Raw genomic sequence first — 230,686 nt, 5'->3', positions numbered from 1 at the left:
GAAGTCGGGCAGTTGTATTTCAGCCGGGACCGCCGCGAGGGCTTGCGTTTGAACCTGATGCCCGGGGGCGTGGTGCTGTTGCAGAGTGCGGAACTGGAGGAATTGGTGCGGAACAAGGTGGGGGTCACCGTGACCGGGGTGGTTGAGAAGGCTGCGGACGGGGTGTTGGAAATACGGGTCGAGTCGCTGGGCCAATTGCGACGGGACAAATGATTGGGAGGGCGAGGACCTTGAAATCCGATGCCCGTGCTGAGATTGCCCTGCGCCACCGGGGGACATCGGTCAGGCTGCCCGTCCTTTATGAGGACCGGGAAGTCCTGGTGATCGACAAACCACCGGGCTGGATGCTGGCTCCGGCGGATTGGAAGAGCACCCGGCGCAACCTTCTGGCCGCCCTTCTGGAAGGGGTGGAGGCGGGGGCCTGGTGGGCCCGGTCGAGGGGGTTGCGATTTTTACGCCCGGTACACCGGCTCGACACCGACACCAGCGGGGTTCTGCTTTTGGCCAAATCACCCCGATCGCTGGAGATTTTTTCCAAGTTTTTTGCGCAACACCGGATGGGCAAGACCTATTGGGCGCTCAGTCGAAACCGTCCTGCCCGGGAGGAATGGGTGGCGCGGGAAGCCCTGGCCGAGGGGTTGGACCGCGAGGGCCGCATCCGGGTTGATCCTCGCCGGGGACGATCCGCCGAAACCGCGTTCCGGGTTCTGGCCCGCGAGCAGGGACTGAGTTGGATCCTCTGCCAACCGTTGACGGGGAGGACGCACCAGATCCGGGTGCATTTGGCCCATGCCGGCTGCCCGATCCTGGGGGATGTACTTTACGGAGGGGAAGCCTCACCCGCACGGGGCTGGCCCTTGGCCCTGCGGGCGGTCGAGTTGGTGTGGGAGGAACGACCGGGGCGGTCGCGCCGGGTGGAAGCTCCCGGTGGCGGTTTTTTGTCCGCATTTTACGGGGGCCATCCCCCTGTGCCTGAGGAAGCCGGAACGGGGTGATTCAGGCGCGGGCATCCATCGGGACGTAGGGGCGGATGCCCGGCCCGGTGTAAATCTGGCGCGGCCGGTGGATGGGGGTCTTGGCCAGGGCGATTTCCCGCCAATGGGCGATCCATCCGGGCATGCGTCCAATGGCGAACATGACGGTGAACATGTCGAGGGGGATGCCGATGGCGCGCATGATGATGCCGCTGTAAAAATCCACGTTAGGGTAGAGTTTGCGCTCGAGAAAGTATTCCTCGCGCAGGGCCGCCGATTCCAGCTTGAGGGCGATTTCCAGCAGGGGGTCGTTGACTCCGAGGGCTTCCAGGACGTTTTCGCACTGCTGCTTGAGGATCTTGGCCCGGGGGTCGTAGTTCTTGTAAACGCGGTGGCCGAAGCCCATGAGGCGCTTGGATTTGTCCCCCGACTTGGCCGCCTCGATGAAGCGCGTGCCGTCATCGCCGGAGTCGTGGATCTGCTGGAGCATTTCCAACACCGACTGGTTGGCGCCCCCGTGGGCCGGCCCCCAGAGGGCGCAGATCCCGGCGGCGGTGGAGGCAAAGAGGTTGGCCCCGCCGGAGGCGACCATCCGGACCGTCGAGGTGGAGCAATTCTGCTCGTGGTCGGCGTGGAGCAGAAATATGAGGTTGAGGGCTTTGTCGACTTCCGAGCGGGCGATGTGGTCGTTGTAGGGCTCGGAGAACATCATGTGAAGAAAGTTCGAGCAATAGGATAGGTTGTCCTTGGGATAGATGAAGGGCTTGTCCATCTTCATCCGGTAGGACATGGCGGCCAGGGTGCGGACCTTGGAGATGAGGATGGTGGCGGCCTGGTCGAAGTGGCCCAGCTCGCGGTCGCGGTCGTTGCTGGCCATGCGGGGGTAGAAGCAGCCGAGGGAATTGACCATGGCCGAAAGCATGGCCATGGGGTGGGAAGAGGAGGGGAAGCCGCTGAAATGGCCGAGCATGCTCTGGTGGATGGAGGCGTTTCCGAGGATGAGCTTGCGGAAGTTGCGCAGGGCGGCGGCATCGGGCAGGTCCCCGTAGATCACCAGGTAGGCGGTCTCGATGAAATTGGAATGGGCGGCCAGTTCCTCGATGGGGTAGCCGCTGTAGCGGAGGATGCCGGTTTCGCCGTCGATGAAGGTGATGTTGCTGGTGCAGGAACCGGTGTTGCCGTAGCCGTCATCGTAACAGATGTATCCGGTTTCCGCGCGCAGCTTGCGGATGTCGATGGCTTTTTCGTTTTCCGTCCCGGTGATGACGGGGAAGGAATGGGGTTTTCCGTCCAGGATGATTTGGGCCTCTTTGTCCATGCTCAACGAGTAGCATAAGGCGGGCCTGATGGGAGGGAAAGGTGGGAAACTCTGAAATCGGGGCGGTGCTCCCGCATCCGGGGGATTTTCAGCGCTTGGCGCGTGGGGTCGGACGTTTGCGCGGCGCTGTCTTCTTTTTTGCCGGGAGGCGGGCTGTCTTTTTTCCCGCTGCAGGCCGGGGGGCTTTGGCCGCAGGGCCGGGCCGCTTGCGGGCTTTTGTGGTTGGAATGGCGGTAGTGGGAGTGGGGGTGGGGGTGGGTGCGGAGCTGGCCGCGGGTTTGGTTTGAACGGCCTGGCGTTTGCGGTCCAAAGCGGCCTGCCACTCCTGCTCCTGTTCCGGGGTGGGCAGATAGATGTAGGTTCCGCAGTTGTCACACACGCAGAGATCGTCCCGGTGGCTCAAAGAAGTGCGCTGGCCGATGGGTACGGAGATGAAGCAACTGCGGCAAACCCACTCCCGAACCGGAGCCGTGCTGCAGCGACCGCGCGCGCGCAAGCGGTCGTGGTGGGCCAGGATGAAGGGGGCGACCTTGGGACGTTCCGCAGTCAGTAGTTCCTGTAGTCGGGCACGCCGAACCGTCCGGGGGCCGAGCAATTTGAGTTCGTCTTCCCACTCATTCAGATGAATGAGTGCCTGCATGACTTCGCGGGCATCAAAAACCGACACAACACACCATGTTAGGAAGCCTCCCATTTATTGTCAATTCATATCATCAAAATCGCAATCGTGCGTCGGCGACGAACTCCGCTGGACAGGGCCGGGTGGGCCGCCTAATTTTGCCAGCCTATGATCGATATCCGCCTCATCCGCGAAAAAGCCGACTGGGTCAAAGAACGGTTGGCCAGCCGAGCGCCTGGCACCGAGGCCCCGGTGGATGAGATTGCCGCGCTCGATGCCCGCCGCCGCACGGTCATCGCCGAGGTAGAGGCCCAGAAAAGCGAACGCAACCGGATCAGCAAAGAAGTGGGGGGCCGGAAGGCCCGGGGGGAATCCGCCGAGGATCTGCTGGCCGGGATGAAGGAGAAGTCCGACCGGATCGCGGCTCTCGACGCCGAGCTTGCCGGGCTGGAAGCCGCCCAGAACGAGATCCTCCTGCGGTTGCCCAATCTGCCCCATCCCGCCTGCCCGGTTGGGGCGGACGCCTCGGCCAATCCGGTGGTCCACAGCCATGGGCAGAAACCCGAGTGGTCGTTCAAGCCGAAGGAATTGGTCGAAATCGCCGAGGCCCGGGGTTTGGCCGATTTCGAACGTGCGGCGAAAATTTCCGGCAGCGGTTATTATGTCTTGCGTGGGGCCGGGGCGCGGCTCCAACGGTCCCTGATCCAGTTCATGCTTGATCTGCACACCCGCGAGCATGGTTACACGGAAATCGCCCCCCCGGTTCTGGTGCGGGAGGCCTGCATGGTCGGCACGAACCAATTGCCCAAATTCCGCGAGGACATGTACCACCTCGAGGGTGAGGACCTCTTCCTGGCTCCCACTGCCGAAGTGCCCGTGACCAACCTGCACCGGGAGGAATTGTTGAAAGCGGAGGAACTTCCCATCAGCTACGCCGCCCATACCCCGTGCTTCCGGCGCGAGGCGGGCAAGGAGAGCCGGGGCATGCTCCGGGTGCACCAGTTCGACAAGATCGAACTGGTCAAGATTGTCCGTCCCGAAGATTCTTACGCCGAACTGGAGAAACTCAGGGGCCATGCCCAGCGCGTTCTGGAATTGCTCGGGTTGCACTACCGCGCGATCGAACTCTGCACCGGGGACATCGGATTCGGCGCGGCCAAGTGCTACGATCTGGAAGTTTGGGCGCCCGGTGCCGGGGCCTATCTGGAGGTGTCCTCCTGCAGCAACTTCGAGGACTTCCAGGCCCGCCGCATGGGTCTGCGTTTCAAGGATGGGGATGGAAAGAACAGACTGTGCCACACCCTCAACGGTTCCGGCGTGGCGCTGCCCCGGTTGTTCATCGCGCTGGTGGAAACCCACCAACAGGCCGATGGTTCGGTCCGCATACCCGAGGCGCTCCGCCCTTACTACGGCGCTGAATTTGTTTGATTGCCCGGGTTAACGGGCACCCCGGCGGCGGGCGCGTCGGTTTCTGCCTGGGCCGGTTCGACGGGTAGCGCCCGCGGTGCCGGAGCGGGTTCCGGAGCGGTGTTTTGGGGCATAGCATCCGGAGGTGTTGCCGGCGGCGCGCCCTCGGGTTTTTTTTCTTGGGCCGGATCACGGACGGCCGGAGCGGCGGGGGGGATCTTATCCCATCCGGGAATGGAGGCGTAGCCGAGGAAACGTCCTTCACTGTCGGCGCGGGGCAGTTGGAAATCGAACACGCTCACCCCGTCGCGAGATTTGCCGGCGTAGCGGCGTCCGCTGCTGGCCCCGAACATCACCCTGCGGCCATCCGCCTTCAATCTTCCCAGGTACAGCATCACATGGGTCACCGGAGGATCGCGGTCGACGACATAGGTGCCGCTCCAGAAAAGCAGGTCGCCGGGTTTGAGGTTTTGGAATTCGAAACTGTCCGGATTGAGGCTGGCCACGGCGTGGAAGCGGCTTTCGATCCAAGCCCAGCGATAAAGGGTGTTGGCCTGGCGGGGGACGTTCTTGATTCCCGCGCTGAGCAGGAGGTGGTGGATGGTGCCCGAGCAATCCATCCCGCCTTTGGCCGGGTCGGCGGACCCGTAGGTGTAACGCAGCCCCATCCGGGTCAGGACCAGGGAACGCTCAACCAGGCTTTTGACCGGTGCGGGGTAGCTTTCGTAGTCCTTGAGTTCTTCGGGGGAAATCGTGGCCACCCGTTCATCCTGGGCCGAGAGTAAAGGGGCGGCGGCCCAGAGCAGAAGGAAGGCGGGCCAGAATTTCATCCCTGCAAGATGGACGCAAATGTCCGCCGGGGCAATGGCATCGGGCTTCGATATTGACGCCCGGGCGGGGCGGGCGTTTCAATGTTTCCATGCACCCGTTTCTTTCCCTCCTCGAGCCCGCGGTCCAAGAAGGCAAATTGCTGGCCTCCAGCCGCCAGAACCTCCTGTCCTACCTGGAAAAGTCCACCGGGGAGGATTGGGAAATCGCCAGCCTGCGCGAACTGGTCGAGGGCGGGCAATGGACCGAACTCAACGACCGCTTCTACCAGGTTCTGAAGTTCGGCACCGGTGGGTTGCGCGGACGCACCATGGGCCGTGTGGTCACCACGGCGGAACGCGGTTCCTCCACCGGCGGTGCACCCGACCATCCCGCGGTTGGCACCAACACCATGAACGGCTTCAGCATCAGCCGCGCCACCCAGGGCATGGTCCGCTACCTGGCCCGCCAGTTCCCCGGTGAGTGTCCCAAAGTGGTTGTCTCGCACGACACCCGCTACTTCTCCCGCTCTTTCGCCGAACAAGTGGCCGGGATCGTCGCCCGCATGGGTGGCACGGCGTTCCTTTTTGAGGCCGAACGGTCGACCCCCGAGCTGTCCTTCGCCGTCCGTCATCTGGGGGCGCACGCCGGCATCATGCTAACGGCCAGCCACAATCCGCCGCACGACAATGGATTCAAGGCCTATTACCGTGACGGGGGCCAGTTGGTAGAGCCCCAAGCCTCCGCGATCATTGCCGAAGTCCTGGCGGTGCCCTCGGCCAAGGTCGAACCCGCCGCCGTCCCCGGACAGGTGGTCTCCATCGGGGCCGAAGTCGACCAGGCCTATCTGGCCGCGCTGGCCACACTCGTCCTCGACCCCGCGGTGGTGCGTGGCCAGTCCGGCAAGCTGAAGATCGTCTTCACCCCGATCCACGGGACCGGAATCCAGAGCGTGCCCAAAATCCTCACGGCTTTTTCCATCACCCACTCCGTGGTCGCCGCCCAGGCCGCGCCGGACGGCGGATTTCCGACGGTGAAATCACCCAATCCCGAAAATGCCGAGGCCCTGGCCTTGGCCATCGAGCAGGGACGGCGCGAACAGGCCGACTTCATCGCCGGAACCGACCCGGATGCCGACCGCATGGGCGTGGCTGTCCGTGACGCGGCCGGGGAATTCCAGATCCTCACCGGCAACATGATCGGCTCGATCCTGGCCGCCTACCGCATCGACCGCCTCTTCGAACAGGGTGTCCTGACCCCGGCCAATGCCGCCCGCGCCACCCTGATCAAGACCTTTGTCACGACCGATCTCCAGGCCGCCATCGCCCGCAAACACGGGCTCAAATGCGTCGACACCCTAACCGGATTCAAATACATCGGGGAAAAGCTCAAGGACTACGAGGAACAGGCGGGGGGACGGGGGCCGGCCGGCTTCGAGGCCTGGCGCCAGACCCTCCTGGAGAAGAGCACGTTCTTCGTTTTTGGTGGAGAGGAAAGTTATGGCTATTCCGGGGGCGACGCCGTGCGCGACAAGGACGCCAACGCCGCCGTGCTCATGTTCGCCGAAGCCGCCGCCTGGGCCAAGTCCAAGGGCATGACCCTGATCGACTACCTGGACGGCCTCTACCTCCAATACGGGCTTTACCTGGAAAAATTGGGCACCCTCACTTTCGAGGGGGCCGAGGGCGCGGCCCGGATCGGGAAGCTCCTCCAGGGCTACCGTGAGGACGCCCCCCGGACCTGGGGCGGACGGGCGGTGGAAAAGGTACAGAATTTCAGCGCCGAGGACATCTTCGATGTCGACGGCAAGAAGATCCCGAAGGAACTGATGTTCATGTTCCACTTGGCGGGCGGGTTCCGGGTGGCGGTGCGCGGGTCCGGCACCGAACCCAAGATCAAATACTACTTCTTCGGCCGTTCCGATGTGTCCGACCGCGGGGCACTGCCCGCGGCCCGGGCCGCACTCCGCCAAACCCTCGACGACCTCTGGGAGGAAACCCAGCGGGACGTGAAAGTACGGGTGGAGTAAGCGCAGACCGTTCTTGCGGTGGGAGCCCCGCAGGCTAAGGCTGGGGCATGGAAACGTTGACCCTTGCCGAGTTGTTGGAGGAATTGAAGGAAAACCCCGCCGGGGCGGAGGACGCCATCGCCGTCCAACTGGCCGCCATCCGGCCGGGCCGCACCGCGGCGGGCAAGCCCTTCTTTGATTTGGAAGTCGCCGACGCCACCCACAAGGCCAAGCTCAAGATCTGGTCGGACAGCCCGGCCTACGAATTTCTCCAACGGGCCAAAGAAGGGGAGCTGTGTGAGTTGGAGGGCAAATTCTACACCAACGATTACGGTCTCAACGTCAACCAGCCCGGGTTGATCCGTCTTTCGGAGAGCGAGGCCGAGGTCTTCCTGGCCGGACCGGCGGAACGGCGCGGCAAGCTGGAGGAGGACTGGGCCTTGTTCCAGGACACCTTCCAAAATTTGGCTGATGCGCGTCTGAAGGCGGTGGCCTGTCTGGCCCTGGAACAATACGAAAAAAAATGGAAACGCGCCGCCGCCGCCCGGAGCTACCACCACGCCCGCCGCGGCGGATTGTTGGAGCACACCGCGCAGATGTTGCGTTGTGCCCGCGCCCTGGCCCCGCTTTACACCGAGGTCACCCCCGATCTGCTTTACTGCGGCGTGCTTTTCCACGACGTCGGCAAGCTCTGGGAGAACGATTATCCCGAGCGGGGGTTCACCACCCAGCCCACCCGCAAGGGCGAACTGATCGGACACATCACCATCGGCGTCGAGGTGGTGAACAAGCTCTGGCATGAAGCGGCCCAGAAAGATCCGGAGACCTTCGCCGCCACGGTTTCGCCCGCCCCCGACCTGGTCCGCGACCATTTGCTCCACCTGATTGTTTCACACCACGGCGAATTGGAATTCGGCTCGCCCGTCGTGCCCAAGACGCCCGAGGGTTGGCTGCTGCACCACATCGACAACATCGATGCCAAGATCGAGATGCTGCGCGGGGCCTATGCGGACCAGGGTGAAGTCGTGCCCGGACTGGTGGAAGCGAAGCGCCCGCTTGGCGGATTGCTGGCCCTGCCTTTGCGCGGTCCGCGTTGAAATCTGGACCCGGGGTCAGACGAGATCGAGGATGGTAACTTCCGGTCGGCAATTGAAACGCAGACCATGGAGGTTGCCCACGCCGCGTGTGGTGTAGATCATCCGGTCCCGCCAGGGGTTCAGACCCGAGGTGTAGGTTTTGTCCGCGATGGGGGCGAAGGGAGCACCCAAGAGCGGCAGACGGCATTGCCCGCCATGGCTGTGGCCGCAGGTCATCAGGTTCCAGCGGTGTTTCTCGAGGAGTGACTTGCTGTCCGGGTTGTGGGCCAGCACGAGCCGGGGCAGTCCGCGGTCGCTCGTCGGGAAGGCCTTCTCAGGCAGGCATTGGCCCGACCAGAGATCGCCCAGGCCGATGATCTCAAAGGCCTGTTCCTCATGTTTCCATTCGAGGTGGTCGTTGTGCAGCAGCGGGAGCAAGCAGTCGCTGAGGAATCGCCGCAGCCTGCCGGTGCGCGGTTTTTGGGTCGTTTGGTGCACGTTCCCGTCATGGTTGCCCAGGCAGCAGAGGCAGGCAACTTCGTCGGAAAGGCGTTGCAGCACGGCCCGGTAGTGATCCGGTTGGTAGAGGTGGCCGGTGATGAAATCCCCGGCCAACAGGGCCAGATCCGGTTTTTCCGCCAGTCCGAGGTCGATGGCGCGGGCAATCAAGTCCAGGGGGACCACGCTGGAAAAGTGGAAGTCGGACATCAACAAGAGGCGGAAGGGCCGATTGGGCGGGGTGGGGAAAAAGGCCACTTGTTGCCGGGTCAGCTCCAGCCAATCGGATTCCAGCCACCGGCTGTAGGCCAGGGTGCCCGCGCCCACCGACCCGAGTGCGAGCGAACGGAGGAAGGTTCTACGGGAAAGAGCGGGTGCGACGCGCAGGGCCATGGGCGGTGCCCCCATGGTGGGAGTTCCATCGGCGATGGCGATAAAAAAACCGCCGTCGGCGGACCGACGGCGGTTTGAGTTGATGGAACGTAGTGTGGATTAATCGTTCATTTCGGTCAGGCCTTTGCGGCGGGCGTTGATCGCCAGCTTTTTGGCCTTGTCATCGCCGTAGCGGGTGACCGAGAACGCTTTTTTGCGCACGGCGCCGGGTTCCGGGCTCCAAGTGGCCTGCCAGAACTTGTATTTGCGGCCGCGGACTTCTTTGACCAGCTTGGTCACGCCCACGATGCCGGTCTTGTTCGAGCGGCGTTCGATCTGGGCGAACTCTTTGCGGGACATGTGGGGGTGGGCCTTGACCAGCTTCTGGTAAGAGGCCTTGGCCCGGACCAGCGCGGTGGCTTTGCCGCCGTTTTTCTTGTCGGAGAAGAATGCCGAGTAGCGTTTGCCATGCCGGGTCAGGCGCACAAACCAGCCGTGGTTGTGTTTCTCAGGCTGGTCGATGCGGGAGATACCCGCCATGCTCGGATTCCGTTTCTTGCGTGTTTTTTTGGTTGCCATAAAGTTTATAGTCAGTCTAGCCCGTGATTGCCGTTTGACAAATCAATTGTTGTGCGGGGTTTGTCAATGACTGGTTGTTTGCTCCTGCGTTGGTTGTTAGCTTTCTCCATCGGCCTGTTGAGCTAAAGAAGAATCCGCATCGCCATGGCCAGTACAGGCTTTTCGCATTGCATAATGCAAGAGTCCGGGCCACTGGAGGCCTTTCCCGGCGGACCGGGGGCCATATTCCGGGCTTGCGCGGGGCCGGGGCACGTCTAGACCGGGGGAATGATCCAAGAATACCTTCCGGTCCTGATCCAGTTGGCCTTCGCCCTCGCCATCGCCGTGGGGGGCATTGTGACCTCGATCCTGCTGGGCAAGCGGGCCCGCGATTCCAAGGCCAAGGCGACCGCCTATGAGTGCGGCAAGGACCCGATCGGCCCCAGCGCCAGCCGTTTTTCGGTCAAATTCTACCTCGTGGCCATGATTTTCATCCTCTTCGACATCGAGGTGATCTTCATGTACCCGTGGGCGGTCGCGTTCCGCGAACTGTTGGGTGGCATTGGCATGACCGCTTTCTGGTCCATGGCCGCTTTCATCCTGGTTCTCGAAGTGGGCCATCTCTACGCTTACAAGAAGGGCGTGTTTGACTGGAACAAGAGCGCCTGAGGCACCTTCCGGGCGGATGTCGCATCCCCTGTCCACCCTACCCCGCCTGCTCGCTGACCGTATCGCTTCCGACGGTCCATTGCCTTTCTCCGCTTTCATGGAGATGGCGCTGTACGACCCCGAATGCGGGTATTACAGCGACCCCGGCCGGCTGATCGGGCGGCGCGGGGACTTTTACACCAGCGTTTCGGTGGGTCCCCTGTTTGGCCGTCTTCTGGCGGATTTTGCCGCCGGGGTCTGGGAGGCCCTCGGACGACCGGGAAGCTGGACGGTGGCCGAACAGGGGGCGCACGATGGTTCCCTCTCCCGTGATGTTCTGGCTGCTTTGCACGAACATCATCCCGCGGCGGCGGCGGCTGCCTCTTGGTGCCTGGTCGAGCCCCGGTCCGCTTGGCGCGGGCGTCAACAAGCCGTCCTGCAAGCGCTTCTGCCTTCCGACCGGATCCAATGGGTGGCCCGCCCGGGGGAACTTCCCCCCGATACCGCCCTTTTTTACTCCAACGAATTGGTCGACGCCCTGCCGGTCGACCGGGTGTGTTTCCGTGGGGGGGAATGGCGGGAATTACGGGTTGCTGCTCCCGGGGGAGGGGAACGCTTCGACTGGGTGTCGGTGGCGGCCCCGCCCAGTCTGCAAGCGGCCATCGCCCGCGCCGGCCTGCCTGCGGTGGAGGGATGGGTGGGCGAAGTGCGTACCGTGGCCGAAGCCTGGGCCATGGAGCTTTATGCCACCCTGGGGGACGGGGTGATCCTGACCCTGGACTATGGGGATCTCGCCGAGGGTTTGTATGGAGGGGCGAAGCCCGAGGGCACCTTGCGGGCTTTTGCCGGGCATCATCAAGTGGCGGAAGTCCTGGCCGATCCCGGACGGCAGGACCTGACCGCGGATGTGGATTTTTCCCTCTTGATGGAATGGGGTAACGCGCAGGGCTGGCGCACCCGGGGATTTCTCGACCAGAACCGGTTCCTCACCGGGTTGGCCGCTCGGCCGGGGGGGTGGTTGGCGGTCCAAGAAGCGAATCCCGACCCGGCGGCCCTGCGCCAGTTCCACACCCTGACCCACCCGGGGCTCATGGGTGCGGTGTTCAAAGCCCTGGTCCAGACAAAGGGCCGTGTGCGGTCTGCCGCGGTGGATCTGCCCGGGATGGCCTTCGCCCGGCCGCTTGACGGAGTCCGGTCATGATCGTTGTCACCGACCACGCCTGCCTGGGCTATGAAACCCCCGGCCACCCTGAACGACCGCAGCGCGTCGGGGCCACCGTCCGCCATCTCCAGATGCAGGTCGAAGTCGACATTGTCTGGGATCATCCCGCACCGGTCGATGATGCCATTCTTTTGCGGGCCCACACCGCGGCCCACCTGCGGCGGCTTTGGGAGCCGGTCGATTTCGACCCCGACACCGCGGCCCACCCGGACATTGCTGGCCATGCCCGTCGTTCCGTAGGGGGGGCATTGCGTGCCTTGGATCGTGTGCTGGAGGGTGGCCGGGCCTTCAGCCTGATGCGTCCGCCCGGACACCATGCCACCGCCAACCAGGCCATGGGCTTTTGCTACCTCAACCAAGCTGCGGTCACCGCCCTGGAGGCCCGGGAGCGGGGCGTTGGGACCGTGGCGGTCTTCGACTTCGATGTCCACCACGGCAATGGCACCGAGGACATCCTGCGCGGCCGTGAAGGAATCTGGTTTGCCTCGGTCCATGAACATCCCTGCTACCCGGGAACCGGAGCGGAGAGTGGCGGGAACATCTTCAATTATCCTCTCCCGCCCCGGACACCGGCGGGCGAGTATGTCGCGGTCTTGCGCCGGGCCCTCGAACGGTTGCTGGAGCAGAAACCCGGGTTGCTGGTGGTCTCGGCGGGTTTTGATGCCGCCAAGACGGATCCCCTGGCCCAACAGGAATTGGGGGAGAAGGATTTCGAGGAAATCGGCCGCATGCTGCGGGGCAGCGGCGTGCCCTGCGTCAGTGTGCTGGAGGGTGGCTACAGCACCCGTCTGCCGGATTACATCCTGGCCTATCTGTTGGGAATCGATGGAGGTTAGGTTTTGCGCGGACAGGCTAAAACGCATCTGCCGCTCGTTCTTCATCCCTACATTTCAGACGGAACGAGCACGAGAACGATTGGCAGATGAAACAGAAACCGCTTTTAGAAGTGCCCCAAATCAGACAAGTATAAGGCGTCGACCCCATGCGCCCGTACAGGTTCCCTTTTCGATGAATTGGAATGGATGGAGCGCAGGCATCCTGCCTGCATCGGCGGGCATCTTGCCCGGCGTGGTTCGATTTTTTTTGAAAATGACCGGGCGGGACGCCCGCTTGAGCAGGCAGGATGCCTGCGCTCCGTAAATCCAAAGGCAGGGGGATCAGCGGGACAGGAAGGCCTTGGCGGCTTCGAGGGCGGCGGGGAGGGCTTCGGGGTTGGTGCCGCCGCCTTGGGCCAGGTCGGGTTTGCCGCCGCCTTTGCCGCCCACCACGGGGGCGATTTCTTTGATGATCGCTCCGGCGTTGAACCGATGACTTAGCTGCTTATCCACGGAGGCAAGAAGAGACACTTTTCCATTAAAGGTGCTACCCAAAACAATGACGCTAACTTGTAAAGGTTGTTTGCGTAAGGCGTTTGCAACAGTAGCGAGATGCTCGCTTTCTAGTTCACCTAGATTGAGAATCAATCTGGTGAAGTTTTCTTCGCCTTTGATTGCTTCGCGTTGGGCCAGCCAGCCTTTCATCTCCAACTGAATCCACTGATTGACGCCTTCGAGGCGGGCTTTTTGCGCTTCCTTGATGTGTGCCAAGTGAAGCTGCTTCAGCTCCGCCATGTATTGCTGATTCTGAACCAACTTGTTCCAAGCCTCAGCAGGGGTATCCGTATTCTTAATGCTCTTGAGCACTCTGTACGAATTTACCGGGAGGCTATTGATGATTGTCTTCCATTCAGAATGAAGGGGTTTGTCTTTATCCTGAAGTATCGGAATGAGGCTGGTGCCGCATGCTGCCTCGATGCGTCTAACGCCGGCAGCGATGGCGCCCTCGCTGACAATGCGAAAGACGCCGATCTTTCCGGTCTGCTTCACGTGGGTGCCGGCGCAGAGTTCCTTCGAGAAGCCGCCGATGTCGACGACTCGGACGGTTTCGCCGTATTTATCGCCGAAGAACTGCATGATCGAGCTGTCGCCTTTGACCTCGGCGTAGGGGCGTTCCTGCCACTTCACGGTAACGTTGGCGGCGATCTTCTCGTTGACCATCGCTTCCACTTTCTGGAGTTCCTCGGGCTTCACTGCTTCGAGGTGCGAGAAGTCGAAGCGAAGGCGGTCGGGGCCGACGTAGGAACCCTTCTGGCCCACGGTGGTGCCGAGGACTTCACGCAGGGCCCAGTGGAGGAGGTGGGTGGCGCTGTGGTGGGCTTCGATGAGGGCGCGGCGTTCGAGGTTGAGGACAGCTTTGGCCGGGAGGGAAAGCTCGTCGAGCAGGGCCACGTCTTCCGTGATGTGGGCCACGCCGCGACCGGCTTTTTTGGTGTCGAGGATCTCGAGGCGGTGACCGCCGAATTCCAACCAGCCGGTGTCGCCGACTTGGCCGCCCATCTCGGCGTAGAACGGGGTGGGGGAGAAGTAGAGGCGGGCCTTGACCGTGTCGTCTGCGGTTTTGCCGAATTCGATCTTGTAAGTGGCCAGTTCGACCTGGGCTTCGGTGGTATCGTAGCCGACGAATTGGACAGCAGGGATGGAATCGTCGGTGTCGGCGACATCGATGATTTCTTTTTTCTGGGCGGCTTGGGAGCGTTCCTTCTGCTCCTGCATGAGTTTTTCAAAACCGGAAGTGTCGACGGTGAGGCCACGCTCGCGAGCCATGAGTTCGGTCATGTCGAGCGGGAAGCCGTAGGTGTCGTAGAGCTTGAAGGCGATGTCACCGGGGATGGTGGATTGCGGGAGCGCAGGCGTCCCGCCTGCTCCGGCGGGCGTCTCGCCCGGCGGGGTTTTCCCAGGTTCCGAAACAGGGCTTCGGCTGGAAGCCGAAGCCGACAGGCGGGACGCCTGCGCTCCGGTCGGAAGGTACAGCCAAGGGTAATCCGGGACCGTTTTGGTCAATCCGGCCTTTTCTGGGTTGTCGGCAATGTAGTTGACGACTTCGGCAAGTTCTTCGTCCGATTTCATCAGGCGGTCAAAGGATTCCTTCTGCCAGACGATACCGCTGGTTCCGGCCAGCTTGTTGATTTCCTTGGCGGTGAAAGACTTGATGGAATGAAGGAGGTCGCCGAGCGTTGGGAAAACGAGGTTGTTCGTTTCGTCGTGTCCGCTGGGCTGGGGTTGGAAGAGGATGTGGACGTGGTCCGGCATGACGCAGGCCGCAAGAAGCAAGTAGCGGGTGCCATCGAAGTGGCGAACGGCGTTGAGGACGATGTCCCGGGCTTGATCTGGAAGGGGAGAGCGGTCGACGGTGGCAAAGGTGACGTGGTAGATGCCGTAAGGCTGTTCGTAATGGGGGAGGCGGCGTTTGGAATAGCGGGTGGCTGAAAGGGAGGGGGAAGGCTCGGGCTGGATGCCCGAGGCAGCAGGCGGGACGCCTGCGCTCCTTCGATCCGAAACTGAGAGGAACTCGTTGAATAGGGCGATGCCGTTGTCGAGGGTGCGGTTGAAACTTTCCTCCTCCGCCTTGAGGACTTTTTCAATGGTGGCCTGGTTCTTCTTCAACTCGGGGAAGACGGGGCTGAGTTGGTCGACGACGGTCGGGACGAGTCTGTAGAAGAAGGGTTCGCGGATATCCAACGCACGGGACCAGAGGATGGCGCGGCGGAGGATGCGGCGGAGGACGTAGTTGCGGCCGTTGTTGCCGGGGAGGATGCCGTCGGCGGCGGAGAGGCTGAGGGTGCGGATGTGGTCGGCGATGACGCGGAAGGCCACATCCTGGCGCTCTTGGTCACTGAGACCGACCACGCCCTGTTTAGGGAGGGTGGAGGTGTATTTCTTTCCGCTGAGGTCTTCCAGTTTGCGGAAAATGGGCGAGAACACATCGGTCTCGTAATTCGAGATGGTGCCGGTGAAGTCGGTGAAGTTTTTCGTGCACTGGAGGATCGAGCAAACGCGTTCGAAACCCATGCCGGTATCGACGTGTTTGGCCGGGAGGGGGCGGAAGGTGCCGTCGGCGTTGGCGTTGAATTGGATGAAAACCAGGTTCCAGATTTCCATGCAGCGGGCATCGCTGCTGTTGACCAGGGTCGCGCCGCGCTTTTCCAGTTCAAGGGTGCGGGGCTCGGGGGTGAGGTCGACGTGGATTTCCGAGCAGGGGCCGCAGGGGCCGGTTTCGCCCATCATCCAGAAGTTGTCTTTTTTGTTTCCGTTGACGATGTGGACCTTGGGGTCGAGGCCGGCCTTGGTGAAGAGGGCGGCCCAGAGGTCGTAGGCTTCCTGGTCGAAGTCGGCGGGGTCGCCTTTGCTTTTGTCCGGGCTGTAAACGGTGGCGTAGAGGCGCTGGGGCGGGAATTTCCAGCGGTCGACCACGAGCTCCCAGGCCCAGGTGATGGCTTCTTTTTTGAAGTAGTCGCCGAACGACCAGTTGCCGAGCATTTCGAAGAGGGTGTGGTGGTAGGTGTCGAGGCCGACGTCTTCGAGGTCGTTGTGTTTGCCGCCGGCGCGGATGCACTTCTGGGTGTCGGCGGCGCGGGGAGGGGAATAGGGGCAGGGGGTTTCGTTCAGGAAGATGGGGACGAACTGGTTCATCCCGGCATTGGTGAAGAGGAGACCGGGGGATTCGGGCAGGAGGGAGGAGGAAGGGACGATGGTGTGTCCCTTTTCGCGGAAGAAATCGAGGTAGCTTTGACGGATCTGGGCCGAGGTCATAAAGCGGCAGAGATTACCCACAGAGGACACAGAGGGCACGGAGATTTTTTCGATCGGCAAGGCGGACCCAACCCATGGGCGAAGCTCAAAGAAGTGTGCCGCGCAAGATCCAGAAAGCGGTGTAGAAGTAGATGATCAAGCCGGTGACGTCGACCAGGGTGGCGACGAAAGGGGCGGAGGAGGTGGCGGGGTCGACGCCGAAACGGCGGAGGACGAGCGGGAGCATGGAGCCCGCGAGGGTGCCCCAAAGAACCACACCGATGAGGGAAAGGGAAACGGTGATGGCAACCAAGAGCCAGTGTTCGCCGTAAATGGGGGAAAATTGGCTCCACAGCGTGATGCGAAGGAATCCGATGCCTCCCAGGATGGTTCCCAGTGCCAGGCCAGCTGCGATCTCACGGCGCATGATGCGCCACCAATCGCGAAGCGTGACCTCGCCGAGGGCGAGAGCCCGGATGATCAGGGTGGAGGCTTGTGATCCGGAGTTGCCCCCACTGGAGATGATCAGTGGAACGAAGAGCGCCAACACAACGGCCTTTGCTATTTCTTCATCGAAGTAACCCATGGCGGTGGCGGTGAGCATTTCTCCCAGGAAGAGAACCACGAGCCAGCCGGCACGTTTGCGGATCATGGGGATAAACCCGATGTCCATATAGGGGGCTTCAAGAGCTTCGCTGCCCCCCATCTTTTGGATGTCACGGGTGGCGCGTTTTTCGGCCATCTCGAGCACGTCATCGATGGTGACGATCCCGATCATTTTGCCCCCGGAGTCCGTGACGGGAAGCGCATAAAGGCCGTGGGTCTGGAAAAGAGAGATGGCGGTTTCGCGGTCATCCCCGGCAAACAGACTGAGGCGGTGGGGTTCGATCAGGTCGCGCACCCGGGTGTCCAAGGGGGCGAGCAGGAGTTTACGGGTCTGCACGTCGTCGATCAGACGGCCGCTTTCGTCGAGCACATAGATAACACTGAGCGTTTCCTTGTCTTGTCCGCGGATGCGGATGTGGTTGAGGGTTTCTTGGACGGTCCAATCGGGGTGGGCCGAGACATAGTCCGGGGTGGTCAGGCGGCCGACACTGCCTTCGGGGTAGCCGAGAAGGGAAAGGGTGACTTTCCGCTCCTCGGGAGAAAGAAGTGCGATCAGTTTTTTGGAGGCCTCGGCGGGGAGTTCTTCCAAGAGCAGCGTGCGGTCGTCCGGGGACATGCCGTTGAGGATATCCGCGACCTGGTCCTGGCGGAGGGAGTCCAGCAGGTATCGTTGGTCGTCGAATTCCAGGAAATCAAACGTGTGGGCCGCCAGTTCCCTCGGCAGAATGCGGAAGACGACCGCCTGGTCATCCGGGGGCAGGTCCGTGATGAGGGCGGCAAGATCGGCGGGCGGCCATTCCTGAAAGACATGGCGCAGGGCGGTGAAGTTTTTTTGCCCGATCAGTTCGTGGATTTCATCACGAACGAGAGCACCGATTTTAAGCGGGATATCCATGGGCCGGTTGAAGGTGAAGGAATCGTTTCAGCAGGACAAGGATGATGAAAAAAAAGCCGGAACCCTTGTGGGGTTCCGGCTTGGTGGCAAGATGACTCAGTCTTCTTTGACCGGTTCGGGGTCGCCGGTGGGGATGGCGGCGTCGGGGGACTCTTCTTTGAGTTTGGCCCAGACGTCCTTCTCCACTTTGGCGTAGAGGTCGGCGTTCTTCTTGAGTTCTTCTTTCGCGGCATCGCGGCCCTGGCCGATCATCGCTCCGGCGTAGGAAAGCCAGGCGCCCTTTTTCTCGACCACGTTCTTCTCGATGGCGAGATCGAGGAGGGCTCCGGTTTTGGAGATGCCTTCGTCGAACATGATGTCGAACTCGGTTTCGGTGAAGGGCGGGGCGACCTTGTTCTTGACCATCTTGACGCGGGTGCGGTTGCCGAGGACCGTGCCGTCCGGGGCCTTGATGGCGCCGATGCGGCGGATGTCGACGCGGACCGAGGCGTAGAACTTGAGGGCTTTGCCGCCGGGGGTGGTTTCCGGACTGCCGAACATGACGCCGATCTTTTCCCGGATCTGGTTGGTGAAGACGCAGACCGTCTTGGCCTTCGAGATCATGGAGGTGAGTTTGCGCATGGCCTGGCTCATCAGGCGGGCCTGCGAACCGACCACGGCGTCGCCCATCTGTCCGTCCAGTTCGTTCTTGGTGACGAGCGCGGCGACGGAGTCGAGGACGACGACATCGAGGGCGTTGGAGCGGATGAGGGTTTCGGCGATGGTGAGGGCTTCTTCACCGGAGCCGGGCTGGGAGACGAGGAGTTCGTCCATCTTGACCCCGAGCTTGCGCGCATAGCGGGGGTCAAGGGCGTGTTCGACGTCGATGAAGGCCGCGGTGCCGCCCATCTTCTGGGCCTGGGCGATGAGGGTCAGGGTGAGGGTGGTTTTCCCGGAGGATTCCGGGCCGAAGATTTCCACGATACGGCCGCGGGGGAAGCCGCCGACGCCGAGGGCGCGGTCGATGACGATGGCGCCGGTGGGGATGACCTCGATGTCGAGTTTCGAGGAGGAGTCGCCGAGGCGCATGATGGAATTTTCACCGTATTGTTTGGTGATGGCCGAGAGGGCCAGTTCCAGATTCTTGCGGTCCTTGTCACTGGAGACGAGGGAACCGCCGGCGCGGGATTCTTGTTTTTCTTTTTCTGCTTTTTCAGTCTTGGGGGGCATGGGATGTCCTGTGTTGTGTTTGGTGTTGTTTGTTCAGAGGTTCAACAAGGCGCGGCGGACGAGGTCCAAGGCGGCCTGTGAAGCCATCGTTTTAAAGGTTTCCCGTTCGGGAACAAGCCGCTTTTGCTGGCATTGGACAGAAATCCCTTGCCTGCTTTTTACAGCCAAACCAATGAAAACCAACCCAGCCGGTTTTTCCTTCGTGCCCGGGTCCGGGCCGGCGATTCCGGTGAGGGAGACGGCGAGGGTGGCGCGGCTGCGTTCGAGGGCGCCGCGGGCCATGGCTTCGGCCACGGGGGCGCTGACCGCGCCATGGGTGGCGAGGAGACCCGCCGGCACGCCGAGGAGGTCGGTCTTGGATTCGTTGGAATAGGTGACCCAGCCACGATCGAGCACGGCCGAGGCACCGGGGACATTGGTGAGGCGGTGGGCGGTGAAGCCGCCGGTGCAGGATTCGGCGGTGGCCAAAAACACGTTTTTTTCACGTGCCAGGGAGATCACGCGGGATTCCAGCGTTTCATCATCGGTGGCGTAAATTGATTCCGCCAACAATGCGCTGGCGCATGCGACGGCCGCCTGCAGAAGGGGTTCGTCTGGTGCGATCAGACGGAGGTCCACCTCACCGGGGCGGGCGCAGTAGCCGATCTCGATTTGGCCGAGCGCAAGGATCGGGGCTTCGACCAGTTCCTGCACGCGCGACTCGCCCATCCCATGGACGCGGAGGGTCTGCATGCAGAGGGGCCGGGCGTCGGGCAGTAGTGAGTGGAGTCGCGGGAGGACTTCGTTCTCAAACATGGGGTAAAGCTCGCGCGGTGGGCCGGGGAGACAAAAGACATGGCGTCCGGCGTGATGCAGGTGGAAACCCGGAGCGGTGCCGTGGTGGTTGGCCAGGATCGCGGCCCCGCGGGGGACTTGCGCTTGGACGCGGACGGAGTCCGGGGCTTGGATTCCCCTTTTCTGGAAGTAAGCCAGGATGGTGGATTCGATGTCCGGATGGTGGTCGAGGGCGAGGCCGAAATGGGCGGCGACGAGGTCGCGGGTGAGGTCGTCGGAGGTGGGACCGAGGCCACCGGTGACGAGGACGATGTCGGCGCGGGTGAGGCACTCGGCGAGGGCGGTGCGGATGGGTTCGCCATCCGGAACAGAAGTCTGGCGGGCCAAGCGCAAACCGAGGGAGGCGAGCTGTCGCCCGAAGTAGCCGGTGTGGGTATTGGTGACCTGGCCGAGGAGGAGTTCCGAGCCGGTATTGAGGACCTCGAGGTTCACGGGGCCATCATGGTGGCGTCGATCTGGTTGGGGTCAAACGGGAAGTCCACTGGGGTCGGTCAAGCCATGCGGGGGAAGCCATGCCCTTGCGGAAGGCTTCCAGGCTGTCCCGGCTGGAATCCGCCCGGAGATTGCTGTAGGAGCCATCGCTGTTTTGCCAGCGTTCGTGCCAGAAAACCGCGGCGCGGATGCGAGGGTAGGAGGGGATGCGGCGCAGGGCCTCTTCAATGAAGGCCGCCTTGCTGCCCGAACGTGGGAATTCGCCGACACCCCACTCGGCGAGCATGACAGGCTTGGAGGGGTCGAGGGCGCAGAGATCGGCGTAGGACCAGCGCAGGAGGGGTTCAAAATCGCACCATTTGTCGTCTTTGAATTGTTTGCCATAAACACTCAGCCCCAGCCAATCGACGTATTCGCGGCCGGGGTAGTAACTGGCCATATTGTTCCAATCCTCGTTGGGGTAGCTGTAGTCGTTGGCGTGGAAAACCCAGAGGATGTTGCCAGCGCCCCGGCTGCGGACCCGGTCGACGACGTGGCGGTAGGCCTTGATGAAAGTTTGGGGGCCCTCATAGACCTTTCCACCGGGGGTGATTTTTCCTCCGCCATAATGGCAGCCGGACCACGGGAACCAGGTGCCGTTCATCTCGAGGCCGAAGCAGACAAACAGGGGGGTGTTGAATCGGGCGGCCTCATCGGCCCACCGGTCGATGTAGGCATCGTGCTCACCCGAGATGATCCGGGTCAAACTGAAGCGATCCGGTGGATGATTCTGGTCGTAAGGTCGGTCCCATGGCGACCAATAGACCAGCGGGACCGCCCCGGTGTTGCGGATGATGCGCAGATTGCGGGCGGGAAAGGTCTGTTCGCCCCAGTAACTGGAAGAGGCGACGATGGCCAACTTCTTGCCCACCATTTTTTCGAAGTATTCAATTCCTTCCAGTGTGACGGCGTCCTCTTTTTCGCCCCAATCGAGGTAGGCACCGGAATAGACACCGGAAGTGGGACTGAGGAGAGACGCGCCCTTGGGCGGGTGTTGCGGTGGATCGGCGGGAGTCAACGGGGAGGAGACGGGTTGGAGACACCAACAAAGGAGAGCCGTTCCCAGGGCGAAAACAGACAGGCCGAGCGCCAGGTTTTTTTTCATCGTGCACACTCCTTGAGGGAGACTGAGTCCGAGCGTTCCAATTTTCCCCAACCCACCCAGACACCACGACAGGCGGTGACGACTGCGCGCCACACCACCATGGCGAGGAAGGGGCGGTAAAGCATTCGCATGGGCAGGATGAGCAGGGCCGTGGTCCAAGGGCGGCGGTCGATCCAACACCCCAGCCAGGCCATGATGAAATCGCTGAGGGAAAAAATCGCCAAGTAAGAAAGGCTGCCCAAGGGGGCCCCGAACAGCAGACCGAGGAGGAGGGCGATATCGGCCACGGGAGAGGCCATGGCCATGAAGACCTGGAACCACCAGATTCCGGGCAGAGCGATAAAGCCCAGGCCGGGGCGGGAGGGATCAAACATCAGGTGGCGGTGTTTCCAAGCCGATTGCATGGTGCCGTAAGCCCAGCGGAAGCGTTGACGGTAGAGGGCGCGGAGTGTTTCCGGCACCTCGGTCCAGGCGGTGGCCTTGGGGGCGAAACGGACTACCCAGCCGGCACTGTGCAAGGCCAGGGTCAGATCGGTGTCTTCCGCCAGTGTGTCGTGATGGATGCCGCCGGCTTCCCCGACCGCCTGCCGGCGGAATGCCCCCACCGCGCCGGGGACCACGGTGATGGCATTCCAGAGGTCGTAGGCACGCCGGTCGAGGTTGAAGCCGCAGGTGTATTCGAGATCCTGAAAGCGGGCCAGCCAGGTGCGGGTGTTGCCGGCGCGGGCGTGACCGGAAACCGCTCCCACCCTGGGGTCCGAAAATGGTGCGACCAGATGACGGAGGGTGGAAGTTTCGAAGAGGGTGTCGGCGTCGATGAAGACCAGGATATCGCGCGAAGCATGGGCCATGGCGGCCTCAATGGCATTCGATTTGCCGCGATTGGACAGTCGGCAAACCCGGATGCGGGGGTCTGAAGCGGCCGTCTCTTCGGCCAGCTGGGCGGTGGCGTCCGTCGAACCATCGTCGGCGACGACGATTTCCCAATCGCCGGGGTAATCGGTGGCCCGGAGCGAATCGAGGGTTTTACGAATCACCTTGGCCTCGTTGAATGCGGGCAGAATGATGCTGACCGGCGGAAAGGGTCCTGGGGGAGCCTCGGGCAGGCGGGATTGCCTGATGGCGGCTATGGCGACGGCAAGGCTGCGCAGGATGAGCAGCACGGCGGCCGCGGCGACGAGTGTTCCGAGGACGTCTTTCCCGTGCGTGAGCATGAAGAAACCGGTTTCGGAGATTCGTTGTCCCAACCGGTCTTGTGAGGGAATGGCCCAGGGCATGAGGGTATCCCGGCTTTGTCCGAGGAGGACCGAGAGAGGAACAATCCGGTCCTCGCGCTTCTGCAACCAGTCCAGAATCGCGGGCAGGGCCTGGACCGTCTGGCTGCGGTCACCTCCGGCATCGTGGAGCAGGATGATGTTGCCCTTGGCCCGGATGGCCTTGATGCGTTCAAGGATGGCCGCCGCTCCCGGTTCCTGCCAGTCCTCGGGGTCGATACTCTCCAATACGGTGATGTAACCCAGGTCCTGGGCGATGGCCAGGGGGCGGATTTCCGTGGTGTTGCGCGGGCGGGTGTCGGCGTTGAATGGAGGGCGGAAGAGAATGGATGAACGTCCGCTGACCCATTCCAAGAGGCGCTGGGTGGCATTGAGTTCCAATTCTATGCGGGCGTCAGGCTGGAGGCCGAGGTTGGGGTGGCTGTAGGTGTGGAGGCCCACCTCGTGACCCTCGGCGATCATCCGTCGCACGAGATCGGGATGATCCTCCATGTTCTTGCCCACCACGAAAAATGCGGCATGGACGCCGCGGGCCTTGAGTATGTCGAGAATGCGCGGGGTCCATCGGGGATCCGGACCGTCGTCGAAGGTTAGGGCCACTTCGTCCGTGGCGGCTTCGCCCTCGTGGAAGAGGGTGGGATAGGCGGGAAAGTTGAAGTAGTGGAAGGCCAGCCGCCCATGGTTGTCAAAACGGGCCGTGCGACGGCCATCGAGGCGTTCTTCCAAGACGGTGACAAAATCACCCTCGCCGATGTGGGCGATTTCCTCCTCGCCGGGGAGGGGTTCGAGCGCGCGGATGTCGACTTCGCCGGGAGGAAGGCTGGCGGCGGCGAGAGCGGCCCAGGTCCTGCGGTCGGCCGAGCCCAGTTCGTAGGCCCCGACTCCGGAAACGCCCGCGGCCAGGGCAGGGCGGGCGAGATTGTGAAGCGTGGCGGCGTCAGGAAACCAGACCTCATGGGTCTGCCCGTCCTCGAGGTAGGCGAAGTGCGGGATACCGCGGTCGTATTCCGGTGCGACCACCTTGGCGTTGCGGGCGCGGGCCATGGCATCGACGAAGGACAGGCTTTCGGCATCCTCCTGGCCTGCGGTCCAATCATAGCTTTGGGCATCGAAGCAGGCCAACCACTGGGCGGCGGGTCGCAGAGAGCTCATCCAATCCAGCCAGTGGGGCAATGTCTCGGGCCGCAATGCCGGGCCGGGAGAGGCATCGGGTGACGGAAGCAGGTCGAAGCGGGCCATCCAGGTGACGGACGACGGCAGGAGGTTGGCATCACAAGGCGGATGGCCTGGGCTGGTGGACAGCCAGCAGGTTTTTCCCGATGCCGCCAGGAATTGGCTCAAGTGGGCGATCAAGTGGCTGACATCGACCGCAGACTCCGGACCGAGTTCGCGAAAATCCAGGAGCACTCCAGATGCGTGCAAACGGTTCAATTCTGCGAGCAGGTTTTCGGCCAGCCGGTCCCAGGCCGCGCGGGGCGCGCGCGAGAGATCTTCCACGGCTTCGGGACGCCAGGAGCCGTCGTGGTTGTTGCTCAAAACCAGAATGAGGGACTTGCCCGACCATGAAGAAGGCAGGGGACGGAAGGCTTCGGGACGGCTATGGAGATCGCCGTTGGGCCAGCTCAATTCAATGGCATCGAAGATGAGGTGGGTGATGGGGGAATTTGTGCTTTCTAATGATTGGTTAGATGCGGGATCATCGGGATCGGCGAAGGCGAAGATGATGGGACGACCGGATGCGGCGGACTGCGGGGAGGATAATGGGGCTGTCGCCGAAACCGGGTTGGGAGCGGGGGGGTGGAGTGGTGCAGGAACAACGGAAAGGATCTGGCGGGACCGGAGCAGGTCCGCAGGCAGATTGAGGCGGGGAGGGGCGGCCAGGGACCAGACAAAGGCCGACAAACCCAAGAGGGCCACGGCACCCAGTGCGACCGACACCCATTTGAGGAAGGACCAGCGCTTTTGGCCGGGATCGTGGAAGACGAACCGGGGCAGGTTCGGAGACAGGGACATGGAGAGATACCTTACCCAACCGAGTGAGGTGCGCCACTGGATTTGAATCCGTCTGGTTCGGTCAGACGCAGGGCTTTATCACCACCCAAACTTTGCGTGGCCAATCCGTTCAGGATGCTGCCGCGTTCCAGTGCCCACCAGGCTTTTTTCCCTGCAGCATCCAAGTGGCGTGTCAGCAGGTCGAAATGGTGGATGTCGCCGTCGGACGAGCAGCCGTGGAAATGCATGCGCCCCTGGGTCTTGGAAACCGGGGAAACCATGCGGGTGGTGCCGGGGCCTTGATCGCGTGCCGGAGGCGGGGTGCGGGAGAGGGCCAGAAAACTGAATTTGAGCGTTTCAATCTCGCGGTGAAGGGAGGAGTTGAGCAAAACGAGTGAAGCGGGCGGCGACCATTTGCGGGCTTCATGGCACCAGAATTGTCCGCCGCTTCGTGCCGGGCAGGATTGACGGTGCAGGCAGGGGGCCCAGATGTGGTTTTTGTCATGGGCCAGTAGCAGATCGCGCACGGTCTCCAGGCTTTCGGCGGTTTCCTTGAGGGCCGGTTCGACGACCACCAGCAATCCGCCCGATTCCAATCGACCCAGGACCTGGTGGAGCCACTCGGCGGCGGCTTCGGGTGGCGCATCGGCGAAAGCCTCGTTGAAGGAAAAGCTGAGCAAAATCAGGTTCCATCGATAGTTGGGCCGTGGTGCCCAGTTGTCGATCTCGCGAAAATCTCCCGGAAGAAAGTTCCAACGCAGCGGGTTTCCGTAAGCACCCAGGTCCCGGATGAGTTTCTGGTGGGATTCGGTGCAGGTTTTGTGTTGTTCGACGGCGGTGATTTCCAGTCCTTCCGGATGGGGGCGCAGGTGATCGGCCACGGCCAGCGAGCCGGCGCCCAGGCCTGATCCCAAATCGAGCACGCGGCATTTGCCGCCGGTCGGAGGCTTCCAACCGTGGACCCGGCTCAGCTCCTCGAGCACGAGGAGGACGCGGCTGTAGGTTTGGGGAAAAAAGAAGGTTCCGTAGGCAAGGAGATTTTCCCGTTCCTGGTAGCTTTTGCGGAATTGGTCCGCGCGGTCGCGGGTGAAAGAATCACTGACCAGGCGGATGTGGGGAAGGGTGCGGGCGTAGAGGCGGGCCGGGAGGGTGTCGCCGTAGCGGTGTTGCAACCGCTCCAACCACCAGGCCTCCAGGTGGGAGGGATAAAGGGCGGGTGCTTTCACGAGGCTGTCAGGTATTGGTGCAGGAGGCTGGCCAGTTGTTGGAAGGTCACGGGTTTGGAAACCACGGCGCGGATTCCGAATTCGGCGACTTTATCCTGGGTCCAATCGCCGCCGTATCCGGTGACGAGGAGGATGGGCAGGGCGGGTTTGATCTGGTGGATGGCCTTGGCCAGATCGATGCCGGTCATGCCGGGCATGTTCAGGTCGACCATGACCAGATCGAAGCTGTCGGCGGACGAACGGAAGCGGGTCAGGGCCTCGATGGGATCGTTGTAGATGGTGGCCTGGTAGCCGAGACGCGTGAGGATTTTGCCCATCACCTTGGTGAGGTCTATCTCGTCGTCGACGAGGAGGATCCTTTGGCCGCCGCCACCCGGCAAAGAGGGAGTGGAGGGTTGTTCTGTTTTGCCCGTGCCCTGGGCGACGGGGAGGAGGACGCGGAAGGTGGTGCCGACCCCGGGCTCACTCTCGACCTCGATGCCGCCGTGGTGCTCGTTGACGATGCCGTGCACGACGGCGAGTCCGAGGCCGGTGCCTTCGCCGGGTTTTTTGGTGGTGAAGAAGGGCTCAAAGATACGCTTGAGGGTGGCGGTATCCATGCCGTGGCCGTTGTCCGAGACGGAGATCTCCGCATAGGGGCCGGCGGCCAGACCGGGCAGAACGCCGGGCGGGCGGTGGGACTCGACTTCGCGCGCGTGCAGGGCGAGGGAAATATGGCCGATGTTGTTGTCCAGGGCGTGGGAGGCGTTGGTGGCCAGATTGATGAGGATCTGTTGGATCTGGGAATAGTCACCCATGATGGTCGGCCGGGTCTCGATTTCCACCGAGAGGCGGATGCTGGCGGGAAAGGTGGCGCGGAGCAGGCGGGTGGATTCCTCGATGCAGTCGGCGAGGGCGATGGGGCTGGGTTCGTGTAATTGGCGTCTGCTAAATGTGAGGATTTGGCGGACCAGATCGCGGGCGCGCTGGGAGGCTTTGAGGGATTCGTCGAGGTGGGAGCGGGCGGGGTGGGAGTCGGGAAGTTCCATGCAGGCCAGGTCGGTGTAGCCGATGATGGCGCCGAGGATGTTGTTGAAGTCGTGGGCGACCCCGCCGGCGAGGGTGCCGACGGCCTCCATTTTCTGCGAGTGGCGCAGCTGGTTCTCCAGGGCGCGCGTGGCCTCTTCGTGGCGTTTCTGGTCGGTGACGTCCTTCATGGTCCCGAGCATGATGGTGGGGCGTCCGTTTTCATCGCGCAGAACGACCCCGTGGTCCTCGATGTAGATCCAGGAGCCGTCCTGGCGGCGGAATCGGTAGGCCACATCGTAACGATTGCCGTGGCGGATGACGTGTTCGAGGGTCTTGACCGAGTGGTCCCGATCGTCGGGATGGATGGACTCGGCCCAGCGCTCGATGTTCATTTTTTGGAAATCTTCCGGGGAATAGCCGGTCACGCGGTAGATGGCGCCGGACCAGACGATGTCCTCGGCGGTGATGTCGTATTCGTAGACGAGCTGGCCGGTTTGTTCGGCCATGATGCGGAAGCGTTCCTGGGAGCGGCGGCGTTCGGTGATGTCGGTGATGCTTCCGCGGAGGAGGACACGGTCGGGGGAGGGGAGGCGGATGAGGCGGAACTCGCACAGGAGATTTTCCCCGGTTTTGCGGCGGAGGAGCCATTCGAAGATGATGTTTTTGCCCCGGACGGCGGATTGGATGACGGCCATGGCCTTCTCGGCTGAGGGCATGCCATCGGGTTGTAATTCGGGGCTGACCTCGATCGGTCCGCAGTTGCGCAGTTCCTGGCTGGACATGAGCAGCAGGCTCTGGGCCTGGGGGTTGTGGTCGACGAATTTGAGGGTGTGGGCGTCGATGACGACGATGGCGTCCGGGGAATGTTGTACGAGGGTGCGGAACCGTTCCTCGCTCAGTCGGAGGGCATATTCCGAAGCCCGGCGCTCGGTGATATCGTAGAAGGATACGGTGACGAGATCGGTGTCGTCGGGATGATTGTGGGAGACGGGTGTGGCGTTGATCTGGAGCCAACGGAGTCCCCGGCGGTTGGTGTGAAGTCCTATGATAGAATCGTGCACAGGCTGGCCGGTGCGGAAGCTGGTCGCGATGGGGAATTCGGCCGAAGACAGGGGGCTCCCGTCGGCATCGCAGAGTTTCCAGGAGGGGTCGTTGTAGGGGATGGATTTGAGGATTTCCTCGCTGAGGCCGAGAATGGTGCAGGCGCTGGGGTTGCAGCTCAGGAGTGTGCCGCTGCGGTGGTAGATGAGGATGCCTTCACCGAGGCTGTTGAGGATGGACCGGTATCGTGCTTCGTTGCGGCCGATATCGGCTTCGGCGCGGAGCCGCGACAATTCGGCACCGGCCCGGGAGGCGAAGAGCGTGAGGGTCGGGCCGATGTCGGGGCGGTTTTCCAGGGGTTGATCGTGGAGGATGGCGACGAGACCGATGGGGTTGTGGCGGGTGTCGAAGAGCGGAATGCCGACATAACTTTCCACGCCCATCTGGGTCAGCAGGATGTCATCGGGGAAGCGTTGACGGATGCCGGAAGGATAATGGCAAAGGACCCGGCCGAGGACATTTTCGCAGGGGGTGCCCCGGAGGGGGTAAACAAAATTGGGTTGGATTTCGGAGCGGGTGGAGACGGCCACGGTTTCGAGCATCGGGCCCGGTCCTTCCTGGGTTTGCGCGACCAGGGCGTGTTTGACGTCGAGGCATCGGCAGAGTTCCGTGACCAGGGAAGCAAAGAAATCGCGTCCGACAAGGGGGGAGAGGGCGAGAAAGGCGCGGAGGGAGGATTCCGGTGGCAGATCCTCGGTGAGGGACGCGGATGGGTGGGGGGGTTCGGTCCGGTTCACATCGACTCCAGATACCCGACTAGCAGGACCTTGGAGGATGGGAAGACGATTTGAGCAGGTTGGGGGCAGGCGGAGGGGTCACTTATTGACCAGAACCCAGCCCTGGGCCAGAAGGGGCTCGGCTTTCTTGAATTTGACCGTTTGGGTTTCCGAGCCCTTCCGGATGGTGACCAGATCGTTGCGTCCGATTTTGGGGATTTCCCGGTGGATGGGGAGGGTGATGTCGGGTTTGGCGGCGGGTTCGGTGCCGGGCTCGCGCGTTTCGGGCGGGCGGGTTTCGAGTTCGGGATCGGGGCCGCGGCCGAGGAATTGGGGCAGGTTGCGGAGGAAGTCCTCAAAGGCGGCGAGATTGGTGGTGGACCGGAAGAGGTTGTGGACGGTCTCGCGTTTGATCGTGCGCATCAACTCCTCGAACATGGCGTAGGCTTCCTGCTTGTATTCGATGAGCGGGTCCTTTTGGGCGTAGGCACGCAGGCCGATGGAAGTGCGCAGGCCGTCCATGGCGTAGAGGTGTTCCTGCCAGGGGCGGTCGATGGCGTTGAGCAGGATCATGCGTTCCATGGCCTGCAGGGCCTCGGGATTCTCAAAGCGGGTTTTGAGTTCGTAGGCCTTGCGCACACGTTCCTTGATGGCTGCGGCGAGACTTGAAACAGGCTGGGTCCAGTCGAGGTCTTCCTGGCGGAGGCCGAGGGGCATGGTGGTGTTGAGCCAACGGATGAGGCCCTCGACATCACGGTGGTCTTCCTCCAATCGCTGGGCGGTTTCCTCGTCGAGGACATCGTTGACCACCTGGAACAATTCGGTGCGGCAGTCCTGTGACTCGATGATGTCCATGCGGTTGGTGTAAATGACCATCCGCTGCTGGTTCATGACATCGTCGTATTGCAGGGTGTGTTTGCGGATCTGGTAATTGCGCTGCTCGACCCGTTTCTGGGCGGTTTCGACGGTGGTGTTGAGCCAGGGGTGTTGGAGGCCCTCGTTGTCCTCCATGCCGAGGCGGGTCATCATGCCGGAGATCCGGCGGGAATCGCCGAAGTTGCGCATGAGGTCGTCCTCGAAGGAAATGTAGAATTGGGACGAACCCGGGTCGCCCTGGCGGGCGCAGCGTCCGCGGAGCTGGCGGTCGATGCGGCGGGCCTCGTGGCGCTCGGTGCCGACCACGTGGAGGCCGCCGATTTCCGAGACACCGGGGCCCAGTTTGATGTCGGTGCCGCGGCCGGCCATGTTGGTGGCGATGGTGACCGCGCCCTTCTGCCCGGCGCGGGCGACGATTTCGGCCTCGGACTGGTGGTATTTGGCGTTGAGTACGTTGTGGGGGATGTTTTCGCGCTTGAGGAATCTTGAGATGACTTCGGAGGATTCGACCGTGGTGGTGCCGACGAGGATGGGCTGGCCCTTGGCGTGGCGTTCTTTGATGTCGGTGATGAGGGCGCTGAGTTTTTCCCGGCGGGTCTTGAAGATGACATCGTCCGCGTCCTTGCGCACGCACGGGCGGTGGGTCGGCATGGTGACGACCTGGAGTTTGTAGATGTCGTTGAATTCGTGGGCCTCGGTCTCGGCGGTGCCGGTCATGCCGGCGAGTTTTTCGTAGAGGCGGAAGTAATTCTGGATGGTGATGGTAGCGAGGGTCTGGGTTTCCCGGTCGATCTTGACGCCTTCCTTGGCCTCGACCGCCTGGTGGAGGCCGTCGCTCCAACGGCGACCGGGCATGAGTCGGCCGGTGTATTCGTCAACGATGATGACCTTGTTGTCCTGGACGACGTATTGGACGTCTTTTTCGTAAATGCAATAGGCGCGGAGAAGTTGTGAGATATTGTGGATGCGCTGGTTGGAGTCGTCGTAGGCGGCCTGGACTTCCTGTTTTTTGCGCAGCTTGTCCTCCTCGGATAGGGAGGGATCGGAGTCGATGTCGTGGTTGAGGGTGATGAGGTCGGGGAGGACGAAGTTGTCCGGGTCGCTGGGATCGAGGAATTGGCGGCCTTTTTCCGAGAGGTCGGCCTCGCTGCTTTTTTCCTCGATGGTGAAGAGGAGCTCCTCCTTGATTTTGTAGAGTTCGGTCCGGCGGGTGTCCTGATACAGCTCGAGTTCGGCGTCGTCGATGGCGCGGCGGATCTCGGGTTCCTCCTGGCACTTGAGGAGGATCTTGTTGCGGGGCATGCCGAATTTGACTTTGAGGAGGAGGCGGCCGGCCTCCGGCATTCGGCCTTCGTCGATGAGTTTTTTGGCCTCGTTGGCGAGTTGGGAGCATTCCTCGCTTTGGCGGCGGACGAGGTTGGCGACGGTGGATTTGTATTTGTCGTACTGGTGGGTGCTGACGGTGGCCGGACCGGAGATGATGAGGGGGGTGCGGGCTTCGTCGATGAGGATGCTGTCGACTTCGTCGACGATGGCGAAGAAGTGGCCGCGTTGGACGAGTTCGGCCTGGCTGGTGGCCATGCCGTTATCACGGAGGTAGTCGAAGCCGAATTCGGAATTGGTGCCGTAAGTGATGTCGGCGGCGTATTGCTGGCGGCGTTCGGCGGGGGACTGGCCGTGGAGGAGGCAGCCGACGGTGAGTCCAAGCCAGCGGTAAATTTCCCCCATCCATTCGCTGTCGCGCTGGGCGAGGTAGTCGTTGACAGTGACGACATGGACGCCGCGTCCGCTGAGGGCGTTGAGGTAGGTGGGGAGGGTGGCGACGAGGGTTTTGCCTTCGCCGGTGGCCATCTCGGCGATGCGGCCCTGGTGGAGGGTGATGCCACCCATGAGCTGGACGTCGAAGGGGATCATGACCCAGGGGATATCCTGGCCTCGGACATTGACGACGCGGCCGGACTGGGTGAAGCGTCGGCAGCAACTTTTGACAGTGGCAAAGGCCTCGGGAAGGAGGTCGTCCAGGGTTTCGCCCTGTTTGAGGCGGTTGCGGAATTCGGCGGTCTTGGCCTGGATTTGTTCGTCCGAGAGGGTGCGGAATTCCTCGTCAAAGTAGTTGATCCGGGCCACGAGGGGGCGGAGGCGTTTGACTTCGCGCTGGTTCCGGGTGCCGACAATTTTGTGCAAAATCCACTGAATCATGGGAGCCCATAAACGTAGCGGGGATTGGGCCGATGCCCAGATGAAAAAGGAGGGACCCGGGGGTGGGTCATTGGGCGGTCAATTCGACCATGCCGGAGCGGGTGGCGAGCATCTGGCCGTTGCGGATGAGGAGGGAGATGGAAATTTTGATTTTGTCGCCGGTTTTGAGTCGCTGGATATTGCGGGGGATGTCGGCCTCGGTGCGGACGCGGTAGGCCCCGATGGCGGTCACGAGCATGCCGCGTTCGACGCCGGCTTTGCCTGCGGGGCCGTCCTTGTCGACTTTGACCACGATGAGGCCGGAGCCGGGGCGGAAGCCGAAAGAGGAGGCGAGGTCGGGATCGAGTTCCTGCAGGCTGAGGCCGAGTTTGTCCTGGATGATTTTGGTCAGGGAGACGGGCGGGGGCTCGGCTTTTTTACCCTCGGCGATGGCGATGGAATCGTTGACGAAAGCCCGGACGCGCTCGCCGGGGATGGCAAAGCCGATGTTGTCCACGCCGGCCTGGCCGAGTTTGGCTGAATTGATGCCGACAAATTTCCCGGAGATATCGACGAGCGGTCCGCCGGAGTTGCCGGGATTGATGGCGGCATCGGTTTGGAGGAGGGCATCGTAGGTGTTGTCTTCGATGGTCAGGCTGCGGTCCTTGGCGCTGAGGATGCCCTGGCTGACGCTGCTTTCGTAACCGACGGGGTTGCCGATGGCGATGACGGTCTGGCCGAGAAGGTTGGGGGAGATCTGGTTGACATCGACGATGGGGAAGGGGTCCTTGCGCTGGATGCGGATAAGGGCGAGGTCGAGGTCGGGGTCGTCGCGGAGGAATTTGGCCTCGTAGTCGGTGCCGTCGGAGAGGGTGACCTTGATTTTGGCGTCCTTGGCGCGGGCGACGACGTGTTCATTGGTGACGATGTATCCTTTGGGGTCGACGAGGACGCCGGAGCCGAGGCTACGGACGGGGACCTGGAGGATGCGTCCGCCGCGGCTGAAGCCGTAGAATTGTTCGAAGAAGGAATCCATGGGGTCGACCACGCGGCGTTGTTGGAGGACCTCGGTGTAGATGTTGACGACGGCGGGGCGGGTGAGTTTGACCACTTGGACGACGGGTTCTTCCTCGGGTGTGAGGGCCCGGGCCGCGGGGGCGGAGAAGGCCAGAAGGATGGCGGTGAGGGCGGCGAGACCGGCAGCGGCCCGGATTGTCTTTAGGGATTGGCAAGGAAAATACATGGCGGTTAGATCGTCGGTGTGGCGTTCGGGATTCACATTAATGAAAAAGGACCCGGTTCGCAATACCGGGGCTGGGTGCTGCGCGAGGAGCCGGGAGGGGAGCCCTTGGACGAGATGGAGGTCCAACGCCTGTGGTTCGAGCAGGCGTATCGTTCGCCCTTGAGAACGACGGAGGGGGAAGAAGTGGAGGTATTGCAACCCGGTTTTTGGAACAAGGGGGGAGGTCCGGATTTTTCCCATGCCGCCATCCGCACGGGAGCGGGGGTGGTGGAGTGCGGGGCGGTGGAAGTGCATTTGGAGCCCCGGGACTGGACGCGGCACCACCATGACCGGGACCGGCAGTATGATCCGGTGATTCTGCATGTGGTCTGGCAGGCGGGGCCGGAGTCTTTTTTCCCGTTGAACAGCGCGGGTGGGCGGGTGCGCCAGGTGGTTTTGGCCCCGCAATTGAAGGGAAGCCTGATGGAAGCGCGGCGGGCCTTCCGGAGCACGGCGGCGGAGCGGGAAGCGGGGGCCCGGCTGGGCCGTTGCCATGAGGAACTGGCCCGATTGTCCGAAGAAGAGCGACGGGGCTTGATGCGCGAAGCGGGGTGGTTCCGTTTTTTCCGCAGGGTGGAACGGTTCCGGGCGCGGGAAAACCTGGTCGGGAGGGATCAGGCGCTATGGCAGGGTTTGGCGGATGCGCTGGGGTATGCGGCCAACCGGGATGCTTTCGGTTGGCTGGCGCGCCGCTTGCCGATCTCCCGGGTGGTGGGTTGGCGGACTGGTTTGGAACGCGAGGCATGGCTTTATGGGGTGGCCGGGTTGTTGCCCGACCGATTGGGAGCCGGGCCGGGCAAGGAATGGCCGAGGCGGGTTTGGGATCTTTGGTGGCGGAAGCGCGGAGGGGAGGGGGATCCGGAATTGCCTGCAGGCCGTTGGGTGCGAAGGGGGCAGCGACCGGTCAACCGTCCGGAGCGCAGGATGGCGGTTCTTTCGGCCGTGGGTGGGGCGGGGATGTGGGGGCGCTTGATGCGCGGGGTGGCAGCCGCGGATACCGAGGGGATCGGGACATTGCTGGAGACATTGGAACACCCGTTTTGGAGCAGGCGGCTGGCCTGGAGTGGTCGGGTGTTGTCGAAGCCGTTGGCCTTGGTGGGCCCCGGCCGGGTGCGATCTTTTTTGTTCAACACAGCCTGGCCCGCGGCCTGGGCTGATGCACCGGAGCGGGTGCGGGCGGTATTGGAAGCGGCGCCGGCGGCTACGGAAAATTTCGCGGAGCACCGGGCTTCGGTGCGGCTTTTCGGGCGCCGCCGCCCCGCGGGACTGAAATTCCTGGAGCAGGAGGGACTGATCCAGATTTACCAGGATTTCTGCCTGAGCGACCATCGCCAGTGCCTGGGTTGTGATTTTCCCTCATGGGTGCGGGCATGGCGGTCGCGCGGGTGAATGCGGGCATTGCGTACGGCCAGAGCGGGGCTAAGGGTGGGGCATGGCCGAATTTTCCGATGCAGCCCTGATTCTGGCCGGGCACGGTTCGACGGTGAATGGGGATTCCAGCCGTCCGGCCTGGGAGCAGGCGGAGCGAATCAAAGCGATGGGGCATTTCGCCGAAGTTCACGTCGGCTTGTGGAAGGAACAGCCCTCGTTCCGGGAAGCCCTGGCGGCGGTGCGCGCACGCAAGGTCTACATCGTCCCTTTGTTCACAGCGGAGGGTTATTTCACGAATGAAATCCTGCCGCGCGAGTTTGGTTTGGAGGGTCGCGTGACCAGCCGGCAGGGGCGGGAGATCGTGTATTGCGACCCCATCGGGGGGCACCCTTACATGCTGGAGGCGCTGTTGAAAAGCGCCCAAGCGGTGCTGGCGGGAACGCCGGTGGATCCGGCGACGACGTGTCTGTTGGTGGCGGGCCATGGCACCCCGCGCAATCCGAATTCGAAGGCGGTGGTGATGGACGTGGTGGGAAGGCTGCGGGCGTTGGGACTTTACGGGGATTGCCAGGGGGCCTTCATGGAAGAGGCGCCGTTTTTGAAGGATTGGCCGGTGCTGACCGATTGCCGGCAGGTGGTGGTGGTGCCGTATTTCATTTCCGACGGGTTGCACAGCTTCGAGGACATTCCAGTGATGCTGGGGATCAGCGCGAATGTGCGGGAGGAAGGTTTCCGCAATCCCACCCACTTGCACGGGAGAAGGATTTGGTATGCCCGGGCGCTGGGTGGGGAACCACGATTGGCCGAGGTCGTGCTGGCCTTGGTGCGGGATGCCGCGCGCTGCACCTGATCCAGAATGATGGATCGGGGGTGGAGATCAGGGGGGAATGACCCAAAGGACAGAGGCAGGATCAGAACAAGCGGGCTTCGGAGGGGTCGGGGATGGGGCTGCGCAGATCCTGGACTTTGGGGCGGTTGCTGGTGCTCTGTTGCTGGCGGCGGATCAATTCCTGTTCGCGGAGGATGGTGTAGGGTTGCTCCACCGCGACTTTGGGGGCGGCGGGTCCGGCCGGGGCGATGGCGATGGCGCCCGGGGTGGTGGGCGTGGCCATGGTGCCGGCGGTGCCCGTTGAAGGGGAAGCGCCGGCGGTGACGGAGGGTTGGAAGGCGTTGGTTTTTTCCTGCGCCATCATCGGGTTGATGTTGGGGGCGGCAGGTGCCTGGAAGGGGTCGTTGCGGGCGCTGGAGGCGGAGAGGGAGTTGGGGTTTTGGGGAAGGGCGTCTTCGGGAATGGGAAGGTTGGAGAAGGGATTGTTGAGGGCATCGAGGGCTGCCAAACCGTTCTTTTTGCCTGTGCGTTTGGCGGTGTTTTCGCGGAATCCGGCCTGTTTGGCCGCAGCGCGCTCATCCTGGAGGATGGAGGACATCAAGTTGTCGGGGAGCTTGATGGCTCCGGTATCGCCCGGACTCGAGGATTCGTAGGCGTTGGAGGAAAGGGCGGGCTTGAAGGTGTTGGTCGTGCCCGCTTTTTTTTCAGGGGAGTTGTTGGTTTCCTGGGTGGGGGGCGTGTTGCGCGTGGCGGGAGTCTTCTGCAAATCCGTTTTTTTCTTTTTATTCAGGACCATGTCGATGATGGAGTCGGACATGTCGGTGTTCTGGCGGTTGGCGGCGGCTTCGCTGTTGCGCGCGGCCTGTTGTTCTTTCATGCCCTCGACCATCCAATTGCGGTCCTTGCGCACTTTTTCCAACTCTTCCTGAGTGGGCATACGTCGGGAAGTTTGGGGGGTGTTGAAATTGCTTTCGGAGGAGGGAAGAGTGGTCGAGATCCGGGGATTCTCGGGGGAGTAGGTGGGTTGGACAGAGGGAAGGGCGGGCAGACTGTCCGCGGATGCAGGCTGGGCGGTCTGGGCGGACAAGCCGAAAATCGGCATCAACCCCAGGGCCATGATGAACTGGCAGCGCATGGATACACTGTAGGGATACAGACTGCCCCGGTCAATCCCTGTGCGGTCGCCGGTCCGGGGCCTTTTGTTGCCAACGGTTCTGCGGGAGTCCTACTTGAGCAGACCTTCGTCGAAGATTCTGGCCCCTTCGAGCAGGATCTGCTGCCAGGGGTTATGGACAGTGGTGGTTTCCGGGCGCAGGTCTTCGGTGAATTCAAAGTTGCAGCGCCCCCAATTCAGCATTTGGTGGCAGGCGTGTTCGCCTTGGTGCTGGTTGTGACGGCTGTCGCGGATGTGGCCGTCTTCCATGAAGACATAGCCCCGTTCGCCACTGGCGAGATTTTCGATGTCGATTTTCCCGGTCCAGTTGCTCAGGCAGAGCATCTGGATCAGGTCGGCCAAGCGGAGGGTCGAGAGGTAGCCGAGGGATTTGCCCTTGCTGATGGGGGCTTCGCGTTGGGGGGATACCGTGCCGCCGGGAGGTGGGGGAGGCACGGCCACCTGGGATTCACGCAGGACGATTTCACCCAGACGGTTTTGGACGGTTTTGAGGGCGTCCTCGATGAGGTAGGGCTTGGCGATGAAGAAGGTGCGTGCGGGTTCCCACTCCAAGTTCATCAAAGACGGGCAACCCGGCTGACCGAGCACGACCAGATCACAGATGCCGAAGCTTTTCAGATAGGCGTGGTAATTGCCCAGAAAACCGGGACCCGGCTGGTCGCCGTCCATGACCAGAAGATCGAGTTTCGTCGCCGATTCGAGCGCCTCACTGGATAAGTGGCAAACCCGGATATCCGGCGAGGTTTTCAAGCCGAGTTCAAACCATTGGGCGGACTTGCGCGGCCACAGGGCAAGTCCGACATGAAGGGTTCTGGGCATGGGCGAGATCACGATCTTCTCCTAAGAAGCACGGTTTGTGCCGTTCGGGTATGGTTTATGCTGAATTATGCACCAAAAGCGCGTTTTTACCAGCAATCGTGGATGGGAACTGTGCTTTTTAGGGTTCAATACAGTTAGTTTCAAAAAACATCATTTATGCTTAAGGGTTCTCTCGATCAGGTCAGTATTGTGGAAGTGTTCCGTTTGTTGTCCTCCTCCAACCAGACGGGGCAATTGCACCTCATGAACATGACCGATTCGGTCGCGACCGGGGGATGTTACTTCCAGATGGGCAAGTGGGTTCATGCGACCCTGGGGCGATTCAGCGGACTGGATGCGCTGAAGGAAATCTGCCGCATGAATGAGGGCTCATTCGCTTTCGAAGCCGGGGTCAGCAGTCCGGAACAAACACTGGCCCAATATCCGACTCCGGCGTTGATCGACATGGTCAAGGAACAAGTCGAGGAATTGCAGGCCCTGCGCAAGGCGGCGCCCGCGGGACATGAGGTGCCGCGCTACCTGCCCGGCAAGGTATTGGACGGCCTGGAGGCCACCCCGGAAGAGCTTTCGGTGCTACTCCAGTGTGACGGGGTGGTCACGGTCCTGGAAATCGCCCAGCGGGCGGGACTGAACCCGGTGGACCTGCGGGCCACGCTGGCAAAATTTCGCCTGCTCGGCCTGATCGAAATCCTTCCCGGTGCGGGTGCCCCGGCAGCGACGGTGGAACCGCCATCTCCGGTTGATTCCGCCGCCCCCGAAGCCAGTGCGGCGCCGAAGCAGGTGCGCTACTGGCGGGGCAAGCCGGTGCATGAATGAACGCGCTGGCACGCAACGTGCTTTTATTCCATTTATGAAATCATTGTCCGCAGTCGTGTGTCTGGTCCTGGTGGCTTGGGCCGGTTTTTCCAGTTCCCTCCAAGCCCAACAATCTGCCGGAGATAAAGCCTCCGAGCTGCAGTCGGAAATCCGCCAGATGCAGAGGGACACCATCGATCTGCAGAAGCTGATCATGCAGAGCGGCATTTCCGCTTCCACCGGGGAGCAGTTGCGGGGCATGCAGGATCGCATCGCGGCTTTGGAAAAAGCGGTTGCTGAAAAAACCCCCGAGGGCACCGAGGGCGTCCGCCAACAATTGGTCCAATTGCAGGAACAAGTGGCCAAGCTCGGCGTCACAACCCCGGCTCCGGCCTCCTCCGGGCCGGTGGTGGAGACGGGCAAGATCGACCTTGCCGCGTTGGCCGCCAGTTCCACCGCCCAAACCCTCGCCATCAACCTGATGTGGACCCTCCTATGCGGCTTCTTGGTCATGTTCATGCAGGCGGGATTCGCCGCGGTGGAAACCGGTTTCACCCGGGCCAAAAATGCCGCCCACACCATGTCGATGAATTTCATGGTCTACGGACTGGCCATGCTGGGTTACTGGGTGTGTGGATTTGCCATACAAATGGGAGGCACGGCAGCGGAAACCTCCGCCGGAGCGGTCGCGACGCTCGGTCCCGACATTGCCCAGAATCTCAATAAAGCTTTGGCCTTCGACCTGTTCGGAAAAACCTTCCAGATCGCCGGGCTATCCGGGTTTTGCCTCCCGCCCGAGATGTTTTCCGGGGCAATCTTCAGCCTTTTTCTTTTCCAGATGGTGTTCATGGACACCACGGCCACGGTTCCGACCGGAGCGATGGCTGAGCGGTGGAAATTTATGCCCTTTGTCGTTTATGCCTTCGTCGTGGGCGCCCTTATCTACCCGCTCTATGCCGGTTGGGTCTGGGGTGGGGGGTGGTTGGCAGCTTTGGGCAAGAACTTCGGCTTGGGCCATGGCCATGTCGACTTTGCCGGTTCGTCGGTGGTCCACCTGTGCGGGGGCACGCTGGCTCTGGTCGGCGCCTATATCCTCGGTCCGCGGGTAGGGAAGTACAACGCCGATGGCACGGCCAACCCTATCCCCGGTCACAACATCCCCATGGGTGTGATCGGCACGTTCATCCTCGCCTTCGGTTGGTTCGGCTTCAACGCCGGCTCCACCCTCGCCGGGATGGATGTTCAAATCGGGGTCATCGCGGTGAACACCATGCTGGCTTCGGCCGCCGGAGCTCTGACCGGCATGATCACCACCTGGATCCGTTTTTCCAAACCCGACCCCAGCTTCATGTGCAACGGGATGTTGGCCGGCCTCGTCGCCATCACCGCACCCTGCGCCTTCGTCGATTCCTGGGCCGCTGTGTTTATCGGACTGGTTGCCGGGGTTTTGGTGGTCTTTGCCGCCTACATCGTTGAGGAAAAATGGCGCATCGACGACCCGGTGGGCGCGGTCTCGGTCCACGGGTTCAATGGGGCTTGGGGCGTTCTGGCCCTAGGTCTCTTTGCCAACGGCAAATACGGCGCCGGATTCAACGGAGTGGACGGCAACGTGGCCGGACTTTTCTACGGCGATGGCGGCCAGTTCGTGGCCCAAGTCATCGGCACTGTGACCTGCGTGGTCGCGGTCGGGATCATGGGCTACACCACCTTCATGATTTTGGAGAAGACCCTCGGCAACCGCGCCACCGACATCCAGCAGGTGGAAGGTATGGACCTGAGCGAAATGTCCTCCGAGGCCTATCCGCCCGATCTGGTGACCTCATTGCCTGTCCAACGGACCATGGTGGCCGCCCCTGCCATCGTGCCTCCCCCCGGACGGGGGTGATGGGGGTGGGCGAGTTTTAAGTTTTAAGAATTAAGTTTTAAGTGGGGGCTGAAAGCCGGAGGCTGTGCTGACATAAGTGTTGTAGCCAGGAACATCCGTTCTTTTGGTCCCTTCCCTTTCCGCAATACACGAACTGATGTTCGTGGCTATACATCATCCGGCAGTAACCCATCTCTGCCTTGCTTTCTTATCTTTGTTTCCTTCTGTTCCATCCGCCCTGCCTTTTTTGTTTCGCCCCCGCCCGGTTTCCGCTTAACTCCTTCGCCTTATGTTGCGCGCAGGCATTGTCGGACTTCCCAACGTCGGGAAAAGCACCCTCTTCAACGCGGTCACCCGGACGCGCAAGGCCGAGGCGGCCAACTACCCCTTCTGCACCATCGAGCCCAATGTGGGTGTGGTCACCGTTCCCGATGCCCGCCTGGCCGTCCTTTCAAAAATATCCGGTTCGCAAAAACTCATCCCCGCCGCCATCGAGATGGTCGACATCGCCGGCCTGGTCAAGGGAGCCAGCCAGGGCGAGGGCTTGGGCAACAAATTTTTGGCCCACATCCGCGAGGTGGATGCCATCATCCAAGTGGTCCGCTGCTTCGAGGATGCCGACATCCACCACGTCTCCGGCACCGTCGATCCCCTGCGTGACATCGAAGTCATCCTGACCGAACTCGTGCTCTGTGATCTGGATGCCGTGCAGAAGCGCAAGGACAAGACGGCCAAGAATGCCCGTTCCGGTGACAAGGTGGCCAAGGCGGAAATCGCTGTGTTGGAAAAACTCGAGCCGCACCTCAACAGAGGCAAGCCCGCCTTGACCTGTGATTTGAGTGAAGACGAGCGGGCGGTGGCCAAGCACTTCTACCTCCTCACCTCCAAGCCCACATTGTTCGCCTGCAATGTCAAGGAAAGCGACCTGCCGGAGGTGACCGCCGGGCGCCGCGACACCGAGACCGGCAAACGCGTGGCGGCGGTCGAGCAGTATTGCAAGGACCACCTCGGGGCCGAGTCGGTCATCATCAGTGCGCAGATTGAGGCCGAACTCATGGACCTGACCCCGGAAGAGGCCGCGGCCTACCTGCATGATCTCGGGGTGGTCGAGTCGGGCGTGGGTGCGCTCATCCGTTCCGTTTACCATCTGCTCGGACTGAGGACTTATTTCACCACCGGCGAGAAAGAAACCCGGGCCTGGACCATCCATGTCGGCGACAAGGCCCCGGCGGCGGCCGGTGTGATCCACACCGATTTCGAACGCGGATTCATCGCCGCGGAGACTGTGGCCTACGACGACCTGGCTTCGCTTGGTTCCTACGCCAAAGCCCGTGAGGCCGGCAAGCTGCGCATCGAGGGCAAGGAATACACTGTCAAAGATGGCGACGTGATGGAATTCCGCTTCAACGTCTGACCGGGTGCGATAACTTTCACCGCGAAGATCGCGAAGGGCGCGAAGTTATTCAGGGTTTGAATCAGCCAGGGATGCGATTTTGCTGAACGCAAGGACGATGTCTTTGAGGTGCTTTACCAGACTGTTATCGCCTGGTGTTTTCACTTCGCGCACTCCGCGGTGCAACTGTCTTTTCCGCTCTAACGCCGACGGGAGGGGGGCGGGACGTAGCCGTCGGGAAGCTGCTCGCGCACCCGGAAGGTGATGCGGGCCTTGGTCAGGTCGTAGGGACTCATGTCCATCTTGACGCGGTCACCCACGCCGAGTCGGATGAAATGCTTGCGCATTTTCCCGGAAATATGGGCCAGGACCTCGTGCTTGTTGTCGAGCTCCACTTTGAACATGGTGCCCTTCATGACCGCACGGACCGTTCCTTCCACTTCGATGACTTCGCCTGCCATAATTTTGAATCCCGAAATTAGCCGAAGCATCCAAAGGCGTCCATGGATATTTTGGGGTCGCAGCACCGTGTGTTCTGCCTCTGGCTTTGATTCTGTTCACTCCAAGCATTGAGTCGGGAATTGGATTAACACCAATCCTCATGACTGAACGAAAGGACCAGCGGGAGGGCGATCCGCCTGAGGCGGACTGCCGAGCTGGATTGTGGTCATTCTTCCAAGGGCGGCTCAGCGGGAGCTTCGCCCTCCAGTAAGGCACTTTATCGCCGATTCAAAAGAATTCGGTAGAAGAGGAGGAACCACGCCGGGATCAACCCCTCAGCCGGCGGGCGATTTTCCCGATGACGGCGGTTTCCTGGAGCCCGAGCGTGAAGGCGGTGAGGAAGTAGCCGGTGCAACCCACACCGACCAGGGCGGCGGTGGTGAGGAGTCGCAGGAACCAACCCCCGTCCATCCAGGGGTGAAGGAGATGGGCCGATCCGGCCACGGCCCCGCACATGACCAGGGTGGCGGCGGTGATCTTGGCGAAAGCGAAGAGAAAGGACCGGTCGATCCAGGGGCCGAGGGGTTTGCCGATGGCGGCCAGCAACTGGGCCAAGTTGATCAGGGCCACCAGGGCGGTGGAGAGGGCCAGTCCGGCCACGCCCCAGTGAAGGACAAAGACAAAGAGGGAATTGAGGATGAGATTGAGGACGATGCCGACCAAGCTCACACGCAGGGGCACGCGGGGGAGGCCGAGGGCGTAGAAGGCTGGGCTGACGATCTTGATCGCGGCATACGGAGCCAGGCCGATGGCGTAGGCCTGCAGGGCCAGGGCGGTTTGCAGGGTGTCCGAGGCGGTGAACGCCCCCCGCTGGTAAATCAACCCGATGATCGGGACCGCCAGCAGGATCAATCCGACCGAGGCCGGCAGGGTCAGGAAGGAAGCCAGTCGCAGTCCCTCTGATAGTTTCGTCCGGAAAGCCGAGAGGTCTTCGAGGGCGGCCGAGCGTGAGACGCTGGGCAGGGTCACGGTGGCGATGGCCACGCCAAAGAGGCCGATGGGCAGTTGCATCAGGCGGAAGGCGTTGTTGAGCCAGGTGACCGAGCCGTCCTGGAGAAGGAGGGCGAACGAGGTGTTGACGAGCACGTTCACCTGGACGGCCGCTCCTCCGACGATGGCGGGTGCCATGAGGGTGAGCACCTGGCGCAGGCCGGGGTCGCGCCAGTCCCAGGTCCACTGAAAGTGGTAGCCCAGGCTGCGGGCCTTGGGAACTTGGATGACCCATTGCGCCACTCCACCCAGGACCGTTCCGAGGGCAAATCCATAGATCGCTTTCGGGCCGAAGTGCGGGTCGATCCACCAGCCCAGACCCAGGCCACAAAGGATGGAGACGAGGTTGAAGGCGGTGGAAGCCGAGGCCGGCAAGCCGAAGCTGCCCAGGCTGTTGAGCAACCCCATCCAGACCGCGGCCAGGGAGACAAAGAAGATGAAGGGGAAAAGGATGCGGGTGAGGTCGACCGTCAGGCCGAATTTGTAGGGATCGTCGTGCAGTCCCCAACCGATGAGGGAAACAATCCCCTCCGAACCGAGGATGCCGAGGACGACGATTCCTGCCATGAAGGCGATGGCCAGGGTGTTGACCAGATTGGCCAGACGGAAGGCGGCCAATTGACCCTCGGTGGCGAGTTTTTTGGAGAACGTGGTGACGAAGGCGGTGGACAACGCGCCTTCGGCAAAGAGGTCGCGCAGGAGATTGGGGATGCGGAAGGCGGCCAGGAAGGCATCCAGTTCCTTTCCCGCGCCGAAGATCGAATTCAGGATGACCTCGCGCACCAACCCGAGCACACGGGAGCCGAGCACGGCAAGCATGATGCGGGAGGCCGGTCGGGCGGTGGAGGACATGGGGAGTTTTTACCGCGAGGACGCGAGCGAAGCAACGTCCCAAGTAGGGCGCGGAGGGCGCGAAGCAATGCTCAAGGCGATCGTCAGATTTTCTGGAGCTTGCGGTATTTCATGAAAACTTCGGCGGCCTGGAGGCGGGCCAGGCGGAGGCCGAGGAGACCGCCCTTGATGCCGCCTTTGAGGAGATAGGAACGGAGGAAACGCCAGAGGGCGTGGGTGATCGGGGTCAGGGGTCCGGCTTTCTTGCCCTCCGCCTTGGCGCTTTGGGCCCAGAGGGTGGAATAGTGTTCCATCCGCCCGCGGTAATCGGCCTCGTCCTTGAAGGAATGATGGATGAGTTCTCCGACCAGGGGTTGGATTTCGCCGTTCAATTCCAACCGTTCATGCACTGCTCCACCTGCAAATTTCCCGCTCCCCTTGCGGAAGAGACGGACCAGCACATCGGGATACCAGTCGCCGAAACGGATCCAGGTGTTTTCAAAGAAGACCACCCGGGGCATGGAAAATCCGGCCATGGAAGAGGGAACCACCGTGGGCTTGATCTTGATCAGTTCCGCCCGCAGCCCCGGGGAAAGTTCCTCGTCGGCGTCGATGCTCAGGACCCATTCATGGGTGGCTTTGGAGAGGGCGAAGTTCTTCTGCCCCACGTAGCCCTCCCACTCATGGCGGATGAAGCGGGCGTTGTGGTCGGTGGCGATGAACGGGGTGCGGTCGGTGCTGCCGCTGTCCACGATGATGATTTCATCAGCGATGTCTTTGAGGCTGTCGAGGCAACGGGCGAGGTTGGCTTCTTCGTTCAGGGTGATGATGCAGGCGGAGATTTGCATGGAGGGATTAGGTGATTGAGTGATTAAGGGATGGAGTATGCAGGAGATGATCGACGGTAACAGCGTTCATGCAGCGGAAGTCGATCGGGCATTCACGCAGGAAGCAGGGGGAGCAGGGGACATGTTCGCGGACGACCTGGATGGTGTCGGTGATGGGCCCGGTCAATCGGGGTTCGGTGGAGCCGAAAATGGCGGCACCGGGGCGGCCGAACATCGCGGCCACATGCATGGCCCCGCTGTCGTTGCAAAGGACGCAGCTGGCATGGGCCAGCCAGCCCAGAAATTCACGCAGCGAGGTTTCGCCCGCCAGGTTGTGATGGGGAACGGTGAGGAGGTGGGCGACTTCCCGGCAGGTGGGGCGGTCGATCTCGGCCCCGAGGAGGATGACTTCAAGATTGTTTTCTGCGGCGATGCGGTTGGCGGCTTCGGCGAAACGTTTGGCGGGCCAGCGTTTGGCGGGGCCGTATTCGGCACCCGGGCAGAGGGCGAGGTAGGGAACCGAGGACAGACCCTCCTTCGCCAAGGCTACGGAGGACAGGGGGGTGAAATTGCTGATTGCTGATTGCTGATTGGATTTGAGGCCTTGAGAAGCGTTGAGACCAGATCCAGGTAGTCGAGGCTTTGGTGGCGCAGGCCTTGGGCGCGGTTGTATTTCGGAACAACGTCGGTGAGGAGCCAGCGGCGTTGGTGGCCCTTGAAGCCGATACGGCGGGGGATGCGGGCCAGCCAGGGCTCGGCGGCGGTGCGAAGGGAATTGGGGAAGATGAGGGCGGTATCGAAGTGGAAGGGACGGAGGGAATCGGCGGTGATCCAGAGGTTGGGGTCGACGGTGAGGACGTGGTCGATGCCGGGAACGATCTTCCAGAAGTCGGCCAACTTGCCCGGGGTGAGCACGCTGAAGCGCGACCCGGGGGGGAGTTTGTGTTGGAGGGCCTGCACGGCGGGGAGGCCGATGACGGCATCGCCGAGCCAGTTGGGGCTGCGCAGGAGCAGGTTCATGAAGGCGGGAGATTAACCGCGAAGCACGCGAAGTGCGCGAAGATTTTTTGTGGGGATTGGGGCAAAAAAAAGCCGGAGCTTGGGGCTCCGGCTTTGGGTGGGGGCTGGTATCAGCGCAGGACGCCGCAGGCGGCACGGCGGTTGGCGGCGTAGGCCGACTCGTTTTCGCCCTGCTGGGCGGGGCGTTCCTCGCCGTAGGAAATGGTGTGCAGGCGGTTGCCATCGACGCCCAGTCCCATCAGGTAGGTGCGGATGGCCAGGGAACGACGTTCGCCGAGGCCGACGTTGTACTGGATGGTACCGCGGGAATCGGTGTGCCCGGCCACCAGGATGCGGGCGCTGCTGTTCTCGTTCATCCAGTTGGCGATTTTCTCCAACTTGGGACGCTCACTGCCGTCGATGGCGTAGCTGTCGAAGGCGAAGTAGACCGTGTAGGCGGCGAGGGTGGAGTAATCGGCGTTCTCGGGATTGAAATCGCCGCGACCGGGAAGGGCTCCAGTGTCGTAAATGTCCTCACCGGCGATACCGCCGCCGGCACCGCCGGTGCCTTTGACCGATTTGGCACAACCGGCAAACACGAGGAGCGCGGCCAGGGCGGGGAGTGCCAGGTGCAGGTGGGAGAGGCGGATGAAGGGAGTGGATGTTTTCATAGGGGTCAGCGGCTGCAATTGGGTTCGGAGGCTTTCCCGATCCCGTTTTTCAGTTGTACGGATTCGCGGGTGATGGAGTCAAGGAGATAGAGGGCCCCGGCCCGGGCGTAGACCAAGTGGCGGGAATTGCGGGTCCAGGAGGGGGATTCGTTGTTGCCGGAGGTGGTGAGGACTTTGGGCTCGCCGCCGGGCAGGACGGTCATGGCGATCTGGTTGCCTCCGGCGACGCGCACGCTGAAGGCGAGTTTTTTGCCGTCGGGGGACCAATCGGTTTCGGTGGTGTAAGTGGAGGAGGTGTTGATGCGCTGGAGTTGGCCTCCGGCGGAAGGAATCAGGTAAACCTGCGGGCTGCCGCGGTCGTCGGAGATGAAGGCCAGGGTGGAGCCATCGGGGGACCAGGTGGGGGTGGACTCCGTGCCGCGGGTGCGGGTCAGGCGGTTGGCCGTTCCGCCGTCGGCCGGCATGGTATATAGATCGGTGTTGCCGTCTTTGGACAGGATGAGGGCGAGGGTGCTGCCGTCGGGGGAGAAGGAGGGGCTCTGGTTGGTGCCGGGGAAATCCTTGGTCAGGTTGAAGCGTTTCTTGGCGGTGAGGTCGATCAGCCAGACATCGGGGTAGCCGCCCTTGTACGAAGTGTAGGCGATGCGGTTGCCGTCGGGAGAGAGTTTCGGCCCGATGCTGGTGCTGGCGTCTTTGGTCAAGGGGCGGACGTTGGCACCGTCGATGTCCATCAGGTAAACCTCTTTGTGGCCTGATTCTGCGGAGATGAAGACCAACTTGGAGGAGGCGATGCCTTTCTGGGTGGTGAGTTTTTCCACGATGGCATCGGCGAAGGCGTGGGTGGCGGCGCGGACATCGCCGTTGTAGTTCCCGCTGAGGGCGGTGCGGCCGTCGGCCCCTGTGACGGTGCCACTGATCCCGGAGGCCGAAGTGATGGCGCTGGCGGTGAAGGCGGCCTCGCTGGCGGGGGTGATGGCGAAGGCGCTGGAGAGGGTGAGGTCGTTGGCCAGGATGGATCGGACCTGGTCGGCGTTGGGGCCGGAGAATCCGCCGAGGGCGATGTTGACCCGGCCCTTGTTGATGACGATGGCGCCTTCTTGGGCGGAGCTGTGAGTGAGGCCAAGGCCGAGAAGGAGTAGGCAGGATAGGAGGGTGCGGGGCATGGCGTGGATGGGACTTTTGAACAAGCTAGCGCAAGGGGCCGGAAAGTACACAGGAAAATGGAGCGGGGAAGGGACGGTCAGTTCAACTCGAAGATGACGGGGACGACGAGGTCGGGGTTGCCGAGCCCGGGGGGGAGGGCCTGGGGCAATTTGCCCACGCGGTGGACGGTGCCAATGACGGAGGCGTCCATCTCGGCGTTGCCGGAGGATTTTTCCAGGCCTTCAAAAACGAGCGTGCCGTCGGGTTTGACCCGGATGCGCAGGGTGGCCTTGAGGTCCTCCGGGATGGAGGGTTTTTCCCAGGCCTTGGTCAGGACGACTTTGATCAGGGCTTTGTAGGGTTCGGCGTTGGGGTCGCCGTCGGGATCGCCCGGTCGTCCACTGCCGGTGCCGCCGGGGATGCCGGCATTGCCGACTTTGCCGGCGAGGCGGGCCTTGATTTCGGAGGCGGAGAGGCCCTGTCCGGAACCGGTGCCCCCGGGCTGGGTGTGCTGGGGCGTGGAGGTGCCCGCCCCACTGGGCGCGGTGGCTCCGTCGCCGCGCTTCACCGGGGTGAGGTTGACTTTGACCGGGACGGGGGCTGGTTTGGACTTGGCGGGAGTCGGGGTGGGGGTTGGAGAGGGAGGTGGAACCGTGTTTTTAGGGGGAGTGACCGGCTGGGCTTGGGATGTCGGTTGAGGGGTAGGAATGGGCGGTGCGGGTGCCGGAGTGGGCGGGGTGATTGCTGCGGCAGGGGAGGGTGGTTTGGGTGGTTGCAGGGGGGCCGGGGCATGGCTGGGCGTGAGCGGAGAGATAGGACCCTGGCCGGAAGATGTCTGTTCCAGCGAATTGCCCTCGCCGGGATCCAGCTCCCCGAGTGCGACCATCTCGATAAACGGGTCGCTTTTTCCCGGGGCGTGAAGCTGGGGGAGCAGAGTGAGGAGCGCGAGTGCGAGGAGGTGGAAGAAGACGACCCAGGCAAAGGTGGCGGGCTTGATGTGATGTTCCGTCGCACCGGTGCCGGGCGCGGCATGGCGGGGGGTGTCTTTGATCGGGGAGAAAGTGGGCGCGGAGCGGGGCATGGGCATCCCTGGGTCAGCGTTTTTCCGGGGTGGTGGCGATGCCGAGTTTGATCCCGGTTTTTTTGATCAAGTCCAGGACATCGACCAGTTTTTGGTATTCAAGCTTTTTATCGGCACGCAGGTAGACGGCGGCGTTCGGTTTGCGGCGGAGCAGGTCGCGCATCGCCTGTTCGAGTTCGCGCAGGCTTACGCGGTTGCGTTCGATGTAAATCGAGCCGTCGGCGCGGAGGGCGACCTGGAGGACGGCCTCGGATTCGATCTTGGAGGGGGCCTTTTGTTCGGTGGAGTCGGGCAGGGACAGGTCGATGCTTTGTTCGAGGGTGGGAGCGGTGATCATGAAGATGATCAGGAGGACGAAGCAGAGGTCGAGCAGGGGGGTGATGTTGAGCTCGGTGAGCGTTCCGCGATCCAGGCGTTGGGAGGGGCGGCGCATAAGCTTGCGGGTAGAAGGACGACAGCGGTTACGAACGACGGGAGAGATGCTTGTGTTCGAAATCAGAGGCGCACTCGGCGGCGAAGTTTTCCATTTCGACCATCATGCCCTTGAGGGTGGTGATGAGGAAGTTGTAGCCGAACATGGCCGGGATGGCGACGAGGAGGCCGGCCACGGTGGTGATGAGGGCGGCCGAAACGCCGGGGGCGAGGGCGGCCAGGTTGGCCTTGCCCGCGAGGGCGACATCGCCGAAGGCGTCCATGACGCCCCAGACCGTGCCGAGGAGACCGAGGAAGGGCGCGCCGCTGACCGCGGTGGCCAGGAGGATGAGGTTGGATTCGAGCTTGAGGGATTCCTCGCCCACGGCGCGCTCGAGGGCGGAGCGGACGGAGGTCATGGAGGTGGCGTCGATCTTGGGGGCGCCGATGAGGCGGGCGGAGTAGGTTTCATCGACGACACTGGAGCCGAGGAGGTGGAAACTGAGTTCGCGGCAACCATTCTGGTAGACGGCAGCGAGGGGTGAGGCGCCGAAGGGGGCCTGTTTTTCGAAAAGCTCCAAAGGGTGGCGGGAATCGCGGTAGCGGCGCAGGAAGAGGCGGTTGTCGCGGCGGGCCTGGCGGACGAAGACGAACTTGGTGGCCATGACCGACCAACTGAAGGCCGAGCCGATGACGAGGAGGAAGATGATGACCTTGCCCTCGATGGTGCTGGCGTTCCAAGCGTAGACGAGGCCGGCTGCCATGGGCAGGGTGAGGGGCAGGGATATCATGGAGAGGAGTGTAGCGCAGGCCTGAGCGCGGGAAAGTGAGAAAGGCTCATATTCCTCCGACAGGCATGCCGATTGGGGCTTCGACTTCGAACTCCACTTCGATGACCTTCTTTTCCCTGGCTTTGAGTTTGAGTTCCCAGGTGATTTCGCCGTTTTCCTTGTTTTCCTTGGCCGGCTTGGGATTGAGGGCGGTGGGGCGGACTTTGATCTGGTCCTGTTGGGCCACGGGGATCTGGTCCTTGACCGTGAGGGTCTCTTCGGTTTTTTTCAAGTTCTCGACCTCGATGGTGTAGCCGATTTTGAGCAGGCGGGATTTATTGACCAGTCCGGTGGTTTCTTCCTTGCGCACCTTGTCCTTGCGCTGGACCTTGATGCCGTCGTCCTTGCCGAGGAAGAGGTCGAAGACCCCTTCGGGACCGACGAGGGAGAGGGCGGAGCTGCCGATGAAATCATTTTCCATGAAGACGTTGAGGGCACCGGGAAGGAGCGGTGCGGGATTGGCGTTCTTGACCTTTGCTTTGACGAAGGCACCGGGCATGAGTTTGGGTGTGGCGGTGTAGGTGCGTTCGGCTGACATTTCCTGACGGGAAATGGTGCAGCGGTGGGGTTCACCGTCGCTGGGGACGGTGGTGGTGCCGGGGACCTTGAAGACGGCGGAGAAGCCCCGGGTTTCGATGTTGGATTCCATCAATTGAACGGATGCCCCTTCTTCATCCTTGGTGTCTACACGATTGGAGCGCATCTCCTGGGCCACCTGGCCCATCAGAACCTGTTTCCGGGCCGACAGTTCACGGGTGGAGGAGTAAGAATCCATGGGTGCGGCGGCTGGCATGGGTTGGAGTATTTGCAAGATCCAGGGATCCAGGTCGGGCAGGGCGGTGCCGAGCTGGGGCCGGGCGGTGGAGAGCACGATGCGGGCGTCAGTCCAGTTTTCGCCGGTGCGCTGGCGGACAATCCCGTAGGAGGTGAGGGTGATCTTGTCGGAGTCGCCCCGGGCGTGGACGTCATACTGCGGGGTCCAGCCGGCGTTGGCGAGCATGTAGGATATCTCCACCGCGGCCGTGGTGGCGGTATCGGCCTGTACGGTGACGGCCACGCGGCGGTTCTGGGGGTTGCCGGGATTCTCCAGCTTGGCCAAGTCGGCTCGGAATTTTTCCAAGTCTTTGTCGAGGTTGCGCTGGGTGCGCTCGACCGCACGGAGGCGTAGGGAGATCTTGTTCTGTTCGCCGCCGTAGTAATCGACCAGCTTCTGGATATCGGCCACGTTGATGACTGGCTTGTCCCCTTCCTTGGCCGCGCCGGAACTGGCCTCGCGGCTGAGTTTGTTGAGCAGTTCTCGCTTCTGGTTGAGGTCGTTTTGTTCGTCCGAAAGGTCCTGTTTCTTTTCCTCGGTGGTTTGGATGAGGTCTCGGAGCTTGAGGACTTCGGGGGACTGGGAGGGTTCGCGGTAGTCGCGCTTGAGTTCGACGCCGAGGATCTTCCATCCATTGCCGGTACCGCCGGCGCGAACGGAGTTCTCGTCTAGTCCGATGGGGAGGTTTTCGAAGACGATCTGGTGTTCGCCCGGAGTGAGGGGGGTGGAGGCGCGGCGGGTGACGACGGCGCGGTCGGGGTAGACGGTGACCTCGCTGATGCGGTGGTCGGTTTTGACTTCGGCGGCTGTGACTCCAATGACGGAGGAGAGCAAGGCCAGGAGGATGGGAGCGGGGTGGGTTTTCATGGGCGATGGGGATTGGGGGGTATGGGTGTTACCAAATGATCAGACGTCGCGGGAGATGGAAATCTTAGGGAAAAAATGGGCGGAGTGGACCATTACAACGTGCCCCGGGCAAAAACACGCCCAAAATGAAGAGGCCGTGCTGCGGAGTCCAGGCATGGAGAAGACGGGGGGCTTGGGGGAGGTGCCATGCACCATGACATTTCGCTTCGCGAAGGAATGGGCGGAGATGGATGATGCATTCACGAGGACGTGAAACCCTCTGCGGGATGGCCTGCGGCTTGGGCCGCTTCGCTTGACGATCACTGCGTGAATGGCAGGCGAACTTCCCCCTTCGTATAAAACTACGGCGGGACAAGCCGTTCGAATCTAGGGGAGACGCTTCGCTTCGCGAAGGAATGGGCGGAGATGGATTCGAACCATCGAAGGCAAAGCCAGCAGATTTACAGTCTGCCCCGTTTGGCCACTCCGGAATCCGCCCGAAGAGCTGGAAATACTAAAAACCCCGCCTCCCCCCGTCAACTCCACAGCGCAAGTATTTACGCGGTGCGGAACTGTTCGAGGAACCGGACATCGTTTTCGTAAAGGAGACGCAGATCGGGAATGCCGTGGATCATCATGACCATCCGTTCCAGTCCCATGCCGAAGGCGAAACCAGTGTAGCGGGTGGCATCGATGCCCACCGCGGCAAAGACCGCCGGGTCGACCATCCCGCAACCGCCGATTTCGATCCATTCCTTGCCCTTGATGCGCAGTCCGGGCACAGACATGTCCACCTCGAAGCTCGGTTCGGTGAAGGGGAAGAAGTGGGGACGGAAACGGATGCGGGTCTCCGGGCCGAAGAGTTCGCGGAAGAAACATTCCATGGTCCCCTTGAGGTGGGCGAGGGTGATGCCTTCGTCGACGACCAGGGCTTCGAGTTGGGTGAAGAACATGCCGTGGGTGGCATCGACCTCGTCGCGGCGGAAGCAACGGCCGGGGGCGATGATTTTGATCGGGGGTTTCTCCTTCTGCATGGTGCGGATCTGCACGGTGGAGGTGTGGGATCGGAGCAGTCGCCGTCCGAGGTTTCCAGCGGGGGGCAAATCGAGGTAGAAAGTGTCCTGTTCGTTGCGGGCCGGGTGGTCGGCGGGGGTGTTGAGGGCGTCGAAGTTGTGGAACTCAGTGTCGATCTCAGGACCGGTGGCGAGGGCGAAGCCCATGCGGCGGAAGATGTCGATGCTCCGGTCGACAAGGCGTGAGACCGGGTGGCGCGCGCCGGTGGGAAAGGGACGGCCGGGCAGGGTGGGATCGTCGGGCATGCCCGAATCCGAGAGGGTGAAGGAATCTTTTTTGGCGTCGAAGGCGGATTGGATGGCGGTTTTGGCCAGATTGGCCGCCTTGCCGGCTTCGGGTCGTTGTTCCTTGGGCAGGTCCTTCATCTTTTCCAACAAGGCGGGAAGACGGCCCTGTCGGCTGAGGTAGGTGATGCGCCATTCCTCCAAGGCCGCGGGGTTCGCGACCTGTTCGAGTGCGGCGAGGGCCTCGGCTTGCAGTGATTGCAGATCGGCGATCATGGGCGGTGGGGTTTGGGGGAAGCAAAACGCCGCCGACCGGGGGTCCGGGCAGCGGCGTGAGCCTGAAGGAGGCGTAAGCGGAAGAGGTTCCTCAGCCGCGGGCCGCTTTGACGACCTGTTCGAAGACGGCCGGTTCGGAAACGGCCAGATCGGCCAGGACTTTGCGGTCGATTTCGATTTTGGCCTTCTTCAGGGCCGCGATGAACTTGCTGTAGTTCAGGTCGAAGGCCTTGACGGCGGCACTGATACGGACCGTCCAAAGGGAACGGACGTTGCGCTTGCGGGTCTTGCGGTCGCGGTAAGACCAGTACTTGGCCTTGTAGGTCGCGTCCTTGGCGTAACGGAAGAGTTTGCTGCGGCGGCCGCGGTAACCGGCGGCGCTGGTGACCACCCGTTTGCGGCGTTCACGGGAGGCGGGGGCATTGGTGGCTCTGGGCATGGTGTTTCCTTAAGTTGAGCGGGAGAGCGTAGAGGGTATCAGCCGAAGAGCAAGTTCTCTTTGATTTTGCCCAGATCGCTGTCGGTGAGGGTTTTGGGGGAGGCGAGTCGGCGCTTGCGCTTGCGATTCTTGCTGCCCGCGAGGTGGCGGCGTCCGGCGCGGGAGGTTTTCACCTTGCCCCCGGCGGAAATTTTGAACCGCTTGGCGACGGCTTTGCGCGTCTTCGAACGGGATACTCCTTTGGCCATACTTTTCTCTTTCTCTTTGCGATTGCTGGTGTGTTGGGTTCTTGGGTGCGTCGCGCTAAGTGCTGGTGCTCTTGGCGTTGCTTTCGGTGGATTCGGAATCACCATCGTCTTCCGCATCCTCCGGACCCTCGGGAACGTCGTCGTAGACTTCGTTTTCGACCGTGTATTTCCGGACCCGCTTTTTTTCGGGGAGGGGAGTTAACATCAAATTGATGTTTCTGCCAACCAATTTCGGTTCGCTGTCGGCCGAGGCGACGTGGTTGAGATCGGCGATGATTTTGTGCGCCATGGTGCGGGCGTCGTCCTTGCGGATCATTTCGCGTCCGCGGAGGACGAGCATGAGCTTGACCTTCATGCCCTTGATCATGAAGTCCTCGGCATGGCGCATCTTGACCATGTAATCGTGGGTGTCGGTATTGAGGTGGAACTTCAGTTCCTTGACCCGGGCCGAAAGGTTGTGCTTCTTGGCCTCGCGGTCGCGTTTGGCCATCTCGTAGCGGAATTTTCCGTAGTCGAGGATCTTGCAGACGGGTGGGCGGGCGTTGGGGGCGACCTCGACCAAATCCAGGCCGGCCAGGCGGGCTTGGTTGAGGGCTTCGGGCAGGGGGAGGACGCCCAAGGGCTGGCCCTCCGGGCCGATGGTCAGGACTTCGCGGGCGCGGATGCGTTGGTTGACGCGTTGCTGGGGGGTGTGAATGACGGGCTCCTTGTTGGCTTCTGTCGATGGTTCAGTTGTGGAAAAAGGGATGGAAAATCAGGCGCGGGCAAAGGCGGGGTTCAGCCGGGGATGGAGCCTTCCAACGCAGGGCATGGGAGCCGGACCGACAATGGGGGTCATAGTCCGGAAAATGCGGTCACTGCGGTGGCCGCGCTGATGCCCAAACAAAGAAACATGGCCGCAAACTAGGAAAGACCCACCTCCGAGGCAAGTGCAAAAGCGGGCGGCCATATTCCCGGTTGCAAGTGAACGGTCCACGGTTATACCGGATTGAGTGAAAGTTTGCCTTGCGGGTTATGGCCTCATCGGCCGGGAATGGGTCAGGCACTATCGCGCGGATGCATTCGAGGTTGCCGTCTGGAACCGTTCCCCCCGTCCCGAAGCACCCGGTTTCAATCCCGACCTCGGCCATGCCCTGGCCGGGGCGGATGTGCTCCATTTGGTCGTGGCGGACCCGGCGGCCGTCGAATCTGTCCTGACACTGGCGGGGGATCGCATAGGGCCCGGACTCTTGGTCATTCAATCCAGTACCATTTCCCCATCCGCCGCCGGAACATTCGAGGCGTTCTGCCTCCAACGGGGGGCCGCCTATGCCGAGGCCCCGTTCACCGGCAGCAAGCCCGCCGCCGAGGCCCGTCAGAATGTCTTTTACCTCGGAGGAGCGAAGGAGGCCAAGGATCAGGCAGCGCGTGTGCTTCATGGATTGTCGCGGAAAATAGTGGATATTGGAACGGTCGCCCAAGCCTCCGCGCTCAAGCTGGCCATGAACCTCCAGATCGCCTCCATTTCCCAGGCCCTGGCGGAAGGCCTGAGCCTGGCCAGACGTTCGGGCATCAGCGATGCGTGTTTCTTCGATGTCCTGGAATGCAACATCGCCCGATCGGGTCTGAGCGATCTGAAAAAAGACAAGCTCATCCGCCGCGATTACGATCCCCAGTTTTCCGTCAAACACATGGCCAAGGACTTGCGGCTGGCCTTGGAAACCGGGTCGCCGTCCGAGTTTCCTTTGACCAGCACCCTGGCCGGGATTTACCGGCAGGGGCTTGACGCCGGTTGGGGCGAGGACGATTTTTCCGCACTCATCCGCTTGTTGGAGGCGGAGGCGGTCGGTGGGAAAAAAAGAGAACAAGGCCCATAATTTTCATTTAAGGTCATCCGAAATCATGACAAAATCTTCCATGCTCATACGGGTTCTTCGCATCTTTCTTGTTTGCACACTCCCTTTCCTTTCGGTCCCACTTTCCGCCCAGACCGCGATCGAGCTCCGGGAAAAAGCCTCCAAGGCCTTTGAAGCCGGCAATTACAAAGAGGCGGTTGCCGCCGCCCAGGACTTCATGCAGAAGTTCTCCACCGACATCGAAGCCCCGAAAGTCCGCTTCCTGCTCGGGGTTTCACAATATTCTGTCGGGGATTATGCCGGTTGTGCCGCCACCTTCGCCAACCCGAAGGACCTGCCCGAGGAATTTGATGCCACGATCAAGTTCCACCTCGGCGCCGCCAACTATTTCCTCGGCCAGTATGACAAGGCCATCGCCGCCCTCGGCCAAGTGCTCACCTCCAAGGATGCCGAGGCCAAGAAGAACCTCTCCCCTTACGCGGTCTATTACATTGGACGTTCCCACATGGGCAAGGGATCCAAGGCCGATGAGGCCAAGGACAAGGTCGGTGCGGCCAAGGAATGGGCCGAGGGCCTGAAATCTTTCACCGAATTCACCACCTCGTTTCCCAACCACGAACTTTTCATCGACGTCGCCACCGCCAAGGCCACCGCCAACATCTTCCTCAACAAACTGGACGCCGCCCTCGCCGACCTCGAAACCCTGCGCAACAAACCGGAGAGCGCGGGCATGGGTGATGACATCGACTTCCTCACCGGCTACGTCCTCACCCAGAGTGCGCAGAAGCTGCTCGACGATTTCAAAAAAGAAGAAGCGGAGGCCGTCATCACCCGGGCCAAGGAAACCTACGCCCGTCTGGCCAAAAGCCCCAACCTCGTCATGGCCAACCAGGCCGCCTTCCAGCTCGCCAGTCTGGAATTCGCCCAGGCACAGACCGTGCGCGGGGACGCCGCCGCCTACCGCGAGGCCATGGAAGCCGCCATCGAGGCCTATCGTTCGCTTCGCAGCAAGGACGAGATCGCCGCCTCCCAGCAGAAACGGGTCGACGAGGCCCGCAAGGCGGTGACCGATGCCGGGGGGAACCGCGACCGGGTGCGTGCCGCCCAGCAGGCCCTCTCCCGGGAACAACAGAAGCTGACCAGTGTTGAATCCGCCCCCGACACCGCGGTGGACGGCCTTTCCCGCATCGGCGACTGCCTCCTCCAGCTCCAACGTTACGACGAGGCCCGCATCGTCTACCGCTTTGCCGGACAGTTCGGCAACGATGAACAAAAGAAGCAACTGTCCATCCAGAAGGTCATTTCCTTCGCCATGCAGGGACTGCCCGACCAGGCGGAAAAAAACTTTGCCGAATTCCGGTCCAAATATCCCAACGATCCTCTGGCAGAAAATGTGCGGTTCCTCATCGGCAACGCCCTCATGCAGCAGGCCAAGTACGACGATGCCATCAAGGCCTTTGATGAAAGCCTGAAGAACTTCCCCGCCAGCCGCGTTTCCGGACAGATCCCCAAGCTCAAGGCCCAGTGTTACCTCGCTCTGGGCAAGGCGGATGAAGCCCTCAAGACCTTTGACGACTTCATCCGCGACGCCGCCGCCGGCAAGCTCAAGGTTCCGCCGGAGGCGGTCGAGGACGCCCAACGTCTGCGCGCCCTGGCCCTCCTGCAAATGAAACAGGTCGAGCCGGCCATCAAAGCCATGCAGGAACTGGCCGCTGCCTCCAAAACCCCGGCCATCCAGGAGGAGGCTTCCTATCAGGTTGCCAGCATGCTTTCGCAGGCGGGACGATTTGAAGAGGCGGCCAAGGCATTCGCCGACTTCGCAACCAAGTTCGCCAATTCACCCCGGGTCATGGAAGCGAGTTATTTTTCCGCTGTTTCCCTCGACAAGGCCAAAAAGCCCGACGAAGCCATCCAGCGCTTCCAGTCGGTGGCGGACAAATACAAGGATTCCAACTTCGCCATCGGGGCCCTCGACAAAATATGGAACATCCACCTGCAGCAGGGCCGCATCGAGGAAATGATCAAGGCCCAGGATGCGCTCATTGCCGCCTACCCGCAGTCCACCCAGGCCATCGTCACCCTCTTCGAGCGCGCAAAATACCTGGATGAAAAAGCCAAGAAAAAAGACGAGGCCGCCAAGGCCTTCCAGGCCGTCTACGACTTTTACAAAAAACTCCCGCCCGAAGTCCTGGCGACGCCGAACGGCCAGAAGATGGCCGAATACGCCGCCTTCGGTCTGGTTCGGGGGGCCGACCTCCAGCGCAAGGACGCGATTGCGCTGGGACCATTTGACAAACTGGATGAGGCCAAGAAGGCCCAGTGGAAAGAGTTGATGACTTCGTCCCAGTCGTCGTTGGAAAAGGCGGTATCCGAGTTTCCACAGTCCAAGACCATCACGAACGCGCTCCAGCGTCTGGTTGACGTCCTGTTGTTGGAGATCAAATCGGGAACCATGACCCTGAATGAGGCGGCCACTTATTTGAGCAAACTGGCCGGCAGCCTGTCCGACGAGGTGGCCCAGGTCCAGGTGTTGATCGGACGCGCCAGCCTGATGTTCCAGGGCGGGCAGCCCGAACAGGCCCTGGTTTTCTACGACGAAGCGTTCGGCAAGATCACCGACCCCAAGCGCATGGCCTGGGCGGACTACGACCGCTACGGTTCCATCCTCCTGGAAAACAAGAAATGGGACAAGGCGCTGGAGGTTTATGGACGCCTGGCCGACAACTTCCCCGAGCCCCGCGCCCAGGCTGCCGCCACCTATGGCATCGGCGCCGCCGCCCAGGGCAAGGGCGACCTGACCAAAGCCCAATCGTCCTTTGCCACTCTCAAGGAGAAATTCCCATGGTCGGATAAAATCTTTGATGCCGACTTCGGTCGGGCCACCGCCCTTTTGGCCGAAGGCAAGTATGATGAAGGGTTCAAAGTGTTGCGCGAAGTCCAGGGCAGCGCCCGCAGCAGCAACGAGACCAAGGCCAAGTGCATGCTCGCCCTCGCCCGTTCTCTTGTCGAGATGGGGGACAAGGGGATCAAGACCAGCGAGACCAAGCAGGCCGCGGGCAAGCCGGACCTGAACATCTACGAACTGGCCCACAACAACGCGGTCAAGATCGACCTCTTCTACCGTGCCTCGCTGCCCCAGATGGTGCCCGAGGCCCTTTACATAGCTGCTGGCGCCAAATTCAAGCAGGCCAAGAGCGAAACCGATCCCGCGCGGAAGAAAGCCGCGGAAGACGCGGCCAAGAAACTGGTCGACCTGCTCCAGCGGGATTATCCGACCAGCCCTTGGTCGGACAAGGCGCGCAATCTCAGTTGATGGGATAAGAGCCTATCCGGACAGGTTCCAAGCTGGAACCCTGCAGTGGAACTCGCGCTGAGGTGTGGTGGGCAATGAGGAAAGGGGGATCCTTTTCTGTAGACGGGGATTCCGATCCCCGTGGCCGGCAGAGGGTGTCGTTGATTCCCAAACAACTTTTCCCTTCGCGTTGTTTGTGCCCTTCGCGGTAGATTTGCCGCCATGATTCTACTTTCTTGGAACGTCAATGGCATCCGGGCCACGCTCGGGAAGGGATTTCTGGACTTCGTGGCCAAGGCCCGCCCCGATATCCTGGGGCTCCAGGAAACCAAGGCGGAGGCCCACCAAGTGGACCTGGCCCTGCCCGACCATGACCACGCGCATTGGAACAGTGCGGTGAAGAAAGGTTATTCCGGCACGGCGGTTTTCAGCCGCTTCGCCCCCCGGTCCGTCACGCTTGGCATGGGCATCCCCGAGCACGACCAAGAGGGCCGCATCATCAATGCCGAGTTCAACGACTTCATCCTGGTCAACGTCTACACCCCGAATTCCCAGGACGGCCTGCGACGGCTCGACTACCGAGTCAACGGGTGGGATGTGGCCTTTTTGAGGCACATCCAAAAGCTGGAGAAAAACAAGCCGGTGGTGGTGTGCGGGGACCTGAACGTGGCCCACCAGGAAATCGACATCGCCCGTCCAAAGGAGAATGTCCAGAGCCCCGGCTTCACCCCGGAAGAGCGGAAAAGCTTCCAGCGATACCTGGATGCCGGGTGGATCGACACCTTCCGCGAATTTGAGAAGGGGCCGGGGCATTACAGTTGGTGGAGCTTCCGCGCCGGGGCCCGGGCGCGGAACGTCGGTTGGAGGATCGATTACTTTTTGCTTTCGCCGAAACTCAGACCGGCCCTAAAGAGGGCGTGGATCATGCCGGAAGTCACCGGCTCCGATCACTGCCCGGTAGGCATAGAACTGAGTCTTTGATAAATAACAAATCTCTAACACCAATTCACATTGACCGGGTGACGGGTATATCGGGAGGGCGAGGTTCCCGCCGAGCCGTGATCGTGTCATCATGCCGGACGCGGCTCAGCAGGAGCTTCGCCCTCCCGTAAGGCGCTCGATCGCCTATTCAATGGGGTATTGTGCAGCTGCGCAGCCCTAGCAAGCGAAGGCGGATGCCCGGTAGGTGTAGAACTGAGTCTTTGATAAACAACAAATCTCTAACACCAATTCACATTGACCGGGTGACGGGTCTATCGGGAGGGCGAGGCTCCCGCCGAGCCGGGTTCGGGTCATCATGCCAGACGCGGCTCAGCCCCGAAAGCTTGCGGGGGAGCCAGGAGCTTCGCCCTCCCGTAAGGCGCTCGATCGCCTATTCAATCGGGTATGGTAGTGCTACCCGGCCTTTGCAAGCGAAGGCGGATGCCCGGCATGAAGAAAGCGGGGGATATTGGATTATGTAAAATGCCTCATCTCCGGAACACGTCGAAGGCGTGATCGGCGCCCTCGCGTTTGGCTTCAAGGACGATGCGCAGCAACTTCCCCAATTCGCCCTCGGGCCAGCCCTTCTGCTCGAACCAACAGAGATACTCCGCCGGGATTTCGTAAAGCGGGCGCCCGCTGAATTTTCCGAAAGGCATGCGCCAAGTGCGCAGCTTCTCCCAATCGGCCAACGCTTCGGGGGTTAAAGGCATGTTTTGAGTTTCTTATTACTGTTTCCTCTGGCTGAGGACTGATAGCTGATAGCCGACGGCCGACAGCAGATCACCTCACTCATCCCCCCATCACATTCACCCAGACAGTGCGGGTGTGGGGTGCGCGACGGTGTTCGAAGAGGTAAATCCCCTGCCAAGTGCCGAGGCAGAGGCGTCCTTCGGCGATGGGGACGACCTCGGAGGTCCGGGTCAGGGCCATGCGCAGGTGGCTGGTCATGTCGTCTGGGCCTTCTAGGGTATGGACATAACCGGGGTGGTCTTCCGGCACAAGGTCTTCAAAAAAACGGTGCAGATCTTGGCGGGCGGTCGGGTCTGCATTTTCAAAGATGACCAGACTGGCACTGGTGTGGGCCACGAAAACCGTGGCCGTGCCGACACGAACACGGGAGGCAGTCACGCAGGCGGCCACCCGATCGGTGATCTCGGTCGTGCCTTTGCCCCGGGTGGCGACAGTGAAGGAGGTGGACTGGGATAGCATGGGGAGGGCAATTTACCGTGAAGAACGCCGGAAACGCGAAGGGAAAAAGATGGGTTCACCCCAAGGGAAAGGGATAAACCACGCCGCCGTCCACGGGGATGGGAATGCCCGTCTAGAAATAGAAGAATACAGAGTCCGAGCCGTGATGCCCCGCCTTATCAAACCGTCCTTGCGGAGGGAGATGGGCAGGCTATTTTGGCTCCCATGAACATGCCCCTCATTGCCATTGTTTTCGGCATCCTCCTCGATCTGGCTGGAACGGTTTCGTTTTTTGCCACCGGTGCCACCCACAAAACCGCCCTCATCCCCTGTGTCTTCGGGATGATCATTCTGGTCTGCGGTATCATCGCCCGCAAAGAAGCCCTGCTCAAACACGCCATGCATGTGGCGGCGGTGTTCGGTGTGCTGGGATTCCTGGCTTCGGCCGGACGGTTTGTTCCGTCATTGATCAAACAGCTGAACGGTGGCGAGCCGAGTCCGGCGGCGCTGGCCTCGACGGGTTCGATGGCGCTGCTTTGTGGCGTTTTCACCGCGTTGTGCGTCAAGTCCTTCATCGATGTCCGCCGGGCGCGCCAGGCCGCACAGGCGGGCCAAGCGTCGCAGGGTTGAAGGGTAGTTCCTGGTGAGATGGTCCCCGGTCATTTTGGACCGCGCCCTGACGGTGGCGCTTTTCCTCCTGACCGTTCTATTGTTCGGCCCGTTGACCTATTGGCTGGCCCGCCAGACCCACCATCACGGGCAACTGAACCATGCCCTGCTCATCTTGGGGCTGGCCGTGGTGTTTTTGCTGACCGAGCGGCGCAACCGGCTTTCCTACCACGGTGCCTTCAGCCCCCTTTCGACCACCCTGTTGATGGGGTCCTTCGTCCTCCTGGGAGCGGCCACGGGGACGCGCCTTTATTGGTTGTTTGTCGCCAGTTATGTCCTGGCCGGGGCGGCCTGGGGGCTGTTCTTTTTCGGCCCGCGGGCCCAACGGGCGGTGTTTTCCCTGGCCGGGGCGGCGGGAGCCTACGGGGTGTTGGCTGCCCTGGTGCAATACGCCGATTGGCCGCTGCGCGCGGTGGCCGGCCGGTATTCCCAATGGGTGTTGGAGAAGCTGGGCTTTGCCGCCCGGTTGTATCTTGACCGCGGTGACGAAGCCCGGCTGGTGCTGACGGTCGGACCCCAGGCCTTCGAGGTGGCCCCGGAATGCAACGGATTCGGCCTCATCGGGGCCTCGCTGCTCCTGGCCCTGCTCCTGGTCATCTACCGGAGGGTGGCGGTGTTCGACAAAGTCTTGTGTGTGATCATGTCGGTTTTCCTGGCGGTTCTTTTCAATGTCCTGCGGATCATCACCATCTGCCTGCTGGCCCCGCACTTCCCGGGGCATTACCCGGTGCTGCACGAGATCGTGGGCAACGTCTTTTTCTGGGCCGGCCTGGCCTCGGTTTGGGGGGTGGTCTGCTGGGTCGATGGCGACCGTGATGTTGCCGCGGCACGGGCAGGCAGCATCACTTCTTGAGGGTGTAGGTCTTGTCCACCAACCATAGGGTCGCGTCGTACTCGGCCTGGGTCAGCCAGCGGGCGCTTCCGTCGGCAAAGAAGTAGTGCAGGGTTTTGCCGTAGGTGTCCCAGTCCAGGACCTCGATCTGGTTGCCTTGGGCCCCCTCGTCGACATCCATGTAGAAGTCGCCGCGGATGTGCCGCTTTTTCCCCAGGAGGATGAGGGTGGAGGGCGAAGTCAGGTTGACGGTATGGACCTGGTAGGAAGGGTCGGTGTAGGCGCCGAGGTCGTTGAAACCGTTGTAGACGTAGCTGCTGTTGTTGCGCCGGTTGGTGAAGAAGACCGCCGGGTCGCGGTTGGCCGGGAGGGGGTCGGAGGGGTCGATGAAGGCCCGGACATCGGGCATGTAGGTGTACAGGGCCTTGGGCCATTTGTCCACGGCGGCACCGGTGACGGGATCGGTGCCGTTGGTGCGGGGCGGGAGTTTGTATTGGTTGTCGGCGGCGTAGGAAAGCAACGACATCCCGAGCTGTCGGATGTTGGAGAGCGAGGCGGCCTGGCGACCACGGGTCAGGACCTTCGAGACAGCGGGGATGGCGAAGGACGCCAGAACCGCCACGACGACGACGACGGCAAGCAATTCGACCAGCGTGAAGCCCCGGCGCATGAAGGACAGGCTACCGCACCCCACCCTCCGAGGCAATGCGGTGCGTGTCCGTCTCCCGTCACTGCGAACGGGGATGGGAATCCCCGTCTACAACGTAAAGGCTAGTGTCAAATTGAATGGACAACGCCGTAATCGATGGATATAGTTTTATTGAATTGATCCGGGCATCGGCGGTAGCAAATGACATTGGATGCGATCTTGGGCTGTTGGACCCAGGCTTTGGTTTGTTGAGATAATTCGGACATGTCGGCGATGCGCCGATTCAAGCACTGCGTGGCGAGCACATGGAGTTCAATCTCCGCCATGTTGAGCCAACTGCCATGCTTGGGATGTAGTGGATCTCAAAACGTTCCCGGATGCGCCGGGCCTCCACGGGTAGGAAGGCTTCATAAAGCGAAGAGAACGAATGGGTGTTGAGATTGTCCTGAACCAGGACGAGGCAGGCAGCACGGGGGAAGTAATCATCACTCAAGGCCTTGAGCACATGGGCATAATCGATGCGGGTTTTGCGTTCGGTGACGACGACTTGATGCCATCCCTCCAGAGGAGCGCTGAGCATGAAGAGGGTTCCCACCCCATGGCTTTGGTATTCGAAGTCGAACTTTTCAGGGTGGCCGGGAACTGGCGGCCAAGGCGCACGGCTATCGCAGACGAGCTGCTTGGTGGTTTCATCCAAACAGATCAGGGGCCGCTGCGGGTCCTGCGGGCGCTGGTAGACTTCGAGGACTTCTTCCATGGCACAGACGAAGGCCGCGTCCTGCCCCGGGGCGATGCACCACTGTTTTTTGCGCCAAGGCTGAAGTTCATTTTTTTTAGACAGTGGTGCAAGGCCGATGGATCAATCGAATCGACCAGCTCGAGTTCGACCAGTTTGTTGGCCAAAAGCTTCAGGGTCCAGCGGCTGCGGCCCTCGGGAGCCGGGCCGCAGCAAAGAGCAATCAAACGGGCCTCGACCGTGCCGTCGATTTTGCGCACATGGGGCCGCTGGTGGTAGTCCCCCTCAATGGTGGGCCGCAGTCCCTTGGCCGCGACACGCGCGCGCATGCGCTGCACGCTGCTCAAGGAAACCTCCAATGCTTCGGCAATTTGCCGGTCGTTCAAACCTCCAGCTCCACGGTTCTCGTCGGCTTTAAGCATGATACGGGCCCGTTCACGTTTGCTGGGAGCCGCGTTGCTGCGCACCACCTGCTCAAGCCACTGACGCTCGGAAGAATTTAAGGCGATGGGATAGAGTTTTGGGCGCATCTCCTATGGGTACAGAATGCATCGAAGATGTACAGCCGTTTTACAGCGTTGTCCACTCAATGAGACACTAGGGGGCGGGGACGAGCGAGGAACCGGCATAGGCCTGATAGCTTTTGATGCGTCCGGTAGCTTCGGCGGTGATTCCCTGGCGGGGCACGTAAACGAAGCCGCCGAGTTCCTCCTCGCGTCCCAGATCGATGACGATCCAATGGGGGTGCTTGGGCTGGGCGGACTTCCATGCGCTGTGCCAGTAGTTCGAGATCTGCCCGTCGATGGCATTACCCGCGCCGGCGGCTTCGCCCACCGTTTCCTCGCTGCTGACGCTGGTGATGGTCCAGAGCTGTGAGTTGAGGGCGTTGCCGTCGGGCCCGAAGAGTGAGAGGTCGGCGATGGCGGCGGACGTGCCCCCGTCGTGTGCGTCGAGGGCTTCCAGGGCAAAGAAGCGTCCGCGCTGCGGTTGGGAGAACGTGATCCTTTGGGACTCGGCCCCGGGGGCGAAGACCCCGCGGAGACCGGACGCACCTTGAACGCGGAGGCGCTTGAGTTCTGGTTTGCGGCCAAAGAAGTCAAGCTCGGGACGGAGCTGATCGAGGATCGGTTTGTCGAGCCCGGCCAGCCCGGCATCGGTATCACCCAAATAGTCGAGCACGATGAATGTGTTGCGCCCGGCCTTGAGCCAAGGGCCGGGGACGAACATTGTCTGCTGCGGGCCGATGTTCCAGTAATGGCCCAGGTGGTGGCCATTGACCCAGATCATGCCTTTGCCCCAGGGCCGCATGTCGAGGAATGTGTCGCCGGCCTTTTTCAAGTCGACCTCGAAACGGTGGAAACCCGGACGCAGGCGGGTGAAGGGGGCTTGGCTGGCGGGAGTTTGTGTAGCGAGTTGGTAGGCAAGGCGACCGAGATGGGTGGCGTCGAGCGGGAGGGAGAACATTTCCCAATTGAGGAGTTCGGTATCGCCCAAACGCACGGGACCGCGCAGGCCCTTGCGGTCGTGGACCTCCAGGCCGAAGTTCACCCGGCCCATGGCTTCGACGAGCAATTCGAGCACGGCGGTTTTTTTGCGGGCGGGCAGCTTGGCCAGGAAGACACGGTTGCGGCGGTCGAAGTTGGCCAGCCGCACCCCGTCCAGATAAAGCTGCCCGATGTCGTTCACGGCGTCGGCCCGGAAGACGGCCTCTGGTCCGGCGGGCACAGTGGTGCGGTAGAGCACGGCGCCGTGGGCCTGGTCGAGCTTTTCCAGGTTGAGCGGGCGTTGGGCCCGGACCGGGCTGGGCAAATCGGCCAGCAAAGGGGCGAAGCCGGTGGACGGGACAGCGGGGAAGCTGATCAGCGGAGGGGCAGGGGGCGGCTGGGGGAGGGTCTCGCCCGGCTGGAGGTAACGGGCGAAGAGGTCGCGGGTTTGGAAGAACTTCTTCGTGGTCCAACCGGCCTCACTGATGGGGGCGTCGTAATCGTAGGAGGAGGTATCGGGCTTGAACGGGCGGTCCGCACCCGGGCCGAAGCCGAAGGAGGTGCCACCATGGGCCATTTAGATGCTGAAGGAGGCTTTCATCTTCAGCATGGTTTCAAGGTCGCCAAGATAGCGCGCCGTTTTTCCCCGGTGGTGGGGCTGGCCCCAGGTGTCGAACCAGCCGGGGTAGAATTCGCCGCACATCAATGGTCCCTTGGGCAGGATCTCGCGCAGCTTCTTGAAGGCACCCTCGGGGTCGGTGCCGAAGTTGACCACGGGAAAGAGGTCGGAGCGGTGCCCGTTGCGGAGCTGCCATACTGGATTGCAGGCAAAGAGGGGCACCTCAAAGCCGGCATCGAGCAGGGCTTGGCGGATTTCACCCATATACTGGGCGTCCTTCCCGAAAAAGCCGTATTCGTTCTCCGCTTGGACCATCAGGATGGGACCGCCGTGGGTCACTTGGAGAGGGGCGAGTTGGCGTCCCACCTCCAGCAAATAGCGGCGGGCAGCGCCCATGAATCGCGCGTCGCGGGAGCGCAATTGGATGTCTTCGTGTTTGAGCAACCACCAGGGCAGACCGCCCATTTCCCATTCGGCGCAGGCGTAGGGTCCCGGACGCAGGATGATCCAGAGGCCCTCGGCTTGGGCCAGTCGGCAGAACTCGGCGATGTCGGCCATGCCGGTCCAACGGAATTGGCCCTCCCGGGGCTCGTGTTGATTCCAGAAGAGGTAGGCGCAGACAGTATTCAGACCCATGGCCTTGGCCATTTTGAGGCGGTGACTCCAGTATTCGCGGGGAACCCGGGCGGCATGGATCTCGCCGCAGCGTATCACATAGGGCTGGCCCTTAAGCATAAAAGCCTCATCCCCAATGGCGAAGAGGCCTGGCGCGGCCAGACTGGGAGTGGGGCCCAGGGCGATGAGGATTGCGATCAGCAGCACGGGAACGCAGAAGGAGGGGGGGCGGATCATGCGAATAACCCTACTATTCAACGCAGACGACGATATTGCCAGACAAAGATCAAACGAATATCTTGACAGCCGATGCTACTTATGGGAACTTTCTATCAAGGCCGCTTTTGTCTTTGCTCCCCCAAAAGCTGAATCGGTCGTCGGTAGCGCCAAATAAAAAACTGACAAAAAGTAGATAAAGAAAAGGCAATCGTATGAAAAACTCATCCAACGCCCTGATGCGTCAGGTTAACGCTGCAGTCATCGTTTCGGCAGTTTTCGCGTTTTCATCCACCCTCCAAGCCCAAACTTGGGATGGTGGCGGCTTGACTGATGCCTCATGGGGTAATGCCACCAACTGGACTGGCGATACCCTTCCGACGTTCAACGCGGCAACTGATGTCACCTTCAGCACCAATGCAGGTCTTAGTGGCAACACCACTTGGCTTGGTGTGGGTCGTACGATTCGTTCTATCACCTTTGGGGCTGATGTGGACGGCACATTCGCCTTGAGCCTCTCCGCGAACGCAACGTCCACTGCGGACGCCCGTCTGACTTTTGGCAATGCGACCAACCAAGCGTTCATTGACGTCTTGGCTGGATCGACTGCGAACATCACTATTGGTAACCCGTTGAGCCTGGGTTTTTCGGGGAGTCCGGCTAATTCATTCCAACTCGGCAGTAATTTGATCATAAACCACAATGGATCGGGGGTTTTGACATTTAACCGCCCGATATCGACGACAAGTAGTTTTAGCTTCACCAAGAATGGCACCGGCACGTTTCAGATTTTCAACAACAGCGGCATCACGGGCTCCCTCAATGTCAACCAGGGAACATTCATTGCGGGTTTCAGTGGAAGCGCCAATGAAATTGTCAATTACTCTGCTGTGAACTTGAACGGAGGCACGCTTCAGTTCGCCACAACCGGAACTAATAAAGTCTACGGCAACTCGACGACGGGAAGCGCGAACTGGACGGTTACCGGAAACAGTACACTGGCTTACAACAACAATTCAACCACAAGCAATGCCGCTGGCGCGCTCGCCGGGAATGGCACCCTGAACTTGAATGGAAATCTGACGGTCCAAAACATATCCAGCAACCAATCACTGACGAATCGCTTCGACATATCTCGTAATATCACAGGCACGGGGAACTTGGTTGTGAATGGCTACAATTATATCACCAGCAACTCGACCGATTTTTCGTTGGGACGACTTGAGATCGGCGGCAACAACACCTTGTGGTCTGGGGACGCGATCATTCGTCAAGGGTCACTCAGTGTCTATGGCAACTCTACCCTGGGGCAGGTCAACCTTGGAACCGGTAAAATTGTTTTTGGGGAAACCGGAAATTCAGCAGGTGCCGCGCTCCTGCTCTCGCCTGCCGCAGGGTCAGGGAACAAGCAATTCGTCAACGACATCATTGTGCGTGCAGGTGGCTTCCGCACGATCCGGGGAGGTAGCGATCACACCTACACCTTCACGGGCAATGTTTCGCTTGAAGGGGATTTGAATATCCACAACGGACTTTTCTTTACGGACAAGAATATGATATTCAGTGGAAACATCACGGGCGTTGGCGGAGTCAACATCACCGAGTCGGGAAATCCAGGCTTCGTTCGTTTCTCAGGGACCAACAACACCTACTCGGGGGCCACCACCATTGGCACCAATGCCACTCTCAACATCAACAGTGCCACAGGACAAGCCATCGGAGACAGTTCCGCGGTCAGCTTTACCGGTGCTAATTCACTCCTTCAATTCAACAGTGCAAACGAAACCATTGGTTCGCTCGCATCTTCTGGCACGGATGGAGCTGTTAATCTGGGTAGCAGAACCCTCACCACCGGTGGAAATAACCAGTCCACGAGCTATGGCGGTTCCATCAGCGGCACGGGCGGCCTGACCAAGCTCGGCAATGGCACCTTCACCCTGGCTGGCAACAACACATACACCGGCACCACCACGGTCAGCGCAGGCACGCTCCTCATCGCCTCCACGGCCACCTTCAGCAGCACGAACGTGACGATTGCCACCGGAGCGACCTTTGATGCCTCCGCTTTATCGGGTGGATTGACCCTCGCCTCTGGCAGCCGTATCGGCGGCGACGGTTCCTTCACCGGAAATTTGACCCTGGCCTCGGGGGCCAACCTGATCTTCACGCCCGGCTCGGTCTTTGATGTGAATGGTGTGGTGAACTTGGCGAACGACTTCAGCATCTCCAGCTTGGTGAATGCCGACGGGAGTGCGATCGATTGGTCGCTCGTCACACCCGGCACCTACACCCTGCTTGGAACGACCACGAGTGATTTCAGCAACATCACGAACTTCGGCCTGGCTAATGCGGTTACCCTGCCGGGAGGCGGAGGCAACACCGCCTATTTCAAAAATGGAAGTCTCGACCTGGTCGTGGTTCCCGAGCCTTCCACCTATGCCCTATTGGCCGGGGGTCTGGGTATGCTCGCCTTCCTTCGCAGTCGCGCGCGCTCTGGAAAAAACAAATCCTGATCACAGATTGCGAAAAGTGGTTTCTTCTCAAGACGGGGGATCGAAAGATCCCTCGTTTTTTGTTTGCGCCATCGATCAACCAAAGAGTTGCCGCCTCTTTTATACCAAATCCGATTGGTTAGGCGCAAAAGCGCTCCGGAGGGCCGCACGCTGTGCGGCTTGATCGCAGGGCCTGCGGTCCTCCGATTGGAACAGGCTCATTCAACATGATTGGGTATTATGCCAAATTGAATGGAGTAGGCGTAAAAGTGCCTTATGGGAGAGCGAAGCTCCTGCTGAGCCGCCCTAGGAATAGAGACATCAAACCGGCTCGGCAGGAGCCTCGCCCTCCCGCATATTCTGTCGCTCAGTCATTTTTATTTGGTATTACTCCAGATCGCCCCATGAGCGCGTTTTCTGTCTGATCAGCTGACTGAATGGGCGGGAACCCGGCGTGCCCGGCACTGTGAGCCGCATTGCGGCAACGCACCGCTCAAGCGGAGGTTCGCGTGACCGCGTTGGATGCGAAACGCACCTGACGCGGCCCGCTCCACCAAAGGCATCAAAGGTGGACACAATCTTCCGCCGATGCCCGGCCTTTTCGCGGGACAAGCCGAGCGCTTTTGCCCCATATCACGCTTCTCCTCGTGAGCCGGCACCGTCCACAACAAATTCAAAGCTCCTATATGAAAACTGACCGCATAGGCAGACAAATAACAAACAATATAACTTGCGTTTGCAATATTTACTATGTAGTTTCTTCGTATGGCCAAATCCCAAAAGAAAAGCAGTGAGAGAGTGCTCCTATTTTTAGGGTTCCAGCGAAATTCTCGGGGTTTTTCACTCGTCGAAGTCACGATGGCCCTGGCCCTGGTCAGCTTTGCCGGGGTGGTGGCGCTTGGCCTCCTGCCGACGGGATTGACCACCTTGCGGGACTCGATGAATCAAACGGTCGAAGCGCAGATTCTACAGTCCATCGCCAGCCAGGCGGTGATCTCTAAATTCGACCAGCTCGCCGCGAATAACCTGTACTTCGACGACGAAGGTCTGCCGGTGACCAGTGCCAGCGGGGCCTTTTTCACCGTGAACATGACGACAGATCAGGCCACGTTCCCCGGGAGCGCAAATGCCGTCGATCTTGCGCAATCACTGGTAAATCTGAAAATCACCATTCAATCGCGCAAGAGTCCATCCGCTCCCAGCTCTACTGCCAAAACAAAAATTTACAGCCTGCAAGTCGCCAACTCGGGCAAGTAGCTTATCCAAACGTGCAGAACGCAGTAAAACGCAGAATCGGCCAGTGCCGTTCCGAGGCCTCCGCCTTCACGCTCGTGGAAATGATGGTGGCGGTGACGGTGCTGGTCCTACTCTTGACCATGCTCTTGGGGGTGATATCCCAAACCAGCAAGGTCACCCGATGGGCCTCTGAAAAAGTATCCGCCTTTCAAGGGGCCCGGGCCGCCTTCGACCTCATGGTCCGAAATGTCAGCCAGGCTACCCTGAACGCCTACTGGGACTACGACCAACTGCCCTCTCCCACCCGCTATTTGCGCAAATCCGAATTGCACTTTCTTGTTGGCCAGGCAGGCGTTGCCCCTTTTCCCGGCACTGTGAACAGCGGCCATGTCTTGTTTTTCCAGGCTCCTTCGGGTGTGACGCACGATCTCACCAACTACGGTGGTCTGGAAACACTGCTCAATGCCATAGGCTACTATGTCGAATACCGGGCCCGGGAAACCCTGCCCCCCCCGTTTCCTGCACAAACGCCGGTTTACCGCTACTTCCTCATGCAGGCCGTCCAACCCTCCGAAGAACTCAAGGTCTATGACCATGCCACCGGCGACACCTGGATACAGGATGTGGCCGACACCGCCGCTCCCATTGCCGAGAACGTCATCTGTCTCATTGTTTGGCCCCGCCGTTCGCCCGAGGACGACCCTGCGGGACTCGCTCTGACGACCAATTACGCTTACGACTCGCGACTCAACGTCAGCTCGAACCCGCAGCCCCAAACCGCCAATCAACTCCCGCCCACGGTGCAGTTGACCATCGTGGCCCTGGATGAAACTTCTGCCGCCCGCTTGTGTCTGAACGCCACCCCGCCGGGAGAAATCTCCAATACCCTCACGAACCTTTTTCTCGACCCGGCGAAATACGCTGCCGACCTGACCACCTTGGAGAGTAGCCTATCCGCCAATAATATCAAATTCCGGACCTTCAATATGACGGTTCCCATTCGGGAATCCAAAATGGAATGAAACCGAACCCTCAGGCTCGTGCAGCCGCCTTCTCCCTGATCGAATTACTCGTCGTGCTGGCCATCATCGCCATCATCGTCCCACTCTCCGTTCCCGCCGTGAGCAGCATCCAGCGCGGCCTCGGGATCACCAGTGGGGGGCAGATGCTCAGTGACGCCTTTGTCACGGCGCGCCAGGAAGCCTCCGTCAAAAACCGGAGCGTTGAGGTGCGGATCATCCAGACCGGAACACCGCCTTCATTCCGGGCATTGCAAAATTGGATCGCCGATGATCGCGGCACCATGAGTCCTCTGGGCAAAGTCGTGATCCTTCCCAAAGGGACGGTCATCTCCTCCAACACCAGTCTCTCCCCCCTCTTGGCGGCCTATCCGGGTAATGCCACGGCCACCTTCGGTGCCCTGGGCAACTGCTCCTACTCCGTCTTGCGTATCCGAGCCGGCGGACAGCCCGATCCCAGCATCACCTCGAACAATAACTTCGTCACCGTGCACGCCACCACCGATACCGCCATTCCTCCGGTCAATTATTTTACCGTCCGACTCAACCCGGTCACCGGGCGCGTGACGCTCTTCCGGCCATGAAACCTGTCGCACGATACTCACGTTCCGGCGCGGCCCTGGTCATTGTCCTCGGCCTGCTGACCATCCTCTTTGCCTTGATCGTGACCTTTCTCAGCCGGATGACGGTCGAGCGATCCTCCTCCGCCAGCTTTGCCGCTTCCGCCTCCACCCGTCAATTCGCCGATACTGCGGTGCAGTTGGTTCAGGCCAGCATCCGCGATGCCGCCACCCAGGGGACCCAGGTCGCTTGGACCTCACAGCCCGGCATGATTCGCACCTTTGACAACTCGGGCAATCTCGTCAAAGCCTACAAGCTCTACTCCTCCTCGGAACTCATCACGACTGCCGCCGCCTTCACCAACAGCATCGACGCCGACATCCCTCCGGCCTCATGGGCCACCGACGCGGCTTCATGGACCGACCTCAACGCACCCGTCGTGGTGGGCACGACGACCAACTACCCGATTCTCGACCCCATGGCCGAGAACAGTGTGCAAGGCTTCACCCTCGATCCCCCTGCAGGAGCGACCTCGGTGGCTGGCCAGATGCCCGTGCGCTGGCTCTACATTTTGCAAAACGGCCAGTTGGTGGCCCCGACAGCCGCGGGAAATGGCTCCACTGCCACTGTCGTGGGCGCCAGCGCCACCAACCCCATCGTCGGGCGCGTGGCTTTCTGGACCGATGACGAATCGACCAAGGTCAACATCAACACCTCCAGCGAAGGCACCTATTGGGACACCCCCCGTGCCGACACGACCCAGGACCGGGCACTGGCCAACAACCAACCGGTCAAAAACGAGTTCCAGCGCTATCCCGGCCATCCCGCGATGACCTCCTTGGCTCCTGTCTTTTTTGCCACCAACAGCACATCCACACCGGACCTGACCGAGCCCGAGCGCGAGGCGATCTATCAAATCACCCCCCGAATCGTCGGCGGTGGATCGAAGGCGGGAACGGTTCCCACTTCGTCCACCCTCGCCAGCGGTGAATTGAATCCGGATGAGGACCGTCTCTACAGCTCGGTGGACGAATTGATCTTTGCCGCCAACCGCAGCAGTCAACCCACCGACGTCAATATCAGCCGCGCCGACATCGAAACGCGCCGTTTCTTCCTCACCGCGAATTCCCGTGCCCCCGAAACCACCCTCTTCAACACTCCTCGCATCGCCGTCTGGCCGCTTGACACCCTTCCTGCGAACCGCACCCCGGTGGACAACCTCATGGCCTTCTGTTCCACCATCAACGGGCAACTGTATTCCTTCCAGCGAAGCGACCCCCAGAGCGCCACGGCGGATTACACCGGAATCGCCCGAAACCAGGAACTTTACACCTACCTGCAAAACCTCACCAACCGCAACATCCCGGGATTCGGTGGCGGTTCTTTTCTGGCCAAATACCCGGTATCCGGCGCCGCATCGGAACGGGACCAGATTTTGACCGAGATTTTCGATTACATCCGCACGACCAACACCGACGACAACTTCCAGACAGACGCCGCCAAACGATTTTCAACCCGGGGAGTCATGGCCGCAAGGGCCACCAGAACCCAGGCGGGGCTGGGCCAAGTCAGCCCCATTCGCATCGGCAACACCCAGGGGTTTGGTCGCTTCCCGCTTCTTTCCGAAATCGGCATCCAGTTCATCGCTACCGCCAGCTCCACCAATGCCACCAGCAACAACGCCACGTTGAACAAATCACTGGCTGGCACGGCCCTGACCGCCAACCAGACGCGGGTCGAAGCCCGGCTCCTCTATGAAGCATTCGTCCCCGGACAGGGATTCCCCCGTTACCGGCAGGCCTTCACGGTCCGGCTGCTCAACGTGAGCGGTTTCAGTGTCAACGGCACACCACTCAATTTTCCCTCGGATGACTTCGACTGGTGGGATTATTACGTTGGCGGCAACCTTTGGGGGGGCAAGCCCTGGGGAGGGGTGCTCTCCGTGCGTTCGGCTCTGGCCCGGGCCATATTCCCCGCCCGGGGACCGTACGCCGCCGATACCTCCCCGGTCCCCACGGATGATCCTTATTTGCGCTATCCCTTCCTGAGTGTTCCCATCACCGTCAACTCCTCGACGGGCACCATGACCTTCGATGGCGGTTCGCTCACGGTAGAGCTTTACTCCGGCTTCCTTTCCGGTTTTTCCGGGGCCGTTCCCGTGCAAACACAGACAGTGACTTTCCCCGCCGCCACCCTGCCGGTTCCAACTCTGGCCGGTGCGGTTGCTGGAAACTATCCAACGGGCACCGCAGAGACTTGGTGGACCTTCCAGCGGAGCGGATGGAAAGGAACGAGCAGTCCCGCCGGTCGCCCCAACCGACAGGACGGCACCCAGGCCCAGTGCGATCCGGGCAGCAGTTGGACGGCCCTCGGACCGGCCGCCCCCTTCCTCGCCGTCATCGATGGCACCACCGGGGCCACCAGCCAAGGTGACGTCGTCCGATCGATGGTTCCCGCGCATTCCGACTTCCGCCTGCTCCTTCGACCCGGCGGCGTGAATTTCCAAAAACACCCCGCTTATGACTCGACGAGCGCCATGGCCCACAGTTTTGTCGAGGCTTCCAAATCCCTCTTTGCCGGCGGGGTCACCTTGCGCAACGGCACCGCCTTTGCCCCGGACCGTCTGGCCACCGGAGTGGATCACAACCTGGATTCACCCGATGTGACGATCTACAATAATCGTGCCGCCGAGGGCGACTGGGACAGCGGTGTGGGTCGCGCTCCCGACGGTCCCTACATCAATAAGGCGGATGAGGGCAACTTGGGAAACACCAGCGGGACGGACAAGGATGCCTACTTCTCAGACGTATCCAGCTCGACCATTGATCTGGCCGCAGCCTTTTTCTCGGCCAACCGCCAGATCCCCTCGGCCGCCATGTTCGGCTCCCTTCCCACGGGCCTCCTGCAGGGTAACCCCTATCGCACCCTGCTTTTCCGACCCCAGTCCGGGCACTTCGGCTGGACCAGCACCCCGCGCGATCACCTCCTCCTTGACCTCTTCTGGATGCCGGTGGCGGAACCTTATGCCATCAGCGAACCCTTTTCCACCGCCGGCAAGATCAACATGAACTACGAAATCATGCCCTTCCGCTCCATGATCCAACGCTCCACTGCGATGGTGGCCGCCCTGCGCAGCGAACGACTCTCCGTCATCCCAACCACCCTCAGTCTGACTTACAAGGCGGGCCCCACGCAAAACACCAACACCCGCTTGCCCCTGAACATCCCCAACACCCTCCTGCAATTCGAGGACAAATTCGCCCGCAATGATGTCTTCCGCTCCCCCTCTCAAATCTGCGAAATCCATATGGTCCCGCAGGGGGAATCGGTCTCGGCCATCCCGGGTTCTGGCGGATTCCAGACCACCTATGATTCCTGGGCTTCCAACTATTGGAATACCAACCGCCTCACCGGCGACAACGTACGCGAGCGGGTTTACGCCAACCTCCTCGGCCGCATGACCACCAAGTCCAACACCTTCACCGTCCATGTCAGGGCGCAAACGCTGAAAAAATCAATTGCCACCACGGCCAACGTCTGGGATGAAACCCGTGACAAAGTCACTGGCGAATACCGCGGCTCCACGCTCATCGAGCGCTACATCAACCCGAACGACACCACCATTCCCGATTTTGCCACCACTTGGCCCACCAGCACCACCGACCTCGGCCCCTCCTACAAGTGGCGAACGGTCAATAGTCGCCAATTTGCCCCTTGAGCCATGAAAAAATCCCTCACCATCCCATGTATGCTGGGGATGATCACCCTATTGGTGTGGGTCATCCCCCAAAAAGATCACCCTCCCAAGCCCCGGCCGAACATCGTTTTCATTCTTTGTGACGATCTGGGCATCCATGATCTGCATTGCTACGGACGAGCCGAGCACCATACGCCTCATCTGGACCGTTTGGCCGCAGAGGGTATGCGCTTCACATCCGCCTATGCCTCCCAGGCCATCTGTTCGCCCTCGCGCGCCGGGCTGCTCACCGGTCTCAATCCGGCCCGGCTGCACATGACCACTTATCTCCCCGGCCGCCCGGATGCGATTTCCCAGCGGGTCCTCCAACCGGAGATCATGTTGAACGTGCCGCTCTCGGTGAAGATGCTCCCGCGCTACTTCCAGGCCAATGGCTACACCACCGGTCTGATCGGAAAGTGGCATGTCGGCGATAATCCAGGGCCCGCCGAACATGGTTTCGATTTTGTTTACCACCCCGGCGATGGGAAAAATACCACCCCTTCCAAGATTGAGGGGGGCAAGGCGGAATACGAACTGACCCGAGAAACGATCAAGTTCATCGAGTCGAACAAGAATCGTCCCTTCGTGGCGTATCTGAGCCACTACACCCCTCACATTTCCTATACCGCCAAGCAGGAACTGGTGGAAAAAAATGCGCAGGCCTTCGAGCCGGTCTATGCGGCACTGATCGAGACCTTGGATGACACGGTGGGGATCTTGCTCAAGCGTCTGGAAGAACTGGGATTGGCGGAGAACACCATCGTGGTCTTCACTTCCGATAACGGAGGCCTCCACGTGCCCGAAGGCGGCCACACCCGCGTGACCCACAACACCCCCTTTCGGGCCGGCAAAGGTCATACATACGAGGGGGGGCAGCGGATTCCCTTGATCGTGCGTTGGCCGGGGCATGTGCCCCCGGGACAGGTGGTCGATGCCCCGGTCAACAATGTGGACTGGATTCCCACTTTGCTGGAATTGGCCGGTGCCCTCCAGCCCCCCGGTCTGGATGGCAGCAGCTTTGCCCAAGGACTCACCGGGGGAGCGTTTCCACAGCGAAAGCTCTTCTGGCATTTTCCCCATTACACCAACCAGGGGGGGCGCCCAAGCGGAGTCGTGCGCGATGGCCGATGGCTGCTGGTTGAATACTACGACGAAGAAAAAACGGAACTCTACGACCTGTCGTCCGATGTCGGACAAAAACAGGATCTCGCGGCCCGGGAACCCGCCCGGGTGGCAGCACTCAAAACTTCACTGGCGGAGTGGCGCGCGGTAAACAAGGTGCAGATCAATACGCCCAATCCAAATTTCAATGAAGAGGCCTACCGCAGGCTCTATGTCACCGTCGACTCCAGCACCTTCGATCCAAAGACCGCGAGTGCGGACGATTGGAACCGTATGCTGGAGTGGCGTCGTGAAATGAACCGCATGGCCCCGATGAAGCCGAAAAAAGAAACGGGAAAAATCGGGCCCCCCAGCCCCTAAGGCGCAAAGAAAACCATCATGATCACGCGCCGCACATTCATCGGTCTCTCGACCGCCGCCGCAGCGCTGACGACCACCACCGGATTTTCCCAAGAGACCGTCCCGGTTTATCTCCAGTCGGGCTCGAAGAAAAAAGGCTTCTGCACCACGGCGGGCGACAGTCCCGGTTGGGCCGAGAAACTCACCAGCCTTCATGCCAAATGGTTCTACACTTGGGCCGGGTTTGTCCCTGACGACGCCCCCAAGGGCATGGCCTTCGTGCCCATGATCCGCAGTCGGCACTCGAAACCAGAAATGGTGGCCAAAATCAGGGAAAGTTTTGCCGGGCACGACATCAAAGAAGTGCTCGGATTCAACGAGCCCGACACCAAACACCAAGATGGTCTCACCGTGGAACAGGCCCTCGACCTCTGGCCGATGTACATGGAAACCGGATTGCGCATCGGCAGTCCCGCCTGCGTTCACCCGGACAAGCAATGGATGATCGATTTCATGGCCGGGGTGGAGGAACGGAAACTCCGGGTGGACTTTGTCTGCATCCATTCGTATGGTGGTCCTAATCCAGAGGCCTTCCTCAACCGGCTGGAGAAAGTCCACGAGATGTTCAACCGCCCGCTCTGGATCACCGAGTTTGCCGTGGGTGACTGGAACGCCAAGACCGTCGAGGAGAACAAACACGACCCCAAGACGGTGCTGCGTTTCATGGACAAAGTCCTGCCCAAACTGGATCGCTTGGACTTCCTCGAACGTTACTCATGGTTTTCCGCCAGTGCGGACAGTCCTCCAGTCGGCACCAGCGCGCTTTTCGACCTGGAGGGAAAGCTGACAGAACTGGGCCAATGTTACCGCGACGCCTGAAGTCCTGACTCTTCCATTCTATTTTCATCCCAAATTAATGCACTAGTCTAACAAATGCGGAAACTTATGATCAGCCGTCGAAAATTCATCAGCCTATCCACCGCCTCTGCCGCCGCCATTTCGTTTGCTGCCTGTCAGCGCCAGTTGGTCACTCCAGAAGCCATCCTGCCCCAGGGGGCAAAGAAGAAAGGGCTTGGCCAGACGGTGAAGTTTCCCGGCTGGGAGAAAAAACTGACCGACCTCCGTTGCAAATGGTTCTATTCCTGGAATCACCGGATTCCGGAAACCAAGCCGGACGGCACCGAATTCATCCCCATGATTTATCGTTACGGCGGCGATCCCGGCGTGATTTCCGAAACGGCTGTCGCGGCCAAAACGGCGGGCATCAAGGAGCTACTTGGATTCAACGAGCCCGACAAAGAGAAGCAGGGCAACATGACGCTTGAGCAGACCCTCGCGGCCTGGCCGTTGCTGATGGAGACCGGCCTGCGCCTTGGCAGTCCTGGCTGCACACACCCGGATACCGAGTGGATGGTCCAGTTCATGGCTGCCGCGAAGCAACGCAGTCTGCGGGTGGATTTTGTCTGTGTGCATTCCTACGGCGGCCCGAATCCGGAGGCCTTCGTCAAACGGCTGGAAAAGGTATATCAAATGTTCGGGCTTCCGCTCTGGATCACCGAATTCGCGGTCGGGGATTGGAACGCCAAAAGCGTCGAGGAGAACAAGCACAAGCCCGAGACCGTGCTGCGTTTCATGGAGCAGGTCCTGCCCATGCTGGACAAGCTCGACTTCGTCGAACGTTACGCCTGGTTTCCCGCCAAAACCACGAGCATCCCGCTTTACAGCAGCGCCCTCTTTGATGCCGATGGCAACCTCACTCCCCTCGGCCAATGTTACCGAGACGCATAATGCATACAAGATTGTTAGTTTGCAGTAAGTTTTAAAGACGAAAAATCAATCGAATCGCTGTCCTTAGAAATCCTGCCCAGATGAATATCAAGAAGCCATTGGCCAAGACCTCACCATTCTCGATTGTGATCCTTTGTGTGTCTTTGAACCTGGCGGCCACAAACCTTCCTGCGGCACCTGTCGCCGCAGGATCCCCCATCCCGGAGTGTCAACCACGGTCGGGCTTGCCCAACTTTTTCGCCAAACTCGAAGCAGGTGGTCCCGTGCGGATCGCCTACCTGGGTGGCAGCATCACCGAAGCTTGGGGATGGCGCGATCTCTCCCGCGATTGGGTCGCCCAGCAATACCCGCAGGCCAAAGTCAGTCAAATCCGCGCAACCATCTCCGGAACCGGCGCGGAGTTTGGCGCCTGCCGATTGAAAGAGCATGTGCTGCACCATGGGCCCGATCTTGTCTTTGTCGAGTTCGCGGTCAACGGTGCGGGGGCGACCGACCAGCGTGCCGTTGAGTCCGTCGAAGGAATAGTACGGCAGATCCGCCGTCACGACCCGAAAGCGGAGGTCTGTCTGGTGTTCACCGTATCAAGTGGGATGTTAAAAATACTGAAAGAAGGCCGCTCCCCGCAGGTGGTCGAGAATATGAAAAAAGTTGCCGACCACTACGGCGTTCCGACGATTGATTTTGGCCCCGGGATCGTCAGCCTTGTCGACGAGGGGAAGCTCATCTTCTCCGGCCCCGCCCCGGCCAAAGATGCCCCTGTCGGCGGCCCGATGGTCTTCAGCACGGACGGCACCCATCCGCTTTTCGAAACCGGCCACAAACTCTACCTCGAAGCGATCGTGCGCTCCATGCCCGCCATCCGAGCGGCTGGTCTTCCCGGGCCCCATCCACTGCCCGAACCGTTGGAGAAGGACAATTGGGAAAACGGCAGCATGGTCGCTATTGACGCGTCGGGCGTGCAGCGCAGCGCCGGTTGGCAAAAAATCGAGCCGCCCGATGGCACCGAACAACGACAGCGTATCAGCGAGTATTTCCCCGGCGTGTGGGAAACCTCCCAGGCGGGAGATACCATAGAGTTCAGCTTTGAAGGCACGGGCTTCGGCTTGTCCGGATTTCGCGGCATGGCCGCCGGCCTGTTCCGTGTCACGGTGGATGATCGTCCGCCGCTCAACGCGACCTTTTTCGATTCTTATTCCTATGCAGGCCGGGTCAGCCACAAGGCGTGGTTTTACCCGGAGTCGCTTTCCCGCGGCCCACATCGTGTGAAGATCGAATTTCTCTCCGAACTTCCCGACCACGCGGCCATCCTCAAAAAGGAGGGGAAGAATTACAAACAACCTGACCTAGCACCAAAACCTGTGCTGCAACTCGCCGCCATTCTTCTTGCTGGCTCACTCGTTCATTGAATGCTCCCCGCCGGACAAGCCGTTCCAAACGACAGGAGCGAGACCCCAACTCATGCGTTACCGCGACTGGCTCAATCTGAACATCCACTTGCTGTGGTGCTACAACCTGCCCGTGGCACGCGGGAAGGAAGATGCGGACGGAGTGCTGCACTCCACGGAATACACGAATAGCGGAGCCTGGTTGGTGCGCGAGGGCTGGGCCCAGGTGGAACACGGGAACCAATGCCATCTCGCCAAGCCGGGCCAGTGGCTCATCGTCAAACCCGGCAAGCGGGCACAGAGCTTCTCCCCGGATGCCCGGCTGATTTCCATCGCCTTCGAAGCGCGCTGGCCGGATGGCTCCCATCTGTTCGACAAGGGGCTGAGCCTGGTTGTGGAGGGAAAAGATGCCCCCGAGTTGGAAAAAGGGGTGCGCCCCATCCTGCAAACAATGAATCGCATCAACCCCGACACCTGGGATGTACGAGACCACGAGGTGGATCTGGCCCAGTACTTTCAAATCGAACGACTCTTGTTCCGCTGGCTGGTGACCTTGTCCAAAGTTCTCGCCGAACGGGGTGTTTCCCCATCCGGCCATACCGGCATCGACGCACGTGTTCGCAAGGTGCTCGATCTCATGCAGACAGGCGATCTGGCCGAACCCCTCGAATGGGAACAACTCGCTGCCAGAGTCAAACTGAGCCCGAATCACCTCGTTCGTCTATTCCGCCGCGAACTACGCAGCACACCCGCTCAATACTGGAACCGGCTGCGACTCGAACACGCACGGCACCGCCTGCTCCAACCCGGTGCCCGGGTAAAGGAGGTTTCCATCGAGCTCGGTTTCACCTACTTGTCCCACTTTTCCAAGTGGTTCAAAAGCCAAACCGGCAAACCGCCTCGCAACATGCAAAATGACCGAATTGTATAAGCGAATCTATAAATTATATACGCAGCACGACTGGACAGATTGTCTGAAATGCGTTTGATTCAATGGTGATGAATCTCCCGGCATTAGCCCGTCATCGATTCCTACTGACGATCTTGCTCTCCGGGGGAATGACTCCCTTGGTGGTGGCACAGGATCCTGCCTTGGGTCCGCAACCGGTGGCCGTCAATCAGGTCGGCTACGAAAACGCCCGCGCCAAACGCTTCACCGCTCCCAGGGCCACCGAGGGAACAGCTTTTCAGGTGCGCCCGGCAGAAGGCGGTGATGCCCTCGCACGTGGGGTCATCCGTGCGGGTATCGGCGATTTTTCCACCTTCCAGCCCAAGGATTCTCGCGCGCGTTGGGTGATCGAGATCGAGGATGCCGCGAAAACCGTCAGTGATCCCTTTCTCGTTCGCCCCCATCTTTACCGGGAGCAATTCTGGCAACCGGCGGTAGATTTCTTGATCGATGCCCGTTCGGCGGTCGGCACGCACCCCAGCGCCTTCGGCGGCTGTCCCTGGCGCGACGGCACTTACTATGACGCCATTCTTCCCGCTTTGGTGATGTTTTATCTGGCCGACCCCAAAGGGGTGGAGGCCATGCCCAGACAAATCGATTGGCGTGCGGACAAGAAGCGGGTGACGGCTTCTGATTTTGCCTTCAACGACAAGGATCCCGGCGGCAAGGGCTTCATGAATTCGGTGCGGGCCTACTACGACCTCGAACCTCCCGCAGTCAATGCTCCGGATGTGGTGAAGCTGATCCATTGGGGCGCGGGTTTCTATCTCGTCAATCCCCTCACCCATGATCCTTCAAAAGATCCGGACAAATGGAAAGTCCACCCCCAGACCGTGGAACAGGTCGCCTACGTTCTCTGGGCCTGGCCGGTCCTCAAGAAGTGGCTGCCGGAATCTTTCTATCAACGCTGCCGCGACTTTTGTTTCGGCAATTGGAAGCCCTCGCTCGCCATCAGTTCCTGGTGGGACCCGAAAACCTACCTCACGCCCGAAGACCTCACCGAAGGCAACCCCATGGGCGGATTACTCCATCCCTACAAGGGACGGCACGCTCCCGGTCACTCCATTGTCCCCAATCTCCTCATGCATGAAGTGGCCAAGCGTGAAGGCCGGGACGATGCCGGGCTTTACCTCTGGGCTGCCACGCAACAGGCGGAATGGTGCGTCAAGAACCTTGACTGGAACGATCCCCGCACCACCAAAGGCCACCGGATGAGCGAGCACCGCACGATCCCCAACCTGGTCTGGCTCCTCCAAAAATACCCGGAAAGCGCCCCTGCGGGACTGAAGGAAAAAATCAACGCCTGGGTGGATGTCGCCCTCAGCCGCTCCGAAAATCTCTGGGACTACCGGAGGTTCGATTTAAAAGACCATTGGTCGATTCCCAAAATCAATGATGTGGGCAATCTCGTATCGTTTCCTGCCATTGCCACAGCGGCAAGCTGGGTGGTGGACGACCCGAAGAAGAAGGCCCGCCTGGAGCAGATTTCCACTGCGGCCATCGATCACGTCTTCGGTCGTAATCCGCGTCTGGCCGCAGCGCCCGCCAAGCCCGCCATGGGCTTCCCCGAGGTGGAACGTGGTTGGCCGAAACACTACAAGGAAGATGTATGCGCCCGGCTGGAACTCTGCCGCGGGTCCATCTCTTCTGCCCCCGGCACAGAGATGTTTCCCTTCAATCCCGAAGGTGCCTACCGCCATCCCGAGGGCTGGGTCAACTACGGCGCAAGCTGGTGCATCAGCCTGGCCTACCTGCGCTTCGATCAACAAACAAAAACCACCCCAAGCCCCTAAGTCATGAAAATCAAAGGTATGCGCTGGTGGATTGTCGTGCTGGTTTTTCTGGCCGCCGTCCTCAACTACGTCGACCGTCAGGTGCTTTCGGTCCTCGCTCCAACCATCCAGGCGGATCTCGGGATCGACGACCGCGACTACGCCAATATTCTCAATATCTTCCTGGTCGCCTACACCCTGGCCTACCTCGTTTCCGGTAAGTTGGTCGACCGCATGGGCGCGCGCAACAGCACCCTTCTCTTTGTCGTTTGGTGGTCGATGTCCAACATCGTCACCGCCTGGGTCCAGGGCATGCGCTCGATGAGCATGGCCCGTTTCTCCCTCGGACTGGGCGAGGCGGGAATCTGGCCGGCGGCTTCCAAGATCGTCTCCGAGTGGTTTCCCTCGCGGGAGCGGGCGCTGGCCATCGGCTTTTACACCATGGGAGCGACCGTCGGGGCCACCTTGGCGCCCTACGTGGTCATCCCCATCGCCATGTATGACTATGCGGGAGGCATGCCATGGGTGAACTCGCTTTTCGGCCACGGAACGGGGTGGCGCATGGCCTTTCTCATCACCGGCATCGCAGGCCTTCTCTGGGTCATTCCCTGGCTTTTGCTTTACCGGAAACCACGCGAAAGCCGCTTCGTGTCCGAAACAGAGCTGGAACTCATCGAAGAGGGAGTGGTGGAAAACCCGGCGACGGACGAAAAGGCCTGGTCATGGGGGAAAGTGCTGATGTTCAAACCGCTCTGGCTCTTACTGATCGGCAGGCTGCTCACGGACCCGGTCTGGTATTTCTATCAATTCTGGTTCGCCAAGTTTCTCAGCACAGACCTCGCCGTGGCCCAGGAAGACCTGACCATCACGTGGATTGTTTACGCCGCGGCCGGTGTGGGATCGCTGGCGGGTGGGTGGTTCTCCGGTGTCCTCATCAAGCGGGGCGTTGCCCCGGTCAAAGCCCGTCTCTGGGTCATGCTGGGTTGCGCCTGTCTGATGCCGGTTTCGCCGCTTGTCGCCATGGTCAGCGGACTGCCGATGACCATGGCGCTGACAGCTGTCGCTGTCTTCGCCTCCCTCTCCTGGCTCATCAACATCAGCGCCTTGATTGTCGACGTTTCGCCCAAACATTCGCTCGGGACCATCTTCAGTGTGGTGGCGGCGGGAAGCACGCTGGGCGGCATCATCATGAACATGATCGTGGCCGCCATGGTCTCCGGCCCCTCCAACAAAGCGGCTGGCTTCCTCGATACGGCTTTCAAACAAGTGCTGGGTCCCGTGCTGGAAACGATATCCGGACAGGGCTATGCCCCCTGGTTCTGGGCCATGGCCTTCCTCCATCCCCTCGCCTTGATCCTCCTCTGGCTCGGAGGAATCGCGCGTCCTTCCAAACCGGTTTGACCCCTTCAACCTAACACGATTGAAATCCGACTACCCAACCTGCTCGTCCCGGATGATCCCTTTTTCCAAACTGTCCCTACCTATCGCCGCCCTCACCCTGATGATGGTGGGATCGCTCTCCGCCGCCGAAGGCAGGGCCCCGAACCTCATCGTCATCATGACAGACGACCAGGGTTATGCCGATGCCGGCTTCAACGGCTGCAAGGACATTCCCACGCCTCACATGGATCGCCTCGCCGCCGGGGGCGCGGTCTGCACCAGCGCCTACGTCACCGGCACGGTCTGCGCCCCAAGCCGGGCCGGCTTTATCACAGGACGCTACCCGCAACGCTTCGGCTTCGAGCGCAACGTGGCCTGGCAACCCGGCAACCCTGCCACCGGCATCGCCATCGAGGAGACGACCATCGCGGCGGCCCTGCGACCCTACGGCTACAAATCCGGCCTAGTCGGCAAGTGGCACCTCGGTTCGCATGACAACTTCCACCCCCTCAACCGCGGTTTTGACGAGTTTTACGGCCACCTCGGTGGCGGCCATCGCAACATGCCCGGGGAGTTGACCATCCAGAAAACCTCCGAGGCCCGCAACGAACCCGAAAGCTACCTCACCTGGTTGTTGCGCGGGTTCGAGCCGGTGCGCACCGAGCGTTACCTTACGGAGGAGTTAACACGCGAGGCCCTGGAGTTTGTGCGGCGTCACAAGGACAAACCCTTCTTCCTCTTCCTCGCCTACAACGCACCCCACGCCCCCTTGCAAGCCACCGACGAAGATCTCGCAAAATTCAAGCACCTCACAAATGAAAAACGCCGCACCTACGCCGCCATGCTCACGGCGGTTGACCGCGGCGTCGGCCAAATACTCGATCTGCTCGACGAGTTGAAAGTCGCTGAAGATACGCTCATCGTATTCCTCGCTGACAACGGCGGCCCCCTCCACTCCAACGGTTCCAACAACGGTGTGCTGCGCGGCAACAAAGGTCAAACCTTCGAAGGAGGCTTCCGTGTGCCTTTCGCAATCAGGTGGCCGGGGAAGATCCCCGCCGGCCTGCGATACGACCAGCCCGTTTCCTCGCTCGACATCTTCGCCACCATCGCTGCCGCCAACAAAATCCCCGTCAACGCGGAGCGCCCGCTCGACGGTGTTGATCTCGTTCCCTACCTGCGCGGCGATAAAACCGGCGCGCCCCATGAGCGCATTTATATCCGCCAATTTGATTCCGGAACCTACGCAATGCGCGAAGGCGACTACAAAATCGTGAAATCCAAGAAAGATGCCACACCTGCCCTCTACCATCTGACCAACGATCCTTCTGAGCGCACCGACCTCGCGGCTCAGGAGAGCGAACGTCTCAACCACATGCAGGCCAGCTACGATGCCTGGAACGCAAAGCTCATCGAGCCCGCCTTTCCCGGCCTCGACATGCGCGAGTGGCAGCGGGCTGAAAACCGCGCCAAACCCTAATCTTCATTCTACCTGCTGATCCACCCCTATTCACTGTCTCCGAAACCATAACGATCCCAACCCAACATCAGAAAACTAACCCATGATCTCCCACTCAATTGATTGCGATCTTCTCGTTGCCGGAGGCGGTCTCGCCGGCGTCTGCGCCGCCCTAAGCGCCGCACGCAATGGCGCCCGCGTCGTCCTCGTCCAGGACCGCTCCGTCCTCGGCGGCAATGCTTCCAGCGAAATCAAGATGCACGTCGTGGGTGCCGACTGCCATGGCGCCAAACCCGGCTGCCGCGAGTCCGGCCTCATGGAGGAACTCCGTCTCGAAGACGCCGCCCGTAACCCCGCCGGCGTTTACTCGCAATGGGATTTGTTGCTTTACGAAAAAGTCATTCTGGAACCCAACATCCGCTTGTTGCTCGACACCGATGTCATAGGCGTCGAGGTCGCGGACCAGGTGATCCAATCCGCCCGCGCCGTGCGACTGTCCACCGAGGACGAGTTCATCATCCGCGCCCGCTTCTTCGCCGATTGTACCGGTGACGGTCGCCTCGGTGCCGAGGCCGGTGCCGACTACCATGTCGGCCGTGAAGGCAAGGCCGATTACGGCGAGTCCCTGGCCCAGGAAAAAGCCGACCGACAGACTCTTGGGAGCTCCATTCTCCTGACCGGACGCAAGCACGATACCCCCCAACCATTTGTTCGCCCCTCATGGGTGCGCACTTTCAAAAAGGAGGATTTCAAACTCCGTCCAATCAAGAGCTTCGAATACGGCTACTGGTGGTTTGAGTGGGGCGGCCAGCTCGATACCCTCAAGGACAATGCCGAAATCCGCCACGAGCTTATGCGCATCACCCTCGGCGTATGGGACTACATCAAAAACTCCGGTGAGTTCCCCGAGGCTGCGAACTGGGGTCTCGAATGGGTCGGATCCATCCCCGGCAAGCGCGAATCCCGCCGCTTCTACGGCACCTATCGCCTGACTGAAATGGACGTGCTCAAGCCCGGCCACTTCGACGACACGGTGGCCTACGGGGGATGGTTTGTGGACACGCATCCACCCATGGGCGTGGACGCGCCGGAGGAACCGCCGTGCATCCAACACCACTTCGACCACCTGTTCCCATTGCCGCTGCGCTGCTACCACTCGCGCAACATCGCCAACCTCTTCTTCGCCGGCAGAAATATCAGCGCCACCCACATCGCCTTCGCCAGCACCCGCGTGATGGCCACCTGTGCCGTTGGCGGCCAGGCTGTCGGCACCGCCGCTGCTCTCTGGCTTCACGAAAAGACCAACGACATCCGCTCCCTCTCCACCCCGGAAAACATCCGTGCCCTCCAGCAAAGGCTTCTGCGCGACGACGCGTTCCTCCTCGATCTCCGCAACGAAGACCCCGCCGACCTCGCCCGTACCGCCTCGGCGCGCGCGAGCAGCGGCAGCAACACCGCCGCCCTTGCGCTCGACGGCGTAACCCGGGACCTGCGCGCTGCGTTCGGCTCCTGGTCTTCGGACAGTGTCCACGCTTGGACTTCTGCGGAACTACCCGCCTCCCTGGCCCTCGAACTGGCAAAACCCGCCCCCATCCGCGAGATCCACGTGACGTTTGACAGCGGCTTCGAGAAGGAACTCCTTCTCACCCCCAGTCACCACCACCAAAAGATCAGCGCCCCGCGCGGCCCCCAGACCAAGCTCGTTCGACACTACCGCCTGAAGATTGACGGCGTGGTCGTGCACGAGGAAACCCACAACATCCTCCGCAAACGCGTCCATCGCCTGCCCGCCGCGGTCAGCGGGCAGACCGTCGAAGTCGAGTGCCTCGCCACTCACGGAGCTCCGGTCGCACGCATCTTTGAGGTGCGCAGCTACGCCAATTGAAATACACCCACCCGCTCAAAGCTCGTCACTCCATAAAACCTAACGCCCGCACCGCTGTCTTCAGCCTTCCCATCATCTCCTAAAATCATGCGCGATTCCAAGCCACCCGCCGAGAACGACTCCTGCTGCGACACGCCCGGGTGCTGTTCAGGCGGTGACATGAGCCGACGTCGTTTTGTCGAAGCGGCGACCCTGGCGACAGCGGGTTCCCTTTTATTGCCCCGAATGGTGATGGCCGGTCCCTTTGATGATCTGGATTGGGATCAGATCATTCCTGCCGACAAAAAACTGCGGCCCAACTGGGTGAAATCCCTTTACGCGCGCGGCACGCCACAGATGTATTCCAAGGCGAATCAAGAGCTGCGTTTCATCGGCATGCCCGTGGGCGGCATCTGCTGCGGCACAATCTATCTAAGCGGCGATGGACAACTTTGGAACTGGGACATCTTCAACCAAAACCTTGAAGGCGTCCTGCCCGTCTCCGTTCCTTGGTCGGAAGCAGGAGAACCGTATCGTGACAAGAAAGGTGATGTCAGCAGTCGCAACGGCATGCGCTACGTCCGGCCTGCGAAGCAATCGGATTCGCAGAAGATTGACCAAGGCTTCGCCCTGAAAATTTCCCAGAAGGGAAAAACCGAAGTGCGCCCGCTCGACAGCACCGGCTGGGCCGAAGTGAATTTCACCGGACAATATCCCATCGGAACCGTGGAATACAGCGATGCCACCGCGCAGGTGCAAGTGAAACTGGAGGCATATTCGCCCTTCATCCCTCTCAACACCGATGACTCCAGCCTGCCCGCCACGGTGTTTCATATCACGGTGACAAATCGCAGCGCGGATACGGCCACGGTGAATCTCGCCGGCTGGTTGCAAAATGCGGCCAGCTTTTACTCCGCCAAGTCGGGCAGCGGTCAACGGGTGAACTCCGTGACGCTGGGAAAGAAGGCGACGCTCGTGGCGATGCGGTTTGAGCCCAACGCGACCCTAAAGTCTAAAGTCCGCCCGGACATTATCGTCGACGATTTTGAGAAGGGCTATGGCGCATGGAAGATCGAGGGCGAGGCGTTCGGCAAACAACCGCTCAATCGTGCGGTCATTCCACCCTATCAGGGCGCCCTAGGGGGCGAAGGCGGCAGCGTGGTCAATTCACACGGCAGCGCGCCGGGGGATTCCACGGCGGAAAAAGATGCACGCACTGGCAAGCTCACCAGTGCGCAGTTCAAGATTGAACGCAGGTTTCTTTCCTTTTACATCGGCGGCGGCAGCCGCAATGACGTCGGCCTGCGTTTGTGGGTCGACGGAAAAGTCGTCCGCACCTTCAGCGGCAAAGACAAAAATGCCATGCACCGCGAGGCGCTGGAGGTGGCGGAGTATGAGTCCCAACTTGCGGTCATTGAAATTTTCGACGAGGCCGGAAAAGGCGGATGGGCCAACATCGGCGTAGATCACATCGTCCAGACCGACATGCCCGATACCGAATCCGTTTTAGAGAGGCAGGGCGACTTCGGCACGATGGCGCTCGCGGTCATCGGCAAAGGCACGGCGAATCCAGAGGTGAATGCGGCGGAACTTCCCGTGGCTGCTTTCGTGAAATCCAACAACCTGACGGCCCAAGGATCCATGCCCGTTGGAGCCGTTGCTCAGGAGCAAGTCATCGCGGCGGGACAATCGGCGGAATTTCGTTTTGTGCTCGCATGGCATTTCCCAAATTCCAAGATTCCCTGCCCGGATGCAGGGAAGGGGAACTATTTTTCCAAACGCTTCCGTGACGCGACTGCGGTGACGGATTACATCGCCAACGAGTGGCCCCGACTGGAATCACAGACGCGGTTGTGGCGCGATACGTGGGTAGATTCCACGCTGCCACACTGGTTTTTAGATCGCACCTTCTTGAACACCTCCATTCTCGCGACGACGACCTCACACCGTTTTGCCAGCGGTCGTTTCTGGGGCTGGGAAGGTATCGGCTGTTGCGCGGGGACTTGTACGCACGTCTGGCATTACGCACAGGCGGTGGGGCGCCTCTTTCCGGACATCGAGCGCGACTTGCGCGAGCGCGTGGACTTCGGCGTAGGTTTCATCCCAGATTCGGGTATCGTGCGCCATCGAGCGGAAGGCTCTACCCCGGCGATTGATGGCCACTGCGGGCGCATCCTCGGCGTCTGGCGCGAACATCAGATGAGCGCCGATGACGCGTTTCTCAAGCGGCTCTGGCCCAAGGTAAAAAGGGCTCTGGAACACGTCATCGAGCATGACAAGGATGGCGATGGCATTCTCGACGGCCCCCAGGAAAACACGCTCGACGCCGCTTGGTTTGGACAGATCGCGTGGATCACTTCGCTGGCCATTGCCGCGTTGCGGGCCGGCGAAGTGATGGCGATGGAACAGGGCGATACTGATTTTGCCGGGCGTTGCCGCGCCCATTACCAAAAAGCGCGAAAGTCTGTGGAAACCAAATTGTTCAACGGCGAATATTTTTATCAAATCGCCGACCCCAAGCGGGCCAAAAGCCTCGGCACATATGAGGCCTGTCACATTGACCAGGTCCACGGCCAGAGCTGGGCCTGGCAGGTGAATCTCGGACGCGTTCTGGATCGCGAGAAGACCTTGAGTGCGTTGAAGGCATTGTGGAAATACAACTTTGCACCTGATGTGGGGCCATTCCGGAAAAAATTCACCGCGGGTCGTCCCTACGCATTAGCCGGCGATGCGGGATTAGTCATGACCACGAACCCGAAACTCATCAAGGATGTCTATGGTCTTTCGAGCTGGCAGATCGGTTACTTCAACGAGTGCATGAGCGGCTTCGAGCATCAGGTCGCTTCCCACATGATCGCCGAGGGCATGGTGCTGGAAGGCCTGGCCGTCACGCGCGCCATTCACGACCGGTATCACGCAGCGCGACGTAATCCTTGGAACGAAATCGAGTGCAGCGATCACTATTCCCGCGCGATGGCGAGCTACGGCACATTCATCACCGCCTGCGGTTTTGAATGCCATGGGCCCAAGGGTCACCTCGGCTTCGCTCCCAAGCTTACGCCGGAAAACTTCAAGGCCGCCTTCACCTCCGCCGAGGGTTGGGGCAGCTTCAGTCAAAAAATGGAAAACGGAAAGATGTTGGCGGAAATCGCCCTGAAATGGGGGACTCTCCGGCTGCGCTCGATCCGTCTCGCCACCGAGGCAAAACCAGCCTCTGCGACCGTTGAAGCGAACGGGAAGCCCCTTGATGCAAAGCTCACCTTCAACGATGGCAGCACCACGATCACTTTGTCACGAGACGTCAAAATAACCGCCGATCGAAACATCCAAGTCCATCTCACACTATGAAACACCTCCTCCTCATTCTTGCCTTCATCCTCCACCCCTCGCTTCAGCTTCAGGCGGCAGAATGGAAGGATACACTCAAAGAGTCCCTGCCTCTGCTCGGCCACCGCAACTGGATCGTCATTGCCGATTCCGCCTACCCCTGGCAAGTGAGTCCGGGCGTGAAGACGATCAACACCGGCGCCACCCAGGAAGAAGTGACCCGCGCCGTGTTGCAAGCTCTGGCTGGAACCCAGCATGTCAAACCGACAATCTACATTGATCGCGAGCTGGAGTTTGTGTCCGAAAAAGACGCCCCGGGTGTCACGGCCTACCGCAATCAGCTCGCCAAAATCCTTGCCGGATTGGCCATGACCAAGCTCCCCCACGAGGAAATCATCACCAAGCTCGACGAGGCCGGGAAAACCTTCCACGTCCTCCTACTGAAAACGAACATGACCATCCCCTATACCTCCGTCTTCCTCAAACTCGAGTGCGGTTATTGGAATAAGGACTCTGAGAAACGGCTGCGCGATACTTTGCCCAAAAATAACAAGAAATAAACCATGATCTATCCATCCAGAACTTTCGCATCCCTGATGACCAACTGCTTCTGCGTGTTGCTTCTGCTGTCCCTGATCGTGACTGCCTCTGGCGCCGCGGATTCCCTGAAGCCCAACGACGGCCAACGCCAGTTGATCGAACGCGGTTACGGCATGTTCATTCACTTCGGCGTGAATACCTTCAATCAGGTCGAGTGGTCTGACGGCAAGCTGCCCGCATCCAGCTTCAACCCGACGGCACTTGATTGCGACCAGTGGATCCAAACCGCCAAGGAAGCTGGATTCCGCCACGTCATTCTAATCACCAAACACCACGATGGCTTCTGCCTTTGGGACTCGAAATACACCGACTACGACGTGGCGTCCTCCCCCGTCAAAACCGACGTCGTGGCCGAGGTGGCCAAGGCTTGTCGTAAATACGGAGTCAAGCTGGGGCTCTACTATTCGCTTTGGGACCGCAGGGAACCTTCGCACAACGACAAGGACCCGACGAAGTATGTGGCTTTCATGAAAAGCCAGCTCACCGAGCTCCTGACCAACTATGGCGATGTTTGTGAGCTGTGGTTTGATGGCGGCTGGGCCAAACCTGACGCGGACTGGAACATTCCCGATGTCTATGCCCATATCAAAAAACTCCAACCCGACTGTCAGGTCACGGTGAACCACACCATTCATATCCCGGGTCAGCCACGAAAGTTTCGTCAGCCCGAGGATTTTGTCAAAGGCGACCCAATCCGCTACTGGCCAGTGGATTTTCGCACCAAGGATCCCAATCTGGTGCGGGCGGATGACCCCAAAGAATTCACCAGTCCCGATGGGCGGCTTCACTATCTGCCCTTCGAGCATACCATTTGCATCTCCGACCGCTGGAACTGGTTTCAGAAAAAAGAGATCATTCCTGCGCGCACTCCGGACGAGCTCGAGGAACTCTTCTATTGGTGCACCGCCAACGACAATGTGCTACTGGTCAACCTGCCGCCGGACCAGACCGGGCGCATTCGCGAAAACGAGCGCCAGGCCATCTTCAAAGTCGCCGATCAACTCGGGATTCGTGGCGGCCAAAAACCACTGCCATCGGCTCCCCTCAACCAAGCCGCCGGGGTCTCTGCGGAAGCCGACAGCATTTATTCGGACGTCCATGATGCTTCCAAAGCGGTGGATGGAAGGCTCGAAGGAACCCGCTGGGCCGCCCAAGCAACACCCGCTTCGCTCACTCTCACACCCGCCAAGCCGTTCGTTTTCGACCGCATCTCAATCCACGAATACGCGGACATGAAAGATCTCGGTGACAATTTCTCCCAGCAGAGGACCTTCCGCGTGCAGGCCTTCACCCTTGAAGCGCTGCGAAACGGCGTCTGGAATTCCATCCACACCGGGCAAGAAATTGGGGCCGCTAAAATCCTGCACTTCGACCGAAAGATCACGGCGGAAAAACTCCGCCTGCGCATCACACAAGCCAGTGCGCCCGCCAGCATCTATCTTTTTACCGTAGCAGACTCGAATACGCGAGGCGTGCGCGGCGTCATCGGGCAAAAACGCTAGGAATACGTACCCATTTGTGCCTGTATGAAAATCCGTTCCGCTACTCAACTTGGGGTCGCACTGGGGCTCTGCCTGTGGATGTGGATGACTGGATTCGCCTCGGCTGAATCAACCCCCGCTTCCCCGGCGCCAGGAGGGAAGCGACCGAAGTTCACCAGCAAAATCCATATCCCGGTGCGACTCGCCACCGAGGTGACACCCCTGCCTCCGGCAGGCTACGAACTGGTTTTCACAGACGAGTTCAACGGGAACGATATCGACACCAAAAAGTGGGGTTTCCGACTCGAAAGTAAGCTTCTCAGCACCCAGCAGCGGGAAAATGTCTCGGTCAAGGACGGCAACTTGGTCATCGCCCTGCGCAAAGAGTCCGTGAACGGCAAGGACTTCACCGCCGGCGGCGTCATCAGCCGACAGACCTTTGTTTACGGCTTCTACGAGGCCCGCTTCAAAACACCACCCGCCGAGGGCTGGCACACGGCTTTTTGGGCCATGAAGAAATCCTTTCCTGACCAACCGGCCGGGCCGCCGGCGTTACTGGAATTGGACTTCTGCGAACAGGATGGCGGTGACCCCCATTTCTTCAGTTTTGGTATCATCAACCAGTCGCGCTACCACCAGAAGAAAAATCGCCAATCCTGGAATGCGGGGCGCTGGGTCATCGAAGATGCACCTGATACCTCGGCGGGTTTTCATGTATGGGCCTGTGAGTTCACTCCCCAAACCACCCGGTTTTATTTTGACGGCAAACTCAGCAAAGAATTGAGTTCCGCGGGATTTCCGCACGATGCGATGAGTGTTTGGTTCAGTGCAATCGCCAGTACGTTAAAGGGAGACCGGTGGGTGGACGAATCCAAGTTGCCAAACGAAGTGCTATGCGACTACATCCGTGTCTACCAACACCCCAAACATCGCGAAGCAGAAGACGCCGTGCGCGCTGAGATCCTTCGGCCACTGCCCCTGCTCAAGAATCAGACAACGAAAGACACCGATCCACTCAAGCCGAAGCTCGAGGACTTGAACTGAAATGTCCGCCCCTTCACACACCCAATGAAAGCTCCTTCCATGCTTTCGATCCACCTCCAGATTCCGTCTCTTCTCATCGTGTTGACCGCATCCACGCTGTCAGCCCCCGCCGAGCAATCCAAAACTGTCCATCAGACTCACAGGGCATTTCGACCCGGACAACCCTGGCTGGATACAAGGGGCGTCCCCATCAACGCGCACGGGTTTTGTGTCCTGGATGTCGCGGGTCGTTTTTACTGGTACGGCTCGCATAAGATCGAGGGCAAAACCGAGGACGAAAAGAACGAGGCCGGCGTCCGCTGCTACGTGAGTGACGACTTGATGAACTGGGAGGATCAAGGACTCGTGCTCTCAGTTTTTGCTCCCGATGCCCATCCCGAGCTGGCGGAGGCCTTCATCCTCGATCGCCCCAAGTTGATTTACAAGGAAGCGGCCAAGACCTTCTTCCTTTACTTCAAACTCTACCCCCCCAAGTCGAAAGGCGGGAAGAGCGGCAAAGACTACGCATGGGTCGGCGTCGCCACCTCCGCCACACCCACCGGCCCCTTTGCCTACAAGGGATACTTTTTGGGCAACCACAGCGAATTCGGCACCGGAGATTTCGCCATTTTCGCCGATACCGACGGTGCGGTTTACCACATCGCCGTTCGCAAGCCGGATAAGGCCCTAATCTATGGCCGCTTGTCCGAAGATGGGCTGAAACCGGCCGGTGAATACCATGTGCTGGAGGGCGTGACACAGGCAACGGAGGCCCCGGCTTTTTTCCGTCGTGGCAATAAAATCTACCTCCTCGGCTCGGCATCGACCGGTTGGAAGCCCAATCCCGCCCGTCTTTTTGTGGCAGATCAATTCACCGGTCCGTATAGGGAACTGCCCAATCCCTGCCGCGGCGTGAATCCGATGAACCATCTCGGGCCTGATAAAACCTTCGGCGGGCAAAGCACTTTTGTTTACCCCGTATTGGGTCGGAAGGATGCTTGGATCGCGATGTTCGACATCAATAAGCCGGAAGACCCCATCAACGCCGGCTATATTTGGCTGCCCGTCGAATTCGAAGCGGACCAGCCTGTCATCCGTTGGCGGGACAAGTGGGATCTCTCGGTGTTTTCAAAAAAAGTAAACCTCAACTCGAGGTTCTAAGACCATGCTTAAAATGAATATCAACCAATACGTGCAAAACAAACATGTCGGCAGGAACCTGACCTATCCATTACGCCTAGTTATTATTTCGATGATCGCAGCGGTTCCTGCTTGCCAAGCTGCACCGACCGATAGCAAGGCTGCCCGGGCTGCCGCCGGTCGTTCGCCTGCACAGACCGAGTCATCGGTTCTCGGCACGATGATCAACGCAGATTTTGAAACGGGGAACATGACGGGTTGGAAACACTGGAGAACCCGGGCTTCCCAGATTTCTGCCCATGCTCGATCGGGCAAGCATTCGATGGCATTAGGCCCGGGGCGGGCCTTCTGTGTCCAGGAAATCAAGATTCGTCCCAATAGCCGTTACCGCTTGTCAGCGTGGGTCAAAACCGAATTGGGTGCCGACACGATCGAACTCATCGCCAGCGATTTTGGTGGTCCCAAGATTTCCGTGGCGAGTGCCCTTACGGAATACAACCAGCTGTCGCTCGAATTTACATCCGCGCGCATCATCGACACGCTTTCGGTCACCCTGTGCAATCCGGCGGGGGCCGGGGCAGGATATGTCGATGACCTTGCTCTGGAGTATTTGGGCGAAGCCCCAGAACCGGTCATCCAAGAATTTGTGAAGTGCGAGATCCCACCCCAAGTATCAGAGGGCGGGGTGGAGACACTTCCCCACAGTGCGATGGAGTGGTTTCTCGACGCCAAGTTCGGAATGTTCATCCATTGGGGAATCTATTCATCGGTGGACAAAGGTTCGGAGTGGGTCATGCATAGCAAGCGCTACTCCCCTGAAGATTACCGAGCTCGCGGCGAAAATCCGGAGACCGGCTTCACCGCCGCCAAGTTCGATCCGGTGGCATGGGCGGAACTGGCCAAGAAGTCGGGCATGAAATATTCGGTGCTCACCACCCGGCACCATGACGGCTATGCTTTGTTTGAAAGCAAGCATCCCAACAGCTGGACCAGCGTCAAACACCTGGGCCGGGACTTGGTCAAGGAATACACCGATGCGGTCAGAAAATCAGGCTTACATGTGGGTCTCTACTATTCGCCGATGAGCTGGCGTTATCCAGGTTACTACAATGTGACCGGTGACAACATGAAGCCCAACGTGTGGGGGTACACCGCGGAGCCGTGGCACAAGGAAAACGCCCGTTTGATGAAAGAAGAAGTCTATGAACAGCTCGGCCAGTTGCTGGCCCATTACGGGCCGATCGAATACATGTTCTGGGATGGTGGCTGGCTCGGTCAAAGCGTGGACAACGAATTGGAAGCCCGATTCTGGGACGCAGGGAAATATCAGGACCCCAAAGGAGACTGGCTGGTGGGCAAAGCCTTTCAGGAAAAAGAGGGTCTTTTTTTTGGCAAAGCACTCGGAGTCATGGGAATGGTTCGCAAACACCAGCCTAGGATGATCGTCAACGAGCGCTTTGGCTGGGTGGGTGATGTGCATGGTGAGGAAGGCGGGGCGGCCACCTCCGGCGACATCCGGACCAAGCGCTATATGGAAAAGTGCATGTCGGTGCAGAGGGGAGGCTGGGGATATGTGCCTCATGCGCCTGTTGTGAGCTTCGAAGAGGTGGCTGTTTTCCTTTCCGATTGCGTGGTTCGGAACATGAATCTTCTGCTCAACGTCGCCCCGGACCGAGAGGGGGTCATCCCGATGAACCAGCAGGAAGTCCTTCTCCAGACCGGAGATTGGCTGCAGAAAGTCGGCTCGGCCATTTACAACACCCGCGGTGGGCCATGGCAACCGCTGCACGGCGAGTATGGATTCACTTACTCGGGCAAGAACATCTACTGCCACATCTACGCCGGTTACCGCCACAAAGACCAGGGAACCTTCACCACCCAATCCATCGGTTCCAGGAAGGTCGGCAACGTCATCGACCTCTATTCCGGCCAAGCACTGCCCTGGACGGAAAATAACGACCACACAATCACCATCGAGAAAGTGAATTATAACCAAACTCCGTATGTGACCATCCTTCAGATCACCCTCAACGAAGATGTCTATAAAAACTAACCTGTACTTTTTTCTGATTGCTGCTTTTCTCCCGGCCTTCCTTCAAGCGGAAGCGCCGGTGACTAAGATCGAGGATTTGCTCAAACCTCATGTCGTCCTCAAGGACTTCGCTGTCACCGCCCCGCCGTCCATCAAGCACACCATCTCAGGTGAAGGTAAGCTGGAACTTTCCGGCGAGCTTAAGGACAAGTCCTGCACCATCGTCCTCCGACCGACCGGGGGCCGTTGGGACATCTCTGCATACTCCTACTTTCGTGTGGATATCACCAACAAGGGGAATGGATTGGTTTGGATACGGGGCCGGTTGGATAATGAAGGTGCACTGGATTGGAAGGACAGCTCCAGCACCATGGCCTATATCCTCCCAGGGGAGCGGGCAACCGTGGGGTTTCCTTTCCAAAGAGTCGCCAGTGCCGACGATTCCCCGGAGATTTTTCACCTCCAGGGTGCCCGGCCCAACGGCTTCCGGGGCCATTGGCTGCCGTTCAAACCGGAAGATGTGCGGGAGTGTCGGTTGGTCATTCGTTCGACCTCTGCCCAGCTCAACCTCAAGGACATGGAGATCAGTCTCGCCCAGCCCTTTGGTGCGAAGGCCAATGCGCGTCTGCTCGAACTTCCCTATCTGGATAAGTTTGGCCAGGTGCGCCAACTGGACTGGCCGAACAAACTTCACTCGCAGGAGGAATTGCTCGCGCGAGCGCTCAAGGAAGACCGTGAATCAGCAGGACAAACCGGTCCGAAAAGCTTCAATCGCTACGGAGGTTGGAAGGACGGGCCGCAGTTGAAGGCCACCGGATTTTTCCGCGTGGAGAAATACAAGGGGCGCTGGTGGTTCGTGGATCCCGAGGGACGTCTGTTCTTCTCCCACGGGGCCAACTCCATAGGTTTTGACCAATCAACCGTCCTCAAAGACCGCAGCACCCTCTTTGCTTGGATTCCTTCACAGACTGACATCGGTGAAGCCCTCTCCAACAAGGGCAATCTTCACTTCACCATTGCCAACCTGCACCGGACTTTCGGACCGGACTGGAAGTCCAAAGCCTACGACCGCGTCCATCGCCGCATGCGTGCATGGGGCATGAACACCGTGGGAGCCTGGTCGGACCCGGAATTGTATCAGAAGCCCAGGACGCCCTACACGCTCATCCTCCATGTCTGGCCTGGTAAAAACAGGCTTGGTGATAAAGTGCCGGATCCCTTCTCCGTCGAATTTGAAAGACGCGTGGAGGATGGACTCAAGCAATTGGCCGTGCATTCGGCTTCAGACCCGTGGTGCCTCGGTGTCTTCATCGATAATGAGTTGGGTTGGTATCAGGATTTTGTCAGCAATGCTCTCGCCGGCAAAGCGGATATGCCCGCCCGCCTGGCGGTGGTCGCCTTATTGAAGGATAAATACACCACGATCCAGGCACTCAATACAGCCTGGTCCACCCAGTTCAAATCTTGGGAGGCCGTGAATGCCGCTCCCAAAGAATTGGAAGGCACCGCGGAAGACCGCAAGTCGATTGAAAGGCTCATCGGCCACCGTTACTACAAAGTCTGCCACGACATGATGCGCAAGATCTTTCCGAACCACCTCTACCTCAGCTCACGCATCCACAAGGCGGGCCCCGAAGTTTATGAGGAAGCCACACGTTTTGCCGACGTGCTCAGCGTGAACCGTTACATGTCACTGGCCGCCGCAGGAGTACCCAAAGGATTTGACAAGCCCGCCCTCATCGCGGAGTTTCACTTCGGTGCGCCGGATCGCGGTGTGCCTGGTGTGGGACTCACGTTTGTCGGCGACCAACTCCAGCGAAGCCGCGCTTACGCCGCTTATGTTTTGGATGCCGTGCTCCAACCCAACATTGTTGGCACCCATTGGTTTGCCTACGCCGACCAGTCCGCTGCGGCACGACCCACGGTGGGAAAACCCGGCGAAAACTACCAGATAGGCTTTGTCGATGTGACGGACACCCCTTATCCCGAAATCACCGCAGCGAGTCGCGGGCTGGCTGATGTCATGTATTCCCTGGCCGATCGTGAGTCGGTGGACCTCATGTCACTTTTGCAGGACACCTGGAGTTCCCGCACTCAACCCCCTCAGGTTGCTCGATAAGAACGGTCAGACTCTCTTTATAAAAAATATGAAAATCGTTGTCCTCGCCATCCTCCTGTTCTGCCTGAAATCCAACGGAATGGGCCAATCCTTCATGATGAATCCCTACGGCTGTCCGGATGCGGTTTCGCTGAACGGCAAGTGGAATGCGATTGTCGACCCCTACAGCCGCGGTGAGCAGATGAAGTTCTACCAGAACCGGAAGCCGCAGAAGAAAACCGAGTTTCTGGAATACAGCTTTGAGGGTGGTTTGCGGCTCAATGTTCCCGGAGACTTTAACTCCCAGTTGGACGAGTTGACATACTACGAGGGCAACGTTTGGTATCAGCGCACTTTCAAGGCGCAGAAGAAGGAAGGCCACAAGCAATTCCTCTATTTTGCAGGCGTCAGCTACGAGACAAAGGTGTGGCTTAACGGCACTGAAATCGGACGGCACGAGGGAGGATTCACGCCCTTCGAGTTCGACATCACCGGACCTCTGAAAGATGGGGTGAACGACTTGGTCGTCTTGGTGAACAACGACCGCCGTCCGGATGGCATTCCGGCAATGAGCTTCGACTGGTGGAACTATGGCGGCATCTTGCGCGATGTCTTTTTTGTCAATCGGCCTGCCGTCCACATCCGCGATTACAAAGTACAGCTCAAGACGGGCGCCGGAATTGCCGGATACGTTCAACTTGATGGGGCAACTTCGCCTCAGAAAGTCACGCTCAAGATCGAGGAACTGGGCGTGCGGCAAATTTTGACCACGGATGCCAAGGGTTATGCACCTTTCGAAATCAAAGCAACGCCGGAACTCTGGTCACCCGGCAAGCCGAAGCTCTACCCGGTGACGATTTCAACCGGCCAAGACCGCATCAATGACGAGATCGGCTTTCGGACCATCACGACCAATGGCACTAAGATCCTGCTCAACGGCAAACCTGTCTTTCTCAAGGGCGTCAATTTCCATGAGGAAATCCCCCAGCGCCTCGGCCGGGCCTACTCAGCGGCAGATGCCAACATGATTCTCCACGAAGTGAAAGCGCTTGGCTGCAACTTCATCCGAACTTCCCACTACCCGCAGAATGAACACATCGTGCGTGCTGCCGAGCGGATGGGTTTGGTGATCTGGGAAGAGATCCCCATTTGGCAGGGAATCGACTTCGCCAATCCGGAAATTTTCAAGAAGGCGGAAAAAATGCTGCGCGATATGATCTACCGCGACAAGAACCGCGCCGCGGTGATCATCTGGAGCATCGCCAACGAAACCAAGCCCTCGGATTACCGTGACCAAGTGCTGACCGGATTGGTCTCTCTCTGCCACGAACTAGACGGAACCCGCCTGGTTGGTGCCGCTTTCAACAATCCCCGGTATGACAAGGCGACCTCGACGTTCCGCCTTGAGGACAAGCTTGCCAACGCGGTCGATGTGGTCGGCGTGAACAAATACATGGGCTGGTATGATCCCTTTCCGCTGAAACCGGAGCAAATCAAGTGGGAGGTGGCAACGGGAAAACCTCTGATCTTTTCCGAGTTTGGAGCCGAGGCACTGCATGGGAAACGCGGACCGGTTGATGTCGCTCATGAGTGGAGCGAAGATTATCAAGCCGAGGTCTATCGCCAGAATTTAATCATGTTCCGCAATATTCCGAACTTGCAGGGCGTGGTGCCGTGGTTGCTTTTCGACTTCCGCTCGCCCTACCGATGCCAACAGACCTATCAAAACGGATGGAACCGAAAAGGTCTCTTGGGAGACAAAGGCCAGCGCAAGATGGCTTGGCAAGTGATGAAGGAGTATTATGACGCAAAATAGGTCGGTGATTCAAACCGCAGACCATCATCAGCATACGGCGTATTGTATGACGGATGTTCCACAATCAAGTTAAACACCAAGAGCATTCCATCCATCGGTTCAAATCTCATGTCTAGCCCCACCACTTCTTCGAATTACCGATGGATCATTTGTGCACTGCTCTTTTTCGCCACAACGATCAATTACATAGACCGCCAGATCCTGTCGCTGATCAAGCCTATCCTCGACCAGGATTTGGGATGGACCAATACGCAATTCGGTTGGGTGAATTCACTCTTTCAAGGGGCTTATGCCATCAGCTATCTCGGGTTTGGTTGGTTCATCGACAAGTATGGCACCAAAATTGGCTACAGTCTTTCCATTCTTACGTGGAGCCTGGCAGCTGCGGCCCACGCACTGGTAAACTCCATTTCCGGCTTCGGGATCGCCCGGGTGGCACTGGGCTTGGGGGAAGGGGGCAATTTTCCTGCAGCGATCAAAAGCGTGGCCCAGTGGTTTCCGGTTAAAGAGCGCGCGTTTGCCACCACCTTGTTCAATTCGGGGGCCAACATCGGCGCGCTTCTTGTCCCGGCGCTCATTCCTCCGCTAGCTCTCACCTTCAGTTGGCACGCGCCCTTTCTCTTGGCTGGGGCTGCCGGATTGGTCTGGGTGGTGTTCTGGTGGGTGCTTTACAAGCCGACCGGTTCGTGCGGTCCAATGGATGCAGATGAACGCTCTTCAGATGCGTCCGAATCGGGTCAAGTCCTCCACCTGCCTTGGCTCAGTTTGCTCCGCTATCGGCAGACATGGGCTTATGTCGGGGCCCAAATCCTCATCTCCCCGGTCTGGTGGTTCTTTCTCATCTGGCTGCCGGATTATTTCAAGCAGACCCGCGGGATGGATCTCAAGACCATGGGTCTCCCCCTCGTGCTGATCTATGCCATCGTCACGGTCTTGAGCATAGCAGGCGGATGGGCAGCCAGGGCCATGGCCGGCCACGGTTGGAGCGTCACCCGAACGCGGCGAATGAGCATGCTCCTCTTTTCCTTCGCCGTATTGCCGGTTGCTTTTGCCACCCAGGTGTCCCTTTGGCCCGCAGTGATTCTCATCGGGATTGCCGGGGGCGCCCACCAAGCATGGTCGGCGACGCTTTACACGACGGTCTCCGACGTCTTCCCCAAGAGCGCAGTTGGATCTGTTGTGGGTCTGGGCGGCTTTGCCGGATCCATCTCAGGCATGGTCTTCCCGATTGTCTGCGGCTGCGTTCTTGATGCGATGGGTGGAGCAGGCTATGTTGCTTTGTTCGCATGGTGTGGGCTCGCCTATTTTGTCGCGTACGGGATCAATCGCCTGCTCTGTCCGCAGTTCACACCGATTGCCTTGGAGACAAAGTCATGAAGCTTGGTTTGTCGTCTCCAAGAACCAGAAATGATTCCATCCACCAGAAGCAGCACTCAATATAAATACTGTGAAAACACTTCCATGAACATACCAACTCTTCTTGCCATCGCGTCCATCACCCTGATTCCCGAACTTTTTGCGGAAACATGGCCTCTGTGGCCTGAGGGACCTCCCGGTGCCCTCGGCTCGGAAGAAAAAGATATTCCAACCCTCACCGCCTATCTACCAGCAGAGGGAAAGTCCAACGGCAGCAGTTTCCTTGTCCTCCCCGGAGGAGGCTACGGCGCACTGGCCAACCACGAGGGCGAAGGCTACGCCAAATGGCTGGCCATGCAGGGCATCACCGCTTACGTGCTCAAGTATCGCCTCGGAACCTCCGGCTACCGGCACCCTGTCATGCTGGGGGACGCGGCGCGTGGGCTGCGCACGGTCCGCGCTTGGGCCCGCCGGGATGGACTCGACCCCGCCCGCATCGGAATCATCGGTTCCTCAGCCGGAGGCCACCTCGCCTCGACGCTGCTCGTCTACCACGATGGCGGCAAGCCGGACGCGACCGATCCCATTGAGCAGGAAAGTTCACGACCCGACCTGGGCGTTCTTTGCTACCCGGTCATCAGCAGCGGCGAGTACGCACATCGGGGATCGTTCAATAAGCTTCTGGGCGAAAATCCCCCAGCCGAGCTTTTGCAACAGCTTTCCACCGAACTCCAAGTGACTAAGGAAACGCCCCCCACCTTTCTCTGGCACACCTTTGGGGATAAAGCCGTCCCGGTCCAAAACTCACTCCTCTTTGCTTCGTCTTTAGCCAAAGCCGGAGTGCCTTTCGAGCTGCATGTTTACGAGAAGGGCGGACACGGCATGGGCCTCCCAGGGCCCGGTAAACCCGCTCCGCCTTGGGATGGCGAACTGCTGCGCTGGCTCAAGGTAAGGGGCTTCATGCCCTAAATGCAGCGATACGAACCCCAGCTCAACCCATCCACCCAATCCATGAATCATCGTTTTCTCATCCTCGCGGCACTAACGACCCTGCTTGCTGCTGTGGCCTCCTTCTCCCTCACCGCAATGGATCAGGCCAGCCCATCCAAGCCAAACATCATCGTCATCCTCGCCGATGATGTCGGCTGGGGTGATGCGGGCTGTTACGGCGCCACCCAGATCAAAACACCCAACATCGATCGACTGGCCAGTGAGGGAGTTCGATTTGTCAATGGCAGCGCCTCCGCCGCCGTTTGCACACCCACACGCTATTCTATGCTCACCGGCCAGTATGCCTGGCGCAGCCGTATCCCTGGGGTGATGAATGGTGTGACCAATGGCCTCACGCCACTGGTCATCCCAACAGACATGGCCACCGCGCCCAAGCTTTTGCAGAAAGCTGGTTATCGTACCGCCGTGATCGGCAAATGGCATTTGGGATTGGGAGTGACCAGGCCCGATTACAACGGCGAACTCAAGCCCGGACCCCTGGAAATTGGTTTTGATGAATTTTTCGGCATCCCCGCCACGAACGACCGAATCCCCACGGTCTTTGTCCGCGACCATCGGGTCGTCGGCCTGGACCCGGCCGATCCGATCCGGGTTTCCTACGATAAAGAAGAGGCCATAAAACTTGGCCTTTCTTCCTGGTCCGCGGGACGTGATCGCATCGGCTGGGGCAGGGGAGGCCAGTCCGCTTGGTGGAAGGATGCGGACATCGCGGAAAACCACACCGCGGAAGTCCTCAAATTCCTCGAACGAAACAAGGAAAACCCCTTCTTTCTTTATTTCGCCCCGCATGACGTCCATTCCCCGAAGATTGCCCAAACCCGCTTCGCCGGGGCCAGCGGCCTGGGAGAACGCGCCGACATGCTCCTGGGTCTGGACGATGCTATCGGACAAGTCCTGCAAAAGTTGGACCAACTCGGCTTGGCCAAGGACACCCTGATCATCTACAGCAGTGACAACGGAGCCTACGTCAACAACGAGCAGGGTCACCGACCCACCGGCCCCTTCCGAGGTGTCAAATCCACTTCCTGGGAGGGCGGCACCCGCGTGCCGTTCATCGTCCGCTGGCCGTCACGCATCCAGCCCGGCGTTTCCAAGGATCTGGTCTCCACCCTGGATGTGCCCGCGACCCTCTGCGCGGCCGCCGGGATCCCCCTTCCTGCAGGCTCGTTGCCCGACAGCTACAACATGCTCCCGGCTTTGCTCGGCGATCAAGGCGTCGCCAGCCGCGAACACCTGATCCTCCAGTGCGGCAGTGGCCACCTCTCCGTCCGGAGTAGCACTTGGAAATTCATTCCAGATCTCGCTCTGGCCGATGGCTGGAAATCGGCCAAAAAGGATCCGAAGGTCCCCGCCCGACCGGGCCTCTACGATCTCTCAGCGGACCCCGGTGAAACGGTCAACGTCTTCGACCAACATCCTGCCGTAGCCCGGCGTCTGGCCGACGTGATCACCCAGGCCCGGGCCACCCCGGTCACGCGTCCGCAGTGACTCTGGCGGCCCACCATAGGGATGGGGAAGGTTCTTCCCTAGAAGTCATCTCAAAAATAGGGCAAGTCCGCGTGATGAGTGCCACCTGCCCGAGCCCGAGGAGGAGCGAGCGCGCATATTGGAACGAGATACGCAAAGGAGAGACGACGAAGGGGGCGGGCAGGTGCCGCCATCACCCTCCGGGCTGGGGCCCAAAAGCCGCCCCGCTTCGTTGCTCGTCGGTCACGGGTATATTTCATACCTGCTCCCTTCTCGTGCCTCGCCGGACGGCTTTTGGACCCCCAGCGCGGGCTTGTCCTATTTTTGAGATGACTTCTAGACACTCATTCAAGTTATTATACTTTATGCTCTATCTTTCTCGTGCTCTCTAATACCCAGCCACCTACATCAGGCGATAATGCGCCTTGCGGGAGGGCGAAGCTCCTGCTGAGCCGGTTTGGGCATGATGACCTGAACCCCGCTCGGCGGGAGCCTCGCCCTCCCGAAAAACCCGTCGCCCACTCAATGTGATTTGGTCTTTTGATCTTACTGGGACGATCCGTCAATAAAGACCATTTTTTCTGCGATAGGCGGGGTCAGGTATTCCACCCTGCCATCCAAAAAGCCTGCGATTGTCCTTCGTGATGGCAGATAGAAGATGTTGTTGGTTGGCCGAGCGTTATTTTTGGGCAGATCAACATAAGTCTCGGCATCGGCTTCATCGAACATGGCATAACCATAGGTCAGATAAATGGTTGAAGGAGCACTGTAGATCTGCTGTATCCTAATCCAACCATCATTCTCCGCAGGCTTGGTAAATTCGTAAAGATATGAATTTGTTGCAAACGGAACAGGCAGGCCGGACTTGTCGCCATACAACTTAGGTCCGTAAAACGGAGTGCCCTTCATAGATGAGACATCCGTGCCAAAAAGGGTGTTCAGCTTTGACTTTATCTGCGTTGAAAGTTGGGCCTGATTCGTTGTCGTGATTTCGGGAAATAGATACGGCTGTAGACGTCCCCAGAAGCTGGCGCTCACATAGGGATTGGTCAGAGAATCAGTGTCCCATCGAATAGTAACAATTTGACCATTGTTTTCACCTGCGTAGAGCGAGTTTGCTGCAAGTACAGCCCTCATCACTGCGACTGACTTGGTCTCTGCGGCCTTTTTTTGTGCCTTGTTCAAAGCTGGAACGACAAGCGCGGCCAGCAATCCGATGATGACCACAACAACAAGCAGTTCAATCAAGGTGAATGCGGATGTGTTGTTTTTGGCCGGGTGGGATCTGGATCTGGTTTTCATAGATTGGGGGCGGGTTGGGCTGTTCGCTGCTTGGGTTTTATACCTGTCAAATCGAAGCCACCAATCAGGGTCTCGTTGGGGCGCAGGGTCGTCCGGCCGGTGATTTGCCGGTCGTCCGATAGACGCAGGAAGGTCTCATTGCCCAGATTGATTTCGACATCGTGCCGGCTGTAATTGAAGAGAAACTCAACCGGCCCCTCGGAACCAGGACGGGTTTTGCGCACAACGCCCAAGGGCAGGGGCTGTCGGGGAAGTTCGAGCCTGCCGCCCAGCAACCGGTACACCGCCAACAAGCTTTCTTCGTCCAGACGGGCTCCGATGTAGGTGGTGGATCCTTTTTTCCGTTGGTTGCCCAGGATGATGGGTGCGCCCGCGTAAAAATCCGAAGCCAGGGTGGCCATCACTTTGGCCCCTTCTGCATGCAAATGCTCGATCACATCCCTGGCCCGCATCGCTTTGCCCAAGCCCTCGGTGGTACCCCGCACAGAAATCTGCTCGTCATCGTAAAGGTAATCCACTTCCTCATTCCAAAGACCGAACAATTCCCGGAGATTCGGCCCGGGGAAGCCTCCGCCCCAGCAGCGGTTGTGGCCGTCCACATAGCCGGTCAGGTAGGTCGCCAGCCAGTGGCCCCCTTCTTCGACATAGGCGGCCAGCTTTTGGGCTGTTTCCTGCCGCAAGAGAAAAAGGGCCGGCGTGACCACCAGCGAATAGTCGGAAAATGGCCCATCCACGGAGATAACATCCACTTCGATACCGGCACAACGGAGGGCGCGGAAATGCTCCTCGCAAGTATGGGTGTAGAGATCGCCCGGGGTCTCCACCTTCGGTCCGGCCGAGGCCGACAGCGCCCAGCGGCTTTCCCAGTCGTAAACCAAGGCCACCGGCGCCCGGTCCGGTCTTGCGCCAACCAAGTGGTTCAATCTCCCCAGAGTTTTACCGACTTCCGTACACTCCTTGAAAACCCGCGAATGCGAGCTTCCCTCATGATCGACGACCGCCCCGTGGAACTTCTCGCTGCCTCCGCGGCCCTTGCGCCATTGGAAGTAATGGATGACGTCGGCTCCGTTGGCCACAGCCTGCAGGACTTCCTGCAGGTGCACGCGCGGACGCTTGAGCTTGTTGACCTTGCCCCAATTGACGGAGCTGGGGGAACACTCCATCAGGATCCAAGGCCCCCCGTGTGCCATCCCGCGCATAAGGCTGTGCACGAAATCGGTATTCAGGCATTTTTTCCATCCATCCTCCCGGTCGTCGTAAAGCGGATAATGGTCGTTGGAAATACAGTCCAGCTTACCGGACCACTGCCAATAATTGGTCGCGTGATGGGTGCCCATGAAGTTGGTTGTGCAGGGAATATCCGGCGTGATCTCCCGCAGGGGGGCCATCTCGTTATCGAGGAAGGAACAGTGCTGGTCGTTGACGAAGCGCTTCCAATCCAGCGCCAGGCCGTCGATGCTCCGGTCGTAGGTGGGGATCTGGCTCCAATCCGTGAAGGTGTGGTTCCAGAAAGACGTCCACCATGCGCTGTTGAGTTTGTCCAGGCTCACGTAACGCTGGCGCAACCAAGCGTGGAACGCCGACCGACAAAGGTCGCAGTGGCATTCCCCGCTGAGTTCATTGCCGATGTGCCAGAGCGCGAGGGCCGGATGCTTCCCATAGCGTAGCGCCAGGGTGCGGTTGATCCGGTATACGGCTTCTCGATAGACCGGTGAGGTCAGGCAATGGTTGTGCCTGCCGCCGGAAGGTTCCCGGCGCCCGTCCAAGCCGACGCGGCGGATCTCAATATGCTTCTCCGAAAGCCACATCGGCTTGCTGCCGCTCGGGGTAGCCAGAAAAACCTTCATCCCGGCCTTGGCAAAGCGCTCCATGACGGCATCGAGCCAGTCGAACGTGTAGACCCCTGGTTTGGGCTCCATGGCCGTCCAAGAAAAAATCCCAATGGAAGCTGAAGTCACCCATGCCTTCTTCATGAGTTCGATGTCTTCCGACAAGACACGCTCCTGCCCCAGCCATTGGTCAGGATTGTAATCCGCACCATACATGATGAAACCGGCAGCCGGCATTCTAGGCGTGGGTTTCATAGTTAAATTTGTCGCGGAATTCTCATGAAATCCGAACAACCATGTAGGTCATACTCGGCACCATGCCGCCTAAATCACAATAGTTAAAACAGCGAGATAATCCGAACAGCACTAATCTGTCTGAATACTGTCTGCAGTCAACGAAAATCCGCAGTCACAAGACCAACGGCTCTGATGAAAAATGACTGCGATTTGCCGCACCGTGCATTCGCCTTGCCAGTGATAGTCTGCGCCCGCTCAAGAAGCTGTAGTCATGAGGAATGTAAGACTACACTTGTCAAAAGCGTCATGAGAACGGCATGATTCAAAAACCCTTTTATGCACCATGTCGGCCATTCTTAATATCAAACGACCTCCAAAAATCAGACCGGACATGAATCGCCGTTTGACGGCAGTCAAACAGATTCAGCAGTTCATCCAGTCCAACCGTCTCCAACCCGGTGAACGGATCCCGACGGTGCGCAAGTTATCCGAACACTTTGCCATCACCCGCGACTCGGTTTGGCGCGCCCTCCGTCAGATGCACGACGAGGGCTGGTTGGATGTGCTGCCGAACAAGCGCTACACGGTTTCCCAGCATCTGTACGCCAAAATTCTGCGTTCGATCCGGGTGAGGGCGTTGTTTTCGGGTGAAGGATATATCTATTTCTCGGGATTCCGCAGGCTGGCGGATTCCCTCACGCATCTCTGCCACAACCAAACCATTGATTTGGGGTTTGAACTTTTGCCCCTCGGGGCCAAACCGCAAAGCAAAATATGGGAGGACTGCGATGTCCTCTTGGTGGACAGCGACAGCAGCAGTGCGCTCTTGGAAACGTTTTCGACCTTTCCGGTCCCGGTGATCGGACTGGATGCCAACTACAGCGACCGCTATCTCGCCAATATCGTCACGGACCACCATTTTGGAGGCAGAATCGTGGCGGAAGCTTTCTTGCACCAGCAGAAGCCCAACGCATCCGTCATATACCATTCCGGTTCGGAAAACAAGGCCCGCATCACCGCACGGCTGGATGGATTCCGTCAGGCTTGGCTGGAAGCGGGCAGGTCCGAGGATTCCGTGGCCTTTGTGCCGATCGAGTGGAGCAGCAGTTCCTTCCAAATTGCCCTCCACGTGAAGGCCTTTCTCGAACAAAACCCCGCACATGGCACTTATTTTGTGACTGATGGCCTCCTGGCCACCAGCTTCCTGGACGTGCTGGACTACCAGGGGGTTCGCGTGCCGAGGGAAGTCGGGCTGATCGGATACGATGGAGCACAGCGAGGTGAACTCACCAATCCGCCCATGACCACGATCCAGCAGGATATGGAAAGCATCGCCGAATCGGCCCTCGAATGGATCCATAAAATCGCCCGCGGCGACCAGACAAATGCCACGAGCCTGGTGCGCATCCCCCCCGTTTTGGTGAAACGCAGTTCGTTTTAAGCCGGATCAATACAGTTCTCTGCAAAGGAAGCGAAGAGCTTAAAGCAGAAACTCTTGGCATTGAGGGCATTACTGAGCATCGTATAGCCGGTTAATCATTTAAGGCCAAGCAAGGCCCGTTTGTTTCCAGAAGGATTTAAGCAAGTTGGGGCGTCTTTGGGTGCTGCGTAGCTGGCTGCGGGTTTGGCCCAACAAGGCTTCATTATCCAAGACAGCACGGTTGGCCAGACGGCCTTTGGTATGGCCCCAGAGATACTCGGTGGCATTGAGTTCGGGAGCATATCCCGGCAGCCATTCCAGCTTGAGCCTTCCCCGGCTTTCTTCCTCTGCCTGGCCCACCAAGGACGTCCGGTGGGCGGGCAGTCCATCAAGCACCACCACCATCTTTCCCCGCACTTGTCGCAGCACGGCCCACAGGAAGGCGGCTACATCGGGCCATTTGACTCCGTGGGGCAGGATGCGGAAGACTGCCCGCTTTCTGCCCACTACGGCGATCACGCTCCATCGTTTCCAATTGAAGCGGTGGCGGATGACCAAGGGCCGTCCGCGTGGGGCCCATGCTCCGCGCAGGTGGGGTTTGTGGCTGAAGCCGGTTTCATCCATGAACAGGATCACCCGCCGCTGGGCACGGGCTTTTTTTTAATCAAGGGCCAGCTCCGCTTTTTCCAATGTTCAATGGCCGCCTCATTGCGTTCCACCGCCCTACGAACCGGCTTTTGGCAACTCCATCCCATCGACCGCATGACCCGCCACACATGGCCCGGGTGGTAGGATACCCCGAAGTGCTTTTCAATCAGAGCGGCCACCCGGCCCAAGGTCCACAGCCTATCGGCATGGCCCGTCTTCTGGGCCCCCCGGCACAGCAAGACTTGGAGCCGCTCAAGCTGCCTGCTATGGAGCCGGTGCTCGGTGCAGGCATGCCGCTGGGAGAGAACTTGGCCGGCTTGCCGCCGTTTTTCCCACTTGCTGACCGCCGCTCCGCTTGCCTTCAGCTTTCAGGCCACCTCGGCCTGACGATAGCCCTGCTCCAACATCCGGCAGCCTTCCAGCCGCCGCTTTTCCATCTTTTCCTGTCGCTTGGTCCGTTGTATCTTCATGCCCAGCTTTTGTAGCAGGGTTTGTACCAACATTAAATTCCTGCACGAAGCTCAGTAATCCCTTCATCACTTGCCCCCGGGACGGATGACGGAGTGTATGATACCTGAAACCTGAGACCTGAGACCTGAGACCTGAAACTCGAAAGCGGAAGGCAGAGGACGGATGGCTGATCGTCGAAAGCTGACGGTGTGTTTTGATTCAGGAGGTCCTTGGATCGAGTGGATAAGTGAGGAAGGTGGTGGGCGTTAGGATGGAGATATCCAAGAAAGGGTGCAGGCGCAGAAGGTCTTCATCTCCGGTGATCAGGGCGTCGGCCCGCCTGTTCACGGCCAGGGTCAGAAACTTGTCTTCTTTGGCATCCCGACAGGCCTGGATGGGACGGAGGGTGGGTACATGGATCACCACCCGGCCAGGAGTTCGAAAAATCGTTTTCGTTCCGCCAGATGGACGTATCGGGCGAACTAGGGACGGTCCAGGATGTCGTCCAACTCGTGGAGGGTCTCGCCCGAAACCAGAAGCTGCCCGGATTGAAGGGCCCGTCCGACCGCACGGGCGGGAAAGGAGTCGGGCAAAAGCCGATGACTGATACCAAATTAAAATGACTGAGCGACAGAATAAACGGGAGGGCGATCTGACTGAGCCGTAACTATGCAGGTGAAATCGCGCAGAGACGCCGAGGAGGAACGAAACGGATTTGGGAAGAAAAGGGATTCACCGAACGGTGATCAGCCTCTTCTGTTGTAACCACGCATTTTCCCTCTGAGTTCTCTGTGTCCTCTGTGGTTAAACTGCATCGTTCCGGCTGAGGCGGACCGCCGAGCCGGTTTGATGTCTCTATTCCAAGGGCGGCTCAGCCCCGAAGGCTTACGGGGGAGCCAGAAGCATCGCCCTTCCATAAGGCACTTTTGCGCCCACTCAATTCAGTTTGGTGTTATACCAAATCCGATTGATTGGGCGCGAAAGCGCCCCGGAGGACCGCACGCTGTGCGGCTTGGTCGTCCCGAGATGCTTTGCAAACGGGACCTGTCGGAGACCCCGTTTCACGTGGCGACCCTCCGATTGAAACAGGCTCATTCAACATGATTTGGTCTTACATCAGTCGTCCCAGCGATTGCCTGGCTTCGTTGGCGGTGATGAGTTTCATTTCAACCCGATTGGATGATTCAGATGAAATTTCAAACAAGGGGGGGCAGGATGGGAATTGCGCACGATGGAGGGCAGTTTTCCGTGTCTGAAATTTGTTTGCTTAAGTAACTTTGCTTGCAATAATTGAGCCAGATGCAGCGATGCTTGATCAAAGGCAGTTGGACGCCCCGTCGCTTGCCCCGGATGCTGGCGGTCTTCGTTCTGGGTGTGGCCGCGCCTGTCCCACTTTCCGCGGCGATTATCCAGGCCGGGAATGTCACCTCCACCCTCGGTCCCACGTTTTTCATTGATAATGCCCTCAACGGGGGAACGGATACGGACATCAACCAGCCGGCGGTGGGGGTTTTTGATCGCTACTTCAAAGGCCTCCTGACCCCCAACCAAGGTCCCACCCGGGTCAGTATCACCGGCTTCGGTTTCGCCGCCCACACCAGCGCCACGGCGAACGATGCCACTTCGGTTGCCGTCACCTTCACCTATCTCGGGGCGAACGAGGCCAGTGGCGGGGGCGACGATGTCGTCCTGGGCACGGTCACGGGCAACTACAGTTTCACCGGCGGTGGCGAGTATGTCTTTGCCTTTGATTCTGCACTTACGGCGAACCTGACGATCACCGGGACCCGCTTCCGCATAGCCGTGGCGCCCTCGAATTCAGGTGGCAATGGCTCGTTGAAGATCAAGAATTCGGCCATTTCCTACGAAACCGGCACCGGGGCGAGCCTCAGCGTGGCCGGGGTGGCGGCGTCGCAAATCATCCCCCAACGGGTGAACCTGGCCAAATACCAGCCCGTTACGGTTTCGTCGGTCAGCGGCAACCGGCTCGGTTCCTACGTCACCGATGGGGATGCGGGTAACGACAGCCGTTGGATCAGCCAAAACTGGGCCTACAACACTGCGCGGATCGATTTTCCCTTCCCGGTGGAGGTTGGCAGTGCGCAGCTTTTCATGGGTGTCGATGACACCCTTCCGCTGGCCAAATTTGGCCTCCAATACTTGAACGGAAGCACGTGGACGACGATCAACGGGACGGACATCGATGGGAACTCCAATGTCGAGCGGAACTTGGTCTTCGGCGCGCCCGTCACCGCGTCCTCTTTCCGGATCATTGTGACTGATCCCACGATTCGTTTGCGTGAGTTTGCGCTCTATCCGCCCAACGGGCCGTCCGGCTATCCGATCGGCACGGATATCAAAATGAATCTGGCCCTGCAGCGTCCGGCGGTGGCCAGTTCCCACACCACGGGCCAGTTCCCCATTTATGCGGTGGATGGCAGGACCCACACGGGTTCTTCGTGGCAGACTACGACCAACGGCACGAACACGTTGGACATCGAAATGGTGGCCTCGACCAAGATCGGAAGTGTGCATTTGTATTCCGGGTCGGCGACCACTTCCGCCCTGGCGGATTTCACACTCAAATACTGGAATGGCACCGCTTGGACCAACATTCCCGGCGGCGGTGTAACCGGCAATACCCAGCTCAACCGCATCATCCCGTTCACCACCCCGGTCACCACGACCAAACTGCGTCTGGAATTCACCAAGAGCAGCGTCACTCCCACCATCATCCGGGAGTTGCAAATCTTCCCTGCCAACACGGGCAATGTGGGCTACGTTCTGGGCACCGACATCAACCCTTCAGGTGCCTACGCGGATTATGAGGATTTCAACGACGCTTACCATCAAATCACCAATATCGCGGCCAATCTTGATATGGCCGTAGCCACCACCGGACAACCCGCCCTGGAGTCCGTCGGAATATCCGCCGCCCAAGCCCAGTACCAGGTCCTGCTCAATCTGGCCGATGGCACATACCGGTTGAGAAACCGGGACACCGGCGAGTGCCTCTCCGGGGCGCAACTCTCGCAAACGGCGGGCTTGGCCCTCACCGATGAACCCTACTTGGCCCTGCCTCACCAGGACTGGATCCTCGAGCCCCTGGGTGGCGGGCGCTACCGCCTCATCAATGCCTGGAGCGGACTGGCGATTGATACCCAAGGCGGGGCGACTGCGCCGGGCACCGCCCTGGTACAGAACACGGCGGGGAACGCGACCAGCCAGCAGTGGCGGATCAACTACGATACCTGGGCGTCCAAAAAAGGGATCGGTGGGGCCTTTGTCGGGATGAAATCGGACTGGCTGTACAACTGGGGCCCTTCCAACTCGGTCGCACTTCCCGCCGACACCGTCTACCATCCCATGCAATGGGGCAGTTTCAACTGGACCTACAACACGGGATCCGGCCCGATCTGGCAGAGAACCTCCGAGTGGCGCAGACGCGGTGACGGCATGCTGCTGTTGGGCTTCAACGAACCGGATCGCACCGACCAGTCGAATATTCCCCTGACGGATTGTGTCACCCTGTGGCCGCAACTGATGGCGCTCAACCAGCCCCTGGTCAGCCCATCTCCCGGAACGCTCAATCCTCCTGTCGGGGTGCCCAGCTGGCACGAGACATTCTACGCAGAGGCAGAAAGGCTCGGCTATCGGGTCGAATACAATGCCATCCACACCTATCCCGGTCCGAGCAGCGGTTCATCGGATTACCTGATCAACCTGATTGAAGCCGAATACAACGACTTCGGCCGACCGATCTGGCTGACGGAATTCGGCTTCGTGGATTGGGGTGGCAATCAATCTTGGAGTGAAGAAGACAACTACCAGTGTCTGGCGGAGTTCCTGTGGCGGGCGGAGGGTCTGGGTGCGCTGCGCAAGTATGCCCTGTTTGTATTCACCGCCGACGAGAACAATCCTGAACCTGCCAATCCGTGGGGAAGCTTCACCCCCGCACCCCGGTCGAATAGCTATGACACTTCCGGGAACCTCACCCCCTTCGGCAAGCTCTACGCCGCGTGGGACTGCGACACCACCGTGCGGACAGACAAGACCTACATCATCCATCACCGCGGCCTGCGCAAGAGGTTGGCCAACGCCGCCACGGGGAACACCAACCCCGGCGGGCGCACCATCCGGACTGATGGCGCGATCGTCAACTGGACCCTGGTCTCCGCCGGTGTCTCCAACAGGTATTATGTCGTCTCATCGATCGACGGCCGACGGCTGAGTCACACCACCGGAACAGGAGTGGCCCCCACCCTGGCGGCGGCCGGCACCACGGGAGTCAATGTGGAGTGGTCCCTCACCCACAAAGAAAACGGCTGGTTTTATCTCGGCCATCCCAACTCGAACACCCGCCTGAAGCTGGTCAGTTTCAATACCAGCAACAATGTGACCGCTTACCAAATGGTGACCACCACCACCACCGACGACAGCGTGCAGTGGCGCTTCATTGTCCCCATCCCGGATAACACCCCGCCGTCTCTTTCCGCCATACCTGACCAGGTGACAAACGAACTGACGAACCTCACCTTCAGCGTCAACGCCACCGACTCCACCCTTCCAGCTGGAAACCTCACCTACAGCATTGTGGATCCCCTCTCCAACACCACCATCAACAGCACGACAGGGGTTTTCAGTTGGACGCCCAGTGAAGGGCAGGGGAATGGAACGGCCTACACATTCACCATCCGGGCAAGCGACGGGCAACTGGCCGCGGATCGGACGGTCAACATCACGGTCAACGAGGTCAATGTGGCCCCCGCGCTGTCTCCGATTCCATCTCAGACGATGGATGAAGGCACCCTAGTCTCTTTCACCGCCAACGGGACCGATGCCGACCTGCCCGCCAATACCCTGACTTACAGCCTGATCAATGCGCCCAGCGGAGCCTCCATAAACTCCAGCAGTGGAAACTTTTCCTGGATGCCCTCCGAAGCCCTGGGCCCCGGCACCTTCAATTTCACCGTCATGGTCAGCGATGGCAATTTGACGGCCAACCGTTCGGTTTCCCTCACGGTCAACGAAGTCAACACCGCTCCTGTTCTGGCCGCCATTCCATCCCTCTCGGTCAACATGGGCTCCCTGCTCTCCTTCACCGCCAACGGGACCGATGCCGACCTGCCCGCCAACACCCTGACTTACAGCCTGAGTGGTGCGCCCGGCGGTGCGGCCATCAACCCGGGCTCCGGCGTCTTCACCTGGACACCCTCCGGAGCCCAAGGCCCGGGCACCTTCAATTTTTCCGTGCTGGTGAATGACGGCTTCCTCACCGCCAACCAGCCCGTATCCGTGAACGTGGCCAGCGCTTATCCCAGCCCCGGTGTCGATTCGGATGGCGACGGATTATCCGATCTGATGGAACTCGCATTCATGACCAACCCCGCGATTCCCAATGGAAGCCCCTTCCGGGTTGTCAGTGCGAACAGCGGAAATACGGTCACCCTGACATACCCCTGGAACTGGCAGGCCTCCGGACTGAGTTGGCAGATCCGCCACGGACGCGACCTCTCGAATATCCCGTCATGGCCCGTGGTTGCGCCTGCTTCCACCAACGTCGTGCGTGAAGGCAATGTGGACCGTGTCACCGTCACGGTCCCCATGGCCTACACCGACCGCGGATTCTACGTGATCGAGGTCATCGTAAACTAGAGCGCATCGCGTTTAATTGGCAGTGGTTTCCACTCCTTACTCTTACTTGCTCTCGTGCTCGTTCTCTCTCATTCAAAGAGCACGAGAATGAGAAAGAGTATGATACCAAATTGAATTGAGTGGGCCTAAAAGTCCCTTACGGGAGGGCGAGGCTCCTGCCGAGCCGGTTTGATGTCTCTATTCCAAGGGCGGCTCAGCCCCGAAGGCTTACGGAGGAGCCAGGAGCCTCGCCCTCCCGTTTATTCTGTCGCTCAGTCATTTTAATTTGGTATGAGAACGATCAGCTGGTCAAATGCAAAACGCCCTAAACCGGAACGGCTCTAGTTCCCGTAGATCCTGACGGTCTGGAGGTGGAGGGCGTCGGGTTTTTCCAGACGACGCTCGATTTTCACGTAGCGGGCGTCTTTCCCGGGGATGTGAGCACCGGCAACGAAACGGGTCACGGGGATCTCCCAGATGTCCGAAGTATCTGAGGCGGTCCAAACCGGCTCCCATGTCTGCCCGTCGAGAGACATAGAAACCATCACGCCTGTATTCCGCGTGGGATATCCCTCACGGTTGTGGATGAGGATGCCACGGATGGAATGCTCTTTCCCGAGGTCGATGATGGCACGGGGATTGGTTTCTTCCTGCGTGTGAAAGGCGAACTGATCCCCGGACAAGCTGCCGGTGAACAATAGCGGATGATTGGCTTCTTTATCCCACTGGGAGGCGGAACTGATCTGGAGGGTGGCTTTGTCGGAAATCACATCTCCGTATTCGGTGGCTTCGAAAAGGGATTTTCGTTTTTCAGGGTAAAGGATGCCAGGATTGGGTTTGTCCAAGGTCAGTTCAATCACCGTGCAGAGTGGATCGATGCTTCCATCCGGCAGGGCGATTTCCAGTTGGTCCCCACTCTGTTTGAAAACCACATCGGCACCGCCGTGAATCCCGGCTTTGAGGACTTTGGACGCAAGGCCCGCCAGTTTCAGAACGTTCCCCGGCGGCAAGCTTTTGACGTGGAGAAAAACGGACTTATCCCGGTAGACGCTGCCGCCCCATTTATCTGGGGTCCAAGGCCCGCCACGGGTGCCGTAGATGGCGAGGGCGTTCTTTTTCACCCAATCGCCCACAGCGGTGAGCGAGGCGATCTGATCCGGGGCGAAGGCCCCGCTCCATTGCGGGCCCCAACTGAGCAGCATATTGCCATCGCCACAGAGGCTGGAGACCAGCATGTCGACCAGTTGTTTGGGGGACTTGGTCGGCGTTTTGCTGTAAGACCACGTGCCACATAGGCACATGCAACTTTCCCATGGGCGATGGTTCTGGAAACTGCCGATCTTTTGCTCCGGCGTATCAAAATCGCCCGGCAAGCTGGCGCGGTTGTTGATGAGGATGCCCGGCTGTAGTTTCCGGATCATGCGGGTGAGGTTTTCGGCGTCCCACATCTCCGGGATGAACATGTCGCCCCAGGTCAGGGCATCGAACCAGAAAACGTCGACTTTGCCATAATTCGTGCACAATTCACGCACGGCCTCGTTCTGGTACCTGATGTAGCGCTGGTGCTTTTCGCCCCTCCAATTGGTGGGTTCGTAGTCGGGGTGGAGCCAGTCGCGCTGGGAGTAGTAGATGCCGAACTTCATCCCGGCCTGGTGACAGGCATCGGCCACTTCCTTCAAAAAATCTTTTCCGTAAGGCGTGTTTGTCACCTTGAAGCCAGACTGCTTCGTATCCCACATGTGGAAGCCGTCGTGGTGTTTGGCGATGACCACGATGTATTTCATGCCCGCATCCTGGGCGTGCTGGACCAGTTGTTTGGCGTCGAACTCTGGTATGCGGAATTCATCCTTCCAAGTGGTCCATTCGGAGGCCGGGTAAGGGCCCGCCCCCTTGTCCGGGGCCTTGCGGACTTGGCAGACGCCCCAGCTCAATTCGGCGTTCTTGTAGGTGGAGAGCCCGAAGTGGACGAACATCCCGTATTTGGCATCGCGGAACCACTGCATTTCCTGCGGGGTGGCGAAGTTGCTCCGGTTCCACGCATCCTTCGAGAAGACTTCGAAAGCATGCTTCGGATTTCTTGGGCGGGGATCATCTTCCAAAACGGACCACATGGCTTGGAGATTGGAGTGGAGTGTCAGTAAGACAACAATGATCCCAAGGACCGGGGTTGAACTTTTCGCAAGTTTCATGGCCTGCCCATGAAGTTCCATTTCACTTCGCCGTAACTCCACTTTTTTCCGCTGGTGTCGGGGGTGACAGAACCGACCCACTTCCCGGCGGCATCCTTGGCGAAGGCCAGACCGGTCCAGCAGAAATCACCCTTCTCGTAGTCGAAGATTTCGCCGTCGTCGTCGTAGAGATTCAGTCGTCCGGGAGCCTCGCCGTAATGGCGGACTTCAAGGGCGACGGTCTCACCCGCGGCGGGCGACTTGAGGCGGGTCTCGATCATGGGAATGAGGGACCCGTCTTTGACGAAGACCGGCTTGGTGGCGAGCGGAGGTGTCACCTCGATAGTCTCGTTAGCGCCTGCCAACTTGCCAATGTAGAAATCATACCATTTTCCGGCGGGAAGGAGGAGCTTACGGGTCTTCACACCCGGCGGGATCGGGGCGACGAGGAGCGAGTCGCCAAGCATATACTGATCTTTTACCTCGCGGGCAGGGGGCAGGACTTCGTAGGGGTTGGCCGTGGCGTCGAGCTTGCCGACCTGGGTCGTGGGTGCTTCGGCGGTGATGCCAGCGACGAGCTGCATGGGGCGGATGGGCGGCGTGCCCTCGTAGTGATACTGGGCGAAGGTGTTGTATAAATAGGGCAGCAGGCGTACGCGTAGCACGATGGCGTTGCGGATAGGATCCTTGACCTCAGCGTGAGACCAGAGTTTCTCGTCCGAAGCCCAGCCGTTGTAGAGGGCGAGCGGGGAGAAGCAGACGGCCTGGGTGCGACGGAGCGTATCCTCGCCGTTTTTGCTGCCACGGACTTCCGGCGACCAGAGCACGCCGGCGAAAGCACTGTTGACGACGGCGTTGATATAACCGTTGAACTCATAATTGTCGTTGTAAATGACAAAGGGATAAGGCGCGGCTCCCGCATTGCTGCCACGCACCTGTCCCATGGTGCGGCGGTTGGCCTGATGAAAAACAGCGAAAACGGTCTTTTGCAGGAGAAGGCCGTACGTTTGGCGGAGTTGCCCGCCGTCACGGCCCGAGGGGAAGAGGTTGGTGTCGGGCCAGAGGTATTGGTCGAAGCCGTCCACCTCGTCGATTTTGAATCCCCCGATGGCGGCGGGGTTCAAGTCGAGTACCTCGCGCTTGAGGTGACCGGCAAAAATCTGTTGCGCCACGGGCAGGGAGTAATCGGGCACGAGGCCATTCCAGACCAGATGCGTGCCGGCGTAGGGCAGCATCTTTTGGTAGAGTGGAGTCGAAGGGGGACCGATGCAGGGATTGAACCAGAGGTTGGCGCGGACTCCGGCCGCGGCGAGCTTGTCCAGGAATGCCTTGGGATCGGTGAAGCGGGTCTTGTCCCACTCGAATGAGCATGGATAGGTATGATTCATCCAGCCCGGTTCGAGACCGATCATGTCGAGTGGGATGCCGTGTTTTTGGAACTCCGCAATATCAGCCAGCACTTGGTCGGCGGTGTAGTTGGTGCGGACACGATTCATGAACCCAAGACCCCACTTGGGTGGAAGGGCGCCGCCGCCGGAGAAGAGATTGTAGCGGCGGACGGCATCCAGCGGGCTGGGACCGGCGAAGACATAGACGTCCATGCCGGGGGAGTCCGCCAGCACCTGAATCGAGTCGGAACGGGGTTGGGCTTACCAAGTGGCCTTGACAGGGGCCTCACCTGGCCGGGTGGGCATGATTTGGTTCGTTGTGCGGTCAATGAAGGGAGGTTTTTCCTTGGCGGCCAAGCGGACACCGTGGCCAATGGTCACTTTGAGGTAGCGGGCAGTGTCGAAGAGAACGGCGAAGCCCTTGGTCGAGACATAGAGAGGGACGGGGGCGTGCGTGCGGCCGGTGATGGCGCGCTGGCTGTCCCAATGGTCCACTTGCAGTTCAAACACCCCGCCGTTGCGGCGCATGGAGGAAAAATCCACGCCGAGTCCGTAAATATCCTCGTTGCTGCCGAGCGGGAACCGGACGGCCGTTCTGGCGTTGAAGTTGCGTCCTTCGATTTCGGCCGGGTCGATTGGGAAGGCCGCCTTGGGCATCCGTCCGAGCCATAAACGGGCTGGTGTGCCGCCTGCAGCACCGAGCAGAGTGAGCGGATCCGCCCGGCCCACGGTGGTTTTCCACACCCCCGGGGCGACCCCGGTCCAAGCCGGTGTGACGGGTTTCGGAATGGCGGCGTGGACCGGCAAAACGGATACCACTGACAAGAACAGCGTGGTGAGGGATATTCGTTGCATAGGATTCATACCAAATTCAATTGACTGAGTGACACGATGGGCGGGAGGGCGAGGCTCCTGCCAAGCCGGTTTGAGATCTGTCCCGCAAGGGCGGCTCAGCAGGAGCTTCGCCCTCCCATGAGACCCTTTGTCGCCCACACAATTCACTTGGGCTTATGCAAAAGCATGGCATGAAAAAGGGAGCGGACATTGTAAATGTCCGCTCCCCTTGTAGAAAACACGGAACGACCGGTTTGCCAAAGCTCACTGCTGGCCAACTATGCGGCCAAAGAGCTTGCTGGCGACCGCTTCCGAAGAAGGGATGGTAGCGACCACATGGAGGAGACCACCTGGCCCGGGAGTCACTTCATAATCCACGACCCCGGCAGTGAAGGTTCCGACCGTGCCGGGCACTTCAGTTTGATTTCCGCTGGCGAGCGTGCTGATATTGCCGCCGTATTGTACGGAGAAGACGGAACTTCCACGCTCCGCCCCACTCAGGCAGTCAAAGGCCACCACCAACGCGCCGGCATTTACGTTGTTCAATTGGAAGTAAGCATTGGCAGTCTCATTGACGTTGGCCGCACCCAGGAACCAGGCGACCCCGTTGCTCACGCCGTCGTTGTTGGCGTCCGCCGTGAAAGTTGCGTTACCCGCCCAGGATGCGTAGGGATCGGGCGCAACGGGCACAGTTGAAGAAACCACCAGTTGCAAGCCGGTGGTGCCCTGAAAATAAGCGTATCGCACAGGCGAGACCGCGATGGTCGCGTAGTTGGCATAACCGAAGTTTTGAATATAGTTGAGGTTGCTTGGCGTGGAGGTGATCAGGGTGTAGGTGCCATCGGGTGTGTTGGCCCAATCCACCACTTCGCCCCGGCTGCCGCCGACGATGTTGGCCACGGAAAAGTTTCCACCCAGGGTCACCGCGCCGTTCACGGTCATCGGAACATAGGTGGTGGCGTTCAGGCCCACTGCGTAGAAGAAGAAAGTGGCGTTGCTGGTGGAATTACTCGTCAGAGTCAGGTTGCCAGCGATCGTTCCCGGGCCGCCAATGCGTCCACCCGGCTGGACGTCGACACTGGAGGCGAGGGAACAGGTGCTGGCCAGTGCCAGTGAGGCCGTGTTCGTCACGGTGGTGTTGCCCAGATAGGTATTCACACCCGCCATGCGCAGCGTGGTTTCGAGGCTGCCACCCGCCCGGGTGACGATCAGTCCTCCGCTACCTGAGATGTTGCCGCTGAGAGTGGTCCGTCGGTCGGCTGTCGTCCAAGAATGGTCCACGGTCAGATTCCCGTTCAGGGTGACATTGCCTGTGAACGTCACGTTGTGATTGGTGCTACCGCCCTTGATCGCGCGGAAGCCGCCGGGGGTGACAACGATATTGTTTGGATAAGTAACCGTTGAACCACCGGTCCCGGTGGGAAAGAAGGTCAAACCGGCGCCAAAAGCATCCGCCACCGTTCCGATGGTGATGACACCGGTGCCGGCAGCGTTCACCGTGTTTCCGCCGAGGCTGACAGTTCCCCGGTCAATCGTGAGATTGCCATTCCAAGCGGAATTGTCGCCGCTGATTAAGATACGCCCGAGCCCGAAGTTGTCAGATATCGAAGTGATGTTGTTGTAGGTTGTGATCGTTAAATTGCCCGAACCCGAGACAGAGCGGGAGATGTTGAATGCATTGATCGTCGTTGTATTGCTGGATACGTTCTGCAGTCTAAGATTGGTGTTGGTGGCGATATCAAGAGTGCTGGGGATGGTGCCATTGTTTGTCAGGCTAAATGTATTGTTGCCTGAAAGGCAGGCATAGGAGAATGTGCTGTCAGCGGTCACATTGACTTGGTTGAAATAGTATTTATTGCCGCCGCCACTGACGGTGTTGGCTTGGAACGTGCCTCCATTCAGGTTGATGTTGCTAAAATTACGCGCATCGAGACCGTCACCGAAGGTATTGGCAATGAACGTGCCTCCAGAGACCGTTAAATTGCCGGTGAGAAGGTTGTTGTTGTTTGACTGCATCGTGCCGGTTCCTGTCTTAGTAATGCTCAAAGCCGCCGCCTGAAAGGGGCGATTGAAGAGTAGAACGCCGGAGCCGTTATGATCGACAAGCAGATTGTCGTTCAGGATGGGAGAGCCGGCTGTCGCAGTTGTGACGGTGCCAATCGTGATATTGGCAGTAGAACCGCTCGCGACCGTAATCGAGGCATTCCCACCCGGAGCGTCAGTGTCGAAGGTGAGACTTTGTGCTGTCGTGTTAGTGGTCTGGTAAAGGCCGACACTGAAAGCGCTGTCCACATCCGCACCAAAAGTCATAGACCGTATGATGCGGTTGGCCCCCAGGATGGTATTGAAATTCGTAACGTTGCTCGTGGTAAAATCAAGGTCAGATGTATTGTTAAAAGTAGGTGCAGGGTTGAAGTTGCCTGCGGCGCCCCAGGTCGGAGAGGTTCCGTTCGCACCGAGCCAAGTGAAAGTGGCCGCTTGGATGCAGGGTGCAAAAGCAAGAACCAAGGTCGTAATGGACGCAACGCTGAATGAACGTGAGCGTGAACGTGATGGGGATGGAAAAGTCTTCATTTTGGAGGTGTTCTTAAATATCGTAGATAGTAATAACGTTCTTTTTGTCAGATTATTGTCTGCTCTCGTTGACGTCAAGGGCGTAGAGTGTCTGGATGCACCTTTCTGAGCTCAGAAAGCGGGGCTGGTGATACCCAAAGGACCGGCATATAGCTCTCCTTAATGTGCCAGCTTATAATACCAAATTGAATTGAGTGGGCGTAAAAGTGCCCTACGGGAGGGCGAAGCTCCTGGCTCCCCGGTAAGCCTTCGGGGCTGAGTCGCCCTTGGAATAGTGACATCAAACCGCCTCAGGCGGATCGCCCTCCCGAAGAACCCGTCGCCCAGTCAAAGTGATTTGGTATAAACCAATTTTCGATCCACCCACCGGTGAATCTAAATCAAACGACAACGAAATTGTATTGATTCATAAAGCCCTCAATACCAAAAGCTTCTGCTTATTACTCTTCACGTCCTTTGCGGTAAACTGCGTTGATCCGCTCATACCCAATCACCTAAATTAGGTGATCTAGAACCTCAAAACCGGAGGGCCGATCGCCCGGGTGAAGATCCCTAGTCCCCTTGTCATTAGGCTTCGGGGGGTGGTGTGGCAGCCTTTGTCGCGGTGGTATTGGCCGAGGAGCTGGCTGCTGCAGCCGGGTCTGGAACCATAAAGGGCAGCACAGTGGCCGAGGTCCCCCCCTTCTTATCCATGGCATAGACCATGACCAGGTATTCGCCCGGAGCGGTCGGGGCTTGGATGACAGCGTGAGATGCCGAGGCTTGGGCCAAGGGGCCGGCAAGTGGCGTCGTCTTTTTGGTTTTGGCTTTCAAAATCCAGCTGACGAATGTCACCGTGTCGGCATTCGAGTCTTCCGCGGCAAATCTTATCGTCATGGACTCGCCGGGTTGCGCCACCTTGGACCCGGCACCTCCATCAAACTCCAGTTTGGTGATGACGGGGGCGCGGTTGCCGGCGATGGCTTTCCCGGTAAAACGTTCCGTCATCACATCGGCCTGGGGGGTCATCAGCAATCGATCGAATGTCTCACCATCCTGCAGGCCCTTCGGATTGTCATGCAACAGGAGGCTGAAATAAGTCGGACGATCGTCCACGGCATAGTGTCCCCAAACAAAAATCGTCGATCCCAGACAGAGGGGGGACTCATCTATGGCGTTGTAGCAATCCTTCAGGTCGTTGACCTTGCGGCTGACCGGTTCATCCAAAGGAGAGCCCCAGGGGGTATTCTTGAAATTCCAAGGCCCGTTGGTGTTGAACTCGGACATGTAGAAGGGCTTGCCCCAATGTGTTTCCGCATTCTTGATCCCACCACGCACGGCCCCCCGACTGTAGCATTGGATGCCGAGCACATCGATGTCTGGCGCGAATTTCTTGATCTTTTCAATATCCTCCGGTTTTGCATTGATCATGGTCAGACTGGTGAGGTGATTCGGGAATCGTTTGTGGATTTCCAAGGACATGCGGTTGGCCACGCGCAGATAAGGCTCGTTCAAGTGAACTTCATTGCCTAGACCCCACATGAGGATGGCAGGATGGTCGCCGAAGCCGACAATCCTATGCATCAGACTTGCGACCATTTTATCGCCGTTGGCAGTATAGTCGAAGTCCCACTTATGACCTTCCTTGTTTTTGTTTTCTCCGTGGTGGGGCATCCACTCGCTGACAATCACCTTGAGGCCCAGGGCATGGGCGCGATCCAGTCTCTCCTTCATCTCCTTGGGTTCACCGATGGTGTATCCGCGGACGGTGTTGACACCGAGTCGGGCCAGTCGAGGGAGGTCGTCTTCGTTGCAAACCCCCTTGATCTGGAAACTCTTGAAACGCCCGAAGCGCTGGCGTTCCACTTCGGTCATGCCCTCAGGAAGGACGAATGAGTAGGAAAAGGCCGAAGTGGCCAGGAGGAGCAGGGTCAAAAAAGTGAGTGGGGTGGTGGCTTTCATAAGTAGCGGGGATGCATGGGATGCTGGGTTGGGATGATCGGATCGGATGGAAAGATCAGGGCAAGACTCAGGGTTTGACCGTGGGGACCACGGGCATGGGAGTTGGAACGGTTGGAGCGGGTACCGGGGTTTCGACCACCGGGGTGGGCACTTTGAAGGCGATGGTGCTGGCAGAGGCGCCTCCCTTTTGGTCAATGGCATAGACCATGAGCAGGTATTCACCGTTCACAGAGGGAGCCGGGATGACGGCATGACCGGGCGATGCTTGCGGAAACGGACCGGCCACACGGGTGGTTCTGCGCTCGGTGGAATCGAGAATCCAAGTGACAAACGTGATGGTGTCTCCGTCGGGATCTTGGGCGGAAAAAGTGACATTCATCGGCTCCCCGGGGTTGGCGAACCGGTAATTGGTGCCGCCCTCGAACTCAAGCTTGGAAAGCACCGGCGCGCGGTTGCCCTTGGGCGGTCGGCCGGTGAAGTGCTCGGTCATGACATCGGCCTGCGGGGTCATCATCAAGTGATCGAATGATTCCTTGTCTCCCTGTCCATTGGGATCTGGATCGAGCAGGAGACTGAAATAAGTGGGCCGGTAGGGCAGGGCATGACCCCAAACAAAAATGGTCGAACCCAGGCAGAGCGGGGACGCATCGATCGAAGCGTAACAGGCTTTCAAATCGCTGACCTTCTTAGTCACCGGCTCGTCGTTCTCAACGCCCCAGGGCGTCTTGCCGAAATTCCATGGCCCGTTGGTGTTGAACTCGGACATGTAGAAGGGTTTTCCCCAGAGTTCCTCCGTCTTCTTGATCGAGCCATAAACCGCCCCGCGGCTGTAGCTCTGGATGCCCAGGACATCGATGTCCGGGGCGAACTTCTTGACCGCTTCGATCCCTTCCGGCTTGGCGTTGACCATGGTCAGGCTGGTGAGGTGGTGTGGGAATCGTTTGTGGATTTCCAACGACATCCGGTTGGCCACGCGCAGATAGGGCTCGTCGAGGTGGACTTCGTTGCCCAGCCCCCACATGAGGAGGGCCGGATGGTCGCCGATTGCCTCCACTTTTTTGACCAGATTGGACACCATCTGGTCCCCCTTGGCGTGGTAGTCAAAACTCCACACCCCGCCTTTCTTGTCTTTGTTTTCGCCTTGGTGGGGCATCCATTCGCTCACCACCATTTTCATCCCCAAGCGATGGGCGTGATCGAGTTTTTTCCGTACATCCTCGGGATCTTTGATGGAGTAACCCCTCACCGTGTTCACGCCAAGCCCGGCCAGGCGGTCGAGGTCGGCATCCCCGCACACGCCTTTGATTTGAAAGGTCTCAAACCGTTGAAAACGCCTGCGGTCGGTCTCGGACAGGCCTTCGGATATTTTGAAAGATTGGGCAAAGAGGAGGCCGTTCAGGAAGAAGAGGCCTATCAGGGTTGAACAAGGTGGTATTTTCATGGTATTGAGTTGGTATGATTGGGGGTTGGTGGCCTGCTCATCTCAAAGGGTCCGGCCGGAAGGCGTTGTTTGTTGCTGAGGTTGGCGCCGCGGGGATTGTGCGCCCATGCATAGCGGACGGTGACTGGTGAAGGCACATCGGGGCTGCTGACCTCGACGGTGTTCTGGCCTTTGATTTCAGCCTTGGCCTCATGGAAGACCCCGTCCGAGCCAGCCACAGTGAATCCCGTCAGTTCCCCGCCATTAAAAACCCAGAGACCGCCGCCCACAGACTCAAAACGAATGATCACTGACTTTTCAAATGTGGCCTCGACCGGCTCCGGCCCCCCCCGGAGCTTGATCTTCCGGTAAACATCCGCCAACGCCCAGCGGGCCAGCCTTTGCCCAACAGTCTGTTTGTCAAACGGGTGGATGTTGTTGGCCTCACCTACATCAATGGCTACAGCCAATCCCGCGTGCGGATCAGCAAGAACGAATTGACGCTGACTTTCGCGCAAACGAGGCCAGTCTCCATCACTGTTTTCACCCGGCTGTTTCCATGCGGCCAACTGCACCACCCCAAAGGCAAGTTCTGGATTGTTCCACCAAACCCGCCAATCGTTGACCATCAGGGCAAGACGCTCGTGGTATTTTTCCGGGACCCAATTGGTGTCGTTTTCACCCTGATACCAAATGACCCCGCGCATGGCAAAAGGAGCGACGGTCGAGAGCATTCCGTTGGCGAGGTTTCCTGCTCGATTCGATCCATTGGGATCGTAAGGAGGCGGCTTGGGAGCTCCCGGTGTGCTCCAGTGGTTCACTGGGGCATCCTCGGGCAGACCCTTGGACTTGTTCCATTCGGCACATTTCACCAGATAGGCCGCATAGCGCTCAGGAAATGCTTTCATGCCCTTTTCCCATTCGGCCAAATTCTCCAGAAAGAGCGGATGCTTATCGAGCACCGAGGGCCGGGTCCATGCTATCGCAGGAGTGGCCCCCCAGGAAGCCCCAATCAGGCCGACGGGCACACCCAGAGTCGGCTGCACAACCGAGGCAAAGTGTATGCCGGCGGCACTAAAGCTCGATACGGTCTTATATTCGGTGGGGGTCCACGTCGTGTTCGCGGAAAAACGGGGTGTCGTTGAGGCAACCCGATCGACTTGATACAAACGTATCAACGGATTTTGTGCTACGATCGGAGTGATATCGGCGTTGAGGGCTTCTCCGACCGTATGTTGCATATTTGATTGTCCAGAGCACAGCCAGACCTCCCCAACCAAAATATCCTTGAGGATGACCTCCTTGTCGCCGCATCGAACTTGCAGGGTTGCTGGTATCGCACTGGCTGTCTCGGGTGCCAGTGTGACCAGCCATTTCCCCTGACCATCCGCTACTGTCTCCAGTGATTGTTTTCCAAAGACGACAGAAATCCTGGCTCCGGCCTCGGCCCGACCCCAGACCGGCAAGGGCTGCCCCTGCTGCAAAACCATATGATCCGAAAATATCGTCGGCACCTCCAGCGCCCGCAATGGGAGAGCCCAGGTGGTCAAGGCAATGAAAAAAATCCTCGGCAACAAAAAAGAAGAACGAACAGCTTCGGGAGCATGTTGTTTTCCGAATCGGCGTTTGAAAAAAGTCATAGAATTACTCCCTTGCAGGAATGGGGGTGGCATTTGTTTGTTTGAGCTCAAAGGGACCGGCGGGCAAGCGTTGCTTGTTGCTGAGGTTGGCTCCGCGTGGATTGGCGGCCCAGGCATAACGGACGGTTTGTGGAACGGGAACAGAAGGGCTTCTAACCTCCACGGTATCCTTCCCCTTGATTTCTGCTCTGGCCACATGAAAAACACCATCCGCGCCAGCAAGTGTGAAGCCTTGCAGATCCCCTCCATTCAAAATCCAAAGCCCCCCCCCCACTGATTCAAAGCGGATACGCACGAAGTCATCAAAAGTGACGTCAACCGGCTCCGGTCCCCCCCGGAGCTTGATCTTCTGGTAAACATCCGCCAACGCCCAGCGGGCCAGCCTTTGCCCAACCGTCTGTTTGTCAAATGGGTGAATATCATTGGCTTCCCCAATATCTATGGCCACTGCCAGCCCGGCATGGGAATCCTTGCGGACAAAGCGGCGCTGGCTCTCGCGGAGCCTGGACCAGGGGTCGTCCGTGGGTGTCTCCGACGGTGCTTTGAATCCGGCCAATTGCACGACTCCGAACGCGAGTTGGGGATTATTCCACCAGACACGCCAGTCGTTCACCATCACGGCAAGGCGTTCATCATACCGATCCGGTTCCCAACCTGCGTCAGCTTCTCCCTGGTACCAGATGGCGCCGCGGATGGCAAAAGGAGCCACTGAAGCCAACATGCCGTTGGCCAAAACACCGGGCCGTTTGGAGCTTTCGGGATCATGTGCAGGGGGCCAGGGCGCATCGGGATAGCGATCGTTGGTTACTCTTGCATCCGGCGGGAGCCCCTTGGCCTTTTTCCAATCGGCCATTTTGGCCTCAAACTGTGTTTTGCGCTCTGGATAGGTTTTTATTCCAGCCTCCCACTCGGCAGCTTGTTCCGCCAACAGTGGGTGCTTGTCGAAGGCGGATGGCCGGGTCCATGAAATAGCCGGTGTTCCTCCCCACGACGCGGCGATCAAACCGACCGGAACTCCAACGGCGGGCTGAAGCGTCGACCCGAAGTGGTATGCCACTGCACTGAAGGAGGGAATGGTATCCGATTGGGCTGCGGTCCATGTGGCGTTGGCGGAGAAACGGGGTGCGACGGAAACGTGCCGTTCAACATGATAGAAGCGCAGCTGTGGATTCCCTCCGCTCAACGGAATGATATCCCCATTCAGCGCGCCATTTACTGACCATTCCATGTTGGACTGGCCAGAGCAGAGCCAGACTTCGCCAACGAGGACATCATCGAAAGAGAGTTCCTTGTCCCCACTGCGGACCGTCAGGGTGGCGGGTGTGGCGCTGGCCGTCTCGGGGGCCAGAGTGGCCATCCAATTCCCCCCGGCCTCGGCCACGGCATTCACGGATTGCTGCCCGAATTTGACCGTGACGGTGGCCCCGGCCTCGGCCCGCCCCCAAACCGGCAGTGGCTGACCCTGCTGCAAAACCATGCGGTCGGAAAAAACCTTTGGCAGTTCCAATGCCTGCAAGGGGAAAGTCAGGACGGCCAGAGACCAAACGAGCCAAACCTTTTTTGGGTGAAGTCGGATCAAACTTGCCGAAGACATGTGTGGGTGGATAGGCTTATTCATGATCAGGGGGATGTAACTGGTGAAACTTGACCGGCGGCCGCCGGTTTTTCCCGGACCTCTCCGATCCGGCTCTCCAGGCCGTTCAGACGGTAGGTGTAGAGTTCACGCGAAACTTTTTGCACCGCCCGGACCAACTTTTCCAAAGGTCGGTCCACCAAGCTGACCATGCCCATGCCAAAATTCTCTCCGTCGCCCCTTCCAGTCACGGGCTGGCTCGTCCAGGCAAACCAATGGGTGCCCACAAAGTTCGGATGGCGCAGGGCATCTGAGACGTATGCCTGATACAGATCGGCCTGGTTCCTCGCATCGGCCGCCCAAGTCAGCCCCACCCCCCACACTCCGTGATCCGGTGTGCCGAAGTGAAATTCACTGATGATCCACGGCCGGTCCTGGCTGGTTTCCATATTGAATTCATGGAAGCTGTGTTGGTAGATGTTCACGCTGATCACATCGCAGTGCCGCGAGGCCGCCGCTGTTACGTGGGGGTTGAAGATATGGAAACGGCTGCCCAAGAATAAATGGTTGGGGAGGTGTTTCCGCATCGCCGCCCTGCTGACCGCAAAGTAGCGGTCGGCAAATAAGTCCATAAAATCATCGAGGTCCTTGGAGCAGGTTTTCTTGCCCATAGGACCGGGCGCGGGTTGGAGTTCCTTAAAGCTCTTGAACTGGGTATCCCAGGCCTGGTTCAGTCCGGCGATGCCGCCATGGCGTTCCTGCAAAAACTTCACCAGCGCAACCCGTGCCGGGGCCGACTCGTAGCTGCCGATGATGTCGTTGACGAGCTCATGGCCGTATTTCCAATCGAGTTCATTCTCGATATACACTCCCAGAAGCCAGGGGCTTTTTGCATGCTTGGCCGCCAGCCCCTGTAGGCTCTTGTCCAAAGAGTTTTGGAACCCGTCCGAGAAGGGGTCGGCAATCTTCCGGGTATTGCCCAACTGCTGCAGATACGCATGGACGATGAGGGTGTACGGAATCCGCTGGCTATCCGAGAGTTCAGACATCGACCAAGCCCCCACCGTGTTCAAGCCCCAGTCGAACATGCGTGCCAGTGAAAGTTCCGCCAGCCGCTCCTTCCAGTGTTCTTCGCCAAACTTCAGCTTAAGATTCTTCGCATAAAAATTCATCGAGGGCTGGCTGCGGTCTCCCTCCGAAAAAAGGCTCTCCCTGCCCGCCACTTTGGTGGCATCCGAGCCACCGACACAGTTGACGCCGTGCGACCAAAAGAGATTCCCCTCCGGATCCACGAACCACCACTTGCCGTTGAGCTTCTCCACGCGGAAAAAACCCGTAGCCTTCAACTTGGGTCCGTCGGCCATTCCGCCGAACCGGCTCCGTCCCCCGTCCACCCGGGTCACTTTCGAGATCAGTTCCAAATCCTTTTTCCCATCCTTATGGAATTCGGCGCGATCCTTTAGTTTATCAGGCCAATCACCCTCACGGAGCTGGCCGAACGGGTCGACCAAAGGCAGTTCCAGAGTCTGGAGCAATGCGGAATCCGTACTGTAGAATCCATGTCCACCCGGGTGGCCGATCTGCAGCGTGCGGCCGACGCTGGCCAGGCTCCACTTGAGTCGCAGGGTCACCCGGACAATGGCAGAAGTATCCATGTGGCGCCAATGACCCTGGTGCCCCCAGGGAAAGGCGTACAGGTTCCCCAACTGCTTCACAAAGGGATGTTCCCCCGGCAGAGCTGCCCGTGTCATCAGGGTGGTGAGGTTGCCCGTCTCGCCCGGATGAACCAAAAAGCGTCCACTGGTGCTTTCCAGCCAGGCGGCATCCGGATTGCTCGTGGCGTTGACCAGCACGTCCACTTCCGCGTCGGCGTCATTTTTCACCTGCACCGCCACATCGCGGAAGGCAGACAGATTCAGTGCGCCCGGTCCCTTCTGGTAAAAAAAAGCCACCTGGGCTAGGCCCGAGGGCTTGTCAAGGCGGAGGGACGTCCATCCTGCGGAATCCCCCGTCCGGGTGGCGTCGCCGGACACTCGGACATCGGTCTTAACCCCTGGCTCCACGGCAAGAACAGTCCCCACACCCGGCAGCGCGAAAAGGAGAGCGGCCAGCCAGGGGCGGCTTCTCCTGCCAAGAAGCGACCCTTGTCGCACGGGGTCAATCCTCATAACCATGGGGATGAGTGCGGTGCCAGTCCCAGGCGCTCCGGACAATCGTGTTCAAATCGGCATAGCGCGGTGTCCAGCCCAGCTCGCGCCGGATTTTGTCGCTGCCGGCAACCAAAGTCGCCACATCTCCCGGGCGACGCTGGCCCATTTGCACGGGAATCGGGTGTCCAGTGATGGCTCGCGCGGCATCAATGACGGCCTTGACCGAGAATCCCAAACCATTGCCCAGGTTGTAAATCCGGCTGCCCGAATCCAGTGCCTCCAGCGCAAGGATATGGGCCTGTGCGAGGTCCGCCACATGGACGTAATCGCGCACACAGGTTCCATCGGGCGTGGCGTAATCGTTGCCGAAGACCGTGACATGTGTGCGCTGTCCGAGCGCGACCTGGAGGATGATGGGTATCAAGTGCGTTTCGGGGTCGTGATCCTCGCCGCGTTCGGGTGTGCCACCGGCGGCATTGAAATAGCGCAGGCACGCGTAATGGAGGTCGTGGGTCTTCTCCAGCCAGTAGAGCATGCGCTCGATGATGAATTTGGATTCCCCGTAGGGGCTTCCCGGAATGATCTGGGCCGATTCATCGATCGGGATTTTGGCCGGGTTGTCGAACAGATTGGCCGTGGAGGAGAAGATGAAACGCTTCACCCCCCGGTCAGCCGTCACTTGCAGGAGGTTGAGCGCGTTGGTGATGTTCTCGCCGAGATACAGGAATGGCTTGTGCATGGATTCGCCCACCAGACTGCGGGCGGCAAAGTGCATCACCGCCTCCGGGCGGTGTTCCGCGAAGACCTGTTCCACGGCGCCGATGTTGGCCAGATCGCCATGCACGAACGCCGCCTTCGGATGGACCGACGACCGGTGGCCCTGGCTCAAGTTGTCGAACACCACGACATCGTGACCGGCTTGGATGAGTTCCGCCGTGGCCGTGCTGCCGACATATCCCGCCCCGCCTGTGACCAATACTTTCATGAGATTCCTCTGGATAGATTATTTGTGCCGGTAATGGATGGGAGGAAGGTCGCGTAAACGCTGGGCCGCCTGTTCAGCGGTCAGGTCACGCTGGGCTTCAGCGAGCATTTCGTATCCGACCATGAATTTCTTGACCGTGGCCGAGCGCAGCAGGGGTGGATAGAAGTGCGCGTGCAACTGCCAGTGTCCCTTATCCCCTGCTTCATTGGGTGCGCCGTGCCAGCCCATCGAGTAGGGAAATGACGTCTCGAACAGGTTGTCATAACGGATGAGCAGTGCCTGGAGCACCTCGGCCAGGCTGGCGCGTTCCGCATCCGTCAGGTCCGGCAGGCGGAGAACGTGGCGCTTCGGCAGCAGGAGGATTTCATAAGGCCAGAGCGCCCAATAGGGAACCACCGCGACCCAGTGATCGTTGCTCACGACCACACGGGACGTATCTGCCAGCTCGCGTTTGACGTAATCCAGTAATAAAACCGAGCCGCGTTCGTCCCGGTATTTCTTCTGTTCACGGTCCTCAATGGCGATTTCGTTGGGCAGGAAGTTGCCTGCCCATATTTGCCCGTGCGGATGGGGGTTGGAGCATCCCATCACCGCACCTTTGTTCTCGAACACTTGGACCCAGCGGTAACGTCCGCCCAATTCGGCGGTCTGTTCCGCCCATACATCAACAACCTTGCGGATGTCCGGCGCGCTCATTTCGGCCACCGTGAGGTCGTGTCGCGGGGAAAAGCAGATGACACGGCACTCACCCCTGACCGGATCGGCACGCAGGAGGTCATCCGTTGCACTTCCGGCCCCGAGTGTATCGGGCAACAAGGCCGAAAAGTCATTCACGAAGACGAAGGTGGAATCGTAGCTGGGATTCACCAGTTCACCCGAGCGCTTGTTTCCGGGACACAGATAGCATTTCGGGTCGTGCTGCGGACGTTCGTCCGGCGCAACTTTTTCCACCTGGCCCAGCCAGGGGCGTTTGGTGCGGTGGGGGGAAACCAGAATCCATTCTCCGCGCAAGGGATTGAAACGCCGGTGCGGATGTTCGTTCCACTGAAAAGTTGTCATGGGCATCGTGCCTTAAGTTGTCGGTTGAATCGCGTTCCCGGAGAAATCAAACCATTGGGAAGCGTTGGCCGCGAGTTGAACGGTGTGCTTCCGGCCTTCCCCGTCGGTGATCTCCGTGGTTTGTGGATCGTTGGCATTGTTGATGACGATGTATTTCCGGGTCTGTGGGTAGGCGGCGATTTCGGTGTGCGGGTTGGTGGAGAACCAGCGCCGGGTCATCTGGTCCTCCCGGCCTGAGGCGAACCAGATCGCACGCTGCAGAAGGCGGCTTTGTTCCGCACCGAGCTTGAATCCGGCCAGGTACACTCCGCGACCCTTCCCGTAATTGTTAGCTGCAATGGTGATGCTGCCCTCGTGATCTTTGGCCACAATGGATGCCGTCTCCACGCTGGGATAAATCCGCTGCACATGCTTGCCCAGGTCCGGTGCGGCGCTGTTGGAATCGGCCAAGATGAAATGCCCTTTCCTCTCCTCCGTGGAGATCACTTTTTTTGTGTCGTTGGAGAGGCCGTATTCTTTCTGCACGCCGAGGACATCCCACAACTGGTAAAAAGCACCGCCGTTATCCGCCGCCGTAGGATCAAGGACTCCCAAGAAGCCGCCGCCTTGGTCGACAAACGCGCGTATTTCCGCGACCACGCGCGGGTCCTTCCAATTCTCGCCCCCGCTCCATGAGGTGCCCGCGTGGCCGAGGTTGATGATCACGCCAACATCCGCGGGAATGCCATTGCGTATGTCGTCAAAGTTGATCCACACTAGGTCAAAAGGCTGTCCCGAGAGCGACTCCGTGATCGCGCCCTCCGGCCAGGATTGGTCGTAACCCCAGGAACGATCCCGTCCCCAGGCATTTAGGATCGCCACCTTGAACGGGGCGTTCTCCACCGGGGTGAAATCGGAGTGCTCGCAGATCCCGTAAAACTCCTTGGTCTGGTATTCGATGTAGTCGATGAAGTCCGGGAATTTGACCGCCAAGTCCAGATAACCGCCATAGCCGATGCGATGGACCAGTTTGCGCAGCATGGCCCGGCGGATCCACATCCAGTATTTCTTGCAATCCGCCACCGGGTTGCCGCCTTCTTGGAAAGTTGGGCGGTTGAGCAGGTCGACCGCAAAGAAATAGGGATAGAGGCGCAACTCCTTGACCAACTCGCCCGGCACATCGGCGATGCGGCGGACTTCGCGGCCGTTGATGCAGGGGCCGATGATGCCATCAAAGCCGATCTGCTGGAATTTCGGCTTGTAGGGTTCCGTGCCGATCCAGTGGTCACAGTAGAACAACACCGCCTTTTTACCGGCCTTGTGGACCTGTTGGACGCACTGCCTCGACCAATCGACCATGAACTCGTGGATGAACTCGATCCAATCGAGATAAGCTCTGCTCGGCACGCGGTCGGTGGAGCAAAAGTACCCGTTGTCGACAATGTCGTTCGGACGCAGACGGTAGCCCTTCTTCGCCTCGAATTCATCCAGCGCTTGGGCGCTCATGCAATCAAGGTAGCCATACCAATCCTGATAGAGCGTCTCATGCGAGGGATTGGTGATGATGGGGAACTGGTAGGCCATCGAGGTGAACCGCACGTAGTCCGTGCCGGGGTGGGTTTCGAGCCATTTATCAAGAAATCGGGCGAGGTGCTCGCGCGTCGCCTTCTTGCGGGGGTCCACCCCGGATTGGTGCGGTTTGTCACCCCAGTTGTTGGTGAGGTGGTTGTACATCGAGGTCGTTTCCCAGATCTGGAAGACGAGGAAGTTGACGCTGTAAACATTCCACTTGGCGCAGTGGCGAACGGTGACGATGCCATTGGCATATTCCCAATTGGAGACCGGAATGACTTGGCCGGTGGTCCGGTTGATCACCTCCCAATACTTTTTGCAGTCATTGATTTCATCGATCCGGTATTGTTGCGGGGAATACCGGGCGAGGATGTCGATCTGGATGGTGGTGTCGCGAGCCACCTGCGGCGTGGAAAAAAGATATTTCTGTTGGTGGTCCTCTGGGTGTGCGTTGTTCCAAGTCTGGTCGGCCCGGATCAGGCACAGAGTTGAATAGATTTCATACCCGAGGTTGGTGATCGAGTCCGAAAGGACGGTTCCATCCGAATCGCGGATGGCATCGGCTCCCCATCGCCTGGCCAGGTCCAACACCACTTCGTCCATGCCGGCCTGCGCAGGCAGAGTGAAGCCGCCTTTGCGTTCGTTTTTTTTGTCGGCCATAATGGGTCTTTGACTGGCTATGAGGTTGTTATTCAAAAACGGAAAGATCCCACGCGTCGCGCCATTGGATCGAGAAGCCGCGGTCTTCTTTCCACGAAACCGGAAGCCACACATAGCGACCGTCGATGGCGTTGGCAGGGGTCCAGATGTCAAACAGGGCGATGAACGCATCGGTGCGGCCGTGCACCTTCTGCACGTAGGTGCTCTGCGCTCCGAAGGTTTTCTCTGGGCCGAAACCATTCTGCGGGTTCACCCCCAGGCAAGGATTGTCCATCTCGTGCCAGGGTCCCATGATGTTCTGAGCGATGGCGCAACGCGCGGCGTTGGGATCCCAACCGGTGCAACCGCTGGCGATCAGGTAGTAAAATCCGTCGCGTTTGAAGACCGCCGCGGCTTCCATATAGCGTCCCTCGAAGAGGCGGACGAAGTTGCCGGCCGGGGCCTGGTAAGTCGCATCCAGTTCCGATAGATGAAGGGTGCTGTTTTCCTCGGACGAGTAAATGTGATAAGCCTTGCCGTCGTCGTCCACAAAAAGGGTCATGTCGCGCGCCATCTGGCCCTGTGCCAGGTCGCGGGCGAAGATGTTGCTTTGGACGACGTTCAGGCGTGGCAGTGGATGGTCACCGGTGAAAATGCCGCCGACCAAACTCGGCGAGTGGAGACTGGGTCCATCATTCCGCGGATACACTCCTGCATTGGGACGAAAGGCGCGCAGGTAGGTGAACGGTCCGGTGGGCCGGTCGGCCACCGCAACCCCGCTGCTGGCGGTGTCATAGCCGCAACCTTTCTTCTCCAGATGAAACCACATGACGAACTTCCCGGTGGCGGCGTTGAAGATCACCTTGGGGCGCTCAAGAATACAACCGACTTCGATGTCATGGCCCGGCTCGGTGCTGACCGGGAGGACGATGCCTTCGTCATTCCAGTTGTAGAGGTCGGCCGAGGAGTAGGCGTGCACGCCCACCATGGCCCGGTTGCCCGCATCCCCCTCGATCTTATGTTCACCGAACCAGTAGTAGAGGCCTTGGTGGAAAAGCAACCCGCCCCCGTGGGCATTGATGGGAACACCGTGGGTGTCGCACCATATTTTTCCGGGTTCAAACTGAGTGCGTGAATGGTTCATGTTCTTTTCTGATTTCGTTTTCTTGAATGATAGTGGGGAACTTCCGTGGAATGAAACCTCAGCTTCCCGTCCGCAAGCGCTCAAGTTCCCTGCGGTTTTTCTCCGCGGTTTCCTTGGTCAGTGGATAGTATTTGAGGAGAACGAAGCACAAAACGGCCGGGCAGGCCGCACCCAGGCACATGGCCAGACGCATGTTGAAATAGGTCTGCGGGCTCTGCGATTCCGCCCCTGGGTCGAAGCCGATGGCATTGAGAAACACACCGATCATGACAAAGCTGATGGCAAAAGAAGCCTTCATGGACCAGCCGTAAATGGCGCCAAACAGGCCTTCCCGCCGGCGGCCATTCTTGATCTCGTCATCGTCGCAAACATCGGCAATCAGCGATTGGCCGAGCACACCCACGCCGATCCAGAACAACCCGCCGGTCAGGGGGTCCAGCCAAATCAGCGATTGGAAAATAGCCATGAGCGAGCCTCCGATGGCCTTTAAACTCGACCAACCCAGCACGGTATCGAAGCGTCCGGGATGGTAAACGAACCAGCGGATGACCGCGTTGAGGATCATCATGCCATAGATGAACATGAAGCCGCTGATCTTGGTCATCTTCCCGGTCAGCCAGACGATCATAGGAATTCCGAGCACGCCGACCAATGCATAGCCCACGGTCACAATCAGCTTCCACTGGGTTCCCACCGTCACGTCGCCGTTCGACAGATAATAGATCAGAAGATACCAGTCCATGTTGCTGGCAAACATGCCGGCAATGATGGTGAAGACGGCAATGGTGCAAAGAATGGTGAAAGCGCGGTTATGAAGACACAGGCGGACGGAGGGCCAGAAGGGGTCCCTCTTTCCGTGGTGTTCCTTGATGTTGATTTCATAATTGCGTTCCCTTCCGAAGAACGCGGGAAGCATGCCGAAGAGCGTCATGCCGATGCCGCCATAGATGGCCGCGGAAATGCGGATGCCTTCCATTTTTTCAGCCTTGGTCAGGTCGGTGGAATCGGCATAGCCGTATTTCCAGGCAATAAACATCGCGGAAAGGGGAATAAGGCCCATGTAGGTCATTTCTCCCAGGCGGTTCCAAAACGTGACATAACCCTGGACGTTTGTGCGTTCTTCGTAGTCCGGTGTCATCTCATAGGTCAGGGCGATGAAAGGCACGGAAAAGATGGTGTAAGTCACGTAGAACAGGAGGCTGGTGACGAGGAACCAGACGAGTTTTCCAGTGTCACTCCACTCCAGTGGAATCATCCAGATGGAGGCAAAGGTCAGTCCCATCAGGATCGCCCCTGCAAAAATAAACGGCCGGCGACGGCCATACCTCGATCGAAAATTATCGGTAATGTTCCCCATGATCGGGTCAATGACGGCTTCCAAAAACATGGGGACGGCGAGCACGATGCCCACCCAGAATGCGTTGATGCCCAAGATGATGTTCAAGACCGCTTGGCCGGTTGTCCGCACGCTCTGGTTTCCCAGCGATACGGTGAATCCGCCGGTTCCCACCGAGAATTTTTCGCGGAAGCTCAGCTTGCCGCTTTTGGAGAGCGTTTGATATTGGGGGGTGGTTTCTTTTTGCATGGGATTCTATTTCCTATCCTATTTGCCAGGATACAGGCTTCGTCCGCATGAGGCCATGGCCCGGACCAGATCCACGTTAGCGCCGTCGATCACATCGTACAGGCCTACATTGAAATTCTCGCCGTCGTAGCGGCCGGCGGCGCTCTGATCGCGCCACTGGAACCAGTGGGCCCCGACAAGTTTCGGATCCTGCACCGCTTCGGCCATGTAGACCATCAGCAACCGTCCCTGCTGCACCGCATCCTGCGCGCTGCGCAATCCGCCGCCCAGATTGTTCCCCGAAACGTTGACGAAATGGAACTCGGAAATCAACACGGGTTTGTCGGTTGCGCCATATTGCTTGAGTTCCGGCCGGTAGGAATAGATGTTGGCACTGATGACATCGGCGTGCCGGGCCAGTGCGGCGATGACCTCGGGCGATCCGGCGTTCATCCGGCAACCAAGATACAGCACGTTGGGTGAATAAGTGGAAAGTTCCTCCCGGACCAACCGGAACAAGGTATCGGAGAAAAGGGCGGCCAACGCCGAGCAATCGCCGGTATCCGCCCCGGAAAAAAGAAGGGGATCGGTGGTGTCCAGCAGATCATCCCACTTGGACAGCTTCATCTTCCAGCCCTTGTTCAGGGCCTCGATCGCGCCGTATTTCTTCCGCAGCCAATTGATGAAAACCTTTCTTGCTTCCGTACCGGTGTTGGTGTGGCCAAAGATCGCACCGATCAGGAGCCTCGCGTCGTTCTTCCAGTGCAGTTCGTTGTCGACAAAGGCCCCCAGGCACCAGGGGTCGTCGGCAAATTTGACAGGATAGGCAGCCAGGGCCTTGCGCAAACCGAGGCGCGTCTTCGGATCGAAGGGATCAGGCAACTTGGGCGCTGCTTCGGGATAGACGTAGTGAACCATGGCCACGTAGGGCACCTTCCGGCGTGCGGTCATTGCGGTGTCCGACCAGGCCCCGATGGTGTTGAGGTGGGTGTACTGCAGGCGACGAATATCCTGCTCGATTTGTTTTTCGGCCCAGTTGTTGCCATATTTACGGAAGAGGTTGGCCCGGGTGAAGTCGAAGTGCGGGACATCGGGTTTCGCGAGAAAGTTTTCCTCGACCTCTAGTTTCACGTGGAAGCGTCCGAACCGCGGATCGCTGGCCGGAGGAAGATCTTGGAATACCGCCGGGTCGCGTTCAGTGGGTGTCTGCCCGGCGAAATCTGCTCCGACGCAGTTGACACCGAAGGACCAGAACAACTTTCCCTCCGGATCCACAAACCACCATTTGCCGTCCATTTTTTCCGTCCGGAAAAAACCGGTTGCTTTGAGCTGGGGACCGGAGGCCCATCCTCCGTATTTGTTGAAGCCGTGGGCCGGACCCAGTTCGCGCACCAAGGCTTCTTCTTCCTTCGCTCTGGCACTGATGTCGGCGTCAGAAGCCGCTTTGCCCGGCCATGTGCCATGAACGTATTGGCCGTAGCGGTCCACGACCGGAAGGAGTTCGTTCAATCGCTCATCCGTTTTCTGGAGCGGAAAAAGGGAGCCAAGCTCAAACGCGTGCTCTCCGGGGCTGGGGCAGGTGATGAGCAGATCCTTCACGCTTGTCGGATCGAACGTGTGCCAGTGCCGGAAGAAGCCGTTCGGCCGCCCGGACATCCTCAGGTAGGCCGGATGCTTGCTTCGGTAGTCGGCCAGTCGCTGCAAGGCCACGCCCAAAGGCAGGGACTCGCCGGCTTTGACCACGGTGCGGCCGAGCGCGGAGTGGGAGAAGGTGGTCGCGCCGTCGTTGCGCACCATGACGTCCAGGATCAGGTCCGTCCTCCCGGTGTTCTTCACCATCAGTCCCAAAACCCGGACCGACTGCATATTCCAAACACCGGTGTCCGCGGGCGTCAGCACCATCTGGAACGGCCCCTTGCCGGTGACCGCCTGAACCCCCTTGCCCGGAGTGACCGCCAGGCTTTCGTTCTTTTCGATGCGATAGGGCAGGTTGCCGGTCGTGGCGGCCCCGTCCTCGTTCCGCCAGAGCGCTTCGAGGGACTCCAACAGACTGGAAGACTTGTCGGCACCGATCGCATACATCCGCTCCGCCATGGCGCGCGAGGCCCGGGTGATTTCGGGATAGGGCGTGTCCGTCACATCGACAAAACCGATCTGGTAATTTTCGCCGGGCCGGCCGGCTGCCGATTGGTCGGGAAAGGCGAACCAATGGGTGCCCACCATGTTGGGGTGCTTGATTCCCGCCAGCACATAGGCCACGTAGGAACGGCTGCGCTGGATTTGGTCGCCTACCGGCCACAATCCCACGCCGGGCACGCCGCGGTCCGGGGCGCCAAAGTGGAATTCGGTGTCGAGGCAGGGCACATCGACCCCGGGGGGGACCTTGGAACCGGAGAGCGCCGCGTAGTTGTTGAGACTGAGAATGTCCACATACTTGGCCGATTCTTGGTAGACCTCTGGATCGCCCTTGTGCTGGCGCGAACCGAGGTAAAGGTGGTTTGGCAGCGCTTCCCGCATGGCTTCGCGGCACAGCCGGTAATAGGTTCCGGAAATCAGGCGTTTCATCTCCGAGAGATCCGCTTTCAATGACTCGGTCATTGGATCAGGCAAGGGGCCGATCTGCTCCCAGGCCATATAAGTGGTTCCCCAGGCAAGGTTGAGTTTTTCAATCGTCCCGTGCTTTTTCTTCAGCCAATCGATGCAAGCGTTGCGGGCGGGTTGCTTCTCGCCGCGGAGGAAGGCATTCTGCACAAAGGGTTCGGTCCAGTAGATCTCGTTGTCGATAAAGACGCCCAGACACCAAGGATTTCCCGGGTCCGGCATCAGCCGCCGCAATCCTTCCACGACGCGGGCCTTGAAGTCCTTGGCAAAGGGGTCCGAGATCTTGTTGCCAAGGGGCGCCCCCTCCTGACCCACATGCAAAATCGGTGTGAACGCGGTGCGTTTTTCCGCCATCAATCCGCTATCCGACCACGCGCCGATCGTGTTCATGCCCCACTGGCGCAGCCGCCGGTGGACCCGGTCGCGGGCGGGTTCCGGCCATGCGGGACCGAAAGTACGGGCGAGATTCGCCTCCATGAAATGCATCCGGTCCTTCCGCATGACCCCGGCCATGAGGGCATCCACCGCATCGGGCAGCCAGGCGAACAAGGACTCGCGTCCCGCAATCGGGGTGGTTTGATCAAAGCCGACACTGTTCGCCCCGTGCGAGAAGAAAAGCCGGCCCTCCGGATCGATGATCCACCATTTCCCGTCGACTTTTTCCACCCGGAAGAAACCGGAGGCGCGCCGTTTCGGGCCCTCGGCCCAGCCCCCGTATTTGTTGAACGAAAGTGGACCGTGGTCATTTTGGGCGGCGACCCGCTCGGCCTCCTCCCGCTGCTTCAATTCTGTCTCGTGGTGCAATTTGCCGGGCCACTCCTGCTTCCTAACTTGACCGAAAGCATCAAGATAGGGAAGTTCCAGCAATGCCGCGTTGGCCTTCGCCCCATAGGGATGGGCCAGACTGATGACGACGTCCTCCAGGACCAGGGTCGGAGAGGTGGATTGGATGCCCAGGCGGCAGGCGATGATTTTGGAGGGGTCGAAGGCTTTCCAGTGTTCCCGATGGCCGTTGGGTTTGCCGCTTTGCTGGTCGTAGATGGATGGCGCGTCGTTGAGAGCTTTCGCCCGCGGGAAGGGAAAGCCGAGGGTCGCCCGCTCCCCGGGCATGACGAAGGCCTGCGAAGGTGTGCTGTTGGCCCAATCAATGGCGTCTGCATTGTCGAGGCGGCCATTGATCCAAACCAAACCCGGGCCTTTGTTGACGAAATCAATGCGAACATAGCTGAACTTGGAAACATCCCAGAATCCCGAGGCTGGCAACAACTGGACTGTTGCCCGCTTGTCGGCCAGTTCGCCGGACAAACGGAAACCTTTCTTTCCCGAGTGCGCCCAGTGCAACAGTTCCGGGCCCTTGAGGGTGACATCGGAAAGTGTGCGGGCCGGAGCCAAGAGATCCCGGACGCTCAGGGTCGGGTTCCGGCTGCTTGCCCGGGCCGCTCCCGGGAGGACCTCTAGGGCCGGGAGATTCCTTCCCATGGGCGCACCGCAAGTGGCGGTGATCAGCAAGAGGGCGCACAAGCCGGATCGCCGGCGGGGTAGAGGAATGGTCATCAGGCAGGGGGGCGGATTAAACAGTTGACAAACCAACCAGCGTATCAGACAATTGTCAAACAGAATGAGTTTGTTGGTTTTGCTATCATTAACCCAAACGCTTCGTGCTTTCGAACAATTTTCCTTACGCATTTCCCATGTTGGGGCACACAACGAACATATCCGCCGGAGCCCTTTCACGAGCGCCGATTTTGATGACATGGGTTGTCCTTCTTGGGGTCTTTTTCCCGTCTCCGGCCTATCCTGTTCCTGACGCCAAAGTGGGCGCATCCTCCTCCACGCGTCCCAATTTCATCATCATCTACGCCGATGATCTCGGCTATGGTGATTTGGGTTGTTACGGGGCCAAGGGCATTCCCACGCCACGGCTCGACCGCATGGCCTCGGAGGGCCTCCGCTTCACCAATTTTTACGCCACTGCCGCGACCTGCACGCCTTCGCGCTACAGCCTCCTCACGGGCAGCTATCCCTGGCGCAATCCCCGCGCGAAGATCTTGGCCGGCGATGCGCCCATGATCATCGGCCGGGATGAACTGACCCTTCCTGCCGTGCTGAAGCGAGCCGGCTACGCTTCCTCGGTCATCGGCAAATGGCACATCGGTCTTGGCGACGGAAAGAGCCCCATGGATTGGAACAAAGAAATCCGCCCCTCACCGGTCGATGTGGGCTTCGATGAGTCCTTCATCATGGCCGCCACCAACGACCGTGTGCCCTGCGTCTTCGTCAAAGACCACCGCGTGGTCAACCTCGATCCCAAGGACCCGCTCGAAGTCGTTTACGCCAAGAAAAATCCATTCCCCGAAGTCCCCACCGCGCAGACCCATCCCCAGTTGCTCGCCATGTCCCACAGCGACGAGCAACATCACGACACTATTGTCAACGGTATTCCCCGCATCGGGTTCAGTCGCGGCGGCAAGTCGGCCACCTGGGACGACACCACCATGGCGGGGGTTTTTCTCGGGCAAACGAAAAACTTCATCACGCGCAAGAAAGACACGCCATTCTTTCTCTACATGGCCCTGCACCAGCCGCATGTGCCCAGAATCCCCTCAAAACGTTTCGCCGGAGCTTCCGACAAAGGCCCCCGTGGCGATGTCATCATGGAGCTCGATTGGATGGTGGGCGAGGTATTGGACCACCTCAAGAAAGAGGGCCTGGACCAGAAGACGATTGTGGTTTTCTCGAGCGACAACGGGCCCATCCTGGATGATGGTTACCGGGACCAGGCGGAGGAACGAACCGGCAACCACCGTCCGGCCGGCCCGCTGCGAGGTGGCAAATACAGTCTCTTCGATGGCGGGGCCCGCGTGCCGGCCCTGGTCTGGGCCCCCGGACGTGTCCAGCCCGGTGATTCAGACGCCCTGCTCAGCCAGGTGGATTTCCTCGCCAGCTTCGCCCATCTGGCCGGCCAGGACCTGGCTTCCTCCGAGTCCGCCGACAGCCTGCAAATGGCCGAGGCCATCCTGGGGCGGGCCGGCAAAGGTCGTGACAACCTGGTGACCGAGGGCTTCGGCGCGAAAACCCTGCTCCGTCAAGGGTCATGGGTCTTCATCCCCGCCTATCCAGGGCCACAACTCTTTGGAGATAAAAATATGGAGTCCGGCCATTCCGCGGTCCCCCAGCTCTTCGACCTCTCCACCGATGCCGGCCAGCGGAAGAACCTGTCCTCCGCCCATCCCGAGCGTGTGGCCGCCATGGCCGCGTTGCTCGCCTCCATCCAGCAGCACCGGACAGCCAAAAACTGAACGCCTTTCCAGCAAGTGTCGTCTAACCCATAAACCCAAAGCCATCGATCCAATCACCAGCCCAACCACGTTATGAAACCAACCATCCTCCTGTCCCTCCTTGTCATGGCCTTCTCGACGGTCGCCGTCCAGGCCCAGAACTTTGTCACCAACGGGGACTTCGAAACCGGCACCGGCGACGCGTTTTGGCAAACACCCCCCTGGTGGAACGCCGGGAAAGCCTTCAACCAAGGGACGAGCGCCCGTACCCGGGAGGGCGCTGTCATCGGAGGTTCTTATTCCGCAACGGTCAACGACCGTTGGAGCAAAACTGGGGATGTCTACTCGGCTTCGGTTCTCTATTCCCAGAAGACCACCCGCACCATCGCCGCGGGAGATGTCTTCACCCTCTCCTACGACTGGTATCCGGTCGATGACTTCTGGCAAAAAAACCGCGATACAATCCGATTCTTCCTCTTTGCCACGGCCAACGACAAGCTGAATGGTCCCGTGGTCTGGTCCTCCGAGCTCGTCTCCGACTTCTTCCAGGGAAGCATCAATACCTACAAATCGGTGGCCCAAACCACCCCGGTGGTCAATGCGGAAGCCGTCGGGAAGACGCTTTTCATCCAATTCCACGGCATGGACACAGTGGATGGAGCGACCGGCAGCATCCACTTCGCGCGGGTGGACAACATTGTGGTCAAGGTTCTGGACACCAAGTAGCCCAGAGCGCATTGCGTTTAATTGGCGGTGGTTCCAACTCGTTTCTCTTACTCGCCCTCGTGCGCGTTTTCTCCCATTCAGGGAGCACGAGAATGAGAAAGAGTGCGAGAACGATTGGCAGATTAAATGCTAAATGTTCTATCCGGCTCTGCCTGAGAAATGCGTTTCATCCGCCTGAGGCGGAAAGGACAAGGAGAACGCGAAGCAGATACTTTTGGCGTTGAGGGCATTATGAAGCAATTCAACCCCGATCAGGATCGGGTCGAATAGAGACTCACGGATCGGTGAACAACTGCGTGCCAGCGTCTCAGGCCCGGGCCGGGATCAGTCCGGGGTGCCGGTGGATGCGTTGGTAGAAATAGCCTGCGGAAGGGGTGTGGTTGCGCGGCAATTGGTTCTTGAAAACGACATCGGTGATTTCCTCGGCGATATCGGGGTCGAGCTTGCCCAGACGTCCCCGCACGCGCACGCGGAAGAGGACGGTGAGCGATCCTTTTTTATAACGGTCAAAAAAATCCACTGGTATAAAGTGGGTGATGCGCAATCCGGTTTCCTCATGGATTTCCCGCGCGAGCGCCGCGGCGAGGGATTCGTTGCGGCGCACCTTGCCTCCCGGCAGGGCCCAAAGTTTGCGGCCTTGGGCCTGCTTGACGAACAACACGCCGCCGTAAATGTCCTCGATCCAGGCCATGACTGAAAGGTCCTTGCCGGAAAGCGAGGGACGTTTGCGGCGGACAGGAGTCGGCATTCCGCCAAATTATCGTGCCAATCCGGGGGCGGCAATCCGGATTTGCGTGGCTTAGTGTCTCGGGAAAGGAAAAGTCATTTCCCGCTGTCCTGCGGCCGGAACAAGCAGTCTAAAATTCCGCGCAGGTGTAGATGATGCGGTGGAGGCAACGGTCACTGCGGCAGACGACCTTGCATTTTTCTTGGAGGAGGGGCCCACCGCAGACCGGGCAGGATTCTCTGCCACCGCTGCCGCCCGTCCCCCCGGGGAGAGATTCCCCCCGGGGAGGTTCGGATGCGGGCTGCGGCTCCTGCGGCATCACTTCTGACGGATGACGAGGTAGCGGAAGGCTCCGCGGTCCCAGACCAGCAGACGGACGATCTTGCCCTGAACGGATTTCATCGCGCCGACCGCTTCCTTCGAGTTGGTGACGGAGGTGTTGCCGATTTCCTGGATGATCTGGCCCGGGCGCATACCGGCTTCAGCGGCGGGGCTCTCCGGTTCGACCTTGCTCACGAGCACGCCCTGGACATCGTCAGGCACATTGCCGCGCTTGCGGGACTCCGGATCGAGGTCGCGGATTTCCACGCCTTTGAGCAGGGTGTTGGGTGTGAGGTCGGGTTCGGATGACTCGGAATCCCCGCCCAATTTGGCTTCTTTGTCGGGGAATTCGTCCAAGGTGGCCTCGATGGTCTGGGGTTTGCCTTTGCGGATGACCTTCAGTTTGACCTTGGCGCCGGGAGGTTCGCTGGCGATGGAAAGGCGGAGGGTGGGCACATCGGTGACGGGCTTGCCGTTGATCTCCACGATGGTGTCTCCGCGTTGGAGTCCGGCCTTGGCCGCAGGACCGTCTTTTTCCACATGGGTGACGAGGGCTCCCTTGGTGTCCTTGAGTTCAAAGGCTTCCTGGTGGTCGGGGCTGATGGTGTCGATCTGGACGCCGAGGTAGCCGCGGGTGACCTTGCCGTCTTTGATCAATTGTTCCATGACCCGGCGGGCCAGGTTGATCGGGATGGCGAAGCCGATGCCAAGATTGCCCCCGCTGGGGGAAATGATGGCGGTGTTGATCCCGATGACGCGGCCTTCGGTGTCGATGAGGGCCCCGCCGGAGTTGCCCTGGTTGATCGAGGCGTCGGTCTGGATGAAGTCCTCGTAGCCGCCCTGGGAGATGCCGATGTTCCGGCTTTTGGCGCTGACGATTCCCATGGTGACTGTCTGGCCGACACCGAAGGGATTTCCGATGGCCAGGACCACATCGCCGACCAGCAGTTGTTCGCTGTCGCCGAGGGTGGCATTGGGCAGGCCGGTGGCCTCGATCTTGAGCACGGCCAGGTCGGTGCGCTTGTCGGTGCCGACCACCTTGGCCTTCAACTCCCGTTTGGTGTCATCCTGCATGTCGACGATGATTTCGTCGGCACCATCAATGACGTGGTTGTTGGTGAGGATGTAGCCGTCGGCGCTGACAATGACCCCGGAACCGAGGCCACCCTGGCGCTGCTTGAATCCGCCGCCGTCCCCCTCCTCGCCCTCGGGGATGCCGAAGAAACGGCGGAACATGGGGTCGTTGAAGGGTCCGAGGTTGCCGCGCACCGTGGTGGTCTTGGACGTTTTGACGCTGACAATGCTGGGGGAGGTTTTTTGGATGACAGGGGCGAAACTGGTGGTGAGACGGGTGTCGCGGACGAGCGGGGCCTGGTCGACTTTGATTTCAGCCGTGGGTTTCTGTTCGTTTTTCCCGAAGGGCCACCAATCCGCGGCATGTGATCGTTCGGAGAGGGTGAAGCCGATGAGGAGGCAGAAGAGGCAGGTGAGAAGGGTGTAAAAGGAGGTGTGTTTTTTCATGTTGATGACAAGTTCCCGTGGAAGCGGTTATGTTAACGGAGAGCCTTCCAATGACAACCCCGTCTTTCGCCACCCCCGGTCATCCCGTTCCGCATCCATGCGGCGGGGTGATGGTTCTGACGGCACCGTGGGCATACGAAAGCAACTCCAGCCCGAATATGACGACGGGGATGGTGGTTGTATTCGATGTCCTGCGTGCGACTTCGACCCAGGCGGCCATCCTTTCCCTCTCCGGAAACCGGGTGCTGCCTTGCCGGTCGATGGATGAGGCGCGGGCCTGGAAAGCCGAGCATCCGGAGTGGGTGCTGGCCGGGGAACGGGACGGGGTGCCTCCGGAAGGGTTCGATCGCGGCAACTCCCCCCTCGAGTGGGCGGACGGCCGGCAAGGGGTCACGGTCATCCACACCACCACCAACGGCACGCGGGCCATGAAGGCGGGCGAGGGTATGGGGGCAGCCGGGGTGCTGGCAGCTGGCTTGGTCAACGCCCGGGCCGTGGCCTCGTATCTGGCCCGGGATTTCGCCGCGGGTGGGGGCGGACGGCCCCTGATCCTGATTCTGGCCGGCACCGGGGATGACTTTGCCCTGGAGGATGCGGTGGGGGCGGCCCGTGTGTTGGAACTGCTGGATGCCGACCACCCCTGGCGCGCCCTCGCTCCCCGCGATCCGGACCATGCCCTCCACCTCTTGCGGCAATCGCGCAACGGGCGTCGGTTGCAATCCTTGGGATTGGATGCCGATGTCGCCTGGTGCGCCCGGATGGACACCGTGTCCGTGGTCCCGGTTCTGAAGGACGGGATGCTGGTGCCTTTGGCGGGCTAATAACCGGTCCGGGAATTCGTAATCGGTTTGGCAAGGGTGGGAAGTGTGTTATGGTCCGCCCACTCATGCGAACGAACCCTTCTTCCACCGCGGCAGTCATCGGCAGTGGTTTTGGCGGCCTGGCCTCCGCCATCCGCCTCCAAGCCAAAGGTTACCAGACCACGATTTTCGAAATGCGCGACCAGCCCGGGGGACGGGCCTACGTCTACCGCGACAAGGGGTTCACCTACGATGCCGGACCGACGATCATCACCGCGCCCTTCCTCATCGATGAGTTGTTCGAGCTGGCCGGAAAAAAAACCGCGGACTACCTCCGCATGGTGCCCTGTGACCCGTTCTACCGCATCGTCTTCCATGACGGGATGACCTTCAATTACAACGGGGACGAAGAACAGATGCTCCGCGAGGTGGCGCGCATCGCCCCGGACGATGTGGCCGGCTACCAAAAGCTGGTCAAAAAAACGCGGGAAATTTTCCAGAAGGCCTTCATCGAGCTGGCCGACCAGCCCTTCACCCATTTCACCGATATGCTGAAGGTGGCGCCGGACCTGATCCGGCTCCGTTCCGACCAGTCGGTGTATGCCCAGGCGTCGCGCTACGTCAAAAGCGAGCGCCTGCGCCAGATCCTCAGCTTCCATCCCCTCCTGGTCGGAGGTCATCCTTTTGCCAGTTCCTCGATCTACGCCATGATCATGTATCTGGAGCGCAAATGGGGCGTCCATTTTGCCATGGGCGGCACCGGGGCCCTGGTGCGTTCCCTGGTCAAACTCTTCGAGGAAATGGGGGGTACGGTCCGCCTGAATGCCCGGGTGGAGGAAATCGAAATTGAGAACGGAAAAGTCGGTGGGTTGCGTCTCAAGGGCGGGGAGCGGTTCGCCGCCCACACCGTGGTGTCCAACGCCGACGTGGCCAACACCTACCGCAAGCTGGTGGCTCCGGTCCACCGGCGCAAATGGACCGACAAGCGTCTGGCCGGGATGAAATACAGCATGGGGTTGTTCCTCATCTACTTCGGCACCAACCGGACCTACCCCGAACTGGCCCACCACACCATCGTCCTGACCCAACGCTACAAGCCCCTGCTGGATGACATCTTCTACCGCAAGGTCCTGGCCAAGGATTTTTCCCTCTACCTCCATGCCCCGACCCGCACCGATGCCTCGCTGGCCCCGGAGGGACACGAGTGCTTCTACGTGCTTTCCCCGGTGCCACACCTTGACGGACACATCGACTGGGACAACGTCAAGGAGCGCTACGCCGATGCCATCCTGGAGTCGCTTGAAACCCTCATTCCCGATCTTCGGAAACACTTGGTGAGCAAGCTCATCATGACCCCGAAGGATTTCGAGACCGATCTGGATGCCTACAAAGGCTCGGCCTTCCAATTCGAACCGGTGCTCACCCAGAGCGCCTGGTTCCGGCCGCACAACGTCTCGGAGGACGTGAAGGGCCTTTACTTTGCCTGTGCCGGCACCCATCCCGGGGCAGGTTTGCCCGGGGTGTTGTCCTCGGCCAAAGTGTTGGAGCGGGTGATCCCCCGCGCCCCGGCCTGAGCCCGGACACGGGAGATCGACCGCAGGCGCTACTCGAGGAGGTCGCCGTGCCGGAGACTTTCCCGGATGCGGCGGCGCTCGTAGCGGTGGGCGATGCACTTCCTGCTTTTGCCCTCGGAGGGTCGCAGGATGTATTTGTGCGGGGTGGCGAAGGCGGATTGGACCAGCTTGGTCTTGCTCATGGTGAACATACTCCTTTCCTTGACTTGACGGGGCTTAGTTAATCCCAAACCGATGGGATTCTCCAGCCCAAATCCAATCAGCATAGTCCGTGCCGGATTGGATTTGGCACAAGCGATGCCGTCAGGAGCCGCCTTTGGCCAACCGGAAGAATTCGGCAGAAGGCCGCTTGCGCACGTTGTATCTCCGTGCGATAAATGGCCTTGCATGATCATCGAGACGAGCCAAGAGAAAAAAACCCAGAGCCGGTTTGTTTCCAAGCTCAAGCCTTACGTGCAATCATTGGATTCGCGTTGTCTGCCGGTGCGGCGCCAGACGGGTAAAAAAGCGGCCACCCTCGGTGAATTGGTCGCCATGCCGAAGGGGGATGTGACCCATGTATTCAACAACGAGGCCATGCTGGCCATCAGTCATGCCATCGAGGACCTGGCCGGCGAAGTGCGGGAAGGGGAGTTGATTTCCACCTTCCAAAACCTCAAGAATTTCCTGCCCCAGCGCAAACGTTATGTCGGACTTTCACGCGACCTCGATGCCGTACGCGTGTGGGGGAGCGGGATGATTCCGGCCCGTTGTCCGTCGATAGATTTCATCCCCATCTTCCGGCCCGAGCTCGAGCGTTACTGGATCGTCTTGTTTTCCAGTCCGGAACACCATGCCGTGCTGGTCTGCCGCCAGATCAACGAGGCCAAGGATTTTTCCGACAAGGTCTTCGCCGGATTCTACAGCTTCAACCCTTTCCTGACCGAATCAATCCGGCGCCACTTCAACCTGATGAGCTGCGGCTTGGACGGGGTGGTGGCGGCATGGGAGAAAGAATTCCGCCTGCCCAGCATGTCGCTGAAGGAAATCAACAGCCTTCTGGCCGCCAAATCCGAACCCGCCGACGTGGGTTGATCCCGGTCCTCCAGGGGCCTCGATCAGTCGAGGATTTCGACGGACGTGCCCATCGGGAGGTAATCGAAGAAATGCTCCGCCATGTTGTGGGGCAGCCGGATGCATCCGTGGGAGGCCGGGACGCCCGGCACGTAACCGGCGTGCATGCCGATCCCGCCGTCGGTGAGGCGCATGAAGAAGGGCATGGGAGCGGGGGCGTAGGTCAGGCCCGACGGGGCCTTGTCGCCGGCGTCGGCATCTCCCTTGTAGCGGCCATTGGCATCCACCCACGAACCGTACTGGTTGGAATGGTAGTCGCGCTCTTTCTGGCTGATGGTGTATTTGCCCGTGGGAGTCTCGAATCCCGCGCGTCCCGTGGCCACGGGGGATTGGCCGACCAGTTGGTCACCCGCCCAGACTTGGGCGAATTGTTTGTCCCGGTTGATGACCACGCGTGGCTTGCCTTCTCCGCCCCCGATCCAGAAGGCCTGAATCTTGAGGGTGCGGGTGGGAACCCGAAGGGTGTTGGATTTGGCGCTCTTCCGCTTCGGTGTCACCTGCCGGTTGCGCTGGGTGATGTCCGGACCCGCGGTGGGAAAGGGCGACTTCATGACCACGTCCGATTTGCGGTCGGGCAGGGTCACCGGCACGCCGGGTTTGGCCTTGGCCAGGATTTCCTTCTCACGCGAACTCGGTTCGGCGGAGGCACAAGCCAGGCAGAGGGTGGACAACAAGAGGAGCAGGCGGATGGTTTTCATGGGGGAATCAGGTGGCCGGACTCGAAGTAATCCTTCACCCCGGCCTCGAGGGAATACTTGGGCGCGACTTTGAGCATTTTCTGGGTGCGGGACATGTCGGCTTCGGTATGGGGTTGATAGAAAGGATAGGGGTTGTCGATGTATTCCGCTTCGAGTTTCGTGCCCAGGACCCCGTTGAGCACGGTGATCAGGTCGTTGAAGGAACGGGGCTGCCCGCTGCCCGCGTTGAGAATGGTCGATTCCTCGCAGCGCAGGGCGGAGATGGTGTAATTGACAATATCCTTCACATAGACGAAATCGCGCTTTTGCTCGCCGTGTTTGAAGATGCGCGGACGCTGGCCCGCCTTCATCTGCCGGGCCAGGTGGTAGATCATGCTCGCGGGCACACCCTTGTGCGCCTCGCGCGGGCCGTAGACGTTGAAGTAGCGCAGGCCGACTATTTTCCAGTCGGGAAAATTCAGGCTGTTCTGCCGGGCCAGGTTGTCGAGATGCACCTTGGAGAACGCATAGACGTTGGCCGGAGCGGGTTCGTCATCCTCGCGGTTGACCCGCGCGGCAATGCCGTACGTCGCCGCCGATGAGGCATAGACCACCGGGGCCTGGCTTGGCTGGATGTAATGCAACAGTCGGCGGAAGGATTCGACGTTGTCATGCACCTGCAGGGATTGCCGGTGTTCGGTCGTGTCGGTGATGCTGGCCAGATGGAATACCGCATCGAAGTCCGGCCGTCCGAATTGTGCCTGGAAATCCATCCGGGAGAGGTCGGCGGCCACCACGGTGCCCCGGAATCCCTGCAGGTTTTTGAAATCGCCCGACCGGAAGTCGTCGACCACGGTGATCCACGCCTCGGGGAAACGCTCCTGCAGCTCCAGGGTCAGGTTCGACCCGATAAACCCGGCTCCGCCGGTGACCAAAAGGGATTTCATCAAGGGCGAATACTAGACAGGTCGTGGCAGAGGATAAAGCGAAATTGCGCCGCAGGGGGTGGTGGAATCGGGTTACCCTTGATTTCCCCCTGCTTTTCTCTAGAAAGGCATCTTTCCATGAAACCCCGAGCCTCCCTGTTCCCCGCGCTGTTGTCGGTGCTGCTTTTGGCGGCAAACGGCACGTCGTACGCCGAGGAACGCATTTCCGTCGCCCCGCGTCCGGTGGATGCTGGCGAAAGCGGGTTTGGTGAAAACCGGATGTCATTCAGTCTGGCTGCGGGTCCCTTGTTCGATGCCGGCCACAATGAAAATGAGAACATCCTTTCTTCGACCGTGGTGTCCTGGCACTGGCAGTTGGACGACGTCGGCAACCCCGGTTGGCGCCGTGGCAACACGGAGTGGATCACTTCCGCCTACCTCCACCCGGTCTGGGACGGCACCGAAAGCCGGTTTCTCGGCGGCCATTTCGGACCCCGTTACAACTTTGTCCAGGAAGGTTGGCAATGGGTCCCCTACTTGGGCGCGCGCGTAGGCTTCGGTTTTACCGACAGCCGCGACAACACCCTCCTGCCCGGCGCCCAGGGCCAGGACTTTGTCTTCACCTTCACGGTCGAAGCCGGGGCGCGCTACGTGGTCAACGAAACCATCGACCTCTCCTTCGGCGTGCTTTACCAACACTTCTCCAATGCCGGACTCTCGGAGCCTGAACAAATCAATTACGGCCTGGACCTGATCGGCCCCACCGCCGCCGTTCATTTCAAGTTTTGAGTGGAGGTCCCCCCGCCTTCAGGGGCCGGAACGTTTGATGAACATCCTACTCGTCGAGGACGATCCCATCATCGGCAGTGGTGTCAAAGCCATGCTTCACAAACGGGACCATCTGGTGACATGGGAACGGGGTTCGCGCGACATCAAGGCGGCGGATGTGATGGGTCGCTACGATGCGGTCATCATGGACATATCGCTGCCCGGCCGTGACGGGCGGGAAATCGTCCAGTCTTGGCGTTCTGCCGGCGTTCCCACCCCGGTGATTTTTCTCAGCGCCCTCACGGAAGTGGCCGATCGGGTGCGCGGACTACGGGTGGGCGGCGACGATTATCTCACCAAGCCGTTTGCCTTTGAAGAATTGCTGGCCCGTCTGGATGCCCTGGTCCGCCGTGGCGAAATGTCTCCGCCCTCCCCGCCCCGGATCAAGAATTGGAAATTCGACACGGTCAAGCGCCGCATCACCTCATCCGAAGGAACGGCCGAACTCCAGCCTCGTGAATGGGCTTTGCTGGAGGTCCTGATGCAAAACGCGGGAAAAATCATCACCAAGGGCCACCTGTTGGAAAAAGTCTGGGATATCCGTTTCGACCCCGGAACGAACGTGGTCGACGCCATGGTCTGCAAGCTCCGCAACAAACTGGAGGTTTTGGGCGGCCCGGCCCACATCGAAACCGTCCGTGGCAAGGGCTACGTCTTCCACCATGGACCGTGACCCGTTCTCCACCGCCACCCGGATGGGCGTGATGATGTTTCTCGTCGCTTTCGGCGGTATCATCGTCACCCTGCTCCTGGTCGTGGCGGCTTTGGACCGCAACCTGGACATGGTGACGCGGAACTCCGTTCTCGATGACCTGCAGGAATACTCCGCCATCTATTCCGCCGTGAATATCCTCTCCCTCGGGGACATGTTCGGGGCCGGTCGGCACGAAGGGGCCTACGCCCTGCGGATCGAATCCCCGTCTGGGGAAGTCTTGCTGGCCAAAGCCAACAAGCTGGGCCGTGATTGGAGGTGGCCCGTGCTTCCGCCGGGCGAAGATTGGGGTGAGGAAGACATCCATGTTTTCCCTGCCATCCCGCCCCAAAAAGAGAAATGTTACATCGGTCGCTTGAAGTTGTCCGATGGGAACATCGTTTACTACGCCAAGTCCGACCTGGCGGAGCGTCAGATCTTTCGCGACATTGTCCGACAATTCAACTGGGCCGCCTTGATGGGCATTGTCCTGGTCATCCTTCCCATCCTGTGGTTCACCCGTTCGGTGGCACGACCCTTGGAAAAATTCACCGCCGATGCCCGGGCTGCTGCGGGAGGCGGGACAGGGGTCCGCTTGAACGCGCCCGGGGCCGTGCCCGAACTTCGCCGATTCGCCGCCGCATTCAATCTGGGCCTGGACCGCATCGATACCCTGGTCCGCGCTTTGCAATCGGCCAACGACCAGATTGCCCACGAGTTGCGCACCCCGTTGGCCCGTCTCAAAGTCCGGTTGGAAAGCCTGGCGGCCCGTGAGCCCGGCCACGCCGCCGTCTTGGGGGAAGCGGTGGGCGAAATCGACCGCATCACCCGTCTCCTGAAGACCATCCTCGACATCCGCGCGGGCCAAAGCGGCGTCATTGCCCTGAAGCCGGAAACCGTCGATCTCACTGTCATGCTGGCCGACATCGCCGAGTTGTACCGTTCTTCGGCCGAACTTTCCGGGCTCCGGCTCTTTGCCGAGCTGCCCCTGGACGGAGAGCCCGTGCTGGTTTCGATCGACCGGGAGCGGATGTTCCAGGTCGTGGCCAACCTCCTCGACAACGCCCTCAAATACACCCCCAGTCCGGGTTGGGTGCAAGTCGGGTTGCGCCGGATCAAGGACGTCGCAGAAATCACCGTCCGGGACACCGGTCCCGGCCTCCCTGCCGGTCACGACCTTTGGAAACCGTTCCATCGCGGCGACCATACCGACGCCGACATGCCCGGGGTCGGACTGGGCCTCAGCCTGGTCAAAATGATCGTCGAACGCCACGGCGGCATCTGCAAGGCCGCCAACGCCGAACCCCATGGAGCCCTCTTCACCGTGCGCCTCCCGCTGTTCATTACCAAACGATAACGTGACCTTTGGACGGCCGGTCTGGTAAGTAAATGTACACACCAACCAAAGGGTTTTAATAATGAAAAAGCAAACGCTACTCCATATGTTCCAACGTGCCCGACTGGCGATGTTCATCGCCTTGGCCGTTGTCCTCACCCCCGGCCTCCTCCAGGCCAAAGGGATCCGCGACCTCGACCTAGATGGCATTGCCAATGGGGTCGACCCGGATGTCGACAATGACGGCATTCCCAATGGGAATGATAGTAACGTGGATGGGGGCAACTGCATCAGCGGTCCCCTGGCCGGTCGCTACATCGGCGATTTGCTCGACAACTCAAGCGCTGCCGAAAAAGACATTGATGACGATGGCCTGAAAGACGACTCCGCGGCCGAAACCGACATCGATGGTGATGGTCTGGCTGACGATTCCGCCTCCGAAGACGATATTGATGGCGATGGTCTGGATGACGACAGCCTTTCCGAAACCGATTGCGACGGTGATGGCCGATTGGACGACGACAAGAAAGAGTCGGATATCGATGGTGACGGACTGGCCGACAATTCACCTCTGGAAGAAGATATCGATGGCGATGGCCTCGATGATGATGATGCTTCCGAAGACGATTGCGACGGTGATGGCCGTGACGATGACAGCCTTTCCGAAACGGACATCGATGGGGATGGCCTGTCGGATGACGATAACAAAGATTTAGACATCGATGGTGACGGGCTGGCTGACAATTCCGCTTTGGAAGACGACATCGACGGTGACGGTCGCCTGGATGATGACTCTTCCGAAACCGACATCGATGGCGATGGACGTGTGGATGACAGCCTTTTCGAAACCGACTGCGATGGCGACGGTTTGTCGGATGACGACAAGAACGAGTTCGACATTGATGGAGACGGTCTGAATGACGATTCCCTCTCTGAAGACGACATCGACGGCGATGGCCTGGACGATGATTCCTCTTCCGAAACCGACATTGATGGGGACGGACGGAATGATGACAGCCTTTTGGAAACCGACATTGACGGTGATGGTTTGGCTGATGACAGCCTTGCTGAAACCGACTGCGATGGTGACGGCCTGGATGACGACGATTCCTCCGAAACTGACTGCGATGGTGACGGTCTGGACGACGATGATTCCTCCGAAACCGATATCGATGGCGATGGACGCCCCGATGACAGTGACAGCGACTGTGATGGCGATGGTTTGTCGAACAGCGACGACGATGATGACGACGGCGACGACGTCGACGACGACAGCGATGACGATGACGACGGAGACGGAGTTGATGACGTCGACGAGGATTGAAATCAACGGTTGATCAAGTTGTCCTGAAGGGCAGTATTGATTGATGCATCGGTCCGCCAGCCACCAAGGCCAGCGGACCGATGTTTTTTTAACGGCGAGAACTTCTTCGATGTGGCCGGGCTTCTTGTATCGCGGTTTCGTGATTGAGGCAGAAAAACCTGCTGGGATACTGTTCAGAGGAGGATGGAGATGAAAGTACGTGTATGGCTGGGGGTATTCTGGCTGGTATCGCTCGGTTTGGCCTATTGGTCAGGACGCGGAATGCGCATGGAACCTTCTGCCTTTGACCGAAGTGCCGCTCCCGCCTTCTTCCCCAAGGGACGTGTGGAGAGCAGGGGACCTGAAGGCAACGCGGGGCCTTCCTCGCGAGGGGATGGGTTGGGGACAGGATCCGATGATTGGGCCAAAGTGCTGGCGGAATGGAACCCGTCGCGGCGGCGGGAAGGACTCAAGGCCCTGGCCCGGCAAATGGCCCAGGCAGATCCAACCGCGGCCTGGGAAAAAGGCCTTTCGATATCCGGTTTGGCGGACCGGCAGGTGTTTTGCGAGACCGTGCTTGATGTCTGGGCCCAACGCTCGCCGGAGGAAGCTTTGAAAAGCGCCCAAGCCCTGCCGGCAGGAGAATTGCAGGCCTCCTGTCTTCACTCCGTCATGCGGGTTTGGGCACAAAAGGCTCCTTTGGCCGCAATCGAGTATGCCACTCAAAGCCTCACGGGCAGTGGACGCCAGATGGCGGTTTCGGCCATCGCCTCCGAGTGGGCCCAGCAAGATCCTGCCGCGGCGGCCACATGGGCACAGAAAAACAGCCAAACCTCGTCAGGACTTCAGGCCGTCCGCGCCGTCATGGATTATTGGGGCCAGATCGATCCCGCCGCGGGGGCGAATTGGGCCGCTTCCCTGCCCAAGGGGGATTTCCAGGAGACGGCCCTGCAATCCCTGCTCATACAGTGGACCGACCAATACCCGGAGGAAGCCGCCACTTGGATCACCGGCAAGCCGGAGATGCTGGACATGGTCGATCTGGTGGCTTCGAATTGGTCGAAGTCCGACCCTAAAGCAACGTTGCAATGGCTGGAAAAGCTGCCAACGGGAAAGCAACGATCAGAAGCGCAACAGGTGGCTCTGGCCACTTGGGCGGCCGCTGCGCCCACCCAAGCCCTCGATTGGGTGGCGCGACAGGGCGGAAGCGCGAACCAGGCCCTCACGGAACAGGTCCTCTCCACGTGGGCCGTTGAAGATCCTCAGGAAGCCTATCGCTGGGCCAGTTCCCGCCCTGGGGCTGCGAGCTTCGTGCCCAAGGTCTTGGAGCAATGGTCTTCCAGCCACCCCACCGCTTTCCTATCATGGGCGGACGCCCAGCCTGCTTCTGCGAGGACGGATGACTTTCAGCGTCTCAGGGCCCTGGCCCAAGCCCAGGACTCCCCGCAGCGGGCGGTCACCCTGGCTGCCGCCATCAAAGATCCCGACGTGCGCGCCCTGAGTCTGGAGCAGGTTCTGGGGCTTTGGGAAGATGCCGACCCCAAGGCTGCGGCCGATTGGAAAGCCAAAAACCCGTCCTTGCTATCCCCCTGAAACCTCGCCCTTTGATTGATCGTTTGCTTACCGGCTCCCGATCGTCAATCAAAGACAAAGCGAAGTCACCATCCGGGCCTTGCTGGATCAGCGAGTGGCCGCGCCCTTGGCCGCTTCCTTGGCCTCACGGATCATCAAGTCCAGCTCGGCCTCGAGGTATTCCTGCGCGATCATTCCCGTGTGTTTGTTCATGATCATCCCCGAGGGGTTGATCAGGAAGGTGCTCGGAATGGCTTCGATGCCCCCGAATTCGCGGTGGAAATTCGAGGGGGCCACCAATACCGGGTAGTTGAAGGGCGTTTGGGAGGCGAAGGCCTTCATGTCCGCTCCGCCCGCCTCTTCCAAGGCCAGACCGATCACCTGCACGTTCTTTTCCCGGTAAGCCTCCTGGATGGCGCACAATTGGCGGATCTCCCGTGCGCTCGAGGGTGACCACGAGGCGCAGAAGTGGATGACCAGGATCTTCCCTTTGAAACTGTCGCTGGAAACAGGGTTGCCGGCCAGATCGGGAAGGGTGAAGGAAGGGGCTGCGGTCGGGGTGATGTTGCGCGCCGGGGGCTCCACTTTGGTGGTGCACGCCGCCAAGAGCCCGGAGGCCAGAAGCACCATCATGCCCCGTGGAAAACTTGGAATGCCTGAAGAACCCATACCGATTCTCCGAGCGTAAGCGATCCGCCGCGCCTTGGGAAGTCCTTGTTCACTCCACGTCCACCGGGGCTTGCCTCCGGACCGAGCTTGCGGGATGATTCCCGCCATGTCCGCCGCTCCGAAATCACCCTCCCCCCACCGTCAATACTCCGGCCCCATGCTGGATGGCCCCGAACGCGCCCCCAGCCGCGCCATGCTCTACCCCGTTGGTTTCAAGCCGGAGGACTTCCAGAAATCCCAGGTCGGCATCGCCTCCACCTGGAGCATGGTCACCCCTTGCAACATGCATATCGACCAACTGGCCCACGAAGCCGCCCGCGGCGCGGACACCGCCGGGGGCAAGGCCGTCATCTTCAATACCATCACCATCTCCGACGGCATCTCCATGGGCACCGAGGGCATGAAATACTCCCTCGTCTCCCGCGAGGTGATCGCCGACTCGATCGAAACCGTCATGGGCTGCGAGAACATGGACGGCCTCGTCGCCATCGGCGGCTGTGACAAGAACATGCCCGGCTGCGTCATTGCCATGGCCCGTCTCAACCGTCCCTCCGTCTTTGTTTACGGTGGCACCATCCTCCCTGGGTGCCTCAATGGCACCAACGTCGACATCGTCTCGGTCTTCGAGGCGGTGGGCAAACACGCCAACGGCCAGATCGATGACCAGGGCCTGCACGAGGTCGAGTCCTGTGCCATCCCCGGGCCCGGTTCCTGCGGCGGGATGTACACCGCCAACACCATGGCCAGCGCCATCGAGGCCATGGGCCTGTCCCTGCCCAACAGCTCCGCCCAGGCCGCCGTATCCCAGGCCAAGAAAGACGACGCCCGCAACGCCGGGGCCGCCGTCCTCAACCTGATCAAGCTCGGCATCCGGCCGCGCGACATCATGACGCGCAAGGCCTTCGAAAACGCCATCACGGTCATCATGGCCCTCGGTGGTTCCACCAACGCTGTCCTCCACCTCCTGGCCATGGCCTCCGCTGCCGGGGTCAAACTCTCCATCGATGACTTCACCCGCATCGGCAAGGAGACCCCGGTCCTGGCCGACCTCAAGCCCTCCGGCAAGCACATGATGTCCGAATTGGTCGCCATCGGCGGGATCGTTCCCCTGATGAAGCGGCTCTTGGAGGCCGGGTTGCTCCACGGCGACTGCCTGACGGTGACTGGCAAGACATTAAAAGAAAATCTCCGGAATGCCCCGGATTATCCCGCCGACCAGACCATCATCCGCCCCCTCGACAACCCGATCAAAAAAGACGGCCACCTGGTCATCCTCTACGGCAACCTCGCCCCGGGTGGCGGTGTGGCCAAGATCTCCGGGAAAGAGGGACTCTCCTTCACCGGCAAAGCCCGGGTCTACAACTCCGAGCCCGACGCCATGAAGGCCATCCTCGACGGCAAGATCAAGAAGGGTGACGTCATCGTCATCCGTTATGAGGGCCCCAAGGGCGGCCCCGGCATGCGCGAGATGTTGTCGCCCACCTCGGCCATCATGGGAAGGGGCTTGGGCAAGGAAGTGGCCCTCATCACCGACGGCCGCTTCTCGGGCGGGACCCATGGATTCGTGGTCGGCCACATCACGCCCGAGGCCTTCTGCGGAGGCCCGTTGGCCCTGGTCAAAACCGGTGACACCATCACCATCGATGCCCAGAAACGGCGTTTGGATGTGGCGGTCAGCGCGGCCGAGTTGAAGCGCCGTGCCAAAGCGTGGAAGAAGCCCAAGCCGCGCTACACCCGCGGCGTCCTGGCCAAATTCGCCCACCTCTGCACTTCCGCCTCCGAGGGCGCGGTCACCGACGGTGATTTGAAATGGTGAGGTATCCCGGGTCGGCGTGACGGGGGTGCCGGACCCGGCTCCCCCGGAGGTCCCGGCCTACTTCAAGCCCTGCTCCCACTGGGCCTTTTCGTCGAATTCGTAACCCAATGGATCGGCCGCCGGATCCATTTCCGCTTTGGCCAGTCCGGGGGCGGTCATGACCAGAAGGATCCGGGATACGTCCTTGAAAACGAGATCTTTGGGGGGAGTGAAATGGAATTCCATGTCGGTTTTCTCGGGCAGTGCGGCGGGCGTTTTGAATCCGGTGATGCGCCCTGATTTGCTTTGTTCAAAATAGCTCGTCACATTCGGGCTGGTGCCCAGGAGTTTCTTGGAGTTGTCATAATAGTAGACCTTCATCAATTGAAGTTTGGGGATGGGGTCCCGGCATTCCAGGCGCACCAGGACGGTGGGCAGTCCGTCTGCCCACACATTTTGCTCCTGGTTGTAGCGGTAGCCGTGTTCTTGGAATTCAAGTTTCTTGATTTTGATGTCCGAAGCTTTTTTTGCCCAGGTGGAGCCGGGGATTGCAAAAAGGACAAGACAGCAGACGGCCCCGAGGAAGAACGGATGGTTCATAGCGGCTGCGTAGAATAAACCTCCGGATGCGTCAACGATCGAATCCGGGGTGCCCTCCGCCGGGAGACGGCCGTCGGGTTGTCGGGATCAATCTGCAGAGAGATGGGGGGGCGCCTGAAAATCAGGAAAAAATCCCATGGATGCGGCGCAGGGTGGCGACCAGCACATCGACTTCTTCCCGGGTGTTGTAGAGGTAGAAGCTGGCGCGGGCGGAGGCGGGGATGCCGAGTTTGTGGTGCAGGGGTTCGGTGCAGTGGTGGCCGCCGCGGAGGGCGATCCCGAATTGGTTCGCGGTGGTGACGACATCGGCCGCGTGGACGCCGTCCATGGTAAAGGTGACCAGGCCGCTCCGGTCCTGCGGGCCGGGCCCGAGAATGCGGAGAAAACCAAGGGCGGCCATCTGTTCGTGGGCGTAGGCGGCGAGCGCGCGGTCATGGGCGAAGATGTCGGCCAGGCCCACCCCATCGAGGTAATCGAGGGCGGCGGCCAGCCCGATGGCGTCGGCGATGTTGGGGGTGCCGGCCTCGAATTTTTGCGGGGCGGCCTTGTAAGTGCTGCCCTCGTAACGGACGGTCGATATCATTTCGCCGCCGCCCTGGTAGGGAGGCAGGCTGTCGAGGGCCTCGAAACGGCCGTAAAGTACGCCGATGCCGGTGGGGCCGGCGCATTTGTGGCCGGAGAAGGCGAGGAAGTCGCAGCCAAGATTCTGGACGTCGATTTTTTCGTGGCCGGCGCTTTGGGCGGCATCGACGAAGGTGAGGGCGCCGGCGGCGCGGGCGCGTTGGCAGAGTTCTTTCACCGGATTGATGACGCCGAGGGTGTTGGAAATATGGGTGAAGGCGAAGATCCTGGTTTTGCAGCTGAGCAGGGAGTCGAGCCCGGAGAGGTCGAGGGCGCTGCCATGCTCCGTGACAGGGACGTAGCGCAGGGTGGCACCGGACCGCTCGGCGGCCATTTGCCAGGGGACGAGGTTGCTGTGGTGCTCCATTTCAGTCAGGAGGATTTCGTCGCCCGGCCGGAGGCGGGCGGCGAGGCCGTGGGCCACGAGGTTGACGGCCTCGGTGGTGCCACGGGTGAAGACGATTTCCTCGGGGGAGGCGGCATGGAGGTAACGGGCGACGCGGGCGCGGGCGTTTTCGTAGGCGGTGGTGGCGCGGTTGCTCAGTTCGTGCAGGCCGCGGTGGACGTTGGCGTTGTCCTTTTCGTAATAGTGGGTGAGGACGTCGAGTACGGGGCGGGGCTTCTGGGTGGTGGCGCCGTTGTCGAGGTAGACCAGGGGATGGCCGTTGACCTTTTGCTGGAGGGCGGGAAAGTCGGCACGCAGGGCGGCGGGATCGAACATGCGGACAATCTACCGCCAAGCGAGGATGGTGCGCGAAGAAAAAACAGGGTTGGGAACCGGCTCCTTTTGCGCATGATGGCGGGCATGGCAGGATTCTTATGGGTGGGTTTGGGGAGTGCGTGCGGAGGCATGGCGCGTTATGCGCTTTCCCTTTGGGCGGCGGCGCGATGGGGTGAGGCCTTCCCCTGGGGGACCCTGGCGGTCAATACCAGTGGGTGTCTGGCGATGGGGTTTCTGGCGGTGGCGCTTGGGCCCGAGGGCCGCTGGCGCGAGTTGGTGCTGGTCGGCTTTCTGGGGGGATACACGACCTTTTCCGCTTTCAGTTTGCAGAGCCTGAACCTGATGAGGGCAGGGGACTGGACGGGGTTCGCGCTGAATGTGACGGGATCGGTGGTGCTCTGTCTGGCCGCCGTGGTGGCGGGCTATGGCGCGGGCCGCTTCTGTTTCCCGGGCAGGTAGGAGGGTCGGTTTTCACCCGGGATCCCGGTCAGCATCCTTGCGCCGCGCGGCAGGGTGGCTTAACTTGCGCCCCATGTCCGCCTTATCCGATGAGCCCGGCAAATTCACCCAGCGTGCGATTCTCGTGGTGGCGGTCGTGGGCGGGCTTCTCAGCGTGGCCAGTATTTATTCCGGCTACCGCAAAATCCAACAGGCGGCCCAGAGCCGCCAGGCCGCCACCCCTTCACTGGAAACACTGGTGCGACCCGCCCCGGACTTCCGGTTGACCGACCAGGAAGGAAGGCCGGTGTCGCTGGCCGATCTCCGGGGCCGGGTATGGGCGGCGTCCTTTGTCTTCACGCACTGCCAGGGTCCCTGTCCCATGATCACCGGGCACATGGCCGAACTCCAGTCGAAGACGGCCGATCTCCCCGATGTGCGCCTGGTGTCGTTTTCGATCGATCCCGTGAGAGACACCCCGGAAGTGCTCCGGCGCTACGGGGCGCGGTTCAAGGCTGACGGCAACCGGTGGCAATTCCTCACCGGCCCCGAGGACGAAATGAAACGGGTGGTGCAGGGGGGATTTTTGACCGCATGGCAGCCGGTGCCAGACAGCGACCAGGTGATCCACGGCACCATGGTGGCGCTGGTGGACCGGAAAGGCATGATCCGCGGGTTCCTTTCCGGCACCGACCCGGGATTGGCTGCGCGGGCCGCGGAACGTTTGCGCCAACTCCACCAAGAAAAACCATGACCTACACCGACCTACCCCTCGTCAACGCCACCCTGAACACCGTGACCACGGTCCTGTTGGTTTCGGGCTACATCCAAATCAAGCGCGGGCGGCAGCAGGCGCACGGGTTGCTGATGGCCGCGGCGTTTGTGACCTCGACCTTGTTTCTGGTGTGTTACCTCCTGCACAAATTCACCGTCGGCCCGACGCGGTTTACCGGGGAGGGCTGGATCCGCCCGGTTTACTTCACCCTGCTGCTCACCCATACCGTGCTTGCGGTGGTGAACCTGCCGCTGATCCTGCGCACCCTCTATCTTTCGGCCAAGGGGCGCTACGAGGAACACAAGCGCCTGGCCCGATGGACCTTCCCGGTCTGGATGTATGTTTCGGTGACCGGGGTGTTGGTCTACCTCTTTCTCTACCAGTGGTTCCCGGTGCGCTGATCCGGGGAGGGGCACGGCAGGGTCAGGATTTTCTGCCGGTCCAAGCCTCGTAATCGAGCAGGCGACGGGCATCCGAAGCGGTGGCCGGGCGGTCCTCGGGGCGGTAGGCCATCAGGCTCATGATCCAATCGCAAAAGGGGGCACGGAAATCCGGCCGGACATCGCCGAGGTGGCGGGTGCGGTGCTGGAGGTGGTTCTGGATGACTTCGGCCAGGGTGGCCCCATCGAAGGGCATGAAGCCGCTGGCGGCGAAGTAAAAGACGCAACCCAGCGCGTAAAGGTCCGTGCGGTGGTCGATCGGTTCCTTCATCAACTGCTCGGGCGCCATGGTGTGCACCGATCCGCTGATGTTCCCGGCTGCGTCGGCCGTTTGCAAACCCGGGGCGGTGGCGAACTTGGCCAGGCCGAAGTCGAGGAGCTTGGCGTGGAGGTAGCCCCCGGCCAGTTCCGAAATCATGATGTTGGAGGGCTTGAGATCGCGGTGGAGGAAACCGAGCGAATGGGCGGCGATCAGGCCTTGGAGGCACTGACGGGCCAGATCCGACAATTCGCTTTCGTTGAGGCGCGGGCGGTTTTTGACGAAGTCATCCAGGCCCGCTCCCTTGATCAATTCCATGACGATGTAGGGGCCCTCCGCGTCCTGGCCGCAGTCGAAGATCTGGACGATGTTGGGATGTTGGAGGGAGGCAAGGGTGAGGGCCTCCTTGAAAATGGCGTGGGTGCCCCGGTTGCCGAGCCCGCCGCGCGGCTTGAGCCGCTTGAGGGCGACGTTGCGGTTGAGTTCGATGTCGCGGGCCAGATAAACCGTGCCCATGCCGCCCTCGCCGATGGGTTGGGCCTGTTCGACGAGGTAGCGGCGTGGTTTGGCCGCGCGGAGTTTGCGGCTTTCCTGCACGGCCCGCCGGACGGATTCCAGCAACATCGGGGGTGAGACGGGTTTTTCCAGGAAGTCGTAGATTCCCCCGCGCAGGCTGGCTTTCACCACCTCCTTGTCGTCCTCGGAGGTGAGGAGGAGGACCTTCAGGGTTTCATCCTGCCGGATGATCCAACGGGCGAATTCGATCCCATTGGTTCCGGGCATCAGGTAATCGGTCACCACGCAGTCGAAGTGATTGCCGGTTTGTCGGAGGATGTATTGTTGGCCCTTGTCCGGAGTGCTGGTGGTGACGACCTGGTACCCGGCGTCCATCAGGCTCTCGGCCACGATTTCGCGGATCAGGATGTCGTCGTCGACCACCAGGATACGCCCGGAATCCTCACGTTCGGGGGCTTGGGGACCCGAGCCGGTGGTGCGAGTTTCCGGCAAGGCCGGAATGGCGCGTGTTTCCAACGGCGCCATGGAAATGGTCCGGGTATCCCGGTCGTGGGGGTGGGGTCGGATCGACACAACTGCCCATCCTAGTTCACCCCGCGCTAGGGAACAACCCGAATGGGTTGCGCCATGGCAATGTTACCTTACCGCCATGTGGCTCTTCCGGCCTGTTTCCGAAAGTCCCTCCAAGTGGGCGGTGTCCCCCCAACTTTGGAGCCACCAACCCTGGGCGTCGTGGAGGAAAACATTCACGCTGGCGTTGGGGATTTTGAAGTGACGCGCCGTTTCCTCGGGGATGCCGAGAATGTGGCGCAGGAAACCCGCCATCACGCCCCCGTGGGAGACGGCCACCACGTGTCCGCCGCGGTGGCGTTCGGCCAGGGTTTGGCAAAAGGCCAGCATCCGGGCGGTGCTGGCCTCGATGGATTCTCCTCCCGGGCTCGGGCGGGTCGGGTCCTGGGTTTTCCAGGCGGCATAGGCCCCGGGGTGCCGGATGCGCACTTCCTCACGCGTCAGTCCCTCAAAAAGTCCCATTGCGCGCTCGCGCAGTTCGGGGGCGGGAAGAACCTCCAGCCCGGTGCGGCGGGCGATCGCTTCGGCGGTGGACATGGCCCGCCCGAGATCGCTGGAGTAAAGGTGGGTGAAGGAGCTGGAGCTGCCGGCCATCCGCCGGGCCAGGGCTTCCACTTGGTGTTCTCCGTCCGGTGAGAGCGGGCTGTCCCCGTGGCCCTGCATGCGGCCTTCCCGGTTCCAGACGGTTTCACCATGGCGCAGCAGGGTCAGGCGCGTGGTGGGGGGATTGCTGTTCATTCGGGGAAAGTCCAGTCCCTCTCGCCCCGGAAAGCCGCGGCCAGCCACCATTTCCCGGCACGCCAGACAAAGGGCAGGGGGAAGATCCCCTGGCCGTTGAACTCCGCCCCGGACTGGGAGCGCTCGATTTCCACCTCGGCGTAGTCGCCGGGATGGAACACGGTCACCCCGACCAGGCGGTAAACCCGGTTCTGGTCGGTGTCGCGTTGGCAGATCCAACGGAGTGCCGCCGCCGGGGGCATGAATTCCTCACGGATGCGCGCATCGGCCTCGGGCGAAAGACGGTCCAGCAGACGGTGGTGTTCCCGCGCATTGGCCTTCTGCAGCATCCCTTCGACATCGCGGCGGAAGGCCTCCTTGGCATCGGGGCGGGTGGCCCACCAAATCCCCGCCAGGAGCAGAAGGCACCCTGCGGCCAGCAGGCGGGTTTGGGAACTTGGGCCAAAGGAAAACATCGTGCTTTATCTCAACGCAACCACGGCTATGATCAAGACTTTATGGCGAAAGCGGAGGTTGAATCGCGATTGGTCCAGGAAATCGCGGGGATTTTCCTCATCGGGACCGGTGTCCTTTTGTTTCTGGCCCTGTTTTCCTTCGACTGCGGGGATCTCGCTTTTTTCAAGGATCCGCCCAACCAGCCGGTTTTGAATTACATCGGCCCGGTCGGGGCCTGGGTTTCGGCGGCCCTGGTTCTGGCCATCGGGGTGGCCTCGTTTCTCTTCCCGGCCCTGATGCTGGTCGGCGGTCTGGCCCTGCTTTTTTACCACGGCTCGATTGATTACCGGCTCAAGCCGGTTTGGTTCACCTTGGTGGTGCTCAGCGGATCCGCCCTACTCCAGATCTTCCAGCCCCTGGGCATGAATTTCAACGGCATGGAATGGCCCGGTGGATTCATCGGCCACTTCATCAACGACGTCACCCTCAGCGCCTGGCTCGGCCGTGCCGGCGCCCTCATCACCCTGCTCGTCGTTTACTTTGTCGCCCTCGTGTTGCTCTTCGAAATCCGTCCGGTCGAATTGATGAAGCGCACCTGGGAGATGATCCTGGCCTGGCAAAAAGCCCGCGAGGAGGCCAAGTTGGCCGAAGCCGATCCCCTGGAACGCATCGCCTACGAGCAGGCCAAACTGGCCCGGGAGGAAAAGAAGCTCCGCCGCCAGCTCATCAAACAGGGCCGCCCCCTCGAGGATCTCGCCCTGGCCAAGCCCCCGGCCGATGAGACCGGTCGGCCCGCCCCCCAGGTCATCGACACCAGCGAACCCCGCCCGCGCTCGAAAACCAAACCCGATTCCGCCCCCGATCCGCTCCCCAAGCCGGTGGAACGCCCGGAACCCGCCGTGGTCGACACCAACGCCCCCGGCCCCGTCACGGTCAAACCGCAGGAAAAGAAAACCCCCGCCTCTTCCTCTTCCAATCCCGCCGTACCGGCCTCGCCCCAGCCCACCTACGAATCCTATCAACTTCCCGATAACACCCTGCTCTCTGCCAACGATCACGCCGGCCATTCCCCCATGAGCAAGGCCGATCTCGAGGCCAACCGCAACCTGCTGGTCGAGACCATCCTGCAATTCGGCATCGAGGTCACCCCGGGCGACATCACCCGCGGTGCCACCATCACCCGCTACGAAGTCTATCCCGCCCCCGGCGTCCGGGTCGAACGGATCGCCGGCCTGGAGAAAAACATCGCCCGGGCCATGAAGGCGGAAAAAGTCAACATCCTCGCCCCCATCCCCGGCAAGGATTCCGTCGGCATCGAGGTGGCCAATTCCTCCAAGGCCAAGATCGTCCTCCGCGACCTCTTCGAGTCCGATCTCTGGGGTTCCTCCAAGGCCAAACTGCCCATCGCCCTGGGCAAGGACGTCTACGGCCAGGTCCTCGTCGCCGACCTCGCCGACATGCCCCACCTGCTCATCGCCGGCACCACCGGCTCGGGCAAGTCCGTCTGCATCAACTGCGTCCTCCTCAGTCTGCTCTATCGCTTCAGTCCCGACGATCTCAAGATCATCTTGGTCGACCCCAAGGTCGTCGAGCTCCAGGTCTACAACCAGCTCCCCCACCTTGTCGTGCCCGTGGTCACCGAGGCCAAGAAAGTCCTCATCGCCCTCCGTTGGGTCATCAACGAGATGGAAAAACGCTACCAATTCATGGCCCGCGCCGGCGTGCGCAACATCGCCGCCTACAACAACCGCCCCGCCCCGCAGAAAAAACCCGAGACCCTCGACCTCGACCAGACCCTGGCCCAAGAAGGCAAGGGCGAAGCCCTTCCCATGGACGAACTCCCCGGCATCTCGCCCGATCCGGTCAACGACATGCCCACGCGGATGCCGTTCATTGTCGTCATCATCGATGAGTTGGCCGACCTCATGGCCACCTCGCCCGCCGACGTCGAACTGGCCATCGCCCGCCTTTCCGCCAAGGCCCGCGCCGCCGGCATCCACCTCATCATCGCCACCCAGACCCCCCGCGCCCAGGTCATCACCGGCGTCATCAAGACCAACGTCCCCTGCCGCATCGCCTTCCAAGTGCCGAGCGCCCTCGATTCCCGTGTCATCCTGGACGAAAACGGCGCGGAAAACCTCCTGGGCAAGGGCGACCTGCTCTACCTGCCGCCCGGTTCCTCCAAGCTCATCCGCGCCCAAGGGGCCTTTGTTTCCGACGACGAGGTGGCCCAGGTGGTCGATTTCATCAAGAAACAAAGCCGTCCCTCCTACGAGGCCGAGATCCACCAGAAGCTGAGCAAATCGGCCGGTGCCGACGAGGTCGAGCTTTCCGAAGAGGATGCCGACATGGTGCGGAAATGCTTCGAGGTCATGCGCCAGGAGAAGCGGGCTTCCACCTCGATGTTCCAGCGCCGGCTGCGCATCGGCTACAACACCGCCGCCTGGATCACCGACTGGATGGAACAAAATGGCATTGTCGGTGGCAAAGACGGGGCCAAAGACCGTGAGATTCTGGTGGACTTGGACACCTTTGATCTGGATAGATTGTTGTAAGAACCCGCCGCCATGCCCGCCCCAACGCCCACCCAGAAATCCATCGGAGACCAGCTCCGCTCCGCCCGCGAACTCAAAGAGTGGAGCCTGGCCGAGGTGGCCAAGCGCACCAAGGTCAAGTTGGAGCAACTCGACCGGTTGGAAAAAAACCAGTTCGACCTCCTGCCCAGTCTGGCCTACGCCCGTGGCTTCATCCGCATCTACGCCCGTGAACTCGGCCTCGACGGATGGGCGCTTCTCCGGCAATTCAACGGCGAAGTCGAAAGCGGCTACGATGTCCTGGAATTGCAACCGCACGACCTCGAAGCCATCCCCCGCCGCCAACAACCCGCGGCGGCCACGCCCCAGAACGTCGGTCAAATGGTCATCATCGGCGTGGTCCTTTGCGCCCTGGTCATCGGAGGTATCCAGCTTTATCTTTCCTTCCCTGAATGGATGGCGGCGGCCCGCAAAGCGCCCGAGACCCAACTCCAGCCCATCGAACCCAGCCAGCCCCCGGTGAACAAGGACACGGCCTCCGTCCCATCGGCTGACCAGACGGCTTCCACGCCTCCTGTGGCCGAACGCGTGGCCACGCCGAACCCGCCCGCGGCGGTTCCGGTCGCCCCGCCCGTCTCGGCTTCCGCGCCCGTGGTCGTTGCCCCCGCTCCCCCCGCCGCCACTCCGGTGGCCGAACCCGTCGATGACACCGCCCACGAGGCCGCCACCGGCACCAACCGTCTCCAACTCCAGGCCGATGCCGCCTCCTCGGAAAATGAACGCTGGGTGCGCGTCGTCGCCATCCGCGGCGGTCGTGAAATCACCCTTTACGAAGACCTGCTCCCCCCGGGCCAGGTCGTGCCCGGCGACACCGTGGGTCCCTGGGTGGCCGATGAGTTTGTCGTCAGCTTCCGCGAGGCTTCCGCGGTGGACATCATTTTCAACGGCAACAATTACGGACGTTACGACAAGCCCGGCATCCAGCACATCACCCTCCCCGGGCGTTGATTTTCCAGCGGACGCCGCATGAACCTGCCCAACCAGCTCACTCTCGGGCGCATCATCCTTTGCGCCGTTCTGGTGGCCTGCATGGAGATCGACGCCCCCTGGACCGGATCACTCGCCCTGGTCATTTTCATCGTGGCCAGCCTGACCGACTGGCTTGACGGCCACCTCGCCCGCAAATACCACCTCATCACCGACCTGGGCAAACTCCTCGACCCGCTCGCCGACAAGATCCTCATCAGCGCGGCCTACATCGGCCTCGTCTCCAACCACCTCGCCCCGGCCTGGATCGTCAGCAGCATCATCGCCCGGGAATTCCTCATCACCGGTCTGCGCACCCTGGCCGCCGCCAAGGGCCTGATCCTGGCCGCGGAAAAACTGGGCAAGCACAAGACCATCAGCCAGATCACCGCCGTCATCGTCGGCCTGGCCCTCCTCGCCGCCCGCGATCTCGGTTACCATTTCCCGCTGGTGGAACATGTCGTCTATCCCGCGCTGCTCTACCTCGCCCTCATCGTGACCTTCTGGTCCGGCGGGGCCTATTTCTGGAAGAACCGCCAGCTCGTCCTCAACCACGGATCCACCCCTCCCACCTGACATGGCGCCCCGGCCTCCCTCCCTCCCCAACGTAGAAGTTCGCCTCTCCGGACACGCCTACCCCATCCACATCGGCTCGGGTTCCGCCTCCGCCTGGCCGGCGGAATTTCCCCTGCCCGGTGAAGTCGCGGTCATCACCGACCGCCACGTCGCCGGGGTCGCGCCCGCCCGCGCCCTCATCCACACCCTCCTGGCCCGGGCCCAAAAATCGGTCGTGGTCGAATGCCCGCCCGGCGAGGAAACCAAATCCCTGACCCAATTCGCTTCCATCCTCAGCCGTCTGGCCGAAGCCCGCCTCAGCCGTTCCTGCACCGTCGTCGCCCTCGGCGGCGGGGTCGTCGGCGACCTCGCCGGCTATGTCGCCGCCTCCTACCTCCGTGGCGTCGGGTTCATCCAGATCCCCACCACCCTCCTGGCCATGGTGGACAGCAGCGTGGGCGGCAAGACCGGCGTCAACCTCCCCGAGGGCAAGAACCTCGCCGGCGCCTTCTACCAACCCGCTGCCGTCTTCATCGACCTCGATTTCCTCGGCAGCCTGCCCGCCCGCGAACGCGCCGCCGGCATGGCCGAAGTCATCAAATACGGCATCATCCGCGACCCGGAACTCTTTGCGCGGGTGGAAAACGGCCCGCCCGCCGACCTCGCCCCCGTCATCCGCCGTTGCGTGGAGATCAAGGCGGAGGTGGTGGCCGGCGACGAAAAAGAAACCACCGGTCTGCGCGCCATCCTCAACTTCGGCCACACCCTCGGCCATGCCATCGAACAATCGGTCGGCTATGGCGTGCTGCTGCATGGTGAGGCCATCAGCATCGGCATGAGCGCCGCCTGTTTCCTCTCGGAAAAAGTCTGCGGTCTGGATCCGGCGGTTTCCGCGCGCGTCCGCAACGCCCTCCGGGCCTCCGGTCTCCCCTTGACCCATCCGGGTTTGACCTACGAAGCCCTGGCCGAAGCGATGGGCCGCGATAAAAAAGCCACCGCAAAAGGCCTGCGCTGGATCCTCTGCCCGGAGCTGGGGAAAACCGAACTCCGTTCCGATGTGCCCGATTCCCTCATCCGCCAGGCCGTCACCCTCTGCACCAACTGATTCATCTAGCCTGCCCGGTGAGCGGGCGACAAACTCCCTGACGGGAGGGCGAAGCTCCCGCTGAGCCGCCCTTGGAAGAATGACCTCAAACCGGCTCGGCAGTCCCCCTCAGGCGGATCGCCCTCCCGTTGCGCCTATCACCCAGTCATGAGGATTGGGTATGAATCGCTCTCGTGGCCGTTCACCCAATACCCGAGAGCACGAGAATGAGAAAGAGTGCGAGAACGAGCGGCTGGTTAAACTGATAAGGGTCTGGAAGGTCTGTCGAAAAATCCGGGACAAAAAACCTCCGCGTCCTACTTGGGACGTTGCTTCGCCCACGTCCTCGTGGTAAACCTCCGGCATGACGCGAACGGAATGTTATCTGGCCCTCAACAGCGTCCGCCTCATCGGCCCCGTCCGCGTCCGGCGACTCCTCGAGTCCCTCGGCTCGGTGGAAGCCATCCTCTCCGCCCCCGCCTCACGCCTGGCCGCGGTCGATGGCGTCGGCCCCGAGGCCGCCCGCGCCATCACCGAGTGGGAGAAGAACTGGGACCTGGCCGGGGAACTGGCCGCCATCGCCCGACTCGGACTCCGGGTCATCGACCAGGAGGACCCGGCCTATCCCGCCCTCCTGAAGGAAATCTACGACCCGCCGCTCGTGCTCTACTACCGCGGCGACCTCACGGCCTGCAACCGCCGGCCCATCGCGGTCGTCGGCTCGCGCCACACCAGCCACTACGGGCAGGAAATGGCCAAGAAGCTGGCCTATCAAATCGCTTACGCCGGACTCACCGTCACCAGCGGTCTGGCCCGCGGCATCGACACCTTTGCCCACCAGGGCGCCCTGGCCGCCAAGGGCCGCACCGTGGCCGTCCTCGGTTGTTCGCTCGACCAGGTCTACCCGCCGGAAAACCGCGCCCTGGCCGACATGATCGCCGAACAGGGCGGCGCCCTCCTCTCCGAATTCCCCCTCGGCACCCCGCCCGACCGCCAGACCTTCCCCATGCGCAACCGCATCGTCAGCGGCCTCAGCACCGGCCTGGTCGTGGTCGAGGCCGGCGAAGCCAGCGGCGCCCTCATCACCGCCCGCATGGCCCTCGATCAGGGCCGCAATGTCTTCGCCGTCCCCGGCCGCATCGACCAACCCCACGCCAAAGGCTGCCACCGCCTGATCAAAGAAGGCGCCAAATTGGTCGAGGGCGTCGAGGACATCCTCAACGAATCCGGCCTCCTTCTTCCCCCCGGTCCCGACGAGGGCAAGCGCCCCTGGCCCGAGGATTTGACCCCGGCAGAGCGCAAGATCTTGGAAGCCATGGACCTGGATGAAATCGCCCTCGACGCCCTCATCCAAAAATGCGGGTTGCCTTCCGCGGTCGTTACTCCTACGTTGCTGCGACTTGAAATGCGGAAACTGGTCCGTCAGTTGCCCGGTAAAACGTTTGTAAAGACCGACTAGAGAACAACTTAGTTATGGGGAAAGCCCTTATCATCGCCGAAAAACCCAGCGTCGCCACCGACCTTTCCAAGGTCCTGGGGAAGTTCAAAAAAGACAAGGACTTCTTTGAAAACGACGAATTTGTCATCTCTTCCGCCGTGGGTCATTTGGTCGAAATCGGCGCCCCCGCCAGCGTCGAACCCAAGCGCGGCAAGTGGAACATCGACAATCTTCCCGTCATCCCCCCGGAGTTCGAACTCAAGCCGATCGAGAAGTCCGAGGCCCGCTACAAGGTCCTGAAGAAACTCCTCGCCCGCAAGGACGTCGACCGCGTCATCAACGCCTGTGACGCCGGCCGCGAGGGCGAACTGATCTTCCGCTACATCATCCAGCTCACCGGCTGCAAGAAACCCGTCCAGCGCCTCTGGATGCAGTCCATGACCCCCGACGCCATCCGCGAGGGCTTCAAGGTCCTGCGCTCCGACGAAGAAATGATGCCCCTGGCCGATGCCGCCCGCTGCCGTTCCGAGGCCGACTGGCTCATCGGCATCAATGGCACACGCGCCCTCACGTCCTTCAATTCCAAGGCGGGCGGATTCAACCTCACCCCCGTCGGCCGCGTCCAGACCCCCACCCTCGCCATCCTGGTCAAACGCGAGGCCCAGATCCGCGCCTTCCAGGACCGCCCTTACTGGGAAGTCCACGCCACCTTCGGCGCCGCCTCCGGCGACTACCCCGGACGCTGGTTCCTCGAGTCCTTCAAGAAACCCGAAGTGGCCGACGAGGCCGACCCGCGCAAGGACGAGAAAGCCGAGCGCCTCTGGTCCCTCCCCGAGGCCGAGAAGATCGTCGCCGATTGCACGGGCAAGAAGGGCCTCGTCGAGGAAAAGAGCAAGCCCGCGACCCAGATGTCGCCCCTGCTCTTCGACCTCACTTCCCTCCAGCGCGAAGCCAACGGCAAGTTCGGCTTCCCCGCCCGCATGACCCTCTCCATCGCCCAGTCGCTCTACGAGAAGCACAAGGCCCTGACCTATCCCCGAACCGACAGCCGCTGCCTGCCCGAGGACTACGTCCCCACCGTCATCAGCACCCTCGGCCAGTTGAAAAAGGGCGAGCACGGCACCTACGCCGAGAAGATCCTCCAGGAAAAATGGGTCAAGCCGGTCAAGCGCGTCTTCAACAATGCCAAGGTCTCCGACCACTTTGCCATCATCCCCACCCAGGAAATCCCGACCAAGCTCAGCGAGACCGAGCAAAAGATCTACGACCTCGTCGTCCGCCGCTTCCTCTCCATCTTCTATCCGCCCGCCGTCTTCGAGGTCACCACCCGCATCACCCGCGTGGGCGAACACGCCTTCAAGACCGAGGGCAAGGTCCTCAAGGAAGCCGGTTGGCTCGCCATCTATGGCAAGGGCGAGGTCAAACTCGATGACGGCGATGAATCCCCCTCGCTCCCGGCCGTCAAGGAAGGGGAAAAAGTCGACACCCGGGAAGTCGATGTCCTCGCCGAACGCACCCGCCCGCCCGCCCGTTTTTCCGAAGCCACCCTGCTCTCCGCCATGGAAGGCGCGGGCAAACTGGTCGAGGACGAGGAACTGCGCGACGCCATGTCCGCGCGCGGCCTCGGCACCCCGGCCACCCGCGCGGCCATCATTGAAAATCTGATCGCCACCAAATACGTCGAGCGCCGCGGCCGCGAGTTGATCCCCGCCGTCAAGGCCTTCGACCTCATCGAGACGCTGGAGACCCTCAAGATCAACGTCCTCTCCTCGCCCGAAATGACCGGCGACTGGGAATACAAGCTCAAGCTCATCGAGGAAAAGAAACTCACCCGCCCCGCCTTCATGGCCGAGATCGAGGGCATGACCCGCGACGTTGTCGACCACCTGCGCATGAAGGGCGACCCCGGCGGGGTCAAGTTGCACGACACCGATTTGTTGGACCCCTACCAGGGCCGGAAGATGATCAAGACCCTGCGCGACTTCCGCACCGAGGACGGCACCTTCGCTGTCCCCAAGGTCATCGCCGGACGCGTCATGGACATCGAGGAAGTCCGCGTCCTCATCAAGGACCGCGTCGTCGGCCCGCTGCCCGGCTTCCGCAGCCGCCTCGGGCGCGAATTCAGCGCCTTCGTCAAGATGGACGAGAAGGGCGAAGTCAACTTGGACTGGGGGGCCTCGAACGAAAACGGGGAGTCGGCCCAGGACTTCACCGGCCAGGAACCGGTCGGGCTTTGCCCCATCACCGGTCGGAAGATCTACGAAGCCCCCAACGCCTACGTCACCGAGGCGGGCGAGGACGGGAAGAAGGGCTTCCGCATGGCCAAGAAGATCCTCGAGCAGGAAATCACCCGCGAGCAGGTGGTGAAACTATTGACGACCAAGAAGACCGATCTGCTGACCGCCTTCATCAGCAAGAAGAACCGCCGTCCCTTCAAGGCCTACATGGTGTTGAAGGATGACGGGACGACCGCCTTCGAATTCCCCCCCCGCGAACCCAAGGTCCCCGGTGCCAAGGGCAAAGGGAAAGGTAAGGGGAAGAAAGTCGTCAAGAAGGCCGAGCCCGAGCCCGAAGCCGAAGGCTGATGATGGCAGCCCGCTGGGCACGCCGTAGCCATTGAGCGAAGGCGGCACGACGGAGATCAGACGTCAGACGCCTGAATCTGTTTGCCGACATCTGTCATCCGACATCCGACATCTGTCTGCTTTCCTTTCCTCGCGCAGAGACGCAGAGGCGCAGGGGGGAGACAAGTTTTAAGTTTTAAGAATTAAGTTTTAAGCAGAAATCTCCTGTAGCCGGGGAATCTTTTCCCCGGTCGGTATCTGAAAACCAGAAATCAAGGATCCGCCGTGGCGGACAAGGAACCAGAAAACCATGCCCCCCCGGAGGGCGTCTGCAAACGAAGAACGAGTAACCAAGAACGAAGAACCTGCTTCCCCCGTCTCCCCGATAGCCGATAGCTGGCCGCCCAAAGCCATCTCGCGCTTGGAGAACTGGGATTTACTAAAGATCCCTCAAATGATACCTTGATCACATGAAAGCGACTTTGGCCGAACCCGAAATCGTCACACGGAAAGGAAAGCCCGTTTCCGTCATCATCCCCATCAAGGATTATAAAGAACTGTTGGAACGGGCGGAGGATGTGGCTGACGTGGCCTACCTGAAGCGCGCCCGCAAGAAGGGGCTCGCCTATCGTCCCCTGGAAGATTATCTGGCCGGACATAAACGCAAGTGAGCCAGGAACAGAATCCAAGGACAAATGACCAAGGACTAAAAGGCCGGTGCGCCAGCAGAAACGAAGAACCAGGCACCAAGAACGAAGAACCTGCCTCCCAAGCTCCTCCTTAAACTCAAACTGGCAACGTAAACGACCAGTCTTCGGCTGGTCAAACCCCGTCTTGCCTTTCCCTTACTTTTGGCTAGGAAAGTTTCATGTCACAATCTACAATTAGGCTCATTTAAGGTTTCAAATTGTTTCATACTAATTCAATTTTTGTGGGCTGAAATACCTGTGACTCTTCCCGCCACACTAGTCGAACGATTGCGTTCGAACCGTGTTCTGCCATTTATTGGGGCCGGCGTTTCGATGGCTGTGAAAGCAGCTGGCAATAGTGAGCCGCTATTCCCTAGTTGGCGCACGTTATTAGAACGTGCCGCCGGAAGACTCGATCGCGAGCAAAAGCCTGCTTACGCTGGAGTTGTACGTAATCTACTTGCGATTGATAAGCCTGACTTCCTAGATGCCGCGAAGCGCGCTAAAGAGGGACTTGGACCAGTGTGGTTTGATTTTTTAAAAGAGCAATTTGATCATCAACGAGAGGCAGCATCGGACGAAACTCTTACGCTTGCTCGAGCAGTTTGGACACTTGGAAGCAATTTAATCGTAACCACTAATTATGATAGGGTACTTCGTTGGTCCTGCGCAAAGCAAGATGATGTAGGGCTTTGGAATATCGAAGCGCCAGCGGAACAAGCTGCTGCAATCCGCGACGGGTTAAAGCGCCCTGTGATTTGGCATTTGCACGGGAGCATAGATGACGCATCAAATATTATTCTAACACCTGACGGATATGATCGTCTCTATCCTACCTCAACTACACAAAATAGATTTACTGCTGCTCAAGAGACCCTGCGTACACTTTTAGCAACTCATTCTTTCTTGTTTATTGGATATAGCTTAAACGATCATGCTTTCGGTCTTCAACTTAAAGCAATTAGCGACATGTTTGTCGGCGCGAATGGCCCTCATTATGCTCTTGTCCACTCGAGCAGCGTAGAAACTGTGAAAGCACAAAGACTACCTGGTATCGAGCTCATCGAATTCGCCGAGTACGGGCCAGGGCTCGAAAGTTTAGTCCAAACGTTAGGAAAAGAATCTACTGAAAATACTCATGGAATCATTGTTACGTCAGATCATGATGAAAATGAAGCCTCTGTAGTTTTGCTCAACAATACTACAGACGCTTTCGAAGGAACGTCAGACACCCCGCCTCCTACTACTCATTGGGTGGGGCGAGAAGAAGAGTTGCGACTTTTAAGAAGTATAGATTCTAAAGTTGTTGCTGTTACTGGCATCGGAGGTCAAGGCAAATCTACATTGGTAGCTAGATATTTAGCAGAAGTTGAGAAAGAAGGAGTATTCTGGGATTGGCGTGATTGCAAAGAGGAAAGCAACACCCTGCATACGTAATTAATTCGAATAATTATTCGACTGACCAATGGGCAACGTCGAGCAGAAGACTTTCTAGAGGAAAGTACGGAATCAATAATCAAGCTCTTTTTGAACATTACCCTATCATTACGGGCGGTGTTTGTGTTTGATAACATTGATCAATATGTAGATGTTTATCGCGCAAAAGCAGTAGAGGCAATGAATTTACTAATTGAGGGTGCTGCGAAAAACGCTGGCACGTCAAAGTACGTATTCACTTGTAGACCAAAGTTACTTTATGAGCAACCAACATTTTTGCAATTAGAGTTACATGGCCTAACTGTTGCTGAAGCTCAACTGTTATTCGCTGCTCGGGGTCTTACCGTAGAACCAAAACATATAAATGAGGTTCACGATTTAACTCAAGGGCACCCTTTATGGATAAACCTAATCGCGATGCAGGTTCTGACAAATAGAGTTGAACTCGTCGATTTGATTAGACGTATTCGCGCAGGCAAAGATGCTGGACTTCCAAACGCAATGCTCCAAGAGATATGGCGTTCTTTGAAACCGAAGCATCAAAAGCTTTTACGTTACTTAGCCGAAATGGTGCGACCCGAGACTGAAAGAGAAATCGCTCAATGCGTTGCACTGGAGTTGAATTCTAATCAGTTCACTAAGGCTCTTCGTCAATTAACTGCACTAGATCTGGTTGTTGTGAAAACACCGTCAAGTGCTCCAGATACTATTGAATTACACCCGCTATTGAGAGAATTTGTTCGAAGACAATTTTCACAGTCTGAGCGAAGCCCTTATATTTCTGCGATCCTATTGTTTTTTGATCAGATGATTGTGAAGCTCCGCCCTACTTTGGGTCAGGACGTTTCATATGAAGTTTTACAAAACTGGACGGCTAAAGTAGAGTTGTTAATCAATAGTGGAGAAGTGCTTAAGGCCTTGTTGGCTTTAGAAGAAATTAGGAAGCCTCTACTCCGTAATGGATATGCAGAAGAGTTTGTAAAATGGGCCAGTGCTTTATATGCCAACATTGACCTTAGTTTACCAGCTGGAGCCGATCAGAAGATTCAGGACGATGTATTGATTGAATTGGTGGAAGCGCTTACACAGTTAGGTAGATTTGCTGATGCTGAGGAATTTATAGTTAGATTTGAGCGGGGCGTAGCAGGAGCAACTGCGCGTTATGTAGCTGCATGTGGCATGCGCACATATATGTATTGGACGCGCGGGGAATTTGAGCTTGCAAAAGAATGGGGGAAGCGTGGGGTTGAAGTGAAAACAGCTGGCAATCTAGATACCCGTCACGATTGTGAGCACAACCTTGCATTGGCGCAACGTGACTCGGGAGAGGTTGAGCAGGCTTTGATTTATTTTCTCGGCGCTACCAGTCTTGAAGATGTTATCAATCCACTTGTAATTGATAGAGAACGAGGTGGTTCTTTTTATGGTAATATTGGGCGATGTTTATTCTTCAAGGGCGACAATACTTGGGCTGAGACGTGTTTGATTAAGTCTGCTTGGTGCCTCGAAAAGGCAAAAGACCAGTTGGTGCTCATCAATCAGGGGTGGGTTGCGGCTTGGCTTGGGGAGCTTTTTGAGAAGCATAATTCTGATTTAGCTTACATCTTTTATCGACGAGCAGCATTAAAGTGGAAGTTGACTTCTCCTCAGCGCTTTGAACGTGCCGTAGCTTCACAGCAAAGGCTTTCAAATAGAGTCAGTGTGGATTACCTTGAACTTCTCGACTGGCAAATAGATAGAAAGTATTGCGATTGGTTAAATAAGGCGCGTCAGTTTCCGGCTGATTGAAAAGAGTGCGCACGGGGTCAACCCGCGACTCTTGATGGATTGGAAATCGAAGCAGTTTGCGATTTTCTCGGGAAGAGAGAGAACGAGCACGAGAGCGAGTATGAGAACGATTTTCAGATGAAACAGAAAACACTTTAGCCTCTGGCCAACTTAGGGCAATCCTGACAAAGCACATTCTCAAAGGTGCAGAAAGCCAGTCGGCAATCCACTTTCTTCCCGGCCAGTTCGTGGGCGATCCGGGAGAGTTTCTGCTCGCCCCGCCCTTTGAGCAGCACCACATCGCCCGCCCGGAGTTCGGCCCTTAGTTGCTGCACGGCTTCTCCAACGGTCCGGGCCACGGTCACCCCGTTTTCCTTTTCTTTCAGGGCCCCATGCAGGTATCTCCGGTAAAGGCCGGTGTGGTTTCCCAGCAGGATCACCCGGTCGGCTGATTCCGACAGATGTTGGCCGATCTTGATGTAGCGTGAAAGGCGGGGGGCTGGAGGTTGGTAGAGTCCGCCCAAAACCACCACCCGATTTCCTCCACGGATCGGCGACAGCACATCCAACGCCGCATGAAAGGTTTCGAAGCTTCCCTTGAAGTCGTCGCACAGCGCGATCGCGCCGCTCTGGAGCACGATGGGCTGCATCCGCCCCGGGGTCGGCTCCTGCGTCTCCAGCCTTTGCTTGATCGCGTCAAATGACAGGCCGCACAGCCGCCCCACCGCGACGGCCGCCAGTTGGGCCCGGACGGCCGCGCACCCGATCAAACGGCTGCGGACGGGAATCGTCCGGCCCTCGGCGTGCAGGTGAAACCGGCTGCCCTCGGGACCGGTCTCCTGATCCGCGGCATAAACGTCGCAGGATGCATGGAACCCGAAGGTGCGGATCCGCGCCCGGGTGATCGTGCCCATGCGCAGGACATTCGCGTCATCGCCGTTGAGCACGGCCCATCCGTCCGCCCCGAGGGCCCGGACCATTTCGGCCTTCTCCTGCCACACGCCCTCCGGGCCGCCCAGATCACGCTGATGGTCCGAGGCGATTGCCGTAACGACCACGATGTCCGGTTGCAAAAGCGGGACATAGCGTTTCATTTGGCCTTTCCGGCCGATCCCGACCTCGAGAACCGCCCAGCGTTTCCACAGGCCCTGGCGCATCAGGTTGAAACTGACCAGGGAAAAGCAATTGTCCCAGGCATGAATCCAATGGGGCGTCTTGCCCTGGAGCACTTGCATGAGGGATCGGGTGGTCGTTGTTTTTCCCAGGGAACCGACCACCACGACGACAGACTGTCGTTTCCGTGTCAGGCCCCGATACCAGCGCCCCACGTGCTCCATGACCGGCCAGAGGAACTGGTTGAATTGGACGCCGAAATCCACCCGGTGGGAAAAATCCAGGAGAGCAAGGGGCAAAAGCCAAAGCAACCGGCGCAAGGACTTGATCCCACCCGGCATGGCCCTGTCCGACAGATTCCCCCCTTCCTCCATCCCCTGATAAAATCGATGCAGCGGGGGCAAGTCAATGAAAGGTCGCCGTTCGGGATGGAGTCAACAGGCCTTCAGGAGTCGACCCCGCGGCCTCCTTAGTTGGATTCGGGATCAAGAGCCTGCTGCCTTTAATCTGCTACTCGTACTCTCTGAATGGGAGAGAACGAGCACGAGATCGAGTAAGATAGACGAGATCGAAGCTTTCTTGCACCAGCCGCTCCACCAAGCCGACCTCCGTCATCTGACGTCCGCCGTCCGTCATCAACCGATTAACCCATCATTTCATCAGCTCATCCAGAGGATGGAAGTGACGCCGCGCGGGTAGTATTTGCTCGCCTTGGCTTCGCCGGCGACCATCTGGTCGCTCCAGGCCCAATACTGGTTGCGTGCGTCCTGCAGCCAGGCGGCGTGGGCCCGGTCGGCTTCCCGGTCGGGTTCGAGGCCGAGGATGCTTTCGGCGATGAACTGGCAGAGGTAGATCTTGCTGAGCCAGGAGTTGTCGCTGGTCGAACTGATTTTCCATCCGCCGTCGGGGAACCGGCAAAGGCCCGGGCGCAGGACGCCCTGGAGGTGGCGCTTGAGGGCGGCCAGGAGCGGGCCGTGGGGCCCCTTGGGGTCGAGGGCTTCCTTCAGGCCGAGCGACCAGGGGATGACCAGACCCTCGATGGCCGGGATGATCCGGCTGGTGACGTTTTCGTTGATGACGGCGGGCAGCAGGCCGTCGGCATCGGCCGAGGCGGTGAGGGTGGCGGCGGCGCGGAGGGCCTGTTCACGGCAGAGGGCGGCGCGACGGGGATCCTTTTGCCGGGCAAAAAAGTGCTCCAGTCCGGTGTAAACACCCCAGGTCTTGACCGCGAGGTAGAGGTTGTTGCGGGCCTGGCCGAGGGAGACGTCGAGGCTGTCGTAGGTGGTGATTTCACTCCCGCCCTGGCAGCGCGAACTGTCGGCCGACATGAGACCGTCGCGACGGGCGGCATCGGGGTGGTCGCGACGGAGCAGGCTGTCGAGGCAGTCGCGGAAAACGGGGAGATTTTTGCGGGTCCAGGCTTTGTCGCCGGTGTGGTGTTGGTAGACCAGGCCGCAAACCAGCCAATTGACCAATTCCTCGTGGGTCATGTGGGAGAAGCAGCCATGCAGGCCGGCTTTCTCGTAGACCGAGCGCCCGGGGACGGAAAAGTGGTTGGCCATGCCCATGTCGTGGGCGAAGCTGAGGCCGCCGGGGAATTCCCGTTCGGAGCCCGGCAGGCGGACCTTGTCGCGGTAGGCGTAGCGCTTGGTGAACCAATCGAGCTCGTTGGCCACCGTCCAGGGATGGAATTCCATTTCCAGGAAGAGCTGGTCGACGGTCAGGTCGAAGGTGTTGATCATGCGGTATTCGCCCTCGTTGACGATCCACATGCTTTCCTTGCCGATATCGAGGAACTGGGTGCTGCCGTAGTAGCTGTGCAGGGCCTGGGCGAGCATGAACTTGCGTTCGGGCGAAAGCTTGGATTTGAGGAAGCGGCGGTTGAAGGCGGCCCCGCGGTTCTTCAGGGCCGGGAAGTTTTTCAGGGCGTAGGAGGCCACGGACTCGAGGTCCTTGAAGAAGCGGTAGTAGTGGTAGCTGGCGGGCATGCCGGTGGTGACGATGCCCGCGCGGTGGAAGCAGACGGCGAAGCGGAAGGTGCGGGTCTTGCCGGCGGGGGTGGTGCCGACGAGCAGGCCGACGCGGCCGAGCCCCCAGCCGCGGTTGAAGTCGTGGGCCCCGGCCAGGATCTGCTCGCAGGTGAAGGCCTGGGCCGACCAGACGCCGGGGGTGTTGCTGGCGATGGCGGTGGTCAACCCACAGGCCAGGCCGGGGAAGGGGGCGGTATCGTCGAGGCGGCGCATGTGGCGCATGGGGTCGTTGCTTTGGAAGCCGAAGAAGCAGCGGCGGGGCTTGCGGCCTTGGCGGTTGTCGACGGTGATTTCAACGGCCAGGGCCGGGGCATAGGCCAGCTCACGCACCGCCCGCGGGGCCGAGGGTGGGGGGGCCTCGCCGACCGGGGTGTGGATGGTGAAGGTCAGGTCGCCCGCCACCCAGGTGTCGGTGGCGGGGGTCAGGGTCCGGGTGATGGCCTCGTCGGCAAAGGCGTCCATCCGGAAGGCTTTTTGGCGGGGATCGGTGGCGAGGTCGAAATTGGAACTGTCGTCCAGGATTTCCTGGCAGAAAGGAAGGTAGGAGAAACTGTCGTCCTCACGATTTTCCAAGCCGATGAGCACGTGTTCGTCGGCGGGTTTGCCGATTTCCAGTCCGAAGCCGCCGCGGGGGCCCTTGGCGCCGAGGGTGAAGCTGGCGAAGGCGCCGATGGGACTGTGTTGGGTGTTGTAAAAGTCGGAGGCGTTCATAGGAAAAGCCATGGTAGCTCAAGAAGAAGACCGGCCTCAAGTCATTATCATGCATTCCGCGGCATACTAAGATAGAAACAATACCCAAATAAAGAAGACGGGCCTTGCCACTTGAAAATGAATGGTTATGGTTTGCCCAACAAAGGGAGCTATGCCGAGAAGATCATTGGTGGAAATGGGGTTTGCCAAGACCGAAGTCAACTTGGCGGTGATTGCCAAAAAACTGGGGGTTTCGGCCTCCACCGTTTCTCGGGCGCTGCGCAATTCCCCGAGCATCCACCCGACGACGCGGGAGCGGGTCCTGGAAGTGGCGCGCAGTCTGGGATACCAGGTGGAGAACCGGAACAAGTCGCCGCAGGCCAACCGCACCGTCCTGATGCTTTCCCAAGCGGGCGATGCCTCGGTGGACGGGGCCTATCTGTCCGGCTTGAGCGCGGCCTCGGTCGAGCAGAACCTCACCCTGATTTCACACCATTCGCGTCCGGAGGATTGCGAGCGGTTGCTGGACCCGCAGTTCCAGCCGAATGTCCTTCGCTCGGGAGAAGCCCAGGGGGTCATCCTCCTGCACCGCTGGCCTGACAGTGTGGTGCGTTACCTGGCCGATCGGATTCCGGTGGTGACCGTGGTCCATACCTATCCGGGCGTCCTGCTCGACTGCATCGGCATCCAAGAGCGTGAAGGCATGTCGCTTTTGGTGGCCCATCTGGTGGCCCAGGGGGCACGCAAAATCGGATTCTTCGGCTTTTGTCGCGAAGTCAGTTGGTCCCGGTCCCGTTTCGGGGCCTATGTCGAAGCGCTGGCCGAAAATGGGCTTCCTTTCCAGCAGGACCTGGTGGTCGAGACTTCGCTGGCGGAAACCCTGGACGAGAGGCAGTTGGCCGATTTGGCGGGGGCGTCGAAGGTCTTCCAAAAAATGGGGGAAGGGGTGCGCCACTGGGTGGGGGCGAGCGAAAATCTTTCCCAGTCGATCCACGGGCTGGCTTTGGCGCGCGGTCTTTCCATCCCGCGGGACCTGGCCCTGACCGGCTTCCATGGCGCTTCAGGATCAAGGGCCTACGGCAGGCCCATCCTGACCACCACCCTCTCCAGCTCGGAAGAATTGGGTGCAGCCGCCCTCCGTCGCTTGGTGACCCGGATCACCAACCCCAACGAGTCGCGACGCACCATCCTGCTCCCCTGTGAATTCCTGCAGGGCGAGAGCACCCTGGCGACCTAGAAAGCCCCCAGAACGGCCGAAAACGGCGCCATAGGGACTCTTTGCTGGCGATATCTCTTTATTTTTCTTTATTTCTCAGCAAAGAAGATCCAGCATTTGCACTACATGAGACTTTCGACCGCGAGGCCCGAGGTGAACGCCAACGGGGTCGGCCTAAACGGGTCCGCTCCGGTTCGGATGGGGATGCTTGGGTTGAACTTTGGTGAAGGCGTGGCTCGCCACATCCGACGCTCGGTTCCCCACATTGAACTGGTCAGCCTTTGTGACCAGAACCAGGAAAAGGCCGGGCAGTTGGCCAAAGAATTCCGCTTGGATCATGCGCGGGATCTGGATGTGCTGTTGGAAGATCCCCGGATCGAAGCCATCGGGGTATTCACCGGACCGCTCGGGCGGGCCTCGTTGATCTCGCGCATCATCGCCGCCGGCCGTCATGTCATGACGACCAAACCGTTCGAGACCGACGTGGTCGCCGCGGCCCGCGTATTGGACGAGGCCCGCGAACGGGGTCTGACCATCCATCTCAATTCCCCCACGCCCGTGCCGGCGGTCGATGTGAACCAGATTCTAACCTGGGTGGCCGAGTTCGATTTGGGGCGGCCGGTTTCCATGCAGGCCTCGACCTGGGCCCGGTACCGGGAGCAGGCCAACGGCACCTGGTACGACGATCCCGCGCTTTGCCCGGTGGCCCCCATCCTCCGCTTGGGCATCTATTTTCTGAACGATTTCCTGCCCCTGCTCGGCACTCCCTCACGTGTCCATGTGCTGCAATCGCGGATGTTCACCGGCAGGCCCACGGTGGACCATGCCCAGGCCGGCATTGAATTCACCAACGGTGCCACCGCCAGTGTCATGGCCTCGTTTTGTGTCGGGGACGGCAAACCCTACCAGGATGAAGTGGTCCTGAATTATGAACACGGCACGATCCGGCGACGGATGGTGCGCCTGGATGCCCCGGATATGGGGGAAGATTACGCGGTATTGGAATTGCAGTCCCCGAATGGCATGGCCCGTTTCCAGACGCCCCCGGGCGCCTACGCCGGTTGGTACCAATGGCAGGCCTTCGCCCGGGCCGTGCGCGGGGAGCCCGGCGTTCCGCCGCAGAACCGCGACGGGGTCCTCTATGGGCTGCAGCTTCTCGCCGCCATCGCCCGGGCCGGTCGGACCGGCCAGACAGAGAATGTGGAAATTCCGGCGCGGCCGGCCTATATTTACTCATGAAAAACACACCCATCACCCTTATTTCCAGATCCGCAGCCCTGATCTTGTCCATGGCTGCCACGCTTCCCGGCCTGCAAGCGGCACCTTCGGCGCCCGACTTCAACTTCAAATGGGACATGTCCCAGACCGTGGAAACACCCGTCGGTACGGCCATTGAGGAAAAAAGCAGCGGCAACAACATTGTCTTCCTGAGCGGGAACTCGACCAAGATCGAAGCCGACACCGAGGCCCGCGGGGGCAAGGCCCTGGTCTTTGATGGCACCCAGACCGCCGCCGCTTCCTCCCTGCAAAAACTGGTCATCGGGGAAAACATCCGCCTGGCCGCGCAGGTCAAACCGGTCGACAGTGCCAACATGGTCGACTGGCAGACCGTGGTTTACATCTTCCAACAGTGTGAACTGCGCTACGCCGTCAAACGGGGGCAGATCCTCTTCATCGTTTGGTACGGGGCGGATGGCAAAACCGCCGCCGAGGTTGGTTGCCCGATCAATCCCAACAAATGGAACGACATCGAAGCCACCGTGGTCGGCTCCAAAATGGAATTGCGCGTCAACGGCCTGGTCATGACCCAAACCATCCCGGGTGAAGGGACGAAAAAAACCGACAGCAATGTCGTCGGTGTGGGCTTCGCCAACGGCCGTGCCTTCACCGGCCGCATTGCCGATCTCCAGATCTCCCTGCCCAAGTTCAATTGAACCTTGGCACATCCTTCCGCCGAGTCTTCGCATGATCGTCATCACTGAATACGGGGCCGTGGCCGGGATCGCCACCGCCCAGACCCGCTCCATCCAATCCGCCATCGATGCCTGTGCCGCCACCGGCGGGGGGACCGTCCTGGTCCCCGCAGGGATCTATCATACAGGAACGCTCCAACTCAAGGACCGTGTCACGCTCCACCTGGAAAACGGGGCCTGTCTCAAGGGCAGTGCCGACCTGGTCGATTACCCGGAAATTGAGGGCAGCTTCACCGACGCCGTCGGCCAGAAGCGCAACCGCTGCCTCCTGTACGCCGTTGGCGCCACCGGGGTCGGGCTCTCCGGCCAGGGCACCATCGATGGCAACGGCGGGGCCTTCGGCTATGAAGAGGACGGCCGGCCGTTCCTCCTCCGCTTCGTCGATTGCCGTGACGTCCAGGTCACCGGCATCACCCTGCGGGATTCCCCCGGCTGGGTCAGCCATTACCTCGGTTGCGAAAACGTCCTGGTCCAGGGCATCACCATCCACAGCCACACCAACGGCAACAACGACGGCATCGACATCGATTCCTGCCGCCGCTTCCGCATCAGCGCCTGTGACCTGGACTGCGGGGATGACGCCATCTGCATCAAATCGACCCGCGCCACACCATCCGAGAACATCGTGGTCACCGGTTGTGTCATCCGGAGTGTCTGGGGTGCGCTCAAGCTGGGCACCGAGTCGGCGGGTGATTTCCGCAACATCATCATCAGCGACTGCGTGATCCGCGACACCCATGGCGGGGGACTGAAGATCATCAGCATGGACGGCTCCCGCTTGGAGAACGTGCAGATCAACAACATCATCATGGACAACGTCTCCGGTCCCATATTCATCCGGCTGGGCTCCCGCATGCGCCGCTACCATGCCGACCAGCCCGAACGGCCGGTGGGCATCCTGCGCAACGTCTCCATCCGCAACGTGAGCGGCAGCGTGTGGGAAGAGGGTTACCCTCTCTATGGCAAGTTGAAGCGCAAGGCCGGCATCATCATCACCGGCATCCCCGGCCATTGCATCGAAGGCCTGGAAATGGAAAACATCCGTTTCGATTTCCCCGGCGGGGGCAGCGCGGCCGATGCGGCCGCAGTGGTCGAGGAACAGGAAACGGCCTATCCCGAGTTCCCCTCCTTCCACCCCCTTCCCGCCTGGGGGCTTTACCTCCGCCACGTCCGCGACCTGCGCTTCCGCAACATCCGGCTTGATCTGCGCGGCGATGACCAGCGTCCGCCCTGTGTCGCCGAGGACGCCTCGGATCTCCATTGGGAGGACATCCGCATCCAAGGAAGGTCCATGGCCTCCGACAAGGAATTCCTCACTCTCCGCTAACCCCTCTATGAAGCCCATCCTCCTGATCCTTTCTCCGGCATTGCTTTTGCCCTCTGTTCTGTTGTCCGCCGAATTCCATGTTTCCCCCTCCGGCTCCGACAGCAATCCGGGGACCGGTTCCAAGCCCTTTGCCACGATCGAACGCGCCCAACAGGCGGTGGTGGCGGAGCGCGAGAAAAACCCCGCCCAGCCGGTCACGGTCTGGCTCGCCCCCGGGCTTCATCTCCAGCGTGATGGGATCTCATTTGGTTCGGCCGAATCCGGCACCGCCGCCAATCCGGTCACTTACCGCTCCTCCGAAGGCGGGGTGGCCCGTATCTCGGCCGGCTTTCGTGTGCCGCCTGCTGCCGTCAAAAAAGTCGAGGATGCCGCCCTCCTGGAGCGTCTCCGGCCCGAGGCCCGCGGCCAAGTGGTGGCGATTGACGTCAAGGCACTCGGTCTGACCCCGGCCTCTTTTTCCAATGTCTTCCGCAAGATTGAATTCCTTGAAGTCTTTTTCAAGGGCAACCGGCTCCCGCTCTCCCGCTGGCCCAACGGCCAGGTGTACAGCACCATGAAAGAAGTGGTTGAAAGCGGCCTCAAGCCCCCCGGCCCGGGAACGTTCATCTACCGGGAGGACGATCCGGCCCGGTGGTTGACCGCGCTGGAGGACGGCGGGGTCTGGCTCCGGGGTTTCTGGCGGGTTCCCTGGCACATCGAGGTCGTGCGCGTGGCCAAGATCGATCCGGTTACCCGGACCATCACCTTCGCCGCCCCGGTGGGCAACGGCATCGGTTCCAAATACGCCCGTGACAAAAACGGCATCGGCAACGGCGATGGCAAGGAGCCCTGGCATGCCCTCAATTTGCTGGAGGAAATCGACCAGCCCGGCGAATGGTCGCTCAATTTCGCCACCGGCATCCTCTACCTCTGGCCGCCGGCGCCAATCACCGAGGGAAGCCTCCTGCTGGCCGACCGCAATGTCCCGCTGGTTTCCTTCTCGGATGCCTCCCATATCGTCCTGCGCGGATTGACCCTGGAATGCTCGCTCGGCCATGCCGTTTCCATCAAGGGGGGCGAGGGCATCCGTATCCTCGGTTGCACCATCCGCCAGGCCGGGGATCACGGCGTGTGGATCGACGGTGGGAAAAACCACGAGGTCCGCAGTTGCGACATCAGTGGCACCGGCCAGTCCGGCATCCGTCTGACCGGGGGTGACCGCGCGACCCTCACACCTGGCAAACACCAAATCACCAACAACCTCGTCACCGGGATCGGGGTCTATTTCCCGGCCCCCGGCATTGTCGTCGGCGAGGGAACGAAATCCCCCACTGTCGGCAATCACGTGTCCCAGAACCGCATCCACGACGTTCCTTCGGCCGGCATCGTCTTCGCCGGCAACAACAACCTCATGGAGTTGAATGACATCTACCGCTGCGGCCTGGGTGCGGGCGATCTCGGGGCCTTTTACACCAATTCCGGTTGGACCGCCCGCGGCAACATCATACGGCACAACTTCGTCCACCACAGCATGAATGCCAATGCCTTTTACCTCGATGACGGAAGTTGCGGTTCGATCGTGGAAGAAAACATCGTCTACAAGGCGGCCTCGGGCGGATTCATCGGGGGCGGCCATGACCATCTGCTCAAAAACAATATTTTTGCGGAGTGTTCGATCGGGATCCACATCGATGATCGCGGTATCTCCCGCAAATACGTCGCCACCGACAAGAGACTGCGCGGCGATCTCGATTCCGTGCCCTACCAAAGCCCTCCCTGGAGCGAACAATATCCTGCCTTGGTGGGCATACTGGACGGACGCCCCGATGCCCCCTCGGGTCTCAAGATCGAGTCCAACCTCCTCGTCGCGAATGTCCGCCATACGCGCTACTTCTCCAACATCGCCGAATCACCCGGATTCTCCAACGTCGATAACGTGGAGTCGGCCGATGCCACCCTGCTGCCCGGTGCCCAGGAACTGGATTTCAGCATCCCTGAAGCCGCGCAATTGCCGGCTTCGTTGGCGCCCCTCCGCGCCATCCCGTTGGCAAAAATCGGCCTCCAGCAGGACGAGTTCCGCAAGGTGGTGCCGCCGCGCGACATGAAGTTGCTGCGTGAAGGCAAGACCGAGCGTCGTTTCGATTCACTGCAGGACATCGAGGCCACCAACCAACAGCAGCAGCCCTGAAGCGACCGCGGCCATGCCCCGGTTCCTGTGCTTCCAGCTCCTGGGATACGGGTTGATCTGCTTGTTGGTGGAGGGGCGCGCCTCCGGAGACAAACAAGACGGTTTTGATTCCCGGCGCACGGCTTGCTTGGAAGCGGTCGCGGCGGAAGTTTCGGCCATGGCTCCGGGAGCCCGCCCGGGCTGGGGCGATTGCTTTCCCATGGCCTCGGCACTCTTCGCCCTCGGGCGCGATACCGAGGCCTGCCGTTTGGCCGGATTCGGACTCGATGCGCTTGAACCCGGGAACACATTCAATCGCTGGCACCACAATGGCAACAGCGGATTCGCCGCCTGGCCTGGCATCGATTGTTATCTCCGGTGGCAGGGCAGGATGGACCCGGCCTTGAAGGAACGGTTCCGCAAGGTTTACGGCGGGGCCGTCTTCTACCGCCGCATGTCGACCAGCAACCACAAGATCATGGCGGCTGTCACGCGCACGCTGGCGACGCAGGCCTGGGGAGAGGGGGTCTTTCACCCTGATCCGTTCTACCCCGACCCGGATGGCAGCCGCTTTGCCAAGGACGACCCGACTGGTGTGAATTATCTCCATCGTATCATCGAATCCACGGCCGGAGATGCCCCCGGTGAATACGCTTCGCGGCCCTACGGGATGCAGAACCTGCTCCCGCTGCTTTCCCTGGCCGACCTGGCGGCCGACAGGGAAATGGCCCACCGGGCCCGCCTGGCCTATGAGCGCAGTCTCATGCAGCTGGCCCCCTGCTGGCTCTCCGGACACCTGGCCACCTTTTCCCTCAGGTCCTATCCGGATATCCTGAGCCAACAACCCTGGGGCCTGGGTCTCCTGCTTTGGTTGAATTACGGGGGAGTGGCGCCGGAAAAAGCCGGCAGGGGGTATCACCTCCTCGCCGCGGTTTCGGATTATCGGCCGCCCGAGATGGCGGTGCGGGCCGCCACCGACCGCACCCGGCCCTACGTTCACCGGGCTTTCATCAGCCAATGGGCCATGACCCATTTCATCAATCGTACCTATGCCCTTTTCAGTCGATCCCCCAAGGGCGGGAAACCCTGGTTCAACGGCCAGGTCTATCCGTGCGGGGTGATGTGGGAAGATGCGGATTCCGACCGCACCAGCTTCCTCTGGGTGACCCATCCGGTGGCCGATGCCGACGGTGATGCCGATCATGTCCCCGGTGGCATCCATACGCACGGCGCCAGCCGGTATGAACGCCAGGTCCAGCGCGAGGGAAGCGTCCTGTCGGTTTATGACATCCCGGAAAAGGACCGCTTCCCCCACCTCCTCGTTTTTGTGCCGGGCGGATACCGGGCCGTGCTGCGCGAGGAAGCCCGGGGGCGTCTGTTCCTCCACTACGGCACGGTACTGGTTGCCATGCAGAGCAGTGCCCCCTTTGTTTGGAATCCACTTGCCGGGGTGGCGGAGCCGGCGGGAAAGCCGGCAGCCGGTGATTCCGAGTTCCGTATCCCTGAACGCCAGGCCGCGGTGGCCCTTGAAACGGCGCTCCCGGAAGAATTTCCCGCCGCCGATCCCCCGGGGCAACTGGCAGCCTTCCGCCAGGCACTGGACACTTCTTCCAAACTGGTTTTCCGCACCGCCCCGGTCGCCGCGGAGTACACCGATCGCGGTGGGCACCGGCTCGCTTGTGATCACGCCGGGAGTGATCGCATCGACGGGGTGGAGGTGGATTACGCGAACTGGCCTCTTCTGGAGAATCCCTGGATGCGGCAGGGCCGCGCCGGGCCGCTGGTTCTTGGCAACCGCACGGAATCCCTAACCTACGATTTTTCCCGATGGACCGTCGAGCACAACCGATGATCAAGGCCCCGGTCCCCATCCTGGCCCTCTTGCTTTCGACGGGGTCCCTGTTTTCCGCCGAGGTCGGGGGCTACATCGCTGGCCGCGACTGGGAGGAACGCGGCCAGGGCCTGGCCCGGTGGTTGTCGGAAAACGACCCGGCCCATCCGGATTTTCCCAAGGAAGCGATGCCCCACTACGCCGCCCGTCTCCAAACCGGCATCCGTGCGGAGGAAGCCCTCGTTTCCATGGGACGGATGATCGAGGCGACCCTCCGGGCCAAACCCGATCCTTTCAATCTGCACGCCGTCATGCATGGCTACTGCCTCAACCGTGAAAAAATCCCGTCCGACCTCGCGGGCCGTTTCCGCGCATTTGCCGCCACTTGGGACTATACCAAATCCATCGGGGTTTCCCTGAACTACATGCTCATGCGGGACGGCGGCGGCTGGATCGCCGCCCAAGAGTGGCCCGACCTCGTCGACCGCGCGGGCAACCCGGCTCCGCGCATCCGGGAGATGTGCAAATTGCGCCTGATGAAACTCATGGAGGACACGGTGAAGGGCAATGCCTCGGAATATGGCGCTCCGCTCTACCTCGGGACCGACATGATGGCCCTGCGCTTGTTGGCCGAATATGCCCGCGACGCCGAGCTCCAGAGGGCGGCGCAGATGACTCTGGAATGGATGCTCATCCATACCGGGGCCCACTGGCACCAGGGCTATTACACCACTGCGGCCGCCCGGGCCAAATACTGGGGCTCGGTCAAAACGAGTCCGGACAGCGCCGGTGCGACCACCGGCATGGCCTATCTTTTCTTTGGCGGTGAACGCCCGGCCCGGCTGGGCGGGGTATCCTGCACCTATTGGCTCGCCCATCCCGGCCGGGTCTTTCCCGCCCCCTGGCTTTCGTCCTGGCAGGCCGCCCTCCCGCCCCGGCGCACGGTTCAAAGCGCTTTTGTTTCACCTGATGGGAAAGACCGTGCCTACGCCATGGCTTGGGTCACCCCTGGCTACGCTGTTGCCAGCGAAACGAGCGACAACATCCCCGCCGACAGCTACCACTACAAGGAATTACGGCGAACCCTGCTCAAATGGGTATCCGACAAACCCGACAGCACCTTTTCCGTCCTCCAGGAAAACCGGCGGCGGCCCCGGGAGAAAATCCCCAACGCTTTTGCCTACGGGGAAAATCCCTACGCTTGGGTGATGCAGGATGAGGGGACCCTCATCGGCATCCACCGGGTGCCGGAGGCCTACGGATTTGGCACGCTGCGCGCACCCTTCACCCGGCAAGGGGCCATCCTTCATCGAATCGAGCGTGGGGGATGGATTTTCTGCCATGGGGGCCGTGTGCTTTTTGCCTTCCGGACCCTGGTGCCCGGCACTTGGGAGAAGCCCGATCAAAACGAACAGCTGGATCTCTACCGTTCGGAGGATCGTTGCAACGGTTGGATCCTCGAGACCGCCCCTCCGGCCCGGTATCCCGGAGCGGATGAAGTCGGGCAATTGGAAGCCTTTGCCCGGGCTGTCACTCAGGACACCCAGATCGATTCCGACCTCTCCGCCGATCCTCCCTGGATTTCTTTCCGCAATTTGGACGGTCACACCCTCCGTCTGCGTGCCGGGCTTCCCGGTAAACCCGACCCACTGGCCAGATGCCGGGATGGCAACCCGGCAGCAGCCGAACTGCGCCCCATCCTGTCTACCCAAAGCGTGGATCAACAGCCCAATGGGCCCTTGACCCTTCTGCTCGATAATGGACATAGGCGGGTTTATGATTTTTCATCCTGGACGATCAAAACCCATGAATGAAGGCTCGGAGCTTTTTTGGTTGTAAATGCAAACAATTGCATATTAGAGTGCAATTTAGTCATTACTTTGTCTCCCAAGGCTGTTTTTCCCTCCCTTAATCCACTATGATACATATGCGTGCATCTTGGCTGATTTACGCGGGATGCATGATTCCAGGATTGCTTTCGGGGAAGGTTCTTTCAGGGGTCTTTGCCGATGGCATGGTCTTACAGCGGGATGTTCCGGTCCCGGTATGGGGAATGGCCCAACCGGGGGAAACCGTGACGGTGGAATTTGCCGGCCAGAGCAAGAGCACGCAGGTCACGGCGGATGGAAAATGGATGATTCGGTTGGATCCGATGCCCGCAAATGCCGGGGGCGCGGAGATGCGCGTCCGCTCGCCTGCTGAATCGGTTTCGCTCAAAGACATTCTGGTCGGTGAAGTTTGGTTCTGCTCGGGCCAGTCCAATATGGCTTCCACGATGAAGTCACTGGAAAAAGCACCGGATTATGCGGGCGATCTGACGTCGGCTGACCATCCGCTGATCCGACATGCCGCCGTGCCACGCACGCCATCTTTGCAGCCTCTCAACGAAACCGCTATGAAATGGGTTGTTTGCTCTCCCCAGAGTGTGGGGGAATTCACCGCAGCGGGTTTTTACTTTGCCAGGGAAATCCGACAACAACTCGATGTCCCGGTCGGCCTGATTCTGGCGGCCTGGGGAGGCACTTCTGCGGAAACCTGGGTCAGCAAAGAGGCGCTCGACCGCGATCCGGGTTTCAAGAAGCGCGCGGAAAAACAAATCGCCAATGTGCTCCAGCTTCCGCAGCAGATCGAAGCATTCCCTGCTTCCCTGAAAACATGGGAACAAGCCAACGGCCGCGTCGATCCCGGCAACGAAGGGGAAAAAAATGGGTGGCATTTGGCTGATCGGCAGGTGCCCGGCGGCAAGCTATTGCCGCTGAAAACGGCATGGAAAAATGCCGGCCTGCCCGACGGTGGTATTGGTTGGATCCGCAAGGAGATCGTCGTGCCTGCAAGTGGCAGCGGCAAAGCTTTCCGCATCGACTTCGGCCAGATCGATGAGGCCTATGCCACCGTTTACTTCAACGGACAAAAGTTGGGTGACTTCGGCACCGAGCCGCCTTCGTTCTATAAAAGTTACGCCCATTTTGATGTGCCGGCCTCCTTGGTGAAGGAGGGGACCAACTTATTGGCCGTCCGTTTTCGGGTTCACACCGGTCAAAAGCCGCCCTTGAACCGGGGCTTCGACTCCTTCGGCTTCAAGGCACTGGGTTCTCCTTCGGTCGGTGACGAATGCCAGTTTGTCGTCGAGAAAACCTTCCCCCCCTTGACTCCGGAGGCCATGGGGCTGCGTCCTCCCGTGCCCGAGGGTGGTTTGTCTGGAACCAGTTCAGGACTCTTCGGTGGCATGGTCCACCCTCTCATTCCCTTTGCCTTCCGTGGCGTGCTTTGGTACCAGGGTGAACAGGACGGAAGCCGTGGCTTTGCCTACCGTCGCCTGCTTCCCATCCTGATCCAAGATTGGCGCCAGAGATGGGGCCGGGGCGACTTTCCATTCCTTGTGCAACAACTGCCCAACTGGGCCGCCGCCGGTGCGGAAACAACGGGTTGGGCCGAATTGCGGGAAGCCCAGGCGCTCACCGCCGACACGGTGGCCCAATGCCACCTTTCCGTGGCCATTGATATCGGTGATTCCAACAATGTCCATCCGGTCAACAAGCGCGATGTCGGCCGGCGTCTGGCCTTGGTGGCCCTTCGCGAGGTTTATGGCAGGCCGGTGGAAGCCTACGGGCCGGTTTATGAATCGATGGCCATCGAGGGTTCGTCCGTGCGATTGAAATTCCGCCACGCGGGCGGTTTGAAATCCGCGGATGGCGGCACGCTCAAGCGCTTTGCCATTGCCGGGGAGGATAGAAAGTTTGTCTATGCGGATGCCCGCATCGATGGGGATAGCGTGGTTGTTTCTCATGCCGACGTTCCCGCGCCGGTGGCGGCACGCTATGCCTTTGTCAACGACCCGGTGGGTTGTAACCTAACTAATGCCAGTGGATTGCCGGCGCGTCCATTCCGCACCGATGATTGGCCCGGCGAAAGCATCAACCGAGAATGATCCGGAAACTTCCATGAAAAGCGGATACTCCAATCCCATTCTCCCTGGTTTCTATCCGGACCCCAGCGTCTGCCGGGTGGGATCGGACTATTACCTGGTCAACAGCACCTTCGAGTATTTTCCCGGCGTTCCGATCTGGCACAGCCGCGACTTGGTGCACTGGCGGCAGATCGGGCATGTGCTCACCCGCAGGTCCCAACTCGATCTCGGGGGTTGCCCCTGTTCCGACGGGATCTACGCCCCGACGCTGCGCCACCAAAACGGGGTCTTTTACATGGCCACCACCCTGGTCAAATCCGGGCAATACCGGAACTTCTATGTCACCGCCACCGATCCCTCCGGTCCCTGGTCCGATCCCATCTGGGTCGATCAGAGCGGAATCGATCCCTCCCTCTTTTTCGACGACGACGGACGGGCCTACTTCCAAACCAACCGCGGCCTGGTTTTCCGGATGGAGCGTGCCATCTATCAAAGCGAAATCGACATCCAAACCGGCCGCCGTCTGTCCGGCCCGGACAAAATATGGGGCGGCACGGGAGGTTGCTACGTGGAGGGTCCGCACATTTACAAGCGCAATGGCTGGTATTACCTCCTGGCCGCGGAGGGGGGGACGGCCTACGGCCACATGGTCACCATCGCCCGCAGCCTCAACATCCGGGGACCCTACGACTCCTGTCCCCACAATCCCATCCTCTCCAATCGACACGCCTACGAAGAACTGCACGGCACCGGGCACGGCGACTTGGTCGAGGCCGCCGACGGGTCCTGGTGGATGGTCCATCTGGCCTTCCGCAAAACAGCCGGCGATGTCCACACCCTGGGACGCGAAACCTGTCTGGCCCCGGTGACCTGGGAAAACGGCTGGCCGGTGGTCAACCGCAACGGCACCAACTCCCTCGAGGTCGATGCCACCGTCCTTCCGGCCCACCCGTTTCCCGTTCCTCCCGTGCGCGATGATTTTGATGCCCCTCAACTGGGCCTGCCCTGGATCCGCCTTCGCAATCCGGTCGAGGAACATTATTCACTGACGGAACGTCCGGGTTTTCTGCGATTGCACGGCACGGCGGAATCCCTTTCTGACCCCTCATCGCCGACGTTTGTTGCCCGCCGCCAACAGCATTTTCACGCCACGATTACGGCGCATTTGGAATTCGAGCCGTGCCATCCGGGGGATCGTGCGGGTCTCAGTCTGTTCATGACCCATGAGCACCACTACGACCTCTTTGTCACGCGGGAGAATGGCAAGCGGGTGCTGGTTGTGGAGGCGCGCCTGGAATTGATCCACCACCGGGCCGCCATGGTGGTTCTCCCGGAGGCCGGCCCGGTTCACCTGCGGATCGTCTCGGCCAAGGAGTTGTATCACTTCGGGTTTGTCGGAACGGACGGAAGTTTCCAGGAGATCGCCACCATCAACAGCCGCTATCTCGGCACCGAGGTCACCGGGGGATACAACGGGGTGGTCATCGCACTTTACGCCACCGGAACAGGCCAACTGGCGTCGGGCCCGGCCGATTTCGATTGGTTCGAGTATCTCCCCCAATAATCTGTATGAAACACCTCATCACTCTCATTGTCGCGGTCTGCACGTCGGGCTCATGGAACCCGGGGGCAACGGCCGCCCCCGAACAGGGCATCTACCCGGTCGAGCAATCCCCCTTCCGGGACAAGCCCTGTGATTCCTACAGCAACTACAATGGTCCCGACGGGGCCACCGTCTATCCGATCTGGGGCCAGGCGCCCTTCTTCGATTTTGGTTCGCGCCAGGTCACCATGGACCCGAAAGGCGTGCGCGAGCTTCCACAGGCCCCCAAGCCGGGCATTCATCCCCGCATCCTGTTCGGACCGTCTGAACTGCCGGAGGTGCGCAGACGCATCAAGGAAACCCGCTGCGGCCAGGAAATCTGGAAGAACATCCTTTGCTGGACGGAGTCACTCAAGGGAACCTATGACGACAACGCAGACTACGCCAAGCCCGACCGGTGGAATGGCAGCTTCGGGGGTTTGCGTGGACGCGTTCCCCTTTTTCGCATGGGTCAACCCAAACACCCGTCGCCCGCCAAAGGACAGAGCGGTTACTACAAGAACCCTGCAGCCGCCGAATTTTACCAAAGCCTCGCCGACGGCAGCGCCACCGATGTCCCGCCCTACTACTGGAATGTCTTCGCCCTCGAGGCGCTGCGTTGTCTGGTCGAAGAAGACCGTCCTGCCGCCGACAAACTGGCCCGGGCGGTCATCACCGCACTCCGGATTGACCAGGCCAAAAGGGCCCAGGCCCGTGCCGCCGAGGCGGAGAAGAAAAAGAAAACCCTGCCCCCCATCGCCCAGCCCATCGGGGGGTTCCAACTGGCCTTCGTCTACGACTTCCTCTTCAACACCATGACCCAGGAACAGCGGCGGGAGATCCACGCCGAACTGGCCGCCACCACGTGGTCGCACGACAATTACGGCACCTTCAACACCGCTGAAAGTTCCCGCAGCAACTGGGCCACCTTCTCCTACTGGCTCTACCAGGTCCTGGCCATCGAGGGGGAGGAGGGGTTCAACGACCTCAAAGTGCGCGGGATGTACCGGGGCTGGCGCAATCTCCTCACCTATGGTTGGTTCCAATCCGGGGCCACCTTCGAGGGCGAGGCCAAAAACCAGATCGGCATGGACGGCGTCATCATGTTCTCGCGCCGCCAGAAGGCCTACGGATTCGAGAACCTCGCCGCCCACCCCTACCTCCAGGCCTACGCCCGGTCGTTTCTGCCCCACAGTGCCAATCCGATGCTCACCGGCTTCCACAAATATGACCTGTTGGGCGGAAGCCGGGGCAGCCAGGGCGGATTCGCCTCCATGGACACGATGGGACTGAAGTTTGTCTTCCCGGAAGACAAAGCCGTCGACTGGTATTTCCGCCAGGCGGTGGGTGAGGATTACAGCAAGGTGCCCGACCGTCCGGACGGGTATTTCAACGCCATGATTTTCTTTGCCGTGTATGCCGCCGATTTCGATCCTGCGAACAACGATCCGGCGAAACTCGGCCTCGGCAACACCTTCTTTTGTGGGGAACGGTCCCTCCTCATGACCCGCAGTTCATGGGACCGCCAGGCCCTCATGCTCAACATGCACACCCGTGGTGCAAATGGGGGACACGAATACGCCGACCGTAATGCCCTCATGGTGGCGGGTGCCGGACGCATCTGGTCACCCAATGGCTACGCCAACTTCAAATCGACGGAAAACAGCATTGTTGTCATCAATGGGGAATCCCAAGATCTCCGCAGCCCTGGACGCGTGGTGGACTTCGTCGACCAACCTGATGCCACCTTTGCCGTGGGAGACGCCAAATATGCCTGGGATTGGAACTGGAAGCGATTGGAGAAAAGCCGCGGCTATTACACGCTAGATGATGTGCGCAACAACCGGGTGGAAATTCCAGAGGGCTGGGAACCGGTCAGACAGACCAGCAATGATTTCGCCTACACAAAGCAACCCCATGCTTATCTGGATCGCCCCATATTTGAGTATGCGCACTGGATCCAACCGAATGGCGCCCTCTCCCCCTACGTGCGCAAACCGTTTCTTCCGGTACGCAAGGCTTTCCGCACCGCCGGACTGGTGCGCGGGCCGCATCCCTATGCGTTGGTCATCGATGACATCCAAAAAGACGACGCCGTCCAGCGCTATGACTGGGCCCTTTTCCTCGAGTACGACCTCCAGATCGTGCAATTGCAAAAGAAGAGCCCGCAGGAGATGGACATTCTGCTCTGGGGCAGCGATCCCGATCAAACCGCGAAACGTCCGGATGAGGCCCTCCCGGGCGTTCCGGAAAAGCCGGTCGACATCAAGGAGGGATCTCCCATGCTGTTGGTAAGGGTCCTGAATCGTAACACGGACGCGTCGCGCGAATGCCCCGACCCGGAAGTGGTCGAACAGCCCAATCAGAGCGATCCGAAAAAGTATGGACGCATCCGCCGCCTCCTCATTCCCAGTCTTTCGGTGTCGCCCGATTTCAAGGTCCTGCTTTATCCCCACCGCTTCGGTGATCCGCTTCCCCAGACCACTTGGAACGCGAAACGGGATGCGCTCCAGGTTTCGATCGGCAAAATGAACGACCAGATCCAGTTTACCACCGGCAGTCTGGGCAAGACCGATGTGGCGGTCTCGCGCGAAGGCAAGGTATTGGTCGAAGTCAAAAAACAAATCACCCCCCTCGCTGCCACCCAACCCAACAATCCCTAGTCCTTTATGAAAAATCATTGCCAAAAGGGGCCCGCACTTCTGGTGCTCGTCATCGGATGCCTCGGTCCCATCAATCTCTCCGCCGCGGTGCGGTTGTCCGCGTTGTTCACCGACCACATGGTTTTGCAGCAGGGCACCACCGTGCCTGTCTGGGGGACCGCCGATCCTGGAGAAAACGTCAAGGTGTCCTTTGCCGGACAGGAAAAAAGCGCCACCGCCGATGCCTCGGGCAGATGGAGGGTCGAGCTTGGCTCGCTCACCACTTCGGAGGAGCCCCGCGAGTTGGCCGTGTCTTCCGACAAGTCGCCCGCTCCCTTGAAAGTGGCCGATGTGCTCGTCGGCGAAGTGTGGATTTGCAGCGGGCAGTCAAACATGGAACGCCAGCTTGGTCCCCGCAGCGGCCAGCAGCCCCTGGTCAACTGGGAGCAGGAGGCCGCTTCGGCCCAATATCCCGGCATCCGCCATTTCACCGTGGATCGCAAGCCCTCGGACACCCCCCTTCCGGATACGGCCGGCAAATGGGAGGTGTGCAGTCCCCAAACCGTGCCGCAGTTCACGGCCGTCGGCTACTACTTCGGACGCGATCTTCACAAACAGCTGAAGCGCCCGATCGGGTTGATCCACACTTCCTGGGGCGGAACCCCCGCCGAATCCTGGACCCGCAACGAGGCCTTGGCGGAAAAAATGCCGGACGTGATCGAGGCCCAGAAGAAAGCGGTCGCCGGCTACGCCCCCGCCCTGGCCCAATACCAGGCCGACGAGCCCCGTTTGTTGGAGGAATGGAAAGCCGCCGTGGAGAAAGCCAAGGCCGCCGGCCAGCCCGAGCCCCGCAAGCCGGCGCCACCACGCGATCCCCTCACGACCCAGAACCGTCCCTCCTGCCTCTACAATGGCATGATCCATCCGCTCATCCCGTTCGCCATCCGCGGGGTCATCTGGTATCAGGGCGAATCCAATGCCGGCCGGGCCAAGGCCTATCAAACGCTCTTTCCGCTCATGATCTCCGACTGGCGCAAACAATGGGGGCTCGGGGATTTCCCCTTCCTTTTCGTGCAAATCGCGCCATTCAAAAACCAGAATCCCGAAATCCGTGAAGCCCAACTTCTCACTTGGAAGAAAACGCCCGCCACGGCGATGGTCGTCACCACCGACGTGGGGGATGCCAACGACATCCACCCCACCCGGAAGGAGCCGGTTGGGGCCCGTCTGGCCCTGGCGGCCCGGGCCCTCGTTTATGGCGAGAAGCTCGAGTATTCCGGTCCGGTCTTCGAATCCGCCCGCTTTGAGAACGGCCAGGCCGTGGTGACGTTTTCCCACGCCGGAGGCCTGGCGTCCTCCGACGGTCCCCTGCGCGGGTTCATCCTGGCCGGGGCAGACCGCCGGTTTTTCCCTGCCAGCGCGGAAATCAAGGGAAGCGAGGTCCGGGTTTCCAGTCCGGATGTTCCCCAACCGAACGCTGTGCGCTATGGATGGGCCAACGTCCCAGATGTCAACCTGGTCAACGCCGCCGGGTTGCCCGCTTCACCCTTCCGGTCGGATGTGGAGTAACCCGCCGGGCGCAATGCTGTGAAAAAATCCAACGGAATCCTTCTTCTTTTCCTGTTCCTCGTCGGACGCCTGGGTGCGGCCGAACTGGCCGAGGTTTTCACCCCGGGTTGTGTCCTGCAGCGCGAGCTGCCGCTGACCCTTTGGGGCACGGGGAGGGAAGGGGAGGCGGTCACGGTCGAAATCCAGGGCAAGTCCGCCACCACCACGGCCAAGGACGGGCGCTGGCAGGTGCAGTTGCCGCCGCTCGCGGCGGAGGCCTCCACCACCCTGCGGGTGCGCTCGGACAAGGAGATCGTTCTTGAAGATGTCGCCGTGGGCGAAGTCTGGATCTGTTCCGGGCAATCCAACATGGAGTGGCGCTTGAACCAGTGTCCGCCCCACACGGACGCCCTCCTGGCCTCGGCCGACAACCCGCGCATCCGCCAAATCAAGGTGCCCTTGCGCGCCTACGCCGGTGATCCCCTCCCGAAGTTCGAGTGGAAGCGGTTTGACAAGCCTTCGGCCCCCTATTTCAGCGCGGTGGCCTACTACTTTGCCGCGCAACTGCAAAGCAAACTCGATGTTCCGGTGGGTCTCGTCAACTGCGCCTTTGGTGGGACGCCCATCGAGGCCTGGATGGATGCCGACGCCATCCGGGCATCCGGTCACCCGCAGATGCTGGACGAGGATGCCCGCAAGCTGGCCGTCTATCCGAACCCTGCCGCCTATGAGGAAGCCTGGCAGGCCTACAACACGGCCCGCAAGGATTGGGAAGCGCGCAAGAAAGCCGGAACACCGGAAACGGAACTCGGACCCCAGCCCAAGGAACCCTACGGCATCCGCACCAAAAGCCGTCCGACGACTCTTCGCTCCTCGATGCTGGCCCCCGTCACGCCCTACACGGCCCGCGGCATGCTTTGGTATCAGGGGGAGAACAACGCCGGGCGGAAGGAAGACTACGCCGCCCTGCTGCGCGCCTTCATCGCCACCTGCCGCGCCGATTGGTCGCGCCCGGATTGGCCCTTCTTCATCGGACAGATCGCCTCGCCCACTGCCAACTGGCCGGATGATCAGGACCCCTACGCTGTCATCCGCGAGGCCCAACGTGCCACTGCCGTGGCCGACGCCCACTCGGGGTTTGTGGTGAGCCTGGATTACGGGGAACGCGGCAATGTGCATCCCATCCAGAAGCAGCCTGTGGGTGAGCGTTTTGCCCGGCTGGCCTTGGCGCGAGTATATGGACAGTCTGTCGGTGCGGCCCAAAGTGCGAGCGCCGTCCGCGCTTCGCGCGAGGGGGACCGGGTGCGGGTGGAGTTCGCCGATTTGCCCGGAAAATTGGAACTGCGCGACCCCGCGCTGCCGACATTGGAGGTTGGTCCTGCGGCGGGGCCTTGGCAGCCGGTCCAGGCCGTTCTTTCCCCGGACGCCCGCCAGCTCATCGTGACCCTTCCGAAAACCACGGACGAACCCATGACCCTCCGCTATGCCTGGAGGAATTTCTGTGCCCTCTCCCTCTATTCGGACGAGGGACTTCCGGTTTCCCCATGGAGCCTCCCCATCACCGCTCCTTGAGTTTATGAATGATGCCCTGCTACCTGATGATTCTTCCAGCCCACGACCCCCCGCCTGGTGGCGCGAAGCCCGCTTTGGGTTATTCATCCACTGGGGCGTCTATTCCGTCCCTGCCGGTGTGCACCGCGGTCGACCCGTGGCCGGTGCCAGCGAGTGGCTGATGCACTCGGTGCCCATCCCGGTGGACGAATACAAAACCCACGCCGCCGGTTTCACCGCCTCGGCTTATGATGCGGACGCTTGGGTGAAGGCCGCCGTCGAGGCCGGCATGGGCTACGTGGTCATCGGGGCCAAACACCACGACGGGTTCGCCCTTTTTGAAACCAAGGTCAACGACTGGAATGCGGTCGATGCCACGCCCGCCGCCCGGGATGTCCTGCGTCCCCTGGTCGAAGCCTGCCGACGGGCCGGGTTGCCCATCGGTTTCTACTACTCCCAGGCCCAGGACTGGATCAACGGAGGATCAAACTATGCCGGCAACTGGGATCCGGCCCAGGACCGGGACTTCGACGAATACCTCGACCAAGTGGCCATCCCACAGATCCGCGAACTCCTGACCCAATACGGCCCGGGCGTCCCGTCCGTGCTCTGGTGGGACACGCCGGCCAAAATGACTCCGGAACGTTCCGCGCGGGTCAATGCCGCGGTCCAGGAACTGGCTCCCGGCATCCTCCAGAACGACCGGCTCGGGGAGGGCTTTCCCGGCGATTTCGAGACACCCGAACAACGCATTCCCGCCAACCGCCCCCACCGTCCGTGGGAAACCTGCATGACCACCAACGAATCGTGGGGATTCAATCTGCACGACCAGGATTGGAAACCCCCGGGACTGCTCATCCGCCAGCTCTGCGAAGTGGTCTCGCAGGGCGGCAACTACCTTCTCAACATCGGCCCCCGTGCCGACGGCACCATCCCGGAACCCACCCTGGACGCGCTCCGGGCCATCGGTCGCTGGATGCGGGTCAACGGAGGGGCCATCCGCGGCGCCTCGGCCGGCCCTTTTCCCCACCGTCTGCCCTGGGGATTTGCCACCCAAAAAGGCAACACCATCCACCTGCTGGTGGAACAATGGCCGGAAGAGGGGAAACTGTTCGTGCCCTTGCTTGACCTGCCTGAGCGGGCGCATCCTCTGGCCGATGCCTCCGGACATCTCGCGGCAACCCCCTGCCCGGGGGGATTTCAACTCACCTTGCCGCCCCGGCCCACCGACCCCGAAGTCAGTGTTCTGGTGCTCGAATTCGCCGCCGAACCGCGTTTGGGGGAGGTTCCACCCCGTCCCCGTCCGCCGGTGGTTCCCCAGCCGGCCGATGGCGCCATCACTTTGCGGGCGGCCGACGCCGAATTGGTCGGGGACCACATTGCCCTTCTTGCCGGCCAGGAACCCCAACTGGGGTGTTGGACTTCGCTCGAATCCCATCCCCTCTGGCGCGTGCGTCTCCACCGGGCGGGCAACTACCGGGTGGAATTGGTCTACGCCGTTCCGGCCCACCGGCAGGGCACCCTGGCCGAGATCGATCTCGGCGGCAACCGTCTCCCCGTGGTCGTCGGCGGCACCGGGGGGTGGGGCGAGTTCGTCCGCTTCCCGGCCGGCACGGTCACCCTCGCCGCCCAGGAGGAATTGCCCGTGCGTGTGCTCCCGATCCGCATCCCGGTCGGGGCCGTGATGAATCTTCGCGCCGTCTGCCTCACCCCCGCATAACCCAACAACGAACAAACATGAAGAAATCAAAATCACTCCCTTTCCTGCTGCTTTCCTGTTTCCTTGCCTTGTGCGGCCCTGCTGGTGCCGCGGTTGAGACGGAAGAACAGCGCATGCGCTGGTTCGACGAGGCCCGTTTCGGCCTGTTCATCCACTGGGGCGTTTATGCGGTTCCGGCAGGTGAGTGGCAGGGTAAACCGGTGGGCGGGATCGGGGAGTGGATCATGAAAAACGGCCAGATCCCGGTGACCGATTACCGCGCTTTCGCCAAGGATTTCACCGCCGCGAAATACGAGCCCGCCGCATGGGCCAAACTCGCCCGCACCGCCGGGATGAAGTACATGGTTATCACCTCAAAACACCATGATGGATTCGCCCTGTACGATTCCGACGTGACCGATTGGGATGTCATGGCCTCGGGGGCGAAGCGCGACCTCCTCGCCCCGCTGGCCGCGGCCGCGCGCAAGGAGGGTCTCAAGTTCGGGCTCTACTACTCGCAGGCCCAGGATTGGAACCATCCCGGTGGCGGCAAGGCCGGAAACAAAAGCTGGGACCCGGCCCAGGAGGGTGATTACGACCAATACCTCCAGAAAATCGCCCTGCCGCAGGTGAAGGAAATCGTCGCGCGTTACCAACCCGCCATCCTTTGGTGGGACACCCCGGTCAACATGACTGCGGAGAGGGTCAAGCCCTTCGCGGAATTCATGGCCCTGCACCCGGAGATCATCAACAACAACCGGCTCGGCACCGGGTTCAAGGGCGATACCAAAACCCCCGAACAGCACATCCCGCCGCGCGGCTATCCCGGCGAGCGGTTCGAGGTCTGCATGACGATGAACGACACCTGGGGATACAAGAAAAACGACCACAATTGGAAAAGCGTCCGCCAGATCCTCCGTAATCTGTCCGACATCGCCAGCAAGGGGGGCAATTTCCTCCTCAATGTCGGCCCCACCCCCGAAGGACAGATTCCGCCCGAAAGCGTCGAGCGCCTGGAAGCGGTCGGGAAATGGATGGCGGTGAACGGCGAGGCCATCCATGGCACCCAGCCCGGTCCATTTCCCCGGCGTCTGCCCTGGGGTCGGGTGACCCGGCGTGACAATGCCGACGGGAGCGCCACGCTTTACGCCCAAATCTGGGACTGGCCGGAAGACCGCCGCATCCTCTTGCCCACGGTCACCAGCACCCCCCGCACGGCCAAATTTTTGGCCGGTGGTGCCGCTGCCTCCTGCAAAAAAACGCCCGAAGGGCTGATGGTGGAATTGCCCGAAAAAGCCACCGATGCCGATGTTTCCGTGATCCGGCTGGATTTCACCGCACCGGTCAGTGTGACCCAGGAGCCCTTCATCACCCCCGGGCCCGACGGACGCGTGGTCTTCAGGGCGCTCGATGCCGATGCCAATGGCCACTACGACGGTAACATCCAGGTCCGCGGCAGCGGGGCCGACACCTACCTGACCGATTGGAAAAACCCGAAGTGGAGTTTGGAGTACCAATTGAAGACGGCCAAGGCCGCAACCTGGAACGTGCTGGCCGAGGTGGCCGCGCCGGAAGCCACCGCTCTGGAGGTCGAGGCGGCAAAAAAAATCAGCCCGGTGAAGATCGAGGCCACCGGGCCCGGCTTGAGCTGGAAGAAAATCGCCCTCGGCACGATTGATTTGCCCGTCGGCGAGACTTCCTTTGTCCTGAGAGGGGCCAAGGAGGGATGGAAGACCCTGAGTGTCCGCCATCTCTGGCTGGAACCGGTGAATCCCTGAATCCCAAAATCCTTGAGCCAATCATGAACCGATTCCTCTCTGCGCCTGTTTCGTGTCTCCTTCTTGGCCTGGCCTTCCTGTGGCCGGCGCCGCTCCTTCGGGCGGCTGCTTCGCCCCCGACATCGGTCAACCAGGTCTTCCAGTTCATGCAGAACGGCACCTGCACCGCATGGAGTGACGGCCAGCCCTCCAAGGCCACCTCCTATCTCTGGATTCCCGAGAATTGCCGGAAAGTGAGGGGACTGCTGATCCTCTGCGCCAACGTGCCGGAGCACCGCCTGGTCGGACATGAGGAAATCCGCAAGGTTTGCGCCGCCCTTGATCTGGCCATCGTCTGGAGCGTGCCCAGTTTCATGAACTTCCGCAAAACCCCGGAAGGAAAGAAAATGCAGGACGAAATCCAGACCACCGTCGATTTCCTCCAGCAGCAACTCGACGGCCTGGCCCGGTCTTCCGGATACGATGAGATCGCCACCGTGCCCTGGCTGCCCATTGGCGAGTCGGGACACCTCCTGATGGTCGATGCCCTGGTCGAGAACCGGCCGGAGCGTTGCATCGCCGGCATCTGGCTCAAGAACAGCCACCTGCCGCCCAAAAACCGCCAGGTTCCCGCCCTGGTGGTTTTCGGGACCGCCCAGGAATGGACCCAGGACAAGAGCGATATCCGGACCAAGTGGAATGACATCGGCAAGACCTATGAGGGCATCCTCGAGCAGCGCGCCAGAAATCCGGAGTGGCCGCTCAGTTATGTGATCGACGGCCACAGCGGGCACTTTGATTGTTCCGAAAGGTTGACCGCCTACCTCGTGCACTACATCGAGTGCGCGGTCCGGGCCCGCCTGTCGGATGATGGTTCCCCCGTGCTCAAGCCGGTCGCCCTGGCCAGCGGTTATCTGGCCGACCTGCCCGTTCCCGGTCATGAGAACAAACCGGTGCAGCGCGCGGACAAGCCCGCCGCGCTGCCCTGGTATTTCGACGAAGCCTCCGCCCAGGAGGCCCAGGCCATCGCGGCCATCAACTGGAAAGCAGCGACCCAATTGCCGGTTTATTTGGACAAGGAAAACAAGGTCCTGCCCCACGATTTCAACGGGATCACCAATTTGAAGGAGCTGGCCTACGAGGATGACGGCCTGACCTTCACCGTCCGCGGCGGCATGGCGGAGTCCATCCCCGAGGGGTTTCTCAACGCCGGGGAAAAACTCGACCGCGCTCCCGGCGAACCCGTCTTCGAGTGGTTGTGTGGGCCTATCGAAGCTTTGGGAGATGGACGTTTCCGGATATCGGTCGACCGTGTTTGGCTCGGGGGTGGGGCGACCTACATCGCCCTGCGGCATCCGGGGAACGCGGAGATCCGGGGCGTGGTCCAGCCCGCCGGATTGGATCTGCGCGGCGCCATCCGGAACAAAAGCGGCAAACCCCAGAAGATCACCTTTGATCCCATCCCGGACGTCCCGGCTGGCACGCCCTCTCTGGCGCTCAAGGCGGTTTCCGATTCGGGTCTTCCCGTGCGGTTCTTTGTCGTTTCGGGTCCGGCGGTTGTCCAGGGGGAGCAACTCGAATTCACCCGCATTCCCCCGCGGTCCAAGTTCCCGGTCGAGGTCAACATCGCGGCCTGGCAGTGGGGACGTTCCACGGAACCTTCCGTGAAGATGGCTGAGATCGTCACCCAAACCTTTCGCATCACGGAACGATGATTCATCCGCATCCGCGCGCCGTGGCCTAACCATATGACAGCATAAACGGTATGTTCAACGGCTTGAAAGGAAAAAGGTGGCCGAACGGACTGTGGGATCAGGGCGTATGAGCGGGCATTGGAAAATGATGGGCTTGGTGGGGTTTCTGGCCATGCCGGTTCTGCTTTGCGCGGGCGGCATCGAAGAGGACTTTGACCGGCCCCCCGTCTCGGTCAGGCCCTATGTGTGGTGGCATTGGATGGGTCCCAACTTTTCCAAGGAAGGAATCACCAAGGACCTCGAAGCCATGAAGGATTCAGGCATCGGTGGCGCCACCATCTTCAATATCACCTCCGGCGTGCAGGAAAGCAGCAGCCCCTTGGGAAAGACGCCCTGGCCGCAAAACACGTACCGCGGTCCCGCTTATTGGGACGCCATGCGCCATGCCGCCCGTGAGGCGGGCCGACTCGGGCTTGAACTCGGCCTCCACAACACAGTCGGCTACTCCACCACCGGGGGGCCCTGGATCGATCAGACGCGTGGCATGCAGCGACTCGTTTGGAGTGAAACTCTTGTCCAAGGCGAGGGGGTACAAACTTTCACCCTGCCGCGTCCGGAAATCCCCCCTTACCGCGGATGGGGTGGGGGGACCAAGGCCCCAATCACCTATTTTCGCGACATCGTGGTCCTCGCGGTGCCTGCGGAAGGTAACCTTACCCGGGACAAAGTGCGGTTGATCTCTGAACGGATGGCAGAGGATGGCACGTTGACTTGGAGAGTGCCTCCGGGGTTGGGGGCATGGAAAATCTATCGTTTCGGCCATGCCCCCACCGGGGCGACGCCCCATCCTGTGCCCGATGATGTCCTGGGCCTGGCCATGGAGGCGGACAAGATGAGCGCGGAGCAGACCCGCTTCCACTGGACCCAGGTTCTCCAGCCCCTGCGCGCATGTCTGGGGCCCGAGTTCGGGCGGTCCTTCCGCCATGTGCTCATCGACAGCTACGAAGCGGGGGACCAGAACTGGACCCCGCGCTTCCGTGAGGAGTTCCGCCGCATGAAGGGTTATGATCCGGTGCCCTGGCTGGTGACCCTTGGGCAGATCCTCACCGGGGACAAACAGAACAGGCAACGCCGGATTCTTGGCACGGAGGAAGAAACGGCCCGCTTCGAATACGACTACCGCGATGTGGTGGAGGAACTCTACCGCACCCGGGGATGGGAGCCCGCCAGGGATATGGTCCATCGCGAGGGGTTGGAACTGCACTTCGAACCCTACAGCGGGCCGTTCGACACCGTGGCCGGTGCAGCCCTCGCCGACGTGCCGATGGGGGAATTTTGGAACCATAGTTCGGGGGGTATTTCGGCGGGTATTGTGCCGGCTGCGAGGGCCGCTGGTCGGCGCATCATCGCGGCCGAGGCCTTCACCGGTCTGCCGGTGAACAGCCGCTGGGATGAAACCCCGGCACGGTTGCGGCGTTCCGCCGACGGGGCCTTCAGCGCGGGGGTGAACCGCCTCGTGCTCCACCACTGGGTGCACCAACCGCTCGATGACCGCTTCGTGCCCGGTTTCGGGATGGGTTGGTGGGGGGTGCACTTCGGACGCCACCAGACCTGGCTCGACCAGGGGCGGGAGTTTTTCCTCTACCTGGCTCGCACTCAGGTTCTTCTGCAGCGTGGCCACACCCCGGTGGACGTGCTTGGCATCGGTCGGCCGGAGGGGGGAGGGGATGTGGTGCCCCCGCATGTGTTGGACGAGCTGCGGGTGGATAACGGGCACATCCTCACACCCGGCGGACGTTCCTACCGCGTTCTGACCTGGAACCACGGGGGGGCGCTCCTGCCCCAACAGGTGGCCCGGTTGCTCGAACTGGTCCGTGACGGGGCGGTGTTGGTCTCGCCCCGTCCCACCCGATCTCCCAGTCTGCGGGATTACCCTTCCAGCGATGCCGAGGTCAACACACTCGCCGACGAACTCTGGGGTCGGGCCCCCGGTGCTCCCGGTCCGGTGCGTGTCGGTTCGGGCCGGGTCTATCCTTCGACAAACACCCAGGATGCCCTGCGTGATCTGGGGTTGGACCGTCCGATGGTGAGCCAGGACAAAGGTTCGGCCAACGTCCGGGTCCTTCACCGCCGCGTGGAGGAGGAAAGCACGGATCTGTTCTTCGTTTCCTCGGACGCTGACCAACCGGTGCGCGCCTCACTCTCGTTCCGGATCACTGGACGCCTGCCGGAAATCTGGGACGCGGAGGAGGGCTCGCGCAAGCCGGCCCGCGATTGGCGTGTGGATGGTGATCGCACGCAGGTCGCACTCGAATTGGCCGCCGGCCATTCCTGTTTTGTCGTCTTTCGCCGGCCAACCGCCGGGCTTTCTGCCACCCCGGTCCCGGCCATCACCACCCGGCCGCTGCCCGTCAAGGGCCCATGGGAAGTGTCCTTCACCCCCGGATGGGGCGCTCCCGGACAGGCCGTTTTTCCGCAATTGGCTTCCTGGTCGGATCATAGCGACCCCGGCATCCGCTATTTCTCCGGGACCGCCGTTTACCGAACAAAGTTCGATTGGTCCGCCGGGGAAACCCAGAAGGGTCCGGTCTGGCTCGATCTCGGCGACGTCCGCGACCTGGCGGGCGTCCGTCTCAACGGCCGCGATTTGCGCACGCTCTGGTGTCCCCCATACCGGGTCGAGGTCTCGCAGGCCATCCAGACCGGCGGGAACACGCTGGAGGTTTCCGTCTCAAACACCTGGCACAACCGCCTGATCGGCGATGAGCAGGAACCCGCCGACGTGGTTTTGGGGAAAGAACGCACCTGGGGCAAGGACAAGGTGTTTGTCGGGCGTCCGCTCGTTGGTTTTCCCGATTGGGTTCTCCAAGGCCTCCCCCGGCCCTCCACCGGGCGCAAGTGCTTCGTCACTTGGAACTATTTCACCAAAGATTCGCCTCTGATTCCCGCCGGACTTCTGGGCCCGGTGGTTCTGGAGATCCAGGTTCCCGTTCCCACTTCGAACCGGTGAAGAACCGCCCAATCCACCCCAACCCTATGACCCATTTGAAACGTCCTCCGACGGCTTGCCATGTTCATTCTTCCAATATTCGCGCTGCCATGGTGGCGTTGGTCTTGATGCTTTGGTCGGCGGTGCCCCTCCGGTTGGCCGCGGCCGGATCACCCGCTGCCGGGGCACTCCTCGAGCGCATCGCCGGGGGGACGGTGTTTGGAATCGCTTTCGATGGTACGGAGGTGCGGAACGGATTGCGCCTCATCGTCCGGCAAGGCGAGGGCACTCTCGGTTTCACCCTTGAGAACACCGGCTCCTCCGACCTCGCCCTCGACTCTGTCGTGTTGGCGGAATTCGACCACGGGTTCCTGCCCGAAACTCCCTTTTATGGCGAAGGGTTCAGCATGTTCTGCTCCACGGGCGGCACCCTGGCCAAGCCCCTCCCCGGTGATCCTTACACCGACGAAGCCCACTACCGCCTGCCCGGACTGAAGGGTTTCGCGACCACATACAATTACACCCTGCTCCGGCCGCAGGACGGCCGGCCCGTGCTCATCGGGTTCACCTCCTGCCGCCGCTTCAATGGACGCTTGCATTGGAATGCGGAACGCTTGCGGATTTCTCTGGCCACCGAGGGGTTGGTACTCAAGGCCGGGGCCAGATGGACCCTGGAGGATCTGATGGTGGTTTCGGGCCCCGATGCCGACAAGCTGATGGAGACCTTCGGCCGGGCGATCGCAAAGAGCCATCCACGCCTGCCCTGGCCGGAGCGGCCCACGGGGTGGTGTTCCTGGTACGGCTACGGCCCCCGCATCAGCGCAAAGATTGTGGCCGACAATCTGGCGGCGATGAAGACCCATTTGCCCGGTCTGCGCTATGTGCAAATCGACGACGGCTACCAACCTTGGATGGGCGATTGGCTGGAATCCGGCCGCTTGTTCCCCGAAGGGATCCCCGCCCTTTGCCGCACGATCTCCGAGGCGGGCTTTGTGCCAGCGATCTGGGTCGCCCCCTTCATTGCTTCACCCGAGTCCGAACTCTTCCGCAAACATCCGGATTGGTTCGTTAGGGATGCCGCCGGTCGCCCCCTCAGCACCAAAGGGGTGACCTTCCCCGGTTGGCGACAGGGACCGTGGTACATGCTCGACGGGACCCATCCCGGGGCCCGGGCCTACCTCACACAGGTTTTCCGTACCATGCGCGGGTGGGGCATCCGTTATTTCAAGTTGGACGCCAACGCGTGGGGCGCCCTGCCGTTTGGGCGCCGGTACGATCCCGCGGCCTCGAGCGTCGAGGCCTATCGTATGGGCATGCGTGCGGTGATCGAGGGCGCCGGACCGGATGCGTTCATTCTGGGTTGCAACCACGCCTACTGGCCTTCGCTTGGAATCATCCACGGTTCGCGCACCTCGTACGACATCGGGCATTCCTTCCCGGGCTTTGTGCGGGTGGCGCGCCAGAACCTGCTGCGCAATTGGATGAACGGCCGGCTCTGGTGGAATGACCCCGACTGTTTGCTGCTGCCCCAACCGGTGGACCCGGCCCGTTTGCCGCCCCTGGAGGGTCCGGACGGCGTCAAACGCGTGAACGAGGCCATCACCCAGGACCGTCTTTCGTTCCATCTGGCCGCCACCCTCGCCACCGGTGGGATGCTTCTGTCAGGCGACCGGCTGGTGGATTACGACCGGACCAGGTGGGCGTTTCTCGCCAAGGCCCTGGGTGCTCCGGGCCGGGCGGCGCGGTTCGCCGACGACCGTCTCGAAGAAGGGGTTCTCGACAACGGCGACGAGAAGTGGTTTTTCCTCCTGAACTGGGAATCGGCACTGCGGGCGCGCTTCGTGGCCGTTCCCGAGGGCGGAACCCTGTCCGACTATTGGACAGGCCAGTCCTTGGAGAGATCCGGGGGCCGGACCGAGATCCTGCTGCCGCCCACTTCCGGACGGGTACTCGTTTGGAGGAAAACGCCATGAGACGGTGCTGTGTGGAAGGGGTCGCCGTGCGGCTTTCTCCGGGCAGGAGCGGCGTGATCCGCTTCCCTGCGATTCTTGGCTTGTTCGCGGCCGCTGCATTTGTCCATCTGTCCGCCGCGTCTTCCGGTCCCATGCCGGTGGTGCCGGCGGATGAACTCGGGAGGATTCCGCGGGTGTTCCCCGCCGAGGGTTTCTCTTCCGGGAATCCCTTGGTAAGTCCGCTCTTTTTCGAAGGGGCCCCGTGGCGTGGCCAGCCCACCCGCGTTTTTGCCTGGCTGGGTCTGCCCAAAGTCCCCGAAGGAACCCGCGTGCCCGGCGTGGTCCTCATCCACGGCGGCGGCGGTACCGCCTTCGCTTCCTGGGTCGGCCTCTGGGTCGAAAGGGGATACGCGGCCATTGCCTTCGACACCAGTGGATCGCTGCCACAGCCCGAGGGCGACCCCCGCTCGCGCAACCCGGTGGGCGGCCCACCGGGTGGGAGTGCGGTATTCGCGCAGCTGGCGGAGCCCCTTGTGGACCAGTGGCCGTTCCATGCCCTGACCGCCGCGGTCCGGGCCCATTCGCTTCTGCGCGCCCAACCCTGTGTCGACCCCGCACGCACCGGGGTGACCGGGATCTCATGGGGGGGATATCTGACCTGCCTTTTTGCCGGAACCGATCCCCGGTTGAGCTTTGCCATTCCTGTTTACGGCTGTGGTGATTATGGGCAGACGGTGTTCGCCGCCAAATTGGCCGGGTTGCCTCCCTCTTTGTCCGCCTTCTGGCGGGAGCAATGGGACGCCTCCCTCTATCTTCCGCGGGCGCGGATCCCCATGCTCTGGGTCAATGGAACCAACGACCATTTTTTCTGGATACCTGCCTGGCAGGCCAGTCACCGGATGATCGACCCCGGTCGTCGCACCCTCTGTTTGCGCGTGGGCATGAAACACGGGCATCCTCCGGAAGGTGACCCACCAGAAGTCGTGGCTTTCGCCAACAGTCTCGTTTGTGGAGCAGATCCTCTGCCTTCGGTGCATTCTTCCTCAGTGGATGGCGGAGTCTTCCGTGCCCTCTATTCATCCCCCCGTCCCATCCAGCGGCTGGAATTGATTTTTTGCACCGATGCCGAATCTCCTTGGGAAAAAAAAGCCTGGCAGACCCAGTCCCTGCCGATCCAAGGTGGAAAAGTCGAGGTCCCTTTAGTCCGGGGAGTCCGCTTTTGCTTCCTCAATGTGACCGACGCTCGGGGACTCGTTTCCAGCTCCGAGGTGTTCTTCCTGCCTGCCCCCTGAGTTTGCTTGAGTGAACCGATACGCCACTTTTTTTGCATCCAACTTCCCTCTGCATCATACAAGCAGGGAGAAGTAACATCCGGATATACTAAAACCTTTTGCGCAAAAGAATGAAATATAACGACCATTAAGGAATGAAATTGCAAGTAGATGACGGTATCTTAAACTACAATAATGACTTTTTCTTTTTGGCGTTCGAGCACGGCGCTTGGGGTCTTCTCCGTGGTGTGGTGTGGGGTTCTCACGGCCCAGACAGTCACGGTGACTGCTCCCGACCCCGATGCCAGTGAGTCCGGCCTTTATCCCGGCTTGTTCCGTCTGACCCGCACGGGCGACACTTCCCAACCGCTGACGGTGGCCCTCGCGACCAGTGGCACGGGCGTTGCCGATGAGGACTTCGAAGCCCTCCCGGCCACGGCCACTTTTGCCGCCGGCAATGCCACGCTTGATGTGCCTCTGCTGCCGATCAACGATCCGAACGAAGAAACCGGCGACGACACCGTGGTCCTCCAAGTCCTGCCGGGTGCGGGGTACAGCGCTGGCGTTCCCGCTTCGGCTACGGTGACCGTGGTCGACAACGAGACCTTCACCAACACGTCCCCCTTCCACACCACCGCCCTGTCGGTCAATGCCACCGCCATCCGGCTAGACTGGGTCGACAACTTCGAGAACGAGACCAAATACCGTGTGCAATACCGTGCCGCGGGGAACAGTTCCTGGACCACCATCGACAACCTACCGGCCAACACCACCGCGCATACCGTTTCCGGTCTGACGACCGGCGTGGTTTACGAATTCCGGGTCAATGCCTATCAAGGCAGCACCGCTTCGCAGAACCAGACCGAAATCCGGGCCGTGCCGCTCGCTCCCCAAAGCCCGGCGCCCGCTTTCACCACCTTTGAGCAGTGGCGCGTGGCGCGTGGCCTGGACCGGGGCTGGCGTGCCGTGGCCGGAGGCACCACCGACGATCCCGATGGCGACAGAAAAAACAACCTGCTGGAATACCTCCTGGGGACCGACCCTTGGTCGCCGGATGCTGCCAGCCTGCAAATCAGCGCCGCCCCGGCCTCGGTCGGGCTGGTGTGGCCCGAACAATCCGGCCTCTTGGATGCTTCTCTTCGTCTGGAAGAATCGGCCGACCTCGCCACCTGGGGGAATTCCACCCTGGGCACCACCGCTGGCAACGGCACCCGCAGCGCCACGGATGCGCGAGGGTCTGCCGCCCGTTTCTATCGGTTGACACCGGGCACGACTTCACCTGCCACCCCCTCGGCCATCATCACCTGCTGGGGCGACAGCCTGACCGGCAATCCCGGGACCTACGTCGACAAGCTCAAGGTCCTGCTTCCCGGAAATCGTACGGTCCAGAACTGTGGTATCGGGGGCGATACCTCCCTCCAGATTGCCGACCGCCTCCGTGGGGTCACCCTGACCAGCCCGATTCCCGCCTATGCCGTCTCCACACTGGCTGGAACCCCCGTTCGTCTGGTCGCCTCGCGCACCACGCATTCCCGCATCATGAACACGTCCAACCGGAGCAGTTGGACTTCCTACTCCGCCACCATCGCCAACGTATCCAAAGTCGAGTTCTTCAACTTTGGTGTGAAAATCGGCGAGTCTTCGACCCCGCTCTCCGCCACTGTCACTTCGAACCGCACGGCCAATCCCTCACGGCTCATCTCCCCGGGCCACCCATACAGCAATGGCGACGTGGTTCACTTCCCCGCCGGACCGCTGCCCTTGCCGTTGATTGTCGGCAAGACCTATTACATCCAGAACGCCGATGCCGGCGGGTTTTCCCTGGTTGAGGCCGACACCCAATTCACCGTGACCGCCAGCACCACCGCTCCCAGTGGCCGCTTTGCCTCCGCCGGGCATCCCTATGGCAATGGAACGGCTGTTTCCTTCCGGCGCGGGGCCGCCCCTCCCGGTCTCTATGGGGAACGCCTCTATTATGTGCGCGATGCCGACAGCGGGGGCTTTTCCCTTGCTGATACGCCGGACGGGCCGGCCCTCACCATGGTCTACAACTACAGCGGGGCCGTCCTCGGGCCGCCTTCTTCCACCGTCGTCTCGCTCGCGGCCAATTTCAGCGCCCCCACCGCGATCCGGGGGCCGTTTGTCCTGGATTGGGTCCATCCCGGCGGTCCCACCTCGATCACCCTCCGCACCCACACCGACCGCGATGGCAACACCTTCATCTTCTGGATGGGACGGAACAACAACGGCCGGCCACATGAGGTTCTGGCCGATCTCCGCGAGGCCGTCGGTCAGATCAAAGCCCTCGATGGCCGTTTCCTGATCGTCTCGGTCACGAATGGTGGGAACGAGGGGCCGGGGGTTTCCTATTATTGGAACACCATCAACCTCAACAGCCTGTTGAAAAAGGAATTTCCCCATGAGTTCGTGGACATCCGCAGTCCCATCGTCATGGGGGCGCTGGACACGGTCGAGGAACAAGCCTTCCGTGCCGATGATTGCCCGCCGCCCAGCCTGCGCAGCCTGAACGACAACGTACACTTCAACGACGCCGGACAGCAGATCATCGCCGAAACCCTGGCGGCGGAAATCCAGGCCCGCGGCTGGTAGTCGGGGCGGGCGCGGAAGCGCGAGCTTGGCGCTCAAGCGTTTTGGGTTCCCACCCGTGTGGTGGCGCCCACATGGAGCGTGCTTGGCATGAGGATGGAGCGCGGCGGTTCATTGCTGTGCATGATCCGATTGTTCTTCCCAGATATGAAGGGGGAGGAATTCCGCTACATCTGCTGGTGGGAATAGGTCCACCGTTACTGGGACCGGATGATCGGGGTGATCTTTGCCGTGCCCTTGGTCGTCTTCTGATGGCGTGGATGGATCATACCAAATCATGTTGAATGTGCCTATATCAATCGGAGGGTCGCAGGCCCTGCGACCAAGCCGCACAGCATGCGGCCCTCCGGGGCGCTTTTGCGCCCAATCAATCGGATTTGGTATTACCCGCGGCTGGCACAGGCGTCTTCTCGTGCTCTTTATTCTCGGTGGTCTCCAGGGGGCCTTGGGATGCTTCATGATGGCCAGTGGGCTGGTCGACTGTCTCAGCGTCAGTCCCTAACGCCTCGCCGCCCATCTAGGCCTTGCCTTGGTTCTCTTTGCCTGGGTCCTCTGGCTGGCCCTCGAGATCCTCACCCAAGGTTTGCGCCGACGACGGGCGAGGGTGGGGTCCCGGGATGTTGGGGCAGGGGACTGTCAAATTGGGAGCGGCTGCTTCTTTTGTAAATCATCTATGGGGGATTCATGGCCGGAATGAAAGCCGCCATGGCACACCCCACCTTCCCCAATCTTTCGGGGGCTTGGTTGCCTGCGGCTTCGGCGTGGATCAATCCGATCTGGCGCAATTTCTTTGAAAACACCACCGTCATCGCCTTCACCTACCTTGGCTGGGGGTGTTGGTTTTCCTGGCGGGTAGCGTCCTGGCCGGTTGGATCATCGCCTGCGGCCCGGCCCGACTCCGTCAGCCCGCAGGATGGCTCGTCTTCCTGCTGCTCGTCCAAGTGGTATTGGGCACCGCCACCACCCTGGCTGCCCTGGGTCACATCCCCGTCGTCCTGGGTTCGCTGCACCAACTCAACGCCCTTCTGATCCTCGCCCTCGGTCTCTATTTGCAAAAACAGGCGACGATCTAAAACAGAAAAAACACTTCGGCCTTCGGTTGGTCAAAGAGAGTGGGCTGAAAATGGGTATGGAACTTGGTCCTATCTTTGAAAAAAGCCAGGCACTTCCAGCAGGAGCCTTCCTTTGATTCCGGCGGGCAACTTCCACTGGTTCGGGCCGGTTTGCTCCAGAGGAGCTCCGCCAAACAGTTGAACACGGTTGGCCCCCGGAGGCAGGCAAAGCAGCTCGTTGGCAAAGCCCATGCGCTCCTCGATGAGATCAATGTCCAGTGCCTTGCGCAGCGGGATGTAGTGAAGCAGTGTCAGAATCAGGTCCGGGCCGCGTCGGCGGGGATAGACTTGGATGGTGCTGGGGAGACCCTCACCAAAGGGGGCTGATCCGATCAGGTGGCGCACGGCCAGTCGCCAGACATCGCGGGCTGCGGTGTTTCCCGCTTTGCGGTATTCCCGGAAAAGCGGATCGGCGAAATAAACGAACCTCTGACTGGCCACGACGACTGGTTGCCCGCTGGATTCCGGGCGGGGCGGGGTTTGGAGATGGGAGCAGAAATGGACATCATCTCGCTGGAAGTAGGGAAGCACGCGCTCGACCCACACATCGGTGCCTTCCCCCGCTTCCACAACCAGGCCCTGCTGGTAAAAAACACGGTCGCTGCGGGCGAGCGTGGAGGAGAATGCAGGCTTGGCGCGCCAGTAGGCCGGATAGGCCTCGGCCTTTCCCTTGATCCGTATGGGCAGAAAGTCGAGCAACCATCGTCCGTCGGCCGCGCAGCCGCCTTGGTGGGAAATGAGGAGATGCCCCCCATTCTCGTAATACTGGCGCAGGCGATTGGCAAAGTCTTGAGTGAGGGTGGTGCTGTCGCCTAAAATGACCAAATCGAGTCCCTGAAGGGTATCTTCCGCGTCCAGCAACTGGCATTCGTAATGGGCCTCTTCGCACATTTGAATGGCCCCTTCGTCCGATTGGGCCGTCAGGTTGGCGTCCAGTCCCGGGGTGCCACTGGTGGCGATGCCGATCTGGATCAAGGGTTCCGATCCGTGATAAAAGGGCTCTGCTGCGGCGACCTGTTGGTAGACGGCGCCGATGAGATCGTAGGCCGCCATATCAAGCTGGCCGCGGGGATGGAGTTGGTCCCCGATCGAATTCGCCCCCCCCATGGCCTGCGGGCGGAAGCATTCGAACTCCAGTGCGGCCTGGGGTTTGATGCCGCCGAAGTCCCCCCACATGGTCTGGAACCGCCCGGTCATGCCCAACCATGGTTTACCCCAGTGGGCGGTGGAGCGTGCCAGGCGTGGAAAATGGAAGTAGCCCCAGAATCCGGATGGCAGGGACTCGATTTCCATGTGGCTCATGTGGGCATAGCGCGCCCGGGCACCGAGTCCCGGTTCAAGGAAACTGTCGGAACCGGCATTGAAGAAAACCGTGGCCTCGGGGCGGGCAGCACGGATGAGATCGCTGTAACGCTTGGAGAATACTTCCTGCGCCTTGGCCAGGAAGCGCTCGTGTCCGGCAGAGGAATCATCCAACAATCCGTATCGCTGCCGGAACTCGCGTGATTCGGGAGACCAGCATGCTCCCTTCGGAAAAAAACAGATGTCGTAGAAAAAACCGTCCACTTCGCTCCCGTAGCGCTCCAGCACCTCGCGGGTGAGATCTTCGATATGTTGCTGATAGGCCGGATGCAACCAGTTGAGGAATTTCCATCCACCGGGCTGGGGCGAAGGCCAGTCGGCAAAGTGGCCGTTCTGGAACAGGGCCCGCCATTCGGGATGCATTTGTGCCGAAAGGGCATCCCAGCCGACCGTGAGGTAGATCGGGCAACGGATGCCCTCCCGGTGCAGGGCCTCGATTTGTTCTCCGAGAAGGTCGGGGTGGGATGGGGACAACTGGGGGTGGACCGGACAGACTTTTGAGGGAAAGTAGGTGAACCCGTGGTGGCACTTGGCGAAGATCGTGACGCTGTTGACGTGCGACTGCTTGAACGTCGAGGCAAAGGCCCGGGCATCAAATTCCGCGCCCACACCGGGTATGTGGGGCGATGTGTGGAAATCCAGGTGGACCTGGCGCTGGTGTGTGAAGAGCGGATGGTTCACATCAGAAAGGCCGGATAAATTGGATGCTTGCGCCAAAGACAAAAAAGGACCCGACACTTACCACCACTTCCAAATGTTGGTTTCGTTGGGTCGTGAATTGTAGTAATTGAGACCGCGGTCCCCTACAAGCTCCTCGACATGGTAATCTGCAAAAAGATAGAGCGCTTTGTTGCCTGGGCGGGAGACGCGGTAACTGGCCTGCACCTTGCTGCTTGTACTGGGAGCTTGGTCGGGACTCATCGGGAGGGTATTGAGTCCATTGATTTCGGCGACGACCACCGTTTTCGAAGGATTGGGAATGCGGTTGATGTATCCATCCCATTGAGGGTCGTTGGTGTATTTGTTGTAACTAAAGGCGATCGGACGGGTCCAGAGTTTGTACTGCGATCCGGGAGAAAACCCCGGATAGGGGTCGCAGGCCCGGCTGAAAAAGGGGCTGTTGGGTCGGTTGACCCAGTTGTAACTCGTGCGATTCCAGTAGCTGGCGATTGGGGGAAAGTAGCGGTCCACCGATTCGGCCCAAACATAGGCTTCCGTCTGCGGGACCGGGGGCGGCAGCCGGATGTCATCATTGGGAAGGCGTCCACCGTTTTCAGATGAAAATGCAGACATGGCCAATCCAATTTGTTTGAGTTTGTTGATGTCTTCCGCGGTGCGGGCCCGATTGAGTGCGCTGTTGATCGAGGGAATGCCCAGTGCGGCGAGGAGGCCGATGATGACCACCACCACCAACAATTCGATAAGTGTGAAGGCGGAGCAAAGAGTTTTCTTTTGGTGAGTTGATGTCATAAGGTATGTGTTTGTGGTTAGGATGGAAGAGATTTTAGGGAAGAGGGGCAAGGTGGCGGGGTGCTTGAACGTCTCCCGGGACGGGTTGCCAGCGCCATGAGCGATGTGTTTCCAGCGCCTGGCAGGAGATGGGCTGGGGAGATGGGGATTCTGCCGCTGTCAGCATTTCGAGGCCGAAAGCCGCGGTGGTTTCTCCCAGTGCCTCGGGCTTGAATGAAACCGGGCTGCCCGTGTGTAAAATCGCATCGACAAAGGCACCCTTGGCATCGCTCCCGCTCGCCCAGCGACCGGGTTGGCCGTCAAAAAGAACTTCTCCCGGGTGGATGGCCATTCGGTGGCTGCCGGTGCCGAGCGTCCATGTCCCTGACGGCAAAGACTCCACCTGTGCACCGGGGGATTCAAGCAGGCAGCGCAGTCGTAGATCCGAGGCTCGGAAGACGCCGTCTTTGGGGCGGTCAAGACTGACATGCCAGTCGCCCTGTCCCATTGCCAGGCCCAAAACTGCCAACAGGCGGGGGCCGGACTGCCGGATGCGCAGCCTTCCGGAGGCGAATTCTTTACCATCCTTGAGGAGGTTGACCCGGAAAGAAGCAGTGTTGCCTGAGTCCGTCGCCCAGAACGCTGTGATAGGCCGGTGTTGAACCCAGGTGGTTTCTTCATTGATGCTACCCAGACAGGCATTGGCTGTGAACCAACTGGTGAGGGCGACCTCCGGAATGGAACCCCGGGGCAGCATCCAGACTTGGCGGACTTCATGGGGATCGGCAGGGAGACGGGCAAAACGCATGACCGCCTCCGGAGGGCAGGCGAACTCTGTCCGGTTATCCAACAAGTCTGGAAAAGCGTTGAAAGGCATGGTTTCGACTCCCCGGGGTGGCACTCCACTGCGAAGCCACAAATAGAGGGCCAGCGAGCCGCGCAATTGACCGCTGTAGGCCCGGCTCTGGGCGCCCGCCCACTGGCCCGTCCCCGGGTGGAACTGTTCTGCGGTAAGGATCCAGGCTTTCTGTCTCATCCACTCCGCATCGGCGCGGGCGGCTGGGTCCTCGACGAGTCGGAGGATGCGCTCCAATTCTTGGATGAGCACCACGCCGTAGTCGGGACTGTTGTATTCGGGCACTCCGCCGTTGCGCTCAAAAGAAACACGCTGGGCGGAGATGCGACGCCGGCCATAGTCCACAAAGGAGGGTTCGTCCAGAATTTCTCCAGCGGCCAGAGTGACGGCGGCCCCCATGGCGCAGATGTTGGTGTAGCCCGGCCCAATGTTGCGTTTGATGATGCAATTGGAAGCGTGCCGGAGTGATTCGCGCAGGCGCACGACGAGTGCGGGATCCAGAGGCGCCGCATGATTTTTCAGGATTTCCGCAAGCCGTGCGCCGATGAAATCGGCCCAGTTCCAATCGGCCGGTGCCATTTTTTCAGGAGGTTCCTCCACGAACCAGCCCCACAGACCGTAGAACTTCGAACCGGGATCGGTGACTTGCAGGTCGACCAGCTTGGAGAGGATCTCTGATGCGCGGGTCACGTCTTCCGGCCGCCCGCGCATCAGGAGCAACTGCGCGTACTGGGCGGTATCGTGTATGTGGTGGACGGTCTGGTCTTTGGTGGTGCGCGTGTGGTAGCCCGGACCGCCGCCTTTGGCGGAGATAAATCCCACTTCGGGATTGAATCGCCGCTCGCGGATGGAAATGGCCTGTTCCAACAGCTGGGAGACTGGCGGGGCGGAGCGGGGCGGATCCATCTTGTAATGAGCCTGAGCCGGAGTCTGGGCCATGCTGCCTGAGAGCCCAATGGGAATGGGGCCAGAGGCTAGGACAAACAAGGTCATGATTCGGCAGAGGATTTTCATACTGATGGGCGGCAATCCGCGCATTCAGGAGGTTCGATGGGGATATGAAAGTGGGGTCGGTTATTCAAAGGCTGGTCCCCATTTTATTTATAGGATGGCGAAGCAGAGACGGAAATTTTGCCCAAGCCCAGATCGAGGCCGTTGGGAACGGGAACCCCCCAAGTGTTTACTGCGGGGTCGGACGGTCCCAGTTGGTTGCTAAAGATGATCTGCCAAATCGAAACGGGGGGAGGCGACAAGCTGGCTTCGGTGGCGCCGGTTGAAGGATAAAAAGTGTCGAGCCGGAAAGAAAAGGTTTTCCATCCCTGCCAGTCGGCTTTGACCTTGGTCCAAAAGTAGACCCGGGGGAAGAGATCGGCGGCCTTGGTGTCCGCTCCGTCACGGAGCAGGACCACGAATTCCGTCTGACCGGGGTTGGAATTGAATAACTCCAAGTTGAGGTAGCTTTTTCCCGCCCAATTTTGTTCTTCTTTTGCGACTGGCAGGAAATGCAGTGTGGTCGCTGTAGGATCGAATTTCAATGTGGGGACTTTGCGCCCCCCGGCTTCCAGAGTCACGGCGGTGGGACAGCCTTCTGGTTTGATATTGAGATCGGCGGCTTGGGTTTGGTTGTGGATCGGCGTCTGGATCAAGAACGCTGCCAAGAACAAGCGGGTGACGGATGCGTTAATTCTCATGGTTAGTTAGGATTGGGTTTTTGTTCTGTAGTGGGATTGGAAATTCGTGTAGCAGCGGCCGCGCGGATGGCAGGGGCGTGGTCGCGCTGCCACTGAAAAATAGAAGGCTCCGCCGGCTGCGGACGGTCAGGCAAGGTGGAGGGCACGTCCGATGCCAGCGTGTTGCCTTCGTCGCGCAATAGATGGGTGCGGCCACCGGCAAATTCGACCAATGGAGCTGTCACGCCAAAGAAAGTGTTGTGGAAGAGTTCCACACCCACGCTGTCGGCACCGAGTAGGACCGCCGGTTTAACCGCCTTGCGGAGCACAAAAACGTTGCCGCGTATGATATGATCGAAGCTTTTTTCCCGCGCATAGACCGCGCGGCCGTTTTCGGAGACGAAGCGGTTGTGCAGGATCATCCAAGCTTCGTTTCCTCCCAGCATGTGCAGGCAGTCTTTGCGGGCCATGACATCGTTTCCGTAAACCACATTGCGTGGGCCCTGCGGGCCATGGATGCCACTCCAAGGGCCCGATGCATAGAGACCGTGTCCGTAACTGCCGTCGCCTCCCCGCGCATCGATGAAGTTGTTTTCAAGCAGGTTCTCGTGTGTCCACCCCGCGTGCCACTGGCCGTCGCTGCCGAGGAAGCGGCCGTTGCGGATCACGTTACCGGATGAGTTCCATTGGAGGTTGGGCGCATGCCGCATGCCGCGCACCTCCACGGTATCCATCAGGCTGTCCCAGGTGCGGTCAAAACCGATGTAGCCGGTGCCGCCCCCTCCCTTGAAAATCGCTTCGTCAAACAGACAGTTGCGCACTTCGATGTGCTTTGACATCAGGAAGTAGGCCGAGTTGCGCCCGACGTTGCGCACGGTCACATCGTGCATCCAAAAACCCCAGACGTTCTGGGTGTTCACGCCCGTGGTCCACAGGTCGTCAATGGCGTGCCAGAGGGTATGCCCGATGCGCGGGCCGGGTGCTGGCTGCCCGGGCACCACCATCTGCTCCAAGTGCAGGTTCTCGATCCCGCCCATGTTGAGTGTGGTGAATTTGACCACATACGAGCCGTCCTCAACCAGAAACTCCACCCGCAGGGGCTGGTTCAGCGTCAGTTTGCCTCCGGTCACCGAGTCGATCTGGTACAGGTTCTGCGCTTGAATTTTCCAGTGGGAGTGGTGTCCGACCAGGTTCTTCCATCGATCGCTGGCCGGTGCCACCAGGCTGATTTTGTCGCCGGGCTTGAATCCATGTCCGTCCGCCAATCGGATCACCTGGTCGCCACGGCGCCCGTCGGCTACCAGCGGTTTCGGACTGGAGACCTGGCCGCGGCCGACAAAATTGATCGCCCCCAGTTGGTCCGGTGAGGGCTCACCGGAGAATCCTTTGGTTAGACGAAGTCGGATGGTCGCCTCGGCTCGGTCGCCGTTTTGGTATTCTGCGATGGCGGTGAGCCCATGTTCCCCTTCACCGAGCAATCCGAGCACTTGGTTCCCGCTGATGCGAAGGGCAAAAGTATTGCCCCAATGATCCGCCCGCACTTTCCGGGACAGGCTCTTGTCTCCTGCTTTCAATTCCATCGCCACCAGATCGCGCGGATTGGCGTGAAATTCAATGGACGTGCCCTGGTCGATTTGCTGGCCTTCTTTCAACCGGAAAAAGCGCACGTTGCCGTAGGGCACATGGTAGCGGAAGATCAAACGTGTTTTCTCGCGTCCGGCTCCACGAATCGCCACTTTGTTTCCAAAAACCATCACCGGTTCGTCGAGATAGAAAGTCCCTTCTCCCAGTTCGATTGCGCCTCCACCTTCAGCCGCGACCCTCGCCGCCGTCTGCTCCAACAGGGCTGCGATGCTGTCGCCGTCGCGCACGCCGAGATCGGCCATCCGCGCAGCGACCGGCAGTTTGGGAATGCCGCCCGGAAGCCCGGCGTAGGTAAAATCCGGGTAAACCAGTCCGTCCGGTCCGACCACGTCCGCTGCGGTGAGCTGGTTCTTATCCTCGGGACGTAGTTTGTAAGTGGCCCGCCAGGGTGCCGCGATCACGATGGGCCTCTTCAGGAGTTCGAGGTCGTCCACATCAATCACGTAGTTCGGGCTACGAAAACCTGGTCGCTGGATCAGCACTTGCAATGAGACCGCGCGCATCGGGGGCATCCCGTTGACGAAACCCGGATTCCACTCACTGGGTTTCCCGGTGCCGATCCGGCCTTCTTCCCGGCTTAATTCGGCGCCATCTGGGCCCAGAAAGCGCAGGTAGATGTTGGTGCCCGCACCAGAGACGACCCGCGCCTGCCAAGTAAGCCGGTAGGCCGACTCCGGATCAACTTGGAGTTTGGGTCCGAGAATGAAGGCATTTTTGTCATCGTGCCGGCTCTCGATTCGCAGCCCTTTCGTGCCCGAGCGTGCGGCCTCGGGTGCGATGCGGGCCGTTCCCTCGGCGGCGGAAAAATCCCAAGACGACTCCGCCTGTTCGAATCCGTTGTCCGGCATGGCGGTCGGTTTCCATGGTGCTTCCACAGGTGGTGTGTCAGGTTTCGTTGCGGTGGTTGGGGACGATTCAGTCACAGGATTGTCAGATTTGAAGGGGAGAGGGGGAGAATGGGCTCGGTCGCATCCGGAAGTACACAAGACCAGCGAAACGGCCAGTGCCGGGATCACTTCGCGATGAAACCGATGCTTGTGTGTATACATAGAACGGGATGCGGTAAGGTTGTCAAAGAATTGATTTTTTACCGGAATCGCCGCTGCGTGGCGCACGGGGATCATAGCCGGGTCGCGGCCCTGATTGATCTTTGACCGCTTCGATTTCCTTCATGGGACGAAAGCCGATCACGCGCTGTGTCCCCGGGCGTAAGCCGTCCTTCTGTTGGTCTTGGATGGTCAGGCCTTCATTTTCGATGAAGGTATTGTCTTTGGCGCCATTGATTGACGCGTAGAAAGTGGGGGCATTGACTATGACATTGCGCCGCACAGTCACGAATTGGGTGAAGTTGTCCAAGTAGATGCCCGCGAGCCAGACATTGCCCGTCCAGGGGTTGCGCACCAGATCGGAGATATAATTTTCTTCTATGACTGTTCCGTGCTGCTGGCCACCGAGGGTATAAATGGCCCCGCCATCATCCAGCAACTGCATGACCCGTTGGATGCGGTTGCCTCGGACCCGGTTTTCATGGCAGCCCCAGTCCTTGTAGCCACCGGGTTGGTTGCCGATTTGGATGGCCGTATAAGGCAGGTCGGAAATCTCGTTGTGGTCGACCAACAGTTTGCTGACGAAGTGGGCCAGGATGGCGCCACCGTTGACGTATTGGCGGCCGCATTCACGGATGCGGTTGTTCCAAATGGCGTTGTTGGTGCAGCGTTCACGGATCAGGCGTTCGTGATCGCCGGGGCCCTCGGCTTCCATGAAGCGCAAAGGGCGCGACTCGGGATCGATTTCGATTCCATTGGCCATCACCGGGCCGATTTCGTTTCCCTCGATGTCCGAGTTGGAAACATTCTGCCAGAATTGGATTCCGGTCGCTCCAGCGTTGCGGATGCGGCATTTTCTCACTGCGAAACCGTCCGCATGGCGCACGCGGATCATGCCGGTGGGGTAGTCCCTGCCCTCGTAGTCACGGGGTCCGCCGTAGGGTTGGGCCAACTGGGTGGAAGGAAACGAGCGGGTGCTGGGACGCGTCCAATTGCTTGTCTCAAAACCAAGGCCTTGAATTTCCAGATGCCGCACGGGTTGGTCCGGCGTTCCTTCGACGGTGAGTAACACATCCAAGCGGGGCACTTCGACGACATGCGAGGAAGGGTCGACCCCGGAACCGAAGCGGACGCGCAAGATTCCGCTTGCGGGGTCGTGATGCCACTCTCCCACTTCATCGACGAACGTGGCGGCTCCCTCGAAATAGAAGGGGACGTTCTTGAAGTAATCCAGCGGCTTCACGAAAAACGAGGCCTCGTCGGGAGAATCGATTCCGATGGCCGTGTGCCCGTCCGCCTTTTCCACTGCCCCGACTTTCCCGCGGTAATGGGTCCAATGGCCGTTCCAGACCACCTCCAGCACAGACTTTCCCGCCAGGGCCTTCACTTCGTCCCAAAGGTCGCGCTGGATGTGCAATCGTCGGCCCTTGATATCCGCTCCCGTCATTCGCCAGAAGGGACCGTGCCAGCCTCCGTTTGGGTGGCGCGCCCGCGTCAGAAGCTTGCCATCCAAGTAGACCTGGCGGAAAAGGGCAGGGCCGACCGTGGCTTCATAAAGGCCGGCGCTGGCTTCGGTGACACGCCAGCCGGTCACCACTTCCCCTCCGCTGAGCACCGGAAGCACCCCTTTCGCCGCACGATAGACGGTGGGTGCTCCGCCCCGTCCGGAATCCCCGGCATCCAGATGGAGGGTCTCCCGGAGCCGGTAGGTGCCGCCGAGGAAATGGACGGTCACTGGTCCCTTGCCCGCTTGGTTTGCGGCCCGTGCGGCGTCCCGCGCGGTCTCCAACCGGGTGAAGGGCCGTTGGCGGGTCCCGTCACCGTCTTTGCCGCCCTCAGGAGCCACAAAGAATTCGACGGGATTGCTGGCCAGTGCTAGCGCAGGCAGGAAGATGAGAGCCAAGGGGAAGTGTCGTGGGATCAAGGTGCTTGTTCCTGCAGGATGTTGCGGGCTTCCAAATCGGCGCGGATGGCGCTCATTTTTTCATCGGTCAGCGGATAAAAATGCAGACAAACCAACGCGATGGCGTAACCGGTTGCGGGCACCCCTGCGAAGGCCATGCGCCAGATCCACGTGGTTTGTTCGGCCTGCGCCGCCCCCAATGCGGGATCAAAGCCGCTCCAGTCGAGCAACATCCCGGAAAAAACCAGAAATACGCTCATGGCCATCTTTTCCATCCAGTTGGCCACGGCCGCGTAGCTGCCCGAGCGGCGTTGCCCGGTTTTCCATTCGTCGTAGTCGGTGCAGTCGGCTTTCATCGGGTTCACGAGCAACCAGAAGCAGGTGAGGGCCGGGGAGAGGAAGAGCGCCGTCACAAACTGCAACCAAGGAGCGGCCGGTGTATAAAGAAAATACTGGCTGATCGAGCCGAAAATGCCCACCCACAGGGCGCCTTGCATGACCCGTATCTTGCCGAAGCGCGCCACCAGTTTGACTGAAAAGGGAAGGATGGTGAATTTCACGATGTAATAAAGCGTCGTAAACGCGGCCGCGTAGGCAGCGCCGGTCTTGGTGTCGCCATTGAAAATATAGTAAGTATTGATGTAAACGGCGAGCGAGCCGATCAAGGTTGGCACGGCCAGCATGGTGGTCACGACTCCAAGAACCAGCAGAACGAATGGCCGGTTTGACAGCGTTAGCACAAACCCGTTCCAGAAAGAGGATTTCTCGCCTTGGAGCGCGGAGGCATCGCGTGGCTCGCGGCATCCCAGGAAGACCGGAAGCGCGGAGGCGAAAAACACGACCCCGCAGAGCACTCCCAGCCAGCGCATCCCTGTGAGGGTGTCGGGAAAAACCTCCGATTGAGCACCGCGATAAATCCAGGGCATGCCCAGCGAGACCGCTGCAATGAAATAAGTGCTCCAAGCCTGCAGACGGGTGCGTTCGATCGGGTCGGGATTCAATTCGTAGCCCAGGGAAAGGTAGGGCACACAGAAAACCGTGGTGGATGTGTAGTATAGGATGATGCAGCCGGTGAGCCACGCGAACTGGCCCCATTCCGGCCATCCGCGCGAGATAAACCAGAAGAGCGGAAAGGTGAGGGCGCAGAGCAATCCGCCCAGCAGGATAAATGGACAGCGTCGTCCCCATGGCGTCCGTGCGTTGTCGCTGAACCATCCCATTACTGGGTCGGTGATGGCGTCCCAGAACCGACCCACGGCAAGGGCCACACCCACCAACGTGGCGTTCATACCCAGAGAGATGTTGAAGATCGGAAAGGCCAGCTGGGACAGCAACGAATAGGCCAGAACAAAGGCGATGCCCCCAGAGCCGTACCCGATTTTTTCGCCCAAG

164 protein-coding genes, 1 tRNA gene and 2 pseudogenes (2 of these 167 only partly in view) are annotated in these 230,686 nt (G+C 60.3%); 89 read left to right on the top strand and 78 right to left on the bottom strand.

Annotation, left to right across the window (positions count from 1 at the left end; translation table 11 throughout):
- Window positions 1–213 carry the 3' end of a hypothetical protein gene (locus SFU85_01190; protein ID MDX6765384.1) on the top strand. The gene continues 381 nt to the left of window position 1, outside the view, so 213 of the gene's 594 nt are visible here — the last part of the coding sequence; its start codon lies beyond the left edge, outside the window; the stop codon is at window positions 211–213.
- A 17-nt stretch (window positions 214–230) separates the two neighbouring features.
- Window positions 231–995, top strand: a complete 765-nt coding sequence (locus tag SFU85_01185; GenBank protein MDX6765383.1) for an RNA pseudouridine synthase — start codon at window positions 231–233, stop codon at window positions 993–995.
- A 1-nt stretch (window position 996) separates the two neighbouring features.
- Here SFU85_01185 and SFU85_01180 read toward each other — a convergent pair whose 3' ends face one another.
- Together SFU85_01180 and SFU85_01175 are read right to left on the bottom strand one after the other, a co-directional pair.
- Entirely contained in the window at window positions 997–2,292 is a 1,296-nt protein-coding gene (locus SFU85_01180; GenBank protein MDX6765382.1) for a citrate synthase, read from the bottom strand.
- An 88-nt stretch (window positions 2,293–2,380) separates the two neighbouring features.
- Window positions 2,381–2,959, bottom strand: a complete 579-nt coding sequence (locus tag SFU85_01175) for a hypothetical protein (GenBank protein MDX6765381.1) — start codon at window positions 2,957–2,959, stop codon at window positions 2,381–2,383.
- Window positions 2,960–3,079: 120 nt separating this feature from the next.
- Between SFU85_01175 and serS the strand changes: the two genes are divergently transcribed.
- A complete protein-coding gene (serS, locus tag SFU85_01170) occupies window positions 3,080–4,339 on the top strand; it encodes a serine--tRNA ligase (protein MDX6765380.1) in 1,260 nt (419 codons plus the stop codon).
- Here serS and SFU85_01165 read toward each other — a convergent pair.
- The gene (locus SFU85_01165; protein ID MDX6765379.1) at window positions 4,318–5,148 is read right to left on the bottom strand and encodes an NlpC/P60 family protein; all 831 of its coding nucleotides are present in this window, start codon (window positions 5,146–5,148) and stop codon (window positions 4,318–4,320) included. The two genes, serS and SFU85_01165, sit on opposite strands and share 22 nt — an antisense overlap.
- Window positions 5,149–5,237: 89 nt before the next feature.
- Between SFU85_01165 and SFU85_01160 the strand changes: the two genes are divergently transcribed.
- The gene (locus tag SFU85_01160) at window positions 5,238–7,154 is read left to right on the top strand and encodes a phospho-sugar mutase (GenBank protein MDX6765378.1); all 1,917 of its coding nucleotides are present in this window, start codon (window positions 5,238–5,240) and stop codon (window positions 7,152–7,154) included.
- Window positions 7,155–7,201: 47 nt separating this feature from the next.
- Window positions 7,202–8,230: an HD domain-containing protein gene (locus tag SFU85_01155; GenBank protein ID MDX6765377.1), complete on the top strand. Its 1,029-nt coding sequence runs from the start codon at window positions 7,202–7,204 to the stop codon at window positions 8,228–8,230.
- A 15-nt stretch (window positions 8,231–8,245) separates the two neighbouring features.
- Here the strand turns inward: SFU85_01155 and yaeI are convergent, their stop codons facing one another.
- On the bottom strand, window positions 8,246–9,115 hold the full coding sequence (gene yaeI, locus SFU85_01150; GenBank protein ID MDX6765376.1) for a phosphodiesterase YaeI: 870 nt from the start codon (window positions 9,113–9,115) through the stop codon (window positions 8,246–8,248).
- A gap of 84 nt (window positions 9,116–9,199) precedes the next feature.
- Window positions 9,200–9,658: an AP2 domain-containing protein gene (locus tag SFU85_01145; GenBank protein ID MDX6765375.1), complete on the bottom strand. Its 459-nt coding sequence runs from the start codon at window positions 9,656–9,658 to the stop codon at window positions 9,200–9,202.
- Window positions 9,659–9,925: 267 nt separating this feature from the next.
- Between SFU85_01145 and ndhC the strand changes: the two genes are divergently transcribed.
- The 3 genes from ndhC to SFU85_01130 are packed head-to-tail and all read left to right on the top strand — an operon-like array spanning window position 9,926 to window position 12,343.
- A complete protein-coding gene (gene ndhC / locus SFU85_01140) occupies window positions 9,926–10,306 on the top strand; it encodes an NADH-quinone oxidoreductase subunit A (GenBank protein ID MDX6765374.1) in 381 nt (126 codons plus the stop codon).
- Between the two features lie 16 nt (window positions 10,307–10,322).
- Entirely contained in the window at window positions 10,323–11,486 is a 1,164-nt protein-coding gene (locus tag SFU85_01135) for an SAM-dependent methyltransferase (GenBank protein ID MDX6765373.1), read from the top strand.
- Window positions 11,483–12,343: a hypothetical protein gene (locus tag SFU85_01130; protein MDX6765372.1), complete on the top strand. Its 861-nt coding sequence runs from the start codon at window positions 11,483–11,485 to the stop codon at window positions 12,341–12,343. The genes SFU85_01135 and SFU85_01130 overlap by 4 nt, the downstream gene beginning before the upstream one ends.
- A gap of 321 nt (window positions 12,344–12,664) precedes the next feature.
- Here SFU85_01130 and SFU85_01125 read toward each other — a convergent pair whose 3' ends face one another.
- The 10 genes from SFU85_01125 to SFU85_01080 form a co-directional block, all read right to left on the bottom strand.
- Window positions 12,665–16,174, bottom strand: a complete 3,510-nt coding sequence (locus SFU85_01125) for an alanine--tRNA ligase-related protein (GenBank protein ID MDX6765371.1) — start codon at window positions 16,172–16,174, stop codon at window positions 12,665–12,667.
- Window positions 16,175–16,220: 46 nt separating this feature from the next.
- Complete coding sequence (mgtE, locus tag SFU85_01120; GenBank protein ID MDX6765370.1) at window positions 16,221–17,615, bottom strand: magnesium transporter; 1,395 nt, start codon at window positions 17,613–17,615, stop codon at window positions 16,221–16,223.
- A 96-nt stretch (window positions 17,616–17,711) separates the two neighbouring features.
- The gene (gene recA / locus SFU85_01115) at window positions 17,712–18,824 is read right to left on the bottom strand and encodes a recombinase RecA (GenBank protein MDX6765369.1); all 1,113 of its coding nucleotides are present in this window, start codon (window positions 18,822–18,824) and stop codon (window positions 17,712–17,714) included.
- Between the two features lie 33 nt (window positions 18,825–18,857).
- Window positions 18,858–20,090 (bottom strand): competence/damage-inducible protein A, encoded by a 1,233-nt coding sequence (locus SFU85_01110; GenBank protein ID MDX6765368.1) that lies wholly within the window; start codon window positions 20,088–20,090, stop codon window positions 18,858–18,860.
- Between the two features lie 7 nt (window positions 20,091–20,097).
- A complete protein-coding gene (locus tag SFU85_01105; GenBank protein ID MDX6765367.1) occupies window positions 20,098–21,234 on the bottom strand; it encodes a glycosyl hydrolase in 1,137 nt (378 codons plus the stop codon).
- On the bottom strand, window positions 21,231–24,521 hold the full coding sequence (locus SFU85_01100; GenBank protein MDX6765366.1) for a glycosyltransferase: 3,291 nt from the start codon (window positions 24,519–24,521) through the stop codon (window positions 21,231–21,233). The genes SFU85_01105 and SFU85_01100 overlap by 4 nt, the downstream gene beginning before the upstream one ends.
- 11 nt (window positions 24,522–24,532) lie before the next feature.
- The gene (locus tag SFU85_01095; GenBank protein MDX6765365.1) at window positions 24,533–25,726 is read right to left on the bottom strand and encodes a small ribosomal subunit Rsm22 family protein; all 1,194 of its coding nucleotides are present in this window, start codon (window positions 25,724–25,726) and stop codon (window positions 24,533–24,535) included.
- Window positions 25,723–28,572, bottom strand: a complete 2,850-nt coding sequence (locus tag SFU85_01090; protein ID MDX6765364.1) for a PAS domain S-box protein — start codon at window positions 28,570–28,572, stop codon at window positions 25,723–25,725. The genes SFU85_01095 and SFU85_01090 overlap by 4 nt, the downstream gene beginning before the upstream one ends.
- Window positions 28,573–28,650: 78 nt before the next feature.
- Window positions 28,651–31,626 carry a preprotein translocase subunit SecA gene (secA, locus tag SFU85_01085; GenBank protein ID MDX6765363.1) on the bottom strand — a complete coding sequence of 992 codons (2,976 nt, stop codon included), beginning with the start codon at window positions 31,624–31,626 and terminating at the stop codon, window positions 28,651–28,653.
- A 67-nt stretch (window positions 31,627–31,693) separates the two neighbouring features.
- Entirely contained in the window at window positions 31,694–32,884 is a 1,191-nt protein-coding gene (locus SFU85_01080; GenBank protein ID MDX6765362.1) for a trypsin-like peptidase domain-containing protein, read from the bottom strand.
- Between SFU85_01080 and SFU85_01075 the strand changes: the two genes are divergently transcribed.
- Both SFU85_01075 and SFU85_01070 read left to right on the top strand, forming a co-directional pair.
- Window positions 32,867–34,276: a DUF2851 family protein gene (locus SFU85_01075; GenBank protein MDX6765361.1), complete on the top strand. Its 1,410-nt coding sequence runs from the start codon at window positions 32,867–32,869 to the stop codon at window positions 34,274–34,276. The genes SFU85_01080 and SFU85_01075 overlap by 18 nt on opposite strands.
- Window positions 34,277–34,319: 43 nt before the next feature.
- Window positions 34,320–35,108: a CbiX/SirB N-terminal domain-containing protein gene (locus tag SFU85_01070; protein MDX6765360.1), complete on the top strand. Its 789-nt coding sequence runs from the start codon at window positions 34,320–34,322 to the stop codon at window positions 35,106–35,108.
- A gap of 61 nt (window positions 35,109–35,169) precedes the next feature.
- Here the strand turns inward: SFU85_01070 and SFU85_01065 are convergent, their stop codons facing one another.
- A complete protein-coding gene (locus tag SFU85_01065) occupies window positions 35,170–36,222 on the bottom strand; it encodes a hypothetical protein (GenBank protein MDX6765359.1) in 1,053 nt (350 codons plus the stop codon).
- 90 nt (window positions 36,223–36,312) lie between these two features.
- Complete coding sequence (locus SFU85_01060; protein MDX6765358.1) at window positions 36,313–37,080, bottom strand: DUF4388 domain-containing protein; 768 nt, start codon at window positions 37,078–37,080, stop codon at window positions 36,313–36,315.
- A 156-nt stretch (window positions 37,081–37,236) separates the two neighbouring features.
- Here SFU85_01060 and SFU85_01055 point away from each other — a divergent pair, with 156 nt between their 5' ends.
- The 3 genes from SFU85_01055 to ychF all read left to right on the top strand — a co-directional run bounded on the left by SFU85_01055 (window position 37,237) and on the right by ychF (window position 41,153).
- A complete protein-coding gene (locus tag SFU85_01055) occupies window positions 37,237–37,896 on the top strand; it encodes a DUF4388 domain-containing protein (GenBank protein ID MDX6765357.1) in 660 nt (219 codons plus the stop codon).
- Between the two features lie 34 nt (window positions 37,897–37,930).
- On the top strand, window positions 37,931–39,760 hold the full coding sequence (locus SFU85_01050; protein MDX6765356.1) for an ammonium transporter: 1,830 nt from the start codon (window positions 37,931–37,933) through the stop codon (window positions 39,758–39,760).
- Window positions 39,761–40,028: 268 nt separating this feature from the next.
- A complete protein-coding gene (gene ychF, locus SFU85_01045) occupies window positions 40,029–41,153 on the top strand; it encodes a redox-regulated ATPase YchF (GenBank protein ID MDX6765355.1) in 1,125 nt (374 codons plus the stop codon).
- Between the two features lie 179 nt (window positions 41,154–41,332).
- Here ychF and infA read toward each other — a convergent pair whose 3' ends face one another.
- From infA to infC, 16 genes are all read right to left on the bottom strand, one after another.
- The gene (gene infA, locus SFU85_01040) at window positions 41,333–41,593 is read right to left on the bottom strand and encodes a translation initiation factor IF-1 (protein MDX6765354.1); all 261 of its coding nucleotides are present in this window, start codon (window positions 41,591–41,593) and stop codon (window positions 41,333–41,335) included.
- 307 nt (window positions 41,594–41,900) lie between these two features.
- Window positions 41,901–43,475, bottom strand: coding sequence for a murein biosynthesis integral membrane protein MurJ (murJ, locus tag SFU85_01035; protein ID MDX6765353.1), 1,575 nt, complete (start codon window positions 43,473–43,475; stop codon window positions 41,901–41,903).
- A gap of 83 nt (window positions 43,476–43,558) precedes the next feature.
- Complete coding sequence (locus SFU85_01030) at window positions 43,559–44,302, bottom strand: glycosyltransferase family 2 protein (protein MDX6765352.1); 744 nt, start codon at window positions 44,300–44,302, stop codon at window positions 43,559–43,561.
- A 7-nt stretch (window positions 44,303–44,309) separates the two neighbouring features.
- Window positions 44,310–44,825: a lipopolysaccharide heptosyltransferase II gene (gene waaF, locus SFU85_01025; GenBank protein MDX6765351.1), complete on the bottom strand. Its 516-nt coding sequence runs from the start codon at window positions 44,823–44,825 to the stop codon at window positions 44,310–44,312.
- 2 nt (window positions 44,826–44,827) lie between these two features.
- Window positions 44,828–45,301 (bottom strand): hypothetical protein, encoded by a 474-nt coding sequence (locus tag SFU85_01020; protein MDX6765350.1) that lies wholly within the window; start codon window positions 45,299–45,301, stop codon window positions 44,828–44,830.
- Between the two features lie 110 nt (window positions 45,302–45,411).
- Complete coding sequence (locus SFU85_01015) at window positions 45,412–45,951, bottom strand: OmpA family protein (GenBank protein ID MDX6765349.1); 540 nt, start codon at window positions 45,949–45,951, stop codon at window positions 45,412–45,414.
- Between the two features lie 5 nt (window positions 45,952–45,956).
- The gene (locus SFU85_01010) at window positions 45,957–47,114 is read right to left on the bottom strand and encodes a biopolymer transporter Tol (protein ID MDX6765348.1); all 1,158 of its coding nucleotides are present in this window, start codon (window positions 47,112–47,114) and stop codon (window positions 45,957–45,959) included.
- A 77-nt stretch (window positions 47,115–47,191) separates the two neighbouring features.
- The gene (locus tag SFU85_01005; protein MDX6765347.1) at window positions 47,192–48,181 is read right to left on the bottom strand and encodes an energy transducer TonB; all 990 of its coding nucleotides are present in this window, start codon (window positions 48,179–48,181) and stop codon (window positions 47,192–47,194) included.
- Between the two features lie 7 nt (window positions 48,182–48,188).
- Complete coding sequence (locus SFU85_01000; protein MDX6765346.1) at window positions 48,189–48,608, bottom strand: biopolymer transporter ExbD; 420 nt, start codon at window positions 48,606–48,608, stop codon at window positions 48,189–48,191.
- Between the two features lie 28 nt (window positions 48,609–48,636).
- The gene (locus tag SFU85_00995) at window positions 48,637–49,377 is read right to left on the bottom strand and encodes a MotA/TolQ/ExbB proton channel family protein (GenBank protein ID MDX6765345.1); all 741 of its coding nucleotides are present in this window, start codon (window positions 49,375–49,377) and stop codon (window positions 48,637–48,639) included.
- 46 nt (window positions 49,378–49,423) lie between these two features.
- Window positions 49,424–51,097: a mucoidy inhibitor MuiA family protein gene (locus SFU85_00990; protein ID MDX6765344.1), complete on the bottom strand. Its 1,674-nt coding sequence runs from the start codon at window positions 51,095–51,097 to the stop codon at window positions 49,424–49,426.
- Window positions 51,098–51,493: 396 nt separating this feature from the next.
- Window positions 51,494–51,575: transfer RNA gene (locus SFU85_00985), tRNA-Tyr, on the bottom strand.
- A gap of 58 nt (window positions 51,576–51,633) precedes the next feature.
- On the bottom strand, window positions 51,634–52,650 hold the full coding sequence (gene pheS / locus SFU85_00980) for a phenylalanine--tRNA ligase subunit alpha (protein MDX6765343.1): 1,017 nt from the start codon (window positions 52,648–52,650) through the stop codon (window positions 51,634–51,636).
- A gap of 91 nt (window positions 52,651–52,741) precedes the next feature.
- Window positions 52,742–53,089 carry a 50S ribosomal protein L20 gene (rplT, locus tag SFU85_00975; protein MDX6765342.1) on the bottom strand — a complete coding sequence of 116 codons (348 nt, stop codon included), beginning with the start codon at window positions 53,087–53,089 and terminating at the stop codon, window positions 52,742–52,744.
- Window positions 53,090–53,127: 38 nt separating this feature from the next.
- On the bottom strand, window positions 53,128–53,337 hold the full coding sequence (rpmI, locus tag SFU85_00970; GenBank protein ID MDX6765341.1) for a 50S ribosomal protein L35: 210 nt from the start codon (window positions 53,335–53,337) through the stop codon (window positions 53,128–53,130).
- 55 nt (window positions 53,338–53,392) lie between these two features.
- Window positions 53,393–54,034: a translation initiation factor IF-3 gene (gene infC / locus SFU85_00965; protein MDX6765340.1), complete on the bottom strand. Its 642-nt coding sequence runs from the start codon at window positions 54,032–54,034 to the stop codon at window positions 53,393–53,395.
- 295 nt (window positions 54,035–54,329) lie between these two features.
- Here infC and SFU85_00960 point away from each other — a divergent pair, with 295 nt between their 5' ends.
- The 3 genes from SFU85_00960 (at window position 54,330) to SFU85_00950 (ending at window position 59,445) form a co-directional block, all read left to right on the top strand.
- Window positions 54,330–55,193 carry an NAD(P)-dependent oxidoreductase gene (locus SFU85_00960; protein ID MDX6765339.1) on the top strand — a complete coding sequence of 288 codons (864 nt, stop codon included), beginning with the start codon at window positions 54,330–54,332 and terminating at the stop codon, window positions 55,191–55,193.
- Window positions 55,194–55,218: 25 nt separating this feature from the next.
- Window positions 55,219–58,485, top strand: a complete 3,267-nt coding sequence (locus tag SFU85_00955) for a tetratricopeptide repeat protein (GenBank protein ID MDX6765338.1) — start codon at window positions 55,219–55,221, stop codon at window positions 58,483–58,485.
- A 201-nt stretch (window positions 58,486–58,686) separates the two neighbouring features.
- Window positions 58,687–59,445 carry an exodeoxyribonuclease III gene (locus SFU85_00950; protein MDX6765337.1) on the top strand — a complete coding sequence of 253 codons (759 nt, stop codon included), beginning with the start codon at window positions 58,687–58,689 and terminating at the stop codon, window positions 59,443–59,445.
- Window positions 59,446–59,933: 488 nt separating this feature from the next.
- Here SFU85_00950 and SFU85_00945 read toward each other — a convergent pair whose 3' ends face one another.
- Both SFU85_00945 and SFU85_00940 read right to left on the bottom strand, forming a co-directional pair.
- Window positions 59,934–60,158, bottom strand: a complete 225-nt coding sequence (locus SFU85_00945; GenBank protein ID MDX6765336.1) for a DUF3820 family protein — start codon at window positions 60,156–60,158, stop codon at window positions 59,934–59,936.
- A gap of 79 nt (window positions 60,159–60,237) precedes the next feature.
- Window positions 60,238–60,657 (bottom strand): secondary thiamine-phosphate synthase enzyme YjbQ, encoded by a 420-nt coding sequence (locus tag SFU85_00940; GenBank protein MDX6765335.1) that lies wholly within the window; start codon window positions 60,655–60,657, stop codon window positions 60,238–60,240.
- A 204-nt stretch (window positions 60,658–60,861) separates the two neighbouring features.
- Here SFU85_00940 and SFU85_00935 point away from each other — a divergent pair, with 204 nt between their 5' ends.
- Complete coding sequence (locus SFU85_00935) at window positions 60,862–61,266, top strand: hypothetical protein (protein ID MDX6765334.1); 405 nt, start codon at window positions 60,862–60,864, stop codon at window positions 61,264–61,266.
- A gap of 13 nt (window positions 61,267–61,279) precedes the next feature.
- A complete protein-coding gene (locus tag SFU85_00930) occupies window positions 61,280–62,158 on the top strand; it encodes an exosortase/archaeosortase family protein (GenBank protein ID MDX6765333.1) in 879 nt (292 codons plus the stop codon).
- Here the strand turns inward: SFU85_00930 and SFU85_00925 are convergent.
- The 4 genes and pseudogenes from SFU85_00925 to SFU85_00910 all read right to left on the bottom strand — a co-directional run bounded on the left by SFU85_00925 (window position 62,148) and on the right by SFU85_00910 (window position 66,360).
- Entirely contained in the window at window positions 62,148–62,807 is a 660-nt protein-coding gene (locus SFU85_00925) for a prepilin-type N-terminal cleavage/methylation domain-containing protein (GenBank protein ID MDX6765332.1), read from the bottom strand. The two genes, SFU85_00930 and SFU85_00925, sit on opposite strands and share 11 nt — an antisense overlap.
- A gap of 130 nt (window positions 62,808–62,937) precedes the next feature.
- Window positions 62,938–64,052 (bottom strand): annotated as a pseudogene (locus SFU85_00920) (IS630 family transposase).
- A 67-nt stretch (window positions 64,053–64,119) separates the two neighbouring features.
- Window positions 64,120–64,749 carry a discoidin domain-containing protein gene (locus SFU85_00915; protein ID MDX6765331.1) on the bottom strand — a complete coding sequence of 210 codons (630 nt, stop codon included), beginning with the start codon at window positions 64,747–64,749 and terminating at the stop codon, window positions 64,120–64,122.
- Between the two features lie 699 nt (window positions 64,750–65,448).
- Window positions 65,449–66,360: pseudogene (locus tag SFU85_00910) on the bottom strand (beta-galactosidase family protein).
- Window positions 66,361–66,671: 311 nt separating this feature from the next.
- On the opposite strand from SFU85_00910, the gene SFU85_00905 reads away from it, so the two are divergent.
- The 25 genes from SFU85_00905 (at window position 66,672) to SFU85_00785 (ending at window position 104,933) form a co-directional block, all read left to right on the top strand.
- The gene (locus SFU85_00905; GenBank protein ID MDX6765330.1) at window positions 66,672–68,969 is read left to right on the top strand and encodes an autotransporter-associated beta strand repeat-containing protein; all 2,298 of its coding nucleotides are present in this window, start codon (window positions 66,672–66,674) and stop codon (window positions 68,967–68,969) included.
- Between the two features lie 744 nt (window positions 68,970–69,713).
- Window positions 69,714–70,205 carry a Verru_Chthon cassette protein B gene (gene vccB / locus SFU85_00900; GenBank protein ID MDX6765329.1) on the top strand — a complete coding sequence of 164 codons (492 nt, stop codon included), beginning with the start codon at window positions 69,714–69,716 and terminating at the stop codon, window positions 70,203–70,205.
- 11 nt (window positions 70,206–70,216) lie between these two features.
- Window positions 70,217–71,206 (top strand): prepilin-type N-terminal cleavage/methylation domain-containing protein, encoded by a 990-nt coding sequence (locus SFU85_00895; protein ID MDX6765328.1) that lies wholly within the window; start codon window positions 70,217–70,219, stop codon window positions 71,204–71,206.
- Entirely contained in the window at window positions 71,203–71,787 is a 585-nt protein-coding gene (vccD, locus tag SFU85_00890) for a Verru_Chthon cassette protein D (protein ID MDX6765327.1), read from the top strand. The genes SFU85_00895 and vccD overlap by 4 nt, the downstream gene beginning before the upstream one ends.
- The gene (gene vccA / locus SFU85_00885) at window positions 71,784–75,482 is read left to right on the top strand and encodes a Verru_Chthon cassette protein A (GenBank protein MDX6765326.1); all 3,699 of its coding nucleotides are present in this window, start codon (window positions 71,784–71,786) and stop codon (window positions 75,480–75,482) included. Before vccD ends, vccA begins: the two co-directional genes overlap by 4 nt.
- A gap of 3 nt (window positions 75,483–75,485) precedes the next feature.
- On the top strand, window positions 75,486–76,985 hold the full coding sequence (locus SFU85_00880) for a sulfatase (GenBank protein MDX6765325.1): 1,500 nt from the start codon (window positions 75,486–75,488) through the stop codon (window positions 76,983–76,985).
- Between the two features lie 18 nt (window positions 76,986–77,003).
- The gene (locus SFU85_00875; GenBank protein MDX6765324.1) at window positions 77,004–77,843 is read left to right on the top strand and encodes a glycosyl hydrolase; all 840 of its coding nucleotides are present in this window, start codon (window positions 77,004–77,006) and stop codon (window positions 77,841–77,843) included.
- 66 nt (window positions 77,844–77,909) lie between these two features.
- A complete protein-coding gene (locus SFU85_00870) occupies window positions 77,910–78,752 on the top strand; it encodes a glycosyl hydrolase (GenBank protein ID MDX6765323.1) in 843 nt (280 codons plus the stop codon).
- Window positions 78,753–78,976: 224 nt separating this feature from the next.
- Window positions 78,977–80,158, top strand: a complete 1,182-nt coding sequence (locus tag SFU85_00865; GenBank protein ID MDX6765322.1) for an SGNH/GDSL hydrolase family protein — start codon at window positions 78,977–78,979, stop codon at window positions 80,156–80,158.
- 52 nt (window positions 80,159–80,210) lie between these two features.
- Complete coding sequence (locus SFU85_00860) at window positions 80,211–81,068, top strand: helix-turn-helix domain-containing protein (protein ID MDX6765321.1); 858 nt, start codon at window positions 80,211–80,213, stop codon at window positions 81,066–81,068.
- Window positions 81,069–81,229: 161 nt separating this feature from the next.
- Entirely contained in the window at window positions 81,230–82,879 is a 1,650-nt protein-coding gene (locus SFU85_00855; GenBank protein ID MDX6765320.1) for a hypothetical protein, read from the top strand.
- 3 nt (window positions 82,880–82,882) lie between these two features.
- A complete protein-coding gene (locus SFU85_00850) occupies window positions 82,883–84,259 on the top strand; it encodes an MFS transporter (protein ID MDX6765319.1) in 1,377 nt (458 codons plus the stop codon).
- A gap of 52 nt (window positions 84,260–84,311) precedes the next feature.
- Entirely contained in the window at window positions 84,312–85,718 is a 1,407-nt protein-coding gene (locus SFU85_00845) for a sulfatase-like hydrolase/transferase (protein ID MDX6765318.1), read from the top strand.
- An 82-nt stretch (window positions 85,719–85,800) separates the two neighbouring features.
- Window positions 85,801–87,582, top strand: a complete 1,782-nt coding sequence (locus tag SFU85_00840) for an FAD-dependent oxidoreductase (GenBank protein MDX6765317.1) — start codon at window positions 85,801–85,803, stop codon at window positions 87,580–87,582.
- Between the two features lie 87 nt (window positions 87,583–87,669).
- Window positions 87,670–90,909: a GH116 family glycosyl-hydrolase gene (locus tag SFU85_00835; protein MDX6765316.1), complete on the top strand. Its 3,240-nt coding sequence runs from the start codon at window positions 87,670–87,672 to the stop codon at window positions 90,907–90,909.
- Window positions 90,906–91,448: an RbsD/FucU domain-containing protein gene (locus tag SFU85_00830; GenBank protein ID MDX6765315.1), complete on the top strand. Its 543-nt coding sequence runs from the start codon at window positions 90,906–90,908 to the stop codon at window positions 91,446–91,448. The genes SFU85_00835 and SFU85_00830 overlap by 4 nt, the downstream gene beginning before the upstream one ends.
- A gap of 3 nt (window positions 91,449–91,451) precedes the next feature.
- Entirely contained in the window at window positions 91,452–92,990 is a 1,539-nt protein-coding gene (locus SFU85_00825) for an alpha-L-fucosidase (GenBank protein ID MDX6765314.1), read from the top strand.
- Between the two features lie 24 nt (window positions 92,991–93,014).
- The gene (locus SFU85_00820; protein ID MDX6765313.1) at window positions 93,015–94,013 is read left to right on the top strand and encodes a glycoside hydrolase family 16 protein; all 999 of its coding nucleotides are present in this window, start codon (window positions 93,015–93,017) and stop codon (window positions 94,011–94,013) included.
- A 39-nt stretch (window positions 94,014–94,052) separates the two neighbouring features.
- Window positions 94,053–95,153 carry a family 43 glycosylhydrolase gene (locus tag SFU85_00815; GenBank protein MDX6765312.1) on the top strand — a complete coding sequence of 367 codons (1,101 nt, stop codon included), beginning with the start codon at window positions 94,053–94,055 and terminating at the stop codon, window positions 95,151–95,153.
- Between the two features lie 301 nt (window positions 95,154–95,454).
- Window positions 95,455–97,185 carry an alpha-L-fucosidase gene (locus SFU85_00810; protein MDX6765311.1) on the top strand — a complete coding sequence of 577 codons (1,731 nt, stop codon included), beginning with the start codon at window positions 95,455–95,457 and terminating at the stop codon, window positions 97,183–97,185.
- The gene (locus tag SFU85_00805; GenBank protein MDX6765310.1) at window positions 97,169–99,283 is read left to right on the top strand and encodes a beta-galactosidase; all 2,115 of its coding nucleotides are present in this window, start codon (window positions 97,169–97,171) and stop codon (window positions 99,281–99,283) included. The genes SFU85_00810 and SFU85_00805 overlap by 17 nt, the downstream gene beginning before the upstream one ends.
- Complete coding sequence (locus SFU85_00800; GenBank protein ID MDX6765309.1) at window positions 99,273–101,078, top strand: glycoside hydrolase family 2 TIM barrel-domain containing protein; 1,806 nt, start codon at window positions 99,273–99,275, stop codon at window positions 101,076–101,078. Before SFU85_00805 ends, SFU85_00800 begins: the two co-directional genes overlap by 11 nt.
- Window positions 101,079–101,186: 108 nt before the next feature.
- Window positions 101,187–102,455 (top strand): MFS transporter, encoded by a 1,269-nt coding sequence (locus tag SFU85_00795; protein ID MDX6765308.1) that lies wholly within the window; start codon window positions 101,187–101,189, stop codon window positions 102,453–102,455.
- 84 nt (window positions 102,456–102,539) lie between these two features.
- Window positions 102,540–103,403, top strand: a complete 864-nt coding sequence (locus SFU85_00790; protein ID MDX6765307.1) for an alpha/beta hydrolase — start codon at window positions 102,540–102,542, stop codon at window positions 103,401–103,403.
- 42 nt (window positions 103,404–103,445) lie between these two features.
- On the top strand, window positions 103,446–104,933 hold the full coding sequence (locus SFU85_00785; GenBank protein ID MDX6765306.1) for an arylsulfatase: 1,488 nt from the start codon (window positions 103,446–103,448) through the stop codon (window positions 104,931–104,933).
- A gap of 525 nt (window positions 104,934–105,458) precedes the next feature.
- Here the strand turns inward: SFU85_00785 and SFU85_00780 are convergent.
- Window positions 105,459–106,214, bottom strand: coding sequence for a type II secretion system protein (locus SFU85_00780; protein ID MDX6765305.1), 756 nt, complete (start codon window positions 106,212–106,214; stop codon window positions 105,459–105,461).
- Window positions 106,211–108,298, bottom strand: coding sequence for a beta-galactosidase (locus tag SFU85_00775; GenBank protein ID MDX6765304.1), 2,088 nt, complete (start codon window positions 108,296–108,298; stop codon window positions 106,211–106,213). The genes SFU85_00780 and SFU85_00775 overlap by 4 nt, the downstream gene beginning before the upstream one ends.
- A 373-nt stretch (window positions 108,299–108,671) precedes the next feature.
- Between SFU85_00775 and SFU85_00770 the strand changes: the two genes are divergently transcribed.
- Window positions 108,672–109,721 carry a GntR family transcriptional regulator gene (locus tag SFU85_00770; GenBank protein ID MDX6765303.1) on the top strand — a complete coding sequence of 350 codons (1,050 nt, stop codon included), beginning with the start codon at window positions 108,672–108,674 and terminating at the stop codon, window positions 109,719–109,721.
- Window positions 109,722–109,820: 99 nt separating this feature from the next.
- Here SFU85_00770 and SFU85_00765 read toward each other — a convergent pair whose 3' ends face one another.
- Entirely contained in the window at window positions 109,821–110,324 is a 504-nt protein-coding gene (locus tag SFU85_00765) for a transposase (GenBank protein MDX6765302.1), read from the bottom strand.
- A 693-nt stretch (window positions 110,325–111,017) separates the two neighbouring features.
- Window positions 111,018–111,224 (bottom strand): putative toxin-antitoxin system toxin component, PIN family, encoded by a 207-nt coding sequence (locus tag SFU85_00760; protein MDX6765301.1) that lies wholly within the window; start codon window positions 111,222–111,224, stop codon window positions 111,018–111,020.
- Window positions 111,225–112,097: 873 nt separating this feature from the next.
- Between SFU85_00760 and SFU85_00755 the strand changes: the two genes are divergently transcribed.
- The gene (locus SFU85_00755) at window positions 112,098–116,453 is read left to right on the top strand and encodes a glycosyl hydrolase (GenBank protein ID MDX6765300.1); all 4,356 of its coding nucleotides are present in this window, start codon (window positions 112,098–112,100) and stop codon (window positions 116,451–116,453) included.
- 320 nt (window positions 116,454–116,773) lie between these two features.
- Here SFU85_00755 and SFU85_00750 read toward each other — a convergent pair whose 3' ends face one another.
- The 4 genes from SFU85_00750 to SFU85_00735 all read right to left on the bottom strand — a co-directional run bounded on the left by SFU85_00750 (window position 116,774) and on the right by SFU85_00735 (window position 123,132).
- On the bottom strand, window positions 116,774–118,621 hold the full coding sequence (locus SFU85_00750) for an alpha-L-fucosidase (protein ID MDX6765299.1): 1,848 nt from the start codon (window positions 118,619–118,621) through the stop codon (window positions 116,774–116,776).
- Window positions 118,618–120,222 carry a glycoside hydrolase family 31 protein gene (locus tag SFU85_00745; GenBank protein MDX6765298.1) on the bottom strand — a complete coding sequence of 535 codons (1,605 nt, stop codon included), beginning with the start codon at window positions 120,220–120,222 and terminating at the stop codon, window positions 118,618–118,620. The genes SFU85_00750 and SFU85_00745 overlap by 4 nt, the downstream gene beginning before the upstream one ends.
- A 27-nt stretch (window positions 120,223–120,249) precedes the next feature.
- Complete coding sequence (locus SFU85_00740) at window positions 120,250–120,843, bottom strand: hypothetical protein (GenBank protein ID MDX6765297.1); 594 nt, start codon at window positions 120,841–120,843, stop codon at window positions 120,250–120,252.
- A 243-nt stretch (window positions 120,844–121,086) separates the two neighbouring features.
- Window positions 121,087–123,132, bottom strand: coding sequence for a hypothetical protein (locus tag SFU85_00735; GenBank protein MDX6765296.1), 2,046 nt, complete (start codon window positions 123,130–123,132; stop codon window positions 121,087–121,089).
- 28 nt (window positions 123,133–123,160) lie between these two features.
- Between SFU85_00735 and SFU85_00730 the strand changes: the two genes are divergently transcribed.
- The gene (locus SFU85_00730) at window positions 123,161–123,505 is read left to right on the top strand and encodes a hypothetical protein (protein ID MDX6765295.1); all 345 of its coding nucleotides are present in this window, start codon (window positions 123,161–123,163) and stop codon (window positions 123,503–123,505) included.
- Window positions 123,506–123,963: 458 nt separating this feature from the next.
- Here SFU85_00730 and SFU85_00725 read toward each other — a convergent pair whose 3' ends face one another.
- The 11 genes from SFU85_00725 to SFU85_00675 form a co-directional block, all read right to left on the bottom strand.
- Window positions 123,964–125,337, bottom strand: a complete 1,374-nt coding sequence (locus SFU85_00725; GenBank protein ID MDX6765294.1) for a hypothetical protein — start codon at window positions 125,335–125,337, stop codon at window positions 123,964–123,966.
- Between the two features lie 67 nt (window positions 125,338–125,404).
- Complete coding sequence (locus tag SFU85_00720; protein ID MDX6765293.1) at window positions 125,405–126,778, bottom strand: hypothetical protein; 1,374 nt, start codon at window positions 126,776–126,778, stop codon at window positions 125,405–125,407.
- The gene (locus SFU85_00715) at window positions 126,775–128,397 is read right to left on the bottom strand and encodes a sialate O-acetylesterase (GenBank protein ID MDX6765292.1); all 1,623 of its coding nucleotides are present in this window, start codon (window positions 128,395–128,397) and stop codon (window positions 126,775–126,777) included. The genes SFU85_00720 and SFU85_00715 overlap by 4 nt, the downstream gene beginning before the upstream one ends.
- A 4-nt stretch (window positions 128,398–128,401) precedes the next feature.
- Complete coding sequence (locus SFU85_00710) at window positions 128,402–129,913, bottom strand: sialate O-acetylesterase (protein ID MDX6765291.1); 1,512 nt, start codon at window positions 129,911–129,913, stop codon at window positions 128,402–128,404.
- Between the two features lie 104 nt (window positions 129,914–130,017).
- Window positions 130,018–132,033: a beta-galactosidase gene (locus SFU85_00705; protein MDX6765290.1), complete on the bottom strand. Its 2,016-nt coding sequence runs from the start codon at window positions 132,031–132,033 to the stop codon at window positions 130,018–130,020.
- Window positions 132,034–132,127: 94 nt separating this feature from the next.
- Complete coding sequence (gene galE / locus SFU85_00700; GenBank protein MDX6765289.1) at window positions 132,128–133,105, bottom strand: UDP-glucose 4-epimerase GalE; 978 nt, start codon at window positions 133,103–133,105, stop codon at window positions 132,128–132,130.
- A gap of 18 nt (window positions 133,106–133,123) precedes the next feature.
- Entirely contained in the window at window positions 133,124–134,164 is a 1,041-nt protein-coding gene (locus tag SFU85_00695) for a UDP-glucose--hexose-1-phosphate uridylyltransferase (GenBank protein MDX6765288.1), read from the bottom strand.
- A 12-nt stretch (window positions 134,165–134,176) separates the two neighbouring features.
- A complete protein-coding gene (gnpA, locus tag SFU85_00690) occupies window positions 134,177–136,375 on the bottom strand; it encodes a 1,3-beta-galactosyl-N-acetylhexosamine phosphorylase (protein MDX6765287.1) in 2,199 nt (732 codons plus the stop codon).
- A 28-nt stretch (window positions 136,376–136,403) separates the two neighbouring features.
- The gene (locus SFU85_00685; GenBank protein MDX6765286.1) at window positions 136,404–137,498 is read right to left on the bottom strand and encodes a glycoside hydrolase family 43 protein; all 1,095 of its coding nucleotides are present in this window, start codon (window positions 137,496–137,498) and stop codon (window positions 136,404–136,406) included.
- 58 nt (window positions 137,499–137,556) lie between these two features.
- A complete protein-coding gene (locus tag SFU85_00680) occupies window positions 137,557–139,083 on the bottom strand; it encodes an MFS transporter (GenBank protein MDX6765285.1) in 1,527 nt (508 codons plus the stop codon).
- Window positions 139,084–139,101: 18 nt separating this feature from the next.
- Window positions 139,102–143,217: a beta-galactosidase gene (locus SFU85_00675; GenBank protein MDX6765284.1), complete on the bottom strand. Its 4,116-nt coding sequence runs from the start codon at window positions 143,215–143,217 to the stop codon at window positions 139,102–139,104.
- 194 nt (window positions 143,218–143,411) lie between these two features.
- On the opposite strand from SFU85_00675, the gene SFU85_00670 reads away from it, so the two are divergent.
- The gene (locus SFU85_00670; GenBank protein MDX6765283.1) at window positions 143,412–144,962 is read left to right on the top strand and encodes a sulfatase-like hydrolase/transferase; all 1,551 of its coding nucleotides are present in this window, start codon (window positions 143,412–143,414) and stop codon (window positions 144,960–144,962) included.
- A 72-nt stretch (window positions 144,963–145,034) separates the two neighbouring features.
- Window positions 145,035–145,667: a hypothetical protein gene (locus SFU85_00665; GenBank protein ID MDX6765282.1), complete on the top strand. Its 633-nt coding sequence runs from the start codon at window positions 145,035–145,037 to the stop codon at window positions 145,665–145,667.
- 307 nt (window positions 145,668–145,974) lie between these two features.
- Here SFU85_00665 and SFU85_00660 read toward each other — a convergent pair whose 3' ends face one another.
- Together SFU85_00660 and SFU85_00655 are read right to left on the bottom strand one after the other, a co-directional pair.
- Window positions 145,975–146,415 (bottom strand): NUDIX hydrolase, encoded by a 441-nt coding sequence (locus tag SFU85_00660; protein MDX6765281.1) that lies wholly within the window; start codon window positions 146,413–146,415, stop codon window positions 145,975–145,977.
- Between the two features lie 297 nt (window positions 146,416–146,712).
- Entirely contained in the window at window positions 146,713–148,236 is a 1,524-nt protein-coding gene (locus SFU85_00655) for a DegQ family serine endoprotease (protein ID MDX6765280.1), read from the bottom strand.
- A 170-nt stretch (window positions 148,237–148,406) separates the two neighbouring features.
- On the opposite strand from SFU85_00655, the gene SFU85_00650 reads away from it, so the two are divergent.
- Both SFU85_00650 and SFU85_00645 read left to right on the top strand, forming a co-directional pair.
- The gene (locus tag SFU85_00650; GenBank protein ID MDX6765279.1) at window positions 148,407–149,057 is read left to right on the top strand and encodes a 2-phosphosulfolactate phosphatase; all 651 of its coding nucleotides are present in this window, start codon (window positions 148,407–148,409) and stop codon (window positions 149,055–149,057) included.
- Between the two features lie 65 nt (window positions 149,058–149,122).
- The gene (locus SFU85_00645) at window positions 149,123–150,610 is read left to right on the top strand and encodes a phytoene desaturase (protein MDX6765278.1); all 1,488 of its coding nucleotides are present in this window, start codon (window positions 149,123–149,125) and stop codon (window positions 150,608–150,610) included.
- Window positions 150,611–150,639: 29 nt separating this feature from the next.
- Here the strand turns inward: SFU85_00645 and SFU85_00640 are convergent, their stop codons facing one another.
- On the bottom strand, window positions 150,640–150,792 hold the full coding sequence (locus SFU85_00640) for a hypothetical protein (GenBank protein MDX6765277.1): 153 nt from the start codon (window positions 150,790–150,792) through the stop codon (window positions 150,640–150,642).
- A 205-nt stretch (window positions 150,793–150,997) separates the two neighbouring features.
- Between SFU85_00640 and SFU85_00635 the strand changes: the two genes are divergently transcribed.
- Window positions 150,998–151,684 carry a DICT sensory domain-containing protein gene (locus tag SFU85_00635; protein ID MDX6765276.1) on the top strand — a complete coding sequence of 229 codons (687 nt, stop codon included), beginning with the start codon at window positions 150,998–151,000 and terminating at the stop codon, window positions 151,682–151,684.
- Between the two features lie 23 nt (window positions 151,685–151,707).
- Here SFU85_00635 and SFU85_00630 read toward each other — a convergent pair whose 3' ends face one another.
- Window positions 151,708–152,421, bottom strand: coding sequence for a L,D-transpeptidase family protein (locus tag SFU85_00630; protein MDX6765275.1), 714 nt, complete (start codon window positions 152,419–152,421; stop codon window positions 151,708–151,710).
- A complete protein-coding gene (gene rfaD, locus SFU85_00625; GenBank protein ID MDX6765274.1) occupies window positions 152,418–153,347 on the bottom strand; it encodes an ADP-glyceromanno-heptose 6-epimerase in 930 nt (309 codons plus the stop codon). The genes SFU85_00630 and rfaD overlap by 4 nt, the downstream gene beginning before the upstream one ends.
- 117 nt (window positions 153,348–153,464) lie before the next feature.
- Between rfaD and SFU85_00620 the strand changes: the two genes are divergently transcribed.
- From SFU85_00620 to SFU85_00600, 5 genes are all read left to right on the top strand, one after another.
- Complete coding sequence (locus tag SFU85_00620; GenBank protein MDX6765273.1) at window positions 153,465–154,115, top strand: acyloxyacyl hydrolase; 651 nt, start codon at window positions 153,465–153,467, stop codon at window positions 154,113–154,115.
- Between the two features lie 37 nt (window positions 154,116–154,152).
- Window positions 154,153–154,827, top strand: a complete 675-nt coding sequence (locus SFU85_00615) for a response regulator transcription factor (GenBank protein MDX6765272.1) — start codon at window positions 154,153–154,155, stop codon at window positions 154,825–154,827.
- Window positions 154,817–156,202 (top strand): HAMP domain-containing sensor histidine kinase, encoded by a 1,386-nt coding sequence (locus tag SFU85_00610; protein MDX6765271.1) that lies wholly within the window; start codon window positions 154,817–154,819, stop codon window positions 156,200–156,202. Before SFU85_00615 ends, SFU85_00610 begins: the two co-directional genes overlap by 11 nt.
- A 61-nt stretch (window positions 156,203–156,263) precedes the next feature.
- Entirely contained in the window at window positions 156,264–157,505 is a 1,242-nt protein-coding gene (locus SFU85_00605; GenBank protein MDX6765270.1) for a hypothetical protein, read from the top strand.
- 189 nt (window positions 157,506–157,694) lie between these two features.
- Window positions 157,695–159,077 carry a hypothetical protein gene (locus SFU85_00600; protein ID MDX6765269.1) on the top strand — a complete coding sequence of 461 codons (1,383 nt, stop codon included), beginning with the start codon at window positions 157,695–157,697 and terminating at the stop codon, window positions 159,075–159,077.
- A gap of 87 nt (window positions 159,078–159,164) precedes the next feature.
- Here the strand turns inward: SFU85_00600 and SFU85_00595 are convergent, their stop codons facing one another.
- Window positions 159,165–159,689: a TlpA disulfide reductase family protein gene (locus tag SFU85_00595; GenBank protein MDX6765268.1), complete on the bottom strand. Its 525-nt coding sequence runs from the start codon at window positions 159,687–159,689 to the stop codon at window positions 159,165–159,167.
- A 142-nt stretch (window positions 159,690–159,831) separates the two neighbouring features.
- On the opposite strand from SFU85_00595, the gene ilvD reads away from it, so the two are divergent.
- Window positions 159,832–161,541, top strand: a complete 1,710-nt coding sequence (ilvD, locus tag SFU85_00590; GenBank protein ID MDX6765267.1) for a dihydroxy-acid dehydratase — start codon at window positions 159,832–159,834, stop codon at window positions 161,539–161,541.
- Between the two features lie 57 nt (window positions 161,542–161,598).
- Here ilvD and SFU85_00585 read toward each other — a convergent pair whose 3' ends face one another.
- Window positions 161,599–162,120, bottom strand: a complete 522-nt coding sequence (locus SFU85_00585; GenBank protein MDX6765266.1) for a hypothetical protein — start codon at window positions 162,118–162,120, stop codon at window positions 161,599–161,601.
- 121 nt (window positions 162,121–162,241) lie between these two features.
- Window positions 162,242–163,462 carry a SufS family cysteine desulfurase gene (locus SFU85_00580; protein ID MDX6765265.1) on the bottom strand — a complete coding sequence of 407 codons (1,221 nt, stop codon included), beginning with the start codon at window positions 163,460–163,462 and terminating at the stop codon, window positions 162,242–162,244.
- A gap of 84 nt (window positions 163,463–163,546) precedes the next feature.
- Between SFU85_00580 and crcB the strand changes: the two genes are divergently transcribed.
- From crcB to SFU85_00565, 3 genes are all read left to right on the top strand, one after another.
- Window positions 163,547–163,921 (top strand): fluoride efflux transporter CrcB, encoded by a 375-nt coding sequence (gene crcB / locus SFU85_00575; GenBank protein MDX6765264.1) that lies wholly within the window; start codon window positions 163,547–163,549, stop codon window positions 163,919–163,921.
- A gap of 73 nt (window positions 163,922–163,994) precedes the next feature.
- A complete protein-coding gene (locus SFU85_00570; protein MDX6765263.1) occupies window positions 163,995–164,654 on the top strand; it encodes an SCO family protein in 660 nt (219 codons plus the stop codon).
- Entirely contained in the window at window positions 164,651–165,076 is a 426-nt protein-coding gene (locus SFU85_00565) for a DUF420 domain-containing protein (GenBank protein ID MDX6765262.1), read from the top strand. Before SFU85_00570 ends, SFU85_00565 begins: the two co-directional genes overlap by 4 nt.
- Before the next feature lie 22 nt (window positions 165,077–165,098).
- Here the strand turns inward: SFU85_00565 and SFU85_00560 are convergent, their stop codons facing one another.
- The 3 genes from SFU85_00560 to SFU85_00550 form a co-directional block, all read right to left on the bottom strand.
- On the bottom strand, window positions 165,099–166,463 hold the full coding sequence (locus SFU85_00560) for a protein kinase (protein ID MDX6765261.1): 1,365 nt from the start codon (window positions 166,461–166,463) through the stop codon (window positions 165,099–165,101).
- A gap of 63 nt (window positions 166,464–166,526) precedes the next feature.
- Window positions 166,527–167,198 carry a histidine phosphatase family protein gene (locus SFU85_00555; GenBank protein MDX6765260.1) on the bottom strand — a complete coding sequence of 224 codons (672 nt, stop codon included), beginning with the start codon at window positions 167,196–167,198 and terminating at the stop codon, window positions 166,527–166,529.
- Window positions 167,195–167,653, bottom strand: a complete 459-nt coding sequence (locus SFU85_00550; GenBank protein MDX6765259.1) for a hypothetical protein — start codon at window positions 167,651–167,653, stop codon at window positions 167,195–167,197. The genes SFU85_00555 and SFU85_00550 overlap by 4 nt, the downstream gene beginning before the upstream one ends.
- A gap of 42 nt (window positions 167,654–167,695) precedes the next feature.
- On the opposite strand from SFU85_00550, the gene SFU85_00545 reads away from it, so the two are divergent.
- From SFU85_00545 to SFU85_00505, 9 genes are all read left to right on the top strand, one after another.
- Window positions 167,696–170,188 (top strand): DNA translocase FtsK, encoded by a 2,493-nt coding sequence (locus SFU85_00545; protein MDX6765258.1) that lies wholly within the window; start codon window positions 167,696–167,698, stop codon window positions 170,186–170,188.
- Window positions 170,189–170,200: 12 nt separating this feature from the next.
- Window positions 170,201–171,175: a helix-turn-helix domain-containing protein gene (locus tag SFU85_00540; protein MDX6765257.1), complete on the top strand. Its 975-nt coding sequence runs from the start codon at window positions 170,201–170,203 to the stop codon at window positions 171,173–171,175.
- A gap of 18 nt (window positions 171,176–171,193) precedes the next feature.
- Window positions 171,194–171,769 carry a CDP-diacylglycerol--glycerol-3-phosphate 3-phosphatidyltransferase gene (gene pgsA, locus SFU85_00535; protein MDX6765256.1) on the top strand — a complete coding sequence of 192 codons (576 nt, stop codon included), beginning with the start codon at window positions 171,194–171,196 and terminating at the stop codon, window positions 171,767–171,769.
- A gap of 1 nt (window position 171,770) precedes the next feature.
- A complete protein-coding gene (gene aroB / locus SFU85_00530) occupies window positions 171,771–172,853 on the top strand; it encodes a 3-dehydroquinate synthase (protein ID MDX6765255.1) in 1,083 nt (360 codons plus the stop codon).
- 343 nt (window positions 172,854–173,196) lie between these two features.
- Window positions 173,197–174,291, top strand: coding sequence for a DNA-processing protein DprA (gene dprA / locus SFU85_00525; protein ID MDX6765254.1), 1,095 nt, complete (start codon window positions 173,197–173,199; stop codon window positions 174,289–174,291).
- Between the two features lie 14 nt (window positions 174,292–174,305).
- Window positions 174,306–176,855: a DNA topoisomerase III gene (locus SFU85_00520; GenBank protein ID MDX6765253.1), complete on the top strand. Its 2,550-nt coding sequence runs from the start codon at window positions 174,306–174,308 to the stop codon at window positions 176,853–176,855.
- 449 nt (window positions 176,856–177,304) lie between these two features.
- Window positions 177,305–177,505 carry a type II toxin-antitoxin system prevent-host-death family antitoxin gene (locus tag SFU85_00515; protein MDX6765252.1) on the top strand — a complete coding sequence of 67 codons (201 nt, stop codon included), beginning with the start codon at window positions 177,305–177,307 and terminating at the stop codon, window positions 177,503–177,505.
- A gap of 258 nt (window positions 177,506–177,763) precedes the next feature.
- A complete protein-coding gene (locus tag SFU85_00510; protein MDX6765251.1) occupies window positions 177,764–178,960 on the top strand; it encodes an SIR2 family protein in 1,197 nt (398 codons plus the stop codon).
- A gap of 90 nt (window positions 178,961–179,050) precedes the next feature.
- Window positions 179,051–180,748, top strand: a complete 1,698-nt coding sequence (locus SFU85_00505; GenBank protein ID MDX6765250.1) for an AAA-like domain-containing protein — start codon at window positions 179,051–179,053, stop codon at window positions 180,746–180,748.
- A gap of 134 nt (window positions 180,749–180,882) precedes the next feature.
- Here the strand turns inward: SFU85_00505 and SFU85_00500 are convergent, their stop codons facing one another.
- Both SFU85_00500 and SFU85_00495 read right to left on the bottom strand, forming a co-directional pair.
- The gene (locus SFU85_00500) at window positions 180,883–182,139 is read right to left on the bottom strand and encodes a Mur ligase family protein (GenBank protein MDX6765249.1); all 1,257 of its coding nucleotides are present in this window, start codon (window positions 182,137–182,139) and stop codon (window positions 180,883–180,885) included.
- A 360-nt stretch (window positions 182,140–182,499) separates the two neighbouring features.
- Entirely contained in the window at window positions 182,500–184,581 is a 2,082-nt protein-coding gene (locus tag SFU85_00495) for a glycoside hydrolase family 52 protein (GenBank protein MDX6765248.1), read from the bottom strand.
- Between the two features lie 151 nt (window positions 184,582–184,732).
- Between SFU85_00495 and SFU85_00490 the strand changes: the two genes are divergently transcribed.
- The 20 genes from SFU85_00490 to SFU85_00395 all read left to right on the top strand — a co-directional run bounded on the left by SFU85_00490 (window position 184,733) and on the right by SFU85_00395 (window position 219,325).
- Window positions 184,733–185,797 (top strand): LacI family DNA-binding transcriptional regulator, encoded by a 1,065-nt coding sequence (locus SFU85_00490; protein ID MDX6765247.1) that lies wholly within the window; start codon window positions 184,733–184,735, stop codon window positions 185,795–185,797.
- A gap of 105 nt (window positions 185,798–185,902) precedes the next feature.
- On the top strand, window positions 185,903–187,015 hold the full coding sequence (locus SFU85_00485; GenBank protein ID MDX6765246.1) for a Gfo/Idh/MocA family oxidoreductase: 1,113 nt from the start codon (window positions 185,903–185,905) through the stop codon (window positions 187,013–187,015).
- On the top strand, window positions 187,012–187,710 hold the full coding sequence (locus SFU85_00480) for a LamG-like jellyroll fold domain-containing protein (protein ID MDX6765245.1): 699 nt from the start codon (window positions 187,012–187,014) through the stop codon (window positions 187,708–187,710). The genes SFU85_00485 and SFU85_00480 overlap by 4 nt, the downstream gene beginning before the upstream one ends.
- Before the next feature lie 31 nt (window positions 187,711–187,741).
- Window positions 187,742–189,076, top strand: a complete 1,335-nt coding sequence (locus SFU85_00475) for a glycosyl hydrolase family 28 protein (protein ID MDX6765244.1) — start codon at window positions 187,742–187,744, stop codon at window positions 189,074–189,076.
- 7 nt (window positions 189,077–189,083) lie between these two features.
- A complete protein-coding gene (locus SFU85_00470) occupies window positions 189,084–191,243 on the top strand; it encodes a right-handed parallel beta-helix repeat-containing protein (protein MDX6765243.1) in 2,160 nt (719 codons plus the stop codon).
- A gap of 13 nt (window positions 191,244–191,256) precedes the next feature.
- On the top strand, window positions 191,257–193,074 hold the full coding sequence (locus SFU85_00465; GenBank protein MDX6765242.1) for a hypothetical protein: 1,818 nt from the start codon (window positions 191,257–191,259) through the stop codon (window positions 193,072–193,074).
- Complete coding sequence (locus SFU85_00460; protein MDX6765241.1) at window positions 193,050–194,867, top strand: hypothetical protein; 1,818 nt, start codon at window positions 193,050–193,052, stop codon at window positions 194,865–194,867. The genes SFU85_00465 and SFU85_00460 overlap by 25 nt, the downstream gene beginning before the upstream one ends.
- A 113-nt stretch (window positions 194,868–194,980) precedes the next feature.
- Window positions 194,981–196,981, top strand: a complete 2,001-nt coding sequence (locus SFU85_00455) for a sialate O-acetylesterase (protein ID MDX6765240.1) — start codon at window positions 194,981–194,983, stop codon at window positions 196,979–196,981.
- A 13-nt stretch (window positions 196,982–196,994) separates the two neighbouring features.
- Window positions 196,995–198,524, top strand: coding sequence for a glycoside hydrolase family 43 protein (locus SFU85_00450; protein MDX6765239.1), 1,530 nt, complete (start codon window positions 196,995–196,997; stop codon window positions 198,522–198,524).
- A 5-nt stretch (window positions 198,525–198,529) separates the two neighbouring features.
- On the top strand, window positions 198,530–201,205 hold the full coding sequence (locus tag SFU85_00445) for a hypothetical protein (protein MDX6765238.1): 2,676 nt from the start codon (window positions 198,530–198,532) through the stop codon (window positions 201,203–201,205).
- A gap of 6 nt (window positions 201,206–201,211) precedes the next feature.
- Entirely contained in the window at window positions 201,212–202,753 is a 1,542-nt protein-coding gene (locus SFU85_00440; protein MDX6765237.1) for a sialate O-acetylesterase, read from the top strand.
- A gap of 18 nt (window positions 202,754–202,771) precedes the next feature.
- Window positions 202,772–204,304 (top strand): sialate O-acetylesterase, encoded by a 1,533-nt coding sequence (locus tag SFU85_00435; protein ID MDX6765236.1) that lies wholly within the window; start codon window positions 202,772–202,774, stop codon window positions 204,302–204,304.
- 4 nt (window positions 204,305–204,308) lie between these two features.
- Window positions 204,309–206,003, top strand: coding sequence for an alpha-L-fucosidase (locus SFU85_00430; GenBank protein MDX6765235.1), 1,695 nt, complete (start codon window positions 204,309–204,311; stop codon window positions 206,001–206,003).
- Between the two features lie 17 nt (window positions 206,004–206,020).
- A complete protein-coding gene (locus tag SFU85_00425; GenBank protein MDX6765234.1) occupies window positions 206,021–207,760 on the top strand; it encodes an alpha-L-fucosidase in 1,740 nt (579 codons plus the stop codon).
- Between the two features lie 23 nt (window positions 207,761–207,783).
- Window positions 207,784–209,454 carry a hypothetical protein gene (locus tag SFU85_00420; protein MDX6765233.1) on the top strand — a complete coding sequence of 557 codons (1,671 nt, stop codon included), beginning with the start codon at window positions 207,784–207,786 and terminating at the stop codon, window positions 209,452–209,454.
- A 106-nt stretch (window positions 209,455–209,560) separates the two neighbouring features.
- Window positions 209,561–212,443, top strand: coding sequence for a glycosyl hydrolase (locus tag SFU85_00415; GenBank protein ID MDX6765232.1), 2,883 nt, complete (start codon window positions 209,561–209,563; stop codon window positions 212,441–212,443).
- An 89-nt stretch (window positions 212,444–212,532) separates the two neighbouring features.
- A complete protein-coding gene (locus tag SFU85_00410) occupies window positions 212,533–214,395 on the top strand; it encodes a glycoside hydrolase family 36 protein (protein ID MDX6765231.1) in 1,863 nt (620 codons plus the stop codon).
- Entirely contained in the window at window positions 214,392–215,666 is a 1,275-nt protein-coding gene (locus SFU85_00405) for an acetylxylan esterase (GenBank protein MDX6765230.1), read from the top strand. The genes SFU85_00410 and SFU85_00405 overlap by 4 nt, the downstream gene beginning before the upstream one ends.
- A 174-nt stretch (window positions 215,667–215,840) precedes the next feature.
- Complete coding sequence (locus SFU85_00400) at window positions 215,841–218,255, top strand: fibronectin type III domain-containing protein (protein MDX6765229.1); 2,415 nt, start codon at window positions 215,841–215,843, stop codon at window positions 218,253–218,255.
- A gap of 830 nt (window positions 218,256–219,085) precedes the next feature.
- Window positions 219,086–219,325 carry a hypothetical protein gene (locus SFU85_00395; GenBank protein MDX6765228.1) on the top strand — a complete coding sequence of 80 codons (240 nt, stop codon included), beginning with the start codon at window positions 219,086–219,088 and terminating at the stop codon, window positions 219,323–219,325.
- A 69-nt stretch (window positions 219,326–219,394) separates the two neighbouring features.
- Here the strand turns inward: SFU85_00395 and SFU85_00390 are convergent, their stop codons facing one another.
- The 7 genes from SFU85_00390 to SFU85_00360 all read right to left on the bottom strand — a co-directional run.
- Complete coding sequence (locus SFU85_00390; GenBank protein ID MDX6765227.1) at window positions 219,395–221,407, bottom strand: alpha-amylase family protein; 2,013 nt, start codon at window positions 221,405–221,407, stop codon at window positions 219,395–219,397.
- Window positions 221,408–221,464: 57 nt separating this feature from the next.
- On the bottom strand, window positions 221,465–222,196 hold the full coding sequence (locus tag SFU85_00385; GenBank protein MDX6765226.1) for a prepilin-type N-terminal cleavage/methylation domain-containing protein: 732 nt from the start codon (window positions 222,194–222,196) through the stop codon (window positions 221,465–221,467).
- 34 nt (window positions 222,197–222,230) lie between these two features.
- A complete protein-coding gene (locus SFU85_00380; GenBank protein MDX6765225.1) occupies window positions 222,231–223,937 on the bottom strand; it encodes a hypothetical protein in 1,707 nt (568 codons plus the stop codon).
- Between the two features lie 191 nt (window positions 223,938–224,128).
- Complete coding sequence (locus SFU85_00375) at window positions 224,129–224,722, bottom strand: hypothetical protein (protein ID MDX6765224.1); 594 nt, start codon at window positions 224,720–224,722, stop codon at window positions 224,129–224,131.
- 2 nt (window positions 224,723–224,724) lie between these two features.
- On the bottom strand, window positions 224,725–227,220 hold the full coding sequence (locus SFU85_00370) for a hypothetical protein (protein MDX6765223.1): 2,496 nt from the start codon (window positions 227,218–227,220) through the stop codon (window positions 224,725–224,727).
- 196 nt (window positions 227,221–227,416) lie between these two features.
- Window positions 227,417–229,315: a right-handed parallel beta-helix repeat-containing protein gene (locus tag SFU85_00365; GenBank protein MDX6765222.1), complete on the bottom strand. Its 1,899-nt coding sequence runs from the start codon at window positions 229,313–229,315 to the stop codon at window positions 227,417–227,419.
- A protein-coding gene (locus SFU85_00360; GenBank protein MDX6765221.1) for an MFS transporter crosses the window boundary here: on the bottom strand, window positions 229,312–230,686 show its 3' portion. 122 nt of this gene lie beyond the right edge of the window; the window shows 1,375 of its 1,497 coding nt (coding positions 123–1,497); the start codon falls outside the window, past its right edge — the gene reads right to left on this strand; its stop codon occupies window positions 229,312–229,314. Before SFU85_00360 ends, SFU85_00365 begins: the two co-directional genes overlap by 4 nt.

This window comes from Candidatus Methylacidiphilales bacterium (assembly GCA_033875315.1).
GTDB lineage: Bacteria > Verrucomicrobiota > Verrucomicrobiia > Methylacidiphilales > CAZTYG01 > JANRJG01.
This window is presented reverse-complemented; position numbering and strand designations above follow the sequence as displayed.

What these genes read in the sequence shown, in the direction of transcription:
- rplT (MDX6765342.1), bottom strand. Translation starts at nt 53,089, where the DNA reads ATGCCCAGAGCCACCAATGCCCCCGCCTCCCGTGAACGCCGCAAACGG.
- SFU85_00425 (MDX6765234.1), top strand. Translation starts at nt 206,021, where the DNA reads ATGAAGAAATCAAAATCACTCCCTTTCCTGCTGCTTTCCTGTTTCCTT.
- SFU85_00630 (MDX6765275.1), bottom strand. Translation starts at nt 152,421, where the DNA reads ATGAAAACCATCCGCCTGCTCCTCTTGTTGTCCACCCTCTGCCTGGCT.
- SFU85_01005 (MDX6765347.1), bottom strand. Translation starts at nt 48,181, where the DNA reads ATGCCCATGCCCCGCTCCGCGCCCACTTTCTCCCCGATCAAAGACACC.
- SFU85_00795 (MDX6765308.1), top strand. Translation starts at nt 101,187, where the DNA reads ATGTCTAGCCCCACCACTTCTTCGAATTACCGATGGATCATTTGTGCA.
- SFU85_00715 (MDX6765292.1), bottom strand. Translation starts at nt 128,397, where the DNA reads ATGACTTTTTTCAAACGCCGATTCGGAAAACAACATGCTCCCGAAGCT.
- SFU85_01060 (MDX6765358.1), bottom strand. Translation starts at nt 37,080, where the DNA reads ATGCCCAGAACCCTTCATGTCGGACTTGCCCTGTGGCCGCGCAAGTCC.
- SFU85_00570 (MDX6765263.1), top strand. Translation starts at nt 163,995, where the DNA reads ATGTCCGCCTTATCCGATGAGCCCGGCAAATTCACCCAGCGTGCGATT.
- SFU85_00990 (MDX6765344.1), bottom strand. Translation starts at nt 51,097, where the DNA reads ATGAAAACCCACCCCGCTCCCATCCTCCTGGCCTTGCTCTCCTCCGTC.
- SFU85_00610 (MDX6765271.1), top strand. Translation starts at nt 154,817, where the DNA reads ATGGACCGTGACCCGTTCTCCACCGCCACCCGGATGGGCGTGATGATG.
- infA (MDX6765354.1), bottom strand. Translation starts at nt 41,593, where the DNA reads ATGGCAGGCGAAGTCATCGAAGTGGAAGGAACGGTCCGTGCGGTCATG.
- SFU85_00875 (MDX6765324.1), top strand. Translation starts at nt 77,004, where the DNA reads ATGATCACGCGCCGCACATTCATCGGTCTCTCGACCGCCGCCGCAGCG.
- SFU85_00870 (MDX6765323.1), top strand. Translation starts at nt 77,910, where the DNA reads ATGATCAGCCGTCGAAAATTCATCAGCCTATCCACCGCCTCTGCCGCC.
- SFU85_00490 (MDX6765247.1), top strand. Translation starts at nt 184,733, where the DNA reads ATGCCGAGAAGATCATTGGTGGAAATGGGGTTTGCCAAGACCGAAGTC.
- SFU85_00670 (MDX6765283.1), top strand. Translation starts at nt 143,412, where the DNA reads ATGACATGGGTTGTCCTTCTTGGGGTCTTTTTCCCGTCTCCGGCCTAT.
- SFU85_01015 (MDX6765349.1), bottom strand. Translation starts at nt 45,951, where the DNA reads ATGAAAACATCCACTCCCTTCATCCGCCTCTCCCACCTGCACCTGGCA.
- SFU85_01105 (MDX6765367.1), bottom strand. Translation starts at nt 21,234, where the DNA reads ATGAAAAAAAACCTGGCGCTCGGCCTGTCTGTTTTCGCCCTGGGAACG.
- SFU85_00580 (MDX6765265.1), bottom strand. Translation starts at nt 163,462, where the DNA reads ATGTTCGATCCCGCCGCCCTGCGTGCCGACTTTCCCGCCCTCCAGCAA.
- SFU85_01130 (MDX6765372.1), top strand. Translation starts at nt 11,483, where the DNA reads ATGATCGTTGTCACCGACCACGCCTGCCTGGGCTATGAAACCCCCGGC.
- SFU85_00660 (MDX6765281.1), bottom strand. Translation starts at nt 146,415, where the DNA reads ATGCCGACTCCTGTCCGCCGCAAACGTCCCTCGCTTTCCGGCAAGGAC.
- rfaD (MDX6765274.1), bottom strand. Translation starts at nt 153,347, where the DNA reads ATGAAATCCCTTTTGGTCACCGGCGGAGCCGGGTTTATCGGGTCGAAC.
- SFU85_00955 (MDX6765338.1), top strand. Translation starts at nt 55,219, where the DNA reads ATGACAAAATCTTCCATGCTCATACGGGTTCTTCGCATCTTTCTTGTT.
- SFU85_00540 (MDX6765257.1), top strand. Translation starts at nt 170,201, where the DNA reads ATGCCCGCCCCAACGCCCACCCAGAAATCCATCGGAGACCAGCTCCGC.
- SFU85_00400 (MDX6765229.1), top strand. Translation starts at nt 215,841, where the DNA reads ATGACTTTTTCTTTTTGGCGTTCGAGCACGGCGCTTGGGGTCTTCTCC.
- SFU85_00635 (MDX6765276.1), top strand. Translation starts at nt 150,998, where the DNA reads ATGATCATCGAGACGAGCCAAGAGAAAAAAACCCAGAGCCGGTTTGTT.
- SFU85_00750 (MDX6765299.1), bottom strand. Translation starts at nt 118,621, where the DNA reads ATGAAACTTGCGAAAAGTTCAACCCCGGTCCTTGGGATCATTGTTGTC.
- SFU85_00945 (MDX6765336.1), bottom strand. Translation starts at nt 60,158, where the DNA reads ATGCCTTTAACCCCCGAAGCGTTGGCCGATTGGGAGAAGCTGCGCACT.
- SFU85_00555 (MDX6765260.1), bottom strand. Translation starts at nt 167,198, where the DNA reads ATGAACAGCAATCCCCCCACCACGCGCCTGACCCTGCTGCGCCATGGT.
- SFU85_00430 (MDX6765235.1), top strand. Translation starts at nt 204,309, where the DNA reads ATGAATGATGCCCTGCTACCTGATGATTCTTCCAGCCCACGACCCCCC.
- SFU85_00455 (MDX6765240.1), top strand. Translation starts at nt 194,981, where the DNA reads ATGCGTGCATCTTGGCTGATTTACGCGGGATGCATGATTCCAGGATTG.
- vccA (MDX6765326.1), top strand. Translation starts at nt 71,784, where the DNA reads ATGAAACCTGTCGCACGATACTCACGTTCCGGCGCGGCCCTGGTCATT.
- SFU85_01050 (MDX6765356.1), top strand. Translation starts at nt 37,931, where the DNA reads ATGAAATCATTGTCCGCAGTCGTGTGTCTGGTCCTGGTGGCTTGGGCC.
- SFU85_01020 (MDX6765350.1), bottom strand. Translation starts at nt 45,301, where the DNA reads ATGAACCTGCTCCTGCGCAGCCCCAACTGGCTCGGCGATGCCGTCATC.
- SFU85_00440 (MDX6765237.1), top strand. Translation starts at nt 201,212, where the DNA reads ATGAAAAATCATTGCCAAAAGGGGCCCGCACTTCTGGTGCTCGTCATC.
- SFU85_00545 (MDX6765258.1), top strand. Translation starts at nt 167,696, where the DNA reads ATGGCGAAAGCGGAGGTTGAATCGCGATTGGTCCAGGAAATCGCGGGG.
- SFU85_00605 (MDX6765270.1), top strand. Translation starts at nt 156,264, where the DNA reads ATGAAAAAGCAAACGCTACTCCATATGTTCCAACGTGCCCGACTGGCG.
- SFU85_00655 (MDX6765280.1), bottom strand. Translation starts at nt 148,236, where the DNA reads ATGAAAAAACACACCTCCTTTTACACCCTTCTCACCTGCCTCTTCTGC.
- SFU85_01010 (MDX6765348.1), bottom strand. Translation starts at nt 47,114, where the DNA reads ATGCCCCGCACCCTCCTATCCTGCCTACTCCTTCTCGGCCTTGGCCTC.
- SFU85_01100 (MDX6765366.1), bottom strand. Translation starts at nt 24,521, where the DNA reads ATGTCCCTGTCTCCGAACCTGCCCCGGTTCGTCTTCCACGATCCCGGC.
- SFU85_00755 (MDX6765300.1), top strand. Translation starts at nt 112,098, where the DNA reads ATGCAGCGATGCTTGATCAAAGGCAGTTGGACGCCCCGTCGCTTGCCC.
- SFU85_00450 (MDX6765239.1), top strand. Translation starts at nt 196,995, where the DNA reads ATGAAAAGCGGATACTCCAATCCCATTCTCCCTGGTTTCTATCCGGAC.
- SFU85_00600 (MDX6765269.1), top strand. Translation starts at nt 157,695, where the DNA reads ATGAAAGTACGTGTATGGCTGGGGGTATTCTGGCTGGTATCGCTCGGT.
- SFU85_00515 (MDX6765252.1), top strand. Translation starts at nt 177,305, where the DNA reads ATGAAAGCGACTTTGGCCGAACCCGAAATCGTCACACGGAAAGGAAAG.
- ndhC (MDX6765374.1), top strand. Translation starts at nt 9,926, where the DNA reads ATGATCCAAGAATACCTTCCGGTCCTGATCCAGTTGGCCTTCGCCCTC.
- secA (MDX6765363.1), bottom strand. Translation starts at nt 31,626, where the DNA reads ATGATTCAGTGGATTTTGCACAAAATTGTCGGCACCCGGAACCAGCGC.
- SFU85_00860 (MDX6765321.1), top strand. Translation starts at nt 80,211, where the DNA reads ATGCGTTACCGCGACTGGCTCAATCTGAACATCCACTTGCTGTGGTGC.
- SFU85_00595 (MDX6765268.1), bottom strand. Translation starts at nt 159,689, where the DNA reads ATGATGGTGCTTCTGGCCTCCGGGCTCTTGGCGGCGTGCACCACCAAA.
- SFU85_00695 (MDX6765288.1), bottom strand. Translation starts at nt 134,164, where the DNA reads ATGACAACTTTTCAGTGGAACGAACATCCGCACCGGCGTTTCAATCCC.
- SFU85_00470 (MDX6765243.1), top strand. Translation starts at nt 189,084, where the DNA reads ATGAAGCCCATCCTCCTGATCCTTTCTCCGGCATTGCTTTTGCCCTCT.
- SFU85_00405 (MDX6765230.1), top strand. Translation starts at nt 214,392, where the DNA reads ATGAGACGGTGCTGTGTGGAAGGGGTCGCCGTGCGGCTTTCTCCGGGC.
- SFU85_00445 (MDX6765238.1), top strand. Translation starts at nt 198,530, where the DNA reads ATGAAACACCTCATCACTCTCATTGTCGCGGTCTGCACGTCGGGCTCA.
- SFU85_00805 (MDX6765310.1), top strand. Translation starts at nt 97,169, where the DNA reads ATGTCTATAAAAACTAACCTGTACTTTTTTCTGATTGCTGCTTTTCTC.
- SFU85_00615 (MDX6765272.1), top strand. Translation starts at nt 154,153, where the DNA reads ATGAACATCCTACTCGTCGAGGACGATCCCATCATCGGCAGTGGTGTC.
- SFU85_00645 (MDX6765278.1), top strand. Translation starts at nt 149,123, where the DNA reads ATGCGAACGAACCCTTCTTCCACCGCGGCAGTCATCGGCAGTGGTTTT.
- SFU85_00830 (MDX6765315.1), top strand. Translation starts at nt 90,906, where the DNA reads ATGAAACACCTCCTCCTCATTCTTGCCTTCATCCTCCACCCCTCGCTT.
- yaeI (MDX6765376.1), bottom strand. Translation starts at nt 9,115, where the DNA reads ATGGGGGCACCGCCCATGGCCCTGCGCGTCGCACCCGCTCTTTCCCGT.
- SFU85_00770 (MDX6765303.1), top strand. Translation starts at nt 108,672, where the DNA reads ATGAATCGCCGTTTGACGGCAGTCAAACAGATTCAGCAGTTCATCCAG.
- SFU85_00415 (MDX6765232.1), top strand. Translation starts at nt 209,561, where the DNA reads ATGAGCGGGCATTGGAAAATGATGGGCTTGGTGGGGTTTCTGGCCATG.
- SFU85_01065 (MDX6765359.1), bottom strand. Translation starts at nt 36,222, where the DNA reads ATGCGCTGCCAGTTCATCATGGCCCTGGGGTTGATGCCGATTTTCGGC.
- SFU85_00685 (MDX6765286.1), bottom strand. Translation starts at nt 137,498, where the DNA reads ATGAACCATTCACGCACTCAGTTTGAACCCGGAAAAATATGGTGCGAC.
- SFU85_01030 (MDX6765352.1), bottom strand. Translation starts at nt 44,302, where the DNA reads ATGCAAATCTCCGCCTGCATCATCACCCTGAACGAAGAAGCCAACCTC.
- murJ (MDX6765353.1), bottom strand. Translation starts at nt 43,475, where the DNA reads ATGTCCTCCACCGCCCGACCGGCCTCCCGCATCATGCTTGCCGTGCTC.
- SFU85_00780 (MDX6765305.1), bottom strand. Translation starts at nt 106,214, where the DNA reads ATGAAAACCAGATCCAGATCCCACCCGGCCAAAAACAACACATCCGCA.
- SFU85_00565 (MDX6765262.1), top strand. Translation starts at nt 164,651, where the DNA reads ATGACCTACACCGACCTACCCCTCGTCAACGCCACCCTGAACACCGTG.
- SFU85_00720 (MDX6765293.1), bottom strand. Translation starts at nt 126,778, where the DNA reads ATGAAAATACCACCTTGTTCAACCCTGATAGGCCTCTTCTTCCTGAAC.
- SFU85_00420 (MDX6765233.1), top strand. Translation starts at nt 207,784, where the DNA reads ATGAACCGATTCCTCTCTGCGCCTGTTTCGTGTCTCCTTCTTGGCCTG.
- SFU85_01180 (MDX6765382.1), bottom strand. Translation starts at nt 2,292, where the DNA reads ATGGACAAAGAGGCCCAAATCATCCTGGACGGAAAACCCCATTCCTTC.
- ilvD (MDX6765267.1), top strand. Translation starts at nt 159,832, where the DNA reads ATGTCCGCCGCTCCGAAATCACCCTCCCCCCACCGTCAATACTCCGGC.
- SFU85_00850 (MDX6765319.1), top strand. Translation starts at nt 82,883, where the DNA reads ATGAAAATCAAAGGTATGCGCTGGTGGATTGTCGTGCTGGTTTTTCTG.
- pgsA (MDX6765256.1), top strand. Translation starts at nt 171,194, where the DNA reads ATGAACCTGCCCAACCAGCTCACTCTCGGGCGCATCATCCTTTGCGCC.
- SFU85_00730 (MDX6765295.1), top strand. Translation starts at nt 123,161, where the DNA reads ATGGTATTGAAATTCGTAACGTTGCTCGTGGTAAAATCAAGGTCAGAT.
- SFU85_01145 (MDX6765375.1), bottom strand. Translation starts at nt 9,658, where the DNA reads ATGGCAACCAAAAAAACACGCAAGAAACGGAATCCGAGCATGGCGGGT.
- SFU85_00410 (MDX6765231.1), top strand. Translation starts at nt 212,533, where the DNA reads ATGGTGGCGTTGGTCTTGATGCTTTGGTCGGCGGTGCCCCTCCGGTTG.
- SFU85_00665 (MDX6765282.1), top strand. Translation starts at nt 145,035, where the DNA reads ATGAAACCAACCATCCTCCTGTCCCTCCTTGTCATGGCCTTCTCGACG.
- vccB (MDX6765329.1), top strand. Translation starts at nt 69,714, where the DNA reads ATGGCCAAATCCCAAAAGAAAAGCAGTGAGAGAGTGCTCCTATTTTTA.
- mgtE (MDX6765370.1), bottom strand. Translation starts at nt 17,615, where the DNA reads ATGGATATCCCGCTTAAAATCGGTGCTCTCGTTCGTGATGAAATCCAC.
- SFU85_00385 (MDX6765226.1), bottom strand. Translation starts at nt 222,196, where the DNA reads ATGACATCAACTCACCAAAAGAAAACTCTTTGCTCCGCCTTCACACTT.
- SFU85_00725 (MDX6765294.1), bottom strand. Translation starts at nt 125,337, where the DNA reads ATGAAAGCCACCACCCCACTCACTTTTTTGACCCTGCTCCTCCTGGCC.
- SFU85_00675 (MDX6765284.1), bottom strand. Translation starts at nt 143,217, where the DNA reads ATGACCATTCCTCTACCCCGCCGGCGATCCGGCTTGTGCGCCCTCTTG.
- SFU85_00810 (MDX6765311.1), top strand. Translation starts at nt 95,455, where the DNA reads ATGGCATTAGGCCCGGGGCGGGCCTTCTGTGTCCAGGAAATCAAGATT.
- recA (MDX6765369.1), bottom strand. Translation starts at nt 18,824, where the DNA reads ATGCCCCCCAAGACTGAAAAAGCAGAAAAAGAAAAACAAGAATCCCGC.
- SFU85_00950 (MDX6765337.1), top strand. Translation starts at nt 58,687, where the DNA reads ATGATTCTACTTTCTTGGAACGTCAATGGCATCCGGGCCACGCTCGGG.
- SFU85_00520 (MDX6765253.1), top strand. Translation starts at nt 174,306, where the DNA reads ATGGGGAAAGCCCTTATCATCGCCGAAAAACCCAGCGTCGCCACCGAC.
- SFU85_00485 (MDX6765246.1), top strand. Translation starts at nt 185,903, where the DNA reads ATGAGACTTTCGACCGCGAGGCCCGAGGTGAACGCCAACGGGGTCGGC.
- gnpA (MDX6765287.1), bottom strand. Translation starts at nt 136,375, where the DNA reads ATGGCCGACAAAAAAAACGAACGCAAAGGCGGCTTCACTCTGCCTGCG.
- SFU85_00740 (MDX6765297.1), bottom strand. Translation starts at nt 120,843, where the DNA reads ATGCAACGAATATCCCTCACCACGCTGTTCTTGTCAGTGGTATCCGTT.
- SFU85_01165 (MDX6765379.1), bottom strand. Translation starts at nt 5,148, where the DNA reads ATGAAATTCTGGCCCGCCTTCCTTCTGCTCTGGGCCGCCGCCCCTTTA.
- SFU85_01070 (MDX6765360.1), top strand. Translation starts at nt 34,320, where the DNA reads ATGGCCGAATTTTCCGATGCAGCCCTGATTCTGGCCGGGCACGGTTCG.
- pheS (MDX6765343.1), bottom strand. Translation starts at nt 52,650, where the DNA reads ATGATCGCCGATCTGCAATCACTGCAAGCCGAGGCCCTCGCCGCACTC.
- SFU85_00375 (MDX6765224.1), bottom strand. Translation starts at nt 224,722, where the DNA reads ATGAGAATTAACGCATCCGTCACCCGCTTGTTCTTGGCAGCGTTCTTG.
- SFU85_01160 (MDX6765378.1), top strand. Translation starts at nt 5,238, where the DNA reads ATGCACCCGTTTCTTTCCCTCCTCGAGCCCGCGGTCCAAGAAGGCAAA.
- SFU85_01155 (MDX6765377.1), top strand. Translation starts at nt 7,202, where the DNA reads ATGGAAACGTTGACCCTTGCCGAGTTGTTGGAGGAATTGAAGGAAAAC.
- SFU85_00495 (MDX6765248.1), bottom strand. Translation starts at nt 184,581, where the DNA reads ATGAACGCCTCCGACTTTTACAACACCCAACACAGTCCCATCGGCGCC.
- SFU85_00650 (MDX6765279.1), top strand. Translation starts at nt 148,407, where the DNA reads ATGGTGGTTGTATTCGATGTCCTGCGTGCGACTTCGACCCAGGCGGCC.
- SFU85_00550 (MDX6765259.1), bottom strand. Translation starts at nt 167,653, where the DNA reads ATGTTTTCCTTTGGCCCAAGTTCCCAAACCCGCCTGCTGGCCGCAGGG.
- SFU85_00915 (MDX6765331.1), bottom strand. Translation starts at nt 64,749, where the DNA reads ATGTTCGTCCCCGGCCCTTGGCTCAAGGCCGGGCGCAACACATTCATC.
- SFU85_00460 (MDX6765241.1), top strand. Translation starts at nt 193,050, where the DNA reads ATGGACCGTCGAGCACAACCGATGATCAAGGCCCCGGTCCCCATCCTG.
- ychF (MDX6765355.1), top strand. Translation starts at nt 40,029, where the DNA reads ATGTTGCGCGCAGGCATTGTCGGACTTCCCAACGTCGGGAAAAGCACC.
- SFU85_00820 (MDX6765313.1), top strand. Translation starts at nt 93,015, where the DNA reads ATGAAAATCCGTTCCGCTACTCAACTTGGGGTCGCACTGGGGCTCTGC.
- SFU85_00880 (MDX6765325.1), top strand. Translation starts at nt 75,486, where the DNA reads ATGAAAAAATCCCTCACCATCCCATGTATGCTGGGGATGATCACCCTA.
- vccD (MDX6765327.1), top strand. Translation starts at nt 71,203, where the DNA reads ATGAAACCGAACCCTCAGGCTCGTGCAGCCGCCTTCTCCCTGATCGAA.
- SFU85_00835 (MDX6765316.1), top strand. Translation starts at nt 87,670, where the DNA reads ATGCGCGATTCCAAGCCACCCGCCGAGAACGACTCCTGCTGCGACACG.
- aroB (MDX6765255.1), top strand. Translation starts at nt 171,771, where the DNA reads ATGGCGCCCCGGCCTCCCTCCCTCCCCAACGTAGAAGTTCGCCTCTCC.
- SFU85_00680 (MDX6765285.1), bottom strand. Translation starts at nt 139,083, where the DNA reads ATGCAAAAAGAAACCACCCCCCAATATCAAACGCTCTCCAAAAGCGGC.
- SFU85_00845 (MDX6765318.1), top strand. Translation starts at nt 84,312, where the DNA reads ATGATCCCTTTTTCCAAACTGTCCCTACCTATCGCCGCCCTCACCCTG.
- SFU85_00995 (MDX6765345.1), bottom strand. Translation starts at nt 49,377, where the DNA reads ATGATATCCCTGCCCCTCACCCTGCCCATGGCAGCCGGCCTCGTCTAC.
- SFU85_00790 (MDX6765307.1), top strand. Translation starts at nt 102,540, where the DNA reads ATGAACATACCAACTCTTCTTGCCATCGCGTCCATCACCCTGATTCCC.
- SFU85_00925 (MDX6765332.1), bottom strand. Translation starts at nt 62,807, where the DNA reads ATGCGCCGGGGCTTCACGCTGGTCGAATTGCTTGCCGTCGTCGTCGTC.
- SFU85_00380 (MDX6765225.1), bottom strand. Translation starts at nt 223,937, where the DNA reads ATGGATCCGCCCCGCTCCGCCCCGCCAGTCTCCCAGCTGTTGGAACAG.
- SFU85_00480 (MDX6765245.1), top strand. Translation starts at nt 187,012, where the DNA reads ATGAAAAACACACCCATCACCCTTATTTCCAGATCCGCAGCCCTGATC.
- SFU85_00620 (MDX6765273.1), top strand. Translation starts at nt 153,465, where the DNA reads ATGAAACCCCGAGCCTCCCTGTTCCCCGCGCTGTTGTCGGTGCTGCTT.
- SFU85_00940 (MDX6765335.1), bottom strand. Translation starts at nt 60,657, where the DNA reads ATGCTATCCCAGTCCACCTCCTTCACTGTCGCCACCCGGGGCAAAGGC.
- SFU85_01000 (MDX6765346.1), bottom strand. Translation starts at nt 48,608, where the DNA reads ATGCGCCGCCCCTCCCAACGCCTGGATCGCGGAACGCTCACCGAGCTC.
- SFU85_00775 (MDX6765304.1), bottom strand. Translation starts at nt 108,298, where the DNA reads ATGAAACCCACGCCTAGAATGCCGGCTGCCGGTTTCATCATGTATGGT.
- SFU85_00465 (MDX6765242.1), top strand. Translation starts at nt 191,257, where the DNA reads ATGCCCCGGTTCCTGTGCTTCCAGCTCCTGGGATACGGGTTGATCTGC.
- SFU85_00935 (MDX6765334.1), top strand. Translation starts at nt 60,862, where the DNA reads ATGAACATGCCCCTCATTGCCATTGTTTTCGGCATCCTCCTCGATCTG.
- SFU85_01135 (MDX6765373.1), top strand. Translation starts at nt 10,323, where the DNA reads ATGTCGCATCCCCTGTCCACCCTACCCCGCCTGCTCGCTGACCGTATC.
- dprA (MDX6765254.1), top strand. Translation starts at nt 173,197, where the DNA reads ATGACGCGAACGGAATGTTATCTGGCCCTCAACAGCGTCCGCCTCATC.
- SFU85_00585 (MDX6765266.1), bottom strand. Translation starts at nt 162,120, where the DNA reads ATGAACCATCCGTTCTTCCTCGGGGCCGTCTGCTGTCTTGTCCTTTTT.
- serS (MDX6765380.1), top strand. Translation starts at nt 3,080, where the DNA reads ATGATCGATATCCGCCTCATCCGCGAAAAAGCCGACTGGGTCAAAGAA.
- crcB (MDX6765264.1), top strand. Translation starts at nt 163,547, where the DNA reads ATGGCAGGATTCTTATGGGTGGGTTTGGGGAGTGCGTGCGGAGGCATG.
- SFU85_00765 (MDX6765302.1), bottom strand. Translation starts at nt 110,324, where the DNA reads ATGGATGAAACCGGCTTCAGCCACAAACCCCACCTGCGCGGAGCATGG.
- SFU85_00475 (MDX6765244.1), top strand. Translation starts at nt 187,742, where the DNA reads ATGATCGTCATCACTGAATACGGGGCCGTGGCCGGGATCGCCACCGCC.
- SFU85_00825 (MDX6765314.1), top strand. Translation starts at nt 91,452, where the DNA reads ATGATCTATCCATCCAGAACTTTCGCATCCCTGATGACCAACTGCTTC.
- SFU85_00905 (MDX6765330.1), top strand. Translation starts at nt 66,672, where the DNA reads ATGAAAAACTCATCCAACGCCCTGATGCGTCAGGTTAACGCTGCAGTC.
- SFU85_01055 (MDX6765357.1), top strand. Translation starts at nt 37,237, where the DNA reads ATGCTTAAGGGTTCTCTCGATCAGGTCAGTATTGTGGAAGTGTTCCGT.
- galE (MDX6765289.1), bottom strand. Translation starts at nt 133,105, where the DNA reads ATGAAAGTATTGGTCACAGGCGGGGCGGGATATGTCGGCAGCACGGCC.
- SFU85_00785 (MDX6765306.1), top strand. Translation starts at nt 103,446, where the DNA reads ATGAATCATCGTTTTCTCATCCTCGCGGCACTAACGACCCTGCTTGCT.
- SFU85_00735 (MDX6765296.1), bottom strand. Translation starts at nt 123,132, where the DNA reads ATGACTTTTGGTGCGGATGTGGACAGCGCTTTCAGTGTCGGCCTTTAC.
- SFU85_00815 (MDX6765312.1), top strand. Translation starts at nt 94,053, where the DNA reads ATGCTTTCGATCCACCTCCAGATTCCGTCTCTTCTCATCGTGTTGACC.
- SFU85_00640 (MDX6765277.1), bottom strand. Translation starts at nt 150,792, where the DNA reads ATGAGCAAGACCAAGCTGGTCCAATCCGCCTTCGCCACCCCGCACAAA.
- rpmI (MDX6765341.1), bottom strand. Translation starts at nt 53,337, where the DNA reads ATGGCCAAAGGAGTATCCCGTTCGAAGACGCGCAAAGCCGTCGCCAAG.
- SFU85_00840 (MDX6765317.1), top strand. Translation starts at nt 85,801, where the DNA reads ATGATCTCCCACTCAATTGATTGCGATCTTCTCGTTGCCGGAGGCGGT.